We start from the raw sequence: 230686 nt of genomic DNA on the forward strand, positions 1-230686 counted from the left end.
TAGAGGTATTCAAACGATCATTCTCAACCACCGAACCATCAGACAATCTATTGACTATTCTTGGGACCACAATAATTCCAAAAATTAGAACAATTAACGAAACCCAAACGTATGTATATTTTTTATTCATTATTTAGATCTATCTGCGTTATTCTTTTTTAAGGCCAAACGATACTCTGCTAAAATGATCTTAATATCATCAACCATTTTGTTGTTTAGATCAGCTACCGAATTAGAATTAAAACCATATTTGGTACCATCATCTTCATCATCTGACCTACCTCTTAAAGTTAAATCCTTATCAATTATAAAAACATAAGGAGTACTATTTTCTGAATCTAGCTTAATATCTGTTTTTAAACTAGTAAACAGTGAATTAATTTGCTCTGTATCTGCATACACAAACTTCCACTTTTCGTTATCTGCCAAGGTCGCCAATTCCTTTTTCAGTTCATTTACTTTTGATTCATCTTCAGGAGATACCAACATTACAAACTGAAAGTCGTTAAACTCATAAAAGCGTTTATATATCTTTTGATTTAAATTAAAGGCATTACCTTTTCTACCTTCAACATTGGAACCCAAAAAACCTAATACGGTTATTTTATTCTTTAATTGGGTTTCAGGTGCAAAGTTCAGCTCCTGAACATTTTTAGTAAGTTGAGATAATTTACCAAAATTGGTTACACCAGACGCAAAGAACATATACGCCACAATAGGCAGCACAAACAAGACAACAAGAACAAAGGTCTTTTTCATATATTAGTAAAGCAATCTATTGAAACACACAACAGATCTTCATAAAACAATTGTTAAATACAAAGTATACAAAAATAAAAAAGACGGTTATATAACCGTCTTTTAATATTGTTAATTATACCCTAGAAGTTCCAACTTATAAAACCATCTTTATAAACATTATAAATGTAATCAGCTTCAACCAGAAGGATAAACGTCAAATAAATGACCAAGAATATTGGTGTCCAAACTATGGCTCTTCTTAGAGAAGATTTTTCATCACGTAAGTGCATAAAATCCCAAGCTATATAATACGCTTTTACCAAAGTTAAGATGATAAACACCCAATTAATCAATTTCATTCCCAATATATAGGTATCGGTTAATGATGCTGGCTTAATGATACCTAAAACTACCTCTACTGCAGTTATTAAGGTCAAAAATGCCAATACTCCCCAGATTTTCTGTGTGTTAGATTTGAACTTTACAAGCCCTCTAAAAATCTCTAATTTATGTCCGTCTGCCATGTTACTTTAATCTAAAATTCTATTTACAGTAATGCTGTTTATTGTTAAAAGGATTATACCAAGTAGAAGAAGGTAAATACAAATACCCAAACCAAATCTACAAAGTGCCAGTATAAACCAACCTTTTCTACCATTTCATAATGTCCTCTTCTTTCATAAGTACCAAGAATAACATTAAACCAAATAATAATATTGATCACTACCCCTGAGAAAACATGAAAACCGTGGAAACCTGTGATAAAGAAAAAGAAATCTGCAAACAATCTGCTTCCATATTCATTATGAATTAGGTTAGCACCTTCTACAACTTGTGTAGCATCTGCCAATTTAGCCAAAGAAGCCTTTCTATCCAATACGGTCTTCTTACCTTCTTCATTGATCAATTCAGTTCTGATCAAAATATTAGGATTAGCCTTAAAACCTTCTACAACTTCATTTAAAGAAACACTTGTAAGTCCTGGTTCTTGATAAAACCAAACACCATTCTTTCTTTCGTGCTCAGTTCTTTCACTTGGAATAGAAGTTGCAAAATCTGACAATGCAACTCTCTTTTCGGTATCACCAGCATCAACAAACTGCAAAATTCTACCACCTTTTGTTTCTAAAGCGCCGTAATCACCTTTGATAAAAGTTCCCCACTCCCATGCTTGAGAACCAACGAAGATTATACCACCGATAACCGTAGCGAACATGTACCAGATAACGGCATTCTTTTTCATTTTATGCCCTGCATCTACAGCCAATACCATAGTTACAGATGACATAATTAAAACAAACGTCATAAAAGCCACATAAATCATGGGATAATTACCATGAAAGAAAGGAACGTGTGTAAACACCTCGTCCGCAATGGGCCATGTTTCAATAAACTTAAATCTTGAAAAGCCATAAGCTGCTAAAAATCCAGAGAAAGTCAAAGCATCCGAAACAATGAAAAACCACATCATCATTTTACCATAGCTTGCTCCTAAGGGTTGATTACCTCCACCCCATACGCTTGTTTCCGTTCCCGTAGTCACCGTAGAATTCATATAATTATTTATCGTTTTAATAAAACTTTAGCAAATTTACATCTTTTTGAACTATTTAAAAACGCAATTTGCACCAAAACTAATTTTGATTCACATTTTATTTTACAAAGAACATAAATAACACCAAATAGATCCATAATAAATCTAAAAAATGCCAAAATGTAGCCCCTAAGGTAACACCTAAATAGTTTTCCGGACTATATTTTCCTTTGTTTTGATTGTATATCACCACTAATAATGATATCATACCCGCCACTACATGCACTACATGCACCATTGCAATTAAAAATACGAAGGAAACCTTAATACCACTTGTTGGACCTGTAAAATAATATCCTTTGGCTACCATTTCCGAAAATCCAGAAAACTGAAGCAACACAAACAATATCCCTAAACCTAACGTTATCCAAAGCCATTTAGTACCACTGGCTTTTTCTCCATCTTTAATAGCCTTTTTTGCCAACATATATGAAACACTACTGATGATAATAACGATCGTACTATACAAAAAAGCATTTGGCAATTGAATTTCACTAACCCAATCTTCTCTAGAGCGACTAACTATGTATGCACTCGTCCACCCTGCAAAACTCATTAGAAGGCTAATAATACCAAACCAAAGCATCATTTTTTTCGCCCTAGCTTTTTTCTCTGCCTCCGTACCCTGTGTTAAATCCATATTTAAGCTAAAAATTTATCTATTACGTACACTATTTGCATTAATGTAATATAACTAACACTTGCCAACATTAATTTTCTTGCGGAAACGTTATCCCTATGTCTATATAACTGAAAAGCAAAGCCTAGCATAACCGCACCCATCAAGAAAATAATAACAGCTGCCACTATAGACAACTGCAATCTACCCGTTATACCAAATACCGGTATTATAGATACCGCCATCATCCAAATAGTGTACATTATTATTTGAAGTACGGTAGCTGCATCTTTCTTACCTGTGGGAAGCATCTTAAAACCTCCGCTTCTATAATCATCGTCCAACATCCAACCTAAGGCCCAAAAATGTGGAAACTGCCAAAAAAACTGAATCATAAATAGAGTTCCCGGTTCTATTCCAAAATCATTTGTAGCAGCTACCCAACCCAACATAAAAGGTATTGCTCCTGGTATTGCACCTACAAATACCGCTAACGGGGTTATTGTTTTTAAAGGTGTATATACGCTAGTGTAAAGGAATATGGATATAGCACCAAACATGGCAGTTTTTGGATTCAGAAGGTATAGAGACAATACACCCAATAAAGTAAGTACTATAGCCACTGCCATGGCAATATTAACAGACATACGCCCAGCGGGAATTGGTCTATTCTTAGTACGCTTCATTAAGGCATCCAAATCTTTTTCAATGACCTGGTTGTAGGCATTACTGGCACCTACCATACAATAACCACCAAAAGCCAAAAGAAGCACTTGCCCCCATTGTATTTCGTAAGCACCCAAGAAATAACCTGCTAAGGAAGAAAAAACGACACTAATAGCTAATCTAGCTTTGGTAATCTCCTTAAAATCGGCAAAAATCAATGCAAATGCACTATTCTTTACCGAACCAACGGCCGTCTTCATACTTTTTAAAATAGGTCTGCAAAGATAACGCCCCAGTCATATTTCTGCAACCTAAAACCTTTATTTCTAGATTTATTGAAAATGTCACCATTTGCATTTAAATAAAATTCCAATTAAATCTGATCAACGTTAATGTTTACGTTGATATTCACTAAAAAGTTGAAACAAAAAAAATCCTGAGCTTAACTCAGGATCTTTTTACAAATAAATTCTAATATATTGTTACTGTAACTTAAAGTTAATTGGAATACTAAAAGGAACACGTACCGCTCTACCTCTTTGTTTACCTGGTGTCATTTTAGGCAACTTGTTGATAATTCTAGCAGCTTCAGCTTCAAGGTTTTTATCTGGACCACGCATTCTTACGTTACCGATACTACCATCTTTCTGAATTACGAACATTACACTAACTCTACCTTGAACACCCATTTCTTGAGCAATTTCTGGGTAACGGAAGTTTTTACCAATGTGCTTTTGAATCATTTTATTGAAACAAGCTCTTTTATCACTTTCGTTTTCACAGCCTGGGAATACAGGTACATCTTCAATTACTGCAAAAGGTACATCTACATCCTCTTCAATTTCATCTACAACAACGTCTTCAACCTCAACGATTTCCTCTTCTTGACTGGTTTCTGTAGACTCAATTACAGTTTCTTCAACTTCTTCTTCATCTTCTACAACCTCAATAATTTCTGGTGCAGCCGGTGGCGGTGGAGGTGGTGGAGTTTTGATCTGTTCTGTCATTGGAACTTCTTCATCTAAAAGATCATCCACATTCATAGAAATATCATAATCGTTTACCTCATCATAAGTTTTCCACTCAAATGCTACATAAGTAAATAACATTACTGCAAATAAACCGATAACGAAATAAAGACTGCTGTTCTTTGTTAAATCCGCCTTTGGATTCTTTTTAGGTTCCATATATATTCAATTTAGTGATTGCTAATTTAACTAATTAATCCATAAAAATGCAACTAAAATTTTCATTTTAACGACGGGGTCCTAAAAAATAGAAATCTTATGACAAACATTCCTACAAAAGCCCCTATTGAATTTGCAAGTGCATCTAAAGGATCACCGTGACGATCAGTCGTCAATACATGTTGTAATACCTCAATAATTATGCCGTATGTTACAGCAAATAAAACTATGTACCACAACAACTTAGAACGCTTAGCCTGCTGGACTGTTTTGCTCCTCATTGCCAAATAACCTAAGACCACCATAACGGAGTAAAAGGTAAAATGCACGGCCTTATCCATATGCGGTATGTTGAACCTAGAAGAACCAACACCCGATAAAGAAAATAAGCTGAAAAATGTTACGAACATCATCCAGCTTATGAAAAGTACTTTGAAAATAGTGTTTTTAACCACCAATTATCTCTTTATATGCAGCATCACTCAACAAATCATCTAGTTCGCTTGCATCGCTAAATTTAATCTTCACCATCCAACCTTCTCCATAGGGATCAGAATTCACCTTTTCAGGTTCATCTTCTAAACCTTCGTTGAACTCAACAATTTCACCTGATAATGGGGAAAATAAATCAGATACCGTTTTAACCGCTTCAACAGTACCAAAGATAGCCTCACGATCCAAGGTTTCATCTAAAGTGTCTACTTCTACATAAACAATATCACCTAATTCACCTTGTGCGAAATCTGTAATACCTACCGTAGCAATGTCACCGTCTATTTTAACCCACTCGTGATCTTTTGTATATTTTAATTCAGCTGGTATGTTCATTATAATCTATTATTATTTTTTACTTCGGCAAATGTAAAGTTTTCAACTTAGGTTATCAAAATATTTACCTATGTAATGATTTGTTTAAAAGCCTACATAATTATTGGGGCATACTTTTACGAAACAACCGTATTAATTACCAAAATTATAACGAAGTGTAAAACCTGTATTAATCGTAGTTTGTGGAAAGGCAGTAGATACAGCAAATTTGGAGAATGAATGATCGTAAAAAAACAGGGCGTTCAAGCTTTTACTCAATGCATAATCTGCCGTAAACTTCAATGACATTAAATTTTGACCCGAAGTAATTTGATTGTTATTGATATCCAAATTTCTAATGATGGTAATATTATCTCTTAAAGTAACATCGGCCTTTAAGTTTAAATCACCTTTTAACCTTGTTTTATTACCACCAATATTGGTAACGAATTTTACATCTTTAAAGCGATAGCCCAAACCAACCGTATATTCTTTACCATTGATCTCTGTCATTAAATTATTATCAAAACTTAATGATAAGGCTCTATCTGTTCTAACTTCCGCTAAGACACTTACCGAGTTGATCATTTCAAAATCTACACGGATCAACGGATTAAATTGATCTGTTAAAACTACGTTGTTCAAAATCAAGTCTGGTAAAATGTCAAGATTTTCAGCATTAACAGCATCTTGACCATCTTTAACCAATTGCACCTTTTCTAAATTCGTTTGATACGAGTTTATACTATATGATGCACGATATCCATGACTCAAAGAAAAACGTTTGAATTTCTTTTTAAACCATTTACTCTTCATTAGTCCGGTATACTTAATGTTCCAATTAGGAATAGGAATATCCCTAAAGGTATCTAAGTTTACACGCTCAGCATCTTGCCCTGTATATGCCGCAAAGAACGCTGGTAACAATACCTCTTGTTGCGTTTTACCGTATAATTGAGGAAAACCATCTTCATCTAGATCACCCACAGGTTGAGATCGATCAGCGATCAACCTATTGGCTATTGTAATTCTATTATCCTTAAACTGCTGAAAAGTACTTGAATCAAACTCATCGCTCTTACCAAAGGCCGTACCTATCATCATAGTAGAAATACTGAAACTACCATAATTATTACCTAACTGAAGGTTGTATTCTTGATCAACAACATTAAAGTTTTCTTGGTAACTATCCGAATATTGACGGTCCGCTACTAAATCTATCGTAATATCTTTAGTAGGTTGTGCGGTAGCGGTAATATTCAATTGCTTATTTGTTCTTTGGATGAATTGCTCATTGAAATCTTCAAAACCAGTTAACCAACCATTTCTAGCAGCTTCAAAACGGACATCTGACTGACTACCGAACAAGAATCCAATGGTAGGTTTGGTAGTACCAACAAACCCAACAGATTGTGTATAACCCGGAAGCACCGTTCCATTGTTCTCACTATAGTTCAGGTTCAATCTTTTAACCATAGTTACAATATCTACTACGGTATTGAACAAATCACTGGTCTTACCTTTTATTTTTTCTTGATCTTCTGCCAATGCACCGGATTTGTCTCTTCTAATAGGTCCTCTTGCACCTGCCCTTGGCGCTTCGCGCTTTTTAAGTCCAAGCATATCATAGAACTTCTGCATGGTCAATGATGACGTTATAGTATGCGTATTGGCGTTCTGTACCGTATTAATGTATTCCCCCGCTACTTCAAACAACGCATCTCCACCTCTTTGCCAATCAAAATTACTGGTATATGAATATTGTGTACTAATGAAATCCAATGCAGGTATTTTAGAAAAAGGCACATCATAATTCAACTGCATTTGCTGAGAATGCCTGTTAGGTTCACCAACATCAAAGAAGCCGTCCCACATTCCCAACTCATTATTAATTCTATCCGTTGACTCTAAAGGTTCATCTTCGTTCAAATAATTTCTAACTATATTATTGTTAGAGCCGGTCAAATTTAAACGTAACGATTTGGTCAAATTATAATTGACCGCATATTGCCAATTGAACAAATAGTTACGCTGCTGCAATTCTGGCAACTCAAGTCTATCTTCACCATCAGTATATACATCCCTAAAACGCTGTGCATTAAATTGCCTATTGATATTAGAAGTAACCCCTATATTAGATGGCAACAGGTTTAAATTAAGATCTTTTAACCATTTCCAATATTTGCCTGTAAAAAGGGAATCTTTTTTAGCAAAAGGCGCTACCTCTACAGGGTCAAAACTATGATTATATACAAAACCGGTATTTACACTTTGTTCCCTTAACTCTGCAATTTCAAAATCTCTATGATCAGTTTCATTATAACTATAGTTAAAGGTAAAGTTTTCAATATCATAAAAATTGGCATCGGCCTCTTCACCTCTATCCTTTCTAACCCCAATTAAGTTGATACTGGTACGCTTAGTATAATCTTCAGCTTGTTCCAAAACTTCATCTTTACCCTCTTGGGTATCTTCTGCCGCAATTCTATCCTCTAATTTTAAATCATCATAGACAGGGTCGAATTCCGGTGTAATCAATTGTTCAGAAACACCATAATTAAAAGGTAACTGTATGCCCCATTTCTTAGGCAGCAATTGACCAACGTTAACATTGGTAACCACATCATACGAAACCGCATCTTCACGGGCACGTTCATTTGGCATTTGATCTATAGAGCCAAAACCAGAAGTACTCTTACTACCGGTTGCACTAAAATTGGCAAAATCTGCAATATTACCATCTACAGCGGCAATAGCTGCCCACCCTCCATTATTGTCCAAACCTGCTAAACGAAGTTCATTGAACCACACCTCACCTCTTGCCGGTAATATATCTTGGTTTTTTACACCCACCATCATAGTACGTATACTACCCAAAGACGGATTACCTTTTATACCTATACGTAACCTGCCGGGCGTACGCACATCGAACTCACCAACAGGAATAACTTCCCCGTTTTCAATTTCAAAGAAACGAACATCATTAAGATCACCATCCGCGATCCATTGTGATTTCACCTTGGTCAAATCACTAAGTGCAATGTTCATTTCATTATTTTCCGGCCATATTTCTTCATCTGAAACAGCTGTAAAAGGAGTGAATTCCAAAGGCAATTCTATTTGGTAATAGTTTTGGGTAAAATCTGTACCCATTCTTAAAAAACCAACCAATGGTGTAGATGTATCTGCATAATCACTATCTACAATCTTCTCGGCATGAATAAACATTTTCAATTTCTCATATTGACGAATGTCAACATTCAAGTTTTTAAATACTCCGCGTGAATCTTCAGACTCTAGGTTAGATACCGTCAAGGAGAGAGATTGCTCATTTTGTCTAATAATAGTATTGTTATTATTTAACTGCTCCCTTATAACCCCCGGAGGCAGAACGTATGGTATTGGAGTTCTACTACTATTCTCTTCAATATTTACCGTGTTTACATCTAAAGTAGTACCGTCATCAGAAGGGTCACTATCCACATCTGGATCTTGCAGCGTATTTGTATATGTACGCCAATCTCCCCTAACCAAATCCAAAGTAGCAAAACGTAGAATAGTAGGACTATTGAAACCTGTCATATACATACGCATAAAACTAATAGACCTAAAATCCGTAATACCACCCACCGCATCGGTAAAGTCACTTAACGGAATCTTATATTGGATCCAACGGTAATTAACCTCGTCTCCATTAGGTATTCTAAAATCCCCACTAGCGGTACCTTCTATAATATCGGTTACATACTCGTCATTAATTGTAGTATTCGGCTTTATGGCAATTCTATACTCATAATAACTGTTCACCGTATTCATGGTTAAATCCCTATCAACATCTTCTACGTCAGGTAGGGTTGTAGAACCTCTATCTGTATTTGTTACCGAAACAGGTGAGTTACCTTGTGGATTATTGAAGTCTTGATATCTTTCTAATATACTACCTTCCCTATTTAAATAATATACATAGTTATCCAATGCGGGGTCATCACCAGCATTGTTGGTATATATATCTACTTCACGTGCATCATCCAAACCATCAAAACCAATATCCTGTAATACCCTGTTATTTTCATCGGCGTCAAAAGCATACACTAAAGATTGTGTTGCCGGCACCTCACCCCATGAAGTAGGGGAAACAAAATCATTACTGTCAACACCAGGCAAACCGTTTTCATACTGCTTTTTACCATCACGCAAAATATCCTCAGATATATTACCCAAGTTTAGTACCAATTCACCTGCCCCATTTGCAATACCATCTACATAAGGATCCATCACCCAAAACTGAACAAACTCTACATTACTCTGTTCAAAATCCGTACTGCTCAAAGAACGCATCATCCCTCCCCATTTTTCTGTAGGAGCTTCGTTTTCAAAATCTGGATTATTGTTATACGGTCCCTTTACCGATGGATAATATACCATATCCAAAGTGGACTGCACCTGGGTCTGCCCCTGTGCCACATCGGTCTCTGGAAAAACTTCATCTATATACACCCTACGTGTAGCATTAGTAGAGATATCATCATCACTAACAGTTGATGGTCTTTGCGTAGTATAGAAAATTGGATCAATAGTATACCAAGACAGTTTTGCCCTATTATAACCATTTAATAAATTATTTGGATCATCTGGAGAACTACCAAAAGATTGATCATCATTACCAAACTCCAAAGGCATACTTGCTAAAGACCAACCAAGCGAAGCTCTAATATCTATTAAGGCCTGCGCACCTTCAAAATCATCTAAATAAGTAGTGGTCTCGCCTTCAAAATCTGCGTTTTTAGGTGAACTTGGTATCAAAGCAGCCATTTCTGCCCTTACGGAAATGTTAGAAGGCACATCTGTATCTATATTAGGCAGCTTATTTACCATACGGGTTAAAAAAGGAACCTCAGTAGAAAAGTTAGTGTTCAACCCAAAAATGGTATTGTTCACAGATTCCACTCCGTATGTAGATTTCTGGGTTAAGGGTCTTTCGTTTAAGTTTAACAATGTACCCCCTAAAACAAATTTTTCATTGAATTGATGCTCTACATTAACACCTGTAAAACGACGTGTTTGTTGTCCAAATACCGCGTTGTTTTCTACTGAAATATTAATAGGTACATTGGAAGCCTCTAAACTTGGATCTAAAATTTGAACCGTACCCGATTGATAGTTTACCGTATAATCTATACCTTCTTGTAATGTTCTACCATTGGCGGTTACCGTTACGGATCCCTGCGGAACATTAAATGCTCCAATAGAAATACCATTACTACCTTCTGATTTATACGTCCCTTTTAATAAAAATTTATTTTTTTCAGGGTCTTGCAGTGCGGCCGTTTTGGTCAAGGCATACATATCTCTAAATACATACTGCTCTTGGTTGGCATTATAACCAGAGGTTACATCGTACTGACCACTATTACCATTTTCCAATTGCTCATATAAGAACTCCCCAAAAGGTTCAACTTTGGTAAATATTATTCTACCGTTCTGTATATCGATAGTCTGACCACTGATAAAATCAAAAAAACCATCTCCACCGGGCTGGATATCATTGTAGACATTTAATCTATCTAAATTGAATACATTTAACAGAATACGTTCTTCTAAACCTTCTGGCCAACCAGAACCAGGACCTTCTTCAATAGGCGTAATATAGTTTCTTGCGGTAGGATCAGAATATAAGATATTCATCTTAAAATCTTCTTGGCTTAAACTGTAGGCTCCTGTCGCGTAAATATTCTTCATCATAAGATCCCAAATTGGATCAGTGATATTGGTAATATTACTTTTAAGAAGCTTAAGAATCAAAGTATTGTTTTCAATTACCGTACTTACATCTTGTGTAACCGTAGTAGCTTCTATACCTCCATTTGCAAATTCACCTACTTGGTATACTTGACCTTGAAAAGTATACTGGTAAGCAACACCTAAAACCTCATCATTACTTAGGCGTTGGTTTAAAGAAATGTACCCCAGTTGAGAGTTGAAATCAAAATCCCTGCCTTGTTCCAACTTTCGGGCATTTTCTAGATATGCATAATCAAACCCTTGATTAGGACTGTAACCGCCTGCAAAACTACCGGCATTAAAACCACTTTCTACCGTTGCAATTTCTCTTATATTATCGTTCAGTGCGCCATTACCGGTCAAAATTAAAGCAGGATTATAATCATTGGCGTTGTTTCTAGGTCTTACATCTGCCGGACCGTTGAAAAATCCACTTGCACTACCGTTGTTTTGACCAACTCTGGTCTTGGTAATATCTGCCTCACCTAAATCCTGTATGGCCACCACGTTACGTACATTCAAGGTTTGTTGGGTTCTATTCGTAATCCAAACCTCTATACGGGTAATCTGCACTTGACTCTGTATATAAGGGTAAGAAGAAAGTGCATTATCATAGTTATCCCTAAAATATTGCGCTAAGAAAAAGTGTCTGTTTTCATCATAGTCCAACGCAGATAAAGAAAACTCATTTACTGTACCACCACCTTGGGCAACTACCGTATTATTTTGCGAACGTTGTTCTGAAAAAACAGCCGTTACAGAGGTTTTACCGAACTGCAATTTGGTCTTTACACCAAATAAACTTTGCGCTCCTGAAATCAGTGAGCTATTAAGTGGCATATTAACGTTACCTACTTCTATGGATTGAATGATATCATCTTCCGTTGGGGTATAATCCAATTTTACGATATTCTGAAAATCAAAAGTTGCCTCCGTATCATAGTTGGCCGTCACTTGTAAACGCTCTCCAATTTTCCCTAGCATACTAAGACTAATACGCTGATCAAAATCGAACGAAAGGTTAGTTCTATTTCTAGGTGATAAAGATGGATTATCATTCTTTTGCCATATAACCCCCAAATCCATTGCAACGGATCCTTGTGGAATTATCTCAATAGTATTACCGCCAAAAATGGTAGAAAAGAAATCATTATTTACATAAAAATTAGGAAGAAGATTTTTTCGGGCTTCCTCACTACCTTCTTTTTTACCGGCATAAGCGTCTGATTTTTCTTTGAAGTAAGACTTAATACCTTCTTCTTCGATCAGCTTAAAATACTGTTCCGGTGTAAGAATAATCGGATAACCAATATTAAATTCGCCAACACTTTCATTGTAGATATAGCGATCTAAATTAGGGTCGTAAATATATCTAGATACGATACTATCTGGATTCTCAATTAGGATTCTACCCAAATCAAAACCAGTTTTCACAGAATCAATCTCCTGCTCTCCAGTCTCTTGAGCCACAACCGAAGTTATAGAACCCAAAAACATAAAGAATACAAAGATGTGCTTAAAAGAAATTTTAAGAAATTTAGTTACCCCGTTTTTCAAACTTATTACAAATTTTTGAGCGCGAGTTTAATTATATTCTCGACACTTAGCGAAGCATCTTGACCTAGCACTTTATCGACAACCCTCTCTGATTGTTTACGTGCGAAGCCTAGAACTTCTAAAGCAGATAACGCTTCATCTTTATTTGTATTGTTTGTACTTAACGAAAGTTCGTCTATATCGTAAACTTTTAAGACCTTATCCCTAAGGTCTAAAATTACACGCTGGGCAGTTTTGGCACCAATACCTTTTACAGCTTGTATTGAAGCAACATCACCATTGGCAATAGCATCCCTTACTTGAGAAGGTGACATTGAAGAAAGCATAGTTCTTGCTATACTTGAGCCAATACCAGAAACAGATAACAACAATCTAAAAATCTCACGCTCTGATTTTTCAACAAAACCGAAGAGTGTGTGAGAATCTTCTTTCACTTGTAGGTGCGTAAATACAGAAATGTTTTCCTGTTCCGGCAACTTTGAAAAAGTATTCAAAGAAATATTTACAAAATAGCCAACCCCACCACATTCAATAATAACATGAGTTGGGTTTTTCTCTACTAATTTTCCTTTTAAGTGGTGTATCATGTTCCTTTAAATTAAAAAGGGAAAAAAGTATGCCTACCTATTTCCCCATTTATGTTATTCTATTATCAAACTTTTATTTAGATCCTTTTGCTTTTTTTCTTTTTTCTCGTTCTTGAGCATCTATTACGGCCACAGCTGCCATGTTTACAATTTCATCTACACTAGCACCTAGTTGCATAATATGAACTGCCTTTCTTAAACCTACCATTATAGGACCAATTGAATCCGCTCCATTTAACTCTTTCAACAATTTGTAAGTAATGTTCGATGATTCCAAATTAGGAAAGATCAAAGTGTTCACCTTTCTACCGGCAAGCTTAGAAAACGGGAATTTACTTTCATGTAATTCTTTGTTCAAGGCGAAATCTGTTTGAATTTCCCCATCGACTACCAAATTTGGTGCAGTTTCATGAAGAATACGTACAGCTTCTCTCACCTTTGTTGCGTTAGGATGTGTTGAAGAACCAAAATTGGCATAGCTTAACATTGCCAATACAGGATCAAAACCAAACGTTGACGCTACATTAGCCGTCATTTTTGCAATATCTGCCAATTCTTCGGCATTTGGTTCTATATTAATAGAGGTATCCGCCAAAAATAACGGCCCTCTTTCGGTAATCATAATATTTACCGTAGCTACTTTCTTTACACCGGAAGCTCTACCGATAACCTCTAGAATAGGTTTTACTACCGTAGGATAAGCTCTAGAATACCCAGAGACCATACCATCAGCATCACCCTCAAGTACCATCATTGCACCAAAATAGTTACGCTCGCGCATTTTTATCTTTGCACTGTAAAATGTAACCCCGCTTCTTTTTCTACTTTCCCAATACTTGGTAGCATAACGTACATGACGTTCATCAAACTCATCGGACATTGGATCGATTATAGCTATATCGGCATCAAATTCCAACTCCTTTTTAAGTTCCAGAATAATGTCTTTTCTTCCTAAAAGAATAGGTTCGGCAATGCCCTCCTCATGAACAATTTGTGCCGCTTTCAACACATCTAAATGATCCGCTTCGGCAAAAACTATTTTCTTCGCATTACTACGTGCCCTACCATGTAACAGCCTAACCACTTTATTATCATTACCGGATCTAAGCATTAATTCCTCTTTATACTTATCCCAATCTGAAATAGGCGCTTTTGCCACACCACTATCCATTGCCGCCTTTGCCACAGCAGGTGGTACCTCATGTATAAGTCGCTGATCAAAAGGTTTTGGTATTATATATTCCCTACCAAATGTTAATCTAGTTTCACCGTATGCAATATTTACCTGTTCCGGCACTGGTTGCTTTGTTAATTCGGCCAAAGCTTTTACCGCAGCCATTTTCATAGCTTCATTAATGGCTGTAGCCCTTACATCTAAAGCTCCACGGAATATAAATGGAAAACCAAGAACATTATTCACTTGGTTAGGATGATCAGATCTTCCCGTTGCCATGATGATATCTTTACGGGTATCTATAGCCAAATCATATGCTATCTCCGGATCAGGATTCGCCATGGCAAAAACAATAGGATTTGGCGCCATAGACTTCAACATTTCAGGAGATACAATATTAGCTATGGAAAGTCCGATAAAAACATCGGCATCTACCATTGCCTCATCCAGGGTATCTATTTTTCTATCTGTTGCAAATTCTTTCTTCGCTGCCGACAGATTCTCAGCATCTTTTCTAATAACGCCCTTACTATCTAGCATTACAATATTCTCTGCCTTTGCTCCAAAAGCCTTATAAAGCTTTGTACAAGATACTGCCGCTGCGCCGGCACCGCTAATAACTATACGTACCTCTTCTATTTTCTTCTCAGCAATTTCAAGAGCATTCAACAACGCTGCCGCAGAAATAATAGCAGTACCGTGTTGATCATCGTGCATTACAGGAATGTCAAGCTCCTCTTTTAACCTACGTTCTATCTCAAAAGCTTCGGGAGCTTTAATATCTTCAAGATTAATACCGCCAAAAGTTGGGGCAATCATCTTTACCGTTTCAATAAATTTATCAACATCTTCAGTATCCACCTCAATATCGATACCATCTATATCTGCAAAAATCTTGAACAAAAGACCTTTACCTTCCATAACCGGTTTTGAAGCCTCAGGACCAATATTACCTAATCCCAATACCGCAGTACCATTAGAAATAATAGCTACCAAATTCCCCTTAGAAGTATATTTATAGGCATTATCCTTATTCTTTGCTATTTCTAAACAAGGCTCTGCCACACCTGGCGAGTAAGCCAAAGCAAGATCTCTTTGGGTACTATATGGTTTTGTAGGAACTATTTTAATCTTACCTGGTTGAGGTTTAGCATGGTACACCAATGCTTCCCTTCTTTGCTTCTCCTTGCTCATACGTTCTAATTTAAAAGATCAAATTTAAAGGTATTCTTCAAAAAAGAGTGAATAGTAACGGTATTTATGCAAACAAATTAAATAGTTTTCCTTAGGAAAGAAAAAAGCGGACAATTTTCTACAAATCTATAACCGCAGCCTTACTTCTAACATTAAGTCTTAGTGCCAAAATACCCGAAATTGCAAAGAAAGCTCCTGCGAACAACATTGCATTAATTGCATTATTTCCAAGTACATATTTATAGATTGGACCAAATGTCAAAGTTTCTATACCCATGGGTATTACGATCATCATATTCAAAATCCCCATATATACCCCCCTTCTGTCTTGCGGCACCACTTTAGACACCATTGTATACGGTATTCCCATCATTGCCGCCCAGCCAATACCAAATAGGACCATTGGCACCAAAACCAATATGGGATCCGTAATAAAAGGTATGGTGAATAATGATAAGGCCGTACCAAACAAGCTCAACGCATATACTTTTTTACCCCCAAATTTTAAGGTCAAAGGCACTAGCGCCAAAGCTACAACCATGGTAACGACATTATAGGTTAAACTCATTTGTGCAGATTGAGATGCTGCCTCTCCTGTTGAGTATCCCATGGTCAACTTAAATAATGGGGTAGTATATTGCCAATAAATAAACAATGCATACCATTGAAATAAATAAACCGCTCCAACCCTCCACATAAATTTGGGCATTCTCTTAATAGCTTCTGCAATTTCTTTGAAAGGAAACATTATCCGACCCATTAAGGGTTTGGCCCTTGCCGCATTTATCTCCTCCAATTCTAAAGAAGACGGAGGAATTTCGGGAGTTTTTAATACCGAATAAAGAATTGTAGTAATTGATAGAATTGCACCAATATAGAACGAGTAATATAACCACGTAGGTATAGTACCCGCCACTTCTACAGACTCGCCACCAAACAAATACTGAAACAGTACTATTGACCCGTTTGCCAAAAGAATACCAGCCCCAACGAAAAGGCTTTGCATTTGGTAGCCTAAACTTAACTGCTTTTCAGGCAGCTTGTCACCCACAAAAGCACGATAAGGCTCCATTGCCATATTGTTACCCACATCTAAAATCCATAAAAGTCCTACCGCAAACCATAATACCGGACTTGTAGGAAATGCAAAAAGGCACAAACTACCCAAAATTGCCCCAATCAAAAAATAGGGTTTTCTTCTACCCCAACGTGCAGACCAAGTTTTATCTGACATGGCTCCAATAATTGGTTGTACGATCAAACCCGTTACAGGCCCAGCGATATTTAAAATTGGCAACATATCTTCTGGTGCGCCTAGATAAAGAAATATAGGGTTTATTGCTGTTTGCTGTAATCCGAAGCTATATTGAATTCCTAAGAACCCAACATTCATATTGAATATTTGCCAAAAACTAAGACTTGGTTTAGTTATTTTCATTAGGGCTAACGTTTATAATCTACTGGTTCACTTTAACATATTCACATAAAAATCATGCAATAACTCAGAAAAACATAATTTAAAGTAGCAACCAATATAATATAAATAAACCTGTTGCGCATGATTATCTATTGGAAATGCCTACGAAAACGATTGAGGAAATGAAATTATTTTAGAAATTCAATATTTCTAGTAAGTCCGCCGTACTTTGTTCGTTTAACAGCAGATTTTTTGAAGACCTTTTGAAAGACATCCACTGTTATCTCTTGCCAATCCTTTTTGGTCATGCTTAACAACTCTGGATGAGGATTGAACAAAGGCTCATTGTGTGGTTTAGAAAACCGGTTCCAAGGACAAACATCTTGACAAACATCACAACCAAACATCCAATCATCAAAAGACCCCTTCATTTCATTAGGCAACTCATTTTTTAGTTCAATCGTAAAATAAGAAATGCACTTACTGCCGTCTACCACGTATGGTTCAACTATAGCTTGTGTAGGGCAAGCATCTAAACACGCAGTACAGGTACCACAATGATCGGTAACAGCATGGTCATATTCTAAATCAATATCTACGATCAATTCGGCAATAAAGTAAAAGGAACCAACCTGCTGCGTCAAAAGATTACTATTCTTACCAACCCAGCCCAAACCACTTTTTGCTGCCCAGGCCTTATCGAGCACTGGAGCAGAATCTACAAAAGCACGGCCATGGACCTCGCCTATTTCTTCCGTTATGAATTCTTGTAATTGCCTAAGTTTGCCTTTTATGATGTGATGATAATCTTGACCATAGGCATATTTTGAAATTTTGTAAGAATCTTCTCGTTGGGTTTTTTCAGGAAAATAATTTAAAAGCAAGGATATGACAGACTTAGACCCTTCCACCAATTTTCGAGGATCTAATCTTTTATCGAAATGATTTGCCATATAGCTCATTTCGCCATGCATATTGTTGTTGAGCCATTTTTCCAATCTTGGCGCTTCTTCCTCTAAGAAATCCGCTTTAGATATACCACATGATAAAAAACCGAGGCGTTTGGCTTCGGTTTTAATACTATTGGTCCATTTAGATTTGATATCTATACTCAAAATAATCCTGGTTGAATTCCACCTTTGATTCTTCCTAAATGTTTATAAGCCATTTCTGTAACTTCACGACCTCTAGGTGTTCTCATAATAAACCCTTGCTGAATTAAAAAGGGTTCATATACTTCTTCAATAGTTTCGGCACTTTCAGACACAGCGGTCGCCAAAGTTGTTATCCCAACAGGACCACCTTTAAACTTATCTATAATGGTCGTAAGAATTTTGTTGTCCATTTCATCTAACCCATGGGCATCTACGTTCAAAGCTTTTAAACTGAATTTAGAAATTTCCATATCAATAGCACCATTGCCTTTAATTTCCGCAAAATCTCGTACCCTACGCAAAAGGGCATTACATATTCTAGGAGTACCCCTACTTCTACCGGCAATTTCTATAGCAGCATCTTGAGAAATAGGAACCCGTAAAATTTCCGCACTTCGTTCTAATATAGTGGACAACAGTTCTGTAGAATAATACTGTAACCTACTTTGAATGCCAAACCTAGCTCGCATAGGCGCTGTTAGCAAACCTGAGCGCGTTGTAGCACCAATTAAGGTAAACGGATTCAAATTTATTTGAACAGACCTGGCATTTGGGCCTGTTTCTATCATGATATCTATTTTGTAATCTTCCATTGCGGAATACAAGTATTCTTCTACTATGGGGCTCAGTCTATGTATTTCATCAATGAACAATACATCTCTTTCCTCTAAATTGGTCAACAACCCTGCTAGATCTCCAGGCTTGTCCAATACAGGACCAGAGGTAATCTTGATCCCAACACCAAGTTCATTTGCCAAAATATTGGCCAAAGTCGTTTTACCTAATCCCGGAGGACCGTGAAACAAGGTGTGATCCAATGCTTCACCTCTTCTATTGGCAGCTTCAACAAACACCTTAAGATTTTCAAGCACTTGTTCTTGACCAGTAAAATCATCAAAATTTACAGGTCTCAATGCTCTTTCAATATCAAGCTCCTCATTAGAGAAACCTTCCGCAGATGGGTCTAAATACTCGTTCATACACTAACAAAGATAGACAAACACGCGGTAACTTTGAGCCAAATCATTTTCCTAAATAGGATTTTAACCAAACTAAAAATAACTTAAAAGCAGCCCCATCAAAATGAAGACATATTATCTGTTATATTTAAAATAGAACATAGGTATTGTCTATTCAGATGAATTCAATATCAAGTAAAAATTGTAATTTCATTGTATGACAACAGAAATTTATACCGCATCGGTTTTACAGTACATACCTGTATTTTATATTATTTGGTCAGATGATCTTTTATCTGCATCGGAAATTAACGTGGCAGAAAATGCCATTTCAGAAGATAGTTCACTAACACTTGCCGACAAGAAACTATTAAAATCTTGGTTAGATGTTAATAATCCTCCCAAGGATAGTGTTCTTAAATCTTGGAAACAATTAATAGCCAATAGCGGTGTTAAATTGGTGGAGCACAACACTTATCCTTTAACCGCATTCAGCGAGAAAGTGGCTACACACTATCAAGGGGAAATACCATTTAATGAATGCATAAAAAATATTGAGGTCAATTTGGGTATACAACCCAATCACTACAACCATCTTTTTGATGTTCAAATTGACCTAGATTCAAAATCGGCACAATTTTCAGCAAAGCATATAGACTCCATTTTAAAAGGTGAACATGCCCAAACGATAGACCAATTTAGGTCTACATTAAATGACCCTATTTTTTCTTGGCAGATACGACGAAACAAAGAAGATTTTAGACAGCACGTTCTAGAACAAGTGAAATTTCTAGCACAAAAAGGTTATGGCGCTATGGCATATTCTGAAGACTATGGCGGAACCGATAATATGGAAGGTTACGCTCATATTTTTGAAAATATGATTTGGGCAGACGGAAGTTTAGCCATAAAATTTGGTGTTCAATTCGGTCTATTTGGGGGTAGCATACAAAAACTGGGCACAAAAAAACACCACAACACGTATCTAGCAAATACCGGCAAAGCATCATTGTTAGGATGTTTTGCAATGACGGAAACCGGTCATGGATCCAATGTACGCGGTATTAAAACAACAGCAACTTACAACAAGGAAAAAGATACCATTGTAATACACACACCGGGTAAAAATGACAATAAAGAGTATATAGGCAATGCCCTACACTCACAAATGGCATCTGTTTTTGCCCAATTGATCGTTAACGGAAAAAATGAAGGAGTACACGCCATATTGGTACCATTACGAAATAAAGCCCATGAGCTTTTACCAGGCATTACCGTAGAAGACAATGGTTATAAATTAGGGCTAAATGGTGTAGATAACGGCAAAATATGGTTTGATCAAGTAGAAGTGCCAAAAGAAAATTTGCTAAATAAGTATGGTACTATTCTAGCGAGCGGTGAATATTACTCAGAGATAAAAAATCCGAATAAACGGTTCTTTACCATGCTGGGAACGTTGGTTGGCGGTAGAATTTGCGTTGCAAGAGCCGGACTTGGCGGAGCTAAATTTGCTTTGACCGTCGCCATAAAACATGCGTTAAAAAGAAGACAGTTCAATGATAGTGTAAAAATACAGGAAGACCTTTTAATGGATTATCCCTCGCATCAATTACGTTTAACCCCATTAGTTGCCAGTGCCTACGTTTACCATTTTACCTTAGATAAAATGATGTCGTTATATTGTGACGAGTCTCAACCGGACAAAAGAAAAATTGAGACGCAAGTTGCTGGTTTGAAATCTATTATAACCTGGTATGCCAATGACACTATACAAGAATGCCGAGAGGCTTGCGGTGGCAAAGGCTACCTTATAGAAAATCGTATTGCAGACTTGAAAGGCGATGTGGATATTTTCACCACTTTTGAAGGCGACAACAATGTGCTATTACAGCTGGCCGCAAAAGGGGTTTTATCAGATTTTAAAGCCGAATTCAACAGCGCAGGATTTTCTACCGTTTTGAAACTTTTAAGCTCACAATTAAGTGATAAACTATCGACCATAAATCCAATGTACTCCAATAAAACCGACAAGGATCATTTATACAATCCTAAATTTCATGTACATGCACTTGAATATAGAACAAGAAGATTAACCTATACGCTTGCTATGCGCATTAGAGGATATATTAAAAAAGGAATACCCTCTTATCAAGCGTTCTTAAAGGTGCAGACACATTTAATGACACTTGGTAAGGCTTACAGCGCAGAATTGGCCTATAAATCATTCTTAGAGCACACCAACACCATTACGGATCCTGACTATAAAACACTATTTGAAAAAATCGGGACATTGCATGCTTTATATGAAATTAGAAAAGATGCATCATGGTATCTAGAACAAGGCTACCTGGGAGGAACAAAATCCAAAGCCATACGCCAAAGAGTAGAACGACTATGTACCGAACTTAGACCTCATTTAAACACCTTAATAGACGGTTTTGGCATACCAGACCACCTTATGACCGCACCTATTGCCAATTAGTTCTTCTCCTTTTCCAATCTAGAAGTATCTAAAAAATCTAAAATGGTAATCTCTGCATCACCGTATAACTTAGTTCTAGTAGCACCTTTAGAACTAAGTTGTATGGTATTTAAGGCACGCACTTCAACATCAGGTGAATCTTCGGCAATTACCAACACATCATTTGATTGTAAGTTAGAAGCTTTAAGGGCACTATTTCCATATAATTTCGCCATTAAAAAATCTGAAGTTCCCTCAACTTTAGCAGAGGCATTTTTATACATATAAATATTATTGCTTTCACCGGTGGTATATAACTTAACATCTATTCTATCCTTTAAAACGATATTTAAAGAATCACTTGCCAAATTAAAATCGCCAGAACTAATTTCCTCCATACTGACATCAATAATATCAGCAGTGGCGTTTAATTCCAATCTTGAAGTGCCAAAAGTCTGCACCCTGAGTTTATCCGTAGAGATAACATCCTTCATACTAATTTTACCGTTCAACATTTTAATACTGTTCAACTCTTGAAAAAAGATGGTAATCTCCAGTTTTCTCTTAGAGGTAATATTATAGAATGAGGAGATTTTCAACACCCCGTTATCGACCTTAAACTTTAGTACATCTACCAGATTGTCATCAAGCTCTAGGGCATAACCTTCATGTGATGCCTTTTGAATAACAATATCCAAATCATCTGCCAACTCTATTCCATAAAACGGTTCTAGGTCTTCTCTTACCTCAATAACATTCTTATTACCTTTAATTTTAGGCTTACGTTGTGAATAGCTTGTAACCCCAACTATTAATGCTACAAACAGAATGGCGAACTTTTTCATATAACTGTATTTTTAAATGAAGGTATTTAAATTTATGCAATAATAGAACAACTTAATAATATCCCAATAGTAATATAAAAAAAAGCCCAACTAAGTATAGTTGGGCTTTTATATAGAATAAGATTTTTTCTAGTGATTCAATTCCTCTTCATTTTCTTGCAAAGGAATATGTTGTGGTACATAATCCTGACCAGCGATGATATACTCACCGTTCTCATAGACCTTACTATAATCATAAGCCCATCTATGTACCTCAGGTATTGGTCCATCCCAGTTACCATGAACATGCTTTTGATCTGTTGTCCATTCCAATGTGTTGGATTTCCATGGATTTTTAGGACCTACTTTACCATAGAATATGCTATAGATAAAGTTAGCAACGAATACCAATTGAGCTGCAGCTGCAATAATAGCAAAAACAGTCATCAATACTTGAATATTAGTTAACTCATCGAACATAGGAAAAGCAGTGTTTTCATAGTACCTTCTTGGAACACCAGCCATACCGACAAAATGCATTGGGAAGAAAACACCATAAGCACAAACAGCAGTTACCCAAAAATGAACATAACCAAGATTCTTATTCATTAATTTTCCTTCAAACATTTTAGGGAACCAGTGATAAACTCCGGCAAAAAGACCATAAAGTGCAGATATACCCATTACCAAGTGGAAGTGAGCTACAACGAAATACGTATCATGAACGTTAATATCCAAAGTACTATCTCCTAATACTATACCCGTTAAACCACCCGTAATAAAGGTAGATACCAAACCAATTGAAAACAACATAGCCGGATTTAACTGAAGGTTACCCTTCCATAAAGTAGTAATATAGTTAAACGCTTTTACCGCTGATGGTATAGCAATTAATAAGGTTGTAAACGTAAATACAGATCCAAGGAACGGATTCATACCAGATATGAACATGTGGTGACCCCAAACAATGGTAGACAAGAAAGCAATTGCCATAATTGAAGCAATCATAGCTCTATAACCAAAAATTGGTTTACGAGCATTAGTTGACATTACTTCTGAGGTTATCCCCAATGCCGGCAATAATACAATGTACACCTCTGGGTGACCCAAGAACCAAAATAAGTGCTCAAATAAAACTGGAGAACCTCCTTGGTAGTGTAACACCTCACCTTGAATAAATATATCTGACAAGAAGAACGAAGTACCAAAACTTCTATCCATGATCAAAAGTAATGCTGCTGACAATAGAACAGGGAAGGAAATCACACCAATAATGGCTGTGATAAAGAATGCCCAGATAGTCAAAGGTAATCTTGTCATTGACATACCTTTTGTTCTAAGATTAATTACGGTTACAATATAGTTCAATGAACCAATAAGGGAAGACGCAATAAATATTGCCATAGACACCAACCACAATGTCATACCCATACCAGAACCTGGTTGCGCCATTGGCAGTGCACTTAATGGAGGATAAATTGTCCAACCAGCTGCGGCAGGTCCTGCTTCTACAAACAATGAAATAATCATTATAATACTAGATACAAAGAACATCCAAAAAGAAACCATGTTAAGGAATCCTGATGCCATATCTCGTGCACCAATTTGTAATGGAATTAAAAGATTACTGAATGTACCACTTAAACCTTGCGTAAGTACAAAGAACACCATGATTGTACCGTGCATTGTAACCAATGCAAGGTAAACATCAGCATCCATAACTCCGCCTGGAGCCCATTTACCCAATAATGCCTCAAATACCGGAAAAGATTCTCCTGGCCAAGCCAATTGCATTCTAAACAATAAAGACATTGCAATACCAATGAAACCCATTACCAATACACCCATGATAAAATATTGCTTAGCAATCATTTTATGGTCTTGGCTAAAGATGTACTTTGTTACAAAAGTTTCTTTATGATGATGTCCATGATCGTCGTGTCCGTGATCATCTACATGTGCATGTGCTGTTGCTGACATAATCGTAATCTTATTTTTTATTAATTTTCTTTAAATAGCTAAAATGACTTAAGAATAAAAGATTATTCTCCTACTGATACTGCGCTTAATGAATGAACTTCAGGACTAGATTCATCTTTCATTACCGTTTCGGCAAATGTTGATTGGCTCTTCATCCATTCATTATATTCCTCTTCGGTCTCTACGATAATCTTCATTTGCATATTGTAATGAGATTTACCACAAATTTTGTTACATAACAAAATGTAATCAAATTGCCATGGATCTATAGGTTCACCTGTAGCAGCTGCTTTCTCCGCGCGTATTTTATTTGTTCTTTTCACCTTATCCATGACATCTGGATTGGTTCTCATTTCCTCAGTAGTATAAATTGGTGTAAAAGAAAACTCCGTGATCATACCAGGAACACAGTTCATTTGTGCTCTAAAATGAGGCATATAAGCAGAATGCAGTACATCTTGTGAACGCATTTTAAAATTCACTTTTCTACCAACTGGCAAGTGAAGCTCTTTAACGATAACATCATCATGTGCATATGTATCAGCTTCATCCAAACCTAATACGTTAGCCTTGTCAATATCGATCATTCTAACATTTGCTCCACCTAAAACATTATCATCACCGCCATACCTAGCAGTCCAATTAAACTGTTGTGCATATAACTCAACGATTAGTGGATCATCCTCATCATTTACATCCATTATAGTGGTCCAAGTATATAAACCCCACAAAATAAGACCTGCCAAAACAATTACAGGAATTATTGTCCAGATAAATTCTAAACGATCATTATCAGCATAAAACAAAGCTTTTTGACCTTCCTTACCCGCATATTTATATCCAAAATAATGAAGTAACGCCTGAGTTATTGTTTGTACAATAAAAATGATAATAAAGGAAACCAACATTAAGTTGTCATACTCTTCACCATGTGCAGAACCTGCTTCAGGCAATAAAAATTTACCATATTTCCAGAAACTGAAAATGGTAATTCCGTATATGAAGACCAAGAACCCAAATAACATATATCCGTTATTCTTGTTATCGGTATCAGTAGCTATCTCGTACTTAGTAGTTTTAAGCTGTGATAATTCAAAGATTTTAGTCAATTGCCAAATGGCAATTGCTACAAGAACAAGAACAGCTAAAGTCAATAATGTCGTCATCGTATATATAAATGTTATACTTTACTTATTAATCTATTAATAGTGAAAGTGTCTACTTTCTTCAATAAACGGATTTCTCTTTGGTTGTAAAGGGGCTGTAGAAAGCGCTCTGAACACCCAGAATATAAATAATCCAGCGAAAAACAATACAGAACCTATTTCAGGAATACCAATGTACCAGTTCTTACCAACTGTTGATGGCATGATAGCATTAAAAATATCCATATAATGTCCTGCCAAAATTACTATACCTGTTAATATTACAAACCAGTTAATTCTTTTGTAATCACTATTCATTAGCAAAAGTACTGGGAACAAAAAGTTCATAGCAACCATACCAAAGAAAGGTAGTTTATAATCAGCTATTCTAGTTACATAATAAGTAACCTCTTCCGGTATATTAGAGTACCATATCAACATGAACTGTGAAAACCACAGGTAGGTCCAAAAAATACTAATACCGAACATAAACTTAGCCAAATCATGAATGTGACTATCATTAACATCTGGCAAAAGACCTTTTGATTTAAGATAAATGGTAACCATAGCAATCACTGTAATCCCAGATACAAACATACTTGCAAATATGTACCATCCGAACAATGTACTAAACCAGTGTGGCTCTACACTCATAATCCAATCCCAAGACATAATTGACTCAGAAATAAGATAGAATACCAAAAAAGCTGCAGATATTCTAAAATTCAATTTAAAATTAGCATTATCGTCAGACTCATCCTGAGCTAAGGATAATCTTCTAGAGTATTCTCTATATCCGATCCAACCTGCTAAGAAAATTGCAGCTCTTATTAAAAAGAATGTTGGATTCAAATATCCAGATTTGCCCTGCAATAAATGATCATGAGCAACTACATCTGCATCCATCCAAATAAATAAATGGTTCATATGTAATACAGAAAGCAACAATATAACGAACACAATAATTCCTCCTGGAACTAGGTATGCCGTAATTGCCTCCATTACCCTAAACAATAATGGCGACCAACCTGCCTGCGCTGCTCTTTGTATAGCATAGAAAGCCAAAACACCTAGAGCAATCATCATAAAGAAGAAGGCTGCAACATACAAAGCTGACCAAGGTCTATTTTTTAATTGATCTAACAAATGCTGATCATGAGAAGCATCGTGCTCCTCACCATGAGTATCTGCAACAGCATGATCATTTTCCTCTACTGCATGTTCTGCTTCAGCTCCATGTGCATCACCATGACCTTCATCATGACTTGCTACCATTTCTTTCGCTTCTGCTATAGTTCCAGGAGCCATAACAAATCCGCCAATAATCCCTAATGCACCTACTATCATTAGAACTATGGAAGCTATTTTAAGTCTATTTGAAAACGTATACATAGTATTGCTTACCTATTATTTGGTTAAATCTTGTTTCAATTTCATCACATATTCCGATACTTGCCACATCTCTTCAGTATTCATTTGAGAAGCATAAGACCCCATTGAATTCAATCCATAATGGATTGTATAATATGTAGATCCAACCGTCAAGTTTCTTACCGGGTCCGCATAACTAGGAACACCTAATATTTTTTCTCTTTTTACAAGTGTACCTTGCCCATCACCTTTATCACCATGACAAATAGCACAATAAATAGTGTAAAGTTGACCACCTTTCGCTAAGTTCTTTTCTACACTCATAGAATCTAATGGACTTGACTGAAGCCTAGCCAATTCTTTGCCCTCAGGGGAGTTTTCAATTTCATATGGCAACCACCCTCTATTAATTGTATTCGCCGGCGGCAACATAGCTTCGGACTGGTTTGGTAAAAAATCCGCCTCGCTATAAGCCTCATAACCTACAGACTCATACATGTTAGGCATATACTGATAATTAGGAACACTATCATCTTGACAAGAAGTTGCCACAATAGCTAGACCGAATATTAATGCTAATTTCTTAAAACTGTTCATATTTAATGACTGTTTTTTTCTGATATACTAATTTCAACTGCACCAGTATTCATTAATAAATCTCTTAATTCTTGCTCGTTGTCATGGATTTCAATCTCCATTAAAAAATGATCATCCGTAGTTCTTACATCTGGATTTTCTGCCTCTTTAAAAGGCCACAATCTACTTCTTAGGTAAAAAGTTATTACCATTAAGTGAGCCGCAAAGAAAACCGTTAATTCAAACATAATAGGCACAAAAGCCGGCATGTTCTCCAAATAGCTAAAACTTGGTTTACCACCTATATCTTGAGGCCAATCTTCAATCATGATAAAGTTCATCATTAAAACCGCCACTGTTAAACCTACACAACCGTATAAAAAAGCAGTGATAGCTATTCTTGTTGGCGCTAAACCCATAGCCTTATCAAGACCGTGCACAGGAAAAGGACAATAAACCTCCTCTATATGAAGCTTTGCCGCTTTAACCTTTTTAACGGCAAGCATTAGCACATCATCATCGTCGTAAAAAGCATGTATAACCTTAGATGCCATATTTATCTTTTGTTATTTAATAAAATTGATGCTTGTCCTGCCCAGTCATCACGTTGTGCTCTACCTGGGAAAGAACCTGTAATTGAATCTAAAAGATCATACTCGCTTTCAGTCATTCTAGCGACTTGAGCAAATGTATAGATTCCTATTTCATTTAAAGTAGCCTCCATTTGCGGCCCTATACCTTTAACCTTCTTCAAATCATCCGCCTCTTGTGTAGCAGGATCAAAAGTACCCACAGCACTCAACAAATCAGAAACACCTACTTTATCTCCGACAGATGGTACAACTTCACCCATCAATACATCATCAGTTACCTTTTCCTTCACCTCCACTTTAGCCGTTGAAATTTGATATAGAGGTTTCCCAGCATCTCTTAACACTTTGTATTTTTCACCAGAAGATTTCAATATAGATTTCACTTCTGCCTGAGCAATTACTGGGAATGTTCTAGAATATAACAAGAACAATACAAAGAAGAAACCAATGGTACCTATAAATATTCCAATATCAACAAATGTTGGTGAGAACATTGTCCATGATGATGGAAGATAATCCCTATGTAATGATGTAACGATAATTACGAATCTTTCGAACCACATACCTATGTTTACCACAATAGAGATAAAGAAAGAGAACATGATACTTGTTCTTAATTTCTTGAACCACATGAACTGTGGAGAGAACACATTACAAGTCATCATTGACCAGTAAGCCCACCAGTAAGGTCCGGTTGCTCTATTCAAGAATGCATACTGCTCATATTCCACACCAGAATACCATGCCATGAACAACTCGGTAATGTAGGCACATCCCACAATTGAACCAGTTAACATGATTACAATATTCATTAGTTCAATATGCTGAACCGTAATATAGTTTTCTAGGTGACACACCTTTCTCATGATGATCAACAAAGTATTTACCATAGCGAAACCAGAGAAGATAGCCCCTGCAACGAAATATGGTGGAAAGATTGTTGTATGCCAACCCGGGATTACCGAAGTAGCAAAGTCAAAAGATACAATGGTATGTACAGATAGTACCAAAGGAGTTGCCAAACCAGCAAGTACTAAAGATACTTCTTCAAAACGTTGCCAATCTTTTGCACGACCGCTCCATCCAAAACTCAATAAGCTATAAATTTTCTTTTGAAAAGGCAATACCGCTCTATCACGAATCATTGCAAAATCCGGCAGTAAACCTGTCCACCAGAATACCAATGAAACAGAAAGATATGTTGATATCGCAAATACATCCCAAAGAAGCGGAGAGTTAAAGTTCACCCACAATGATCCAAATTGGTTTGGAATTGGAAGTACCCAGTAAGCTAACCATGGACGACCCATGTGTATAATTGGAAACAAACCAGCTTGAACAACCGAGAAGATTGTCATTGCCTCCGCAGAACGGTTAATGGCCATTCTCCATTTTTGACGGAACAATAATAATACTGCAGAAATCAGAGTTCCTGCATGACCGATACCTACCCACCAAACGAAGTTGGTAATATCCCAAGCCCAGTTTACAGATTTGTTAAGACCCCAAGTACCGATACCGGTAGAGACCGTATAAATAATACAACCTACTCCCCAAAGAAATGCCACTAAGGCAATGGAAAAAACTATCCACCAGTGCTTGTTAGCTCTACCTTCTACAGGAGCAGCTATATCCACAGTTACATCGTGGTAGCCTTTGTCTCCAGTTACTAGGGGTTTACGTATAGGTGCTTCGTAATGCGACGCCATAGACTTTTGTTATAATTACTTTCTACTATTGTTTATGCTTCGTTGGTGTTTCTAACCTTAACGTGATAGAAAACATTTGGTTGAGTTCCTACATGCTCCAATAAATGATACATACGGTCACTCGCTTTTAATTCTGATACTTTACTCTTCTCATCATTAACATCACCAAATACAATGGCTCCATTACTACATGCAGAAGAACAAGCCGTTTGGAATTCTCCATCTTGAATAACACGACCATCTCTTTTAGCATCAAGAATTGTTTTTTGTGTTTTTTGAATACACATAGAACATTTCTCAATAACACCTCTTGAACGAACGTTAACATCAGGGTTCAATACCATTTTACCCAAATCATTGTTCATATGGAAATCAAACTCGTCATTATTATTATATAAGAACCAGTTAAATCTACGTACTTTATATGGACAGTTGTTTGCACAATATCTTGTACCTACACATCTGTTATAAGCCATTTGATTTTGACCTTGCCTACCATGTGAAGTTGCCGCTACAGGACATACAGTTTCACAAGGAGCATGGTTACAGTGCTGACACATTACCGGTTGGAATGCTACCTGAGGATTAGCGGAAGGATCTTCCAACTCACCAAAACCACCTAATGAACCATTATCACCAGATAAACCATCAAAGCCATCTTTTTTAGCGTTGTCACCTTCAAAGGTTTCTTCTGAAGAATAATATCTATCAATACGCAACCAGTGCATATCCCTAGACTTTCTTACTTCAGCCTTACCAACAACAGGAACGTTGTTTTCAGCATGACAAGCAATAACACAAGACCCACAACCAGTACAAGCATTCAAATCGATAGACATGTTAAAATGATGCCCTATTGTACGGTCAAAACTATCCCACAAATCAACAGATGTAGCAGGAACCTCTTGGTGATCTAAAGACACCACTGGAACTTCATTCCATTCAGCGTGATCTTTTGTATTAAATATCTCTAAAGTAGTTTCTTTAATGATATCACCTCTACCCATAAGGGTTTTATGCAATTGAATACAAGCAAACTCATGATTACCTGCAACTTTTTCAACACTTACGGATTGAATGTTACTAAACCCTTCATAAAGCTTAAAAGCATTTACTCCGGTCTGCATTTCCTCTTTTAAACCTACAGTTTTACCATAACCAAAAGAAAGACCAACAGTACCTTTTGCCTGCCCGGGCTGAACAACCACAGGAACTTTATCAAGACTAACACCGTTAACGGTAAGCTTAACATAGTTACCATCCATTCCACCGTTAGCAACATTTACATTTTCTACACCTAACTCAGCAGCATCGGCTTTTGAAATAGTCACATAGTTATCCCAAGAAACCCTTGTGATCGGATCAGGGAATTCTTGCAACCAAGGGTTACTTGCCTGCTGACCATCACCCATACCTACTTTAGAATACAAAGTAAGCTCCATACCCTCACTAGTGGTATTCGCCAAACTACGCACCGCTGATGCCAAAGAAGAATTCGGTGCAATTTCAGCCTCATCTTCAACTACATTAACATCTTGCACAACGCCTTCAGCACCAACAACCATGGTATCAGCCGTAAAGACACCATCTTGCAATGCCTGGTTCCAACTTGCACCATTAAGCACACTGCTAGACCAGGTATCTTTTATATAATCATAATACGTTTGCTCACTTCCCAGTAATTCTAAAACAACCGACTGAAATTGCTTAGTATCAAATAATTCTTTAATTGTAGGTTGCATTAAACTATAATGCCCCTTCTTAACTTGAAGATCACCCCAAGATTCTAAATAATGATTTGCAGCACCAACATATTGCACGGCTTCAGTAGTTTCGTTCCAATTTGTTGAAAAAGCAACACTAAGATCCACTTTAGACAAACCTTCCTTGAAATCCGCAGCATTTGGAAGCGAATACATTGGATTCACACCATCCATTAACAAAGCACCTACTCTACCGGCCTTCATATCAGAAATTAAGGCATTTACACTTTTCACATTACCTTTTCTAATATACTTAGGAGCACTAGCGTCATATGCCTTACTAGACAACATTTCATTTATCGCCAATACAACGGACTGCGCATTTACATCATCCAAACCAGTTACCACAACTGCATTAGAACCTGCTTTCTTGATTTCAGTAGCAATAGAATCTACCAATGCATCATATTCGGATGTATTACCACCCACAGAAGTTCCATTTAACTTACCGTACAACTTAGCTAATACCACTTTCTGCGCACTAGGCTTCATAGCTACACGCTTATCTGCATTAGCACCAGTCAAAGACATGTTTGCCTCTACTTGAATATGCCTAGACATTTTACCGTTCTTTGGCACTCGCCCTCTTGAATAAGCAGCATCATAACCACCACCCTGCCAATCAGCAATAAAATCAGCACCAAAAGAAACAATCACTTCAGCTTTCTCAAAATCATAATCAGCTAAAGCTCTTTCACCATACTTATTTTCAAAAGCGGTCAAAGCTGCATCTTCAGAAATTGCATCATAAGTTACATGAACAACATTTTCATTAGCCGCAACTAAATCAGACATTAAACGGTCAGTTGATGGACTTGCATATGTCTGTGTAAGTACAGCAACCTTTTTTGAAGAACCTTTAAGAGCCCCCATTTTAGATTTTAACGTAGCCTTCAACACATCCCACTCAACAGGCTCTCCGTTTGCCATAGGCCCCTGCAATCTTGTACTGTCGTACAAAGAAAGAACAGAACCCTGAACCCTTGCGTTTGCGGTACCCCCTATTTTAGCCAAAGTGTTATTCTCCACTTTTATAGGACGACCTTCACGCGTTTTTATCAATATACTTGCAAAGTCAAAACCATTTGCAATTGTAGTTGCGTAATAGTTAGCAACTCCAGGAACAATATTTTCCGGCAAAACCACATAAGGAATCGATTTTACAACCGGACCTTCACATGCCGCCAAAGAAGCTGCTGCGGTACTAAACCCAACATACTTTAAAAAATCTCTACGATTGGTGTTTGTAGAAGACAATGTTTCCTTATCACCCAAGAAATCATCAACAGGAATCTGCTCCACAAATTCATTCTGCTTAAGCGCCTCAACAATGGATTCGTTAGGATTTAACTCCGCTTCGTTCTTCCAATACTTTTTGTTTGATGCCATACGTATTATCTGTAATTAGCTTCTTAAATTATTATTAATAGTGACACTTACCACATTCCAGACCACCTAATTGTGCTGCTGTCAAATTCTCAACACCGTACTTTTTAGAAAGTTCTGCGTGAATTTTCCCGTAGTACTCATTGCCCTCAACCTTTACATTGGTCTCTCTATGACAATCTATACACCACCCCATAGTTAATGGAGCATATTGGTACATAATTTCCATTTCCTCTACCGGACCATGACAAGTTTGACACTCTACACCAGCAACCGATACGTGCTGAGAGTGATTAAAGTAAGCGAAATCAGGTAAGTTATGAATACGAACCCACTCTACCGGCTGGCTTTCACCTGTATACTTTTGGTTTGTTTCATCCCAACCAACGGCTTTATACAACTTCTTAATCTCACCAGTATAAAACTCATTAGTATATCCATTAGCCAAATCATCTTGAGATGGACCCTCTGGATTACCTGTATACTCATATATAGATTTATGACAATTCATACAAACATTCAAAGAAGGAATACCTGATGTTTTTGAAACCCTTGCAGAAGAGTGACAATACTTACACTCTATCTTATTATCACCAGCATGAATTTTATGAGAATAGTGAATAGGCTGAATAGGCGCATAACCCTGATCAACACCAACCTGCATCATCCAACCATAAGCAAAATACGCACTACCCAAAAGCAAGATTATTGCCGTTACCAAAACCAAAAATTGATTTTGAGCAAAAGCCTTCCAAATTGGAGTTCTTTTAGCAGCCGCTTCTTTTTCAACCACAATGCCGTTCGCCTGAGCAATTCGTTGCAATGTTTTGTTTACCAACAACAACATTATAACCAACAAACCAAAAACAAGCACCAGCGCCCCAAGAATAATTTCATTGGAAACACCAGAAGCATCACCTGAACCAGCAGATGCAGTTTCTGCACCTCCGGCAGCAGCAGATGGAGCAGCCGGTGGTGGCGCAGCGGTATACGCCAAAATATTATCTATATCACTATTTGTCAATGTTGGAAAAGCGGTCATTGCAGCTTGGTTGTACTCAGCATATACTTTATTAGCATAAGCATCACCTGACTTAATTACACCTGGACTATTCTTAATCCAAGCATACAACCACTCCCTATCTAAACCTTCATCTTCAGCCAATCTGCTTTCCACATCTTGCAATGCAGGACCGGTCATCTTACGATTTAACGCATGACAAGCAGCACAATTCTGATTAAACAAAGCTTTACCTTTTTTAGCGTCTCCGCCACCTGCGGTTTCAGTAGTCGCAGATTCAGCAGCAGCTTCATCCTGCGCTATTGACGGACTTGCAAAAAACAAAAATACAATTAGGGATAATCCTAAAATTTTAGAAAACTGATTTCGGTTCGGAACCTTTTTCATATATCGAATATTTCTATCGGAATCTTGGCATGATTTTGGTCATAGATGAAACCAAATTAAAATCCACCAAATGCCTAAATCGGAGACAAAAATACGACATAGACTTTATTTGAAAAATGTTAATGTATCTATAATTTATAATTTAGAAATATTCTAAATAAACAATGATTTATTTGTTTGAACCTTAATAAATTACTTTTGCACAGAAGGAAAATAAAACTTTAAAAAGATTATGAAAACACTAAGTACCCTCGTAATTTTTGCATGTATAACTCAATTTACTTACGCACAAGGTGCAAAAGTAACCATACAGCAAGACCAAAAGATAGACCAACTTCTAGAGGTTTATAAAACATCTTTAAGCAACAATGAGTACTATAGGATACAAGTAGGTTTTGGCAATTACGCCAAAGCAAAAGAAATAAAAGCGAATGTTGAGGAGGACTTTCCTGAATTGGTGTCAAAAATAGATTTTGACTCACCAACCTATCGGGTTAGGGTTGGGAGGTTTACTTCTAAATTGGATGCAGAAAGAAAGTTCAACGAAGTAAGAGTCAAGTATCCTAATGCAATGTTATTAAAACCAAAAAAATCGACCAAATAGGTCGATTTTTTTTTGCCTTATCTTAAAAGAACAAAACTAATTCCTTAAACAAATTCTTATTTAGATTTTAGTTTCTTCTTCACCGCAACTTCCTGGAACGCTTCAACAATATCACCTTCAATAATATCATTATAGTTCTTTATCTGAAGTCCACAGTCATATCCTTTTGCTACTTCTCTAACATCATCCTTAAATCGTTTTAAAGAAGCCAACGTACCAGTATAGATTACCACACCATCACGTATTAATCTAATATTAGAGTTTCTAAAGATTTTACCACTTGTTACCATACAACCTGCAATAGTACCTACCTTAGAAATCTTAAAGGTTTCTCTAATCTCAGCTGTACCAGAAATTTCTTCTTTCATTTCAGGTGACAACATACCTTCCATTGCATCTTTAAGGTCATTGATAGCAGAGTAAATAATAGAGTACATACGGATATCTATCTCCTCTTTCTCGGCAATTGCTTTTGCATTACCCATTGGTCTTACGTTAAAACCAATAATAACCGCATCAGAAGCCGAAGCCAATAACACATCAGATTCAGTAATAGGACCTACGGCCTTATGTATAATATTTACCTGAATTTCATCTGTAGACAATTTCTGGAAAGAATCTGTAAGTGCTTCAACAGAACCATCAACATCACCTTTAAGTATAATATTAAGCTCTTTGAAATCACCTAGTGCAATTCTACGTCCAATTTCATCTAACGTTATGTGACGTTGTGTCCTAACAGATTGTTCACGTTGTAATTGAGATCTTCTAGAGGCAATTTGTTTTGCTTCACGCTCATCTTCCAATACGTAGAATTTATCACCTGCTTGAGATGCACCATCTAAACCTAAAATTGAAATTGGAGTAGACGGACCTGCCGCTTTAATATTGTTACCCCTTTCATCTTGCATTGCCTTGATCTTACCACTTGTGGTACCGGCCAATACATAATCTCCAATTTTAAGAGTACCCGACTGAACCAATACTGTAGACACATAACCCTTTCCTTTATCAAGGAATGCCTCAACAACCGTACCGGTAGCAAGCTTATCCGGGTTTGCTTTAAGCTCTAACAACTCGGCCTCCAACAATACCTTCTCCAATAATTCTTTTACCCCTAAACCTGTTTTGGCAGAAATATCATGAGATTGAATTTTACCACCCCAATCTTCTACCAATAAATTCATTTGAGCCAAACCTTCCTTAATCTTATCTGGATTAGAAGTTGGCTTATCTATTTTGTTTATAGCAAAAACAATAGGAACACCTGCTGCTTGCGCATGACTAATAGCCTCCTTGGTCTGTGGCATAATGTCATCATCTGCCGCAACCACAATAATTGCTATATCGGTAACTTGTGCACCTCTAGCACGCATAGCGGTAAACGCTTCGTGACCAGGAGTATCCAAGAATGCAATACGCTCACCGTTCTCTAAGGTTACCCCATATGCACCAATGTGCTGGGTAATACCACCACTTTCCCCGGCAATAACATTTTCCTTACGGATGTAATCCAATAAAGATGTTTTACCGTGATCAACGTGACCCATTACAGTAACGATAGGAGCCCTATGTTCCAAATCTTCCGGAGCATCTTCCTCTTCTACGATACTTTCTTCTATATCCGCAGTAACAAAATCTACTTCATACCCAAATTCTTCAGCTACGATCGACAATGTTTCAGCATCTAAACGCTGATTCATGGTTACCATTATACCAAGAGACATACAAGCCGAGATTATCTCGGTAGTAGAAACCCCCATCATGGTAGCCACCTCACTAGCGGTAACGAACTCGGTTACCTTAAGAATTTTGTTCTCTAATTCTTGTTTTTCAAGATCCTTCTCCGTTTGCTCACGGTGCTGATCTCTTTTACTTCTTCTATACTTAGCACCTTTACCCTTTTTAGACTTACCTTGAAGTTTCTCTAGGGTTTCACGTACTTGCTTTTGAACATCTTCTTCAGTAGGCTCAACTTTTGCCACAGGAGCAAACCTTCCTCTACCTTTATTTCTATCACCAGAGCCACTGTTTCTATTTTGACCAGGCCCAGAAGTATTTTTAGTTACAATTCTTCTTCTACGCTTTTTACGGTCAGTATTAGATTTGTCTGCAGCTTTTTTATCTTCTTTCTTCTTCTTAGGCTTCTCAAACTTACTAAGGTCAATTTTTTCACCTGCAATTTTAGGACCTGATAATTTTTGATATTGGGTCTCTATTGTTTTTGGTGTATCATCTTCTGGAGCAGATTCTGCTTCAGTAGTTTTAACCTCCTCTTTCTTAGGCGCTTCCTTTTTAGGCTGTTCGGCTTTAGGCGTCTCAACTTTAGGACTTTCTTTCTTATCCTCTGTTTTTTGAACAGGTTGAGAAACTATTTTGGGTCCTTGCAGAACCACTTTTCTTGTTTCTTTAACCTCTACCTTTGGTGCAGCTTTTTCTTCAACCTTAGGAGCAACTTTCTCCTCAGCTTTAGGAGTTTCCTTCACCGGCTCTTCCTCTACTTTTTTCTTAGGATTCAAGTCAATTTTACCAACCATTTTAGGTCCGGCCAATTCAACTTTACCAACCAAAGTTTTGTCTTCAGCTTCAGAATTTCTTCGCTCACGGGCCAAGCGACGATCCTCCTGTTCTTTTTCCAATTGAACTCGAATTGCCTCCTTTTCCTTACGTTTTTCCTCTCCAACTTCCTTAGATGCAACTTTTTTACTCTTATCCGTCTGGAACTCGTCAAGTAAAACCTGATAAACATCATCGGAAATTTTAGTGGTAGGCCTCGCTTCCACATCATGTCCTTTCCCATTAAGAAAGTCCACTGCCCTATCCAAGGAAATATTAAGTTCACGAAGAACTTTATTAAGCCTTATTTTTGCATTGTCTGCCATAAATACTGATTCCCGTTCTTTTATTTAAGTGCTAATATATAGCTAATCTTCTAATTCTTCTTTTAGGATACGTACAACTTCTAAAATTGTTTCCTCTTCTAAATCCGTACGTTTCACCAAATCGTCTACATCTTGCTCTAAGACGCTACGCGCTGTATCAAATCCAATCTTCTTGAATTCCTCTATAATCCATGCATCGATTTCATCAGAGAACTCTGTTAACTCAACATCTTCCTCTACACCTTCACGGAATACATCTATTTCATAACCAGTTAATTGACCGGCCAATCTAATATTATGCCCACCTCTACCAATTGCTTTAGAAACCTCTTCTGGCTTAAGATAAACTTGAGCCGTCATTTTCTCATCGTTCAACTTTACAGAAGATACTCTTGCAGGACTTAATGCCCTTGTTACCAACAATTGTGGATTTGCCGTCCAATTGATAACATCGATATTCTCATTACCCAATTCACGAACTATTCCATGAATTCTTGAACCTTTCATACCAACACAGGCACCTACTGGATCAATACGGTCATCATAAGAATCCACAGCAACTTTAGCTTTCTCTCCTGGTATTCTAACCGCTTTCTTAACCGTGATCAAACCATCAAAAACTTCTGGTATTTCTTGGAAAAACAATTGCTCCAAGAACTTAGGAGAACTTCTTGACATTATGATAGTAGGTTTGGCACCTTTTAATTCTACACTTTCAATAACACCTCTAACATTATCCCCTTTTCTAAAAAAGTCCGAAGGAATTTGTCTATCCTTTGGAAGTATAATCTCATTACCTTCATCATCAAGCAAAATTATTGCCTTATGACGAATATGATGAACCTCTGCAGTATAAATCTCACCTTCCAAATCTTTAAAGTGCTTGTAAATCGTCGTATTATCGTGCTCATGAATTTTAGAGATCAAATTTTGACGCAATGCCAAAATAGCTCTTCTACCCAAGTCAATTAACTTTACTTCTTCAGACACATCTTCACCAACTTCAAAATCAGGCTCTATTTTACGAGCAGCGGACAATGAAATTTCCTCATTCGGCTCTTCAACCTCACCATCATTAACAACGATACGGTTTCTCCAAATCTCCAAATCACCTTTATCTGGGTTAATAATGATATCAAAGTTATCATCTGAACCAAACTTCTTTTTCAGCGCATTTCTAAAAACATCTTCCAAAATGGCCATCAATGTTACCCTGTCTATGAACTTATCGTCCTTAAACTCTGAGAAAGATTCAATTAACGCAATATTTTCCATTGGTAATTACAATTAAAATTTTAATACAACTTTTGCTTTAATAATATCTGAAAAATTTACTTCTTCTTTTTTCTGAACGGTCACTTTGCCTTTACCTATTGGCTTAGGCTCCCTAGCTTTCCACTCCAACACAATAGATTCATCTTTAACGGCAGTTAAATTGCCTTCAAATTTATCATCGTTGGTACGAACCTCCAGTTTACGTCCAATATTTTTTAAATATTGACGAGGCATAACCAAAGGTGCAGCCGCTCCAGCAGAGGCAACCTCTAAAGAAAAATCATGTTCATCACGGTCTAAATTATGTTCAATAGCCCTACTTATCTTAATACAATCACTGACCGTAACCCCATGGTCACCGTCTATTACCACATGAATGCTATTATCTGCACCCATTGTAAAATCGATTAAAAACAGGGAGGGATCTTCTTGAAGACCTTGTTCCAATAATTCTTTTACTTTTTCCTTTAGCATAAATAATAAGTAATAAAAGAGGGGACTAATTGTCCCCTCATGAATACTTTTATATCCTTTCAGCATTGCAAATATACAACAAAATTAATTTCCTACAATACCACACCCACACCTAATTCATTCATTTTGAAAACAATTAATAAAATAATAAATCTTCATAAGATTACCGCATTTTAGAAATTATATTATTTTTAACAGAACACCAACCAAAACAACACCTGATGGAAATTCTATCTTCGTACAACCTAATAATAGGAGCATCCTTAATTGTAGTATTATCATTCTTTTTTAACGGAATTTCCAAGAAAACGAACATACCAGCGGTTTTAATGCTCATTGTATTAGGCATACTTATTAAAATAACGCTTGAATTTTTCATTCCTGAAATACCAGACTTTAAAGGCTCTTTAGAAATTTTAGGTACCGTGGGCCTCATTATGATAGTGCTTGAGGCAGCTTTAGAACTAGAACTGAAAAGAGAAAAGTTATGGCCCATAATTAAATCTATGGCTGTTGCATTAATTGGCTTAGTGGGTTCTGCATATGTAGCAGCATTGATTTTACACCAATTTATACCGAACATGACCATGCAATCCGCATGGCTTTACGCAACCCCTTTATCCATATTATCCAGCGCCATAATTATTCCGAGCGTAGGCGGATTAGCTGAAGAAAAAAAGGAATTTCACATCTATGAAAGCACATTTTCAGATATAATGGGCATAATGATGTTCTATTTTTTAACCGGCAAATTAAACCCCGCAGAAGATACAGGCGCCTCGGGCTTTGCCTTAAACCTAGTTCTTACCATAGTTATTGCCCTTGTAGCCAGTTACGCCATAATATTGGTATTCCAAAAAATTAAAAGTCAGGCTAAACTATTCCTACTCATAGCGGTACTTCTTTTACTATATGCCATCGGTAAAAAGATGCATTTGTCTTCTTTAATAATCATCCTTGTTTTTGGACTTATCGTTAAGAATGTAAATTTATTTTTTCCTGGTAAGACCAAAATTTTCTTGGAGTCTGAACGAATGCAACAAATATATCACGAGCTACATATAGTAACATTGGAAACTGCTTTTGTAGTACGGACTTTCTTCTTTGTTATATTTGGAATCACCATTGTGCTTTCATCACTGTTAAGTATCAATGTTGCAATTGTTAGCCTACTCATTATCGCATCTATCTACGCCATACGTTTTCTGGTTTTAATGATATTTGTAGGGAAGGATATGCTACCACAATTATTTATTGCTCCAAGAGGCCTTATAACAGTTCTTCTATTTTATGCCATACCTAGCGAAGCTCAAATTGAAGGGTTTGAATCTGGTATATTGCTGTTCGTGATTATTGCCACAAGTTTAGTAATGACCTGGGCAATGATAAAGGACAAACGAAAAATGGGCACTTTACTAGACGAAATAGATGAAGAAATTACTGAAAGAAATTTAACAGAAGATGCCATAAGGGCTTCTGAAGCCATCGCACCTACAGAAACTGAAGGAGAAAACCCCCAGACGGACATATTTGAAAATAACCGTTAAATCTTAAAACACAAGCTCCGTTTCTTATTGAGGTCCAAAAGAAGCATGTTGTTCTTGGTGTTCACCGTAAGCTTGTGGTTCGGTATTTTCCAAACTATCCACCTCTTTACGAAAACGAAGTATCATTAAAGTATCTAATTCTTGATCAATGCTATCTTTTAACACTCGCCAGTTACTAGAGTTCATTTTATTATTATACTCCATGATTTTATTGAACCGCTCTAAATTATAACGATTGGCCTTCCAGGCATGAGCGGTACTTTCTTCATGTTTCACATCTTGCAAATAGAATCCTATTCCAAATCCAAGCACAACAACGACCAATAATATCTTTAAAACTTTTGGAGAGAGTTTCATAAGGTTAAGTTCTTTAGGGTACTAAAGTATATAATAACAACACCGAAATGGTTTCTTTTCCGATGAATTTGTAACGTTATTAGATTAAATGTACAAAAATACTGACACACTGTTAACCATTTCTTCACATTAGGATACCTAAATTGTATCATTTGCCAAATTTTGCACAAATTTACCACTAGAGAAATGACAAAGGTCATAAAAACAAAAAATCCTAACATCAATTGACATTAGGACTTTATTTGTTCTCTTAGTTGGCCCACAAGGACTCGAACCTTGAATGACGGTACCAAAAACCGGAGTGTTACCATTACACCATGGGCCAATACCTTTTTAAGAGGCTGCAAATTTAAAACAAAGTTTGGTTTCACCAAATATTTTTTAAAGTAAAAATTGAAAAAATCTTTATTGCCTCATGTTAAAGGTTTATAAAAATAGTTTATTCCTTTCTATATTAATTAGTAAATTCGCCACTTAGGTTTAACCCAAGCTTCATGTTTTCAAACAACTACCAAAAGTGGAACACCATACTAGGATGGTCCGTATTTTTTATAGCCCTTATAACGTATTATATAACCGTTGAGCCCACTAATAGTTTTTGGGATGCAGGTGAATATATAGCTACCGCTGCCAAATTGCAAGTTGGTCACCCACCGGGGGCACCTCTATTACAAATGATCGGTGCTTTCTTTGCCATGTTCGCATTGGAACCCAATCAAGTAGCTATGATGGTAAATTTAGTATCTGGGGTATCTAGCGCATTTACCATTCTATTCATGTTCTGGACCATTACCAATATCACCAGAAAACTGATAGATAAAGACGGTCCTTTTACCAATAGTAAGGCCATTGCGGTATTTGGAAGTGCTTTAGTAGGATCCCTTGCATTTACCTATTCCGATAGTTTTTGGTTCAACGCGGTGGAAACAGAAGTATACGCCATGGCCAGTTTCATTATGGCACTTTTGTTATGGTTAGGTCTTAAATGGACAGATAATTTAGACGACCCTAGAGGGAATAGATGGATTATATTGATTTCCTTTGTTGTCGGCCTTACTTTCGGTATTCAATTTATGGGCTTTTTGGCCATACCTTCAATTGGTCTACTTTACTATTTTAAAACCTACAAAAAAACAACGGTAAAGAATTTTTTACTGGCTAACATTATCGTCATTGCCATTTTAATGTTGGTTTATAAATTCTCATTGACCTACGTATTAAAATTATTTGGATGGGGCGAAGTCTTTTTTATAAACAGTATAGGCTTACCTTTTAATTCTGGATCAATAATCATTGGCCTGTTATTTATTGCCGCTTTTTATTTTGGCTTAAACTATACGCGTAAAAACAATTACAAAACAGCAAACACCATTGTTTTATGCATGATGTTTTTGTTTTTAGGATTTTCTTCATGGCTAATGTTGCCCATAAGGGCAAATGCCAAGGTTGTAATTAACGAAAATAACCCTGAAGATGCGAGAGCTCTTTTAGCGTACTATAACAGGGAGCAATACCCAGGTGTGGATAGTCCCGTTTACGGCACCTATTATTCCGATATGTTTGCAGCACCAGGCGAAGATCAAGACGGCAAACCAAAATATGAAAAAGATTATACGCTAGGTAAATATATAATTGTAAATAAATACAAAGATGCCATTCAGGGTCCAAATCCAAAGCACCAAGGTTTATTACCTAGAATGTGGAGCTCTCAAAATGCAGAGAATTACATGCGCTATTTTGGAGCTTTGGATTTCAGGATTACCCAGCCCAACCAAGAATTAAGACAAGCGGCAGAGCAGGTTAAAATAGGTTTTGCAAATGGCGAAATCGGGGCGGATCAATACATCAGTTTCTTAAAACGTTTTGATGAATACATAGAAGTGCAACCACCAACATTGTGGGACAATATAGAATACATGATCGAGTTTCAGTTCAACTACATGTATTTACGCTATTTTATGTGGAATTTTGTTGGAAAACAGAATGATGTTCAGGGCCGTTACAATGAAAATGGTAATTGGCTGAGCGGAATCAATTTTATTGATAGCTGGCGTTTAGGTAGTCAAAACAATCTACCTAGCGACATACAAAACAATCCTGGCAGAAACACCTATTTCTTTTTACCATTGATTCTAGGAATTATTGGAATTATTTTTCAAGTATCTAAAGACAAAAGACAATTTTGGGTCCTGTTGATTTTCTTTCTTTTCACAGGGCTGGCAATTCAATTTTACACCAATCCAGGCATCTTTCAGCCACGTGAACGCGACTACTCCTTAGTAGGGTCGTTCTATGTTTTTGCCCTTTGGATAGGCATTGGAGTGTATGGTCTTTATGATGGTTTCAAAGATTGGATCACACCAAAAATATTGGCACCTGTTGTAGTCGTTGCTACCTTACTTGCCGTACCAACGGTTATGGCGGTACAAAACTGGGATGATCACGATAGGTCAAATAGATTTACGGCGAATTCATCAGCAAAAGCATATTTAGATTCTTGTCAAGAAGATGTTGGTGCTATATTGTTCACCATTGGAGATAATGATACCTTCCCTATTTGGTATGCCCAAGAAATAGAACATTATAGAACAGATGTACGCATAGTTTGTACCAGCCTTTTTGAAACAGATTGGTATGTAGATCAAATGAAAGCGGCGGCTTATGAGAGCGCACCTATACCCTCTCAAATAACCCATGAAAAATACAGATGGGGGTCTAGGGACGTATTGTACCACCAAGGCATTACCGAGAATAGATGGCCAATTAAAGATTTCATCAATTGGATCGACAGCGACAAACCTAGAACCAAACTAAAGTATTTATTTGAGCAGAATGGGGCAGATTTAAGTCAGTATTCTGAAGATACGCAAAACATTGTTTACTACCCTACAAACAAAATTAGGGTTCCCGTCAACAAACAGAATGTATTAAGTAGTGGTTTGGTAAAGGAAAAAGATGCCGATTTAATTGTAGATTATATTGATATAGACTTACCTGGCGCCATTACCAAGAAAAGCATGATGATGCTTGATATTTTGGCGAACAACGACTGGAAACGTCCTTTGTACTTTTCTGGAGGAAGTTTTGATGATGCCGAATATCTTTGGATGAAAGACTACTTACAATTAGATGGTTTAGCCTATAAATTAGTACCTATAAGAACAGAAAGACCTAATGCTTTTGAATTAGGTAGAATAGATACCGATCTAATGTATGACATTGTAACCGGTTGGGATTGGGGCAACTCTGGTGGTGATATTTACCATGATACGCAAACACGTATTCAGAGTGTTTCGTTCAGAGGCAATTTGGCGCGCTTAACCGAAGGGCTGATCAAGGAGAACAAAATGGACAAAGCCAAGGATATTATTGAAATATCTTTGACCAATATGCCTGTAGACAAGTTTGGCTATTACACTTTAGTAGAACCATTTATTGATGGTTATTACAAAGTTGGCGAAAGCAATAAAGCCCGTGAGCTTTTTGAAAAACTGAAGAAAAAGTATCAAGAAAGATTGGAATATTATGCCTCTACCAGCTTAGACGAACAATATAATAACATTGACGATATTATCGCCGATATGGAAGCTTACAGGCGCAATATTGATATTGTAATCACAAATGACAGTGAGGATACTGCAGAAAAAGAAACATTGATATTCAATGAGTATATAGACAAGTTTCAACACTTCTATAAGGACGAAGATGATATGGGTATGCCGCAAGATGTATTGGATTCCAATCCAGACATGATGGATACCATGCCAATATCCGATACCATATTACCAGATAATACCAAAACGGATATATTAGAAGATACAATAGATATTTCTACACAACAATAAGCTTTGGGCGAAAGCCCAAAGTGTTTTAGAAATGAAATGAAGATAGATAGATTACACGTATTCTTTGAGAATACCAATTAAAGTGTTAGCGTCTTGCTCACCGCTTTGGCGCCAAACCATTTCGCCTTTCTTGTAGATCATTAGCGTAGGCAAACCTTTAACCCGTAAGGCCTGTGAAAGTTCTTTGTTCTTGTCCACATCGATTTTTATAACCTTACCTCTATCACCTAAAGCCGCAGCTACATCTCTAAGCACAGGGTGCATTGCAGTTGACTGTTCGTTCCACTCTGCATAAAAATCCAGAAGAACGGGTACCTTTAAATCTATTAGTTCACCAAATTTGGACATATAAAATACTTTTCTATGTTAGCCAAATGTAGTAAAAATTGTTAAAATACTACTCTTGCCTATCTATTTGTAACCCTGTAAAAGGGTTAAAATCATGTTAATGCCTTTTTTCTCAAAGTTATCACCGTAATCTCTGGCCAAATTCCAACTCTACCAGGATATCCTAAAAAACCAAATCCTCTGTTCACATTCAGGAATTGCCCCATCTCTTTATAAATACCTGCCCAATATGGGTATCTCCATTTCACCGGACTCCATTTGATCCACCCCGGTATTTCAATCCCAAATTGCATACCGTGAGTATGGCCGCTTAACGTTAAATGATAGTGGTAAGCATCTTTAATAACCTCCATTTCCCAATGTGAAGGATCATGGCTCATTAATATTTTAAAATCATTTTCATTGATCTGTGAAGCTGCTTTTTTTAAATCTCCGGCTTTCTTGAATCCGCCTTTTCCCCAATTCTCCACACCTACTAAAGCAATCTTATCCTCTCCTTTTTTAAGATACCTATGTTCATTGAGCAAAAGGTCAAATCCCATTTGCTTCTGCAAAGCTTTAAGATCCTCTAAATTCTTACTCTTCAACTCTTCCGTTTCCCAAGGTATATAATCTCCATAATCATGATTTCCCAACACAGAGAACTTTCCGTCTTTAGCATCTAGCGTGCTAAACAAATCCGCCCAGGGTTCCATTTCAGAGGTCATATTGTTCACCATATCTCCAGTAAAAAGCAATACATCACTTTTTTGCTGATTGATCAAGTCTACAGCATATTCAATTTTTTTTCTATCATCAAAACTTCCACTATGTATGTCAGATATTTGGGTAATCTGGTACCCATCAAAACTATCTGGAAGATCATCAAATTCTAAATTATACTTCAATACCTTAAAATTGTATTTACCCTTGTACATACCGTACAAAAGAGCACCAAAGGGCACAGCTGCGATCCCCAAAGCCAACAAACTTAAAAATCGCCTACGTGCAGGCAAGCCAAATTGTTTTTCCGCCCCATATAATTTTTGATATAAACCCGAAATAAGCCGATAAATATCCTCTGAAAACAAAAATAGAATAGTAATAATATTGAAGGTTAGCATGGTCAACAAAAACCCAAAGGCATAACTTTTAGGTATACTTAAAACACGCCCCGTTTCTTCACCAGCAGTAAATTGATATATAAAATTCAACATCACAGCTAGTGAAACTGCTATATAAAGCCAAGACCACCAAGGCTGTTTTGAAATGGTTCTTAACGCCTGAAGTACATAAAAACTTAAAGCAATGTATGCCAAAACGAAAATAAGCCAACGAATCATGTTCTTTTTTTTTACAAAGATATCTGTATAACAGTGGTATGTGCGCTCATTTACATTTTATTTAACCTTGGACACCACAGTCTTAATATTCTCAAATTGAGTAACGGCAATATGGTCATCACTCAAAAAACCCTCAGAATTCATGGAAATCAATGGTTTTGATGGCAACATTTTTTTCATAGCGGTACCCGATAAATGTACTGCCTTAAAACCCTGCTCCCTAAAGATTTGAACGTTGCCAGCATTTACGCCCGAACCTGGCATTATTTCAATTGCCGTATTTTGAGCCTTTAGATCCACCAAAAAGTCTATTCCGCCTATAGCTGAACGCTGTTGACCCGATGACAAAATGGTATTCACTTGCATTCTTTCCAGTTCCAACAATGCTTCCTTCGGGTTCTTAACCCAATCAATGGCCCTGTGGAATGTAAAGTGCATACTACCGGCCGCCAATTTAAGTTTATGGGTACGATCAATATCCAAGGTGAAATTATTCAAAAGCACTCCAGACACAACACCATCAAAACCTAATTCTGCACAAAGTTCAATATCCGAAATCATTATATGCAACTCTTCATCAGAATAGGTAAAATCTCCACTTCTAGGCCTTATCAATACATGGACGGGAATAGAAACCTGTTCCCTAACCGCTTTTAACAATCCAAAAGAAGGTGTTAATCCACCTACCGCCAACTCTGTACATAACTCAATACGGTCTGCCCCAGCACGTTCTGCTACCATGGCAGATTCTAAAGAATTTGCACAAACTTCTACTATCATATTGCTATATTTAAGGTCATTAAAAGTAAAGAACCAAACCCATGAAAAGAAGAAAGTTTCTAAGAAATTCAAGTACAGTTGCCGCCGGTATCGTTTCTGCACCTATATTATCATCGTACAAAGAAATCCCTGCAGTAGGTACAACAGACAATACACCAGTGCTACCTATTGCTATTTGTACATGGAATTTTGGAAACGCCACCGCCAAAGCATGGGAAGTTCTTGAAAAAGGAGGCAACGCTCTTGATGCAGTTCACCAAGGAGTTATGGTCGAAGAAAACGATTTAAGCAATAGTACCGTAGGTAATGGCGGAAGACCGGATAGGGATGGTAATGTTACCCTAGACGCTTGTATTATGGACAAAGATGGAAACTGTGGGGCAGTATTGGCTATGCAGAACATTGCAAACCCAATTTCAGTGGCCAGAAAAGTAATGGAAGAAACGCCTCATGTAATGCTTGCCGGCAAAGGTGCTGAGCAATTTGCATACGAGCAAGGTTTTGAAAAGACAAATCTTTTAACTGAAAAATCCAAACAAGCATGGGAAGAATGGAAAAAAACATCGCAGTACAAACCAATAATAAATATTGAAAATCATGATACCATAGGCATGTTGGCCATTGATGCCGATGGAGACATTGCAGGTGCATGTACCACAAGCGGAATGGCATATAAAATGGCAGGCAGAGTTGGCGACTCCCCTATTATTGGCGCTGGACTTTTCGTAGATAACGAAGTTGGCGGAGCAACAGCAACAGGCGTTGGCGAAGAAGTGGTAAGAACCGTTGGTAGTTTTCTGATCGTAGAATTAATGCGCCAAGGAAAATCGCCACAAGAGGCATGCGAAGAAGGCGTAAAAAGAATTATTGCAAAAAATAAGGACAAGCAAGACTTTCAAATAGGCTTTATCGCCATCAATAAAAAAGGAGAAACTGGCGGATATTGTATTCACCCAGGGTTTACCTATAGAACATATACCAAAGAAGGTCATGTAAATAATCCTTCAGATAGTTATTTAAAAAGTTAATTGAACCGTACAACATTTTAGATATAAGCAATAGGCAATTCTCACCTATAGTTTCCCTATCAATTTGTACTTTTATCCTTTTTCATACAATACTTAAAAATGGCAGATCAAAAAAGACTCTTTTTGCTAGATGCATACGCACTTATATTTCGTGGTTACTATGCGCTTATAAAAAACCCAAGAATAAACTCTCAAGGCATGGACACCTCTGCCATTATGGGTTTCATGAATTCCTTATTCGATGTTATTCGCCGTGAAAAACCCGATCATTTAGCCGTTTGCTTCGATAAAGGCGGTAGTGTTGAAAGAACTGAGATGTTTGCCGAGTATAAGGCAAACAGAGATGAAACCCCAGACGCCATTAGGATAGCGGTACCCTATATACAAGATATACTAAAGGCTATGCACATACCTTGTGTGGTTTTGGAAGGCTGGGAAGCAGATGACATTATAGGCACATTATCCAAACAAGCCGAAAAGGAAGACTACAAAGTGTTTATGGTCACGCCAGATAAGGACTTCGGGCAATTGGTTTCCGAAAACATATTTATGTACCGCCCTGCCAGAATGGGTAACGGTATTGAAATTTGGGGAATTCCGGAAATTCAAAAACGTTTTGGTGTAGAAAGACCGGAGCAGGTAATAGATTACTTAGGTATGATGGGCGATGCCAGTGATAACATACCCGGATTACCAGGTGTGGGAGATAAAACTGCAAAAAAATTCATTGCCCAATTTGGATCTATGGAAAATCTATTGGCGAATACCGATCAGTTGAAAGGTAAGATGAAGGAAAAAGTAGAAGCAAACAAAGAATTGGGTTTACTTTCTAAAAAATTAGCCACCATATGCATTGATTGCGACGTTACTTTCAACGCTAAGGACTATGAACTTTCAGTACCGGATTTTGAGAAGGTACAAGAGATATTTGAACAATTGGAATTTAGAAGATTAAAGGATCAATTCATTAAAATATTCTCTGAAGAAACAGAAGAAACCGTTACACAGGTTACCAGCACAGCAACTGCTAAAAAAGAAAAACAAGATGCGGGGTCAGGGCAATTCTCCTTATTTGGGGGTTCTGCAGATGCCGGAGCAACCGTAAAAGACTTTTCTAGTAGAAAAACCATTGCAGATGTAGCACACTCATACCAAAGTGTAGCTCCTGGTATGGCCATGAAGCTTTTCTTAAAAAATTTAATGCAGCAAACTTCAGTTTGTTTTGATACCGAGACTACAGGTTTAGACCCATTGACCGCTGAATTGGTAGGAATTGCTTTTTCTTGGGAAGCAACCAAAGGTTTTTACATTCCTTTTACGGATAACAAAGAAGAAGCACAGGCACTTTTGGAAGAGTTACGCCCTTTCTTTGAAGCCGAAGAAATTGAAAAAATAGGTCAGAATTTAAAGTATGATATTAAGGTATTGGATAAATACAATATTGATGTCAAAGGACCTTTATTCGATACCATGTTGGCCCACTATCTAATTAATCCGGATATGCGTCATAATATGGATGTTCTGGCAGAGACCTATTTAAATTACACTCCAGTATCCATTACTGAACTTATTGGCAAAAAAGGCAAGAATCAATTGAGTATGCGCGATGTTCCGTTAGCAAAACAAACGGAATATGCAGTAGAAGATGCAGATATTACCTTTCAACTTGCACAACATTTTAGACCAGAACTAAAAGAGGCAAATACAGAAAAATTATTTCAAGATATTGAGATTCCCCTACTACGTGTACTAGCGGATATGGAGCTAGAAGGAATCAATTTAGACAAGGAATTCTTGAATTCACTCTCCGAAGACTTGAATAATGACATTTCTAACCTAGAGAAGAAAATTTATGAAGTTGCCGGTGAAGAATTTAATATAGGGTCTCCAAAGCAATTAGGTGAAATATTATTTGACAAATTAAAACTGGTAGACAAACCTAAAAAAACCAAAACAGGTCAATATTCTACCGCGGAAGATGTATTATCCTTTTTGGCTAAAGACCATGAAATTGTAAAAAATGTATTGGATTACAGAGGTCTTGCCAAATTAAAAAGCACCTATGTAGATGCATTGCCAGAACAGGTTGAGCCTTCTACAGGAAGAGTGCATACCGATTATATGCAAACCGTTGCAGCTACCGGAAGGTTAAGTAGCAACAACCCTAATTTACAAAACATTCCAATTAGAACAGAGCGTGGAAGACAAGTAAGAAAAGCTTTTGTGCCAAGAGATGAGAACTACACATTGTTAGCGGCAGATTATTCACAAATAGAATTACGTATAATTGCAGCCTTGAGTGAAGAGACTACCATGATAGAGGCTTTCAAACATGGAGAGGATATTCATGCTTCTACAGCATCTAAGGTATTTAATGTACCATTGGATGAAGTTACACGAGAACAACGTAGCAATGCCAAGACGGTAAACTTTGGTATCATCTATGGCGTATCTGCATTCGGATTAAGTAACCAAACGGACTTATCAAGGAAAGAAGCAAAAGAATTGATAGACACCTACTACAAGACTTATCCAAAGCTAAGAAACTACATGAGCGAGCAGGTAGATTTTGCACGTGAGAACGGCTATGTCTCTACGGTGTTGGGCAGAAGAAGATATCTTAAGGATATAAACGGCAGTAACGCAATAGTACGTGGCGCTGCGGAACGAAATGCCGTAAACGCACCTATTCAAGGTAGTGCGGCAGATATCATTAAAATTGCCATGATCAACATTCATAAAAAGTTAGAAGAAGGTAATTACAAATCTAAAATGTTACTGCAAGTACATGATGAATTGGTATTCGATATCTACAAACCAGAATTAGAAGAATTGCAAACACTGATTAAATCAGAAATGGAAAATGCATACAAAATAGCAGTTCCTTTAGATGTTGAAGTTGGCTTAGGTGATAATTGGTTGGTAGCCCATTAAAGCTAAGATTAGTTAAAGTTTATTTAAAGGAAGACGAAAATACATTTCTAGAACGTTAGCATATAGCGTACTTCTCTCATGAGGTACGCTATTTTTCATGAAAAGGATTTTAATCATTCTAGCTTTTATCATCTTTAGCGCTACCCAATTAGCGGCACAAGATGTTAAAGTTTTTCCTAATCCGGCAACCAACGTTATCAATGTACTTGGTCTAAAAAATGACAAGAATGCCGTTATAACCGTTAGCGATAGCTATGGCAACCAAGTAATCTTTCACCAATGGGACATTAAAAGAAACTCATTGAACATACCTGTTTTTAACCTAGAAAAAGGTTTGTACATGATTACCATACAATCTGAACATCAGAATATAAAAACAAAATTCTACAAGCAATAAAAAACCCTTGTCAATTGACAAGGGTCTTATTATTTTATACTTAGCAAACTTTTATCGTTTTACAAATATCAATTGTCCGTCTTCTGAAAAATTTGGAATATCCAAATCACTGGCATCAACCGTCATGATGTTTCCTTCTATAGAAACACCTATTGCCAACTCATCGCCATTTTCATCAATAGTTGTGACCGTTTCACCGTCAAAGGTATAGGTACTTTCATTAACATCCGAATCTGTAGGGCAAGGAATATCCAAACCTGTAGCGGTCGCATTTACTTCAATATAATTAGCAGAATTAGATGCGCTTGCTGTTAAATCCTCATTAAATTGTAATGTTATAATGAAACAGTTATCAGCTGTAAGAAAATCCAATATTTGCTTTCCAAATTTTGCATCATCACTTGCTGTCTCATTATCTATTTTTAGCTCAGTAGCATCCCATGTACCAATTATGGCCGTGCTTTGAACTTCAGTTTCGGTCTGTGTTTCATCCTTATCCGAACTACAGGAAATTAGTGTTAACACTATCCCTGCAATACATAAAATATGCTTATACATCTTTTTGTTTTATTGGTTGTACACCCCTAAAAACGAAAAAAACTTGGTATTATTTCAAAAATCGATAGATGGATACCTTCCAGAACCAATTCTTTATAGAATAAACCTGTAAGTTGCTTTGAGCAAAATTGTATTATCCTTTTTCCGCCCTAGTATTTGTCGATCTAAATTTCTACCCAATGTTTCACTGGGATCACCTGTACCCACAACACCTTGAGACCATACCAAAAAGATTTCCGAACCAGGTATATATTCCCATCTTAATACAAGGTTTGATCTAAATTGAACATACGAAAAGTTAGGATTCTCTATTTGATAATCTATGGCACCATCAATATCTTCATCTATCAAATAATTATTGGTGTCGGCTGATCCTGATATTTGATTTTCGGAAAATAACGTTACACGTTCGCTCAAGTTCTCAGCAATAGGATTATTTACATAATTAAAATCGGTATATGTACCTCTAGATATAAAAGGCTCACCATAATATTGAATGGATAAGTTTGGATTTATACTATAATTAAAGCGTATAGCAGTACTGAATGTTTTCTGATCAATATTACCGGTAATATACCTTGCATCACCATCAAAACTAGTTTCCGTCACATATTGCGTTTTATTAGGGTTTTCTTCAAACTCAGAAGAGATAGAAAGATTAAAAGCATCAAAAGGTTGGTAGTATAATCTAAACACATATCGCTTTAAAGAAAAGTTATTTTCTGCCGCCTGGCTATTTACATACCCTAAAGTAAAGCTCATTTTTTTTCTACTATCCGAGCCAAAGAAAAGATAAGCGAAGTTTTCATCAGACCAACGCCAACGAGGTCCGCCACGAAGAACGGTATTTGAAAAAATACGGGGTTTATGGGCAGCACCAACCTCTGTCCACCAATTATTTTTATAGTTTATAAAACCCTGGAATTCATATTGAATTCTATTATAATTTCCATCAAAGTCAAACGTAGAGTATTGACTTAACCCTAAGTTTGCACCTCTATAAAAATTAGTAGGCTTTATGAACAACCTACGAACGTTAGCCGTTTGCTTAATTTCATCTGCCTGCCTTAAGAATCCAATATCATTGAGTTCCAATTCTGGAGACCTCCAAATAACTCCGCCATCATATCGCCAATTCCCACCTCCTGCTTTTCCGAGTGCCAACTTACCACCGCTACCCGTTAAAGAGGTACGATCAGGGTCTACATCAACATGACTAGCATCTACCCTTTGAAATAAGTGCGTAATACTATTCTGTGTTCGTTCAATAGCTTGTTGACTGCCCGTAATATGACTGCCTACAATATTTCCTTCAACATAATAATTTCTGTTTTTCCAACTATGTTTAAAATCTACCCCACCTGTGTAGGCACTACTTCTTAAAAAATCGAGATTATCAGGAATATTTCTATTCGTTGCAGTAAATATTCCTCCAATAAAAGAATTACGTTCGTTAAAATCCTTTTGTACCCTACCCACAATATAATTTGTAAGCGGCTCTACCAGTTCTGATCTTTCATTTCCTGCAAGATTCTCTATATCCGCATACATGTTGCCCGTAATACTTTCCAATAAGCCCAAAGACCATCCATTTTTGGTTTTACCTGAAAATTTTGCGGCACCCAGTATGGTTGAATTTGTAGGTTGATCTACAAATTCCGTTTCAGTACTGTTTGCAAACCCTTGTGGACTTCTACCAATTCTTCTACTGTAAAAAATATTATCATTACCATCGGCAAATTCAAAATCGAAAATATTTTTGTTTTCAATAAAGAACGGCCTACGTTCTTCAAAGAAGATTTGAAATCCGTCCAATGCAATAGCTCCTGGATCAGCATCTACTTGTCCAAAATCTGGATTAACCGTTAAATCTAGAGTAAGATCATTGGTCAAACCTATTTTGGCGTCTAACCCCACATTTAAACCATAATCACTACCATCACGAAAAGGGTTGCCCGCTTGTGACGGATAAGCATCATACTGATTTACCAAAAATGGTTGAATTTCCAACTGTTTTTGAGGCTGAATATCAATAAGCCCTCTTAACACTCCAAACTCACTAACCCAACCAGGAGCATCTAATGACACAGGTTGCCAAAGTGACCGTTCTTCTTCCCTAAAAAAACGTCTGTTCAATTGAAGCCCCCAAATTTGCTCTTTTTGTTCTCCAAATTTTAATTGACTAAAAGGTATTTTCATTTCTGCCGACCATCCTTCATGATCAATCTTTGTAGCAGTATACCAAATAGGATTCCAGCTAGCATCCCAAAAATCGCCATTTTGAGAAATAAATTCATCCCCTTTTACACCGGCAGCAGAAACATTAAACGAAAAACCCGTTCTTTTATCGTTGTAGCTATCAATGTTAATTTCTATCCAATCACCCGAAAAATTATCACGCCTTGCCAGCCTCTTTTCTATCTTAGAAGGTACACTATCGTAACAACGAATACCCACATAAAGAAATTTTTCATCATATGTAATCTTAAACTTTGTTGATTGACTAGGTTTTTCCCCATTATTAGGGTCAAATACGGTAAAATCACTGGCCCAAGGAACGCTGTTCCAAGCCAAATCGGTCAGCAAACCATCAATAGCAATGGTCTCACCTAAATTTACTTTTTGTGTAGTATATACTCTTTGTACCTTTGTTGTAACTGTTTGGGAAAAAGAAGTAGCTGAAATTATTAAATATAAAATACTTGTAACTAAGCATTTACGCATCATAATATGTCCTTTGATTGATTGATCGGTTATTACAAGAGACAATGAATATTTTAAATTGTTACAGAATCGGTAATAAAATCAATAAGAATAACAGTACTACGATGGCTATAAACCGGTTAGAAATTACATTTAATTAAAAAATGTAAAAAAATAAGAAACAAGTATTTGCAATTCAAGTTAATAATTGTAGATTTGCAGCCCCTTTCACGGGATTGATTAAAATAATAGTTAAAAATAGCAGTAGTGGATACATTAAGTTATAAGACCGTTTCGGCCAACAGAACAACTGTAAACAAAGAGTGGTTATTGGTAGATGCCGAAGGAGAAACATTAGGACGCATGGCTTCAAAAGTCGCCTATTTGTTAAGAGGAAAGCACAAGCCTAGTTTCACCCCTCATGTTGATTGTGGTGATAATGTTGTTATTATCAACGCAGAGAAAATTGTTCTTACAGGAAACAAGTGGTCTGATAAATCATATATGAGATACACTGGCTACCCAGGTGGACAACGTACTACTAGCGTAAAACAATTGTTGGATAAAAATCCAGAAGGTATTCTTGAAAAAGCAATAAAAGGAATGTTACCTAAAAACAGATTAGGTGCAGAACTTTTTAGAAACCTTAAAGTTTACGCAGGTACGGAGCATGGACAAGAAGCTCAAAAGCCTACTGTTGTTAATTTAAAAGATATTAAATAAGATGGAAGTAATTCATAAAATTGGTCGTAGAAAGACCGCTGTAGCGAGAGTATATCTTTCTGATGGAAATGGTGACATTACCATTAACAATAAAGATTTAAGCGTATACTTCCCAACTGCAACACTTCAATACAAAGTAAAGCAACCTTTCAGCTTAACTGAAAGCTTAGATACTTACGACGTAAAAGTAAACGTTTACGGTGGTGGTATTACTGGACAAGCAGAAGCTATTCGTCTTGCTTTATCTAGAGCAATGTGTGAGATAGATGCTGAGAACAGATCAATCTTAAAACCAGAAGGTCTATTAACTAGAGACCCAAGAATGGTTGAACGTAAGAAATTCGGTCAGAAGAAAGCACGTAAAAAATTCCAATTCTCGAAACGTTAATTCGAGATTACAAGAGTACAGGGCACCCTTTTTGGGTGCCTATTTTTATATTTTATCACACTGGGAAACCAGATTATTAACAAGTTCATTGAAAGTCCGTTAAGGACAATTAAAAATCCTTTAATTCCAAAAAATTGAAGGTAAGATTAGTTTAGCATCTAAATGATGAAGGCTTCTTGATATTTAATTCGAGATACCACTTTGTCATTGCTAATTCAAAAGAACGTAAACTAAATTTAAAATGGCGAGAGTCGAAGTAAAACAATTATTAGAAGCAGGTGTACATTTTGGTCACCTAACAAGAAAATGGAATCCGAACATGGCTCCTTACATCTACATGGAGCGTAATGGGATTCACGTAATCAACCTTTACAAAACAGTTGCAAAATTAGATGAGACCAACGAGGCTCTTAAAAAAATTGCAGCGTCAGGTAGAAAAATACTTTTCGTAGCTACCAAAAAACAAGCTAAGGACATCGTTGCAGAAAAAGCAGCAAACGTAAACATGCCTTACATCACTGAAAGATGGCCAGGTGGTATGTTAACCAATTTTGTTACTATTCGTAAAGCCGTTAAGAAAATGGCTTCTATTGATAGAATGAAAAAAGATGGAACTTTCCTTACACTTTCTAAAAAAGAAAGATTGCAAGTTGACCGTTTACGTGCAAAATTAGAAAAGAACTTAGGTTCTATTTCTGAAATGACACGTTTACCAGGTGCATTGTTCATCGTTGATACAATGAGAGAGCACATTGCAGTTAAAGAAGCTCAAAAATTGAACATTCCAATTTTTGCAATGGTAGATACCAACTGTGATCCTAGAGATGTAGATTACCTTATACCTTCTAACGATGATGCTTCTAAGTCTATTGATATTATCATGACAGAAGTTACCAATGCAGTTGCCGAAGGTTTAGCTGAGCGTAAAGCTGAAAAAGGTGATTCTGAAGGTAAATCTGACAAAAAAGATAAAGGTGCCAAGAAAAAAGCAGTTGCAGACAAACCAGCGCCAACTCCAGAAAAAGTTGACACTAAACCTGCACCAGTTGTAGACAAAGTACCAAATGTTGAAGTTAACGTTGAAGCTACTAAAGAAGCTGTTGCGAACGATACAAAAGCAGAAGCTGATGACTTAACAAAAGTTGAAGGTATTGGCCCAAAAGCTGCTGAAGCCTTAGTTGCTGCCGGTATTGCTACTTACGAAGATCTTTCTAATGGAGATGCTGAAAAAATCAAGGAAATTTTGACAGAGGCAAGTTCTAGAATGGCTCATTTAGATCCAACTTCTTGGCCAAAGCAAGCTAAAATGGCTGCTGAAGGTAAGTGGGACGAGCTTAAAGAATGGCAAGACAACGTTAAAGGTGGTGTAGAATAAGTTACTACATTTGTTATAAAAATAAATCTAACGACCCCTTAAAACGGGTATATTAAAAGTAAAAAAAATGGCAAAGATTACAGCTGCAGAAGTTAATAGATTAAGAAAGACTACTGGTGCAGGAATGATGGATTGCAAAAAAGCCTTGGTTGAAGCTGAAGGTGATTTTGAAAGTGCAATCGAAATTCTTCGTAAAAAAGGTCAAAAAGTTGCAGCAAAAAGAGCTGACAGAGATTCTTCTGAAGGTGCAGCAATCGCTAAAGTAAATGATGACAACACTAGTGGTGTTATTATTTCTTTGAACTGTGAGACCGATTTCGTTGCTAAAAACGAAACTTTTGTAACATTGGCTACAGAATTAGCAGACTTGGCAATCAACTTTGATTCCAAAGAAGCTTTCTTGGCTGCTGATTATAAAGGTATGACCGTTCAAGAAAAACTTACTGAGCAAACAGGTGTTATCGGTGAGAAAATTGAGATAGGTGGTTTTGAAACGTTAAGTGCTCCTTTTGTAGGTTCTTATATTCACGCAGGAAACAAAATAGCTGTTTTAACAGGTCTTTCCGCTTCTGTACCAGGTGCTGAAGAAGTTGCTAAAGATGTGTCAATGCAAGCTGCCGCTATGAACCCTGTAGCATTAAACGAAGATGGTGTTGACCAATCCGTGATCGACAAAGAAATTGAAATTGCAAAAGATCAATTACGTCAAGAAGGAAAACCAGAAGCAATGCTAGACAATATCTCTAAAGGTAAAATAAAGCGTTTCTTTAAGGACAATACTTTAGTAAACCAAGATTTCATTAAAGATAGCAAACAAAGTGTTGCTCAATATGTAAAATCAGTTGATTCTAATTTAGAAGTAACAGGTTTTAAAAGAGTTGCATTAGGTTAATTACAATACAACTAACTCAATAAAAAACCGCCTTACTGCAAAGTAGGCGGTTTTTTTATTTAGCATCATTATTAAACCTTAGTCTTTTAACCAAGCCTTACGTAAGTCTATATTTTTCTGGTCTACATTTTCTAAAGGAACAATCTTCTTTACCTTTTTAACCGGTTGACCTACCTTACCTTCAACTGAAACCAATTCACCATCTCTTTCTACAGTCATACTTACTACCGTTTCTGGCGTCCAACTAAAACTTTCCCCAATAATTGGTCTAAGCGACTCAAGATTAATCTCCTGTCCGTTTATCACCTTAAAAATATCACCTCCCTGTAGTTTTAAATCATCAAAGAAAGAATTCAACTCTATATTCTCACGTATAAAAACAACACTATCATTTTGCACATCAACATCCATATAAGGCACTTGCCCATCAAAAAAGTAACCTGTAGGCTCTTCAACATCTTTTGTAGCTAAACCTACCTTTGAAAAATAAACATCATAATCTATAGGTGTATCTCCAATAACATGTTCCTTAAAAAAAGTATCCACCTCCGGATAGGTCATCTGAACAATCTCTCCGAATAAAACTTCATCTTCAAAAGGCACATCCGTACCATACTTTTTAGACAGCTCTTTCATCAACCAAAGCATACTCTTTTCGCCGCTGCTCTTTTCACTTAATATAATATCTAAACACATATTTATTAAAGCACCTTTCTCATATACGTTAGCGTAATTGGGCTCATAAGGTTGCTCTAAAATATTCTTGCTCATTTCAGTGAAAGACATGCTATCATCATAAAATTCAGAGTTGGTAATTTTACCCAACATGCGCTCATAAAAATCCTCTTCAGAAATTAAACCTTGCTGTACCTGAAATAAATTGGCAAAATACTCCGTAGTACCTTCGTACATCCATAAATGTTGTGACATTTTTGGGTCGTTAAAATCAAAATATTGTATTTCTTTAGAATGAACGGACAATGGTGTTACAATATGAAAGAATTCGTGCGAAACCACATCTACCATAGCTTGCTCCAAACGACCAATATCCATAGCTTCAGGTAAAACTACCACGGTAGAAGTATGATGCTCCAAAGCTCCAAAACCATGAGCATCGGGCTTATTTACATCAGACAAATACAAAAGAATATTATACTCTTTAGTACTATCTACATCACCAAGAAACTTCTTCTGAGCCTCCATCATTTTTAACATTCTATTCTTTAAATCAGAAGCCTTGTACACGTTATTTGGTGAAAACAAGCTCAATGTTACCGTTATACCATTAATTTCAAAACTTTCAGTATTAGGTTTAGCGTACATTATAGGGTTGTCAATAACTTCAAAATACCTATTGGCAAGAAACGCGTCCCAAAGTGGATCAGGCTTACGGTCAATTTGATCAGAAAGGGTTGTTGTTGCAATTAAGTCCGCCGGCTTTTTAATATGAATAGCATAAGGAACCTCTTTAAACCCATCAAAATAGCCTACAAAACCATGTAGGTTCAGCATAAAATTACTGTCTTTCTCAATATTTGTACCTGCCGGGGAAAATACTGCATCAACCACTTCATTTTCCGTATCATAGGTATCATTTACCCAGTAACGTACTTTATCAAGCTGTGTTCCATTAGAAATACTCCAAGAATTTTCATCAAGCTTAACAAATTGCAATGGTTTACCTTTATAATCCAAAGCTTCAAAATCCTGCAAATACTGCCCGTAGTTATCGCTACTATATGTTCCTGGCACCGTTTTAGGAATTCTAAAAATAACCGTTGAAGAAGCAAAAGCACCAGGATCTACAATCACCTGCACCCTATCTTCTACCACATTGACCAAATCTATTGAAGTAAGAACAGGGCTTTTCTCAATAGCTGCCAATTGCTTACCGGCTCCACAAGCATATAATAGAAGAGCACTTGAAATAATTAATAAGGATTTTTTCATAAAATATTCAATTGTTAATTTTTAAAATAATGATATATCAAAGATAGAGAATAAGTAACCATAGTATCTTGACACCTATCTTTTACCAGAATAAAATATTGAACACGCCCATCAAAAATTTTCATTATTTTTGATGGCAAATTAAAACTAGAATGCACTACAAACGAATTCTTCTAAAATTAAGCGGTGAAGCCTTAATGGGTGAAAAGCAATATGGAATAGATTCTAACCGCCTAAATGAATATGCGGAAGAGATAAAAGAGGTAGTTGAAAAAGGAATTGAAGTTGCCATTGTTATTGGTGGCGGTAACATTTTTAGAGGCCTTACAGGTGCAGCCACAGGTATGGATCGCGTACAAGGGGACCACATGGGTATGCTGGCTACCGTTATCAACGGGTTAGCTTTACAAAGCGCTTTAGAAATGAGTGGTGTACAGACCAGATTGCAAACTGCTATAAAAATTAATGAAGTAGCCGAGCCTTTTATTAGAAGACGTGCCATGAGGCATTTAGAAAAAGGTAGAGTCGTTATTTTTGGCGGCGGCACAGGTAACCCATATTTTACAACAGATTCTGCTGCTGTTCTTAGAGCTATTGAAATAGAAGCTGATGTTATCTTAAAAGGTACAAGAGTAGATGGTATATATACTGCCGACCCAGAAAAAGATAAAAGTGCCACAAAATTTGACACTATTTCTTTTCAAGATGTACTTACAAAAGGACTAAAAGTAATGGACACGACTGCCTTTACCCTAAGTCAAGAGAACGAACTACCAATCGTAGTTTTTGATATGAACAAAAAAGGAAACCTATTGAAAATTGTTGACGGGCAAACCATTGGTACCACGGTCAACCTATAATTTTTGGTACAATTAATGTTATTGCGATAGTAATACACTTATTATATGAACGAGGAAATACAATTTGTTTTAGACGCTACAAAAGAAGGTATGGAAGCTGCCATAGCGCATTTAGAACGTGAATTTTTAAAAATTAGAGCAGGTAAAGCCAGTCCTACCATGTTATCTTCTGTATTGGTAGATTATTATGGATCACAAACTCCACTAGCTCAAGTAGCCAATATCAACACGCCAGATGGTAGAACAATTTCTGTTCAACCATGGGAGAAAGGTATGCTTCAAGAAATTGAAAAAGCCATAATGAATGCCAATTTAGGCTTTAATCCTATGAATAATGGCGACATGATCATCATCAACGTACCGCCTTTAACAGAGGAGCGTAGAATACAGTTGACCAAGCAGGCTAAAGCTGAAGCAGAACATGCAAAAGTAGGAGTTAGAAGTGCAAGACAAGATGCAAACAAAGAAATAAAGGATTTGGATATTTCTGAAGACCTTCAAAAAAACGCAACCGCAGATGTACAGGATCTAACGGATGCATTCACTAAAAAGATTGATGATTTCTTGAGCAAAAAAGAGGCTGAAATCATGAAAGTTTAAAGTTTATCCAAAATATAGGATCACAAAGCTACCTGAATAGGGTAGCTTTTTTTATTTGTATAAAATTTAAACTTTTCAATCTAGGAACAATTGTAGCTAATAGTTACCTTTGCCACCTGCAAAAACAGTTATGGTAGCGAAACTTACGAAAGGATTTTGGCCTAAAACGGCAAACATAATTCTACGCAACAGAATCCTAATTTTACTATTGATTACCGGTTTTACCATTTTCATGGGCTGGCAATGGCAATACATGCGATTTTCTAGCTCACAAACCAACCTTTTACCAGATGATCACCCGGTTAACATACAATACCAGGATTTTTTAAGCAAATTTGGCGAAGAAGGTAATGCTGTTGTTTTTGCCATACTGGATAGCGCTTTGTTTGAACCTACTAATTTCAACCGTTGGAATAGACTCAGCAAACAACTTGCCGCTTTTCCAGAAGTTGAATTCGTTATATCAACCGACAACTTAAAAGAGTTGGTTAAAAATAACGACAAGCAAGAATTTGAAATGTTACCGTTAATCAACGGTGAATTAAAGACCAAAAAAGAAATAGACAGTATAACAGATCATCTTTTTAATGATCTACCTTTCTATGAAAATCTACTTTTTAACAAGGAGAGCAAGACAATACGTACCATTGTCAATTTAGATAAGGATATAGTTAACACCACTGTTAGAAAAGATTTTATTCTACAGGACATCAACACCTTGGTTCGTAATTTTGAAAAGGAAACCAATCTCGATGTTCATATTTCCGGTATGCCCTATGTGAGAACCATGAACTCACAAAATATCATAGATGAAATAGGAAAGTTTATTTTGGCAGCGCTAGGCGTTACCTCCTTAATTTTCTTCTTTTTCTTTAGAAGCGTTAGAGCCACTTTCATTTCAATGTGTGTAGTTATCATTGGGGTAATGTGGGCTTTTGGTTTTCTAGGACTTTTACAATATGAAATTACGGTACTTACCGCCCTTATACCGCCACTAATTATTGTAATAGGTATACCAAACTGTATATTCTTGATCAACAAGTATCAGCAAGAGGTTAAAAAACATGGTAACCAAGCACTTTCGTTGCAACGTGTAATCTCCAAAATAGGAAATGCTACGTTAATGACCAACATTACCACTGCTTCTGGTTTTGCCACTTTTATCATAACCGATAGTACTCTTTTAAAAGAGTTTGGTATTGTAGCTTCTATCAACATCATTGGAATTTTCATTTTATCGCTTTTGATTATTCCTATAGTGTACAGTTTTATGCCATTACCAAAAACAAAGCATTTAAAACACTTGAACAAAAAATGGATAGATGCATTTGTTAATTGGATGGAACGCATCGTAAGACATAGAAGAATTACGGTTTATATAGTTTCTATATCACTATTGGTCTTAAGCATAATTGGTATTTACCAAATAAGAATCTCTGGCAGTCCTATAGAAGACATGCCTAAAAATGCAGAATTCTTTCATGATATAAGATTCTTTGAGAAAGAGTTTAAAGGAATAATGCCTGTTGAAATCGTAGTGGATACCAAAACTCCAAAAGGTGTTTTAAAGCCCGCTACACTTAAGCGTATGAATCAACTTGGAGAAGTAATCGATGAAATACCAGAACTTTCGTCTCCCGTTTCAGTAGTAAATTTGGTAAAATATTCCAAACAGGCCTTTTACAACGGCATACCAAAATACTATCAATTACCTACAAGTCAAGAAAACACTTTTATAATGGACGTTGCCCGTAAATCATCTGACAACGGAAATCTATTGGAGTCATTTGTGGATAGTACGGGACAAACCGCTAGAATAACTACATTCATGCGCGATGTAAACACAAGCCGTATGGAAGAAATAGAGCAACGTTTACTTGAGAATATCACTAAAATTTTTCCGGTAGAGCGTTATAATGTTTATATGACCGGTAGCGCACTTTTATTCCTAAAAGGAACTAAATATTTGGTAAAAAACCTGATCATGTCGCTTGCTCTTGCCATTGCGTTGATTGCTTTATTTATGGCTTACTTATTCCGTTCTTTCAGAATGATCGTTATATCACTGATCCCTAATCTTTTACCTCTAGTAATTACGGCGGGTATTATGGGATTTGTAGGCGTACCTATTAAGCCGTCTACAATTTTGGTATTTAGTATTGCATTTGGTATTTCTGTAGATGATACCATTCACTTTCTAGCCAAATACAGGCAAGAACTTACAGCGAATAAATGGCGTATTGAAAAATCGGTTTACAATGCACTACGAGAAACAGGTGTTAGTATGTTTTACACATCAATTGTATTATTTTTCGGTTTTTCAGTATTTGTAATTTCCAATTTTGGGGGTACTGTAGCCTTGGGTTCATTAGTATCGGCTACCTTATTACTTGCAATGTTGGCTAATTTAATTTTACTACCCTCGTTATTGTTATCGCTGGAAAAGAGTATAGCTAACAAACAGACACTTAAAAAACCACAAATAGATATCTTGCCTCAAGAAGAAAACAACAATTGATCAATTTTCATTTTAAGGCAAAGTTTATATAACGGTATAGTCTCTTTATTTTTTAACAAAATCCTATCTTTGGAACTTTAATTTTCAATTCAACATCATGCGTTTAGTCACAATAAAAGAACTACTTTCAAGTAAAAACCTATTACAGGAAATAACCGTTAAGGGGTGGGTACGAACATTTAGAAGCAACAGATTTATTGCTTTGAACGATGGTTCAACTTTAGGTACAATTCAATGTGTAGTTGATTTTGAAAATTTTGATGAAGAATTATTGAAGAAAGTGAATACTGGTGCCGCCCTAAAAATATCAGGTACATTGGTAGAAAGCCAAGGTAGAGGGCAGTCTGTTGAAATCCAAGTTAACCAATTAGAAGTACTTGGTATAGCTGATCCAGACGAATACCCAATTCAGCCCAAAAAACATTCACTGGAATTTTTAAGGGAGAAAGCTCACTTAAGAATTAGAACCAATACCTTTTCTGCCATAATGCGCGTAAGGTCAACCTTATCTTTTGCCATTCATAATTACTTTAGGGAAAACGGATTTAATTATTTTCATGCACCTATAATTACAGGATCAGATGCGGAAGGTGCCGGGGAAATGTTTCGTGTAACTACCTTAGATGATAAAAACCCACCGCTTACAGAAGAAGGTGATGTAAACTATAAAGAAGATTTTTTCGGAAAAGAAACCAATTTGACCGTATCTGGGCAATTAGAGGCAGAAGCATATGCTATGGCCCTAGGTAAAGTTTACACTTTTGGTCCCACTTTTAGGGCAGAAAACTCAAACACCTCAAGACACTTAGCCGAATTTTGGATGATTGAACCAGAAATGGCGTTCTTTGATCTTGATGCAAATATGGATCTTGCCGAAGACTTCATCAAAAATGTAATTTCTTACACTTTAACCCATTGTCAAGAAGACCTTGAGTTTTTAGAGAAAAGATTGTTGGACGAAGAAAAGAGCAAACCACAAGCCCAACGTAGTGATATGGCCTTGATCGAGAAATTAAAGTTTGTTGTAGACAATAATTTTAAAAGGGTTAGCTATACCGAAGCAATTGAAATTCTTAAAAATTGTAAACCGAACAAAAAGAAGCAATTTACCTATCCAATTGAAGAATGGGGTACAGATTTACAGAGTGAGCACGAGCGTTACTTGGTAGAAAAACACTTTAAGTGTCCGGTAATTCTTTTTGATTACCCTGCCAAGATAAAAGCGTTTTATATGCGTTTAAATGAAGACGGCAAAACCGTTAGGGCAATGGATATATTATTCCCAGGTATTGGTGAAATCGTAGGAGGGTCTCAGCGTGAAGAACGTTTAGAGGTGCTTAAGGAAAAAATAAAAGATTTAGGTATTGACGAAAAAGAGCTTTGGTGGTATTTAGATTTAAGAAAATTTGGAACGGCCGAACATAGTGGATTTGGTCTTGGATTTGAAAGATTGGTACTTTTTGCTACAGGCATGGGCAACATTAGAGACGTAATACCGTTTCCTAGAACACCACAGAATGCCGAATTTTAAGCAGATTTGGTTACTTTTACAAGTACTAGAAGAAAGTAATGCTAAAACAACATCTACAATTTAAATTATCCCAAAAATTATCTCCTCAACAGATTCAGTTGATGAAGTTAATTCAGCTGCCTACACAGGCGTTTGAACAACGACTTAAACAAGAATTAGAGGAGAACCCGGCACTAGAGACCGGCAAGGAAGATTTGGATAACGTTGTTGATGATTATGATGATGTTTATGATGACAATGCCGATAGCGAAACCATCAACACTGAGGACATCAATATAGATGATTACTTAAGTGACGATGAAATCCCGGATTACAGAACCAAGGCTAATAATTACAGTTCTGATGATGAAGAAAAAAGTGTACCCTACGCAGCCGGAATATCCTTCAATCAGCATTTAATAAATCAATTGAATACTGTTTACCTTTCTGATGAAGAATGGAACATCGCAGAGTTTTTAGTAGGTAGTGTAGATGAAAGCGGTTATATAAGAAGACCTATTTCCGATATCATGGACGATTTGGCTTTTACCCAAAATGTTTATACTGACGAAGAAACCATTACCAGAATATTATCTATTGTACAAGAGTTAGACCCACCAGGTGTAGGTGCACGTACTTTAGAGGAGTGTTTAATAATACAGTTAGAGCGAAAAGATGTCACTCCAAGTATTGAACTTGCAACAGAGATCTTAAAAAAGTCTTTTGAACACTTCACAAAGAAACACTATCAAAAATTAATTCAAAAACACAATATTACCGAAAAGGAATTGAAAGATGCCATCGGTGAAATAGAAAAATTAAACCCTAAACCAGGTGGATCTTATTCCGGAAATAATAGAATAGTTGAACATGTAGTTCCGGATTTTGCAATAAGAATAACCGAGGGAGAACTAGAGCTAACCCTTAATGGTAGAAATGCTCCAGAATTACATGTGTCTAGAGAATACAGCAATATGCTAAAAGGCTATAAGGAAGCCAAGGACAAATCTAAATCTCAAAAGGACACGGTTATGTTCATAAAGCAGAAATTAGATGCCGCAAAATGGTTTATAGACGCTATAAGACAACGACAACAAACCCTATTCATCACTATGAACGCCATCATGCAGTATCAAAAAGAATACTTCCTGACTGGCGATGAGCGCAATTTAAGACCGATGATCCTTAAGGATATCGCAGATGAAATAGGAATGGATGTTTCTACGGTTTCTAGGGTTGCCAATAGTAAATATGTAGATACTCCTTACGGTACCAAACTAATTAAAGAGTACTTCTCAGAATCTATGAAAAACGAACAAGGAGAAGATGTTTCTACACGGGAAATCAAGAAAATTTTGGAAACGGTTATTCAAAATGAAACCAAAAAGAAACCGCTAACCGATGATAAATTAGCGGCTATTTTAAAAGAAAAAGGTTATCCCATAGCTAGAAGAACTGTTGCCAAGTATAGAGAGCAATTGAATATTCCTGTTGCACGCATGAGAAAAGAAATCTAATGAAGGTTTTTTCACAAGTTATCTCATACTTACTTCATCCCCTATTCATACCCATTGGTGGCACTGTAGCATATTTTCTCATTACACCCAAGTATACACCAATAGAAATAAAAAGTGCCAGTATACTGCCTATATTTATTCTTACTGTAATAATTCCAGTAGTAACTTATCTGATATTAAAAAATTTAGGTTTAGTAAACTCTATAGAGTTAAGTTCTATTAAAGAGCGCAAATATCCACTTTACATTCATGCTAGCATCTTACTTTTAATCTTATATAAAGTGATACCCAATAATTATGTAAGCGAGCTATATTTCTATTTCACCGGCTTATTAGGAGCAACGATAGCATGTATATTATTACTGTTTTTTAACTTTAAAACAAGCTTGCACACCGTTGGTATAAGCGGTCTCTTAATGTACCTTTTGAATTTGAGCATTCACTTTGAAATCAATTTAATATTGGCAATAAGCTTCTTTATATTACTAACAGGTGCAATTATAACAGCGCGTCTTTATTTAAAAGCCCATACAGGTATTGAAGTCATAATGGGTCTACTAATTGGCTTATTATCCCAGTTACTTACCGTACGCTTTTGGCTATAGAATATAGAAGATCAAACCAATACGTAAAGGTCTATACTGCAACACCTCTCCATTAACAGATGCATTGCCATTAAACAGTTCGGTAAGCGCATAATACGCATGTAAATTAAAGGTATTGTACCCAAAACTTAAGGTAAGTCCATACTGAAATTTGGTAAGATCGGTATTCTTAAAACCCTCACTTATATCACCAAGATCATACTTTGATCTAGCACCTAAAATATAAGCGGCCTTGATACCACCATAAATACGCCAGAATTTGTATTCATCTGCGGTGGAATTTCGCCATCTAAATTCCAATGGGAATTCCAAAAGGTGTGTTTCTAACTTACTTCTAGTTATATCATCATTGATACTATAACTAATATCATCGTTTAAAACATCTGCAACCAAGTTTGAATAATAACTGTTTAACGCCAAACCAGCTCCTATCCCTATAGCCTTAGTTCCAGCTTTATTTAAAGGAATATCTTTGATAATACCACCTTGCAGACCATATGATAAATTACGTTGATTAGACCCCTCCGGATGGTTTAAAATGAAATTATACGAAAGACCAACATAGAATTGATCCTCAAAATATCGGGGGTTATCCAATGTATCTAAAACCTCTTGGGCATTAGATTGTATTACCACCAAGAATAAAACAATACAGAAACGCATAAAGTAAAGTTAATGAAATAAAAAACGCTTCAAATAAATTTGAAGCGTTTTAAAATAAGTAATATTCTACTAACTAACTATTGTAGATTATTGAAAGCATCACCTTCATAGGTAGTATAATTTACCTTTAAAGCATTAACCTTTCTTAACTCTTGTTTAATATCGGATATTAATCCCATACTTGCGTTCTTATCGACTTTAAGTGCCGTGGTCAAAACGTTTTGAAGTTCTTGTGGCTTTTTAGCCCTTTCCATCAAAATGTAATCACCAACTTCAGATGGACTAGATAATTTATCGTTTAATTGAATCTTTGGCTCACTACCAAATAATTTCTCATATTCTTTAGTTGGCTTACCAACATAAATATAAATTACACGATCCTTCTTTTCAAGCTTCTTTACTTCACTAGCGTTAGGAAGTACATTTTCTACTTTCAAAGAACTATCCTTCATCACGGTTACCGTCATAAAGAAAAACAAAAGCATAAATACAATGTCAGGAAGGGAAGCTGTTGATACCGCAGGTACCTCTCCATCTTTTTTCTTTGCAAATTTTGACATAGTGTTACTTTTATTTTAATTAATTAATCACTTGAAGTTTCGGCCTCAGACAATTTCTGTGGAAACAAATCTTGAATCTTCTTTACCTTTTCCTTCAACTCTTCCTTTACATCGTCATCAGTTTCAGGGTTAAGATATTCAGCTTCCATATCAACGAAGTTCTTCTTATATAAACGCTGTGCCTCTCTATTTCTTAGATCGTTGTAAGCTCCTACAAGTTCGTTCTGCACAGTTATGTAAGTACTATACTTTGTTTCACGATCGTTCTTTAAAGAGATAATCGCTTTAGAAGGATTATCTGAAGATTCAGCATTTTTTCTTCCTTGACAATAAGAACATGTACCATCACCACCATTATCTAAAAAAGCCATGGCTTTTGATCTTAGGTCTTTAAGCTCGATCAACTCGTCATCAGCCAATAATTGACCGTTCTTGTTGATATTTACTTGAAAGATGTTCTTTTGTTTAATTACTACATCCGTATCGGGCGGTTCAATTGGTGGAAGCATACGATCCAATCCTGCATCCGTTTCAATAGTAGTTGTTACCAAGAAAAAGATAAGTAAAAGGAAAGCTATATCCGCCATGGAACCGGCACTTACTTCTGGTGCTCCTGCTCTTCTAGCCATAGTTTTCTATTTTTTATTTACTAAACATATTTTTAACAGCTGGTATAACCAAAGAAAGTACAGCGATAATAGTTAGAATAAAGAATACATTCAATCCCATTCCAATCTTTTTAATCGTACTCTCATCTTCCATTGCCAAGAATTCAGGATCAACATCCGTTCCACTTGCCAAGACATAAGAAACACCAACTACCAATAAAAAACCTCCTACTACAAACAATGTCTTTTTAAGACCCTGTGGGTTAGAAAATAAGTTTTTTAAAGTAAACACTAAACTAACCACAACAGCAATACCTAACAAAAGGTAAGTAATGATAAACATAGTGTTCATAGCTCCACTTTGAGCAGCTTCAGCTGCCGGCATATCTGCACTTGGTAACAAGTACCAAAGCACTGCACTTAATACACCTATAGCAATTAATGCTATTTTAATAATTTTTTGCATAATTTTTAGGTATTAAAAGTGAAACTTATTTTTTGTGATCTACCAACATATCGATCAATGTAATAGAAGAATCTTCCATATCATTAACGATGCTATCAATTTTAGCGATAATATAGTTGTAGAAAATTTGAAGTATAATAGCCGTAATAAGACCGAATACCGTTGTTAATAATGCAACCTGAATATCACCTGCAATAAGAGATGCACTTAAGTTACCAACAGCAGCAATCTTTTGGAAGGCCTGGATCATACCAATTACCGTACCCATGAAACCAAGCATTGGTGCAATTGCAATAAATAAAGACAACCAAGAAACGTTTTTCTCCAATTGACCCATTTGAACACCACCATAAGCAACAACAGCTTTTTCAGCAGACTCAATGCTCTCACCAGCTCTGTCCAAACCTTGGTAGTAAATAGAAGCAACAGGTCCTTTTGTATTTCTACAAACCTCTTTTGCAGCCTCAACACCACCTGACGCCAATGCATCTTCAACTTGTTGTTTCAACTTGGCAGAATTTGTACTTGCCATGTTCAAATAAATAATTCTTTCAATAGCAACTGCCAAACCAAGGATCAAACATAAAAGAACGATACCCATGAAACCGGCACCACCTGTAATAAACATTTCTTTTAAAACCTGAGTAAATCCTTTTTCCGCTTCAGGAGCTCCTTCTTGAACTAGCAACGCTACTGCTGCTACTTTTGCACTTACAATATTTGTACCTGCTACAAATGCCCCAGCGACTGCTAGGCTTGGGAATAATTTTTTCATTTTTTCAAACTTAAATTAGTTAGTTAATAGGGTTAAAGATAAAAAAAAAACAATATAAAAAAAGTAAAACTTACTTGCAGAGAGGAAGGGATTCGAACCCTCGATACCCTTTTGGGGTATACACACTTTCCAGGCGTGCGCCTTCGACCACTCGGCCACCTCTCTAAGTTACCTTTTTTAAGGGTGGGCAAATAACAAAAAAAATATTAGTTATCGAAATTAAACTACTGTTAAATTTACAGCATTTCTCCACGCAAAGAGGTTTCGAAAACGGTTTTAAACAGGTCATGGGAAACACCACTACCCAATAGATACATAGCCTTGGTTATAGCAGCTTCAGTCGTAATATCCTTACCATTAACTACTTGCATTTTCTTTAATCTTGAACTTGTTTCATAATGCCCCATCATAACCGCACCACCAGAACACTGGGTGACATTAATTATATGAATTCCTTTATTTATTGCATTATTTAATTTCTTTAAAAACCATTCTTCCATTGGAGCATTTCCCGACCCATAAGTTTCCAAAATCAGCGCTTTTAAATTTTTGGCGTTTAAAATTGCGTCGATAATATTTTCATTAATTCCCGGAAAAATTTTTAAAATAGCCACATTGTCATCCATATTTTTATGTGATTTTAACGGCAATTTTCGTTTTTGGGGCAGTAAATATTCTTTAAAAACCGATAAATGCACTCCCGATTCTATTAAATGAGGGTAGTTCAAAGAAGCAAATGCTTGAAAATGTTCCGCATTTATTTTAGTAGTTCTATTTCCTCTATACAATTTATACTCAAAATACAACCCTACTTCTTGTATTACAGGTTTTCCTTTTTCATACAAAGCTGCAATTTGAATAGCAGTAATAAGATTTTCTTTAGCATCTGTCCTTAAGTCACCAATGGGCAATTGAGATCCTGTTAAAATTACCGGCTTTGAAAGGTTTTCCAACAAAAAACTTAAAGCAGACGCCGTATAACTCATAGTATCACTACCATGTAACACTACAAAACCATCATATTCATGGTATTTATCAGCGATAATATCTGAAATAGCGATCCAATGACCAGGGTTCATATTGGATGAATCTATAGGATAATCAAACGAAAAGCTTGATATAGTACAATCTAACTGATTAAGTTCTGGTATATTTTTTAGCAATTGCGAGAAATCAAAAGCCTTTAACGCCCCAGATGAATAATCTTTCATCATTCCGATCGTACCACCTGTATAAATCAATAAAATGCTTCTTTTATCCATATTACAACTACCTATTATTCATTCAACTTTAAATACCGAACACTTCTCTAGAATTGTTAGTGGTTACTAACGCAATTTCTTCATTAGGAACCCCATAAACATCAGCCATTTTTTCCAGTACATTGATGATGTACGCACTTTCATTTCTTTTCCCTCTATATGGAGTTGGCGCCAGATAGGGTGAATCTGTTTCCAGAACAATATGCTTTAATTCTATCTCCTTTAAAAATGTATCTATTTTACCATTCTTAAATGTGACCACACCACCTATACCCAATTTCATATTATACGAAATAGCTTTTTTCGCCTGTTCAAGCGTACCGGTAAAACAATGAAAAATACCTCTTAGTCCATTACCCTTTTCCCCCTCCAATACTTCAAATACCTCATCAAAAGCATCACGACAATGTATGACAATAGGCAAATTCTTTCTTTTAGCCAGTTGTATCTGCTTTTTAAAAGCAATTTTCTGCTCTTTTATATACTTCTTTTCCCAATATAAATCGATACCAATTTCACCCACTGCATAATAGGTATGTTTTTCAAGCATTTCCTCTACATGTAAGAGCTCTTGCTCAAAATTCTCATTTACATGTGTAGGATGCAATCCCGACATCAAAAACATGCGTCCTGGAAAATCCTTTTCAAGTGCCAACATGCTTTCCGTATAGGAAGAATCTATAGCGGGAATAAAAAACCTTTCCACTCCCAAATCAATTGCTTTCTCAATCGCTTCTTTTCTATCTTCATCAAAAGCCTCACTATATAAATGCGTATGCGTATCTGTTATAATCATGCGGCAAAAATAGGCTTATCTTTGAAAAAAATGAATTATGAGTACCCTCAAAAAATTTTTGAAGGATAAAGATTACGTACGCATTCCCTTAGAGTTAACCGCAACCGATCATTTTGAAATCTATGCTGAAATAAATTCGGTGCCAGGCAGATTTATATTGGACACAGGCGCATCGAATACCTGTATTGGTATGGATAAAATTGAGCATTTTAAATTAATTTCTGAAGAGTCTGTTATAAAAGCTGCCGGTGCCGGTGCCACGAATATGGAAACCTTAGTCTCTAAGAGCAACACCATCAATTTAAATTCATGGGAATTTCATAATCTTGAAATTGTGCTTTTCGATTTAAAACATGTAAACGAAGCCCTTACCGCACATAATGCAGAGCCGGTAGACGGAATTATAGGTGCCGATATTCTTAAAAAATCCAAAGCAATTATCGACTACGGTAAAAAATGCATCTATTTAAAAAAGAAAAAGCGTTGAGGTAACTCAACGCTTTTAACTTTATTCTAGTTTTAGAAAATTACATTTCCAAAGCTTTCTTAACGTTATTGTCCATCAATATTTCTTCCGGATTTTCTATTGCTTCTTTGATTGCCACCAAGAACCCTACAGATTCTTTACCATCAATAATACGGTGATCATATGACAATGCAACATACATAATTGGTGCAATAGCAATAGCCCCGTCACGTGCAATTGGTCTTTCAACTATATTATGCATACCCAATATAGCACTTTGCGGTGGATTGATAATAGGGGTAGACAACATAGAACCAAATACACCACCATTAGTAATAGTAAATGTACCACCAGTCATCTCATCAACGGTAATTTCACCTTCACGAGCTCTAATAGCCAATCTTTTCACTTCTGCCTCTACCCCTCTGAAGGTTAAGTTTTCAGCGTTACGAATAACAGGTACCATTAAACCTTTAGGACCCGATACCGCAATACTGATATCACAGAAATCATAAGAAATCATTTCCTTACCATCAATCATAGAATTTACGGCAGGGTACATTTCCAAGGCTCTCACTACAGCCTTTGTAAAAAATGACATGAAACCTAAACCAACCCCATGTTTGCTTTTGAAATCTTCTTTATACTTATTTCTTAGCTCAAAAATTGCAGACATATCCACTTCATTGAAAGTGGTCAACATTGCTGTTTCATTTTTTGCAGAAACCAATCTTTCGGCAACTTTTCTACGCAACATTGATAGTTTAGACCTAGATTCTCCACGACTACCACCTGTAGGCGACCCCATTGAAGGCACTGCATTTACAGCATCTTCCTTGGTAATTCTGCCATCTCTACCTGAACCGGAAACTGCACTACTATCCACACCTTTTTCATCTAAGATTTTCTTAGCTGCAGGTGATGGTACACCAGAAGCATAAGTTTCTTTAGCTTGAGCTGGCTGCGGAGCTTTTTCTGTTTTAGGCTCCTCTTTTTTCTCTTCTTTTGGTGCGCTTGCGGTTTTGGCTGCACCATCTGGCTTGGCCGCACCCGTATCAATTAAGCAAACAATGGCACCTACTGCAACAGCATCACCTTCCTCTGCTTTTAAAGTAATTGTACCACTTGCTTCAGCAGGCAATTCTAAAGTAGCTTTATCTGAATCTACTTCTGCAATCGCTTGATCTTTTTCTACATAATCACCATCCTCTACCAACCATTCTGCAATTTCCACCTCTGTGATAGACTCTCCCGGCGATGGGACCTTCATTTCTAGAATCATTCTTTCTATAATTTGATATGTTATTTTATTTTTTTGGCTTGGACATATTATCCTTCGTTTTATCAAAAACGTAATCTATAACTTGTTGATGACGTGCTTTTGAACGCACAGAACTACCTGCTGCCGGAGCTGCATAAAAACGCCTTGAAGCAACCCTAAAAGTTCTAGCTTCGTCAAAATGCATTAATAAATGACTCCATGCACCCATATTTCTAGGTTCTTCTTGAGCCCAAACAATATCATCTGCATTCTTATATTTTGCAATGGCTTCCTTCATTTTCTTTTCCGGAATAGGGAACAATTGTTCTACCCTTACCAGTGCCACATCATCTCTACTATTCTCTTCTTTAACAGCTAAAAGATCATAATAGAACTTACCTGTACAGAATACCAATGATTTTACTTTTTTAGCATCTGTAGTCTCATCATCTATGACCTCTTGGAAACCACCACCTGTTAAATCCGCTATTTTAGACACTGCTTTTGGATGTCTCAACAAACTTTTAGGCGTAAAAATGATCAATGGCTTTCTAAAATTAGCCTTCATTTGTCTACGCAAAATATGGAACATTTGCGCTGGTGTAGTTACATCTGCTATGTACATATTATCTTTTGCACACAATTGCAAGTAACGTTCCATTCTAGCGGAAGAGTGTTCTGCACCTTGACCTTCATAACCATGTGGTAAGAGCATTACCAAACCATTTTGAAGTTTCCACTTATCTTCTGCGGCAGAAATATATTGGTCTATCATAATTTGGGCCCCATTACTGAAATCCCCAAACTGAGCTTCCCATATTGTCAATGTTTTAGGGCTAGCCATGGCATAACCATAATCAAAACCTACAACACCGTATTCCGATAAAAGTGAATTATAAATCTGAAATTTTGCTTGCTTATCAGAAAGCTGGTTCAACAAGATTATTTCTTCCTCGCTCTCTTCAACCTTCATTACGGCATGACGGTGAGAGAAAGTACCACGTTCTACATCCTGTCCGGACATACGCACAGCATAACCTTCCTCTAAAAGAGAACCATATGCCAATAATTCACCCATGGCCCAGTCCAAATTATCCGCTTCAAAATACATATTGTAGCGATCCTTGACTAGTTTTTCTACTTTACGTAAAAACTTTTTACCTTTTGGCAAAGCAGTTATCACCTTGGCAATTTTATCTAATTTGGTCTTGGTGAACTTGGTATTCACCGGGTCCATCATTTCCCATTCACGAACATTTTCAAAACCTTTCCATTCATCTGCCATGAACGGGGTTATTACAGTTTTATCTTCCTTACGTGAATCTTCAAGTTTTTCCTCTAATGAATCTTTATACTGTTTTTCCAATTCAGAAACATAGGTATCGTCAATAACACCTTCTTGAATTAGTCTTTCAGCATAAATATCCCTTGGGTTCTTATGCTTGGAAATAGCTTTGTATAGTTTTGGCTGGGTAAATCTTGGCTCATCACCTTCATTATGCCCATACTTTCTATACCCTAACAAATCTATAAATACATCGCTCTCAAATTGCATCCTATATTCCAATGCAAAAAGTGATGCGTGTACCACAGCCTCAGCATCATCAGCATTAACATGCAATACTGGACTCAAAGTAACTTTGGCTACATCTGTACAATAGGTAGATGTTCTAGCATCTAGATAGTTAGTGGTAAATCCAATTTGATTGTTTACTACAATATGTATAGTACCTCCGGTTTTGTAACCATCAAGACCGGCCATTTGCACAACTTCATATACCAAACCTTGACCTGCTATGGCGGCGTCACCATGTACTACAATAGGAAGCACTTTTGAAATATCATCTTGATAGTCCGCATCTTGCTTTGCCCTTGCAATACCTTCAACCACTGCACCTACAGTCTCTAAGTGAGAAGGGTTTGGTGCAATGCTCATGTTAATTTTATTTCCGTTATCAGATTTTCTATCTGAAGTCCAACCTAGGTGATACTTAACATCGCCATCAAAAATCTCTTGCTCATAATCCTTACCATCGAATTCACTAAAAATATCTTTAGCGGATTTTCCGAAAATATTGGTGAGAACATTTAATCTTCCACGGTGTGCCATACCCATAACAAACTGCTTTACGCCCATTTCTGCGGCACGCTCAACAATTACGTCTAAGGCAGGTATCAATGATTCATTCCCTTCTAAGGAGAATCTTTTCTGACCTACATATTTTGTATGCAAAAAAGTCTCGAAAGAAATGGCATGATTCAACTTTTTAAGAATATGCTTTTTTCTATCCGGCTCAAAATCAGGATGGTTGTCATTGACATTAATCCAGTCTTGAATCCATTTTACACGCTCTGGCTTTCGAATATACATATACTCAACACCAATAGCATCGCAATAGATACTTTGTAAATGTCTAACAATTTCTTTGAGGGCACTTGGACCTATACCAATTATATCACCTGCATTAAAAACGGTTTCAAGATCAGACGATGAAAGTCCGAAATTTTCTATTTCCAATGAAGGTTCATAATGTCTTCGCTCACGAACCGGGTTTGTTTTCGTAAATAAGTGACCTCTGCTTCTATAACCGTCAATAAGTCTGATTACCTGAAACTCTTTTTGCAAGGATTCTGGCATTTCACTCTTATTACCGTTTACTACAACAGTAGTTCTGTTCTCATCAATTTCAAGTTCATCTAATGAACTTTCCATCCCAAAGTCGAATCCTTGAAAAAAGGCTCTCCAACTTGGTTCTACACTATCCGGATTTACTAAATACTTATCGTATAACTCTGAAAAAAAAGAGGTATGAGCGGTATTCAAAAAGGAATATTTATCCATGAATTACTTTCTGTATCTTTAGAATAAATTTCTAACAAAAATACAACATTTACAATATCTAACGATAGAATGCCAAGTATTATTGAAAAAAATGAAACTTTAAAACAAAATCGCCCTATGAGCTTAAAAAAAATGATATTCATTGGTTTTATCACATTAAATATCACCTTTTCACTGGCCCAAACCACTAGGAACAATTCTGATTTCTGGAATAACGTAAGATTTGGTGGAAGTATTGGATTAGGATTTACAAATAACGGATTCAATGGGTCTATTTCCCCAAGTGCCATTTATCAATTTAATGAGCAATTTGCTTCTGGTGCCAGTTTAAGTTTCAACTATGCCAAATTTGATGAAGACAAATTTCTAGCATACGGCGGGAGTGTTCTTACTCTCTTTAACCCTATTCCCCAACTTCAAATGTCCGCAGAATTTGAACAGCTTAGGATCAACAGAACAATTGCGACCTCAACTATAGATATTGAAGATAACTACTGGCTACCTGCATTTTTCATAGGTGCGGGTTACAGCACCCGAAACGTTACTATGGGATTGCGATATGATTTACTGTACGACGACAACAAAAGCATATACGGAAATGCACTAATGCCATTTGTACGCGTGTACTTCTAAAAATTACTACCTTACCAATACCAAACCAACATGAATACATTGAAAAACAGGTATCTTTCATTAGATGTCTTTAGAGGCATGGATGTCGCTTTAATGATCATTGTGAATTCCCCCGGAAATGGCGATACCAGTTTTGGCATTTTAAAACATGCGGTCTGGAACGGATTTACGTTAACGGATCTAGTATTTCCTACTTTCTTATTCGTAGTAGGAAACGCTATGAGCTTTAGCATGAAAAAATACCAAAATGTGGCAAGTTCTGAATTCTTAAAAAAGGTTTTTAAACGTTTTGCCATTATTTTCCTATTAGGGTTTTTAATGTATTGGTTCCCATTTTTTGAAAATGGGAGTTTAAAACCAATTGCAGAAACCAGAATTTTTGGTGTACTGCAGCGTATTGCCCTCTGTTACCTATTTGCATCGATCTTATTACATTATTTCAAGACTAAATCTGTTTTGATCTTTAGCGCCATTGCTCTTATTGGTTATCATATTATCCTAATGGTATTCGGAGATTTATCATTAACCGGGAATGCCGTATTAAAACTTGACAAATACATTATTGGAGCAGACCATATGTACCACGGAAATGGCGGTGTTGCTTTTGACCCAGAAGGATTATTAAGCACATTGCCTGCCATTGTAAATGTTATAGCCGGATTCTTTACTGGTAAATTCATTCAAAAGAACGGTCAGAATTTTGAGACCATTGCCAAATTGATTATGGTTAGCGGACTTCTCATAATAGCAGGATTTGCATGGGACCTCACATTCCCTTTCAATAAAAAACTATGGTCCAGTTCTTTTGTTTTGCTAACCATTGGAATAGATATTTTTATAATCTCCATTCTTATTTACTTATTAGATATGTCCAAACCTGGAAAATGGACTTATTTCTTTGAAGTATTTGGCAGAAATACACTGTTTATCTACCTATTATCTGAACTTTTTATCATCAGTTTGGCAGAAATATCAATGAAGGGCACAACCGCCTACAACTGGATTGCAGATAACATCTTTATACATATAGCAGGTGACTACTTTGGCTCGTTATTCTTTGCTTTATGGATAATGTTCACTTGTTGGTTAGTAGGTTATATCATGGATAAAAAAGGCATTTATATAAAGGTGTAATCTTGATATCATCTTATTGATACCTGTTACGGTACCACACTTTTTTATATTCCCTCTTTAAAATCAAAAAAGTAATTTGATCAGCTACATCTACAGTATCCGTAATTTGAATATGCTCAAACTCCTTTTCAGGAATATCTATGATATACATAAGATTAAGGTATTCTGCGAAATGCTCCATCATTAAGTAATAGATCTTTTCACGAATAAGGGCAATGAAGCTAACGCCATCTATAGTTTTCGTGATTTTCAATGGATTATTGGCAAGAATGAAATCTTTCTCCACTTGTTTAACCAATTTTTCAAAAAGGGAGTCACCTAATGCTATTTGCACCAACTGCCTACTAGTATCAACATTGATTTTCATGCAAAGCTTATTTTCAAGAATTAGCCAAACCTTCTATACCATTATTGTTTATAAACGACCCCTTCTTTCATCACAAAAACTACATCTGTAAGGGTTTCCACATTATTTAAAGGGTTTTCATTTACAGCAACAATATCAGCAATATACCCTTCTTTAATTTGTCCTAAATCAGCCTCGCCTAAAAGCATAGCATTGGTTATTGTAGCTGAACGTAATGTCTCAATAACGGGCATACCCGCCTTGTTCATATAAACAAATTCCTTAGCATTATCACCATGGGGAGACACCCCTGAATCTGTACCAAAGGCTATACTTACCCCTTTCTTATAAGCTTTTGCAAAAGTTTCATTGAGTTTAGGTCCTATTTCCAAGGCTTTCTTAGCCACTACCGGCGGCAAATAGTTAGGTATTTTGGCTAACCTAGCAGCCTCTTGACCGGCAGAAATGGTAGGCACCATAAAAGTATTATGCTTGATCATAAGATCCATAGTTTCCTCAGACATTAATGTACCATGTTCAATAGTTTTAATTCCGCCTAAAATAGCTCTTTGCATACCTTCATCACCATGTGCATGTGCAGCGGTAAGCATACCATAATCTTTTGCAGTATCTGTAATCGCTTTTATTTCTTCAATAGTAAATTGTGGATTTTGACCACTTTTAGCTACACTTAAAACACCCCCAGTTGCGGTAATCTTAATAACATCTGCACCATCTTTATATCGTTGACGAACTGCTTTTCTGCCATCTTCCGGAGAATTGACCACCCCTTCTTTTGGTCCTGGATCACCCATTAATTCTTGACTTCTTCCGTTGGTAGGATCCGCATGTCCACCTGTAGAAGCAAGAGATTTTCCGGCGGTGAAAATTCTTGGACCAACTATTGTTCCTTTATTAATTGCTTTCTTGAGGGCAATGTTTACACCAGAACCACCTAAATCCCTAACTGTTGTAAAACCGGCCATTAAAGTCCGTTTAGCATACACCGTAGATTGAAATGCCACATCAGCTTCGTTCAAGGTAAATGCTTCTAAATATCTAGATGGGCTAGATTCGCTTTCTATATGCACATGCATATCTATAAAACCCGGTAATATGGTCTTGGATTTTAAATCTACCACCATATCCGTATCATTACCCGATACATAACCATTTTTAATCTCCTTGATCTTATTACTCGATACTATAATTGTCTTTTCAGATAAAATTTTACCAGATTCAACGTCAACAATTTTACCGCATTGTAAGTAAGTGTCCTGTGCATTAGCCAGACCTATAACAAACAGGAACAATACAAATAGAGAATTTTTCATAAGAGGTGGTATTTAAATTAAATAAGGGGAAATATAACCATATTTCCCCTTATTTATATTGATAGTATCGAAAAATCAATCCCTAATTTTCTGCTCCCAGATCCAAGCGTAATTCATTGCCTCTTCTAAAGTATATTCAGCTTTCCAACCTAACACTTCATTTGCCTTGGTAGTATCTGCATATGCTGTTGTAATATCTCCAGGTCTTCTATCTACAATTTTATAATTCAATTTTTTACCTGAAACCTTTTCAAAACTCTTAATAGCCTCTAAAACCGAGCTACCTTTACCCGTACCTACATTAAATACTTCGTAGTTAGATGCATTGTCACCATTAAGCAAGCGCTCTAAAGCTACCACATGTGCCTTGGCCAAGTCCACCACATAAATATAATCTCTAATACATGTGCCATCAGGAGTAGGGTAATCGTCTCCAAAAACAGATAACTCTTTTCTAAGTCCAATACCTGTTTGAGTAATGAAGGGCACCAAATTTTGTGGAACCCCTTTTGGCAATTCTCCAATATTCGCACTTGGATGCGCTCCCATAGGATTAAAATATCGTAAGGCAATAGCATTAAGACCAGGAGTAACTTTACAGGTATCTGCAATAATTTCCTCACCCATTTGTTTGGTATTGCCATATGGAGATTCTGCCACCTTGACCGGTGCATCTTCGGTAATTGGCATTTTATCTGCCTGTCCGTATACCGTACAAGAAGAACTAAAAATAAAACTTGCCTTATTCTTTTTACAAAGCTCCTTTAATATGTATACCAAAGTACCAATGTTGTTTTCATAATACAATAATGGTTTCTCAACACTCTCCCCCACCGCCTTAGACGCAGCAAAGTGTATAACTCCAGTAACATCTTGGTATTTTTGAAAAAAGTCCTCGACTTTTTGTTTTTCCTTAAGGTCCAGTTTTTCATAAAGTGGCTTTTTACCGGTAATGGCCTCAATACCCTCTAGCACACTTTCATCAGAGTTAGAACAATCATCAATAATGACCACTTCAAACCCTTTATTCTGTAATTCTACTACAGTATGTGAGCCAATAAAACCTAAACCTCCTGTTACTAATACTTTCATCTACTATATTATTTGAACGTTGCCAAATTAAAAAAACTTTGCACTACCCATTAACAAACCCGATAACCAACTGCGTAATATGGTTAATCTGTTCTTCATCCAATTCCGTATGCATTGGTAAAGAAATTACTTCTTTCACCAATTGATTGGTCACAGGAAAATCTGCCTCATTGTACCTATCATCCAAATATGCCTTTTGTTTATGCAACGGGATAGGATAATATACACCAAAAGGAACTTCATTCTTTGCTAAAAATTGTCCCAGCTCATCTCTTTTGCCATTTGTTATTCTCAACGTATATTGATGAAACACGTGACAATCGCACACATCGCAAATTCCCTCACAATTATTCACGGTCACAGGGGTTATGATATGCTCTTGACCCTCAAACGCTTTGGAATATGCTCTTGCCGCATTTCTTCTTGCTTCGCAATAGCCATCTAATTTTGGCAATTTTGCCCTTAGTACCGCAGCCTGTATAGAATCTAGTCTAGAATTTACCCCAACCACATCATGATGGTAACGCTCATACATACCATGGTTAACAATACCACGAAGTGTATGTGCCAATTCATCATCATTAGTAAAAATAGCGCCGCCATCACCATAGCAGCCCAAATTTTTAGAAGGAAAAAAAGAAGTGGCACCAACATGCCCAATACTTCCGGCCATCTGCTTAGTACCATCTTTAGCATAATATCTGGCACCTATTGCCTGTGCATTATCTTCGATAACAAATAAATCATGCTTTTTTGCCAAATCTAGAATTGCATCCATATTAGCACATTGCCCAAAAAGATGTACCGGCACTATAGCCTTTGTCTTAGGGGTAATCGCCTTTTCGATCGCTTCAATGTTAATATTAAAAGTATCTGGATATACATCTACCAAAACCGGCGTAAGTTGTAACAATGCAATTACCTCAACCGTAGCGGCAAAGGTAAAGTCGGCAGTAATCACCTCATCGCCAGGTTTTAGACCCAACCCCATCATTGCAATTTGCAAAGCGTCTGTACCATTTGCACAAGGAATGACATGCTTTACCTGTAAATACTCCTCCAGTTCCTTTTGAAATGCATGAACTTCTGGACCATTAATAAATGCTGATGTCTCTAATATCTGAGAAATTGAGTTATTTACCTGTTCTTTAATTTCTTGGTATTGACCACCTAGGTCTACCATTTGTATCTTTTTCATCTGTTGTAATTACATGAAGTGCAACAAAAATACGAAACGGGCAACACTAATTTTATGGAAAGAAACGTAATTTAGCCCAAAAGCATCAGTTTGTATATTCTTTATAACTTCATAGCGGTAATTGCTTCTGTAATTTTAAAAGGCTTGGCATTGGTAAACACTAAGCTTTCCCTTTTTGTAAATGGTAGAAAAAATTCGCTTTCCATAATTGAAAAGTCCATTTCTAAAGAAGATAAAGTAATTTGGATCCATGCCGCCTCTTTAGGTGAATTTGAGCAAGGGTTACCAGTATTGGAGCAATTAAAATTATCATATCCACATTACAAAACCCTACTTACTTTTTTCTCTCCTTCAGGGTACGAAGTAAAGAAAAACAGCAAAGTTGCCGATGTAATATGTTATCTACCGTTAGACACCAAAAACAATGTAAAATCATTTATAAAAATGGCACACCCAGATATTGCCATTTTCATCAAATATGAAATTTGGCCTAATTACTTAGCCGCCCTTAAAAATTTGAATACCCCCACTTTTTTAATTTCTGCCTTATTCAAAAAGAAACAATCCTATTTCAAGTGGTACGGTCATTTTATGCGTAAAGCTTTAAAAAGTTTCACTCATATTTTTGTTCAGAATTCCATGTCTTCAGACTTACTAAAATCTATTGGTTTAAAAAATGTGACCGTTGCAGGAGATACTCGTTTTGATAGGGTGCTTGAAATAACAAAGCGCAATAACGACCTGGAATTTATGAAGTTATTCAAAGATGAACAGTTCTGTTTTGTAGCAGGTAGCACTTGGCCAGAGGATGAAAGACTACTAATTGATTATATCAACCAAAGTAAATATGCCATTAAGTATGTGATCGCGCCGCACACTATGAAAGCTGATCATATAAAAAATATAGTTTCATCTATTGATAAATCTGTTATATGCTATTCTGATTTAAATGAAAAGGTCGTATTAAAAGACTACGATGTTATAATTATCGATACCATTGGGTTATTGACCAAAATATACAGTTATGCAGACATTGCATATGTTGGCGGTGGTTTCGCTACAGGATTACACAATACATTAGAGCCTGCAGTTTTTGAGATACCCGTAATTATTGGAGAAAAATACGAAGGTTTTGCAGAAGCGGAAGAACTAGTAACATTAGGTGGTATTATTTCTGTAAATAGCTTTTTAGAATTAAAAAAGCAAGTAGACGAATTCTTCAACGACAACGATAAACAGGAATTAACCGGACAAATCAATTCTAAATACATCAAAGAAAAGGCTGGGGCCACACCATGTATACTGAATGAATTAAATTCAGTTTTAGGGACAAAAAATTGAAGTATTCACACCAACGAAACTTATAAACTACCGAATATTTAGCTCAAAAATTAGACTACTATAGACTCAATTTGGGTGCATTCCCCTGATTATATGATACGTTAATCGATTTTACATCACTATATTACAGCACTTTACACTTCTAATACTTATATTGAGAACAGAACAATATAAGTATGATTATGGAACAAGAACTAACTTCTGGAGTAAAAATGCTCAACGGATTTCTCAAATTAATGATTACATGTTTAATTCTAATTCTTCTAGCAGTACCACTTGCAGGTATAGCAGATTGGTTAGGACTGATCAAATAATTACAAGTAACATTTACATCAAAGCTTTTAAAAGTTGACTTCAAAACATTACTGATAGTTCAACATCGATGAAACACCAATTTTACGGTTAAAATGCATCTGTCAAGAACTATCAACCACAAATAAGTAAGGTTTTACGTTGTTTTTGTAAGGTTTTACAACAATTACTAGGTAAAAGTTGCTCATTTCAACTAACTTTAGTAGAGTAACTTTAAAGTAGGTAATGTTATGAACAATTTATCATTTAAAACAGGGGTAGAAACTTATCTATCCGTACTTATTATAGCAATGAATGCTTTTTTGGCTGTTGTTGCGGTAGGTGCAATATTAACCCTTTTAGGGATTGTCTAATCTTTTAAATTAGAGCTTATTGCAAAAAATTACATTATAAAAGCCCCTTTGAAAGGGGCTTTTTTATATTTATCCGTCATTAGAGAAAAGCTTCTACCAACTACATTTACTTTATAATGCTTTTCATAAAATCCTCTTTATAGGCTCTACCAATAGGCACTCTCACATTCCTTTCCAATACTACATGATTTCCAATCACTTTTTTAATCTTGCTCATATTTACGATGTAAGATTTATGCACTCTTAAAAACTTAAGGTTATTTAGGTGCTCTTGCCAATATTTTAAGGTTTCTTGCGACAGGTATTTGTGTTTTATCAAATGAATCTCTGTATAGTCCGCATCGGATCTAATATGACTTATGTTCCTCACTTCAATCTTAACATGTTCATATCCAGATTTTACAAAAATCACATCAGGTAAAACATTATCATTTTGAACTGTACCATCCATTAAAAAATTTTCTTTGGTTGGCACTTTATGGACCGCTTGTACAAATCGCTTAAATGAAAACGGTTTTAAAAGGTAGTCTACCACCCCATACTCATAACTTTCCAAGGCATAATCTGAAAATGCCGTGGTCAATATTACGCTAGGTTTTTGCTTTAAAACATTCAAAAATTCAATTCCTGAAATCTTAGGTAAATGAATATCTAGAAAAATAAGGTCTACATGCTCCGTTTTGAGATACTCCATTGCCAGAATTGCATCGGCAAACGTAGCTTTTAACTGCAAGTTGCCTATGTCTGAAATATACTTCTTAAGCACTCTTTGCGCTGGCGGTTGATCTTCTATTATAATACACTGCATCATAAGCTTGCCTGTATCAATTGTAATTTTAAATGTACATAATAAATATGCTGTTCCTTTTGAATATGTAATTTATGAGCGTTGGGATACAGTAATTCGAGTCTTTTCTTCACATTTTGCAAACCTATACCATTTGAGATACTTTGGGTATTAGATAGTTTTAAGAATGAATTTCTACATTCAAAATTTAAAACTCCCTTCTCATCCAATGACACATTTACATCTATAAAAATACCATGAGACTGACTTGCCGTACTATGTTTAAAAGCGTTCTCTATAAAAACAGATAGAATTAAAGGGGCAATTAGATAGCCACTCTTAATATGTTCGGTTTTAAAGTTAACACTACCCCGTTCCTCTATCTGCATTTCATTTAGTTGCGTAAAGTTCTTTAAATGTTCCATTTCTTTGGGTAAGGCTACATACTTTTCCTTACAATCATACAGCATATATCTTAGCACTGCAGACAATTCAAGAATAATAGAAGGCGTTTTTGAGGATTCTTCTATGGCATAAGAGTAAAGGTTATTTAAATTGTTGAATAAAAAATGTGGATTGATCTGTGACTTTAAAAACAACAACTCACTTTCCTTTACGGAAGTACGCAACTCTTCTACCTCCAATTGTTTTTTAGAGGCATCCCAAGCAAATTTGAACCCTACTAAAATTAATATTACCGGCATTACATCTAACAGGCTATAGACCACTCCCGGAAAATACACTGCACGTGTATTGGGATAAAAAATTTGCTCTAGAACCAACTCTTCAAAAGATATAATAGCACTAATTAGAATAATCAGAAAAAGAAAAAACTGCAAATATCTTTTCCTATAGTAATATTTGGGCAACAATAGGTAATTGATTACAAAGGCACCTAAGGAGTAGTTTAAAAAAGCCAACACTTTAAAACCTTCAATTTCAGGTTCATTTCTATCGAACGTAAAAAAAAGAAAGACCACAATATGCAGTAGCACCTGAAAAATAATTTCTTTGGTTGTGCTATTATTAAATTTAGAATTCATGGTCATTATTTAAAAATACTACATAATTGGATTACGCTATTTATTAAGGCTGTCATCGACATTATTTTACTGGTAAACGCCACGTCAAAAAGAAATGTCGTTTGCACTACAACAAATGTCGTTTGCAGAATTTAAGAATAAAACAAAATTAGTTATGTGCACTTTTACAGTTCAACTTATCAACCTTTAACATGTACAAACCAATTTACTACTCATTTATAATATTAGTTTCAATGCTTTTTAGCCAAACAGCATTGGCACAAAATACAATTACGATCACTGGTAAAATTATAGAGACCAATAATGACGAAGCCATAGAATTTGCCACAGTTTTGGTAGGCGATCCAGTTAACCAAAAGCCAATTGTTGGCACAACTACCCTACAGGATGGCAGTTTTGTTCTTGAAACTACGGCTTCTGATTTTTATATTGAAGTCAGTTTTATAGGGTTTACCACCCAAAGATTTGATAACCCTACTATTACCAATAACAAAATTGAATTAGGCACTGTTTCCATTTCAGAAGATTCACAACAATTAGATGAAGTTGTTGTAGAAGGAGAAATTAGCCAAACCGTATTTAAACTGGACAAACGTGTTTTTAATGTTGGGGCAGACTTAAGCAGTACCGGCGCTAGTGCATTAGAGGTTTTAAACAACGTACCATCTGTTAACGTTAATATAGAAGGAGCCGTAAGCTTACGTGGAAGTCAAGGTGTACAAATGTTGATCAACGGTAAACCTTCCGTAATTGCTAATGAGCAAGGGAACGCATTGGGAACCTTAACCGCAGATATGATAGAACGCATTGAGGTAATTACGAACCCATCTGCAAAATATGATGCAGAAGGCACATCGGGCATTATAAACATCGTCTTAAAAAAAGAGGAAAAAAAAGGACTTAACGGTGCGGTTACCCTCAATACAGGTGTACCCAACAACCACAGTTTGGGCCTAAGCCTTAACAGACGAACAGAAAAATTCAATTTATTCAGTCAAGTTGGTTTTGGTCGTAGAACTTTTCCAAGTGATGAGGAAACTGAAAACAGAAATTTAGAAGATGGTACCTACATTAACAGTTTTGGAGAAAATGACAAAAACGAGACGTTTTTCAATCTCATCTTAGGAACCGATTATCATATAAACGATCTAAACGTCATTACCCTTTCAGGAAATTTTGCCTATGAATGGGAGAAAGAAAATGCAGATGCCATTTTTAGCACATTTGATGCAAGCAACTCGTTGACCGATGCTTTTAGAAGACAAGAATTAACCGAAGCAACCAACCCAAAATACTCGTATGAACTTCAATACAAAAAAGACTTTGAAGGTAATGAAGAACAATCTCTACTATTAAGCGCTACCGGAAATCTGTTTGCGAAAGATCAGACCAGTAATTTCACGAATACTACAACTTTTGGTAATGAAGATGACATGCTTCAAAAAAGTAGAACAGATTTTAGCCAAGCAGAATACACGTTTAAAGCAGATTATACACATCCTTGGTCAGAAAAATTTACATTGGAAACCGGTGCACAATATCAAATTAATGATGTAGAAAACGATTTTGCCATAAGTAATTTCGACGGTACAAACTTTATAGAAGACCCAAACCTGACCAATATTTTTGAGTGGACCCAAAAGGTATTGGGCATTTATGGCACTACAGCTTACGAAGGCGATAAATGGGGTCTTAAAGTAGGGCTTCGCTTTGAAGATACCGATGTTGCCACACTATTGAGAAACACCAACGTTGCCAATGACAATAAGTATAACAACTTATTTCCTAGTGGGCACACTTCTTATAAGATCAATGATGACCTTTCATTACAAGCAGGGTATTCTAAACGTATATTTAGACCACGACTATGGGATCTGAATCCGTTTTTCAATATTAGGAATAACTTTAGTATCAGTACCGGTAATGCTGATTTACAAGCTGAATTCACGGACAGTTTTGAGGTAACCAGTATCTATAAAATTGGTAAAATGTCTATGAACCTGGGCGTGTTTTACAGACATACTGAAGATGTTGTGGAACGGATCGTAGAATTTGAGGACAATGTAAGTATATCCAGACCAGAAAATGTGGGCACAAGCAACACTACTGGTATTGAATTCAATGCTAAATACATACCTGCAAACTGGGTGTCGTTTACAAATGATTTTAATTATAGCCACTTTGCCCGTGAAGGGGATTTTGAAGGAAGCTCATTTGATTTTACTGGAGATCAATGGTCTACGCGACTTACAGGTAAGTTTAAATTACCTGCAGATATTGACATTGAACTTATAGGTAATTACCGATCAAATTATAGAACCTTGCAACAAGAAGTATCTGAAAATTTATTTATGGATTTTGGGGCAAGAAAAAAGATTTTAAAAGGTAAAGCGATTGTAAACTTGAGCGTACGTGATGTATTTGCGTCGCGTATAAGTGAAAGTATAACCACACAACCTACCTACTACCTAAGAGATTATAGTAAGCGCGGAAGATTTATTACATTGGGTATTAGTTTTGGTTTCGGTAAAGGAGAGGCTATGGAGTTTTCTGGCCAAAAACATTTTTAAGTCAAAATATATAAAGCACTCGTTCAGCTATTTTTAAACAATCTAAATACACACTACTGAACTACAGCTATTTAAATTGCTTCTAAACGTATGTGAATGTAAATTTATTAGGAACTTAAAATAGAAGATTATGTCGATAAGATTTGGAAATAGTTGTGTTAATTGTGATAATTTGGTTGAAGGCAACACGTGTAAAGTGCATGGCGTAAAAGTAGGAAATAGTTATACGTGTGATAGTTTTGAAATGAAAGCTGCCTTAAAAGATGAGACTAATTGTGTAACCTGTGTAAAGTTTGAATCTAGCGATTGCGCTAACCCACAAAAAGCAGCTCCAGGTATGTCATGCAGTCACTGGGCACCACAGAATGCCACAGCATAGATAACAATACAAGCTTAAAACAAAAGGACCGGTTATTCCGGTCCTTTTTATTTCACTTTACTTCTACCCCTTTCCAAAAAGCGATATACCCTTTAATACCTTTTGCCAATTCTGATACTTCTGGATAATACCATGCGGCATCTTTGTTGACATCACCATCAACCTCTATATCATAGTAAGATGCTACTCCTTTCCAGGGGCAACTTGTATGTGTATCCGTAGTTTTAAAATATTCTTTTTTAATTGTTGAAGGTGGAAAGTAATGATTGCCTTCAACCTGTACCGTAGCATCACTTTCTGCAATTACCGTATTATTCCATATAGCCTTTACCATATTATTTTAGTTTATTTTATTTAAGTTTTGTTATTATCACCGATGTTGCGGACAAGGTTTTATGTACAGGACATTTATCTGCAATTTCCATTAACCTATTCTTTTGACTATCGTCTAAATCACCGAACAATTCTATACTTCGTTTAAAAGTATCGATCTTTTTAATAGTCGAAGTATTTTGAGAATCAGGAGCATGTTCTTTACCGTGATCAACATGTACTATAACCTTTTGTAAGTCCCACTTTTTTCTTGAAGCATACATTCTCAACGTCATGGCCGTACAAGCACCTAATCCTGAAGAAACATAATCATAAGGGGAAGGACCAAAGTCATTACCGCCAAAATCCTTTGGCTCATCAGCAATCAACAAATGATTACCGGCCACTATTTCAGAGGTGAAACCCTCATTACCAATACTTACTGCCACCTGGTGAGATGTTTTTAAAGGTGTACCTTTAGGAATATCCAAATACCGCTCTGCCCAACCTGCAATAACATTACCTACATAGGTAGAATCTACACTATCCATTAAAAGATGATCGGCCTTATCAATAGAAATAAAACTCTTTGGATGATGAGCATATTGGTACAATTCTTTTGCATTTTCAATCCCTACAACGGTATCTTGAGGAGAATGCAGCACCAAATACGGTTTTCTTAAATTCTTTAGGACCTCTTTCATGGGTTTAGATTCAATATCATCTATAAAATCCTTTTTAATGGTAAAATCGCGTCCTCCGATATTCACTTTTGCCTTACCTGTTGCATTTATTTCATCTACATTGGACTTAAATAAATGTTGTACATGAGCTGGTGAAGATGGCGCCCCAATGGTAGAAACTGCAGCAACGGAATCTAATTCAGACGCAGCAAATATTACGGCAGCACCACCTAAAGAATGACCAATTAATAAAGATGGAGCTTTATAATGCTGTTCTAAATATTTCGCAGCCTCAATAAGATCGGACACATTAGAGGAAAAGTTGGTCTCTTCAAATTCCCCTTCGCTCTCTCCAAGTCCGGTGAAATCAAATCTTAGCACGGCAATACCTTTACTCACCAATGCCCTTGATATATTACGAACCGCAGAAAAGTTCTTATTACAAGTAAAACAATGCGCAAAAATAGCATAGCTATGAGGTTCTTGGTTATCAGGTCTTTCTAGACGTGCCGCTAATTTTTTTCCTTGAGAATTAATAAAAGATACTTTTTCAAAACCCATAACTATTGTTTTAATTACAATTCAACCAATATTAAAGTATTAGAGGTGAATTCAACCAAAAACTTACAACACCTACTATACTTCTAAACCATATGATCTACACAAACCTACTCATAGTTATTATGAACCAACAGTTTATTTGGTACAGGTAATCATCCATAAACGTTGATTTAAAGCATTTTTCATACCCTTTACAGGCTCAATAATTTCTCTTACATCACTTATACCATAATCACTAAATTCCTTGTGAATAGAAGCGGTGTCATGAAAATATAATTCAATATGATGTTTGGATAAATAATGGTTTTTGGAAATCTTGGTTCCTTTACCAAATTGATGATCATTAGTAGACAACGTAACAAAAACCATAGAACCACCTATATTAAGCTGGTTATAACAATTTCTAATTAAGTTACTTCTTTGTACACTATTTAAAAGGTGCAATAACGAGTAGCAAAAAATACCATCATACAACTTTTGATCAAATGGCATATCGGTTACATTACCATTATAAATTTTGAATTTATCAGGCACCAAATTAGATGCAATAGCTATAGCTGTAGCCGAAATTTCTATTCCTGTAACATTCATTGCCATAGCAATAAAGGGCAAGGCATTTCTACCATAGCCACAGCCGGGTATTAAAATTTCATCGTAGCCTTTAACCTTAAAACTATTGGCTACCATAACCGCGGCATCGGCTGGTTCCTTTCCCCACATGACAGTGTTTCTCTTAAAACTAAGCTCCCAAAAATCATCCATGACAATCAGTTTTTAAGGCATACTTTATTACAGAAAAATGACTTTGTTCACCACTAACCTTAATTATGATCTCACACATATTTTATTGAACGTTAGCAATAGCCTGTAATAGCAATTATTTAAATTGCTCATTGGCCAAATCTGCATTGACCTTGGCACCGGTAAAGTTTCCGGTATTAACTGCGTTTGCAACTGACCTTAACATATTTGAATTATCTCCACAGGCATAAACACCTTTTATAGAGGTTTCTTGAAAAGGGGTAACATCAATATACCCGTCATCAGTAAAGGTACACCCTAGTTCTTGAGGTATTTGTGAATGCTGTTCAAATGGTAACGATGCGTATAGAGCTTCAAAAGAATGTTTTTCTCCATTGCTAAAACCTATACTTTTTAAATTACCCAAATCATGTTCAATTGAAGTAATATCAGCAACTATTAACTTAACTTGATTATTCTTTAATATTTGAATTTCATCTTCTTTTAAATCGGTCATATTTTTTATGATCAATGTTAGGTTACCAGTAAGATTCTTGATCAATGGAGCCAAATGTAAAGCTCTAGGTATACTGGCGTAAATAGCCGTTTTTTTACCTTTATTTTCAAAACCATGGCAATAAGGACAATGAATGATAGAGATACCCCAACAATCAGAAAAACCCGGTATATCTGGCATAATATCTTTTATGCCGCTACTAAATATCAATTTATGGGCATTGAAAACTGTACCAGATAACGTCGTAATATTAAAACCTGATTCAGTTTTTTTGGCATTAAGGGCAATATCTTCAATGAACTCAACGGTATCATAGTTAAGCACTTGATCTTTTGCCAGTTCATTAATACGGCTCGGCTCTACACCGTCTTGTGTAATAAAATTATGTGAGTGTGGTGTTTGCCTATTGCAGGGCTTACCACCATCAATAATTAATACGTTTCTCAATGACCTACCTAAGGACATTGCAGCTGATAAACCTGCATAACTACCTCCAATAATAATAACATCAAAAAATCTACTATCTACCATATAAGTGTATTTTAAATATTGATTTAAAACAAAACATTTTCATTAATGCGATTATGTCGCTTTAATACAATGCAAATGTAATGAAATTTTAGTATATTGCAACATAGTCGCATTAAAACCATGAAGAGAAGAAAAACACCATCTAAAACCGAAATTTTGCAAGTACTTAAATCTTCGGGGAACGCCTTGAGTCATGATATGATACAAGCCAATATTGAATCTGATATTGATAGAGCTACCATTTATAGAGTTCTAAACAGATTCTGTGAAGACGGTAAAGTACACAAAATTGTTGGCGACGATGGTAAACAATACTTTGCCCTATGTTCCAATTGTGGAGAAGAAAAGCAGCTACATTCTCACAGCCACATGCATTTTAGATGTTTAGAATGTGGAAAAGTGGAATGTTTAGAACGAGATATATCTGTACCATTGCCTGATGGTTATGTGGCAAAAGTCCACAATCTAATTATATCTGGGTTTTGCAATAATTGCTCACAAATATAATCTCTTGTTGTAGCAACCTGATAGAATTCAACTGATGAAGTATCAGAAAGAAAACATTCAAAGTATCAATAAAAAAAGCCTCTCAGTTTCCTGAAAGGCTTTCGTTGTACAGGCGGAGAGACTCGAACTCTCACACCTCGCGGCACTAGATCCTAAGTCTAGCGTGTCTACCAATTCCACCACGCCTGCATACTTTCCAAAATCACGATATGTGATTATCGGGGTGCAAATATAATGCAAAAAATCAATTCTCTAAATTTTAGCTATTTAAAAATTACGCTTTTTGTACTTTTATCAAAAGTCAGATAAAAAATTGCATGAAAAACGTAAAGAATTATATCTCCGAAAACAAGGACCGATTTCTAAATGAAATCATAGAACTACTTAAAATACCGTCTGTTAGCGCAGATCCTGCCTTCTCTCAAGATGTTTTAAACGCTGCGGAAATGGTAAAATCAAAACTAGAAGATGCAGGTTGCGATATTGTTGAAATTCATGAAACAGCCGGTTACCCTATAGTTTATGGTGAAAAAATCATAAACAAAGACCTACCAACGGTACTAGTATACGGCCATTATGATGTACAACCGGCCGAACCATTGGAATTATGGACTTCCCCACCTTATGAACCGGTAATCAAAAAAACCGATTTACACCCAGAAGGAGCCATTTTTGCACGTGGTGCTTGCGATGACAAAGGGCAAATGTACATGCATGTAAAGGCATTGGAATTAATGGTAAAAACCGATCAACTGCCGTGTAATGTAAAATTCATGATTGAAGGCGAAGAGGAAGTTGGGAGTAATAACTTAAGTATTTATGTTGCCGAGAATAAAGAAAAATTGGCAAACGATGTTATTTTAATATCGGACACGGGCATGATCGCCAATGATGTACCTTCTATAACCACTGGTTTACGCGGACTTAGTTATGTTGAAGTGGAAGTTACGGGTCCTAATCGTGATTTGCATTCTGGTTTGTATGGTGGTGCCGTAGCAAATCCGATCAACATTTTAACAAAAATGATCGCTAGTTTACATGACGAAAATAACCATATTACCATTCCAGGGTTTTATGACAAGGTAGAGGAACTTTCCGCCGAAGAACGTGCAGAAATGGCAAAAGCACCGTTCAGCATAGAAAAATATCAAAAAGCTTTGGATATTGATTCGGTGTATGGTGAAGCAGGTTATTCTACAAACGAACGTAACTCCATTAGACCTACCTTAGATGTCAATGGCATTTGGGGCGGTTATATTGGGGAAGGAGCCAAAACGGTTATAGCAAGTAAAGCATATGCTAAAATATCTATGAGATTGGTACCCAACCAAGATTGGAGAGAAATTACCGAGCTATTTAAAACTCATTTTGAATCTATTGCACCTAAAGGTGTTACCGTAGTAGTAAAACCTCATCATGGTGGTCAAGGTTATGTAACGCCAATAGATACTGATGCATACCAAGCAGCATCAAAAGCATACGAAACCACATTTGGAAAAAAACCGATACCACAACGTAGTGGTGGTAGTATTCCTATAGTCTCTCTATTTGAAAAAGAACTAAAGAGTAAAACTATTCTTATGGGCTTTGGTTTAGATAGTGATGCCATACACTCCCCTAACGAACATTTTGGGGTATGGAACTACTTAAAAGGCATTGAAACCATCCCTTATTTCTATCAATATTTTACTGAAATGACCAAAAAGTAGTTGACAGTTGACAGTAAATTAAAAAACGTCTTTGCTTACAAAGACGTTTTTTATTGTAGAAGTATGTTTTGTTGATGATAAATTGATACCGAGAACCAATAATGTACAACTATATTTTTTTCACGTATTTAGTGATGATTACGGTAAGGGTAGGTCCTACTTTGCCTTCAATATATTCAGCATTTTCCCTATCTAACGAAATTCGCCTTACTGCAGTACCTTGTTTGGCTACTTGACTAGAACCTTTAATCTTTAGGTCTTTCACCAATACAACACTATCACCATTTTGTAAGATTACACCATTGACATCACGGTGAATTATCTTCTCACTTTCTGCCAAACCTTCTCCCGTAGCCTTTGCCCAATCTAAAACCTCAGGTTCCAAATACATCATATCCAGCAAATCTTTGGGCCAACCTTCAGATTTTAATCTAGAAAGCATTCTCCATGCCACAACTTTTACAGAATCATACTCGCTCCACATACTGTCATTTAAACAACGCCAGTGATTAGCATCCATTTTTTCCGGGTCTTCAATTTGAGTACGACATGTTTCACACGCCAAAATACTAGAATCAACTCCACTTATAGAAACCGGTTCAACTTCAAAAACCTCTAAGTTATTGGTTGCGGTACATAATTCACATGTGGAACCACTACGTGCTTCTAAATCATCTTTTACGCTCATTCTAGGTTGCTTTTAGGCTGCAAATTTAATCTTTTAAAAAGGGAACAAATCACACCAAAGCCTATTTGAAAACACTTAAAACTTTTATTCGTCGTTCTACATAGAAACCAAAGAAGTAAAACTTTTGATTACCAAGGAAAAAAGCAACAGATTTCTAAGACTAAGCATTGCCTTGGCATTAATTGCCATACTCTTTAAAATAATGCATTGGCCCTATGCTGAAATATTATTGATTTCAGCCGTTGGTGGTATCGCTATTTTCTTCATTATAGGGTTTTATAAGAAACCAATCAAAAACTGGTTAGATTATGCCAAGTTATTTTTATTAATTTCCTTTTTACTTCATTACTTATTTAGAGTTCTGCATTTAAATTATGGATATATATTTTCCTATATTTTTAGAATGGCCTTGATATTTTTCATCATTGCCTATATAAAAGATGTATTTTTTTCAAATGATAATTCCTCCAAATTAGAGGAGCAGCCCACTACTTCAAAAAAGAAAATCATCAACATAGTATTATATTCAACTGCGGTAATTTGTATTATTATTGGTGCTCAATTTAAAATTCTACACTGGAAATTTGGATTCATAAACGGAAACCTTCTGCTAGCCGTAGGACTTATAGCTACTGCCCTTTCTATTATATTAGGTTTTAAAAAATCTTAGTACACCCAAAACGCATTTAACCTCTACACTTGTAGAATCAAATTATTTATTCTATGTTTGTAGAACAAATTCTAAACTTGTAGAAAATGCAGCTATCCAAATCGGAAGAAGAATTAATGAATATACTTTGGAAGCAAAAGAAAGCTTTCATGAAAGACTTATTGGATGCTTACCCAGAACCAAAACCCGCTACCACTACTGTAGCCACCTTATTAAAAAGGATGACCGATAAAAAGTTTATTGACTATAAAAGTTATGGCAGAAGCAGAGAATATTATCCGCTAGTTAAGAAAAAAGACTATTTCTCTAAACATGTAAACGGACTCATTAAAAATTTCTTCAACGATAGCGCCAGTCAGTTTGCGTCATTTTTTACGCAAGAAACCAATTTAAGCAAAGCTGAATTGGAGGAATTGAAGAAATTAATAGACGTTGAAATAGAAAAGAAGTAATTATGGAGATTTATCTTTTAAAATCTACGGCATGCATGGGCATTTTTTTAGTGTTCTATAAACTTTTGCTTGAAAGGGAAAGTATGCACCATTTTAAAAGATTCTTTCTATTAACTGCGCTTATTATTTCTCTAATAATTCCACAAATTGTTTTTACCGAATATATACAAGCAGAACCAACCCCTGCTATCACTCAAGTTTTGACCATAAATGAACAACCAGAAATAACACCAATAGTTCATGAAATGGAAGAATCGCCCATGAATTGGACCTTGATTCTTTATACTCTTTATGGTTTGGGAGTTGCAATTTTTGGATTTCGTTTTCTTTACAACATTGCCAAATTATGGATCCGTGTTAGGCGCAATACCCAAATTAAATTTAACTTCTTGGTAAAAGTCTTGTTAAAAGAAGAACTACCGCCACATACATTTCTTCGCTATATATTTCTGAACAAGCAAAAATTTGAATCTAAGAGTATACCAGCTGCTGTACTATTACATGAAGAAACCCATGCTAAGGAGTGGCATAGTTTAGATGTTCTTTTTATTGAATTGCTACAAGTTCTATTCTGGTTTAATCCGCTAATTTATGTTTTCAAAAAAAGTATCAAACTCAATCATGAATTTCTAGCCGATAGTGCCGTAATTAAAGGGCAAGAAAATCAATTATACTATCAAAACACGTTACTGTCGTACTTATCAAACGACAAATTTCACACGCATCAATCCGTTGGCATCGCAAATGCCATAAATTATTCATCAATCAAAAAACGAATCATCATCATGAAAAAACAAACATCAAAAAGAGGTATTTTAATTCGAAGTCTTTTTATTCTGCCCGTATTGACCATCATGCTTTATAGCTTCTCAAACAGAAAAGAAAAATTCATAAGCGATACCCATGCTTACCCCATAAATGGAGAATGGTTAAATGAAGAAAATGAATTAGAAATATTAAAAATTACCGCAGAAAATAAAAATTTGCTTTGGGGTAATTATCAAAATAACATTTTAAAATTTGAAAAAATAAATGGGCAATTTTATTACTCTGAGTTTGACAAAGAAAAACTCTTAGTCAAAACAAACCAGGAAGAAAAAACGATTCAATTTAATGGAAAAAAGTTTATCCGTAAAAAAAATAGTTTAAGAAATCAATTAAATGGCAAATGGTTAAGTGAACAAAACAATATACAATTAATTGTTTCAGAATACGATATTTATATGGTTTTTGATCTTATAGAAGGAAAGAAAAAAGCTGTACGTTATTACCCTAAGAAACGTTCCAATAGTTATTATTTTACTTATGGTTATGAAGATTGGTCGTTTAAAATTGAAAACAACAAATTAGTTGACTCAAGAGGTAATTACTATAACCGACTTAGAGAAAATGAACAGTCAACGATACCTAAGATAACCGTAAATATAAATAAAGGAGGGCAGTTGCTTGTACAAGATGAGTTAGTTGAATTAGAAGATTTGCAGAAACATTTATCTGAAATAAATTCTCATTTAACTATTAACCAGAGAAAACAAATTGTAAAAACAATAATAAAGGTTGTACCGGACAGCCCCAAAGAAGTAGTGATGAAAGTAGAGCAAGAATTACTTGCATACGGAGCAGCAACTATTGACATTCAAGAATACAACCCTAAAATCGATAAAAGAAAAAAAAGAGCAACATCTGTTCAAATGTCAAAATATGATGAGCTTGCAAAAAAATACAACCGTATGATAGCCGATGGTGGCAATATCCGCATCCTGAAATCTGATATAGATCAATTAAAACATATTTACGGATTAATGTCTAAAGAGCAAAAAGAGCATGCCGAACCATTTCCTGATTTTCCAGAACCACCACCAGCACCCAAAGCTCCTAATGTACCGAATTCTTCAGATTATGCAGATAATCAAATTAAAGAAATCATTGAAAATCAAGACCCCTATGACCATTTGAACTTAGACATCAATGGAATAAAAGGAACATCCTCAAAAACGACTATGGAACTTACTAGTACCACGGCACCCACTCCTCCTACTCCACCCTCTCCTCTTGACTACGCTATAGACATGGCAAAAAAAGGAGCAATATTTTATTTTGAAGGCGAAAAAATAACGTCTGATAAAGCGATCGACTTACTTAAAAAGAACAAAGAATTGAATATGGAATCTCGTAAGAAACTTGGAAAGACCGAAGTAAGAATCACTACCGCACCTGTAACAATACGATAGACACAACGTCAAACATATGTTAAAGCCCTCTTTTGGAGGGCTTTTTACGTACCAAAAACAAAATAGTTACGTTCACCCAGTATACATCATCATCAACTTGCCAGCCGTATGGATGGTCAAAAAACGAATTTTCATCATGATTCAAAATTTCTTCATTCTTTGTTCTGGCGCCGACTCAGAACTTTTAAAAACATGCTCTAAAGGCGAACAAAACAAATATGCAGGTATTGGTGCTACAGTTTTCTTTACTGCGGTAATGGCATTTATAGCAAGTAGCTATGCTCTGTATACCGTATTTGACAATATGTATACCGCCGTATTTTTCGGACTCATTTGGGGACTCCTAATTTTTAACTTGGACCGTTTTATAGTATCGACCATAAAAAAACGAGGCAATTTTGGGCAAGAGTTTTTACAGGCAGTACCACGAATAGTTCTTGCCGTTATCATTGCTATCGTAATTTCAAAACCTTTGGAAATGAAGATTTTTGAAAAAGAGATCAATCAGGTTTTATTAGAGCAAAAGAATGACCTTACCCTTGCCAATAAAGATCAACTTGCCTTGCAGTACACACCTAAGATAACGCAGTTAAATACCGACATCACCAACTTAAAATCTGAAATAGCAGAAAAAGAAAAAGAAACCAATACCCTTTATGATATTTATATCAATGAAGCAGAAGGCACGGCCGGTACAAAGCTATTGGGCAAAGGACCTGTATATGCGGAGAAGCGGGAAAAACATGATGCCGCACTTGCTGAACTACAGGCATTAAAGACCACTAATGCAGAAAAAATTACAGATTTAGAAGCCCAAATAACGGCATTGAATACTGAATATGCAGACGTGGTGAAAAACTCACAACCGATTATTGATGGTTTCGACGGATTAATGGCAAGAATTACGGCTCTAAATGAATTGCCATGGATGCCATCATTTTTTATATTTCTACTGTTCTTAGCTATTGAAACTTCGCCCATAATTGCGAAATTACTGGCTCCAAAAGGTGAGTACGACATTAAATTGGAAGAAGAAGAAAGTGTTTTAGCGACATGGGTTGCCCAAAAATTGGCGCAACGTAAATTAATAGTTGCTACAGATGGAGAAATCAACCAAACAATTTATGAAGATTTAAAGGGCGAAGAAGAGCTATACGGATACAAAAAGAAAAAAGCGGAAGAATTGTTACGCTTACAGGCAGATAGTTTCCATAATGTTCAAACCAAGGGATTAAAATAGAAAAAGACCAATATTTCTATTGGCCTTCTTCGGTTTGGGGGAACTACCTGAACAACTTCTTTACACGGTCATAGCCTCTAAGATCAATTCTGAATTTGTAACGTTATAGGTACATATTTCATAAATTTCCTCTTGGTTGGCAGTTTCAAAATAACCTAAGCATCTATTTGTGTTAATTACTGTTTTCATATTTTTTAGTATTGGTGATTTTTTGAGTTAGTCATTAATTACACTCCAAAGGTACCTCATCAATTCAGCTTAGATCTTTGATTTCTGACCGGGGCAATCTAAGTATAGGCCAATGGACGATAAGTGTAGACGAACCTGTTTTTCTTAAGCTATCCTTTGATAAATCAAAAACAGTAATCAACTCTCAACATGTTCTATACCGATAATCTTCTTAGTAAATAAGCTAATTTTATATATTGGTAATCTTAACTTTGCATTTTAATGGCATCATTGAAAGAAACCAAGAAAAAGAAGAGAAGGTTTTATAACCTTATGATCATCATAGTTCTACTAATTATAATTGCTACAGGTTTTATGGCACAGCTGGGATCGTAACAGGTTTGAGCTTAAAAATTGAATGACTGTATTCAATATTATATTGTTTTCCTTATGGCCAACGAAAATCTGAAATTCAAAAAATACCTAAAGCGCATTGGAAAAATTCTCCTTGGACTAATTTTGCTATTTTTTGTTTTAGTCCTGATAGTACGGACACCTTGGGCACAAAATGCCATTGTATCTAAGGTTACCAATTATATTTCTAGCAAAACACATACTAAAGTAGAAGTTGGCAAATTGTACATTACCTTTTCTGGTGATATACAAATAGAAGGTGTTTATCTGGAAGATGTTAAGGGAGATACCCTATTCTATTCAAAATCGTTACAAGCGGACATTCCAATATACCCTGCCATTTTTAAAAATGAAATTTCAATTGATGATGTTATATCTAAAGGTGTTGTTGCCAAAATAAATAGGGAGAACAACCCAGATGTTTTCAACTTTACGTTCTTAATAGATGCACTGACTACTACGACAGATACGACCGCTACTACTGGTGAACCCATGAATATAAATGTTGGCAGCTTAGATATCACTGATTGGAAATTGAATTATTCCGATGCCTATCTTGGAACAGATATCAACCTTATACTTGGCCAATTAGATATTGACGTATCGGAATTCGACTTGAATTCCATGAAATTCTCTTTGGATAATTTTAAGTTGAGCAATACCCAACTCCAGTACGTTCAATCTCATGAATTCCCAATAACCGAAGACACCACAAGTACAGCTCTACCACATATTGAGGTGGAAGATTTCAATGTAAATAACGTAAATATCACCTACAACAGTCAGCCAGGCGGTTTACATACCCAGTTAAAACTTGGTACCATTGAACTTACAGAAATACTGGCAGATGTATCCAAAAATAGATATGAGACAGATGACCTTGTTCTTCATGATTCAGAAATAGATGTAAAACTAAGGAGTGAAGAAACTAAAATAACTACCACCAATACAGCTGAATATGAATGGCCGGAATTCATCATTGCAGCTAACGATATAGACCTTGCCAAGAACACATTCAGTTATTCCATAAATGGCAAACAGCAAAGCACGGAAAGCTTCAACCCCAATGCATTTAAAATTGAGCAGTTACAACTACTTTCCAAAAATTTAGAATATCGCCCAGAGCAGTTCAATTTAGATGTTTCTAAATTCTCCTTCTCAGAACCTAGCGGTATACATTTAAATCAATTGGCCTTTAAAGCTGGCTTAAACAATACCAAGGCATCACTGTCAGATGTCGTTTTTCAAATAAACAATAGTTCTGCAAATGCAGATATTAATGTTCAGTTCAATTCGTTGAAAGATGCATTGGAAAATCCTGAAAAAAGCACCCTAACCGCAAACATTGCCGATCTAAATTTAGAGCTTGGCGACCTCTTAAAAATTCAACCGGAGCTTGCCCAAAATCAATATCTAGATTCCTTATCAAAACATCCGTTTACCGGTCATTTAAAAGCAAGAGGAAACCTAAGAAAAGTTGATGATCTCAGTACAGAAATACAATGGGGGCCAGACACACATCTTGTGGTAAAAGGCAGTATTGAAAATCTTACCCAAACAGATTCACTTTTTTATAATTTGAACAATATTAGCTTTAGAAGCAATAAAACCGCTATAGACAAATTAATATCCTCCAAGGAACTAGGAATTTCTGTACCTAAAACCATTGTAGCCGAAGGCAGCTTATCTGGTGGAACTAGCTGGGTAAAACCAAACATGGTCCTAAAAATTCCAGAAGGGAATGCTAGTATAAATGCCCTTGTTGACTTTGGGGAAATCATGAAATTTGATGGTACCGTTTCTATAGACAGTCTTCAACTAGGGCAACTGTTACAGAACGATCAGTTAGGTGAAATTTCATTGCAAATAAATGCTAATGGCTCTGGTAACGAAGCAAGCAATTTAGATGCCAACATAACCGGTAACATTTCGCAATTTCAATACGGCGGTTACAGTTATAAAGCGATTGATATTGACGGTATTCTAAATAATGGCAAGGGTAACATATCCGCAAATATCAACGACCCCAATTTGAATATGAATGCAGGTGCAACTTTGCTTCTTACATCCAATGACAATGATATTCAATTTACTTCAAACATCATTGGGGCAGATTTAAAAGAGCTTGGACTTACAAAGGAAAACATTAAAGTTGCCGCTAATATAAATGGTGATTATTCCGGCACGCCATCCAATTTTACGATTAACACCGTTATTGATGATGGTATTGCGGTGGCTGATAACGAGCAATACCAAGTGTCAACCATCATTCTAAAGGCACATGTTGAAGATACCATAACCGACGTTTCCGTACAAAGTAATTTCTTGAACGGGCAGTTGGCATCCAATGCATCGCCTAATCGTATTACCAACGCATTAAAAAAACAATTGGAACACTATTTCTCAACAGACGACACCGTCTATGAGGTCGAAGATACTATTGAAGCAAAACTGGCGATTGCCATAATACCAACACCGGTATTGTCTAAAGTGTTTTTTAACGGAGTAGAAGATTTAGATTCCTTGAATATAGATGCCAGTTTTAATTCTAAAAAGAGAAAAATTTCCGCTCAAGTGAAAGTACCGCACATATCGTATGCGGATAGTTCTGTAGATAGTTTAAATGCCTATGTAAAAGGAGATTCTGTAGACCTAAAATTCTCTGCAGGCCTTGCAGATTTAATTTACGAACCCATTCATCTTAAACAAACCTATTTAGAAGGTAGTTTAAAGAATAAAGAATTATTACTTGATTTCAATTCAAAAAATGACACGGTACAGGTCATGCACATAGCATCTGGTCTAGTATTCCAGAAAGACACTTTAAAACTCCATATTGATCCAGAAGATTTAATCCTTAATAAAAAGCAATGGGAAATTCCAGAAGATAATTCTATAGTGATCAGTGAATCATTTTCAGATTTTGAAAAAGTAATCTTTACTCGAAATTCTCAAAAGATGGAAATATCCAATACGTTTCCAAAGATGGATACGGAACATATTGGAATCCTGTTCGAGAATTTTCAGTTACAGACATTTCTCAGTTTTTTCAATCCTGATGAAGCCTTGGCAAAAGGTAAGGTAGAAGGCGATTTTGTAATCATCAATCCCTACACCGCGTCTGGGCTTGTTGCCAATTTAGATATCAAAGATTTTCAGGTACTTCAAAATCCGTTAGGCACCCTTACCCTAGATGCAACTTCCAAATCGTTATCAGAATATGACTTTGACCTTGCCCTAAAAGACGGTAGTGCAAAGCTTAATTTAACCGGAGATTATACCGCAAAACAAAATACCGCCTACCTGAATATGGAACTGGATATTCAAAAGCTGGAAGCCAGTATAATAGAAGGATTCTCTAACGAACAATTAACGAATGCCAAGGGTTATCTAGACGGAAGCTTATTGGTAAAGGGCACCCTGGCAGAACCAAAATACTCCGGCAGAATAAACTTTAATGAATTTAGCTTAGCATTGGCGGCCTATAAGTCTACGTTTACCATAGATGATCAATTCATAGATATTGATCAAGACGAAGTAAGCTTTAATTCCTTTGCCATAAAGGACATTAATCAAGGTACATTGACTATAGATGGTACGGTTTACACAGAGAGTTTTGTCAACCCAAGTTTTGACCTAACGGTGAAAACAGATCAATTTAGAGTGTTAGATTCCAAAAAAGGAGATGATGAATTGGTCTATGGAATTGCAAGTATAAAAGCAGATGTAAAAGTACTGGGAGATTTAGAACTACCCGTTATAGATGGCAGGTTACGCATTCGCGATATTACCGATCTAACTTATGTTGTACCTCAAGACCAATTGGACATTCAGGAGCGAGACGGTGTTGTTATTTTTGTAAACAGGGAAAACCCTGATGCCATACTTACCAGATCAGATGAAGAAACCACGAATTCCTTTTTTGCCGGTATGGATATCAATACGGTTCTAGAAATAGGGAACGAGGCTAAATTTACCATTGTACTTGATGAAAAAACCCAAGACAAGTTGCAGGCATCCGGTAACGCTACATTGAATTTGAACATAGATCCAAATCAAGACATAAGACTATCGGGCAGGCTAGAATTGAACTCGGGCTTTTACAGAACCAGTTTATACAACTTGGTAAGTCGCGAATTTCAATTACAAAAAGGTAGCAGTATTGTATGGAGCGGTGACCCATTCGATGCCAAAATGGACGTAACCGCTATTTATGAAATAGAAACATCTGCTTCTTCATTAATGTCTTCCATTAGTTACGGAACGGACAGCAGTGTTTCTGGCTCCTATGCACAGTCTACACCATTCTTGGTATATTTAAACATAGACGGGCAGCTTATGCAGCCAGAACTCTCCTTTGCCCTGGACATGCCAGAAAATGCGCAAGGTAACTTTGGTGGTGCCGTGTACAGTCGTATTCAACAATTGAACGAGCAAGAATCCGAATTGAACAAACAGGTATTCTCGCTCTTGGCACTGAACCGTTTTTATCCTACCACAGGAAGTGATGGTAGTAGTGGAGGCGCTGTGACTATTGCCAGAAACAACGTAAACAAAGTACTGTCTAACGAACTTACTTCCATTTCCAATAAATTACTGGGCAATACCGGTTTTGAGCTCGGTTTTGATTTGGATAGTTTTGAGGATTACGAAAGCGGAAGCGCCCAAAGTCGTACCCAATTGAATATCAATGCCAGCAAAAGACTATTTAACGATCGGTTGATCGTTACCGCAGGTAGCGCAGTAGATGTTGAAGGAAGTGCATATTCCAGCGAAAGTGAAACACCATTGATCGGTAACGTAACCTTGGAGTACCTATTAAGTGAAGAAGGCACGTACAGACTAAAGGGGTTTAGAAAACAAGAGTATCAAAATATTATTGACGGTCAACTTATAGTAACGGGTTTAGCTTTTATCTTTAATCGCGAGTTCAATAAATTCAGTCAATTGTTCAGTCCGCTGAAAAAAGAGAATAAACCGTCTAAAAAAGACGCGAACAAAAAAGAAGAATAACGGTACATTGAAAACGAACAACTGCACATATAGAACTTTAATTTGTTTGGCATTTTTGCTGATATATTCATGTGGCATTGAAAAATATATTCCTGAAGGAGAGCAACTGTACACCGGTGCCGAGCTTGAGTTACTTTCCGAAGGTGAGATACATGACAGTAAAGAGGTAAAGGCCGAATTATTAAATCTTATTGAACCTAACCCGAATACCACATTTTTAGGCATGAAGCCTGCCCTATTTTTTCATTACAAGGCGCAGCGAGAAAAACCAGGGTTTCTATATAAATTTCTGAATAAATCTTTTGGGGAAGAACCGGTATATTTTTCTGAAGTAAATACAGACCGTGTAGAAGAATTGATTTTAAACCGCTTGGACAATAATGGATTCTTCTATAGCAAATCATCTTCTGAAGTAGTCAACAACGATAAATTCGCTTCGGTCAATTATACGGCCAGTATGCCGCAGCCCTATGTTTTGGAAAACTATCATCTTGAATCTGACTCATTGCCTATTTATAAAGAAATAGAAAAAATGCTCCCGGAAACCTCTTTGGCAAAGGGAGATAGATTTGATTTAGATTTACTGAAGGCCGAAAGAGCAAGATTAAACAATGGATTAAAACAAAAAGGGTTTTACAACAGTCAAGAAGATCTACTCATTTTTGAGGCAGATACCAATCAATATAAAAACAGAAAATTTGACCTTTTTCTTAGACTAAAAAAAGATGTTCCAGCGCGGGCATCAATTCCGTACACTATTGATTCCATTACCGTTTACCCCAATTACACCATTGAAGGTGACACACTGCCCTTAACTGAAGAAAATGTAACCCAAATAGACAGTATTGATTTTGTACAGAATGAGCTATACTTTAAACCAAAGCTTTTGGAATCCTATCTATTATTCAATGAGGGCGACCTGTACAATGCCGATGTTTCCAAACAAACAAGCAATAGGTTATCTGCATTGGGCAGTTACAAATATGTAAACATACAATACACGGAACTGGATACTACGGCTACCGATGGTAATGGCGGTTCATTGGCAGCAAGCATTTATTTGGCACCATTGACCAAACGCTCTATTAGGGCAGAAATACAGGCCGTATCAAAATCTAACGGATTCACCGGTCCCGGTATTCTTCTGAGCCATACCAATAGAAATGTGTTCAACGGTGGTGAGACCTTTAGTGTTTCTGCCAATTTTAGTTATGAATCCCAATTATCAAGCGGCAGTAATTCCAGTTTAAGCAGTATAGCAGGTGGTATAAGTGCCGATCTAGTAATACCCAGGTCTATACCGTTTTCACCCAGTAGATTTCAGTATGCCGTACCAAAAACAAAAATATCTTTAGGTTACGATTTTTTACAGCGTAGCCAATTGTTTACCTTAAGTTCTGTAAATGCATCTTTTGGCTATACCTGGCAAGAAAACCAATACGTATACCACACCCTAGACCCTATCAGTATAAATTACTCAAGGCTATCAAATGTAACCGATGAGTTTCAGGCAATTTTAGACGACAATGAATATTTGAGTCAAAGTTTTGAGCAGCGTTTTATAGCAGGATTGCTCTATAGTTTCACCTATGACGAAGTATCCAAGCTTAGCAAAGAGGCTCCTATTTACTTTTCAACCAACTTAGATATTGCCGGTAATATGCTAAATCTTATTAGCGGTGGTTCAGAAACTATTTTTGGCTCTACATACGCCCAATATGCAAAAGCCGATGCAGATTTAAGACTGTACCTACGTTGGAAAAAGGAGCGCACCTTGGTATCCCGTATTTATGCAGGTTGGGGCGTTCCATACGGCAATAGTTCAACATTACCCTTTGTTAAACAGTTTTATTCCGGCGGTCCATATAGCGTTAGAGCGTTTAACATCCGTTCTTTAGGACCCGGTAATTTTAATGCGGAAACAGAAAATGCCACTACCGATTATTTTGACCAATCCGGTAACCTTAAGCTAGAAGCTAATGTAGAATATCGTTTTCCACTTTTTTCCTATTTAAAAGGCGCTTTTTTTGTTGATGCAGGTAATGTGTGGCTGACCGGTGACTACTCTGAACTAGAAGAAAACCAACTGAACAGCAGTTTTTCCGAAACACTTTTTACAGATGGTAAATTTGAAAAAGACTGGCTTACCGAGGTTGCTGCGGGAGTAGGGTTTGGTTTACGATTAGATGTTCAAAATTTTGTTATCCGTCTTGATCTTGCGTCTCCATTAAGAATTCCGTACGAAGCTAAAAACGAACGATGGAACGTACCTTTCTTTGGAAATGCCGATAATAACATGACCTTAAACTTTGCTATTGGCTATCCTTTTTAACACCTAATTTCCCCACATACGCTTCCAAAGGGCAGTCATCAGTCGTTTTGCATCCCGTTTAAATTTAGGTCTTTCTTCCACAATGAGATCTTCCCCATTGGGCACCAGTTTATAACTGAAGGCAAATTGGGTTTCGTTTTCATCTAAACTTATGAGTCCAAATCTTAAATCATTGAAATAAAGGTCCCCTTCTCTTTCGGTAATCGTATACCAGCCTTCTGTTATTTTAATAAGTCGTACTATCTTATCATTATCCGCCCATTTACCCAACAGTTCATGATTCTTTGGAAATGCAGAAAATGAAACATCCTTAGTATCAAAAAAAGAATAATCTCCCATCAAATACGCATCTTCAATATCTATATTCGCCATCCATAATACCGTATTCAATGGCGCCGGGCGTGTATTCATATCACTGTAAACAATACCTTGTTCCATCAAGGCATTCTCAAATCTTTGAAAAGCGATTCCTTTTAAAACAAGGGTAAATAGCAAATATGCTGTACTAATAACAAGCCCTAAATGAACATATTTTTGACGTTTAACGGAAGTTCTTTTTTTGAATATTGCCATAATCAAAAAAATGATAAAAGGAACAGTGTATAACGGGTCTATTACAAAAATGCTTTGAAATGCCAACCGCGTTTTAAAGGGCCAGAACAGTTGTGTTCCCCAAGTGGTAAAAGCATCTAATAATGGGTGAGTGAACAATCCCCAGAACATTAACCATGACCATTCTCTCCAGGTAGCAGATTCTTTCCTGTTTATCTTCCAGACCAACCACCCGAACACAGGAGCAAAAAGCACAGAAAAGAATATGGAGTGACTAAAACCCCTATGCCATTCCGTTGCTGTAACCGTATCAAGGAAATAACGCGTAATAACATCCAAATCTGGTATGGTACCGGCAATAGCTCCATACAACATTGCCTTATTACCCACTTTTTTACCAAGCACGGCTTCACCAACGGCTGCCCCTAGTACTATTTGTGTTAATGAATCCATTTAGTATATCATTCAATTATGAGATTTCTCTCAGCAGAAATTAATTGACCTTTCGCCCCCATACCCTCAATAAAAAAAGTGACATTAGATTGAAACGTATTTAAAATTTTAAAGGTCGCAATACCGTTTTCATTAGTAATTAACTCAGGAACCCAGTGTATAGTTCCAAAATTTTCAAATTCATTGGAAAAGTATGACGTGTATTTAGGAGCATAAAACTTCTTTACTTTTTCAAACCCTTCTTTAAACTCATACTTAAAAATAGTATTATCTGAACTACCTTGATCCGTATACCCCCTTGGTAACCTGCGCGTATATATTCTTATAACACCTCCAGAACCCCTTACACCTTCACCAGCTCCTGTTTTATCAATTAAAAAACTTTCCACTTCGTTAGTTGGCATTCTATATAAAAGGTCAAAAGTATTTAACCGTACATTATTCAAATAAATAGCAGGTACAGGCATTGCCCTTTTAGATTCAAACGACTGTACGGTACGTATTCTAATAATGACACGATCTGTACTACCAAAACTTAGCTCTTCTCTTACATAGTAACCTCTAGACCTAATTATATCACTTACTAACGGAAAATTTTCTTCTATATCTTCTGTTACTTCGGTCATTTTGCCTTTTAGGTATTTAGGGATAAAAACATTGTTTTCTACCGTTGTTTTCATCCTTTCTTCAACCACGGTAACCTCATTTAAATTAATTGTATTATCGGCAGAAATTAAACCGGACATCTTAATATTTTCGTTAAAATCTTCAGGTTTAGGAATAACTTTCTCATTCCAAATTTGATTTAATTTTTCAGGCAGTTCAGCCGTCACCATATTTATCCCAACAGTTGGCTTTCTTAATGTTTTGTTATTTATTAAAGTGAATTCCAACATGTCTCCTTTCTCAGGAAAATATTTTGGAATAAGAAATTTATTATCTAAAATATCCAAATACCTACTTCTATTATCAGGATAACTAACCAACAGTTTATCATTAGAAGAAACTTCTTGTCCATAAAGAGTACCTTCCAAATCAATTCCATTTTCAAATTCATAAAATTGATTTGGAGGTCCTCTAAAAATATCATTCCAATCGTACCGAGACCAACCTTGTGTCATTAACAAAAGGTCTAGCTCATTCTGTTTTTTTGTAGTTATATCTTCAAAGTAATATTTAGGATTTTCTATAAAACCTTTTATATAGGGTTTTAAATAAAAGGTGCTATAAATAGAGTTTTTTTGATTGTGAGAAATCGTGTTACCCGGTAAAACAGAGACACTTAAGTTTTGCTGTACTACATCAGTATCAAGCAATTTTACTTGTATTTTCAATGAATCGGTTTCTAAAGCCAATTTGCTTACTTCTAATTTAGCATCAAAAAGATCTGCATAATTAAAAATTAATCGTTCAGCTATGGGCTTACCGTCAGAATTAAACAAGGTCAAGATATTCATTCCCTTATTAAGCACTTCCTTGTTTAAAACCTTAGATACAAACAGGCTATTTTTAGGAAAAGCTAGCGGTATTCTATTTGCGTGGCCATCTTTATGCACCAACAAATAAAACTGTTGGTTATTAGTAATCTCCTTAGTGGTTTCATTTGTAGTCAAGGTAATTATAAACCTATCGTCATCAATATGCTTAACCCCAAAAGCAACACCCTTTTTCATAGGTTTTTGCAGTGTCACTGTCTGTACGTTGCCATTGCTAAATTCTAATTTAGCGATATAGTTTTTACCAACTTTTGGAATAAAATTAAATTTGCCCAAACCAAAAATTGAGGTGTAAAATCTTGCCACTTGAGCATTGTCATCATCAAAAACGGAACCTTCTATAATTCTTACACCATAACCATTGCCATCCGTAACCTTAACCCCCATAGTACTTGGAGTGCCTTCAATTAAATTACCTCCTTCCGGCAAAAATTGGATATCATAATCACTAACAGCAGATTCTTTTTTTAAAGGCTTCTCATTTAAGATGGTAATCTTTTGTATATGAGAATCATCTTCCTTAAAATTCTTCATCCAATTGGTACTGGAACGTAAATAATACTCACCACTTACCAGCATAGAATCTACTACTATATTCCCTTTAAAATAACCATCTTTAGCTTTAAAATGATAATTTTTGAAATTCTCTCCTTTGGCATTAAACAAACCTACATGAACCGTTGTAGTTTGATGAAATGGTTTTTGAAGATGTCTGTTATATACATATCCTTTTAACCATACTTCTTCATTAACTATATACGTTGTTTTATTAGTGTGAAGAAATACAGACTCTCGTGGTAATTCAAAATAATTTAAGAATTTATCCTTGACCAATTTATGACCTACATCATTTTGGGCTACAACATTACTTGATACAAATAGTACGATTAATAGCAAAAATCTATGCATAAATGTCGGTGGAAAATTTTAAAACCGTTAAATCTATGAATAAAAAAGTGCTATTCTATAATCCGCATCTCTTTTAATAAGAAAGAAGCATTCATATTCTCATAAATATCTACTTAAGAAGTATAGTGATTTTTGAAACATGGTGTTAATCGTCCACTTTGCAAACAATAGATTTTGCTATGTTATCAAATTTAAAATCATTCAACCACAAGAGTCTGTTCAGCAGAAATTAATTGACCTTCTGACCCCATACCCTCAATAAAAAAAGAGACATTAGATTGAAACGTATTTAAGATTTTAAAAGTAGCGAAACCATTTTCATTGGTCTGTAATTCAGGAACCCAATGTATGGTGCCAAAATTTTCAAATTCGTTAGAAAGGTATGATGTGTATTTAGGGGTATAGAACTTCTTAACAGGCTCAAACCCTTCTTTAAGTTCGTACTTAAAAACATTTTCATCCCTACTATACTGATTATTGTAATCTCTTGGTAATCTTCTAGTATAAATTCGAATTACACCACCCGCTCCTCTTGCTCCTTCAAATGACCCAGTCTTATCAATCATAAAACTTTCTATTTCGGTTGTGGGCATTTTATATAAAATATCAAAATTTGGTAAACGGGCATTATCTAGGTATATAATTGGAACAGGATAAATATTACCTCCAAGAAAGGAAGATGGAATAATTGACCTAATAATAACACGGCTTGTACTACCAAACTGAAGCCCCTCCAGCACATTATAACCCCTAGACCTAATAATATCAGTAACATACGGTAAGCTAAATTCTAGATTTTCAGTTACTTCTGTCATTTTTCTCGACAAGTACCTAGGAATTAAAGTGTTTTTTTCAACAGTAGTTTTAAGCTTTTCTTCAATTACAGTCACCTCATTTAGGTTTATCGTGTTATCGGCATAAGTTATGCTAGGTACAATTACATCTTCAGAATCATTATCGTTGATAAAATCTGTCTTTTCTTTCCATGTGGTTTCAATTTCATTGGGTATACCCCCCAACCTTATATTTAAATCAATATTAACTTTCGCTAATTTTCTATTCTCCCTGATCAAAGTAAATTCTAAAGTCTCACCTTTAACCGGAAAGTTCCTTTGAATTAAAAATCTATTGTCCAAAATATCCAAATACCTACTACGGTTATCTGGGAAACTAACTAAAAGTTTATCATTTGAAGTAACACCTTTATTATAAATAGATCCTTCCAAATCAATTCCATTTTCAAATTCAAAAAACCGGTTTGGTGCACCTTTAAAAATATTGGTCCAATCATATCTAGACCAACCCTGGGTCATCAATAAAAGATCAAGATCTTTCTCTTTCTTAGGGGTAACATCCTTAAAATAATATTTAGGGTTTTCAATGAATCCTTTTACATAAGGCTTTAAATAAAAGGTACTATAGATAGAGTTTTTTTGATTGTAAGAAATTGTATTACCGGGTAAAACAGAGACACTTAAATTTTGTAGTGCTTTAGCAGTATCAAGTAGCTTAACTTGAATATTCAATGAATCTGATGCTGTAGACATTTTGCTGATCTCTAATTCGGCATCTAAAAGATCAGCATGGTTAAAGATTAACCGTTCAGCAATAGGCTTACCATCTGGATTAAATAGGGTCAATATATTCATCCCTTTATTAAGCACTTCTTTATTTAAAACCTTTGACACGTATAGTTTATTCTTTGGGAAAATTATTGGAATTCTATTTGCGTGGCCGTCTTTATGTACCAACAAATAAAACTGTTTTTCATTAATAATCTCTTTTGTTGCAACGTTTGTAGTAAGACTTATAACGAACTGATCATTATTAACACTCTTTACGGTAAAAGAGATACCAACCTTAGAAGGCTTTTGTATTTTGGTCGTTTTTGTACTACCATCGTCAAATTTTATTTTAGCCACATATTCAATACCCACCTTTGGATTAAAATTAAATTTCCCTAAACCAAAAATTGATGTATAAAATCTAGCAACTTGCGTATCATTAGTATCGAATACCGACCCTTCTACTATTTTTACACCATAGCCATTAGCATCAGTCACCTTTACACCTATAACACCGGGTGCATCTTCAATTAAATTACCGCCCTCAGGCAGAAATTGAATATCATATTCCCTAACTGATTTAGCCTTTTCAATTAGCTTCTCATTTAATATGGTAATCTTCTGAACAAATGAATCATCTTCTATAAAATTCTTCATCCAATTGGTACTTGAACGAAGATAATATTCGCCACTCGCAAGCATTGAATCTACAGCGATATTACCTTTAAAATAACCATTGCTTGCTTTAAAATGATAGTCATCAAGTTTCTTGCCGTCAACATTATACAACCCTACGTGAACCGTTGTAGTTTCACTGAACGGTTTACCATTATGCCTATCATACACATAACCTTTTAACCATACTTCTTCATTGACTATGTACGTTGTTTTATTAGTATGTAGAAATACAGACTCTCGTGGTAATTCAAAATACTTTAAGAATTTATCCTTGACCAATTTGTTACCAATTTCATTTTGGGCCAAAAGAATATTTGAAATCAGAATAAGAAATAAAAGCGTTATTCTATGCATAAAAAAGACGGAAAAATATTACACCGTTAAATCTATGAATAAAATATTCTTACTCAATAATCCCCATCTTTTTTAACAGAAAAGAAGCGTTCATATTTTGGCATATACCATCTTTGAACGTATAATCAAAATGCAATTCGTTATCTATGATTTCAGCATCAAAATAATGGTTTTTAACCGCATTATATTCATTGGCGACTTCACATAGACTAAGGTCGTGAGTGGCTATAATCCCGGTAGATTTACTTTTCACCAAGCGTTCCACAAACTTTCGTGATCCTAATGCCTTATCAGTACTATTGGTTCCTTTTAAGATTTCATCCAGTACAATGAAGTAACGATCAACTTGTATTTCATCTACTATATAACGTAAGCGTTTTAACTCAGAAAAGAAGTAAGACTCATCATCTGTCAATGAATCTGTAGTACGCATACTCGTTATTAATTTTATAGGGGAATAACTGACCTCTTGGGCACATACGGGCAAACCAACATTCGCCATCATAATCTGCAAGGATACCGTTCTTAAAAACGTACTCTTACCTGCCATGTTAGCTCCTGTGATAATAAAGAACTGTCCGCCCTCTATAGTAATATCATTCAAGATACTTTTCTTGGGATCCAATAAGGGGTGACCTGCGTTTTTAGAATTCAACACCACCTCATCATCAGTAATTGTAGGATACGTAAAATTTGGATGGTTAAAAGCAAAGTTCCCTAAACTGTTATAAGCATCAAAAAATGCGATAGTATTGAACCAGGTTTCCACGCTTTTACCGTGTTCTTCGATCCATTTTTCAACTGCCAGACAATCGGTTAACGAACGAAGAAAAAATCCGTTAGCAAATATTAAATACAATAGATTATTATTACGGTCTAGATTGCTCAATAACGAAGCAAATTTCTTTAACACCTTAGAATTTTGCTCCCCATTACTTAAAATATTCGCCTTCTGCCTCTTTAATAAATTTGATGTGAATTCAGTCTCTTCAATCATAGCCAATAGCTGATTGTACTGATCAAAGGTAGACTTCATTTTTGTGGCACTTTGACCTAAATTGGTTACTTTTTTAGTAAACAAACCAACAATGACCATCCCTAAAACCAGCCATGTTATCAACACTGATTCTGGTAGGTAATCCAAAAAGTACGCTATGAATATAACTACTGAAATAATAGAAAATACGGAAGGAATAAATTTCATCGCCTTTGGCACAAAGGGCTTATAGTTCTTTAACCAAGTAGCGATAGTATGTGTAGAAGTTTCTGTTTTCGTCAATGCTGCCATGGCTGAAAACTCTTGCCTCCAATCTACTTTCTCCGCTATCTTGGCAATAGCTTCTTGTTTTTCCTTTATCTCATTTATGGAATTTTCCTTATAGATATCTGCCAACAACAAGCTACCCTCGGCAAGTTTTGTTCTGTTGGAAACTTGATAAAAAGAACCTTCGCCAAAAAGATCAATATCTTGACTGAAATAATGAATATCGTCAGCAAATTCCTTTCCGTTGGGAAGGTTAGAATAATCCCTATTCAACACCTGTAACTCTACCGCATTAATTTCCTTTAATGCCTCTAATTTTGATTTTTGATGTTTAAGATTAGTGTATTTGCTCACCAAATACAAGAACAACGGTATACCCACACATAATACACCAATGACATATTTAGCATCTACAGATGCGAAATATATGGCAACAATGGTCCCAAGAAATATAAGCAAACGAAGTATACTGAACGTATATAACTGTTTGGTCAGTGCCTCGATCTGTTTTTCAAAACCGTTTACTTTAGTGGTATAAAACTCTTCTAAATTATTCATTCAAATAAACCCTTTAAAAAGGTAAAGATAACCTTAGAAAATGGTTTCTATAAATGGAAAGTAGTTTAATAATACTCATTTCTTGCTATAGATTATCTGTAACGGCGCCCTCATAAGTAGTGTAATTTATTTTCAGAAGATTCACCATACGTAGTTGACTTTTCAAATCTTCTATAATACCCATTTTAACTCCTACATCAGCTTTTATAGAAACTGTTGCCACACTTCTTAAATGCTGTGGCATTGACGATAAAGCTTGTAGCGCATAATCACCAACTTCATCTACGGTAATAAATTTATTATCCATTTGAATTTTTGGTTCATCACCTAAATTGGTCTTGGCTTCTGAAGTAGGTTTACCTACATAAATTTCAATCACCCGATCTTTCTTATCCAATTTTTCCGTTTCGGTTGCCGTTGGCAGCGTATTCTCAACCAATAAATTTTGATTCTTCATAACGGTAACCGTCATAAAGAAAAAGAGCAGGATAAAAACAATATCTGGCAATGATGCTGTTGATACTGGAGGTAAGCTTTTACTAGATCTGTATTTGTTAAATTTTATCATGGTCTTAGTTATTTACGGTTTCTGGTTCTAAAATTTTCTGCGGATAGAGCGCTCTAATAACTTCAAGTCGTTCTTTTAAAATCTTCTTTTGATCTTCACTAATTTCATCATTGTAATAATCAGAATAAATGGTTTCATAAGTGGTATTGAACAAACGAAGACTTTCTCTATTACGAAGAAAATTATAAGCCCCTATTACTTCATTTTGCACCGACACATAGACAGGATAGCTACTATTACGTTGCGTTTTAATGGAAATGATAGCCTTATCCGGATTCTCTGATGAATTTGCAAGCCTATTACCTTTACAATGCGCACAGAACGCTTCATTTCCATTTGAGATTCCGCCATTATCAATAAAGGCAATTACTTTGTCTCTAAGATTTTTAGAATCTACAATATCATCTTCCGCCATTATTTTATCGGCATTATTTATACTGATTTCAAAAAGGTTTTTTTCTTTTATATCAACGATATTATCAGACACATCTGGAGGCAGAGATCGATTGAGCCCAGTATCATTTTCTATAGATGTGGTAACCAAGAAAAAAATCAATAATAGAAAAGCGATGTCAGCCATTGACCCGGCATTAACTTCTTGTGGTGATCTGTGGTTTTTCATAAATAGTGGTTTTAAACACTATTAAGTACAGCAAATCAATAAGTATTAAAAAGTAAGAATGAGCGAATGGTGGTTTTGGGTGAGGGAATGGCCTATTTATGTTATTAAAAAGTTTTAAATAAATGCCTTTCCAACATCCGCTAAAAAAAGTATTATTCTACCATGAATTTAGCATAGTTATTTCGAATGTATTTAATTCTGAAATCTTCTATTCCCTCTAAGTCATAAAAATCATCATCAAGCGAATCAAAATCAGGGTTTCTTTTCTTTTGAAATTCATCATTTTGATTTTTAAATACTTCTATAGCTTTTTTGGTAACAACAAGATAATCTTCCGCCTTTATACGGCTAAGTCCATTTACCGCGTTAAACCCATAATCAAGTCCATTATTATGGAAAAACTGATCAAATCCGCCATTATGCACTTCAGATTCCAGAACCCAAGTAGCTAATAATTCTGCCATTGCAGAATCTGCGCTATCTAAAGTCTCTCCAAAAGTCCCTAAATACAATTCAGTTACTTTACCGTAAACCAAAGTAATTAATTCATCGTCCTTCGAGCTTTGTAAATCCTTGAGTGTATATTTAACTTTCTCTATCATTTTTTAAATGTAATATCAAACAATTACAACCCCTCCAACTCCGCCTTCACCTTCCTAGTCAATTTAGAAACCACTAAATCATAAGAATGGTCTATTAGTTCTTTTGTAAGATCTTTAGATATTTTGTCTAGATAAACGGTATTCCAATGCTTTTTGCTCATGTGCCAGCCTTCTATAATACCATCATGTTCTTCACGAAGTTCTATAGCCCTATCAGGATCACATTTTAGGTTAATACGCAAAGGCACATGATCCAAACCACATAAGGCGAACATCTTGCCCATTACTTTGAATACCAGGGTGACCTCATCAAAAGGAAAGGATTCTGTAACACCCTTTTTCGCTATGCAGTACTCCCGGTATTCTTCAACATTCATTTTATGATTTTTTGGCTTTTACCTTTTCTAAAAACGCTGAGGCATTTTGCCAATAATATCTGATTTTCAAAAAAGTCTTATCTCCAATATCATTAGACTCAACAGTTTCCATAGCAACGCCACCTATTTTTTCATAATAGGAAATCGCAGCGGCGTTGGTATCTAAAACCCATAGGTAAAAACCATTTTCACTATTCCGCGTTAGGATTTCTTCCGCTAAAGCGGCCATTAATTTTGTACCTACACCTTTTCCTTGAGTATGTAAGCTTACATGTAAATTATCCAGTAAGGTACCGTATTGGGCATCATGATTGAAATAGGCACACATAAAACCCAAAAACTTGTCATCTTCCTCCGCAATAACAACAAATTGATTATCTGACGGATTTTCAAAGCGCTTTTTCCATTCAATCAATCTATTATCGAATGCTAGGTGATCTAAAAAATGATTACTAAAGGAGTCTCTATAATTTTGCTGCCAGCTTACGGAATGTAACGTTGCAATGTGCTCAACATCAACTTTAGTAGCCTTTCTAAAAACCATAATATCGTTCTTAGATTCCTGTGGAATCGTAAACGATTACCTTAGACCATAGCTTTTCCGACTCTTCTATAAACAGTTTATGAGGAGCCTCATCTTGATAGGCTTGTTGAGATTCCGCAGAATCAAAACTTACGATCAATGAATAGGTAAAAGAACCATCTACTACATCTCTACTAGCCTTTGGAGGAGTGCCAATAAATTTTGTCTTCGCATAACCAGAGTTATCTAAAAATTTACGCAAAGAAGTTTCAAAAGCGGTTCTGTCTGCTTGATTATCAGGATTTTTCAACCAAAAAAATACAGTATGGGAAAAATTAGCATCAAATTCTCTCATTTTATCATCATTTTGACCAAAAGTTACAGTGGTCATTAGTGTTATTACAAGGATACAAATTACGTTTTTCATTTTAAAATTCATTTTTAATTACTGTTTTTCTTCTAATAGTTCTATTTGTTTTTGTGGAATTTTTAGGGCCGTATAATCAAGTGTCCACCCAATAGTTTCCACAATTTTTTCCATGATCAAAACGGTTTGCAAGGCTTCTTTTCTGGCCGTATCCATCAATCCGCTTTCCGGTATTTTCTCTCTAATGTGACTCTTGGCTTCTGCGTTCAACTTTGTAAGATCATCAGGAGCAAAGAAGTTGAAAAATCCGCTTTTAATATCATAAAATTCCAATTCTGGTTCAATACTCAATACTTCTGGTTGAGGAAAATTATCAAGAATAATTGTTTTTTTACCCTCATCTGCATGCATTAGTATTTTACTTAGATCATAACCAATATGGGCCTTCGCTTTTATAACAACAAGTGCTTTCTTTTTACTGCTTACTAAACTCATGAAATCCTTTACATTTTCATATTTGTAGATTTCGGCAAATTCGCCTTCTACAGAAATCAATTTGCAAACGCTTTTCATTTTTTCTAACAACACGGTAGATTGGTGTGTTGTTATCTCTTTACTTTTCTTGCCCTTAAAAAAATTAAAGAGCCAATACATACCAATGGCCCCTAGAACCAGACCTAGAATCGTATCAAAAATATTATCCATTTTTATTTCCTATTTCGCCTAAATGCGTAAACTTAAACCCTTTATCGTATTTAAGTCCGTAACCAAAGATACGGTCCATAGCCGTATGTATAAAAAGAATTGTACCTATTAATTGAACAATGGGTAGCATAAAGTAAATACCCACAAAATACAAAAGCACGGCAAAACCCCTGTGATGAAATAGGTTATAGGACATTGCCCCAATTTTAGCACCCAATAAATACCCTAACATAGAAACATCTGGAGTAAGTATCAAAACCGGCAACCACCACCATTGATAACCTAATAGACCAAACATAAAAATACCAAGAACCATTAAGGCGAGTTCCTCTAATTTCAGTAGATTTTTCATAATAATTCAATTTTATAAAGCACAGGTCTGCTTGGGCTGGCATCATTTTCAAAAGGTGCCACCTGTAGATTTAAAAAGTACGAACCGTCAATAATCGATTCGGGAACATAAATAAATTCTGTAATCGTTGCGTTTAATCTTACTTCCCCATTAAAATTCCAAAAGGCTTTATGTGCCAAAAGAGCACCGTTATCCTTTTCCTTATCTACAGATGGTAAATCTATCAGTAAATGTTCAATACCAAGTTCTCTTAAAAACACCATGGCATCTTCTAAAATGTATGGCGGATTGCTATTGGAGTACTGCTGGGTTAATTTCATAGCTGTATTTGGTAAGGTTCTTATCACCAATGCGCTAAGAGCTGTTCCACCTAAGGCTTTTTGTAACTGTTCTTTAGTAATGACCAAATCTTGGTTTTCTTTCGAAGGTGAAATAGTAATGACCTCAGCCAGAAAGAAAAACTGTTGTAAATATTTGTTTACAGATTGATGCTCTCTTGATATATGCCCTACACATTCGGTATGTGTACCATGCGAATGCGGATTAAACCAAATATCATAAAAGTTAGTACTGGCACCTGCAGGAATACTACCAACAAAATCCTTATCCCGATGCGGTTCTATTATGGGAGCATCAATATACCATGCGTTGACATTATCCTTTTTATTGGTTATGGCAATAGAAATATCCAATGGTTTAGTCAGGTCTATTTGATATTGGTTAGCATTGTGGGTAATGGTAGTTTTCATTTTAATTATGCTCAAATTACAAGGTTGTTTTGAGATAAGAAATTTACGACTTTTTGTGCGGTTATGATTAAAGCATATAGATCAGATAAGTATTCGCGTTCCGGACCCGTTCTCGATACAATTTTTCATTTCCGTTTTACTCCAATAAAAAATCACTCGAACTGACAGTACATTTTACTTTTACCTTTACAAACGGATTATTCAACCACTAATGTCACTTCGAGTGAATTTACGAGGCACGAGTAAATTTGCATCGAGAAGCTCTCGTGTTCCGAACCTGTTCTCGATACAATTTTTTATTTCCGTTTCACTTCAATAAAAAACCACTCGAACTGACAGTTCATTTTATTTCAACCATTACAAACAGTTTATTTCAAGCACCAATGTCTCTTCGAGTGAATTTACGAGGTACGAGGAAATTTGCCTGCCCGCCGTTGAGGAGGGTATCGAGAAGCTCTCGTGTTCCGAACCTGTTCTCGATACAATTTTTGATTTCCGTTTTACTCCAATAAAAAATCACTCGAACTGACAGTACGTTTTATTTCAACCATTATAATCAGGTTATTTGAAGCACCGATGTCACTTCGAGTGAATTTCGAGGCACGAGGAAATTTGTATCGAGAACTTTTTTGTTACTATCTAAATCGTATATTGAAAATGTGATTACTTACTATGTTTATATATTAGAATGTGCTGACAACAGCTTTTATACCGGAATAACATCTAACCTAATTCAAAGATTAGAATGTCATCAATCTGGAAAATATAAGAATAGTTACACAAGCAAAAGACGACCTGTAATACTCGCTTTTTATTGTGAATTTACTGATCCTAACTTGGCTATAGAGACCGAAAAACGAATAAAAAAATGGTCTCAAGCGAAGAAGAATGCCTTGATAGCTGGGGAATATGAAAAATTACCGAATCTTGCGAAAAAGAAATTTCGGTAAAACGAGAAACTTTCATGTTCCAAACCTGTTCTCGATACAATTTTTCATTTCCGTTTCACTCCAATAAAAAATCACTCGAACTGACAGTTCATTGCACTTCAACCTTTTCAATCGAATTATTTCAAGCACCAATGTCACTACGAGTAAATTTCGAGGCACGAGGAAATTTGCTTGCCCGCCGTTGAGGAGGGTATCGAGAAGCCCGCGTGTTCCAAAACTCTTCCTCGATACGTTTTCTTGTAGAAATCACTCGAACTGACAGCATATTTTGTACTATTTCAAATTCACCATAAACAGATCTGCCGCAATACCATCGGCTAAAAACATGCCTTTTTTAGTGGTTTTCAAAATATCACCATCCACAAACAGCAAGTGTTCTGCTATAAATTTATCAGCTTGCAATAAAACGTACTCTTTGTATTTAAGTCCGAATTCGGTTGAAATTCTAGATAAGGAAACTCCCCATATAGTACGCAAGCCTGTCATCACATACTCGTTATACTTATCGGTCGAAGAAAGTACCTCAACCTCCATAGGCAATATGTTCTGTGCTATGGATTTTATGTATTTGGGGTTGTTATTGATATTCCACCCACGTTGCACACCGTCAAAAGAATGTGCGGAAGGACCAACACCTATATACTTTTTCTGTTGCCAGTAGGCAGAATTGTTTTGGGAGTAATAACCGGGTTTCCCAAAGTTGGAAATTTCGTAGCAATCAAATCCTGCTGACAATAAGGTTTCATTCAATACGTTGAAATGCTCTTGAGTTTCTTCGTCGGTAGCGGGTGTAATCAACCCGTCTTCAACAAATTTCGCCAATGCCGTTTTTGGCTCAACTGTTAAGGCATAACTTGAAATATGAGGAATACCGAAACTTAGTGCTTTATCAATATTTTGTTTCCACCGATCTAAGGTCATATTAGGCATTCCGTAAATAAGGTCAATTGAAATATTATCGAAATGTGCGCTTGCCAATTGCAAACACTTTTCAGCTTCCAGAGCGTTATGCGCACGGTTCATCAACTTTAAATCCTCCTCAAAAAAAGATTGAATGCCAATACTCAATCTATTAATTGGGCTAGCTGCTAATTGTAGTATTTTCTCTTCGGATAAATCATCAGGATTCGCTTCTAAGGTAATTTCCGGGTTATCCACAACATCATAATATTCCCGAACCGCAGCAATCAGTTGTTCAATCTCTTCCGTCTCTAAGACCGAAGGTGTACCACCACCAAAATAAATAGTAGCTACCTGTTCACCTAAAAATTCGGCTTTGCGCAATTCCAGCTCTTTACACAATGCCTTCACCATTGCTTCTTTCTTCCCCATTGTAGTAGAAAAATGAAAATCGCAATAATGGCAAGCCTGCTTGCAAAATGGGATGTGGATGTAGATTCCGCTCATTTGTTCAATTAACAATTAGCAATAAGCAATTATCAGTTTGCAATAAAAAATTACATATTAGCTGTTTTCTAATAATCATCTAATTCTCACTTATTTTTAATTCTTGTAGATTTAAGTATAGCGAACATAATTTTAGAAAGCTCATCAGCTTTTTCAATTAACCCATTCGCAATTGACAATTCAATATATTCTGAATCCTTTAAAAGGCTTAACCAATATTTAGTCTCTAGGCTTTCTTTATAAGCTATTGAAATCTTAGAAGAAAAATCTGGTTTTGAAATTGCTCCGTTAGCTTCTGCAATATTAGCTCCAATAGATGTCCCTGCTCTTAAAAGTTGTTTAGATAAAACATATTCCCTCTTTTTCTTAGTAAGTTCTTGATATAGTTTGACAATTTTTAAAGCAAAATCATAAGACTTACTCAAAAGAGGATTTTCATTATTCATTGCCAATTAATTATTGTTAACTGCTTATTGCTAATTGTTAATTGAAGATTACTTCTTAACACGTTTCTCATTCTGCTTCACGAATGCATCCCAGCCAGAGTAGCTTTTACCGACAACATCAATTCTGCTTTCATTATAAAAATGACAAACGGCAGCAGCTAGTCCGTCCGTGCTATCTAGGTTTTTAGGGAGTGTTTTAAGTCCTAATACACTTTGCAGCATTCTTGCCACTTGTTCTTTACTTGCGTTACCATTACCGGTAATGGCCATTTTTATTTTTTTGGGAAGATATTCCGTAATAGGAATTTGACGTGAGAGTCCGGCTGCCATGGCAACACCTTGTGCTCTACCAAGCTTTAACATTGACTGTACGTTCTTACCAAAGAAAGGAGCTTCGATCGCAATTTCGTCTGGGTGATAGGTATCTATAAGTTCTATGGTTCGTTCAAAAATCAGCTTCAATTTGGTATATGGGTCGTTATACTTTTGTAGAAGCAATTCGTTCATTTGAACAAACTCCATTTTTTTACCCACCACTTTAATGAGACCAAAACCCATAATGGTAGTACCAGGGTCAATACCCAAAATTATTTTTTCGTTCGCCAAAATGCTTAGTTTGTTTTTAATTGAATGGGTATACGGTATTTGGTATTTACCGGAATTCCCCTTTTTATAGCGGGTGCAAGTTTAGGAAGATTCTTTAAGCTTTGGGTAACCACACCGTCAAATTCTGGCATTTGATCTAGTACCAATACATTCTTTTCTATGTTGGACACTCTTATCCTTCCCAAAGTATCTATTACAAAGATGACATCAACGGTTTCACTTTCCTTATCCGTTAAGGTAAATTCAAAATCATTTAATGTTTCTTGAAAATGGGAAATCAAGGTTTCTTCAAAGCAAATTTTCTGTTGGTCTTTGGTTACTGCCTCATCACAGCTATAGAAAAAAGGATAAGAATCTACACTGTTCCAATCTATATGGCGTAATTCTTCATTAATAAGTTCTTGCGTTCTTTTTTGTTTAGAATCAAAGAACGAACAAGAACTTATAAGAATTAACACAAGAAAATAGATAACTCGTTTCATTACACCTGTTCTACGGGTGAAATTACGATTTTTTTGAGGAGTTTAATCTTTCGTAAAATGGATTTCTGACTTTAATTCAGAAATACGCTTTCTGACCATTTCATAGTAATATGGATGTTCGTTTGGATATCGCTTTAAGAAAATTTGATAATAGGCTAGTTTCTTTTGTAAGTCGGCACCAAATTGATCGTAGGTAGTGACTAAATTGTAATAAATTCGAACGTTAGCCCTATCTTCATGGTGAGCCTTTTCATAAAGTTCAAAAGCAGATTTAATATCTTTTTGCTCGCGTGCTATTTCTGCCAATCGATTGTAACCATTAGCAAAAATCGGTTTTTGAACTTCCATTGCTTTGTTAATATAAATTTTAGCGCTGTCTAATTTGCTTTCTTTCTGATAAACACTCGCAAGGTCAAAATACGTCTGTGAATTGGTATCGTCTCTTTTTATCAAAATATGATAAGCTTTTTTTGCTTTACTAAATTCCCAATTTCTGTTATACGAAAAAGCTAATTTCTCGTACACATAATCTTTGTCCTCCCCTAATTCTAAAACCTTTTCAAACCATGGAATAGCCTTTTCATATTGATAATCGTTAAAGAGAACCAACGCATGTAAATTAATGAGCGAGACATCATTCTCATAATAACGCAATCCTTGTAAAATATACTTTAAAGCATTGTCTCGCTCTTGCTTTATTGTGTAATGTTTTGCAAGTTGAAAAAGACTTCTTAGATGTGTACTATCTAATTTAATTGCTTTTTTGTATTGCTTTATACTTACATCCGTTACCTCTAAATGACGGTTGACTTCCCCCAAATAAAATTGAAATTCCGGATTAGTTGTATTGAGATTGGACAAATTTGTAAACACTGATTTTGCCTCTTCAAACCTATTTACTTTCAGCAATAATTTCCCAAGTTCAAATTGTGCGAGTTGATTTTCAACATCTTCCTCAACTACATATTGATACTGTGTAATAGCTTTCTCATAATTTCCAACGGCATTGTAACTTCTTGCAATCTGTAGCGCAGCAGAAAGTCCGCCAACTTTAGAATACTCGTTAATTGCCTTAGAATAATTACCTATTGAATATAAACTATCGGCAAGAGTTAAGACCGAAGATTGGGCTTCGACTTTAGCAATTAGCATCAATAGAATTACTATAAAAAGTCGATTCATTTAATTAGATTTTTATTGCAACTTAAAATTTACAGGAATTGAAAAAGGTACATTAACTGCTTTCCCTGATTGCTTTCCCGGAGTCATTTGTGGCAACCTTTTTATGATACGTTCTACCTCATCTTCTAATAATTTATCAGGACCGCGCATTTTTATGTTCTCTATAGTTCCCTCTGAAGAAATCATAAACATAGAACTTACCCTACCCTCAATATTAGCATCTATAGCTGCTTTGGGATAGTTAAAATGCTTACTGATGTGTTTTTGAATTTTCTCATTAAAGCAAGCGCGCTTATCGTCTACATCTTCACAGCCAGGGAAAATTGGAACTTCATCAACTACACTGAAAGGTACATCATTATCATAAATGTATTTTTTATCATCAACATTAGCACTATCACTATCCTCTTGTAGTTTAAATTGAACCGGAATCGAAAAAGGTACATTCACAGGTTTACCCGATTGCTTTCCTGGAGTCATCTGTGGTAATCTTTTTATAATACGCTCCACCTCATCTTCCAATAACTTATCTGGACCTCGCATTTTAATATTCTCTATAGTTCCTTCTGAAGAAATGGTGAACAATGTACTTACTCGCCCCTCAATATTAGCATCTATAGCAGCTTGCGGATAGTTAAAATGCTTACTAATGTGTTTTTGAATTTTCTCATTAAAGCAAGCTCGTTTGTCATCTGCATTTTCACAACCGGGAAAAACAGGAACTTCCTCTACTATTGCAAAAGCAACATTGACATTATCCATATCTTCAAATTCTTCTTCGCTTACAATCTCCACACTTCGAGACTCAATACTTCCCCTTAAATCTTTAATTTCGGTCTTTATTAAAAAAACATTTGAGTCATCAGAAAGAATGATATTCGTTAAATAATCAGGTTCATTTTCTAAACTAACTAACAATTCATTGAATTTTTGCAATTCATTTGAACTAAGCTTCGATGTATTACTTACTTTATATTCAAGAAAATCTGATGGATAAGCCCCTAAACCGTTATCATAAAAAGCAATATCCTTTCCAAATGCTTTAACCGATGATTTTAAGTCATTATCTAATAATTTATATGCTTTTCTTTGACTTACAAAATTATTATACCGTTCTGTAGATGGTAACATAAAAGCAATATTAAGAGCTTCCTCTTCCGGATGATCTTTTGCCCATCCTTCCTGAACGTTTTTTAACATTGTACTTTGCAATACCCCATATTGAAAAAATTCATATTTAGATATGGTTGTTTCTGGGTCATTGTATTTTTCTAATAACCCAGAGGTGGTTATATAATTTATATCCAAATTATTCTTTTCTATCTCCGCCTTTACCTCTGCCATTAACAGTTCATCACTTTTAGTTAAACCTTGACCATCCGTTGTGGTCTTATCCATTTCGCAACTAGTATATAGAAGCATTCCAAACACCATTGGTACTAGTAGCAAATACTTCAACTGCCATACTTTCTTTGATTTTGATTTTTGTAACATGACGATTCGTTTTTTGATTAATGATTTAGTAAAAAATTGATTGATGAATGATATATGTTCGGTTTGAAAAACCTGAGCCAATAACTGCTCATAATGTTCTGATTGGTGCTCTTTTGATACTTGAGCATCGGCAATAAATTCATGCAATTCTGAAATACGATTTTGATATACGTACACCAGCGGATTAAACCAGCCTACAACTCGCATAAACTCAAAGAACAATAAATCATACGTGTGCCCTTGTTTTATATGTACCAATTCATGGGCAATTATGGTATCATGTTTCATTTTCAACACCTTGTCTCCAATAAAAATCGATGTAAAGAATGAAAAAGCTATGCTACTATTTGTGATTATAATTTGAGTAAATAATGGAAAAACAACCCTCTCTCCGCTCCTTCTTAAAAGGTATAATTGTCTAATTTTTAATCCAAATAACACCATTGCTACAAGCATTCCACCATAAAGAATACCTTCTTGCCAAGTAATATTCCAGCCCGATGATTCTTGAACCTGCGCTACAACAGCTTCATTTTGCAATTTCCATAAATACTCAGGATATGGAGCAAATGTTTGTGGAACCTGTTGCTTAAAAGCTTCTATTTTTACCCAAGGCAGAATCAAAGACAATGCAAACGTTCCTAACAGATATAACCTGTTCCACTGAAAAAAGGTTTCCTTCTTCAAGTAAAAATCATAAACAACCAAGAAAAGAAGTTGAAAGGCGATGCACTCCAAAATATACTGTATCATGGTTTTTCCTTTTTAATTTCATTCAATACCGATTCCAATTCAGACAGGCTCATATCATTCTTCTTCATAAAAAATGACACCATACTTTTAAAAGAACCTTGAAAATAGCCGTCTACCAATTTGTTGATGGACTGATTGCTATAGTCCGATTTCTTAACCAAAGGAAAATACAAATAGCCTTTACCCAGTTGTTCGTGATCAACAAAACCCTTACTCTCCAGTATTCTTACAATGGTAGAAACGGTATTGTAAGCGGGTTTTGGTTCCGGTAATTTTTCAATGATCGATGCTACGTTACATTTCTGCAAGTCCCACAATACGATCATTACTTCCTCTTCTGCTTTCGTCAATTGTTTCATTCAACTAATCTTTTAGTTCTATAACCAAATATAACTAAATATTTAGTTTAAACTAATTTTATAGTTGAAAAATTTTATTATGATTACCACACATGTAACAAATGCACCCTATATTAGTCTTATAGGCAACACTAATTATATGCAATGGATATTTTTTTATTAGTTCTTGGGTTTGTTTTAATGCTCGTAGGCATTCTGGGCAGTTTTTTACCTGTACTACCAGGACCTCCAATTAGTTGGGTAGGTCTACTTTTACTCTACTCTACTAGCGCTATAGCCATGAACTGGACCTTCTTGGGCATTACCTTGGCGATTGCATTGATTGTTTTTGGGTTAGATTATGTAATACCAGCCATGGGCACCAAAAAATTTGGGGGTACTAAAGCCGGAGTTATTGGTACGACCATAGGTTTATTGGTTGCCTTATTTTTCCCAGTTCTAGGACCTTTTGGAATAATTATCTGGCCCTTTGTAGGTGCCTTGGTAGGAGAGCTATTAAATAAGGCGGATAAAAAAACCGCTACGAAAGCGGCTCTTGGTTCTTTTCTAGGTTTTTTAACGGGGACATTTTTGAAATTCATGGTCGCCATAGTTTATTTGGGACTCTTCATTTCAAAAGCATGGGAGCATAGTAATGCGTTGTTTCCTTTCTTCAACTAAAGAAAGGAATTACTCGGTAATCCACTCGGTTTTTGCTTTAATAGACCCCCGTTTACCCTCACTTAACTCTCCATCAAAATTGCCCATGTAGAAGAAACCTAAGCATTTTTCACCATCGGCTAAACTTAAAAACTCGCCCATGTGTTTTATAAGCCCTGGTGAGGACCAATAGGACCCAATGCCCATTTCCGTGCACTGCAACCACATATTCTGCACAGCCATAGCAACTGCTGCTATTTCTTCCCATTCAGGTAAAGATTCTTTAGGATCTCTTTGCATGCAAATAGCAATAATAGCAGCTGCCTTTTTTGGGTTCTCCTGTAACTTTTTAATCTTGGATGTCTTTGGCTTTGGGTCTAACTCCTCATACTTTTTTGCCAAAAACGCCCCAAGTCTGTCCTTGGCATCACCCTGAATGACTTTAAATCGCCAAGGCTCTGTACATTTATGGTTTGGCGCCCAGTTTGCAGCTTCCAAAACCTTCTCTATATCCGCTTTCTTAATGGGCGTACCATTATATTGTACCGGAAATACCGATCGTCTCTTCTTTATTATATCTAATATCATAATGTTCGTTATTTGTTTGTTCGCCAAGCGCAGCACGCTCTATTTTCTCTATTCTATTTTCTAATCTCTTTTATTAATCAAAGTAAAATTAAGATTTGAAAACCTCATTCTATGTTAGATTAGTATTAAAACTTATCCTTCCAATAGCAACTCCATACAATTCTTAAGAACAGGATTGGTATGTTCCTTTTTCCAAATGACGGACAAATTAGCTCTTTGGGGTATCTCCTTCAACTCAATAAACTTTACCCGCATTTGAAAGCCATTTTGTAAAGATGTGGGCACAATAGCTATGCCCATATGATTCTCTACCAATTTAAATATGGTATGCGCGTGAACCGATTTATGAGAAATTTTTGGAGCAAATCCCGCATCTTTACATATACTGATAATAGTATCATAATACAGCGGACTATAAGCCTGACTAAATAATATAAAATCTTCATTCGCAAATCGATTCATACCATCAAACTCCCTGGTCAACATAGGATATCTTTCTGGCAATACCAGAGAAAAAGTATCGGTAAATACCGTTTTCATTTCCAAAGTGTTGGGCACCCTACTCACACGGACAAAACCCATATCTAACTTATCCTTTAAAACCGCATCTACCTGGGCAAAATTAGAAAGCTCTTCTAAAGATGTTTTTACTTTAGGATATTTATCTTTTATCCGTAAAAGCATTTTTGGAATTACCTGTTGCATAGCAGATCCCAAAAAACCTATCCGTAACTCGCCACTATCACCATCTCCTACCAATTTCAACTGACGCTCTACTTTTTCCATGTGACTGAATATGTATTCAACCTCTTTTTTTAAATAGTGCCCCGCAGGTGTTAAACCCACTTTTTTCTTGTTTCTTTCAAACAATTGGGTCTCAAGAATTTCTTCCATTTGCTTTATTTGCCTGCTGAGACCGGGTTGGGAAATAAATAATTTTTCCGCGGCCTTTCTAAAGTGTAATTCTTGGGCTACCGCTAAGAAATACGTTAGGTGCCGCAATTCTATTTGATTACTCATAGTTATGAATTGATGATAAAATTGATATTACCAAGTATTAAAAATAGATATTAATTTTAATAAAATTCTTGAAAAGCAAAAGCTATGGGTAAACAGACCTTTAAATTAGGAGAAGATTGGCTTACGGCGGGCAAAGCCATGCAGATCGTAAACAATGAATACGCGGTAACACTTTCCAGAACTACAGAACAAAAAATAGCCGATAGCTGGAAAATAGTTCAAAACATTGTAGATAAAGGTCTTCCAGTTTACGGTATAAATACTGGCTTTGGCCCGCTCTGTACGACCAAAATATCAAAGTCCGAAACCAATATTCTACAGACCAACATACTTCAAAGTCATAGCGTTGGTGTTGGTGAACCCGTAGACAATGACATCGCTAAACTAATGCTGATCCTTAAAGCCCAGTCACTGGCCAAGGGATATTCGGGCATAGCCATTGAAACCTTAAACCGTATAATCTGGCACATTGAAAACAATGCCACACCTGTGGTCCCCTCCCAAGGATCTGTTGGTGCTTCTGGGGATCTAGCTCCGTTATCCCATTTATTTTTACCATTAATTGGTTTAGGTAAAGTGCAATACCAAGGTGAAATAATTTCAACAGCATCACTTTTCAAAAAAACAGGGTTAGCCCCTATTGCCTTAGGACCAAAAGAAGGGTTGGCACTTATAAACGGTACTCAATTTATAGCGGCACATGCCGTAAAAGTGGTAGTACAATTACATGCTATTTTAGCTCAGGCAGATGTTATTGGCGCTATGATGATAGAAGGTCTACAAGGGTCAGTAAAACCATTTTACAATGAACTACATGCGCTACGCCCATTTAAAGGAAATGTTCATGTTGCAAAAAGAGTTAAAAAATTACTGAAGGGTTCAGAAATTATGGAAGCCCATGTAGATTGCGAAAAAGTACAAGACCCCTACTCTATTCGCTGTATACCACAAGTTCACGGTGCCTCAAGAACAGCATGGTTACATCTAAAAGAATTATTGGAAGTAGAATTAAATTCGGTTACGGACAACCCTGTTATCATCAATGAAGAATTGACCATAAGCGGTGGTAATTTTCATGGTCAGCCTCTAGCAATGGCATTGGATTATGCATGTTTGGCCGCATCGGAAATCGGTAATATTTCAGACCGTCGAATTTATCTTTCACTGGAAGGAAATAGTCCCGGTGTACCCAAATTGCTCATGAACGATACAGGTATCAATTCCGGATATATGATCTTACAATACACCACTGCGGCTTTGGCAAGTGAAAACAAAGGACTATGTTTTCCGTCGAGCGCGGATAGTATTCCTACTTCACTTGGTCAAGAAGACCATGTTAGTATGGGCTCCATTGGCGGTAGAAAAGCATTGCAGGTAATTGGCAATGTTGAAAAAATATTGGCTATTGAGTTGTTGACAGCCGCCCAAGCTTTTGAATTTAGAAAACCATTGAAATCGGGTATTTATTTAGAAGAGGTTCATAATGCCGTTCGTGAGCGTGTTGCCTTTGCCAGTAAAGACCGTGTATTTGCAGATGATATTGAAAAGGGTATTGCAATGATCAAGGATCGGACAATACTAAACGTTATAGACCGCGTACAAGCAGAACATAACATATCTTTAAAAACAAAACACTCAGAAGAGTTCGAAAATTACTAGTTGCATGACACAGAGAACACTCATAGGTCCGTTTAAACAGATTATTCCCATGACGGGGCTAAAACTAAAAGGCGCCATTTTAGACAATGAACTAAACGTCATTGATGATGGCGGTATGGTAATAGAAAATGAACAGATTTTGGCAATAGGCAATTTTGAAGATTTAAAATTGAAATTCCCAGAAATAGCTATTCACCAACTAAAAGGAAATCATGTTTGCTTACCCGGTTTTATAGATGCTCATACCCACATCTGCTTTGGCGGATCACGCGCTAAAGATTATGCCATGCGAAATGCCGGAAAATCATACTTAGAAATTGCTCATGCAGGTGGTGGTATTTGGGATACCGTTACCCAAACCAGAAAAGCGAGTATAAAAGAATTGACCAAAAACACCATAAAAAGAGCCAATAGACATCTTAAAAATGGCACAACAACTATAGAGGTCAAAAGTGGCTACGGAATAACAGTAGATGAGGAACTGAAAATGCTCCGCGCTATTAAAGAAGCCGATAAAGTGGCATTGCCTGAATTGATAACTACATGTCTTGCCGCACATATGTTACCCAAAGATTTTGAGGGAACCGAAACAGCGTACTTAAAAATGATCAGCGAAGAGTTATTCCCAGTTCTCAAAAAAGAAAATCTAACAAATAGAATTGACGCTTTTATAGAACAGAGCGCTTTTTCTTCGGAAGATATAAAAGCATATTTCTTGAAAGCGAACGACCTGAATTTTGACATCACCGTACATGCAGACCAGTTTTCAACAAGTGGAAGCAAGGTAGCGGTAGATTATAATGCTATTAGCGCGGATCATCTTGAAGCTAGTACGGACAACGAAATTGATCTTTTGGCAAACAGTGATGTCATAGCCGTAGCCTTACCAGGTGCTTCAATAGGACTTGGGTGCAATTTTACGCCCGCAAGAAAATTATTAGATGCCGGTGCAGCACTCGCCATAGCCAGTGACCACAACCCAGGTTCTGCCCCCATGGGCGATTTATTGACTCAAGCCAGTATATTGGGAACTTTTGAAAAATTGACCAATGCCGAAGTCTTGGCAGGAATCACTTTTAGAGCCGCAGCCGCTTTAAAATTAGAAGACCGCGGTAAATTGGAAGTGGGACATTTAGCTGACCTGGCCGTTTTTCACTCAGATAATTATCAAGATATTCTTTATAACCAAGGAAATTTAAAGCCCTGTATGATATGGAAAAATGGGGTGTTGGTTTTTGATAGGCATAAGTAGTTGTTGGTTGTTGGTTGTTGGTTGTTGGTTGTTGGTTGTTGGTTGTTGGAAAATAAACTTCTATATCCAAAATCAAATTAATTTATTTAAAAATTAAAAATGGATTTTAAAGAACAGATTCAAATAGGAATACCTACAGAATTACCTCCAAGAAAGGAGCGTTCTTCAACGGTAAGCCATGCTCCTAACCGAAAGCAAATACTCTCAAAAGAAGAGAAAAAATTGGCGATCAGAAATGCGCTACGCTATTTTCCGGCAGACTGGCATGCCGTTCTCGCACCTGAATTTGCAGAAGAATTGCAAAAATATGGTAGAATATACATGTATCGTTTTCAGCCAGATTATGATATGCATGCAAGAGCTATTTCAGCATATCCGGCACGGATTAGTCATGCTGCAGCGATCATGTTAATGATCCAGAATAATTTAGATCCAGCGGTAGCCCAGCATCCACAAGAACTCATTACCTATGGTGGCAATGGTGCCGTTTTTCAGAATTGGGCACAATACCTGTTGACCATGCAGTACTTATCTGAAATGACCAATGAGCAAACCTTGCATATCTATTCTGGTCATCCTATGGGTTTGTTTCCTTCATCAGCAGATGCCCCAAGAGTTGTCGTTACCAACGGAATGATGATTCCCAATTACTCTAAACAAGACGATTGGGAAAAATACAATGCGCTTGGTGTAACCCAATATGGTCAAATGACCGCGGGTTCATATATGTACATTGGTCCGCAAGGCATAGTGCACGGCACCGCAATTACCGTAATGAATGCATTTAGAAAAGTACTGAAGGTGGATGAAAATACCAACGGAAAAATATTCTTAACTGCAGGTTTAGGCGGAATGAGCGGCGCACAACCAAAAGCCGGCAACATTGCCGGATGCATCACCATTTGTGCAGAAGTGAATGCACTTGCAGCAAAGAAAAGACACGAACAAGGCTGGGTAGACGAATTAATAGACAACCTTGATGATTTAGTAGAAAGAACCAAAGAAGCCAAGAATAAACAAGAAATAGTATCATTGGCTTTTATTGGCAATGTTGTAGACGTATGGGAACGTTTTTTTGCAGAAGAATTATTCATTCACCTAGGATCTGACCAAACCTCTTTACATAACCCATGGGCAGGAGGGTACTACCCAGTTGGGTTAACTTTTGAGGCGTCTAACGAAATGATGAATAAGCAACCTGAGGTATTTAAAACGAAAGTGCAAGATTCGCTACGTAGACATGCCAATGCTATAAACCTACACACCAAAAAAGGCACTTACTTTTTTGATTATGGAAATGCCTTTTTACTCGAAGCCTCAAGAGCAGGTGCAGAAGTAATGGCAGAGAACAATATAGATTTTAAGTATCCGTCATACGTACAGGATATATTAGGACCCATGTGTTTTGATTATGGTTTTGGACCGTTCAGATGGGTTTGCTCCTCTGGTACATTGGAAGACTTAAGAAAAACAGATACCATTGCCTTACAAGTGCTAAAAGAGATTAAAAAAGACGCTCCATCAGAAATACAACAACAATTAGAAGATAATATTAAATGGATTTCTGAAGCAGAGCAAAACCGGTTAGTGGTAGGTTCCAAAGCTCGAATTTTATATGCCGATGCCGAAGGAAGGGCAAAAATAGCCTTGGCTTTTAACGAAGCAATTGAAAATGGAGAATTAAGTGCTCCGGTAATTTTAGGACGCGACCATCATGATGTAAGCGGCACCGATTCTCCATACCGAGAAACTAGTAATATTTACGACGGCAGTAAATTCACAGCAGATATGGCCATACACAATGTCATTGGCGATAGCTTTAGAGGTGCAACCTGGGTATCTATACACAACGGTGGTGGCGTAGGCTGGGGCGAAGTCACCAACGGCGGATTCGGTATGGTACTAGATGGCTCTACAGATGCAGAGCGCAAATTGAAAAACATGTTGTTTTATGATGTCAACAATGGTATTGCAAGACGAAGCTGGGCAAGAAACAAAGAAGCAATGTTTGCATTACAACGAGAAATGGAAAGAACGAAATTATTTAAAGTAACATTCCCTACCTTAGTAAAAGACCAACTTATTGATAAATTATTCTAACAATATATGTCACATTATACTATAGCAAATAAAGAAAATTGGTTTGGTCGAGTATCTGGTGAAGAACTCTATTTACATGAGAAAATTAGATTCTCAAGTATAAAAGATCCTATCATTACACCAGAGCACAAAACCATTGCCATACTAGGTTATAGTAGTGATGAAGGTGTTAAACGTAATTTAGGAAGAATTGGTGCTGCATTTGGACCCAACGCTATTCGGAAACAGTTGGGTAAAATGACCAATCATTTAAAAGAAAACTCACAATTATTAGATTTTGGAAATTTAGAATGTGAAGAGGATGACCTTGAGGCTTTACAAGAAGATTTATCCAATACGATCACCTCTTTACTTGATAAAGGTGCTAAACCAATAGTACTTGGTGGCAGCCATGATCTTGCCTATGGCCATTACAACGGACTAGAAAAATATCTAAAGCCAGATAAGAAATTAGGTATTATCAATTTTGATGCACATTTTGATTTGAGAGCCAACACTGACGGTAACAATTCTGGCACTCCATTCTATCAAATTGCGATAGAGCAAGAGGCTAAGAACGAATCTATAAAATATATGGCCTTAGGTATTCGAAAAGATGCAAATACCAGAGTCCTTTTTGATTTTGCAGAATCGCGCAATGTCAACTATCTACTTCAAGAGCATTTTAACATTAATTATTTAGAACATGTTCAACTAAGGCTTATTCAGTTCATGGAGGATGTAGATTATATCTATACTACCATTGATCTTGATGGATTCTCTTCTGCCTATGCACCAGGTGTAAGCGCGGCATCACCTATGGGCTTTTCTCCAGACATTGTGCTAGAAAGCTTAAAGTTGATTATTGAATCTGGCAAACTATTGGGATTGGATGTTGTAGAGCTAAACCCCAATTACGATATAGACGACCAAACTGCAAAACTTGCTGCGTCTTTAGTACACTATGTTATTCATAAAATTTAGGATAAAAACAAAAAAAGCCTCCCTTAATGGAAAGCCTTTCATTGGGTTCTATCGGTTAAATCCGATAAACACAATTGCCTCAAATATTCTTTGAGACACAACACAACGCCGTAAAGGTAATAAAGCTTTTTAAATAAAAATAACGGTCTGTACAATTCTTGTAAAAACTAAGATCTATACACCTATTATTGATCTTCATCACCCTTAAAAAGCTTATAAATATATTGCTTCTCTTTCAAGGTAAATTGTTTGTTCTCAAACCAGTCATGCACCTTGATCTTTTCATTTTCTATCTGGGCATTTCTAATGGCTTTTAAAGACACAATGTGCCAATGAGTACCCTTGTTACGAGAAACGGAATACCCAACATCTTCCATAATATAAGACTGTTTAGGTCTATTTATTAATCGGACTCCGTTTTTTAGAACGGCTAATGTTTCTGTTAATCGTACAACTTCAGAAAAAGAATATCTGGCAAAATCGTTGAAACCATTCTGTTCTACATTATATAATTTATCTCCAATTTTAAGGGTATCCATAACTTAAAAAAGGTGCAAATTTAAAATACCTGTTAGGGTAATGGAATAATTAACGAGTATAGTTATCCACAAAATAAATGAATAAAAAACATAACCAAGTAAATGTTACGCCATACCCTTCATGGTCAACAGGGTAGTTGCCCAAACGATAACCGAAGATAAAAAGATGCCTATGGTATTCGCTAAAAAAGCTTTCTTTCTTTCAATTTTAAATAAGTAACTAGCAATGCTGCCTGCATAAACACCTGTACCCGGTACTGGTAGCATTACAAAGAATATAAGTCCGTAAAACCCATACTTTTTAATTTTATCACCAGATCCCGTTTTTGCCCGTCTTGCCACAAACAACGCATTCTTTTTATAGAAATGCCATCTTAATAAATATCGATTAACGGTATTTAAAAAAAACATCATGATAGGAAATACCAGAACATTCGCTAAAAAACAAACTGCCAATACCACGTAAATATTTACTCCATGAAGTAGACCATAGGGTATACCAACTTTAGCCTCTCCTAAAGGGGAGATACTCCAAAGTGCTGCTATAAGTATATCTTTCAACAAAACGTTCTTTTTAAGCGAATGCAAAATTACGTTGTTCTTGAAAAATTGTTTGCCATTTATATCATAAATGTTATCAATTACCAATTTATATAGATAAACTACTTAAGTTGAAAAATTGTTAGCGCTTAAAATCATGTATTCTCAAATTATCCAATCATGATAACCTAGCAACATCATTTATTTGGTATTTTTAATAGCTAACAACAACTAATATCAACACAAAACAACATGGATCAAAAGAATTCCAGAAGATCATTTTTAAGACAAGCATCTTTAACCACTGCTGCACTTGGCACCGCCCCCTATTTATTATCCGCATCAACAAATAAAGTACAACTACTACATAGAGAATATTCGTTTGATCAGTATGGTAGTAACGACCATATAAATATTGCACTAATTGGCACAGGAATTCAAGGCATATATGATACACAAGCCGCCTTAATGGTAGATGGTGTAAAAATTGTAGCTGCTTGTGACCTATATACGGGCAGACTTGATCGCGCCAAAGAATTATGGGGCAATGATATTTTTGTAACAAGAGATTATCGAGAAATATTAAGTAGAAAAGATATTGATGTCGTGTTGATTGCCACACCAGACCATTGGCACCAAACCATTACAGTAGCAGCATTGAAAGCTGGAAAACATGTGTATTGTGAAAAACCAATGGTTCAAAATTTCAACCAAGGCCAAGAAATTATAAAGGCGCAAAAAGATTCAGGTAAAATCTGTCAAATAGGTAGCCAAGGCATGGCTTCCCTTGGTAATGAAAAGGCAAAAGAACTATATGAAGATGGTGCCATTGGTGATATTGTAATGCTAGATATGTACAATGATAGATATTCAGCCGAAGGTGCTTGGCAATATCCCATACCAACGGATGCCAATAACAACACCGTAGATTTTGACACTTTTTTAGGAAACGCACCAAAGGTACCTTTTGACAATAACCGCTTTTTTAGATGGAGAAATTATCAAGATTATGGGACCGGAGTAGCCGGTGATTTATTTGTTCATGCCTTCTCTACCTTAAATTATGTAATTAGCTCAGATGGTCCTAACAGAGCCATGGCTACAGGCGGGCTACGCTATTGGAAAGACGGCAGAGATGTTCCAGATGTTTCCATTACATTATATGACTACCCAAAAACAGAAACACATTCGCCTTTTAATGCGGCATTTCGCATCAATTTTATTGCTGGCAGTGGAGGCGGTGGCGGTTTTAAATTAATTGGCACTGAAGGAGAAATGGAAATTGGTCAAAATTCGGTAACCGTTAACCGTTCTAACCTAGGCTTAGAACCCAGTGGTTATTCAATGATTTCATTTACTGAAGGCATGCAAGCGGAAATAAGAAAGGAATATGCCGCTAAAAAATTAAATACTAGAGCAAGTAAATTGGCTACGGGATCAACAACTTGGCAAGCACCACGTGATTATAAAGGAGCGCATTATGACCATTTTTATAATTTTTTTACCAGCATAAGAGAAAATGGAAAAGTAATACAAGACCCAAAATTTGGACTTAGGGCAGCAGGAGCAGCTTTGTTGGCAAATGAAAGTTATACTAGAAAACAACCGGTAAATTGGGATCCTACTAAAATGAAATTGATCTAGTTAATTTTCTTCTGTTTCAACAAATTGGATATGGCGTTCCAAGTTTTCTTCAATTGAAATAAAAGATTCTATACCACGTATTCCAGAAATACTCAGAATTTCGTCTTGATATACCTGCTTATAATGAAAGCTATCCCTTGCATGCATTTTTATAAAGACGTCATACTTTCCGGTTACGTGGTGTATTTTGACCACCTCTTCAATTTCGTTCAATCTTTCCATTACCTTTTTAAATAAACTGATCTCACTTAAAAAGATTCCCAAAAATATGGTCATCTTCCACCCCATTTTTGCATAATCAAGACTTAAGGTTGCCCCGGTAATAAGACCCATTTCTCTCATTTTACGCATTCGCATGTGCACCGTACCTGGAGAAACAATTAATTTTTTGGCAACATCTGTATACGGGGTCTGGGCATTTTCTGCCAAAATATTTAAAATACTGAAATCTACATGATCAAGTTTATTCCTCATTTTTCATAATCATTTGAAATATTCATTGAATTATTACAAGATTTTAATCCATTTTAACAAATTTAATTTATAATTAGTTAAATTTTAGTAATTATATGACAATAAAAAGGCTTAAAAATGAGGTTTTCTTTATAATTCTCTAATCAAATTGACAAATGCATAAAAAGAGGGTTTTAGAATAATTATGCCGTATCCGTAAATTTTCAACAGTGAACAAATCACTTCTTACATTATCGGTATAATTTTAAATAAAATCTAACTATTATTCAATAAAACAAGCGATACAACCTTTATTTACAAGCCGTTGTAAGCATAGGCTATTTCCATAATCCTTGAACATTCAATAATATTGTTTAGCACTAAACATGAACATTTACCATAGTAGCGAACATGTTTATATCGATAAATAAAATCGATGTTTGGTTACTTTATTTATAAGGAACAAACAACCCATTACCAACATTTCAAACTTGAACAAAGATGAAAACAACAGTAAACAGAAGAGATTGGCTTAAAAAAGGAGTTCTTTCAGCTGCTGGAGTTATGGCAGCACCTTATTTGACCTACGGGGCTTTTCCGTCACAACCTATTGCGTTAGATGCTAACGGGAATATTCCCTACACTCCTTTTTTTAAGGAGTATTTACCACAAGCACCAATGCAACCTTTAGCCTTGGCGGCTAAGCTAAATGCAAATGAAAACCCTTATGGACCATCACCAATGGCTGTTTCTGCCATGCAGGAGTACGCACCAAAAGGAAATCGTTATGCATGGAAAGAACTATATCAGTTAATGGATAAGATTGCAATTGAAGAAGGTGTTAAGCAAGAGAATATAATGATGGGACCTGGCTCATCTGATCTTTTGGAAAAAACCGCCATGGTATTCTTTCAAAATGGAGGAAATATCGTTTCTGCGGACCCGGCGTATATGTCACTTATTAAAGTTGCAGAAGCAACGGGTGCCACTTGGAAACCAGTTCCACTTAAAAAAGATTGGTCACATGATTTGGCTGCAATGGAAGCAGCTGTAGATGATGACACCAAGTTGGTATATATCTGCAATCCTAATAACCCAACTGGTAGTATGACAGACCATGATGAACTTATTGATTTTTGCTCTCGTGTTTCTGAAAAGACCCCCATTTTCGTTGATGAAGCCTATTTAGGATTCTTGGATGACGCCACCAAAAAAAGTATGGTATCATTGATCAATGAAGGTAAAGACGTAATCATAGCCCGTACATTTTCAAAAATACAAGGTATGGCAGGTTTGCGTGTTGGTTATATTGTAGCACAACCAGAAACGCTAGGAATTATTCAAAAAATTACACGTGGCGGCATGGGAATCTCCTTACCATCTGTTTACGCTGCTATGGCAAGTATGGATGATGTTGCCTTTAAAGATAAATCCAGAAAACTAAATAAAGAATGTAGAGACTATGTATATGAAAATCTTGACAGATTGGGGTTTGAATATGTGCCTTCTTCTACCAGCTTTATTATTTTCCCCATACAAATGGACGGTAAACCCTTCTTAGAGAAGATGACCGCCGAAGGTGTTGGTGTAAGAGCTTTTGAAATCTATGGTAAAAATTGGTGCCGAGTAAGTATGGGCACTATGGATGAAATGAAGTTGTTTACAACTGCACTTGAAAAAGTGCTCGTTTAAGTTTGAATTAGTCCGGGAGTTGGGCATATAAAGCATTGCCTTGACACAAAGCCAAAGTTCAACTCCTTTGGGCTATTTCTAATTTGCTTTACAACATCAAATCCCAATGAAATTTTCAACAGCATGAATTTTGCACTACAAAAAACCCTAGAATTAATACTGATTATAGGACTTGGACTACTACTTCAAAAGAAAGTGGCAAAGCAAGATTTAAAAGGGATAAAAGTTCTGATTTTAAGCGTTGCACTACCTGCAACTATTTTTGTTGCACTATTAAAAATAGAACTTAAGGGAACCTTATTGGTGTTTCCCCTAGTTGCATTAATTTTTAATCTTATAATGTTGGCAGCAACAAAATACTTCTTAGCTGCATCATTACACAATGAAGAACAGAGCAAAAAGCGAACATTGATGATGTTGTTACCCTCAACAGCACCTGGTCTATCATGCTTTCCATTCATTGTAGCTTACCTAGGTGACGACACCTTAGCCTTAGCAGCACTTGCAGATATTGGAAACAAGATATTTGTGCTTATCTTACTATACATGCTAGCCATGCACTGGTATCGTAAGAACTCCGTAATCAAGAAACAGGAATCTTCTAAAAGTAAGCTTAAAGGACTATTTATTTCATTGATCAATGAACCTATTAACTTGGTTATCGTCATAGGTTTGATCATGCTAGGTTTAGGACTTGATCTTTCATCACTACCAACCTTTTTTCAAAATACCGCATTGAGCATTAAAGATTTAATGACTCCGTTAGTACTCTTGTTCATAGGTATGGCGGTAAGAATTAATAAAGGAGAGTTTAAATTGATACTTTCTATGCTCTTACGCAGAATGGGCCTGGCATTTTTAATAAGCGGTGTTTTTGCCTATACAATACCTGCATTAACGCCTGCTATGATTCTACTTTTAGTAGTCTTTCCGCAAAGTGCCTGTAGCTTTTGGCCTTTTGCCCACATGAGTGCCATACAATCTATGGAAGAAAAAGACGAACAGCCAAAACCTACATTCGATGTTAATTTTGGGTTGAACATTTTGGCTTGTTCCCTACCCTTTTCAACACTATTAATAATTGGCATATTCTCATTTAGCGAATACTTCATTAACCCGCTTACACTTCTTGGTCTAGGCGCAATAATTTTAGGGATCACATTTGCCCCCGATATTTTTAAATCTACCAGTTTTATGCTCGACAGAGAGCGTAAGAAGATGCCAAAATCAGTTAAACCAAAATCTAAGCTGACCATCGCAAAAAACGATTTTAAACATAAGACCGAGAAAACAATGAATGAAGCTAAGGCCAGCTAAACTTTAGTATGTTTCTTTCATCCATTCATAAGGCTTTCTTTTGATCCAAAGTCCCCTAGTAAAATCAGGAAAATCCTGGGGTTCGCCATTATTGGCAATAGAAGCCTCTGATAATGGTGTAACAGCACTCCAAGCAGCTGCATCGTAAGCGTCTAAAGGTGGCGCTATGTTTTGTTTTGCAGATTCAACAAATGAGTTGAGCACAAAGAAATCCATACCGCCATGACCTGCATTTAAGGCATACGCTCCATACTTTTTCCAAAGTGGATGATCATATTGTTCTAACCAAGGTTTTGCATCATCCCATTGATGTGGTTCAGACTTTCCTTCCACATAAATACGACTTCCGTCAACCTCCCAGAGTCCGTTTGCACCTTGCACGCGAAAACCTAATGAATAAGGCCTAGGCAAATTACAGTCGTGTGTAATGATTATTGTTTCGCCATTTGCGGTATTAATGGTTGAGGTAATGACATCACCCTGCTTAAATTTAATTTTTGCATTTGGGTGTTCTGTCCCCCCCTGGCCAACAATATAATTGTGCAAGCCAATACCTTTTGTTGCATGTGAAGTCATAGATACAAATCTATTGCCCCTATTGACATCTGCCATTATAGCAACCGGCCCTAAACCATGTGTTGGGTATACATCGGCATTTCTCTTTACAGAATGCTCCGTACGCCATTTAGATTCAGAAATACCCTTTTCACCAAATTCAACACCTTTACCATAAGCTGTTTTGCCATCATTGAACTTTACATGACGTAAATCATGCTGATATCCGCATCTATAATGTACCATTTCGCCAAATACATTTTGCTTTACCATATTCAGAACGGCCAATACATCTCGCCTATAATTTACGTTCTCAAGGATCATCATATGGGTACCGGTACGCTCATGCGTATTCACAAGATCCCAACATTCTTCTAAGGTATTGGACGCAGAAACTTCAACACCTGCATACTTTCCCGCTTCCATGGCATCTACCGTCATTCGGGTATGCCATAACCAAGGTGTAGCTATGATTACGGCATCAACCTCTTGCAGAGCTAATAGGTTTTTATAATCATGTTCATTAGCCCCAAATACATTAGGACTCTTACCTTTTGCATCTGCAATATGTTTTTTGGCAATTGCTATCCTATTTTCGTCTATATCACAAATTGCGGTAACATTAACGTCTTTTCTAAGTAATAAGTTTTGCAAATGATTAGTTCCCCTTAAACCTACACCTATTAAACCTACATTTAGTTTATCCGTTACACTAAATTTTTTATGTGCAAAACCAGGTACTGTAACAATACCCATACTTGCTATTGATGTGTTTCTAATAAATTTTCTTCTCGTTGTCATTGTTGGTGGTAATTAAGAACACTGAATTTAAAAAAAGATACTGACTCATATTAACTAATCATCAATTTTAAAAGGGATACATCTAAAATTAGCCACAATTTCTATTAGCATTTCATATTTTTGACATTTAAACACAAAAATCATGACATTACTTTTAATGGCTGCCGGTAGTGGTAGTAGATATGGAAAACTAAAACAATTTGATGATTTAGGTCCTAATGGTGAATTCTTAATGGAGTTTGCTATATATGATGCTATTCAGAATAACTTTGAACAAATAGTAGTTATTACCAAAAAAGAAAATGTTTCTTTTTTGGAAGAACATCTTTCAAAAAGAATTCCTAGCAATATTCAATTGAACGTTCTTGCTCAAGAACTTACAGATTTACCTAACGGAGTTACTTTTACAGGTGAACGTAAAAAACCTTGGGGTACCGCTCATGCAGTTTGGACGGCAAGAAATGTGATCAACGGGCCGTTTGTAGTGATTAATGCAGATGATTTTTATGGTCAGTCTGCCTATAAAAAAGCTGCGGATTTCATGAAATCGGATGATAGTGCCTATGCACTTTTAGGCTATACCCTTAAAGACACTTTATCTGAGCATGGTTCTGTATCTAGAGGTGTTTGCGAAGTAAATGGCGATAATCTTGTATCTGTACAAGAGCGATTAAAACTGGTACAACAGGGAGATAAGATTATTGATGAGGATACCAATTTAGAATTTACAGGTGATGAACAGGCCAGTATGAACTTTTGGGTTTGTAGACCATCTATCTTTGATAAAATTGAATCTGAATTTAGAATTTTCTTAAAAGATGATGACCGTATCGCTAACAGCGAACTATACATTCCTTTAATGATACAAGAAATGTTACAGGCCAACGAAATTGAGGTTAAATGTATACCTTCTGGTGGAGATTGGTTTGGTGTAACATATGCCAGTGATAAGGAAAAAGCAATGAACAGTTTAAAGGAAAAATCCGATTCAGGAAAGTACCCTGCACCTATTTGGAAATAACCCTTTTCAACATATACCAGAACCCATTAGATTTTAATTTAGTGGGTTTTTTTATGCTCTAAATCGACTTTAACTAAAAAGAGTCCGATCTTATCAGACCGGACTCTTTTACGAGAACACTATATGAAAATGAAAAAATTTTATTCGTTTTTAATTACATTGTAAATATATAGGTAAGGTTAATTATTAGAAACAAATTGATGTCAACCCCCTATATTTTGTTGTCAGATGGGCTATTTTTGTTGTGAACTGAATCTATAGCTATGAAAATTAGAATAAAAGGCGATTCTGTACGGTTTAGATTAACCCAATCTGAAGTGAAAACATTATCGGAAAGTGGAGAAATTTACGACAGTACAAATTTTGGAACTACAAAATTTAACTATGGTGTAGTATTAAAGAGCGATATTGAGCAATTACATATCAATTTTGAAAACAGTAGTATTATGCTTTCTATGCCAGAGGCTAATGGCAGATCTTGGTTTTCCAATGATATCATAACTTTTGACCATACCTTGAAAACTACCGCTGGCAACAACCTGTACTTGCTATTGGAAAAAGATTTCACCTGTTTGGACAATACTATAGAAGACCAATCTGACAATTACCCCAATCCTAAGTTGAGTTAAAATATCCTATTTTAATCATTTGGACTACAGTTTTAATAGAAATGATTATAAACGTTACTATTACATTTCTTAAGTTTATTGCATGAATGCAAAAAACGAACGTAACGTCTCTTTTAGAGGGTCTGAAGAATTTCTGGATATTGAAGTAAAAGAACCTGTAACACATGCTGCAGGTTATTTAGGCGTACGTGAAGCCCTAAAGCATACATTCAAAGAAATGGGCGTATTACGATCAATGCGCACCTTGCTGAGCATGAACCAAAAAGACGGTTTTGATTGCCCAAGTTGTGCTTGGCCCGATCCCGAACACCCATCACCAGTAGCTGAGTACTGCGAAAATGGAGCCAAGGCCTTAGGTGATGAAGCTACTACCCAACATATTGGTGCAGATTTTTTCAAAAATAATTCGGTAGAAGAACTTTCTCAACTTACCGATTATGAACTCAACAAATTTGGGCGCTTAATTGAACCTATGGTATTAAGACCCGGCAACGTTCATTATGAGCCAATTTCTTGGCAGGCCGCATTTGATCTGATCGCAGCTGAATTAAAAAAGTTGGACAATCCGGACGAGGCTATCTTTTACACTTCTGGTAGATCAAGTAATGAAGCTGCCTTTTTATACGGTATGTTTGCGCGTGCATTAGGCACCAACAACCTTCCGGATTGTTCTAACATGTGTCATGAGAGCAGCGGTGTTGCCTTGGGAGAAACATTGGGCATAGGCAAGGGATCAACCACTTTAGAGGATTTATACGAAGCAGAGGTCATATTGATAGCTGGGCAGAACCCAGGTACCAATCACCCTAGAATGTTATCCGCATTAGAAAAATGCAAGCAGAACGGTGGGAAGGTCATTAGTATAAATCCGTTAGAAGAATCAGGATTAGTGAATTTTAAAAATCCGCAACATCTAGGCGGATGGATCGGCGGTGGTGAGGACATGGCAGATATTCATTTGGCGGTCAACATTAACCAAGATATACCCCTGGTAAAATTAATTTTAAAGAAATTAGTTGCATTAGAAGAAAAAGGAAATACAGTTTTTGACCATGCATTCATTGAAAAATATACAGATGGTTATGAGTCTTTGATCTCTGATTTAAAAAACTACAATGCAGAAGACCTATTAGCCCAAACTGGCGTATCCGAAGAAAAAATAAATGACACGGTTGCACTATTGGCGAATAAATCTAAAATTATAGTGTGCTGGGCCATGGGTCTTACCCAACATAAGAATGGCGTAGAAAATATTAGAGAGTTCATAAATCTTCTATTGTTGAAAGGTGCTATTGGAAAACCAAATGCAGGTACATGTCCGGTTCGTGGCCACAGTAATGTTCAAGGAGATCGCAGCGTTGGTATTCAGCATTTTGTAGATAGTGCCATGAACGCACGTATTAAAGAACATTTAGGGTTTACCCCACCTGAGCATGAAGGTGTAGATGTTGTAGGCTCCTTAAAAGCGATGTATGAAGGTAATGCCAAAGTATTTATGTGCTTGGGCGGTAACTTTTTAATGGCGGCATCTGATACAGAATATACCGCAAAGGGAATTCAAAATTGCGATTTAACGGTACAGATCAGTACCAAATTAAACCGTACACATTTAATCACCGGAAAAACCGCTTTGATCTTACCGACTATTGGAAGGTCTGAAAAAGATTTGAAAAATGGCAAGCCACGTCATTTTACGGTTGAAAATAGTATGGGAAGGGTAAAACAATCAAGAGGGATTTTAAAACCAGCTTCAGAGGCCATCATGAGCGAACCAGAGATTATTGCCAATTTAGGGCATACCTTGTTCGGCGAAGAACACCCTATGAACTGGAAATCTTTAGGTGAAGATTATGAATTGATCAGAAAGCGAATTGACCAAGTTGCAAAGGGGTTCAATGATACCGAAGAACGTTCAAAAGGCGCAGGCTATTACTTACCTAATAATGTACGTGAATTGGATTTTAGCATGTTGCCTAACGGTAAAGCACAATTTACAATTAACAAACTACCTGAACACACCTTGGCAAAAGATGAATACATGTTGATGACCATACGTTCTCACGATCAGTTCAACACCACTATTTACGGATTAGATGACCGTTACAGAGGTGTTTACAATGCAAGAAGAGTGGTTTTTATGAATATAGACGATATGAAGGCCATTGGTGTAAACAAACTGGACATTGTTGATATTACCAGTACTTATGACGGTATTGTAAGAACAGCCCATAATTTTAAGATCGTTCCATATAATATTCCTTCTGGAAATCTGGCTTCCTATTTTCCGGAGACCAATGTTTTAGTACCCTACAATCATTTTGCTGATAAAAGCAAAACACCAATAAGCAAGTCTGTAAAGGTTAGACTAGTAAAGAAATAGTTAATAAATACATTTCTGAAATTCAATTACTTAACAATCTCGTAACCGAATAATAAGTTAACAGTAACCTTTCTATAATCATAAATTTTGAAACTTTACGGTCATAAGTTTCAGCATATGAAATCTACTGATTTGGCCGCCTTATGTATTGCCATTCTTGCATTTAATGTCAAGTTTGAGGTGGTTCTATCTCTTTCTAATTTTCTAAAATTCCCAAGAAAGGAATCCCTCATTCACTTATGAAAAAAAGACCGGTTGATATTGTGGTCATTTCCGATGTTCATTTAGGAACATATGGCTGCCACGCCAAAGAGCTTTTAAAATATTTAAAGTCCATTAAGCCAAAAGAGGTAATCCTCAATGGCGATATTGTAGATATTTGGCAATTTAGCAAACGCTATTGGCCCAAGTCTCATATGAAAGTCATTAAACTTTTATTGGAGTGGGTAGCCAAAGGAATTCCGGTACATTATATAACCGGTAACCACGATGAACTTTTGCGGAAATTTTCGGGCAACAGTATGGGCTCATTAAATATTGTCAATAAAATGGTGATTCCGCTTGAAGATAAAAAAGCTTGGATTTTTCATGGTGACGTGTTCGATGTTACCATGCAGCATTCAAAATGGGTAGCCAAACTTGGTGCAAAAGGATATGACTTTTTAATTCTATTAAATAGAGCCATTAATTTTATAAGCAAAAAAATGGGCAAGGGTCCAATTTCAATGTCCAAGAAAATTAAGAACGGTGTAAAGTCTGCCGTTAAGTTCATAAACGACTTTGAACAGATTGCCGCAGATATTGCCATAGAAAATGGTTATGACTATGTTATTTGCGGTCACATTCACCAACCGGAAATTCGCAATATAAAAACAGATAAAGGAGAAGTCGTCTATTTAAATTCTGGAGATTGGATAGAAAATTTAACCGCACTTGAGTATCATAATGGTCACTGGAAACTATACTCTTATCTTGAAGATCAATTAACCATTGACCATAAAGAGGATAGTAAGGAAGAAACCTATGTATTGGAAAAAGCTGAACTGTTTCAAAGCTTGCTTGAAGAGTTTAGAATAAGTGGAATGACGCAACAGAGTAAATGAGAATACTATACGCAATTCAAGGTACCGGCAACGGACACTTGAGCAGGGCTAGAGATGTAATACCTGCAATATTAAAACATAATGTTTCATTAGATCTTTTAGTGAGCGGCATTCAAGCAGATATAAAACTACCCTACCCCATTAAGTATCAGCTAAAAGGATTAAGCTTTATTTTCGGCAAAAAAGGAGGTGTAGATGTTTGGAAAACCTATTACAAGGCAAACTCTATGCGTTTGCAGAAAGAGATAAAAAGTATACCGGTTGAAGATTACGACCTCATCATTAATGATTTTGAACCGGTTACGGCGTGGGCGTGCAAGTTAAAAAATATACCTTGCTATAGTTTTAGCCACCAAGCGGCAGTACTCTCCAAATTAGCTCCGAAGCCTAAAAAAACGGACAGAATGGGCAAATGGATTCTTAATAATTATGCACCCACCAGCCATCAATTCGGACTTCATTTCAAACCTTATGAACCTAATATCTATACACCTATAATCAGAAACGATATACGATCGGCATCAATTTCCAAAGGCGAGCATTATACCGTATATCTACCATCTTACAGTGATGAGAAATTGTTGAAGTTTTTAAGTAAGATGAAAAGGGTAAAATGGGAAGTATTTTCAAAGCACAATACCTATGAATATTTTAAAAAGAACATTCATATAAAGCCAATAACCAATGAGGCATTTGTAAAAAGTATGGCAAGTAGTAGAGGTATACTATGCGGTGCAGGTTTTGAAACACCCGCAGAAAGCCTATACATGCAAAAAAAGCTAATGGTAGTGCCTATGAAAGGGCAATATGAGCAGCAATGTAATGCAGCTGCCTTGGCAGATATGGGTGTACCGGTAATAAAATCGCTTAAAACAAAACACTTACCCAAGTTGCAACATTGGTTAGATACCGAAACCATTGTGGCGGTAGACTACCCAGATATTACCGACCAAATTGTGAGCCAACTATTAGAGAAATCTCTAAAAACACATTAAAAAGCCACTACTCTATTGAGAGAACAAGAAGAATTCTTTTTAAATGCCCATGAATTTGGCAAAAATTTCACTTGGGGAGTTTCCACCGCAGCATACCAAATTGAGGGCGCGTACGACACCCATGGAAAGGGACCCTCTATTTGGGATACATTTACCACCAAACCAAATACGGTTTTAAATGGTAACAATGCCAATGTATCTTGCGATTACTATCATAAATACAAGGAAGATATCCTATTGATGAAGTCCATGAATATTGACAACTATCGTTTCTCTATTTCTTGGTCAAGAATTTTACCTAATGGTATTGGCTCTGTAAACGAACCAGGTATTCAATTTTATAATAATGTCATTGACTTTTGTCTAGAACAAGGTATTACCCCATGGGTAACCCTATATCATTGGGATCTTCCACAGGTGTTAGAGGATAAAGGCGGATGGACGAATAGAAACATTATACAATGGTTTTCAGAATTTACCAGCCTTTGCGCAACTTCTTTTGGAGATAGGGTTAAACACTGGATGGTTTTGAACGAACCCATGGTATTTACGGGTGCCGGTTACTTTCTAGGCGTACATGCACCTGGAAAAAAAAGATTGAAATATTTTCTTCCCGCCGTGCACCATGCTGTTTTGTGCCAAGCGGAAGGTGGCAGATTACTTCGTAAACTAGTACCCAATGCCCAAATAGGCACCACGTTTTCATGTTCGCAAATTTCACCCTACAGACAAAATAACAGAGACAAGAAAACAGCTGTTCTGGTAGATGCCTTATTGAATCGGTTATTTATTGAGCCAGCATTGGGTTTAGGTTATCCAACCAAAGAAGCTCCAGTTTTAAAAAAACTACAACCTTACATTCAACCTACTGACATGGAAGATTGCCTGTTTGATTTCGATTTTATCGGAATTCAAAATTACACTCGAGAAAAAGTAAGATATAGTCTTTTGGTACCGTACATAAGAGCTAAAATTGTAAAGGCAAGTAAGAGAAATGTACCTACAACTTTGATGGATTGGGAGGTATATCCGCCTAGTATTTACAATATGATCAAGAAATACAGTTCATACCCGCAAATTAAAAAAATCATCATCACCGAGAACGGAGCTGCTTTTAAAGATTCCATTGACGGAGAAATTATAAATGATATCGCTAGGGTAAATTATTTGCAGCGTTATTTAAACCAAGTGCTTAAAGCCAAAAAAGAAGGGTTGAATATCCACGGATATTTCGTGTGGACCTTTACGGATAATTTTGAATGGGCGGAAGGGTATTACCCTAGGTTTGGCTTGGTACATATTAATTTTAAAACCTTAAAAAGGACTATTAAAGCCTCTGGTAAATGGTTTGCCGATTTTTTATCGCGAAAAAATTAGCATTAAAAAAGCCGATGTCTCCATCGGCCATAGCTTATATCTAAAAAAACATGCACACATCTTACACGCGCAAATCAAAGATAGATGGTGTTCAACAGTTAAATGTTATGCCCATTAAAGCAAACCGTTAAATTATTGAAAAGCAGGCATTCCAGTAATATCCGCGCCTGTAATCAGCAGATGAATATCGTGAGTACCCTCATAGGTAATTACGCTTTCCAAATTCATCATATGCCTCATTATACTATATTCACCGGTAATACCCATACCACCTAGAACTTGTCTCGCCTCTCGTGCTATTTTAATGGCCATTTCTACATTATTCCTCTTGGCCATAGATATTTGGGCAGAGGTTGCCTTCCCTTGATTCTTTAATTGACCTAATCTAAAGGCCAATAACTGGGCTTTGGTGATCTCCGTAATCATTTCTGCCAATTTCTTCTGCTGTAATTGAGTTGCCGCAATAGGTTTACCAAATTGAATACGTTCTTTGGCATATCTTAATGCAGTATCATAACAATCCATAGCAGCACCTATAGCACCCCAAGAAATACCAAATCTGGCAGAATCCAAACATCCTAATGGCGCCCCTAAACCAGATTTATTAGGTAACAGATTTTCTTTAGGGACCTTTACATTATCAAATATCAATTCACCGGTAGCCGAAGCTCTTAATGACCATTTGTTATGGGTTTCCGGTGTTGTAAATCCTTCCATTCCACGCTCCACGATCAAACCATGAATACGTCCTTCCTCGTTCTTTGCCCATACTACCGCAATATCACAAAATGGAGCATTGGAAATCCAAAGTTTGGCTCCGTTCAAAAGATAATGATCGCCCATATCCTTATACTTGGTTTCCATACCACTAGGATTAGAACCATGGTTTGGTTCTGTCAACCCAAAAGAGCCCATCCATTCGCCAGTAGCCAACTTAGGTAGGTATTTTTTACGTTGGTCTTCGGTTCCATACGTATAAATAGGATACATTACCAAAGAGGACTGTACCGATGCCGTAGAACGAACACCACTATCTCCCCTTTCAATTTCTTGCATAATAAGTCCGTAACTAATTTGATCTAATCCCGCACCGCCGTACTCCTCAGGAATATAAGGTCCGAATGCACCAATTTCAGCCAAGCCATTTATTATCTGCTTAGGAAATTCAGCTTTTTGGGCATACTCTTCAATAATTGGGGATACGTCTCTTTTTACCCATTGACGTGCGGCATCACGTACCAACAAATGCTCTTCAGATAATAAATCATCTAAGTGATAGTAGTCTGGGGCTTCAAATAAATCTGGTCTCATAACTATGCTTTTATCAAAGATAAATAAAGAAATATAACAATATGAAACACTATAGTTATATTTTTAAATAAAACTCCTTAGTTAAGGCTATATAATCATCAGTATAAGCGTGCCTTTCAGTTTCAATGACCAATTCTGACGATTCTAATGGTGTTTTATTTTTTGAGAATGCCAATAATACCCGTTTCACCTCTGCAGTAGAATTACCCTTTACATAAGTGCATTTGATAAGATAAAGACCTTTTTCCTCTGCCATGGCGACAAACTCATCTTTCTCTTTATAGGGTATTACCGTTGTAAACAATCCATTTTCCGCCAACAAAACAGCAGCCGAAGTAATGAGCTCATTAAAAGGTAAAAAACCGTTCTGGCGTGCTTGATCCCGTTGAAAGTTGCCAGAACTGACATTTTCCGAATAAAAAGGAGGGTTACACGTAATCAACTCATACTGGTCTTCGATTTCATCAACAAATTCATCTAAGCCGGCGTGGTAACAGTACAACCGATCTCCCCATGGGGAGCTTTCAAAATTCTCAACACATTGTTCATAAGCATCAGCATCTATCTCAATGGCATCTACCACATCCGCATTGCTTCTCTGGGCCAGCATTAAAGCGATGATTCCTGTACCGGCGCCAATATCTAAAATAGATTCCAATGATGTGTCCACTGGCGTCCATGCACCTAACAACACACCATCTGTACCAATTTTCATGGCACAACGATCTTGTTCAATACTAAATTGTTTAAATTTAAATAGTTGGCTCAAGGCAATTTAATTCTATGGTGAATAAGAAATTTTAATCTGTAAAGTTGTTAAGTATTCTGCTTTTGGCATCGGCTAAATAGCTTCTACCTATGGTGTACCTAATACCGCCAATTTCAACGCTATTGCCCTCAACCACACTTACCTTATCAACAGCAATAGTATAGGAACGATGTATTCTTATGAAATTATCACCTGGCAACTCATCTGTAAAACTGCTTAAGGTTCTGTGAATTATATATTTTGCCGTTGGTGTTATGATCCTAATGTAATCTTTTAGGCTCTCTATCACCATAATCTCGTCCAAATAAATCTTTTGTAACTTCTTTTTGTCAACTTTAACAAAAATGGAAGGCTTCTCTTCTTTTTCAGCACTACCGTTACTACCTATTTTCTTAAGACCTATAATACGATCTATGGATTTAAAAAATCGAGGTAATGAAATGGGTTTCACCAAATAGTCAATGGCTTCTAGTTCAAAGCTTCTTAGCGCATGTTCTTCATGAGCAGTGGTCATGATTACGAACGGTTTTTTGTGCAAGGTGCTTAAAAACTCCAATCCGTCCAAATAAGGCATATTGATATCCAAGAACATGATATCTACCTCATTGTCCCTCAAAAAGGTGGATGCATCCAAGGCATTGGAAAAAGTACCCTCTAGCTGTAATTCTTTTACCCTAAGTATATAGTTCTTAATCACATTTACTGCCAACGGCTCATCATCTACTACTATTACTTTTAAAATCATATTACCTTAAGCTTTAAAAACACATTGAACATTTTATCCTCTTCAAAAATCTTTAAATCGTACTCACTCTTAGCGTAGCCCAGCTCTAACCTCTTTTTCACATTAGAAAGACCAATACCTCCTCGTTTTACCGGGTATACATATTCTTTCTTTACTACTGGTATGGAATTGGATACTTTAAAATCCATAAAACTATCGTCAACATTTACATCGATCTTAATCTTCATATCACCAATGTTCTTACTTGCCCCATGCTTAAAGCAATTTTCAATAAGTGGTATCAATAACATTGGTGGTATTTTACAATTGTCAAGGTTACCCGAGATATTCATATCAATTTTCAAAGAATCATCGAACCTAATACGTTCCAAATCTATGTAATTTCTTATACAATTAATTTCACTGGTTAGATCCTGTCGTTGCTTTTTGGTTGCGTACAATAAGTAACGCATTAGCTCTGAAAGTTTTAAAACCACCTCTGGAGCTTGGTCAGACTTCTCCAAGGTCAATGAATATATATTGTTCAAGGTATTGAAGAAAAAGTGAGGCGATACCTGCGACCTCAAAAATCTAAGTTCGGTCTTTAGCTGTCGTTTTTCAAGATCATGTAGCTTGCTACTTTCCCTTAACCAATCTATGGTCAATTTAATTGCTGTAAAAAACGATATCACATAAACCTCACCAATCATAGTCTGCACGGCATACCCAATGGTCAATGAGTTGATAACATCCTGTGCTTCGGGCATAACATCCGTACTTACCAAGTAATACGTTAGGTTGTACTTCACCAAGAGCATCATGAACAATGACAGAAGTATATATACCGTATACTCAAAGTATCTTTTGGTATATATAAATTTTGGCATTAGGTAATAGGCATTTAAATACGCCAAAAACATATGAATGGGAAAACCTATAAGATTGGTACGTAAAGAAAGTAAAAAGTCGTTATGTATAAAGGTCCACCTAAACGTATTAAAGATAAAATAGACAGACCAAAATAAAATATGGTGCCAAGGTTTAATTTCACTTGTACCAAAAAACTTGGGCCTTCTCAAAAACTTCATTAATCTAATGTCCATAGGCTACTAAAACCAATTTATTTTCTCCGTTTTTTTGACGTTGAGCAACAATCTACGGTTGTTAAGCTAAAAACATTCAGTTTACGAAGAATTTTAAAAATATTCAATTATAATCTCAGAATAGCCTCCTTAGCTTAATTATTTCTAAATGTAGTTAAAAACGGCCTAAGCAAAAGTGTAATTTGTAAAATTGAAAAGCAACTTCATCGCTTAGTTTGTGCATTCAAAAACTTTAGAAAAGCTTAGCATAATACAGAAGTAGCAGATTATTCACTACTTACAATTTTCTATTCTTAGGATTATAAGATCATCAACAAGTACAGGACAGACTATTAAGCTATGGATATAATCAATAAAAAATCTTTAAAAACTAAAAAAGCCATAGCATTATTATTGTTTCTACTATACCTTGGAGCAATTTCCCTAATGGCCCAAGAAACACCACGCTCATATATTGCAGAAAATACACTTGAAAACATATCCATAGATGGCAAAATGAATGAGAGTGCATGGCAGACAACCACTTGGTCTAGCGATTTTATTGATATTGAAGGCATAAAGAAACCCACGTATAACACAAAATTTAAAATGCTATGGGACCAACAATACATTTATTTTTTTGCAAAAATTGAAGAACCACATATTTGGGCCACATTAAAGCAAAAGGATACCATAATATTTTACAATAACGATTTTGAAATATTCCTGGACCCAGATGGCGATACGCACAACTATTACGAATTTGAAATAAATGCCCTAAATACCATATGGGACCTCTACTTATCAAAACCATACAGAAATAATGGGCACGTTACCGATGCTTGGGATTTTAAAGGCATTAAAACCGCCATACATTGCAACGGCACATTGAACAACTCAACGGACATAGACCAAGGTTGGACTGTTGAAGTAGCCATACCATGGTCTTTTACTACAGCCCCAGGTGGAACAACTAAAGTACCGGAAAATGAATATTGGAGAATAAATTTTTCTAGAGTAAACTGGGATTTTGATCTTGATAATGGTACGTATTCTAGAAAGAAAGATAGCAAAGGTATTTTTTTACCAGAATACAATTGGGTATGGTCACCACAGGGAGTCATTAATATGCACGAGCCAGAACATTGGGGATATGTCTATTTCAATAAAGGTAGCAAAACCCCTAAATTTAATATACCTGATGATGAACATATAAAATGGTATTTATACAAACTATATAGAAATGTCAAGACCAAAAACGACCAAGAATGGTTGTCCATACATGGGGAACTGCAAAAAAAGCCGATTTTAATACAGGGCAAACCGGTAGTTGCTGTTTTAGAAAAGAACAACTTTGGCTTTAACATATGGGCAAAAAGCCCATTCACGAACAACAGACTAATTATACATACTGACGGAAAATTTACAACTGACTATGACCAAACCAACTAAGTTTTTACAGGCATTACTTCTTGTACTTATTACTCTTTTCATCTCATGCGGAACAAATGAACAAAAAGAAGAGAAAATAGCCACTACAGATACTTCATCTAACACTGAGACATTTAAATTATGGACATGGATTACTGCTGACAAAGCACGGACAGATGAATCTTTTGATGAAGAGTTTAAAAAGTACGGAGACAATGGTATTAATGCAATACTTATAAATACCTACGGAGATCCAGAATTACTGGCTAGGTTGGTACCAATAGCCAAAAAATACAATTTAGAAGTCCATGCTTGGATGTTCACTATGAACCGCCCTGGCGATAAAGTTGCAGAACAGCATCCAGAATGGTATGCTGTAAGCAGAGATGGCAAGTCTTGCTTTGATGAACCACCCTATGTAGGATATTACAAATGGCTTTGCCCCACAAGAAAAGAATCTCGCGAACACATACTAAGTTTAATTGAAGGATTGTCAAAAGTAGAGGGTGTTGCAAGTTTCCATTTAGATTATATTAGATACTCGGACATTTTTTTACCTATAGGTCTTCTTCCTAAATACAATTTAAAACAAGAAACGGAATTGCCAAGATACGACTTTTGCTATTGCGATGTCTGTACTTCGGAATTTGAAAAAGAACATCATAAAAACCCAAATGATTTTAGCAACCCAGCGATAGATATGGAGTGGAAAAACTTCCGTTTAAATAAAGTAAAAGCTATTGTAGACGAGGCATATAAAATTACACATGCAAATGGCAAAATACTTACCGCAGCGGTATTTCCTTATCCAGAAATGGCAGATCACATGGTTCGTCAACGTTGGGATAAATGGAATATAGATGCAGTTCTACCAATGATCTATAATGTTTTTTATAATGAAGAAATAGATTGGATCGGGTATGCAACCCAGCAAGGTGTTAATGATTTAAAAGGGAAAAACACTGAGTTACATACTGGCATATATGTGCCGGGCATGACACCAGAACAATTGCAGGAAGCTATACATCAATCTATTAGCAACGGTGCAAAAGGAGTATCTTTCTTTGATGGACCTGCCATAACTGAAGAACAATGGCAAGTAATTAGAGCATCACAAAACCCTCAATAATTGTTTCGTACTTAAAAATTTCCTTTTTATTAACACGCTGTTAAGCTTTTCATAATTGTTATTTGTCGAAATTTTTAATAATTAATTGGAATATAGCTCACCTTATGACAGTATTTTATACAAACTAACTTAACTCAAACATTTATGAATAAAAAAATCTCAAGTTTTTTGACCGTTGCTGTGCTGCTGTTTTTTCAAGCAGTAATAGGTCAAGACAAGACCGTATCTGGTGTAGTCACAGATGACACCGGTTCACCTTTGCCAGGTGTTAACGTCGTTGAAAAAGGCACAACAAATGGAACTTCTACTGATTTTGATGGTAATTACTCCATCAACGTTGATGCAAATGCTACATTGGTTTTCTCTTCTTTAGGGTACAAAACCAAAGAAGTAGGAGTAAATGGTAGATCTACAGTAAACACTTCAATAGCGGAAGATGCCAGTGAATTGGACGAAGTAGTTGTTACAGCACTTGGTATACGTAAAGAAACCAAGGCGTTAGGATACTCCTTAACTGAAGTAGATGCCGAGGAAATTGCAACCATTAAAACTCCAAATGCAATTAATTCTTTACAGGGTAAAATTGCAGGTGTAAACATCTCTCAAAATGCTACTGGTGCCGCCGGTTCTAGTAGAGTAGTCATTAGAGGTGCAAGTTCATTATCCGGTAACAACCAACCACTTTATGTAGTGGATGGTATTCCTATCGGAAATGGTAATAACGGTTCTGCCAGTTTATGGGGTGGATCAGATGGTGGGGACGGTATCTCTAGTTTAAATCCAGATGATATTGAATCTATCTCCGTATTAAAAGGTGGTGCGGCTTCTGCGCTGTACGGTTCTCGTGCTGCGGGTGGTGTTATCATCGTTACCACAAAATCCGGTAAGGGCCAGGAAGGTTTTGGCATAGAAGTAGGTAGCTCCGTAACCTTTGACAAGGTAGACACTTCATTACAAGATTTTCAAACAGAATATGGACAAGGAGTTAGAGGTGTAAGACCATCTTCACAAAGCGCCGCATTAGAAGCAGGTAGTTCTTCATGGGGAGAAGCTTATGATGGTGTAAATTCTCCTCAGTTCGATGGTGTTTCAAGACCTTACTCCTATTTAGGTAACAATGTTGACAAATTTTATAGAACAGGGTCTACTTTCATTAACACGGTTGCTATAACCAGTGCTAAAGAAAATTTGACCTATAGACTTTCTGCATCTAATTTGGATAATGCGGATGTATTACCAAATGCAGGATTGAACAGAAAATCTTTTTCTTTCAACTCCAGTGCTATTTTAGGAGATAAGATAACTAGTAGCGTAAATGCCAAATATATTATAGAAAAGGTACAAAACAGACCTAGACTTTCAGATTCCCCTGGTAATGCCAACTTTTCAGTGGCTTTACTTCCAGGCAATATAGATGTAACTACATTACAGCCATCTACCAATCCTGATGGTTCTGAAAGACAATTCTCAAACAATACATTTTCTACCAACCCGTATTTTGCCGCTTATAATTTCAATAATGAAGATGTCAGAAATAGAATAATTGCATCAACATCCCTTCGTTATGATATATTGGATTGGCTATCGCTAACCGGTAGAATTGGTATTGATAATGACATTATCAGAAGAACTTCCGTTGAACCTTTCGGTACGGCTTATAAACCATTGGGAGGCATTAACGAGGAAGAAAGAAGATACAATCAAGTGGATGCCGATTTAATTTTAGCGGCAGAAAAAGATATTACAGATAAGTTTGCCATTTCCGCATTAGTAGGTGCAAACAACAACCACGTTAAATCTGAAAATTTATTTTTAGGTGGTAACGACTTTATTGTTCCAGGCTTAGAAGACATAGGCAACACAGTTAGCCAATCTCGTAGCAGAGAATATTCGGAAAGAAAAATTGGTTCTGTGTACGGTTCGTTGGAATTATCTTATGATCGTTGGGCATATGTAACGTTTACCGGTAGAAATGACTGGTTCTCTACGTTATCATTCCCGGGTAAGACTACACCAAATGATGATTTCTACCCTTCGGTTAATGGTAGTTTAATATTATCAGATGCTTTTAATATGCCTTCTTTCGTTAGCTTCTTAAAATTAAGAGGTGGTTATTCAGAAGTTGCAGGTGGTGCTCAAGATCCTTATACATTGGCTTTGAACTATGAAATTTTCGGAATCCCGATCAGCGGTCAGCCATTAGGTAGAGTTTCCGGTAGCATTGTTCCTAATGCCAATTTAGTTGCTTTTAGCAAAAGTGAAACAGAAATTGGTTTAGATATGAGATTTTTTAATAACCGACTATCTTTTGATGTTGCTTACTATAGCAATGAAACTACAAATGATATTGTAGATGTATCAACATCTATATATTCTGGTTATACCGGGGCTAGCGCAAATCTAGGTAAGGTAACCAACGAGGGTGTTGAATTTTTAATCAGTGGTACACCGATCAGAACTAATGACTTCTCTTGGAATATGACCGTAAATGGTGCTTATAATGAAGGACTGGTAGTTGCTACAGATGATGTTAATTCTGACGTTAACTTAGATGAACCAAGAACACAGAACGTAAGAATTACACATATAGTTGGTGAAACTTATGGTTCTATAGTTGGTGTTTCTTATGAGCGTGATGAAAACGGTACCATAGTTTATGAAGTAGGAGATGATGGTGTACCTAGAGCTGTTGAAGGTGAGCGTAAAATCTTAGGTGAAGGCGTACCTCCATTGACATTAGGTTTTTCAAATTCATTTACTTACAAGAACTTTAACCTGAACTTCTTGATAGACGGAAAATTTGGCGGACAGATCTTTTCTGGTACCAACACTATACTTTATAGTAATGGACTTCACAAAAACACTTTAGAAGGTAGAGAAAATGGGTTGACCGTATCTGGTGTTGACCAAACCGGGGCTGCATTTACAACAACGGTTGCACCAGAAAATCTAGCTGACTATTATGGTGAAATTGCAGATATCGCAGAAGAATTCGTTGAAGACTCTGATTATATAAAATTCAGACAATTAAGCCTAGGTTATTCATTACCAAAGAAAGCCTTAGACAATGTATTTTTAACCAATGTTAATGTATCATTAATCGCTTCTAACTTATTCTACATAAAAAGAAGTGTAGATAATATTGACCCGGAAAGTGCATACTCTGTTGGAAACTCACAGGGTCTGGAATATTTTGGAGTTCCTTCTTCTAGAAGTTACGGTCTAACTATCAATGTAAAGTTTTAAAAGAGAACTATGAAAAAATCAATATATATACTAATGTTTGCACTACTTTCTGTAGGTGCATGTGATGATGGTTTTGAAGATTTAAATGTAAATCCAACAAAACCTACCCAAGTTGCTGCGGGTAATAAGCTAACTGCGGTGATGAAATTTATATCTAGTGAAAGATATGACAACTGGAGAGCGGCCATGATCTATCAATCTACCATGATGCAACATGTAGCTACAACTGCCGGTTACTGGAGTGGTGATAAATATACGTGGAACAAAGGTTATGCTTCATCCTTATTGGATCGCTATTATGAGAATGCCATTAAATCAATTGAGGATTTGACCTTTCAATTAGAAGAGGAAGAAGCTCCTGAAGAAATGAAGGCAATTGTAAAAATACTACGTGTCTTTGCTTATTCCAGACTTACCGATCTATATGGTGATGTACCTTATAGCGAGGCAGGAAAAGCAGTTATAGAAGGTATTTTTCTTCCTAAATATGATGCGCAAAGCGAAATTTACCCTGATTTGTTAAATGAACTGGAAGAGGCTTCAGCTGCATTAGGCTCTGGTATTTCTGAATTTGGTTCTGCAGATGTCATCTATAATGGTGATCAAGCAAAATGGAAAAAGTTAGCTAATTCCTTGATGTTGCGTTTAGGTCTTAGACTAATTAAAGTAGACCCTACCGCTTCACAAGCATGGGTTACAAAAGCAATTGACGGAGGTGTAATGACATCTAATGATGACATCTTTTACCTGCAACATGGTGCGGACAATAAAAATGGTATTGGCGAAGTGTTTACGGCTGATAGCAATCCAAGAATGAGCGATACGTTCATAAATTTATTAAAAGATGCAAATGACCCAAGATTAACGGTATTGGCATCATTACCTGCACAGAAAATAATTTTCAAAGAAGACCCTGATAACCCTGGTCTGTTCATAGAAGATTATAGAGAAGATAGAACAGTGGAGGAAAGACTAGATCCAGACGCACAAAGAGGTCTGTCCAATGGTAAGGATCTTCCTATGCTAAAAGAGCAAGATGTTGACCTTGATAATCTTTTCAGCAACTTAAACGACTATTCTGAGCCTAATCGTCTTTTAATTACCTCAGAAACTGCCCCTATGATTTTCCAAACTTATGCAGAAGTAGAGTTTATGCTTGCAGAAGCAAATGTAAGATGGGGTCTTGCAGGTGATGCAGAAACACATTATAACAATGGAGTTACCGCTGCTATGAAACAATTATCACTTTATGGTGATGCCGGTATTATTGCAGATGCCGACATTGCAGATTATCTTGCTGCCAATCCTTATGATTCGGCTAATGCACTAGAGCAGATCAATACACAATATTGGGCTGCCACTTTCTTAAATGAATATGAATCTTTCTCTAACTGGAGAAGAACAGGTTTCCCGGCACTTACACCGGTAAACTACCCTGGTAATGTTACCAACGGTACTATACCAAGAAGATTAACGTATTCTGAAAGTGAACAAAGTAACAACCCTGATAATTATGCCGCTGTAATAGCCGCTCAAGGTCCAGATGTTCTTACCACTAGAGTGTGGTGGGATGTTGAATAATAACAATTAAGTTTGGTTTTTGAGTGAAACCTCTCATAATAGTTTTGAGTTAATTTTTTATTGAGTTTGAAAAGGAGGGGAAACTCTCCTTTTTTTGTATAAAATAGTATCTTGTAATCATGAAAATTAGGCATTTATTATACTTCTGCTCCTTACTCGTTTTATGTTGTGAAAATGCTCCTGAAGAGACCAAGGCAACACCAAAATTATTTACACTTCTCAGTTCCAATGATACAGGAATTGACTTTAATAATATTATTAAAGATGATAAGGATAAAAACATATTTGCCTATGCCAATTTTTATGGCGGGGCAGGTGTTGGTGTGGGCGACTTTAATAATGATGGACTGCAGGACATCTTTTTTGCAGGGAATATGGTACCTGATAAATTATATCTGAACAAAGGAAATTTGGTTTTTGAAGATGTTACCATAAAAGCTGGCATCAAAAATTTTGATGGTTGGTCTACCGGAGTCACCATTGCTGACATCAATAATGACGGACACCTAGATATTTATGTTAGCAGAGAACTGTATGATGAAAACCCGGAGTGGCGCAGAAATTTGGTATACATTAACAATGGAGATGGCACTTTTACAGAAAAAGCTGAAGAGTTGTCCATTGCAAATACCGAAAGAACAAGACACGCAACATTCTTAGATTTTGATAAAGACGGACTATTAGATCTTTTTCTATTGACCCAACCACCAAATCCGGGAAGTCTTTCTCAATATCACAGTGCGGACAATTTACTCATACCGGAATATGCACTTAAACTTTACCAAAACAATGGTTCTACGTTCAAAGACGTATCAAAAACTGCAGGTATAGACCGCACCGGTTTTCCTAATGCCGTATCGGCGAGTGACATTAATAATGACGGATGGCCAGACCTCTATGTGGCCAATGATTTTTATGCACCAGATTTTCTATTTCTAAATAATCAAGACGGCACGTTCACAAGCATTGAAAAAAACGCTTTAAAACAAACGTCTTACTATAGTATGGGTGTAGATGTAGCCGATATCAATAATGACCAAAATTTAGATGTATTTGTACTGGATATGGTGTCTGAAGATAATTTCAGATTAAAATCCAACATGAGCGGCATGAACATTGGTGCTTTTTGGAAAGTAGTAGAAGACGGTGGCGGATATCAATACATGTATAATACACTACAGCTAAACAACGGTAATGAAACCTTCAGTAACATTGCGCAATTTACCGGTATGTCCGCAACAGATTGGAGCTGGTCTAATCTTATAGCCGATTTTGACAATGATGGTCTAAAAGACACGTATGTCACCAACGGATTATTGCGTGATATTAGAAATACAGATGCGGATAAAAATGTAGCCCATTATATAAATACCACTAGAGCACAATGGCTACAGAACAATCCCAATGCCCAAAACGTTAAAAGCATATGGGATATCGTAGACCTTGAAAAAGCGGTAAGCATGGTCCCATCCCAACCTTTAAAAAACTACGCCTATCAAAATTTGGGCGATTTGGAATTTAAAAATACTTCCAACGAATGGGGTTTGGACAATGAATCTTTCTCCAACGGATCAGCATATGCCGATTTAGATAACGATGGTGATCTAGATTTGGTGGTCAATAATATCAACAGTGAGGCATTTATTTACAGAAACAATTCGGAAGCAAAACCAAACAGTAACTATCTAAGAATACAATTGGTCGATAAAAACAACAGACCAACATTTGGAACTAGGGTAAACATATACACTCAAAATGGTGTACAAACCTTAGAGACTACAAACGTACGTGGTATTTATTCTACCAGTGAACCTACGCTACATTTTGGATTAAAGAATTTGACACAAGTAGACAGTCTAACGGTTGTTTGGCCCAATGGAAAAAGTACTGTAAAAAGAGACATCTCGGCAAATCAACTGTTAGAAATTTCATCTGACGAATCTGAAATTTTAGACGTTAAAAATGAAGGAACGGATAAGACTCTTTTTGCAGATATGACCAATGTTTTTCCTGCAAAATTTAAACATCAAGAGAATCAATTCGATGATTTTGAGAAACAAATACTGTTGCCACATAAGCTTTCTCAATTTGGACCATCACTGACCGCGGGAGATATCAATGATGACGGATTGGATGATTTCTATATTGGCGGTGCAGCCAACCAAGCACCTACCCTATTTATTCAACAAAAAGATGGAAATTTTGAAGAAAGTCAGGTTGCATTTTGGCAAAAAGAAGCCGGTTATGAAGATGTAGATGCCTTATTTGTTGACATCAATAATGACGGATTAAAAGATTTGTACGTAGTAAGTGGTGGTAATGAGTATCCAAAAAACGATTTTCACTATACCGATAGAATCTACCTAAACCAAGGTAATGCGACCTTTAAAAAAGGAGCCATTTTAAATGCTAAAAGAATTAGTGGCTCTGTAGTAAAATCCGCCGATTATGATGGTGATGGTGATATGGACCTTTTTGTTGGTGGCAGACATACTCCGCAACAATACCCAAACCCATCTTCTAGCATGTTATTGGTAAACGACAATGGGCAATTGGTGAACCAAACAGAATTATTATCCCCACAATTGCTGCAAATAGGAATGATTACCGATGCCATTTGGAGCGACTATGATAATGATCAAGATTTGGATTTAGTGATTGTAGGCGAATGGATGCCTATTACCATTTTTGAAAACAATAATGGCAATCTAGCAAAGGTTGAGAATGAAAATTTTACATCAAGCTACGGCTGGTGGTTCAGCATAGAGCAAGGCGATTTTGACAATGATGGAGATTTAGATTATATAGCAGGGAATTTAGGTCTTAACTACAAGTACAAAACCAGCTCTGACAAACCTTTTGATGTATATTATAATGACTTTGATGCCAATGGTAATGCAGATATTGTTCTAGGATATTACAACAAGGAAAAACATTATCCATTAAGAGGGTTTTCATGTTCATCGGAACAAATTCCTGCCCTAAAGAAAAAAATAGTAAAGTATGATGCCTTTGCCTCTATGGAGCTAAAGGATGTATATGGTGAAGAAAAACTGAAAAACTCCCTGCATTACAGCGCAGACACTTTTGCATCGGTATACATTGAAAATCTAGGCAATGGTCAATTTAAAATAACGGACTTGCCCAATGTAGCTCAACTATCTAACCTCAATGATATGCTTGTAAGGGATTTTAACGGCGATGGCGCATTAGATGTTCTTGCCGTAGGTAACTTATACGTTTCAGAGATAGAAACCCCTAGAAACGACGCTGGAACAGGACTACTGTTATTAGGAGATGGTAAAGGGAGCTTTTCTGCTAAAAGAGGGTCAGAGATAGGGTTCTTTGCAGATAGGGACGCCAAAAAACTGGTTACCCTAAGCAATGTTCAAAATGACTATTTCTTGGTGGGCAATAATGATGATGTCCTACAGATTTTTGAATTACAGAAAAATTAATTAATCAATACGTCCGGGAGACCGGGTTTCACTACCCTTTATGTCCAAAAGGGAATCGCCCAATTTGGCTCGCATATCATCCGCCAATTTTTGTATGGTCTTTACCACTTCTGGATGAGCTGCTGCTACATCGGTAGTTTCGCTTTCATCCTGTTCTAAATCATAGAGTTCAATTTGCTCTAGATCGATCATTTTATACAACCCGGGCAATCCGTCTTTACCAGGGGTTTGTCCGTTCATCGTTCTGTACTTGTGAGGAAAATAAAGCTTCCATTTCCCATACCGCACCCCAAATAGCTCATTTACGCGATAATAAAAGAAATAGGCTTCTTGCGGACTCTCATCTGTTTTGCCTGTAAATAAAGGCCATGCGCTTTTACCGTCTATCTTTTTCTCTGGCAAAGGAGTATTGATAACCTCTGCTATTGAAGGTACAATATCTATTGCCATAACAGGTACCTCAATAGTAGTTCCCGCTTTTATTTCTTTCGGATATTTAATGATGAACGGTTCACGTTGACCACCTTCCCACCCAGTGCCCTTACCCTCTCTAAAAGGCAAAGCACTTCCGGAGTGATTTCCGTATGCCAACCATGGTCCATTATCAGAAGTAAAAATAATAATGGTATTTTGGGCTAATCCATTCTTATCAACAGCCTTTATAATTTCACCTACGGACCAATCCAATTCCATAATAACGTCGCCGTACAATCCTCTTTTAGACTTTCCCTTAAACTTATCGGACACAAATAAAGGTACGTGGGGCTGAGGATGCGGTACATACAAAAAGAATGGGTTTTCTTTATTACGATTAATGAAGTCAACACTACGCTCTGTAATCTCTGTAGTCAAACCCGTTTGATCCGTTAATGTATCCAACACCTTTTCATTCTCATAAAGAGGCAAGGGACCAAAATTAAAAATAGGACCTTGCTGCGGATGTAACGGCCACATATCATTGGAATAAGGTATACCATAATATTCATCAAACCCTTGATTATTGGGCATAAATTCTTTTGCATCTCCCAAATGCCATTTTCCGAAAATAGCCGTGGCATACCCTTCTGCTTTCAATAATTCGGCGAGGGTAGTTTCATCAGGATTTAAACCTACTTTACTATTGGGCATAAAAGCGTTATGAATACCGATTCTATTAGGATATGTTCCCGTTAATATACCTGCCCTTGAGGCGGAACACACAGCTTGAGCAGCGTAAAAATGGGTAAGCATTGCACCATCTTTAGCCATTTGGTCCAAATTGGGAGTATCTATGTCGTCAGCACCAAAAACGCCCACATCATTGTAACCTTGGTCATCCGTAAAAATTAAAATAACATTTGGTCTATCATTTGCAGCAACTCCGGTTTTCTGAGCCAAAAGACGCTGCCCCATAACCAATAGGAATATTATAAAGTAAACTGATCTTAAACTCATAACTATTATTTTAACTCTTTTAATGGACATTTTTCAATACAGTTTCCACTTTTTAATTCAGCACTACTTCATCAATAAAAATCCAGCTTTTACCACCAGGATCAGTGTGCCAATCAGGGTTTTTCAAGGGACTCTTAATGGATAGTTTTACATACTTTGCTTGGGTGGTAGGTATGTCTAAATCGAAAAAAGTGAGTTTCACCTCGGCATTGGGTTTCTCTTCTCCTATATCTTTTCTCCCTACTTCCTTAAAGTTAGTACCATCATTGGAAACCGATACCACAAAAGATGTGGGGTAAAAAATCCAACTCGCAGGTGCGGACAATGCACCAATAGATACTTTTGAAATGGCGTTCTGCTCTTTCAACTCTACCACGGCATTCAAGTGCTTTCCTTCAAAACCCAACCAGTTACCATCTACAAAATTGGTAGACCCACGCTTTTGATCCATTAAAGTTTTACCTTTTTTCCCTTGATACTTATCATTGGGCACCGTTAATAAATCTACATCGGCATAGGCTATATTGTTCTTAATAAACGTTCGCTCAGTAATGTTGCTTGGCTCCCATTCTTTTTTTGCCGCAATCGCTTTCACATTTGCCGTTGTTTCCAATGTGATCTCACCATCATACTTCAAGGAAGATTCCGTGGGCTCAGAGCCATCAAGCGTGTAGTAAATCTCAGTACTATCAAATAGGCTTTCAATAGCTATGGTTAAACTATCACTAAAAAAACTACGGTCACTTATAATGGTGGGCGGGTCTAAAACGGTTGCCTTAAATACGTCTGCCCCAATTTGCTGAATGGTCACTCCCGGTAAATTCTGCTGTAATTGTGCTAGTCCGTCTTCCGTAAAATCAGTTTTCCATAAATAAATATTACGAAGCTTTTTGTTTTCCTTTAAATCAAGAACGATCTTATCGGTAACGGTGGTACCATATAAATTTAATGACTCTAACAGTTCAAAATCACTAAGATATTTCCCAATAGCATCGGTTACTTTAGTGTGCTGTAACTTTAATTTCAACAGATTTTTAAACGGTTTCAATTCTGAGGCAAGATCATCGTTAAAATTGCTGAACCCTAAATCTAGTTCCACAATGTTGGATGCATATTCTTCAAGCACTTCCAACGTATCGTCAGTAATAGAATCCATACTTGCCATATTCACCGAGAGCAAGTGATTCTCACCAGATAAGGTTTGAACCGATATACCGGCGCGCCTAACATTTTGCAACCATTCTTGCGGCACTTCCAATGCTTCTTTCGTTAATACGGCAATTGCAGAAGTGTCTTGTTCCAATGAAGTTAATATTCCTGCTATATTTCTTTCCCTAGTCAGTTCATTTACTTTACACTCAAAGCAATTGTTATTTTCCATCCACCATTCAAGCAAAGCCTTTTCATTATCGGTCAATTGCACCTTACCTTTTGGTGGCATATGTTCATCATGATCTAAAGGCAGATGCACCCTTTCCAAGAACAAAGATTTTTCTTGACCTGAAATAGTATCTAAAAGACTACCCGTATCACCACCTTTAATAATATCATTAGGTGAACCCATAAGCAAACCGCCTTTAGCCTTGCTTTCATTATGGCAGCTTACACATTTAGCGTCAAAAATAGGTTGTATGACTTGGGCGTAAACCTGAGCCTCTTCAATATTTGTAATGACAATAGCTTCTTTTTCATCTACAAATAAATAATCTTCTCCATGGGTCATATTACCGCCAAAGTGACCGGTAAGGCTAATTAATGCCAATACCAATAAAAACGTTGGAATATAGGTTTTTCTAATCCACCCAATTTTACTTCGTTTTACCAAATAGAGAAGTACTGTTGTCACGGTAAACGCAACAGCCATCCACCTATGTAGAAAAAGGGAATCTTCATCATAACCACTTTCCTCTCCGAGCAACCACCCGGTACCCAGTGAAAATATTGCCGTAATACCCGCTACCAAAAGTGTAAATTCTACTACCTCAGCAAAAGATTCTTTTGACTTTAATCTACCATAAACCTCTAAAATAAAGGCAAGCATGATGATACCTATGGGCAGGTGAACAAAAAGCGGGTGCAGGTGTCCTATTTGTATTCCTAATTGAATCATGCTATTGTATAATTATTTCATCTATAAAAACCCAAGGCGTTGTTCCTTTTCCTTGGTGCCATGCTGGAATTTCGCTTAGTGGATGTATTACCACATTCAACGTATTGTACATTCCTGTACTTACCGGTACATGTAAAAATGTAGGACTGTTAGGTGTTTCTTGTTCACTCTTTGCAAACGTCCTTTCTCCTATTAATTCGCCCTCATTAAAAACTTCAATTTTACCAGGAGCGAATATCCAGTTGGATTGATTGGTCAATACACTGACCACTATTTTATTGACCGTGCTATTCTTTTCTAGCTGAAGTGATGCCGTTATCTTCTCCGTTTGAAAACCCATCCACTGTTTATCCCCTGCAAATTGTGCACTTCCTTTTTTCAAATCCGATAATCCCATAGCACCCTTACCTGAATATTTCTCACTAGGTTCCGGTTTAATTGCTACCTGCTTAATAGCACTGTTCTTGGCAATCTTTACCACTTCTAATTCAACTTCATCACTTTCTCTATAATCCGGATGAAACATTTTAGCCTTGATTACGGCACTTTCCTGTATTTTCAATGGTTCAGAAAACACCTTTGCGTTTTGATTTACCGAGCTGCCATCCAAGGTATACTTTATAATCGAATTTGGCATATCTACGCTGAAATTGAGCGTAGTACACGAATCGAAAAATATGGACGACACTTGAACACGAGGGTTGGATAATTGAAATAAGGCTGTTGGTGCATGTTCCGTATTTTGAGAAATACAGGCTTGGCACAATAGTAGAACTATAGCTATTGAATAGAAAATTCTTTTGATCATATTCTATTCAGTTTTATAGGATACGTCTTCCCTGAATTCCACTGGGCAACATATAAATTATCTTCATCATCTACACATACATCATGCGGATGCGTAAATATTTTGATGGATTGATACATAGGCTCTAAACCATTTTTCCCATAAACAGGAGCACATCCGCCAGGTGCGGATGTAAGTTTATTATGCTTATCCAATATGGAGATAAATCCGGTACCATCAGACCCATCACCAGACCAGATAGTTGCCAAATAAATGGTATCACCCTTAATTACCGGTCTACAAATATATGCTCCGGGCAAATCTATACTTGCTATAAATTCCCCATCCATGGTAAACCGTTTCAACTTATTTTGCTGTCTTGCTGTTATTAAAAGTTCGGGAGACTTCCCGCCTCTGGTATCTATACAAATACCGTGGGCATTATTAAAAAGGTGATCTGCATCGCCTTTACCGCCAAAAGTTTGTAACAACTCCCCTTTCGCATTGTACCGCATAATGTATTGAGCGCCATAACCATCGGCAATATATACATCGCCATTTTCAGCAATAGCCGTTTCTGTGGGTATGTATTGCTCCATGGCAGTATATTTTCCCGATTCCTTCGGATACGAAAAAACTTGTACCACCTTTCCGTCTATGGTTGTCTTAATCACCTCATGCCTATTGTTATCCGCTATGTACAGAAAGTCTTCACCATTTTCAACATTCAATGTTAAACCGTGTGCACCGGGATAATCCGTTCCCCAAGTTTCTAACAATTTACCAGAACGGTCATAAACAATAACATTGTTCTTGGTATGGTTGGTTAACAATAAAATCCTGCCCTTGGAATCTTGTACCATTTCATGGCAATCGTTCACCGGATGGTAATTAGAATTCAATGCACCCCAGTTCAAATCTATTTTATACCGGTGACTGCCATGACCAATAACGGCATCTTTATATTCCAATATACTTGCGCCAAAAGAAGAGCAAGTTAAAAGTCCCGCTGAGGCTGCGGCGGTATTCTTTATAAATGTTCTTCTCTGCATTACGATAAAATATCTTTAACCACATGACCTTCAACATCGGTAAGTCTAAATCGTCTACCTTGATATTTATAGGTGAATTTCTCATGATCAATACCCAACTGATGCAACATAGTAGCCTGAAAATCGTGAACATGCACCGGGTTCTTGGTAATGTTATACCCAAAATCATCGGTTTCACCATACACAATACCCGGTTTAATACCGCCACCTGCCATCCACATGGTAAAACATCTTGGGTGGTGATCTCTCCCATAATTGGTATCTGTGAGCAAACCTTGGGAGTAATTGGTTCTACCGAATTCTCCTCCCCAAACCACCAAAGTATCTTCTAGCATACCACGTTGTTTAAGATCTGCCACCAAAGCTGCCGATGCTTGATCCACATCTTTAGCCTGTTTTTCTATTGCCCCAGGAAGGTTATCATGCTGATCCCAGCCCATGTGGTACAATTGTATAAAACGAACATCTTTCTCTGCCAATCGTCTTGCTAAAAGACAATTAGCTGCAAAAGTCCCGGGAATTTTAGCATCCGAACCATACATTTTATAAATATAATCTGGCTCACCATCCGTATTCATAACATCTGGCACAGAAGTTTGCATTCTATATGCCATTTCATACTGGGCAATTCTACTTTGAATTTCAGGATCGTTAGATTCTTGGTAATGTTGATCATTGAGTTCTGCCAATTTATCAAGCATAGATCTTTTAACATCTGCCGTAGTTCCTTTGGGGTCATTCAAATATAAAACAGGATCTTTTGCCGCTCTGAATTGTACTCCTTGATGAAGGGAGTGTAAAAACCCGTTACCCCAAAGTCTCGTATACAACGGTTGCCCGTTAGGTCTACCCGAACCTCTGGACAGAAGCACCGTAAAAGCGGGTAAATTTTCATTCTCGCTACCCAGCCCGTAACTTAACCACGAGCCAATACTTGGTCTACCCGGTTGCTGTGATCCCGTTTGAAAAAATGTTACCGCAGGATCATGGTTAATAGCTTCCGTGTACATTGATTTAACAATACAGATATCATCTACAATTTTGGCGGTATAAGGCAAAAGGTCACTAATATAGGTACCATTTTTACCATACTGCTGAAATCCGAAATTAGAGCCCACCAAAGGAAATCTATCTTGACCGGAAGTCATACCCGTTAATCGTTGTCCGTTACGAATAGATTCCGGCAGATCTTCACCTCTACGTTTGTTTAAAAGCGGTTTATAATCAAACAGCTCCAATTGCGAAGGACCACCACTTTGAAATAAATAAATAACTCTTTTAATTTTCGATGGATGATGTAGCGAATCCAATACGCCCTTTACTCCAGTAGGTCCGCTATCTGCCGTATATAATCCGTTTTCACCTTTTCTAAATAAGTTTGTACCCAATAAAGAAGCCAATCCAATTCCACCAACTCCCAATGCAGCCTTTCCTAAAAAAGACCGCCTGTTTAGAATTAGCGACCGCTCTTCAACTATTTTCTTTTCGCTCATAATCAGCCTCTATTTATAGTTTCGTCTAAATTCAAAATTGTGTGTGCCGTTAAGGTCATTGCCACTAACTTTTCTTTGTTCAAACCCGTAGGTACTTCACTTCTGCCAATACTTAAATATTCGCTTGTAGAAATTTCGCCGTTCTCAACTTTCGACAACATTTCAGTATAGTAATCGGTCAAAGACTGTATCTCCGTCTCATTGGGCATACGCGAGGTCGCTTTGTAAAACAGGGTTTTTATCTGCTCGCTCTCCGCATTTGGGTTTGCCTCCATCTCACCTACGGCGGCAACCCTTGCGGCTTCAACTATTTGTGGATCATTTAATAACACCAAAGCTTGTAACGGCGTATTGGTCTCTTGCCTTTTAACCGAACAATAATCTCTTGAGCTACTGTCAAAAGTCATCATACTTGGTGGTGGAACGGTACGTTTCCAAAACGTATAAATACTTTTTCTATACACATCTTCACCTTCACTTAAGGTATAGGAAGCCGTACTACCACCACCGCCACCCGTGGTTTCTTCCCAGATACCTTCTGGCTGATAGGGCTTAACACTAGGACCGCCCACTTCCCTATTCAGCAATCCGCTAAACGCCAAGGCTTGATCACGAATAGCCTCGGAAGAAAGTCGTAAACGAGAGGCGCGCGCCAAATATTTATTTTCAGGATCTTGCTCCAACTTCTCGGGACTAGCCTTTGTATCTTGTTGGTATGCATCGGACATTGCAATGTATTTCAACATTTTTCTGGTATCCCAACCTTCAGTTTTGTATTTGATTGCTAGATAATCCAACAATTCCGGGTGTGTAGGCAACGAACCTTGATTACCAAAGTCGAAAGAAGATGCTACAATACCACTACCGAACATTCGCTGCCATAATCTGTTCACCGCAACCCTTGCCGTAAGTGGGTGCTCATCATCAAACAACCATTTTGCCAATCCTAATCTGTTCTTCGGATAGTTATCAAAAGGTAAAATGGATTCCGGAGTATCAGGAAATACCTCATCGCCATATTGATCATAAATACCTCTTTTTAATATAAATGAAGACCTAGGCTGATCCATTTCTTTCATCACCATCACCGGCACCTCTTTCATCTCACTTTTCTCTAGGTTGATGAATCCTAGAATATCGCTCACTTCTTTCTGCGTCACTTTAATGTAAGGTTCGGGCAAATCCGCAGCATTATCCAACAAGCCTTTTTCTGGTATTGTATTGAAGAAGCTATAAAACTGAAAGTGATCTTTTTGACTAATGGGATCGTACTTATGGTCATGGCACCTTGCACATTCTAAGGTAAGCCCCAAAAACGCCGTACCCAGCGTGGTATTTCTATCCTCTACATATTCAACCCGGTATTCTTCAGGAATCACCCCACCTTCGGCAGTTATCTTGTGATTCCTGTTAAAACCGGTAGCTAATATTTGTTCCAGGTTGGCATTTGGCATTAGATCACCCGCTAATTGATAGGTAACGAACTGGTCATATGGCATATTCTCCTTAAAAGCGTGAATAACCCAATCTCGCCAAGGCCACATGGTACGTTCAAAATCATCTTGATAGCCATGTGTATCTGCGTATCTGGCAATATCCATCCATTCTGCAGCCATATTCTCGGCATAATCCACTGATAACAGCAAAGAATCTATAACCTCTTCATATTTTTCCTGTGAAGGATTTGCAGCAAATTTTTCTATTTGCTCTAAAGTGGGTGGCAATCCGGTTAAGTCAAAAGTAATTCTGCGCAATAGTTTTTCACTACTTGCCCGAGAACTAGGGCTCATCCCTTTTTCGGTCAATTTATTTAAGATAAAAGCATCTATTTCATTGCTGCCCCAAACTTTAGCACCATCATTTTCCGGTACTTCTTGCGGAGTAGGTGGTATAAATGCCCAATGTGTTTTATACTCGGCACCTTGTGCTATCCATTTTTCTAGAATAGCTTTTTCAAAATCCTCTAAAACCAGGTTAGATTCCGGTGGCGGCATGATCAAATTAGGATCATCACTGAAAATACGTTCTACCAAACTACTTTGAGCTGCATTACCGGGCACAATAGCCGCATGGTCTTTAAGTTCTCCTAAATCCCTGTATGCTTCTTCGGCGGAGTGAAGGGATAGATCACCTTCAACGGCATTCTTATCCGGACCGTGACATATAAAACATCGGTCCGATAGAATAGGCTTTACATGAAAAGTGAAATCGATTTTTTCGGGTATGGCCGTTTCTTTATTGCCATCTTCCAGTGCAATTGTCTTATCAGCTTCAGAAGCACAACTGCATAATACACAGCTTGCAAAAACAAAAGCAGCAATGCTGAACAATTGGCTCATTACATTCTTGGTCATTGATGGTGGTTTTAAATCTGTAATGAACTTACAAACTTTACCATTTAGTAACCGTTAAAATTCGACCAATAACAGAGCAAACAAGCTAAATAATATCAAAATTCGTAAAAATGAAATCATAAAATATGATTATCTCAAAAAACACTTGAAATACTTACAAAAACAGCAATAAGCAGTAGTGTTTGATTTTAAGATAGATACAGATCTACTAGACCTTCTGGTGTAGTTACAAGAATACGCTTATTCTCACGATCTACCTTAGTGATGATATCATCACTTATGGGTATTAATAATTGTGCGCCATCTTTTTCTACCTCAAAGAGTGCTTGTGCAGTTGTATCGTTAACACTTTGTATAATACCAATATCACCGTGAACGGAATCAATCATAGCGAAACCGATAATCTCATGATAATAGAATTTGTTGCCGGTAAGTTTTGGCAACATGGTAAGGGGCAAATAAAGTCCAGATTTCATGATGCGATCTGCATCTGATTCTGATTTCACCTCTTCAAAATCTATACGAAGTAAGTTAGATTTATGAAGTCGGCATCTTTTAATAAAAAATGGAACCAGATTGTTTCCTAAAGAAACAAATACTGATTCCATATTTTCGTATATCTCAGGATCATCGGTATCTAGTTTAACCAATACCTCACCTTTGAAGCTATATTTTGAAACGATATTACCTAGGTAGAAACAATCTTCCTTTCGCATCGTTTCTTAAAAATTATGCTTTATCGTCTTCAGCAGGAGCTTCAGTAGCCTGTTCTGGCTCACCAGCAGCTTCAACAGCTTCAACTTCTGCTTCAGCGTCTTCACCTTCTGGAGTCTCTGGCAAAGCAGCAGCGGCAGCTTCAGCAGCACGCTTATCGTTTACTTCTTTCTCAGCCTTTAATGCAGCAGCTTTAGCTTCTGCTTTCGCTTTATCCAATCCACCAACTTTATCGGCAATTGCAGCTTCTTTTTCAGTAACCCAAGCATTGAATTTTTCTTCAGCTTGCTCTTCGGTCAATGCTCCTTTACGAACACCACCTAATAAATGATGCTTTAAAAGCACACCTCTATAAGAAAGAATAGCTTTAGCAGTATCCGTTGGTTGTGCACCGTTTTGTAACCACTTTACAGAACTATCAACATCAAGTTCAATAGTTGCAGGGTTTGTATTAGGATTGTAGATACCTAATTTTTCCAAAAATTTACCATCTCTTTTAGCTCTTGCATCTGCAGCAACTACCCAATAGAATGGCTTCCCTTTTTTACCGTGTCTTTGTAATCTAATTTTTACTGGCATATCACATTAATTTGTAGGGTGCCCGACCCCTGATTATTAATTCTAGTTTTTTAACTCGTTCGCCATCAACAAGCAAAGCTCATCTGAAAGCGGGTGCAAATATAATTCAAAATGCTGAATTGGCAACAATGTTTTAAAGTTATTTGAATCAACAAACCCAAAATTCTTTTCAAGCTCTAAAAACACTCAAATTCAATTATTTAAATCAGGAATAGCCCAAATAAAAATAGCTAAAAAATCACCCGTTGATAACTCTTAGCAACTACGTTTTCACCAACACCTCCTTTTTCGTAATTTTATAGGCACTTTTTAGGTCAAAATTCTGACCTCTTTTGAACACTCAGAAAACACGATATGTACCTTATTTTTGATACCGAAACCACCGGTCTTCCAAAAAATTGGAATGCCCCTATTACTGACACGGACAACTGGCCCCGTTGTATACAGATCGCTTGGCAGTTGCATGATGAAATGGGTAATTGTATTGAACATCAAGATTATTTGGTGCGCCCAGACGGATTCAACATACCCTATGATGCTGAACAGATCCACGGTATTTCTACAGAACTTGCGGAGCAACAAGGTGTATCTCTTGCAGAGGTTTTAGAGAAATTCAACATTGCTATGTCCAAAACAAAATTCATTGTTGGGCAAAATGTTGGATTCGATGTGAATATCATGGGGGCGGAATTTCACCGTTTAGGTGTTGAAAATCCGTTACAAGAACTTCCTGTTTTAGATACTTGTACAGAACACACTGCACAACTATGTCAAATACCCGGTGGTCGTGGCGGTAAGTTCAAATTACCCACATTGACAGAACTACATGAGTTTTTGTTTGGCGAACCATTTGGTGAAGCACACAATGCAACTGCCGATGTTGAAGCTACCACACGTTGTTTTCTAGAACTTATACGAAAGCAACAATATACCAAAGAACAATTAGACGTTCAACCCGATTATTTCAAGAATTTCTCCGAAGCTAATCCGCAAGAGATTCAACTCATTGGTCTTAAGCATATCAACCTTAAAAAAGCATCGAAAAAAATTGCCGATGCCCTATGGGAAAAAGATACGGGCGGAGTTTCACAAGAAGAAATACAGGAAAACCTTGCGACATTAGAAAATGCAAGTTTTGCGCATTTACATAACCACACGCAATTCTCTATTCTACAGTCCACCATTAGTGTTCCGGATCTAGTAGCCGCCGCCGCCAAGGCAAAAATGCCGGCAGTAGCTATGACGGACCATGCGAATATGATGGGCGCCTTTCATTTCGTCAACGGCGTACTCAATCACAATAAAGGAGTAGTATCCAGGAACGAAGCCAATCAAAAGCGCTATGAGGCTACCCAAAACGGAACGCTGGAAGAAGGTCAAGAACCTTTAGAGGAATTGCCCGAACCAGAACAGGAGATCACACCCATAATTGGTTGTGAATTTCAAGTATGTGAAGACCATACCAACAAATCTCAAAAAGACAATGGATACCAAATAGTCATGCTTGCCAAAAGCAAAAAAGGATATCTAAATTTGGCAAAAATGTCTTCAATAGCCTTTGTAGACGGTAAATACTACGTACCACGTATTGATAAGAAAATTGTTGAGCAGTACAAGGAAGACGTCATGGTACTTACCGGTAACTTATATGGTGAAGTTTCAAGTAAAGTACTGAACGTAGGTGAAAATCAGGCTGAAGAGGCATTGCTTTGGTGGAAAGAAACCTTTGGCGATGATCTCTACATAGAAATTATGCGCCATGGTCAAGAAGATGAAGACCGTGTGAACCAAGTTTTAATACAGTTCGCAAAAAAGCACAATGTTAAGCTCGTTGCTACCAATAACACGTATTATGCAGAGAAAGAAAATGCCCATGCGCATGATATTCTTTTATGTGTAAAAGATGGGGAAAAACAATCAACTCCCATAGGTCGTGGTCGTGGTTACCGCTATGGCTTGCCCAACCAAGAATACTACTTTAAATCATCTGATGAGATGAAGGAGCTTTTTAAGGATATTCCTGAAGCCATCATCAATATTCAAGAAATTATAGACAAGGTAGAAACCTTTACTCTAGCACGTGACGTACTGTTACCTGCTTTTGATATTCCAGAAGAGTTTCAATTCGAAGAAGATAAATTAGATGGAGGCAAACGTGGTGAGAACAAATTTCTAAGACACATCACCTATGAAGGTGCTAAAAAGAGATATGGGGAGATTACGCCCGAAATTGATGAACGTTTAGACTTTGAACTCAAGGTAATTGAAAAGACCGGCTACCCAGGGTATTTCTTGATCGTGGAAGATTTCATAAGGGCGGCAAGGCAAATGGATGTATCCGTTGGTCCGGGTCGTGGATCGGCTGCGGGATCTGCAGTTGCCTATTGCTTATGGATTACGAATTTAGACCCTATTAAGTACGATTTACTTTTTGAGCGTTTCCTAAATCCGGATCGTGTAAGTATGCCCGATATCGATATTGACTTTGACGACGAAGGGCGAAGTCGGGTTATGGACTATGTAATTGACAAGTATGGATCTAACCAGGTGGCACAGATTATTACCTATGGTACCATGGCCGCGAAATCATCTATTCGAGATACGGCAAGAGCGCTTGATCTACCTCTAGGTGATGCGGACCGTATGGCGAAATTGATCCCGAACATGTCCAAGCTGAAAAAAATTATCGGCGTTGATGAAAAGGTACTCCGAAGCAAATTCAACAGTGAAGAACTCGAGAAAATAAACGAGCTTTTGAACATTTCCGAAGGCGACGGATTAGAATCTGAAACCTTAAACCAAGCATACGTATTGGAAGGCTCTGTACGTAACACCGGTATTCATGCCTGTGGGGTTATCATTACACCAGATGATATAACCAAGTTCGTACCCGTGGCACTTGCCAAAGATTCGGAAATGTACTGTACCCAATTTGACAACTCGGTAGTGGAAAGCGCAGGGTTGTTGAAAATGGATTTCTTGGGACTAAAAACGTTGACCTTAATTAAGGATACCGTTAAAATTGTAAAAGCCAAACATGGTGTTGAGCTAGACCCGGAGAATTTTCCGCTGGATGACGAAAAAACCTATGAACTTTTCCAACGAGGTGAAACGGTAGGTGTATTCCAATATGAATCTCCCGGAATGCAGAAACACATGAGATCCCTAAAACCAACGGTTTTTGCCGATCTTATTGCTATGAACGCCTTGTACCGTCCTGGCCCAATGGAATACATACCAAGTTTCATTGCACGTAAACACGGTACCGAAGAAATTGTATATGACCTTGACGCTTGTGAAGAATACCTAGCGGAAACTTATGGTATTACAGTTTACCAAGAGCAAGTGATGCTCCTATCGCAAAAATTGGCAGACTTTACAAAAGGTGAAGCCGATGTATTGCGTAAGGCAATGGGTAAAAAACAGAAGCACGTACTAGATAAAATGAAGCCAAAGTTCATTGAACAAGCTTCAGCAAAAGGGCATGCCGTAGATAAATTGGAAAAAATTTGGAAAGACTGGGAAGCGTTTGCAGCCTATGCCTTTAACAAATCGCACTCCACTTGCTATGCCTGGATCGCCTACCAAACTGCATATTGTAAAGCCCACTACCCTGCCGAATATATGGCGGCGGTACTGAGCAACAACATGAACGATATTAAACAGGTTACATTTTTCATGGAAGAATGTAAGCGTATGGGCTTAGATGTACTTGGACCAGACGTAAACGAATCTTACTACAAATTTGCCGTAAACGATGCCGGTGCGGTTCGTTTTGGTATGGGAGCAGTAAAAGGCGTTGGTCGTGGTGCCGTTGAAACCATAGTTGAAAACAGAAAAGATGTAGGTCCTTATAAATCAGTATTCGATTTTGCCAAGCGAATAGACCTACGTGCAGCCAATAAAAAGGCATTTGAGAACCTTGCCGTTGCAGGTGGCTTCGATTCTTTTGGCACTACACATAGGGCACAATATTTTCATGATGAAGGTGACGGCATTACATTCCTTGAAAAAGTCATTAAGTACGGTGCCAAGTATCAAGAAAACGAAAACTCTTCACAGGTAAGCCTTTTTGGTGACGCCAGTGAAGTACAAATACCAGAACCCGTTGTACCACCTTGTGAAGAATGGGGAACCATGGAAAAACTCCGTCGAGAAAAGGAAGTAGTAGGTATCTATATATCCGGACACCCTTTGGACGATTTTAAAACGGAAATCAAAGCTTTTTGTAACGCAAATGTCGGCTGTGTAAATGATTTACCAACATATGTAAACAGAGAACTTACGTTTGCAGGAGTCATTACAGATGTACAGCATAGGGTTTCTAAAAACGGTAAAGGCTGGGCTGCGTTTACCATGGAAGATTATACGGACTCTTTTGAATTTAGAATATTTGGTGAGGAATACCTGAAATTCAGACATTTCTTAATGATCAATTCCTTCGCTTATGTAAAACTCTATGTACGAGATGGATGGACAAATAAGGATACGGGAAAGAAAGGAGATCCAAGAATGCAATTCAATAGCTTTATGTTATTACAAGAGGTCATGGAAACCTATGCCAGAAAACTGACCATTAAACTTAATATTGCCGAGTTAAAAGAAGAAAAAGTCAGGACCTTAAAAGACACCTTTGACAACCATAAAGGAGACCATGCCATTAATTTTATTGTCTACGAAATGGAAGAAAAAATTAAGGTGAATTTGAACAGTAGACGACAAAAAGTGCAGATTTCGAGCGAATTATTACAACTTTTAGAGCAACAAGACGTTCATTTTAAGCTCAACTAAATAATGTATTTATGGAGTATTAGGCTAAGAATATGCGTTTTACAAACATCCTTACCGCAAATTATAACTTTTATTTAGCAGTAAAATGTAAGAAAATAGCCCTAAAAATTGATAAATTAGCTTGATACACGTATAGGCAAAACGAATTGTTGGCACGTAAGGAAACAGAAGAATAATTGACTAAATTTGCATAATCAATAAAAGTAAATAAAATGGCATTAGAAATAACAGATGCTACTTTTGACGAGGTAGTTTTAAAAAGCGATAAACCTGTAGTAGTAGATTTTTGGGCAGCATGGTGCGGTCCTTGTCGTATGGTAGGTCCTATCATAGACGAAGTTAGTACTGAATATGACGGCAAAGCTGTTGTTGGTAAGGTTGATGTAGATGCAAATCAAGAGTTTGCTGCAAAATATGGTGTACGTAATATACCAACAGTTTTAGTTTTTAAAGACGGCGAGATAGTAAGTAGACAAGTAGGTGTTTCACCTAAGAAAGTGTACACAGACGCTATTGACGCAGCTTTGTAAGCAACTGTGTCACGTTATAATAAAATAAGTTAGGAGAGCCGGCAAATGCCGGCTCTTGTTATTTGCTGTAATTTTAATTCTTTCCATTTATATAGTTCAGCCGTCTTCACTATCTTTAGTAATGTGAATCTACAATCAGAATTAAACAAATCGTCGTTATTCTCCAACTTAGAGCTACTTGCCAATCAAGTTGTAGAAGGCTTTATAAGTGGAATACACCGCAGTCCGTTCCATGGGTTTTCTGCGGAATTTGCGGAACATAAAATCTATAACAATGGCGAAAGCACCAAGCATATAGATTGGAAACTATTTGCCAAAACAGACAAGCTGTACACCAAGAGATATGAGGAAGAGACCAATTTAAGGTGCCACATGATCTTGGATAACTCTACTTCTATGTATTATCCGGAGGTAGACAATTTAAGTATAGACAACTTAAATAAAATTGGTTTTAGCGTCTTGAGTATAGCAGCGTTGATGAACGTACTTAAAAGACAACGAGATGCTGTTGGCCTTAGCATATACTCCGATACTTATAACTATTACGCCCCAGAAAAAGGCAGCGAACGTCATTTTCAGATGCTTTTAGCCCAGTTAAGTGGTGTGGGCATGGCAAAGAATCCACCAAAGGAGACCAAAACGTACACCTATTTACATCAGATTGCAGAAAATATTAAGCGTAGAAGTCTCATTTTTTTGTTTACCGATATGTTTCAGACTGAAAAAAACGATGCAGAATTGTTTGAAGCGCTACGTCATTTAAAATATAATAAGCATGATGTGGTACTTTTTCACCCAATGGACAAACAGCGAGAAATCTTCTTCAATTTTGAAAACACCCCCAAGAGATTTGTCGATGTAGAAACCGGAGAACATTTAGACCTTTATGCAGACAACATAAAAGAAGCTTATAATGAACGGGTTACAAATTACCTAAATGATATAAAAATGAAATGTGCCCAATATAAAATTAAATATGTGGACATAGATATACACCGAGATTTCTCTACAGTGCTCAATACTTTTCTTGTGGAGAGAAATAAGTTTCTCTAGTTTGGAAAAAAATAAAGAAAAATGTTTGTGCAATTGAAAATGCGGTGTATATTTGCACTCGCTAAACGCCACGGTCTGGTAGTTCAGTTGGTTAGAATACCTGCCTGTCACGCAGGGGGTCGCGGGTTCGAGTCCCGTCCAGACCGCAAAAGCTCTCAAGAAATTGAGAGCTTTTTTTGTTTAAAGCCTTTTCCTAAGTTGTATGATTCACCACTACGTATATATTATTTATTCCCCTTCACATGATGTCTACTACAAAGGGTATTCTACGGACTACTTGCGGAGATTAGAACAACACAACGCCGGCAAAACATCTTATACCAAAAACAAAGGACCGTGGAAATTGGTCTATGCAGAAGAATTGGGCTCTAAAAAAGAAGCGCTCATAAAAGAGAAAATGCTGAAAAGACAACATAGACAATATCTACTTTGGCTTTTCAAACAAAAAACCAACCTTATAGGATAGTTTGGAATACCTGTCCCGGCTCGGCCGGGAGGGTCGCGGGTTCGAGTAACCGCTTGTCTCGGACCAGCCGAGATCCAGACCGCAAAAGCTCTCAAGAAATTGAGAGCTTTTTTTGTTTAAAGCCTTTTCCTAAGTTGTATGATTCGCCACTACGTATATATTATTTATTCCCCTTCACATGATGTCTACTACAAAGGGTATTCTACGGACTACTTGTGGAGATTAGAACAACACAACGCCGGCAAAACTACTTATACCAAAAATAAAGGACCGTGGAAATTGGTCTATGTAGAAGAATTGGGTTCTAAAAAAGAAGCGCTCATAAAAGAGAAAATGCTGAAAAGACAACATAGACAATATCTACTTTGGCTTTTCAAACAAAAAACCAACCTTATAGGATAGTTTGGAATACCTGTCCCGGCTCGGCCGAGAGGGTCACGGGTTCGAGTAACCGCTTGTCTCGGACTAGCCGAGATCCAGACCGCAAAAAGCTCTCAAGAAATTGAGAGCTTTTTTTATACATTAATAAATCAAGATTATAATAGAATTGTCTTAGATAAGTAAGCGAAAAAATTAAATCAACTTACGCTTAGTTCTTAGCATTCGCTCGTTCATTAATTGAGCATATAGTATCTGATTTTCTTCAATTAACCTTTCTCGCTCAGAAACCTCGGATACCCTTTCATCACTTACAAATGCACCATAAGATTCCTCATCTTTTTGACTTTCAATAGTTAAATCGTTCAACAATAGATTTAACTCGTTAGTTACTTCAGTTTCAGATAATGCTACGGTATTTTCTTTAGAGACCACAGATTTGAATAGGCTTAAAAACGTCATAGGTATTGATTTGGGGTTTCGTATAAAACGATGCTTATGTCAAAATAGTATAATTGAAAGTAATCTTTTTCCTACTTATTTTAATAACAACAAATAGTACCTTCTAACTATAAAAAACTATAATTAGCTCATTTACGCCAAACCATACACGTATGAATGCAAAATTCTTATTTTAGGGTATCCAAAATACTACAAAAGCAAAAAAATAGTTACCATATTAGAGAATCCATTATCTATATTTATGTTGAAAAACTGGTATGTACTTTATGTAAAACCTAAGAATGAAAAAAAGGTAGCAGAAAGATTATTGAGCCATCAAATTGAAGTCTACTGCCCAATGATAAAGGAAGTAAAGCAATGGAGCGACCGTAAAAAGACCATTGAAGTCCCTTTATTCAAATCTTACGTTTTTGTACAAATTGCAGAATCGGACAGACAGAAGGTGTTTAACGTTCCTGGTGTTGTACGGTACTTGTACTGGTTAGGCAAACCAGCCATAGTGCGCAATACTGAAATGGAAGCTTTAAAAAACTGGTTATCTAATGATACGGTAGAAAACTACAGTTTATGTAAACTAGAATCTGGTGATAAGGTTGCCATTAAATATGGGGCGTTAAAGGATCAAAAAGCCGAAGTTATAGAAGTAGGTAAAAAACGTGTAAGATTGGTTCTAGAAGGTATGGGTGTTGTACTTAATATGAAAATTAGGGATTTGGCATAATTTTTCTTCACTACCTTCTGCTTTAGCTCCATACCTATGTATCTAGCTTGTTCCAATTACCAAAGACATATTTGTGCTTAGCCATGTCATATTTTCATACTTCCTACCCTTTGTTCTAAACTAAATACATCATAACATAGTAGAATTATTCTATTCTTATCATTTTAAAAAATCACACTTATAAATTCATAATAATAATTGTGAAATTATACCAAAGTACTTGTAAATAGAGATCTAAAATTTCTATTTCACAATTAACCATTTGGTTATCGATATTTTTTGGAATGTTACTTTATGCTACTTAAGTTTGTTCCTACATTTTACTCCCCCGTAAAAGTTTAATGAAGTATTAGGTATACTTCGTTTTTAAAATACAAACCTACGGTTGGTTCTAGAAAATGGGGCTGACAATGCGGAGCGCTATACCCTATTTTAAAAATCAGGCATTTTCTTAGTAACGAATCTTACATCACTTTTGCACGCTGTAGTTAATAGAATTCATTCCAATTTTTTCATTAAAGGCTACAATAGCCACAAGCTTAACGTCCTTAATCAATCTTTATCTCCAGCAAATTGAAAAAGTCATTTTTTGTTATACCACTTTCGTTCATAGCACATATATTAATTATAAATATTACTTCATATGTACTTACCCCCTACACCTATCTAAATGCATTTAGTATTCTATTTTATAATCTGGCTTGGTTTATTGCCACCTATAGTCTAGATTTTTATCCTACAGCAAGAAGGGAGGGTTTTAATGTTAATTTTAAAAATTTTTTTAAGCTAATTATAGTTTTTGGCCTTGCTTATTTTACCTCTTTTACATTTTTGACTCCGCATCCTTACTCTTGGCAACATCTGCTCATGGTATATGTGGTTATATGTTTATTGCTTTTGCTGTTTAGATTGTTCTTTTACTGGGCAAGAAATCTTGTCAGAACAAAAGAATATGTTCATACCAGAGCGGTTGTTATCGGTAGGGATAAAAACCTTAAAAAAATTCGTCACATTTTTGATATCCCAAAATATGGGTATCGGTATATGGGTTATTTTGACAATTCTAAATCAAACAGTCCTACCTATTTAGGCAACATTGAAAGTAGTTATGAATATATCTTTAAGAACAATGTTGAAGAAGTGTATTGCATGGCATCACGTTTGTCAAAAGACGAGATAAAGCACTTAATGAATATTGCCGACAACAGTTTAAAGAAGCTTAAGATCATTCCAGATAACAAGGAGCTTTTTTCAAGAGCTATGTCCATCGAATTGTATGACTCTGTACCCGTGTTAAACTTAAGGGCCTCACCATTAGACTTAGAATATTCCAATTTAATAAAACGCATATTTGACATCATCTTTTCTTTAATGGTCATAATTTTTGTTCTCTCTTGGCTAACACCTTTGGTGTATATATTAATGAAGTTAGATTCCAAAGGACCTTTATTTTTTAAACAAAAGCGTCATGGGGTCAATAAAAATACATTTTGGTGCTACAAATTTAGATCCATGACCAAAAGTGATGATAGTGACACCAAAATGGCTACAAAAAATGATATGCGTGTAACCAAACTTGGCAAAATACTACGTAAAACCAGTATAGATGAATTACCACAGTTCTTCAATGTATTAAAGGGTGATATGAGTATTGTAGGACCAAGACCGCATATGGAAGTACATACTAAACAGTATGAAACATCTGTTGAGAAATACTTGGTACGTCACTTCTTAAAACCAGGGATAACAGGCTTGGCTCAGGTAAAAGGATATAGAGGGGAAATCATACGTAAATCGGACATTGTAAACCGAGTTCGCTATGATATTTTCTACATGGAAAAATGGTCCATTCTTCTTGATATTCAAATAATTGTACTAACATTTACTAATATTTTTACTAATGAAGAAAAAGCGTATTAAAATAATTTCCACCATTTAACTAGTACTTATAAGCATTAACAAATTGCTCTTTAACGAATAATATTATTTTTGAATTTACATAAAAAAATTACGAGCCATATCCTTACTTTTAGCATATAATCTTGAACACTATGAACAATAAAGTATTTTTAAATAGATTTTTAATTCTCCTTTTACTTCCCTTAACATTTTCCTGCTCTAAAAGAAATTTAGGGTACTTCAGTAATTATGGTGATGAAAAACTACTTACGGAAGATATTACTCTTATAACAACCCAGCCAATTATTCAACCGGGGGATCTTTTACAGATTACGGTAAGTGATAATAATCCTATCGCTGCTGCACCTTTTAATAAAATCAATTTTAAAGAAGAGAACAATGAAAACGCATCTTCAAACGTACAAGATGGATATTTAGTGGACCAAAACGGGATTATTGATTTCCCAGTGATAGGAAGAATAAAAATTGGCGGTCAAACTAAAGCAAACGCAAAAATAAGTATAACCAACCTTTTAACTAATTATCTAGGAAATCCTATTGTTTCTATTCGTTATTTAAATTATAAAGTTACAGTTGTTGGTGAAGTTAAAAATCCAAGTACTTTTTTGGTACCATCAGAACGAATCAATTTAATAGAAGCACTAAGTATGGCTGGTGATCTAACGATTTACGGTAAGCGCGAAAATGTAATGGTAATTAACGAGTCTAATGGTGTACGTACGGTTTCTCATTTAGATTTAAATGATAAAGCTATATTAGACTCCCCTAATTTTTATTTAAAACCTAATGATATCGTTTATGTTGAACCCGTCAAAGCAAGAAAAGATCAATCTAGCTTAACCCGGTCGAATATAAGTCTAGTATTAGGAGTCATATCTGCTGCATCATTAATCTTATTGAATATAAATAGGTAGATTAATAAGTAGGTATTAGCTTTTGTATATAGTTATATCTACCATAAATCTTGTAATTAGCTGAAATATTTAATCCCATTATTTCATAAGCCTTTATTTTAATACATATGAATGAATCAAAAAATGAGCTATTTGGCTCGAATGATAATAATGTTGCCGATATTTTAAAAAAATATTTAAAATATTGGCCCTTATTTGCAATTTGTATTGCAATATGTATAACAAGTGTTTTCCTATACATTCGTTATAAAGCAGATACCGAATATGCCATCTTAAGCACTATATTCATAAAAGAAACCACAACTGGCCAAAGCGTAAATGAAAACCAAGGATTTAATAACCTAGGGCTAATTAAAACATCACACAGCATTGATGATGAAATGGGTATATTAAGGTCTTCGGGTATAATGGAAAAAGTCATTTCTAAATTAAATCTGAATGTTGCCTATTTTCTGGAAGGAAAAATACGTGATATAGAGATTTATGGAGCTGATGTACCTGTTAATATTCTGGTAGATGAAACATCAGACAACCTAGCTTTTGATCTTCCTATTTATATTAAAACTCTTACAGAAGACACTTATGAACTAAAAACTGAGTTTCAAGAGAAAACCATAAAATCTGTACATAATTTTGGAGATTTAGTATCAGAATCTTTTGGTACAGTGACTATAACCAAAAAAGAAAATACCACCTTTATAGAAGATGGCAAACCTGTATATTTTTTGATAAAAAATAAAGACCGATTAGTCATTGATTTTTTAGGAAGATTAGGTATTGCTCCATCAAACAAAGGAGGCAATTTGCTAAATATTAACTTTCTAAGTTCTTCCAGACAAAAAGGAGAAGACATTGTTGCTGGCTTAATCGAAACCTATGTAGAAGAAACAATTAAATATGAAAATGAGATTGCTGAAAATACCATTCAGATGATTGATGACCGCTTAACAAAACTCTCAAGTGAAATAGACGGTGTTGAAAGCAATGTCGAAAATTTCAAATCTAGAAATGTAATTACAGATGTTGCTAGTAATGCGAATAGTTATATAGGCCAGGCCAACGATTATAAAAATAGAATCTCAGAATATCAATCGCAGATCAATGTTTTAGTTTATGTTGAAGAATCATTAAATACTAATAGTGGAGATGCATCAATTAGCAGTTCTGTTGCCATGAATGATGGGGTATTAAGCAATATGGTCAATAATTACAATGAAGCATTGATAGAGAAGAAGCGATTATCACAAACAACTCCTTCCAGTAACCCAGTCATTGTAGATTTAGACTCCACTCTTAACAATTTACGTACTTCCATATTACAAAACGTACGAAGCACTAAAAACGGACTAGTAATTGCTCAACGCAATTTACAATCTAACGCAAATAAGTATCAAGCTCAAATAGCAAGGGTTCCTTCTATGGAACGCAAATTATCAGATATTAGTAGGGAGCAAAGTACCAAAGAAGGTCTTTTTCTATATCTTTTGCAAAAACGTGAAGAAGAAATACTATCCATGGCAGCTCCAGTCTCTTCTACCCGTATTGTAAGTTTACCTAAAGCTAGTTTATATCCAATAAGTCCAAATAAAATTTCCTTATACCTAGGTGGTATCCTACTAGGGTTGTTCTTGCCTTTCTGTATTGTCTTCACTAAGGAAATGTTAGATAATAAAGTGAGCTCCTTAGATCAATTAACAAAATTATCTTTAGCACCAGTTCTTGGTGAGATTTCTAAAAACAAATCAAAAAACAACCTAGTTGCAACGGAAAGAGAACGTACCGCTACCGCAGAACTATTTCGTTTACTTCGTTTCAATTTAGAATATTTAAAAAAGAATGACAAGAATCAAACCTTAATGGTCACCTCATCCGTTAAAGGGGAAGGTAAAAGTTTCGTATCTGCCAATTTAGCCATTTCTTTAGCTGCCGCAGGCGAAAAAGTTATCCTACTTTCCTTTGATTTACGAGAACCAAGCTTAATGCCATTATTTGGACTAACAGAGAAACCAGGTATAACCGATTTTATCGTAAAAAAAGGAATGACTATAGATGAAATCATACAAACCCCTACCGATATTGATAATTTAAGTCTAATTGGATCTGGAATTCCAATGATTGAAGTGGGTAAATTAATCTTAAATGAACGAATAGAAGTTTTGTTCAAAGAACTTAAAACCAAATACGATCGAATAGTTATAGATACCGCTCCTATCGGAAAAGTTTCCGACGGTTTTGCCTTAAATTCTTATATCGATAGTACAATTTATGTAGTAAGGCAGAGTTATACAAAAAACGAATATTTAAAATCATTGAACAATATATATCAAAATAACAAACTCCGTAATACTATGGTATTACTAAATGACACCACTGCCGGTCAAACTTATGGATATGGAAATAAATCAAGTTAATAGTAAGCAAACTAACTGATAAAAAATCCAAACGAAATAAATCAAAATATTGAATTTTTTTAAAAAAATAAGTGAGATAATTTCTAAATACATTCCATCTCCACTAAGAAAAGCTATCAGTCAAGTATTGGGAGCTCAATTTTTATTGCAACTTATGGGTCTGGGTATAAGTGTTCTCATGGTTAGGGTTCTACCAAAGTCAGAATATGGTATTTATACTGTACTTATGGCCGTTTTAGGGATGCTAAGTGTCATATCCGGTTCTGGTATAATGATTGGTTTCAAAAAAATAGGTGGTCAGGTTTGGAATCAAAATAAAGCTTTAGCTGATCTAATTAAAACTACTTTTTCAATTCGGAAATATTTAATTCTATTTGCCTTTTTGGTTGTTGGAACTTATGCATTTTTAGTTTTCAATAGACAGAATGTTCCATTTTACGACAGTTTATTTTTTATTGTCACATTACTTTTTATGGTGATACCAAATGCCAGTATCGGAATTTATTCAGAAGGCTTAAGGCTACAGAAAATATATGCTCCGGTACAATTACAATCACTCATTAGCCAAGGTATAAGAATAATAGGCATTTTTGTTTTATTTTTTTTTTGGAAAGAATATTTAACTATCAAAAGTATCTTGATCATTACCGTAATTGGTCTGTGGGTATCCTTGATTTACCTAAAGAAAAAACAAAATGCTAGTTTATTAATTAGTAATTCGCTTATAGAAACACCTAATGTAAATATTGAATATAGAAATACATTAATAAAATTTATAAAATTAAATTGGCACAATTCAATATTCTTTGCCTTCAAAGACCAAATCTCTATTTTCATAATCGGTATTTATGGCTCAAAGGCAAGTTTAGCAGACTTAGGGGCTATTACAAGATATTCAATGGTTTTTTTGGTAATTGTTGCACTTATTACCAATATTTTAGGACCAACATTTGGTAGGTGCAATAAAAAACAAAGGTTAAAACAGATAACCTTATTCACCTTAATTAGTTATTTATTCTTCTTCGTTTTTGTAATAATTATGGTTGTTCTTTTTTCAGACCAATTACTATGGCTTTTAGGATCAAAATATGAAGGGTTAAATAAAGAATTACTTTTGGTATTTATTTCTAGTTTATTATTACTCGGTGTACAAATTGTTAGCGCACTAAACAGCTCAAAAGGATGGATTAAATATTCTCCACTATTAGAAATACCACTTGGCATTATTGGTATTATTACAAGCATCATCGTATTTGATTTGAGTACTGTTACAGGTGCTCTATATCTGTCGATTGTTTCTATGACAATAATGCTTTTAATGCATATTGCAAATTTTATATTTGGCTATAAACATTTCAAAGAAATAACAAGTTTTTCATAAACGAAGTTAATATGAATATTTCTGTAGTTGTACCAACCTATAAACGTACTAAAGATTTTATTAGAGCTTTAATGTCATTACAGAATCAAGTAAGACCAGTTGATGAATTGATTGTTGTCATTGGGCCTGGTGATACCGATACTATTATAGCTGTAGACAATTTCGAATTTAATATCAATAAAGTTAAAATTTTAAAAGCCAAAAAACCAAGTTTAATACACTCATTAAATTTAGCCCTTAGAAATGTAGAAGGAGATATTATTTGTTTACTAGATGATGATGTTTGGTTACCTCTAGACTGGTCCAAAAAAATTGAAAAAGCTTATAAAGAGAATAAACAAATGGGAGCTTATGGCGGAAGAGACCATTTACAATCTGAAAACAAAGCTTTAGCTAGCCCATCACCTGCAATTACAGTAGGAACTTTTCTTGCGAATGGAACTGCATCAGGAAATCATCATTGTGGTTCAGTAAAATCCCCTGCAGTTGTTGATGTTTTAAAAGGTGTTAATCTGTCATTCAGAAAATCAGCCTTTAGCAAACTAGAAATAGATACTCAGTTAGAAAGTAAAGGTGCAGAAATATGCTCTGAAATTGATATCTGTCAAAGTATTCAAAAGAATAACTTTACCGTAGTTTACGATAATGATAATTATCTTTTGCATTTTGCATCCCCACGACCTAGTTATGATAATCGTGAAATATTTTTTCAATCCATTGAGAAAAATAGAATATTTAACAAATCATATGTTTATGGAAAATATAGACCATTATCTGAAATATTCTTATTTACCATAAGACAAACAATCATTGGCAATAAATTACAACCAGGAATTGTTTGGTCTTTAATTCTGTTAACTAGAACTAAAAAAATGAAAGCACTAGTATTTCCTTTTAGTCTTTACAAATACATGGTTAAAGGATTGGTAAAAGGCAGAAGAAATTATTATACACAGAATACCCAAAAAAAAATAACTTAACTGAAAGTTATTGTCTTACATCCAAAAAGTAAACAAGCCAATAATGCTATTTTTAATTGAGCTTTATAAAGCGAAACAGTTATGGGATTTTTACACTTTTGTAGCTGTATTTACAAATGATCATTTAGCCAAGCTAACTAAATTCCGACCATAAGCAGTATTAAGCAAAAGACATTTATAATGTTACTTGCAAAATTAGAACTTTACTCATACTTAAAAGAGTTCATAAAATTTTTGTTGCCAAAAACAAGTATGAAAACAATTAACCAAAGTTGAACAATCATAGTTCCCATTCTATTTCCTTTACCATTATTTTGATAAAATAGCTGCAAATAAAATACTTAAATAACAAAAAGTATGACAAATGCTATATATACCTAATGAAGATGATGCATACTCATTAAATTTTAGATACTTAGTAGGTGCAGCGGTAACAAAGTCAATACTCCATATTAAAATTTGGGAAAGTATATCCACTTAAAATTGGTAATCACATAAAACAACTAAACCATACTGTTAATTACAGAAGACTACTAAATAATTTGAATATGGAAAATAAAGTTATCCAAAAATCATTCTTCGTTTTTAAATTTAGACTCATAAGTAGTGCTACCTCGTCTTTAAGAAAAATTTATTATAGAACTAAAGGGATGACCATTAAAAAAGGGACAAATCTTCCGAAAATTTTTATAACATGGCCACACCAAGTGTATATTGGTGCAAATTGTAAACTTGAGCATCACATTTATTTTAGATTTGACGGTATTTGGAAACCTGGTAAAGCTATCCAAATTGAAGACAATACTTTCATAGGTTCAGGCACGGAATTTAATATAACTAAAGGAATTAAAATTGGAAAAAATTGTTTGATAGCCTCAGGTTCTAGATTCATTGATCATGATCACGGTTACGACACTAGATCAGTCCTTATGAATATTTCAAGAACTGGAAAAGAAGCTACTATAAAAATTGGTGAAGATGTATGGCTAGGTTGTAACGTTGTAGTTTTAAAAGGGGTTCAAATTGGTAATGGGGCCATAGTTGCAGCCGGTGCAGTTGTTAATAAATCCATACCAAAATATGAAATTTGGGGCGGAGTTCCAGCAAGAAAAATTGGAGTAAGACCTTTATAATTAATACAATTAAATACATCTGTAACCCAAGGCTACTTTTCAAATAAAGTTGAGTTAACTTTTTTAAGTAAACTAAAAGAGATTTAAAAAAGTAAAAAATTGACCAATATCATTTTTATAGTTTTTAAATAAAAACTAAACTAACAAGCAAAATACCTTTATTATTAAAGCATAAATGAAAATAATTGTCTCACACCCTACAAGTAACCAAGTCAACAGAGCTATGTTAAAAGGTCTTTATAAAGCTAATCAACTACAAAGCTTTTACACCTCTGTAGCAACTTTCCCAAACGATTCTTTAGATAGGTTAAGTGGACTAAAACCTTTTTCAGAATTAAAAAAAAGGCAGTTTGCAAGTGAACTTCAAAATATGACGCATACTTATCCATATAAAGAACTAATGCGTATGGTGTTGCCAAAAATTGGAATGAACAGCTTTACTGCTGAAGAAAAATCTAAATTTTCTATATATAGTGCGTATCAATATTTTGACAAAATGGTAGCTAAACAACTATTGATAGAACAAAATAAAGGTGCCACTGCACTTTATGCCTATGAAGATGGTGCATACCATTCATTTTTGAGAGCAAAAGAATTGGGTGTAAAATGTATGTATGATCAACCTATAGGCTATTGGCGAGTTGCACATCGTATACTACAAAAAGAACGTGAATTATGGCCGGAATGGGAAGCCACTATACCTGGCCTAAATGACTCAGAAGAAAAGTTATTAAATAAGGATAACGAATTACAATTAGCGGATTGCGTATTTGCCGCTAGTACTTTTACCGCTAACTCATTAAAAGAGTATCCTGGAGAATTAAAACAAATTAAAGTAATACCTTTTGGCTTTCCCGAAATTAAAACCAACAAACAATTCAAAAACATTTCACCTAATAGTAAGATTCGCCTTTTATTTGTAGGTGGACTATCTCAACGAAAAGGAATTGCAAATTTATTTACAGCAGTAAACAAATTTAAAAATCAAATAGAATTAACAATCGTAGGTAGAAAGCTTAACGAAAATTGCGAAGTATTAAATAAAGAGCTTAAAAAACATAATTATATTTCCAGTCTACCTTTCCAAAAAGTTTTGGAATTAATGGGGCAAAATGATGTTTTTGTATTCCCATCACTTTTTGAAGGTTTTGGTATGGTAATAACTGAGGCCATGTCACAAGGTTTACCGGTTATAACTACCATAAACACGGCTGGTGGAGATTTAATAGAACATGGTAAAAACGGATGGCTAGTACAACCTGGCGACACCGACGGCTTAATTGATATGCTACAAGAATTAATTCAGAACCCCGAACAAATTACAGTTGTTGCAAAAGAAGCTATAAAAACGGCAGAGGCAAGACCATGGTTTAAGTATTCAAAAGAAGTAGCAAATACTTTGACCAAATTAAAGTAAATTATTTTGATCCGATTATCTCAAAAAATAGACACTGAAAACTATACCTTAGTTTGGTTGAAAAGAGGCATATGGCTGTACTTCTTTTTACTGATTTTTGAAGGCGCGCTACGAAAATGGGTACTACCAGGGCTCTCAGATTTGTTATTAATTATAAGAGACCCACTAGCTATTGTAATGCTATTTTTTGCATGGAAAGCAAATATTTCAAAAGTAAATGGGTATATCATTACTATGAGTGCTATTACAATATTAAGTGTAATTGCTACCTTTTTTACTGGTCATCAAAATATTGTTGTAACTGTTTATGGAGCTAGAATATTACTAATTCAGTTTCCGTTTATTTTTGTCATAGGGTCTGTTTTTTCTAAGGAAGATGTTATTAAAGTTGGCAAACTTTTACTTTGGATATCTATTCCTATGACAATTTTAATAGTACTCCAATTTTATAGTCCTCAATCTGCATGGGTAAATAGAGGGGTTGGTGGTGATTTGGAAGGTGCTGGATTTTCTGGTGCTTTGGGTTATTATAGACCTCCGGGAACTTTTTCTTTTACTAATGGTACTAGTTTATTTTATCATTTTTTAGCATGCTTTGTTTTTATCTTCTGGCTAATGCCTAAAACAATCAACAAATTATTATTGGTCTTAGCCACCATATGTGTATTAATTGCCATACCCATATCTATAAGTAGAACTTTATTGTTTTCTGTAGTTATCTCGCTGATATTTTATTTTTTTGCTTCATATTTTAGACCAAATTTTTTAAGAAAGTTATTGATTTTTATTACTAGTATTTTGGTTATTGGTTTTATTGTATCTAACCTAGAATTTATGGGTGATGCCACCGAAGCCTTTACATCAAGATTTACCAATGCTAGTGAAAGCGAAGGAGGTTTAGAGGGTACTTTAATTGACAGATACTTGGGTTTATTGATTGGAGCTGTAACAGATACCCAAGGTATTCCTTTTTTTGGGCACGGTATGGGCATGGGTACTAATGCAGGCAGTCAACTTTTAACAGGTGGTCGTACATTTTTAATCGCTGAAGATGAATGGGCACGTACCATTGGCGAAATGGGTATTTTTCTTGGAGTAGCAGTTATTTTTACAAGATTAATACTAACATTTAATTTAAGCTTGCAAAGTTTTAAAGCCGTAAAAAATTTAAATTTTATTCCATTTTTATTATCTAGCTTTATTATTCTCATAGTTCCTCAAGGGCAATGGTCACAACCCACAAGTTTAGGTTTCGCCATTTTTGTTACTGGCATTTTAATAGCTTCATTTAACACCAAAATCAATTGAACAGTTTTAATTATCCCAAACTATATAATTACAATTTTCAATTCATCATATTTTATGCAAGAAAGCAATAGAAATTATACTCTAGATCTAATTAGAGGAGTTAGTGCCCTTATAGTTTTGATGAGTCATTTAAGAGCAGCCATGTTTTTAGATTTTAATCAACTAGATTTAAATGTGGGTACCGGTATTATTGCAAAAGTATTCTATTTTATAACAGGTTTAGGTCACCAAGCGGTAATGGTATTTTTTGTTTTAAGCGGATATTTTGTTGGTGGATCTATATTAAAGCTTAGAAAAAAGTTTACTTTCAAAAAATACCTTATTGCACGATTATCGAGACTTTGGACTCCCTTGATCCCTATTTTATTTTTTACCCTTTTTATCGATTATTTTTTAAATATTTTATTTCCCGAAATTATTTCTGGCAATTATTATGATATATTAAATTCAGGACCAACTACAGATTATTCAAACTCAATAATCACCTTCATTTCCAATATATTGTTTTTGCAAACAACTATGACTCCTGTATATGGTTCTAACGGTCCTTTATGGAGTCTTGCATATGAATTCTGGTATTATATAATTTTTCCTTTAATAGCAATTGTTGTTGGGGTTATACCTTCAAGTGTATGGAATAAAATAATTTCCATAATTTTCATAATACTTATCTCTGTTACTGTATCAACAAATATGCTTCAAGGTTTTTTGATTTGGATGTTAGGTGTTGGCGTATATTATATCACAACTAAGAACAATATCAAGACAAACACTCTATTTATAACGATTTTTATTCTATTTTTTGTAGTTTCCTTAATACATAGTAAATTTCATTTCTTTAATTCGAAGAATGATTTTTTAGAGGACTTATTTGTGGGGCTTGCATTTAGTGGATTATTAATATCTATAATTAATTATCAATTACCTAAAATATCATTTTTAAACCTTAGAAAATTATCTTTTGGTCTATCTGAAATCTCTTATACGCTATACATATTACACTTTCCATTAGTATTACTAATTTATGGTATATTCTATATAAAAGACCAAGAGGTTTTTAGCGTATCTAGCCTTTTACAATTCTTTGCATGGTCATTGTTTTTAATTATTGTTAGTGCTTTATTTTGGTATTTATTTGAAAGGAACACTAATAGTGTCCGTCAATTTATGATTAAAATTTTTAAATAATAATTAGGAGGAATCTATTTCAGAAAACCACATAATGTATTTACTAACAATCCGACGCCTATGAATGAAGTTGGTGGTAATTCAGCTATCTATATAGAACCTTTCTTTAAGACCAACGAAATTAAGACTAAGGCAACTAAAGCAGCAAAAGTTGTTAATACCATTTTAACTTTTAAAGGACAATAAATTTCTAAGTCTTAGAACAACCAAAGTAGAACAGGTTAAAATTTCTATGATGAAAGTTTTTTAAAAGAAATAGAATCATTCTACAAGTCTATAGTTACTTCTTAATGCAATTAATAGGACTACAGTTTAATCCAATACTTATTTCAATTGCAGATATCATATTCATATTACACAATCTTTTAAAGCGTACATCATGAAAACAAGTAATACAAAACGCATTTTGTTCGTCGGTTATAATTTTTCTCCAGAACTTACAGGTATTGGTAAATATTCAGGAGAAATGATGCATTGGTTAGCAGAAAAAGGACATGAGTGCACCGTTCTAACCTCCTACCCTTATTACCCATATTGGAAGATACAGAAACCTTATAGAATTAACCGTTTTTGGTATAAAAAAGAGGTGACCGAATTTGAATCAGGTGGAAAACTACGGGTTATACGTTGTCCTATGTACGTGCCAAATAAACCAAGTGGATTAAAAAGAATGCTTCTAGACTGTACCTTTTCACTATCAGCATTTTTAGTGAGTGTTCCACTTTTTTTCTATAAAAAATATAGCAGAGTTATTACCGTTGCACCTTCTTTTCAAATTGGTTTACTAGGTGTCTTTTATAAAAGAATTAGACATGCGATGCATATACACCACATACAGGATATGCAAATTGAGGCTGCACAAGATTTAGGCATGATCAAATCTCCAAAGCTACTAAAAGCTTTATATGGTATTGAAAAATACATTTATAAACATACTGATATTATTAGCAGCATATCTGACGGCATGATTGAAAAAATAGAACATAAAGCATTAAAACCTGTTTCATTTTTCCCTAATTGGACAGAAACCAAGAACTTTTACCCCATTGAAAACAATGAACATTTAAAAAAGCAATTTGGATTTAAACCTTCAGATTATGTTGTTTTATATTCCGGGGGTATTGGTGAGAAACAAGGCTTAGATGCCATATTGTACTCAGCCAGGCATCTGAACTCACACAAATCGTTACAGTTTGTTATTTGTGGCACAGGTCCTTATAAGCAAGTGCTTAAAAAGAAAACAAATGAAATGAATTTGAACAATGTTCATTTTATGCCGTTGCAACCAAAAGAAAACTTTAATCAATTTTTAAATATGGCCGATTTACATTTGGTCATACAAAAAGAAAAAGCCAGTGATCTTGTCATGCCGTCTAAACTTACCACCATTTTAGCGGTAGGTGGATTATCTTTAATAACAGCGAATCCTGACTCTAGTTTACATCGTGTAGTAAGTAAACACAGTATGGGTATTTTAGTTTCTCCTGAAAATCAAGAAGCTTTAAATAAAGGTATCCTAAAAGGTCTAAATGAAATGGACAACAAAAATATAAAGAAGGCTGCACGTAAATATGCCGAAAAATATTTAGCCATTGATACTGTAATGCAAGATTTCAATAAAAAAATTACCGCTGATCAAAAAAGACAAGTATTTCAATTTGTCGATTAAAATTTCATCAATAACCTATTAAATGATTTCCTCTAATTACCAAAGGTGTAGTACTGAAATTAAAATTTATAACGTTTATAAACAAATTAGGTAGGTCGTTATTACAGATAGTAAGTATAGAATTGTAACAATGGAACGGTTAAGTATCGAAATTGTACTTCCAGTAGCCTAACAAAGTCTTGGCTATAAACATCTAGTTTTACGCGGCTTTTACATAAAATGATAATTTAATATTACAAAACAACAACTACTTAAAGTTTCAACTATTTTTTGAATGAAAATCAATTATTTCTTTAGACATCCAAAAGTCGGTCATTCTATACATCGCGTATTCAGAACTTTAATTCAAGAGTTAAAAAAAACAGTTGAAATAGATACCTTTAACGTACCCAACATTGGGTCAATGCCATTTGATGTCCTAAAAAATAATTTTTACATCTATAAAAAACGAGACACAAAGGCTATTCATCATGTTACAGGTCATATACACGATGTACTTTTATCCCTGACCAGTGTTAAAACGGTTTTAACCATCCATGACCTAGTATTCTTAGACAATGTTAATAATCCTATCAAACGTCTCTACAAATGGTTGTTTTGGTTCTATCTACCTATTAAAATAGCAGATAGGGTAGTTTGCATATCTAACCAAACCAAAAACAACATTTTAAACAAAATAAGCACAGACAAATTATCGGTTATTTACAATGCAGTAGACCCCATATTTAAATATACACCACATGATTTTAATGAAGAAAAACCAGTGATACTTCATATTGGAACAGGGTGGAATAAAAATCTAGAGCTTACAGTTGAAGCATTAGAAGATATTGATTGTCATTTAAGAATCATTGGAAATATAAGTGATAAACAATTACAACTTCTAATGAAATATAAAATTGATTTTTCAAATGAATCTAATATGACCGATGAACAAATTAAACAGGAATATGTTAATTGTGATATTGTAAATTTCCCTTCTAAATATGAAGGCTTTGGTATGCCCGTAATAGAAGGGCAACAGACCGGAAGAGTTGTTGTCACCACTAAAATAGAACCTATTATTGAAGTTGCCAATGACGCTGTAGCTTTCGTATTTCCTGATGACGTTAATTCATTGAGAAATACATATTTGAAAATAAAAACTAATTCTGCTTATAGAAACAATATTATTGAAAAAGGACTAGCTAATGCAAAGCGGTTTTCCGTTGAAACTATTGCGTTACAGTATATTAACTTATATCAAGATTTATATAAAGAATGAAAATACTACGTATAATACCTAGCATGGACCCAACGCAGGGAGGTCCTTGCCAAGGCATCCGAAATTCCATACCCGAACTACAAAAACTAGGTGTTACCAATGAGGTGGTGTGTTTAGATGAATCATCTTCATCATATTTAAGTAATGACCCATTTACTATTCATACTTTAGGAAAAGCCAAAACTCCTTGGAAATTTAATAAGAACTTACTACCATGGTTAATACAGAATTTTAAAAATTATGATACTATTATTGTACATGGTCTTTGGTCCTATCATAGCCATGTAGCTATAAAAGCTTTTTTAAGGCTAAAGAAGAAAGAAAAGGGCACGCAAAAAATATATGTAATGCCGCATGGCATGTTAGACCCCTATTTTCAAAAAGCAGAATCGCGAAAGTTAAAAGCCCTACGTAATGACATTTATTGGAAATGGATAGAAAACAAAGTCATTAACCAGGCTGACGGTATTTTATTTACTTGTGAAGAAGAATTACTATTGGCCCGTACAACATTCCCTAACTATAAGCCAAAAAAAGAAATTAATGTTGGTTATGGTATACAGCCGCCACCAGCATATAACAAAGATATGCGCAAAGCATTCTGTAAAAAAGTACACCAATGGAACGGAAAACCACACTTAGTTTTCTTAAGTAGAATACATCCAAAAAAAGGAGTAGACCTACTTATAAAAGCTTACCTCAAAATTGAGAAAGAAATGGACAATATACCTCAATTAGTAATTGCAGGTCCAGGACTAGAAGAACCCTACGGTAAGGAAATGCAAGACCTAGCAAACAAATCTAAAAATATCTTATTTCCGGGAATGTTAAGTGGCAGTGAAAAATGGGGCGCTTTTTATGAAAGTGAAGTGTTTATATTACCAAGTCATCAAGAAAATTTTGGCATTGCCGTTGTAGAAGCATTAGCCTGCTCTAAACCAGTATTGATAAGCGAAAAAGTAAATATCTGGCGGGAGATTTCACAGGAAAACGCAGGTATCGTCAAAAAAGACACCGAAAAAGATACTTTTCTTCTTTTAAAAGAATGGCTATCAAAAACAACTATAGAACAGGAACAAATGGCGAAAAATGCTTTTAATGTCTATACAAAACACTTTACTATTGCCAATGCCGGCAAGCAGTTATTAAACAATATCGAATAAACAATTTTCATGAACACCACTAAATCTAAAGTATTATTGAACGATTTTAATCCTAACATTGGATTAAAAAGAGGTGCAAGTAAATTAAAGGAGATTATTTGGTACTTGATCAAGATTATATTTTTCTTAAGCGCTTTGCCTTATCCAAGTGTACTAAAAATATGGTTATTGAAAATCTTCGGTGCAAAAGTTGGCACAGGTATTGTAATTAAACCGAGAGTTAACATACACTTTCCTTGGAAGTTAGAAATTGGCAGTCATGTATGGATAGGTGAAGAAGCCTTTATTTTAAACTTTGAGCAAATAAAAATAGGTAATAACGTATGTATTTCTCAAAGGAGTTTCTTATGTGGCGGTAATCATGATTACCGAATTCCCTCCATGCCTTACCGAAACGGCCCTATAATACTACAAGATGGCTGTTGGGTTGGCGCTAATTGTTTTATTGGTCCAAATGTTATAGTGGGCTACGACTCTGTAATTACGGTGGGGTCAATAATAGTTGACAATATAGAACCAAATAAAGTAATTACTCAAAGACCTAAAAACAAAACTACCTTGCGATGGAGATAATGTAAACCAATTAATGCGTTACCAAAAATTGAGGATAGGGGGTTGAAATATCATCTAAAATAATTGAGGGAGTACGATTAGAATAATTTATAAGTAAAGACTGTGTTCCTTCATCACCTGATATAATTGAATTTATTAACATACCATTATCCATTCTACCTAATCTTCCCAACACATTTGAATTTCTCACAAAAGCTTTTACACTTGCATCTGATGTAAATAAATCAATATCATCTAAAAAACTACTGCCTTCAATCATAATTTCTCTAATATCAAAAATAGTTTTAGCATTATTTTGATTGAATCTACAAGAGTACAAGCTAATTGGACTACCACCAATAATATAATTACCTGTATGATTGGTAAAATCGCAATTCGCAAAAAAAGATCCATTATGATATTTCATATCAGCAGCAATTTCATTCTTATCAAATTTAGAATTTACCCAAGCGTTTAGATTATCTGCTCTGCCAGCAATCATGCTAATTGCAGTATCACATTCTACATACTGATTTTTATAAAATACTATCTTATCAACATACATCATTGTATAATTCTCACCCGAGACATAATTAGGATCAACTTCTTGAAAAAATCCAATTCCACAATTAACAAAGTTTAAATGATCCAAAAAATTATTATCAAAACCATAAAATTTATCCAAATGAATCCCGATTTCTTGATCACGAAAAACTAAAAACTTAAATACACATGAGGTGACTTGCATAAAATTATCTCCTATATGATGGATTCTTAAACCAGTACTACCTCCTTGCAAGGTTAAATTAGAAAGTACGAAATTGACAGCAGTAGAATTACCTTTACCTGTTACTAAAGGAAAATCATCCGAAAGACCTACTATTGCAGTTTTACCGGTACCTTGACCTATAATACCTTCTTCATCCTCAATTATTAAAGTTTTTCCTATATAGTAAATACCCTCTTCTAGTTCAGCTATACCATTACTATCAATTAAATTTTGAATATAATCACTCTGATCAGTCTTGGAGACCCTCTGATTAGACCAATCAGGACCTAAAATATCTGGAATAGTTTCGTATGAGGGATTATCCCATGCGTCATTTTCAGTTCCAAGTAAAAATTTTGTTAAACTACTCTTTTCTGTATCCGATAAATTATTATTTAACTCTGTTTGATTATATTGAATAACGTTATTACCAGAGTAACCGTTAAAATTAAAGCCAGTAGACTCATTCTCCATAATATAACCCTCAGATTTATCATGTAAAGACACTATATTAGTATTATTTCTTACGATACTAAAACCGCCTCCATTGGAGGTAGTTATTTTACCAAAAACATCTAAGTTATTAGCCTGAATATCGAACACTGGACTTTTATATTCAATATTATTACCTCCTGTAAGTCCAACCAATTTTACATCACCCATATTACGCAAAAAGGTCATTGCCTTATCACTCTCATTATTCCAATTCCAACTTTCAGAATCAAGACCTAGATAAGTCTGAGAAGACAAATTCTCAAGTTCTATTGCATGACCCCCGGGTGTTAATAAATTAGACCATACTGTTACATTTCCATAACTTGGTGTAACATCATTACCTTTCATCACAACTTGAGGCCATTCCCCATGGACCCAATGTTTAATAAATTTGTTATTACGGAAATACCCAGAACCCCTGCTATCCCAATTTAATCGACACCTATCTAAATTAATAAAGGTGTTATCTTCTAAAGCACAATTAGTACACTCAAGTGGTGTAAAACGAATATTCTTAAACGTGGAATTAGAAATTTTAGCGCCAGAGTTAAATAATATATAAGAGTCTACATTCTGTATTCTAACGTTACTACTACCCGATTGTATAGTAATGTTGGGGACTTTAGTTATTGTTGGGTGCCCAAACAATCGTTGTCCTGAAGTCATTATTATGGGATTACCAGAGTAATCACCATTTTCTAAGCGAACAGAACCATGAGTAATTAATGCTTCTTGTAAATGATCAGCTTCAGAAACTGGCAACAGGTATGAGTTGAAGTATAAAATCTCTTCTTCAAAATTTTGAACCCCTGTAAATTCTTCTGTTTCATCAATGTCTGTTTCTTTCTTTGAATCTAAGGCATAATGGTAATTTTGCCCAAAAACAGCACCAGTTATTAAAAATGTAAGTAAACACAATAGCTTCATTGCCCGGATATTATATAAGAGTTAACACCCATTTTTCTAAGTAACCCAAAACGAACATTTCCTGTTTCACTTTCAAAGGTTGCACTACCACCCATCACATAATTGATCTGCACAGCACTATCGCCAGCAATGGTTAAATTTGCACCATTATGCGCTTCTAAATTAATGGTATCACCAATTTCCATAGCATCAAAATTAGACGTTAAAACCAAGGTAGCGCTAGCTTTGCATTCAATTATATTGCCAATATCATCCACATTTATTGCTCTACCGTTCTGTAATGAAATTACTTTCGATCTTAAAGTATAGTCGCCGTCTGAAGATACAAGACTGCTGGCAGTATTGGAATGTAAGGCATAGGGCACACTTAAAAGTTCAGTTAAACCAGTAAGCGTATAATTTGAACCACCTTCTAAATCCATTTTAGTTTCAAGAAAAAATGATCCATTATACCAGTCTATTTCTGAAAAATCACCAAAAGTGACATCTCCTGAACCAATCTGTAAACTTACCAGACCATTTTCATTGGTAATTTGATTATGAACTTCTTCATAAACCCGCTCTCCATTTGTAGATCCTTGAATAACGCCAATTTTTAATCCTACTTGAGACACAGCTAAAATTGAACCATCAATGTTACGAACAACAGCTTGATAACTCATCTTTTCAGGACCCTGTGCAAAAACCCCAGCACACAAAAAAATAAAATAGAGCGCTATGACTATTTTTACTTTCATTTTTTAATAATTTTTAAAGACTTTAATACTTCATCATTCTGATATATTACTATGACATATAAACCAGAGGTCACAATTTCAAATGAAATTTCATTCAGAGCGTTTTCCAATACCTCATTTTGAATTAATTTGCCTCCGAAATCAAAGATGCTATACGAGATATTTTCAATATTCAAATCTCCTAAACTTAAAAACAACTTATTAGTTACAGGATTTGGATAAGCCACAATTTCTATTTTAGAACTATTATCACTGCCACTACTTTCCCCTTGCTGAACGCCCATTAATATTTGACCTTCTTTCACAAATACTTGACTTGTAAAAATTTGACCTATAGAAAAAGAAAAATTACCTTCTTGACCAACACTATATCCTCCACCAGAGTTTATGGAATGTTTAGTTTGCTCCATACTGGACCCAACGGATATATCATTATCTTGACCTAAGACCGGTATGACGGACATTAACAATAAAACAAAAAATAGAAATCTCATTAAAAATCACAAAAGTCTAAACGGTCTAAGTGTATGAAAATAAACTGAATAGTATTTAAAAAAAATAAACACAACAACTATTCTATGAACAAAAATAAGTCATACTTTGTTAAAGTAATACGGTATAAATCCCATTTAAGACTTTAGAATTCAGGTTTTTACATTCTTTTTAAAATAAACTTAAAATCCTAAGGAAAATTTAATAAAACCCCACTTTTGTGATTGAATAGGTAGTTTTTAAAACTGTTAAATTTTTATTTAATGAAAAGGAAGTAAAATGTTCACAAATAATTAATAAACAGCATACCAAACAGTTAAGTAATTACTGGATAGCCTTATTTTATATACCTTTACGTTGCTATTTTACAGTAGCAGACATTTCTTCTCTTGCAGAAAACTTGGCTCTTACCAAATATACTGCATAGACCACACCATAATAGAGATACCGTTTAGACATACGCTTGGGTTCCTTTACTAAACGCCCCAACCACTCTAAGCCTAAATCTCTCCATACTTTACTTGGTCTTTCTACAGTACCTGCATAAAAATCAAAAACAGCACCAATACAGCATATAATTTTAGCATTAAGAAGGTTTTTATGTGCATGGCTCCATTTCTCTTGTTTTGGAGCGGTCATACCAACAAAAAGCACATCAGGATCAAAACTGTTAACCGCCTCGATCATACTTAAATTCTCTTCTTCAGTAAATTGAGGTTTAAAAGGTGGCGCATAACTAGCAAATCTAATATTTGGATATTCGCCTTTTAAACGAGACTCTATTTTAGCCAAGGTATCACTGCTTGCCCCTAAGTAAAAACAAGATCCATGGTTTTCATTTAATAGTTTTAATTGATACTCATGAAAATCTGCTCCTGCTATTTTTTTTATGGAAGCACCATTCAACCATTTTGCAGCTAATGTTATGCCAACACCATCGGGCAGAATAACATCACTACCCAATAACGCTTTTTTAAATTCCGCATCTTCTTCAGCTATACAATAAGAATATTGATTGATCGTATTTACCAATAATTTAGATTTTAAGGGTAAATTATCAAGTGTAGACTTGTATATAGGATAACCAAGGCATAACACATTTGAGTCAACTTCAGTAAGCATCATAAATTTCTAAAAAAGCCCTAATTATAATTTTGTTCATCCTACATGTACACAATATTCGCATCAATCTTCAACAACAATTATAACTATATCGGGGGTTAATGGTTGTTCAGACAAAGATATTTATTTGGCATGCAACCACAGATTACTTCTGTTAACGTGTAGTAAAATATAGTTATAGCGCAGCTTAAAACATATGGCCTTACACTATCAAAAAGATCAATTACCAAACTTGTAGTATTATTCAAACAACTACTGTAAGTCGGTGATGCGCAGAAATTTTTAACTTTTATTAAACGCGCTGAGGACTGCATTTTACATTTTAAAATTTATCTTAGCATTCTTAATCATTTAAGAATTAACACATAAGGGATTCCAAATTTTTATTCTGCTTATATTCCCCCAAATCATATTCTGAATAACAATTTTAAAAGACCTAATTTCTCTTATAGAAATTTTAATGGCTTTCAATTATAAAGACATTAATGAATACTTAAGAATTATGATAAGACCTACTTCATTAAAAAACACATTTTTCTTTTTTGCTACCATACTATTTTATGCATGTCTATTTGAATCTTGTGCCTCTGAAAAAGACCATGTAGAAGATGGGAATACCACGCATGAACAATCAGAAGAACCCAAAATCATCACTTTTAGTTTTTTAACTACAGATAATAATGGCTTAACCACCGATATTGCTGCAACCCTTGATGAAGAAATAAAAACTATCTACGTTGAGCTTGATCCATTAGTGGTAAACATAGGCCAACTAATACCTACCATTACCTTATCATCTGGATCTAAGGTTAGCCCTATATCAAAATCTGAACAAGATTTTAGCCATGAAGTTACCTATACGGTTACTGCAGAAAACGGTACAACAACCGTTTATAAAGTTGTACCGAGTATTATAGGGAATATTTGTACTTCTAATCTAGTTGATTCCGGTCCTATTGTAGTAAGTACGAACAATCAACGCATAGAAAACCTTTATATTAGAACAACTGACCAACATGGTATTGAGATCAACAACCATACAGGTGTGGTAATCTCTAATTGTATTATTGAATACACCGGGGCTTATATGGGAATAAAGTTCACCAGTGCCGATAACCTGACCATAAAAAACTGTTATATAAAATATACCAATGCGCCATCTAGCGGTTCATTAGCGGATTCTGAAAGAAACTGTATTGAAGGTTTAGGTTCGCAAAATATTGTAATTGCCAATGTAAAATTAGAGGACGGGTCAACGGGCATACGTTTGAACCAATGTGATGATTCGGTTTTAAGATATATTGAAGGCCATAATATGAGAGGTCCTTTCCCTAGGGGACAATTAGTACAATACGATAAATGCGCCGGTGGACTTTTAGAGAATTTCTCCGTGATTAATGATCGTGATGTGGCTTGGACAGAAGACAATATAAGTATCTACAAAAGTGGTGGGCAACAGATCAAAAAAGGATTGATCGTTGGCAATAACAGCCCTACTGGTGTTGGTGTGTTATTTGAAGATCAAAATACCGAAGGTGCACGAGGTGGTTACGGCGGACTTGTAGAAGATGTAGATTTTTTGGAAATGGGTAATGGTGTGGTCTCCTCTGTGGAAGGCTCTAAAAATGTGAGTTTTACAAGAATACGAGCCAAACAGATCATTTGTGGCGATTTAGGACAAAACAGGGGAAAATCTACCTCTAACTCATTAATATTCGGTGCTTTTGGCACTACGGCCAATACCGGTGGAAATAGTATAAATGATTGTATCGTGTACAATTCCTGTAACCCCACCAATATTGTTTGGCCAGAACACAATTTTGATGTTATTGACTATAGAACAGATATTGATTTTGAACCTAGAAATCCTATTGTGCTTAATTTCAACTGTGATTAAGGTGGTAATGGCAATTAGACATGTTCAAGGAAAACACCACAACATTACCCTTCAGTAGCATACCCGGGAATTCTTAGAAAGCCCAATATTTTTCTGCGTACTATAGTGTCTTTAAAGAAATATTTAAAATACCTTCTATCTGCCTTTATATCCCTAATAATAAACTTAGGATGCGCTAACGGAAAATCTATTTCCTGTGCTTCATTATATTGTCTAGCATCATTGGCACTAACGGTATGTGTAGCATCTTCACCAAACCCAACATTTTTGATCATATTTTGGTTTGGTATTATTGACAAGCCAGAGTTGACCAGTTTTGTATAGTCCCACTGATAGTCCCACCAAGAGACTTCTTTAGCATTGATCGTTTTTTCTATTTTACTAAGTCGATATTTCTTTTCGATGATATTTGAAAAGTAGTTGTCAAAATAGCCTTTCCTTTTTAGTTCTGGAAAGCTTGAACATTCGTAATCATAGTTTTTCCAGGCTCTTCGCCAACTTGCCCAACCCCACTCATGACTAAAATAAGAGAAGTAATACGAATAATCTGAATCTGAGACATATCCGTTCTGAAAGTTAGACCCCCCAATATGCATAATCTGATTATTGTCTCTATATCTTTCCAATAATTCTGAACAAAACTTGAAAAAACTCAAAGACGGCAAACAATCATCTTCTAGAATAATGCCTTCTTCCTCATTTTCAAAAAACCAATCTATAGCAGTTTTGGGCCCTAATCCACAACCTACATTTTCTTCCCTGAACAACGTTTTAACTTCACAATCCCAATCTACTAAATCTACAATAGCCCTAGTTTCTTTGCATTTTTGATCATCCTTACCATTTTTACGTGGACCATCTGCCGCAACATAGAGTTTTGCTGGCTGGGCTTTCCGTATCATTTCAAAAACCCTTTTCGCCTGTTCCGGCCTATTAAAAATGATAAATAGTACCGGTGCTTGTGCTGTTGCTGTTTTCATTTTAAATAGTCTTCATTTTTAAACAATTGCCAAATGATGGGAAATAAGGTTTTACCCCACAACAGTAAGAATGCCTGTGGTAGGTGAAACGGAAAATGCACCTTAATGAACTTTAAATATTCTTTATACGATAAGCCTATAGGGCTATATAAATATGCTATTCTTTGTTTTAAATTACTTTTTTGACTTAACCAATTTACCCCATGATCATTTTTACAATAACCACAATAAGCACTGGCAACATAGGTAAAAATACCGTTGTCCAAAGCTTTTAAGGTGTAATCAAAATCTGCAATACCGTGCGTATAGGTTTCTGTTAAAGAACCGATAACCTCGTAGACTTCATGAGGTACCAGCATGATATTGGCATTGCCCATTTCGCACTTCTGCGGATATTTATCATTAGGCAATACCATTTTGCTCTTAAACGATAGTTTATTCAAAATTTTATGTCCGCCGTAGGAAACCTTCTTAGTATCTGGATCTAAGGTAGGACCCACGATGATACTTTTAGGTTCGTTTACTTCTTCTAAGTCACTTAACAGTCTGGTCAGTGTATCCTTAAAAACAATAGTATCATCATTTAACAGTAAATAATAATCTGAATGCCTGTCATTATCCCGAGCCGCTTTCCAAGCCGTACGCATGCCACCTGCCCAAAATAAACTACCTGATCCCTGTATGATATGAAGGTTTTTGAAATTACCCTGAAGGTATTCCGTAGTACCATCTGTACTACCATCATCTACCAGGTAAATTTTTAAATAATAACTATCATCATCTAAATCACAGTTTAAAAGCGCCTCTAAACAGCTATACGTTTTCATCTTACGATTATGGCACGTAAGTAAAACCGTTATTAATTTCTTTTCTTTAGTTGACATCATCTCTAAACTTTTTCAACTGTTAAGCTGGTAACTTTCTGTTTTTTCTCATTTCTACATACACTTGGTACGGTGCAACAATTAACCCATTGACATTGGTTACCACAATTGCCATACAGATACCAAAAATTCCATAACCCATTTCTACCGATAGGAAATAAGCTATTGGTACAAAAAATAGGATTACAAAAATGGAAATATAGAATTGTAAATTGACCTTACCCATGCCGTTCAACACACTTATAAATATTTCTGAAAAGCAATTAGACAACACTATTAGAACAACACCCAATGAGGTTATGAACGGTATGGTTATAATATCACCGATCCATAAGTTATAGATAGTAGGCGCCAATAATAATCCAATGATACATCCTACGGCAATAACGCTCCAAATGAGCAATAGCTTTTTTATCAATTTTTTAATCCACGTATAATCATTGTTTACCTGGGCATTGGTAACAGAACTCCACACCGGACTCAATATGATACCAAATATTAAAGAAGCAACGCTAAACAGCTTAAAAGCAATATTGAACTCGGTTACCTTTTCTGGTCTAAAGTATTTACTGATCAAAAAATTACTGGTTTGAAACTGCACCATATATGCAATGTTCAAAAAGAAAAATTTGATCCCTAGAGAAAAGATAGACCCTAAGGTATCTACCGTAGGTTTTTCTATTTTCTGTATTAAATCCGGTCTTTGTACTACAAAGAAATATGCGGTAAAGAGAAATATAGAAAGTACATTACTACCCATGACCACAAAACCTAAATTAAATAAGGAAGGCTCAGAAAATTCCCTTAAATACAGAATACCAATTAAGCCAAGCACATTGCCCAATAAGATAGTCCTGGCAATCATTGCAGGCTTTTGCAGGGCAAATTGGATAGGGTTATATATTTGAAAAATAAACTGTAAGCTAAAAAAGGATATTAAAAGAAAAACCAACTGTTGCAGTTCTGAACGGTATGACGCATCTACTCCTAAAAATTCATCCCATTTTAACTGATCTGTAAATATGACATTTAAGATAAATATGACAGTAGAGATCAATATTAATACGGCTGCAGTGGTATGAACCAGTTTTCGCTGCTCTTTGATATCATCCAGAGCTACGGCTTCTGAAAATTTATTGCGTAGACCGTTACCAAAACCAATATCCAACAAGGTAAACCATGTTAACACAGAACTAAGCGTTAACCAAATACCGTATCGTTCAGCGTTGACAAAATTTATAACCAAAGGAACAAACAAAAAGTTTATAGCCGTACCCAAGCCTCTTAAAATCAACGAAGAAAAAACATTCTTAATCAACAGATTAGTCCTAGAATTTCCTTGAAAATAAGACTGTATGATTACCTTAATGGAGTTAAACCTTTTGATCATTATATTGTGTTAGGTCTTTTTAATGGTAGGTACTTTGACCTATAATCAAATGACAAAGCTGTAAAATCTTGTTTTTTAAATGTGGGCAAAAATATAAATATGACACAAATAGGTAGCATTAGTATGGGTTCACCAAAGCTTAATATCAGTAAAATTAATATGGAATAACATACGTATTCGGTTTTTCTTAAATACCCCCGGCATAACTTACCATATCTATAGAGTAAAACCATAAGCCCAACCAAACCGAACTTAGTTATAAAGTCCATAATACCGTTAGAGATATTAACATTAAACTCATTAATATAGTACTCATCATATTGATTACTGACCCCTAAAAAAAGTTTCCAGTTAAACTGTTCGTAAAGAAAAATTACACTTGCAAAACGGTTTAAGGGTATTTGCCTTTCTACATCTTCATAATACACCGATAATTGCTCCAACTCTTTTAAATCACGTATATCTTGCTCATAAATCTCAACCACCTTCTCCCCTAAAAAAGGTACGTTGGGAATGGCCAATGCAAATATGACCGCAAAAATTATGATGGTAATCTTACTGCCCCTGCTCAATACACGATACCGAAGAAAATACAATATAAACGCACCTAAATATGCCGTGGTAGATACCGTTGTTAAAATGGCCAAGGTGATTATCAATGCCTCTTTGTTCAGTTTAAAATCATTGATTAAAAAATTGAACATTAATGCCAAAGTCAAAAACGAACCAAAAGCGCCAGGCTCCCAACAAAATCCGGAATTTCTATAGTAATGGATATCATCAAAAGTGAAAAATACAAAATTGGTATATCTAAAAGAGCCGTCATCTACCGTTAAACTTTCGAACGTAGTACCTATTGCCTTTACAATTGCGCCATTTTGAAACAATTGAATACTATAAAACACCAGGGAGACTATGGCTAAATGCGAAATTACCTTTACCAAATAATACAAAGCCTTTTCTCGTAGTATCACACAAAACAAATAGGCCGTAAATGCAAATTTGAAAAAATAGAATACATCGCTTGCAAAATAATCCGCAGGTAGTTTATTCAGTTTGAATCGAACGGCGATATATAGAAAGTACACTGCCAGGAAAGTCAAGAAATACTGAATATCGCGCTTTTTAACCTTCTTCAATCGAAACGCAACGATAATCATAAAAACCTCAAGCCCAAACCAAGCTGAATTATAATCAACTAAAAAATTGGCTTTAGAAGAAAACAACAAGAAAAGTAAAACTACAAGGTAGTATATATTCATTTTGGCCCTTACTTTATTCTAATTTTGGTAGGTCGTTTATTAATTGTTCGTAACATCGTTAAAAACAACCATAGGATTTTTAAACTTCTTATTGCGCTTAGCTTCTTCCAAGATTGCCAGATCATCTAAATGGGTATAATTCTCACGAACCATAAAAACACAACAATCCGAAAATTTAGAAAGGGCAAGCGTATCTGCCAATGTGCCAATTGGGGCGGAGTCTATGACAATATAATCGAAGTCATTTCTTAACTGCTCCATAAATTGAACCATTTGCACTGAATTAAAAGATTCTAGTCCGTCTACTTTTTCGGAACCCAACCCTATGGCAAACAAATTGTCATTGTTATTTACCGGTACCAGCAAATCGTTGATAGTAATAGTACGGGTTCCTGGCGATAGGTAATTTGAAATACCAATTTCTGAATTAGCAGCTCCCAATGCCCCCATTAATTCTGGATTGTGCTTATCTAATTCTAAAATCACGACTTTAGAGTTTGAAGAAGCCAGTGCCACCCCAATATTTGAGGAAAAGAAAGTTTTTCCCTCCCCCTCTTGGGCAGAAGTAACCAAAATAGTTTGCATCTTCTTTTTAGGTAGATGAAAACTCATATTCATACGCATCATTCTAAAATCTTGAGCCAATCTACTACTCTCCTCTCCCTTTTCAATAAGATTTTTACCTGATGCATTATGTGTTATTTCACCTATTAAAGGCACACTAATTCTTTTCTGAACATCTTTCTTATCGGCAACTTTAGTATTTAATCCATCCTTTAAATGAACAATACCTACAGGAACGGCAAGACCCAATAACAGGGATACCAACATGAATAGTTTTTTACTAGGAGATTTAGACTCAAAATCAGTAATAGCCTTATCGATTACGGTAAAGTTATCTTGCCTAACACCAACCATTAAAGCCGCCTCTTCCCTCTTTTGTAATAAGTACAAAAACAAGTTTTCCTTAATACCCTGCTCTCTACTAATTTCCAATAATTGCCTTTGCATTGATGGTATTCTTTGCTTTTTGGCTGCAAATTGATTGGACCTACTTCTAATACTACCTATAGTACTTCTTAAACTTTGCCTAGATGTAGAAAGGCTACCAAGAATATTTCCTTTCAGCTGCTGTAACTGATCCCTAATATCGATCATACGCGGGTTGTTCTCAGGAACCGTTCTTTGCAGACTTTTGCGCTCTATCTGTAATCTATTATAATTATCTATTAAATACACCAGATTAGGGCTTGATACACTTAAAGAATTTAAAGTAGATTCATTATCCCCATTTCTTAAATTACGGTCTATAGCACTTAAAACTTTTAGTTCTATTTCAGCTTCGGTCAGTTTTCTACTATAATCTATTTCTTGCTCCGAAAATGAATTTGCATCGAACTCTACATTAGCCAGTTCATTTTCTGTTTTGAACTGGGCAACATTTTTTTCTACCTCACTAAGCTCTACAGATAATGCATTTAAACGCTCATCAATAAACTTTACGTTATTTAAAGCCATGGCATTTTTCTCTTGATATGCCTTTATACCATATATCTCAACCAATGTATTTATGATATCCTCGCCTTTCTGAGGATTTTGCTCTTTTAAAACAATGTTGATAACAGAAGCATCTTTATTGATTACATACACACTCAATGCTTTTTTCACATAATCGTGTGCCATCTCATCTATATCCCTAAATTCCAATAAAAATTCAGTACCCTTTACGTTGGACTTTTCATTGGGCACAATCTTAAAAGTTCCATACGGTTTTTCAATTTTGTAACCATAATTATATCTATTATAACCATAACTTGAGCTAATAGAATTTGCTGCATCTAAGTCCCCTTCAAAATCTTCCGATATACTAAAACTATCTTTTCCTTCTAACTTAATTTTAATAGAAGTATCATAAGCCGATGGATATAAGGTGTCTACGACAATTTTAAACGGCAACTCTGAACCATATAGTTCCGTTTCAGAAAAAGTCTCTGGAGTACTAACTTTACACTGCAAGGACAAACTATCTAAAACAGAACGCATTAAATGCACAGAAGTTAACACCTCAATTTCATTGTTAACCCGCTCTGAATTACTAAACGGATTGTTGCTGACCATGTTATTACCAGAGGCATCTATATTAGAGGTTTCATTTTTCAATAAGATCTTACTAGAAACCTCATATGAAGAGTTTATAAACTGCAGGGCAAGAGCCGCCAAGCCAATAAAAATCAGAAGAAACAATAGAAATAGTTTCCATGATTTCAGGTATTTGCCCAACAATGCCTTTACATCAAAATTTTCTTCATTATCAGAAGAAGATAGCCTTGAGTCAAAATATTCCTTTTCAGTCATTGTATTCAATTTATCGGGATAAATAAGCCTGACTATGAACAGTCCTTAGCTTAAGAATTTTTTAATTGTATGGATTGATTAAAAGCTGGCAATAGAAATTACCGCCAATGACAACGAACCTAATATTACCGAGAACCATTGCGTAGCATTAGAAGTATTTCTAACCTTTCTATCATTTGGTTGTACGTAAACAATATCATTTGGTCGTAGATAATAGTTTGGTGAAGTAAATAATTCATCTGAAGTAAGATCTATTCTTCTAGTACTTTTAATACCGTCTTCCTCACTTATTAATAATACATTATTTCTTTGGGCATATATTGTCATGTCACCCGCCATACCCAAAGCTTCTAGAAGTGTAACTTTTTCATTTGGTATGGTAAAAACCGCAGGTTGATTTACTTCTCCTAAAACAGAAACTTTAAAGTTCATAAAGCGTATATCAACTATTGGCTCCATCAACAATCTTTTAGATATCAACTCTTCTCTTATATATTCTCTCAGTTCTTTCTTTGTAAGACCGGCTACCGCTATTTTGCCCAAAACCGGGAATCTTATAAATCCATCTTGATCGATCAAATAACCAGGAGTTTGTATACCGCCTACGTTATTGGCAATATTGAACATCTCGGTTACCTCAGCATTTAAACTGGTAATATTGATACTCAACAAATCATTCTTTTGCAAAATGGGCTCTAAGGGCTCATAATATGATGCAAATGTATTATTACCTACTTCATTGAAATAAGATGATTTTTTAGCGCTACCACACGATGTCAATTGCAATGCCACAACAAGCAACATTGAAATTTTCAGCAAATAAGATTTAGTGTTGTGAAAGTTAATTGGGGAAATACTAGTTTTCATAAATTAATTGTTTGCAGCTTATAGTTACTGTAAATGGTGAACATCAAAATTAATTGAAAGAGAAAATTGAACGACATTAATTCCGACATCCTAGTTTATATAATCGTCGTAATTAAGATAACAGGCCATTTTACCCATTGTTAGCGGAAAAATTTAAAAAAAATTAGGCACTTCATCGTATTTACATGGTCTTACAACAATTCACCGAATAGTTTTGAAGAAATTGGAACCCATAAAATCCGCTATTTTTTCTGGGCTTACATGAGTAATCTCCGTACTGGAAAATTCATTTAAATGCTGTGTAGCAATATGGCATTTATATTCTGCAGTAAGATCAATTTCTTCTAAGTAAAATATTTCTTCACCTATTGTAGATGATCCGTCAATAATTTCAATAGAATCCAAAGCTACATTCAAACCGGTTCCATAAGCTTTTAAAACTGCTTCCTTCTGTGTCCAAAATTCAAAAAACTTTTCTTGCACATGTAAAGAACCAACCATATTGTCATATTCCGATTTTGAGAATTGTAATCTAAAATCATTTATATCTACATTACTTATTTTCTCTACATCTACACCTATACCTCCATGAGACGTAAATGCACAAACTATAAAATCATTTGAATGGGAGATGTTAAACTGAACCTCAGAATTATCTAAAAAAGGTCGTTTATCTTTAGAATATTCAATGGCAATATCATCGACATTAATGTTATAGAATTTTTGTAAACCATATGCCAACAACAGTCTGCCTAAAATAGTAGACTTAGCATCTTGCCATCTTTTATATTTCGAATATTTAAGCACAAATTCTTCAGGAAATTTCTCTTGTGCCTGCGCAAAGAAAATTTCATTGTCAATAGGTGTTAAGCTAGTACATAAAAGATGTGTCATCTAAACAGGTAAACAATATTCCCAAACCATTCTATATCTCTAAATATCAATTTTTAAATAGCCATTTTCTTTTGTGGCATCTGCTACGTACCATGCTGGCTGCCCATTCTCATCTCTACCTAAACGAGCACCTGGCACAGGTGGTGTGTTCAATCTCTCAAAAGAATTTTGCATTGTAACGGCATGCCCATTGGTTTCCTTTTTTAATATCCCAACAGTTACCAATTCATCAATGGAATCTAAAAGTGTTTTCTTCAAAAAGTCCACATCCTCATTGGTATATGCCGTTGTTAAAAAGCAAGGGAAGCCATCCCAAATATGTATCCCTTTCTCTCGCATAATTACAAACAGTAATTCCGAATACGGAATTTCTTTCTTAAACTTTATCCTCCATAAAGACCCAAAATAATTGATCTCTAATGGCAGCCCTTTTTTAGCAAAATTTTCATTTAAACTAACCACCATTTGTTCAGTCATGGCAGAAACATTTGCCTGCAAACTTGGTCCTTGTTCTTTCATATGGAGCAAAGCCGCCTTTGCAGAGGCTAATGCCAAAGGATGGCGAACAAAAGTACCGGCAAAATAAGTAACCCCAACTTCTGGGTAAGAATCATCTCCATACTGCCAAAAGCCGCCATCAAGTGCATCCATATACTCTTTTTTACCCAATATAGCACCGATGGATACACCACCACCTATGACCTTACCATAGGTTGCAATATCCGCCTTAACATCAAAAAGGGCCTGGGCACCACCCGGATGCATTCTAAAACCGGTAATAACCTCATCAAAAATAAATGGTATTTCTTCGGCTGCAGTTATTTCCCTTACTTGCTTTATAAATTCTATGGGTTGAAATTCCGGTCTACGGCTCTGTACCGGTTCTACAAGAACGGCCGCCACTTCATGTGCTCTATCTTTAATAATCTGCAAGCTTTCCTCAGTACCGTAATCAAGGATCAACATATTTTGAACCGCTTCTGGTAGTATCCCTGCTGCAGCCGGAAAAGTTTTCTTTTTCTGGGTTCCCCTTACGATACCCTCATCATTAATTCCGTGGTAAGACCCCGTAAAAGCAATAATAAGCGAACGCCCGGTTACGGTACGTGCAATCCTCATGGCACCCAATACAGCTTCTGACCCTGTATTACATAAAGCAGCCCTGTCATGACCTGTAAACTCTAAAAGTAAATCACACACTTCACCAGCCAACGGATGTTGCGGCCCAACTTCATATCCTAGATCCACTTGTTTGTGCATTGCCTCTTTAATAAAATCTGGCTGGTACCCAAAGAAACACGAACCAAACCCGTTCAAAGCATCTATATACCGGTTGCCGTCTAGGTCCCAAAGTCTATTTCCCTGAGATTTACCGATCACTATGGGATATACCAAATCTTTGGTCAATGGTTTGAAACCCGACACCACTCTTGGATCTGCCATTTTTGCCCTGTGATTCTGGGCATAATTTTTACTGCCAATGGTTTTCTTGTTATATCTAGCAGTCAATTCATTTAAGTATTGAGACTGAGCTTGATCTAAACCGGTTGTTTGCTTTTCTATTCTTGGTGAAGCTCCAAACGGTTTTTTATGTTCTTGTTTTTCCTGTTCCGTACGTATATCCATACTACTTGCACCATTGACCTTTTCTGGTTGTTGAGGAGCACTTGGCGCAACACTTGGTTGTACAGTAGCTACCGATCCACCTTGTAAAAGCTGTAATTGCTTGCTAAGCAGTTGAAGTTGCTCCCCAATTAGACCAATAGCCGTTTGGTTACCAGCAGCGGTAGCATATTGGGCTGCGTTATTTTCTTGAACCTGATGTACTGCAACTGTAGGCTGTTGAACCACTTGTGGTTGTGGCTTTAGAACTTCTTCAGGTAAATTAGCATCTAAATAGCTTGCTAAAAGTTCTGGTGTATTAATATCCTCATTAAGCTGTCTAAATGTAATTGGAATTTTAAATTCTCTCTTACAAGTAATAGCCATTTGAGTAAGGATAAGGGAATCTAACCCTAGTTCTAAAAAGCTTAGATTTTTGTCATTGGCTTCAATTTCAATACCATAATTGTTTGAAACTAACTCCGAAATTTTATTTAAAATGGTCACGTTTCTCATTGGTGTAACGCTTTTTGGTTTTTCTGTTAAGGTCTGTATTGTTGGATTGGTATGAACACTAGTCCTTTCAATTTTTGATTGAGTGACAATAGGGTCTATCCAACATGGTTTTCGGTCAAACACATAGGTAGGCAATCTTAATCTATGTCTGCCCTGTTTGTCATAAAAACTAGTCCAATCTATGGTTATACCCGTTAACCATAATTGTCCTAAGGCATTAAGTACGCCGTGGTAATTATTTTCATTGGTTTTAGGCACCGGTAATGAAGCTATAGACTTAATTTTTCTTGCCTGTTTGTTCTGACGACTTAGCGTAGTAAGAGTATTACCCGGACCTACTTCTAACAATACCACATCTTCTAATTTCACTAAGGTATCCATAGCATTAGAAAATTTTACGGTATCGCGTAAATGATTGGTCCAATATATGGGATCCAGGGCCTCCTCATTGGTCAGCCAAGTACCTGTTACCGTAGATACTATGGGTATCTTTGGAATATTTAAATCGATATTTTCGACAATAGCGCCGAACTCCTCTAAAATAGGGTTCATCATTGCGGAATGAAAAGCATGGCTTGTAGCTATTAATCTATAAGGCAAATTTTCTTCCTTAAGTACCTCTGCAAATTTTTCAATTTCATTATCCTCACCAGAAACTACACAAAGTTTATGGGAATTAACAGCGGCTACAGATAAGGTTTTTGGCAATATTTTATGGAGCGATTCTTCATCTATACGAACGGTGAGCATACTACCTTTAGGAAGTGTACTTACCAAAATACCCCTCAAGGAAACCAGTTTTAATGCATCTTCCAAGCTAAAAATGCCAGCCAGATGAGCCCCAACAAACTCCCCTAAACTATGACCGCAAATTACGGTAGGTTGAATTCCCCAACTAATCCATAATTGAGATAGTGCATATTCTATGGTAAACAACGCCGGCTGTGTAAACCGTGTATCGCGAAGCTTATTTTCCGCTTCCTCGTTTAAAGATTCCGGGAAAATTATTTTTCTGATATCCAACTTTAGGGTGTCCAGCAACAAGTTGGCACATTTATCCACAGCATCTTTAAATACACCTTCGCTACTATACAACTCCTTGCCCATGTTCAAAAACTGGGAACCTTGCCCTGGAAATAAGAACGCCACTTCATTAGCAACTGCCCTAACTACTGACGATTGTGCTGTTTTATTATCTTTATCAAACAGTACATCTGAAGCCTCTTTAGTGTTCGATGCCAATATAAACCTTCTAGTACCAAAACTAGCTTTAGTAGTACTCAGCGTATAAGCCACATCTGCTAAATTCTCCTCTTTATCAGCATCAAAATGAGCTTTCAAGGCACTTTCATAACCCTCTAAACTTGTATTCGTTTTTGCGGAAATAGGTAAAAGCTGTACCGGTCTTTGTTGCACAGGCTCTTTTACCTTCATCTCATATTCTTCTAATACCACGTGTACATTGGTACCTCCAACGCCAAAAGAACTTACCCCGGCTCTTCTCGGACCTTCTACGTCCCATGAAGCCAAAGTATTGTTTACATAAAACGGACTATTATCAAAATCTATTACCGGGTTAGGTTTTTCATACCCTAAAGAAGGTGGTAATTGTTTATGGTTAAAGGCCAATATCGTTTTAATCAAACCAGTTACACCTGCCGCAGCGGTAAGGTGGCCCATATTACTTTTTACCGAACCTAGTCCACAATAGTTTTTCTTGGATTGCTCGCCAAAGGCAAGGTTGAGTCCGTCCATCTCAATAGGATCTCCTAAAGGCGTGGCCGTACCATGAGCCTCTACATAGCTAATGGTTGCAGGTGAAATACCGGCATCATTAATAGCGCTCCTAATAGCGTTGGCCTGCCCTTCTGCGCTAGGAGCCGTAAAGCTACCCTTGCCACCGCCATCATTGTTAATACCTACACCCTTAATCACTCCATATATAAAATCCCCATCCTTTTTAGCTTCCTCCAAATCCTTTAAAACAACCACTCCTGCACCATCGCTGAACACGGTTCCTTTTGCTTGAGAATCAAAAGGTCTACAATGACCGTCTGTACTGAGCATTGATCCTTCTTGATACAAATGACCACTATTAATTGGTGCCGTTATACTAGAGCCCCCAGCGAGAGCAACCTCACAATGTCCATTTCTAATAGCTTCGACCGCTTCGGCTATAGCCAGCAAAGATGTGGAGCATGCGGATTGTACACTTACCGCCGGACCTTTTAAATCTAAATGATAAGCCGTTCTTGATGATATATAGTCCTTTTCATTTACCGTATCCAGTTGTAGCTGACCAACGGACTCTATCAATTCATGGTTCGGTAAAATGTTCTTTTGATAATACGTATTGGTACCCGTACCGGCATAGACCCCAACCCTACCGTTATAATGTTCCGGAAGATGACCAGACTCTTCAAGTGCTTCCCATGCAAGCTCTAAAAACAAACGTTGCTGAGGATCCATGGCCGCCGCATGTTTAGGCGTTAAGCCAAAGAAACGCGCATCGAACATTTTAACAGAAGGCACTACACCTCTTGCAGCTACGTACAAGCTATCATTTCTTAAGGTTTCAGGAATACTTTGGTCCAATTCTTCTTTGGTGAAAAATGAAATAGTTTCCTTTCCATTTTTTAAGACCTCCCAAAATTCATCAATATTCTTGGCTCCGGGAAATCTGCCCGTCATACCAATAACGGCAACATCGTTAGATGAAGCATTATTTTTCTCTTTTCGCTTATTGGATAATATAGCTGGTTCTTTGTCGCCTTCTATAAATTTTACAAGTGCTGCAATGGTCGTATGTTGATAGAGCTTGGTTACCGGAATTCTCTTGTTCAGGGTTTTCATAATGGCATTTACGACTTTTTGTGCCATGAGCGAGGTACCGCCCATTTCAAAAAAGTTATCATCAACACCAATACCGGAAAGTTTTAATTCCTTTTCCCAAATAGCAGCTATACTCTTCTCTACCTTGGTACGTGGTTTTTTAAAGATCACATCTGAATTTGACCTTAGATACCCGGGAGCCGGTAGCTTTTCCTTATCAATTTTCCCATTAGAGTTTGTAGAAAACTCATCTACCCACATTAAAAAAGTGGGGACCATAAATTCTGGTAACTTGTTGACAAGCGCTAGTCTAATACCGGTCATTTCAGGTTTCTCACCAACAGCCTGCATATATGCTACCAATCTGGTTTCACCTTCCTCATTTGTATTTGGCAACACCACAGTACGTTCAATACCGTCTAAAGCATTAATGGTAGATTCTATTTCCCCTAATTCTATACGGTGTCCACGAATTTTAACTTGATGGTCAATTCTGCCAATATATTCTAGAGTACCATTTGAAAGTCTTCTTACCAAATCTCCCGAGCGATACATTTTTTGCCCAGGTTCAAAAGGATTCGCAATAAACTTTTCACTGGTCAATTCCGATCTATTTAAATAACCTCTTGCCAATCCAAGACCTGAAATGCACAGTTCACCTATAACCCCTACAGGTTGTAACTGGTTTTTGGTATTCACTACATGTGAAGTTAACGATGACACACAATTACCAATATTGGAAACATTGGTTCTTACATCCTCATCATCAATGATTTTAAATGTTGTAAATATGGTAGTTTCGGTAATACCGTAGCCGTTTACAAATTGAATACCCGGAAATTTACGGTACCATTTTTCTAAATATTTTGGAAACAATGCCTCACCACCAAAAATGACGTATCGCAATTTCAGATCGATATCACCTGAAGGTAAGCTACCCATGATATTTAAAAATGATGATGGTGTTTGGTTCAGAATGGTCACCTTTTCTTTTATGAGCAAGGACATAAATTCAAAAGGATCCTTGATCACTTCACTGGAAGGAATTATCAATTTACCCCCAAACAACAACGCTCCGTAAATCTCCCAAACAGAAAAATCAAAACAGTACGAATGGAACATGGTCCAAACATCGTTCTCATTGAAATCATAGAAAGGATCATCATTAACAAATAAACTAACGATATTTCTATGTTCTAACATGACACCTTTAGGATTACCTGTAGTTCCTGAAGTGTAAATGATATAAATCAAGTCGTTAGGCAATAGCACTATACCTGTTAATGGGGCAGTTGTAAAACTAGCTTTAGTTGCCTTGAACTCTTCAATTGCTGCGGCATCTACCGTTATATTGCAATTGCTATCGTTTTTAATATATTCTTTGCGTTTTTCTGGGTAGTTTGGGTCAACAGGCACGTATGCGGCACCAGTTTTCATAATCCCCATCATACCAATAATTAGCCATTCACTCCTATCTAGAATCAAGCAAGCCAGGTCCCTTGGTTTAACCCTTTTTTTTTGAATTAAATAATTTGCAAATTGATTGGACAGCTCATCTAACTCCCTGTACGTTATTGTATGCTCCTCAAAGGCTACAGCTATACGATCTGGAGTTTTTAGAGCCTGCTCCTTAAGCAAATCAACCACGGTTTTATCCGTTGGATAGTCTACGGTAGGTGTATTGAATTCAGTTAACAATATTTCACGCTCCTTATCTAAAAGAAAATCTATACTTCCTATTTCAGAAGTTGAATTTTCCATTAATGGAGAAATGATGCTCATATAATGCATCATAAACTGTTCAATAAAACTATTTTCAAATACCGCATCATTATATACGACATCTAACCTAATAGTATCAGCATTAATCTCAAGATTAATTTCCAAATTAGATTTGACATATACTTCACCTATCCTTTTAATCTCATTGAACGTATCAATATCATTAGAGACAGAAGTATCATCAGTCTTTCTAGCGTTAATGGAAAGCACGACATCTTGTAGTGCATTGTGACCATTGGTATCGATTAAATTAAAATCTACCAATAACTTTTCAGAAGGATAAAAATTTTCTTGATTTAGCGATAACCTTTCAGTAGTGTCTTTATTTACCCTATTAAAGTTATATTCAGCCTCAATGATATTTCTAAATAAAGATAGATTTTGATCTAACAATAGTCCAAAAGCAATATCATTCTGATTTGTATACCTATGAAAGAGTACAGCTAATGCAGAAATTGCAAAAGTCGTTATTTCATTAGGGGAAGAAGTATTTGATTTCAAATTACCAGACAACTGTTCAGAAAAATAAGTACGCAACAAAACCCCTTTTGAAGCGGTATCGTTTACTTTTAAATTTCTATTGGGCAAGTCAAGCAATTTTATGTCGTCTGACAATAAATTTTCCCAATAGATTTTAGCGCTACTGGAAACAGCCCCTTTATTTTTGGCATTCATATTTTACTTAATGCTATAATTATCTACTAAGTTCGAGTACTTATCAAATTGCAAATGCCCAAAACATACTGCATGGATTATTGAATAGGTTAAAAGAAAATTGTTTTGTGCTAAAAGCTTCAACAAGCATACCTATTTTTATAAAATATTTGAATGTATCATTGAACATTATAATAGTAGTAAAATTAGTGAATCTATTGTATAAATAAGATTTCAGCTAACAGCAATCAATGAACCATTTCAATCAAAATTAGATTACAAGCAATTGATTATCAATCAATTAAAAAATTATACGTCATCTACAACTGAAACATAAATTATTTCATTCCTATAATTTCATCGAATAAAAAAAGACGTTCTTCGATATACAATTTCACCCAAATATGACTAGGTAGATGAACTGTGTTATATTTAAGATAATCGGCGATTTCAAATAGATATATTGTTTATTTTCACAAGTAAATTATAACAAGGTTAAAATGAAAGGAAAGCTTATACATCTCATAGGTGACTTACTCATATTGTTGATGCCAAAAAAAGCTAAGAAACTTGCAAAAACCGGCATGACAATTACCGATAGAAATAAAATTACCCTAATTGAGCTTTTTATGCGTAAGTCGCTATTAAAAAAAGTAGAGGATAAATCAGACTACAACACACTATCAGAATTTCATAAGGCATATTGGAAAAACAAAGGAGATGACTTCTTTACGGCCACCGATGACTCCTTTGAAAAAAACTTCTTACCCGAATGTTCTTTTATGTTTGACCTTTTAAAGAACAAATTATCTATAGAAGAGGAAGGTTTTAATACCCTAGTGGAGATTGGAACCGGCAACGGAAAAGTTTTAAATTATTTAAGCGAACAATTTCCACAAATAGACAGGTTCGTAGGTATTGACCTAAGTGAAAATCAAATAATTAGAAACCAAAAAACATACAGCAGGAACCAAAAACTTGAGTTTGTTGCCTGCGATGCTTTTGATTGGGTAAACACGTATGCCAATAAGAATATGATTTTTGTAACTTCTAGAGGTGTACTTGAATACTTTACCGAAAGTAAGCTCCTAGACTTTTTACAACAGATAAATAGATTAGGAAACACCATTTTTATAGCTATTGAGCCTAATGGAGTTAACCATGACCTTAATGCTAATACCGGTTCAGAGCCATATGGGTATGAGCGTTCATTTTCCCACAATTACAAGGTGCTTTTTAAGAAAGCTGGTTTTACATTATGGCATAGCTCAATAAAAGACAGCACCCTTGATCACTATTTTAGTTATATGGGTGCTGATAATTATAGTAAAAAAGCTGTAATGGTAGCCTTAAGATAGTCTGGTATGGCTATCATTTTTACACCTAGTTATTTTTATCTAGAACGTTTTGGAGCGTCTTTGACAAAATTTTATCATTAGGTGGTGAAAACATTGTTAAATGCTCTCCGGGTACATAATGAACTTCTATACCATTTTTGGCATATGATTTCCAACCCAAATTTTTAGGATCATGGGTATAATCAATTACATCTTGTATTCTGAACAGATCTGCCTTAATGGGCAAAGGTTTTAAATGGTATTTATCCACGACCTTATTGTGTTCAATAATTCTGCTTTCATATTCCCAATCGTAATCCATTTTAGACAAGGTATTCTTATCCTTTTTCAACCTTAGATAAAACTTCTTTAAGTTCGCCTTTGTTACACCTACTCTATAATTAAAGCCCTCTCTGCTTAACAACAATTGTTTTAGTACATGCAAAGCCTTATTTGCTATATAATTACCAAATGCCAATTTTTTACCCAAATATGTATTACGCCCATAATGTGCATACGCATAGGTATCTAATAATGCCAAGGTAGATATCTGTTCTCCTCTGTCCATCAACTGCTTTGCCATTTCATAAGCAATAATACCCCCAGAGGAATAACCCGCTAATTTATACGGTCCTTTAGGTTGTGTTGCCAATAACGCATCATTATAATGAGATGCTATTTCTTCTACAGAAGTCAACATAGCTTCTTTACCGTCAAGACCTTTTGCCTGAAAACCATAAATGGGTTGCTCTGGATCCATATGGTCCTTTAGGGTTTTAAACGAAAGAATATTTAAACCTGCTCCATGAACAATGAACAAAGGGGTCTTAGAACCTTTTGGCTGTATTGGAACCATAGAATCCCAGGTTACGGTATTTTCTTCTATTTTTAATAAACTAGCCAGTCCTCTAACCGTAGAATACTCAAACAATGAAGAAAGAGGTAAGCGTTGACCGGATTTTTGCTCCAAACTGGTCATTACCTTGGCAGCTATTAATGAATGCCCGCCGAGCTCAAAGAAATCATCATTTGGATGTACTTGGTTTAAAAACAAGCATTCTTTCCATACTTCACAAACCAATTCTTCTGCTTTTGTTAATGTCCGAGTAGGTTCATTTATATTGGCTTCGCCATTTAAAACAGTATCGGGCAGGCTCTTTCTATCTAATTTGCCGTTTATGGTCACCGGCAATTCCTTTAATCTTATATATTCAAAAGGCAACATAAAAGAAGGCAATTCCTCGGCAAGTTGATTTTTCCATTCCAACACACTTGCATCCCAATCCTCATTACTTCCATTAAAAACAATATATGCTTTTAAAGCATGATTTCTAACATCTGTTGCAGCAGCTGAAACTCCCTTTAATTTCAGTAGAGCGTGTTCTATCTCGCCAAGCTCAATTCTATGACCACGAACTTTTACTTGACCATCTTTCCTACCCAAACACTCTATTTGACCGTTAGGCAAAAGTTTACCTAAATCGCCCGATAAGTACATTTTAGATTGCCCGTCACCAACAAACGTATTATTCACAAAACGCTCATTAGTTAGTTCTCTTTGACCTAAATACCCGTTTGTTACTCCCTCACCGCCAATAACGATCTCACCTACCATACCTTTTGATACAGGATTTCGCTGATCATCCAGGAGGTAAATTTGAGTATTGGCAATAGGCTTACCTATTGAAATAGGATTATCGTTTGCCGTAATTTTAGTAAGTATACAGCATACCGTGGTTTCGGTAGGGCCATAAATATTCCACACTTCATTACATTTTTCCAATAATTGTAATGAAAGTGCTTTAGGCACAGGTTCTCCACCGATCAATGCTTTTATAGGTAATGGTTTTTCCCAACCGGAATCCAGTAAAATCTGCCAAATGGTTGGCGTTCCCCACATTATGGTAATATTATCGGCAATTGCTTTTTGCAATAAAAGATGTCCGTCTTTTCTAGTCTTTTCATCTACCAATACTACACTGGCTCCGTGGATTAATGGCAAAAATATCTCCATGACCATAGCATCAAACGAAATGGTCGTAGTTGCGAATATTCTATCATGTTCTGAAATACCAGGCTCAGAACCCATTGAATATAACAAGTTAATCACATTTTTATGCGTTACCTGTACACCTTTAGGTTTGCCCGTAGATCCCGAAGTATAAATGATAAAGGCACCCGAATCTGCAGATACATCTATTTTCTGAAAATCCTCATTCCCGTTGGCTACCATATCCTCCATGAAAATTGTTTGACAACTGTGATCCAGCGCCTTCTTAGATGTAGTGCAAATGAAAAAAGTGGCATGAGCATCTGCTATCATCAGTTTTGTACGAACATCTGGATAACCGGTATCTATAGGAATATATCTAGCTCCACATTGTAATATGGAAAATAGCGTAATAATTAAATCTGGAGATCTTTCTAAGGAAATTGCAACCGTAACCCCTGGCTTAATGCCTTTTTGCCACAAATAACCGGCTGTAGCATTGATCCTACTTTGCATTTCTGCATAGGTAATTTTCTCTTTATTAAACTCCAGTGCAGTTGCATTTGGGGTAATTTCAGCTTGTTTATGGAATAACTCGTGTAAGTTGGTATTTGGTAAAGCCATTGAAGCACCTTCAATACCGATCTGCTTTGGTTCTTTATCAATTATTTC

General features: G+C 36.0%; 182 protein-coding genes and 4 tRNA genes (2 of these 186 running past the window's edge). 76 read left to right on the plus strand and 110 right to left on the minus strand.

The window, feature by feature from the left end:
- The 15 genes from I600_RS08070 to ruvB all read right to left on the minus strand — a co-directional run.
- Nucleotides 1–130 carry the beginning of an SCO family protein gene (locus tag I600_RS08070; protein ID WP_058103929.1) on the minus strand. It extends 602 nt beyond the left edge of the window, so the window shows 130 of its 732 coding nt (coding positions 1–130); the start codon lies at nt 128–130; its stop codon lies beyond the left edge, outside the window.
- Nucleotides 130–759 (minus strand): hypothetical protein, encoded by a 630-nt coding sequence (locus tag I600_RS08075; RefSeq protein ID WP_058103930.1) that lies wholly within the window; start codon nt 757–759, stop codon nt 130–132. The genes I600_RS08070 and I600_RS08075 overlap by 1 nt, the downstream gene beginning before the upstream one ends.
- Before the next feature lie 122 nt (nt 760–881).
- Entirely contained in the window at nt 882–1265 is a 384-nt protein-coding gene (locus tag I600_RS08080) for a cytochrome C oxidase subunit IV family protein (protein WP_058103931.1), read from the minus strand.
- Between the two features lie 53 nt (nt 1266–1318).
- Nucleotides 1319–2296, minus strand: coding sequence for a cytochrome c oxidase subunit 3 (locus tag I600_RS08085; RefSeq protein WP_058103932.1), 978 nt, complete (start codon nt 2294–2296; stop codon nt 1319–1321).
- A 97-nt stretch (nt 2297–2393) separates the two neighbouring features.
- Nucleotides 2394–2975 (minus strand): cytochrome c oxidase subunit 3, encoded by a 582-nt coding sequence (locus I600_RS08090; RefSeq protein ID WP_058103933.1) that lies wholly within the window; start codon nt 2973–2975, stop codon nt 2394–2396.
- A 2-nt stretch (nt 2976–2977) separates the two neighbouring features.
- The gene (cyoE, locus tag I600_RS08095) at nt 2978–3880 is read right to left on the minus strand and encodes a heme o synthase (RefSeq protein ID WP_058103934.1); all 903 of its coding nucleotides are present in this window, start codon (nt 3878–3880) and stop codon (nt 2978–2980) included.
- 222 nt (nt 3881–4102) lie between these two features.
- Nucleotides 4103–4807: an energy transducer TonB gene (locus tag I600_RS08100; RefSeq protein WP_058103935.1), complete on the minus strand. Its 705-nt coding sequence runs from the start codon at nt 4805–4807 to the stop codon at nt 4103–4105.
- A 62-nt stretch (nt 4808–4869) separates the two neighbouring features.
- On the minus strand, nt 4870–5220 hold the full coding sequence (locus I600_RS08105; protein WP_058103936.1) for a VanZ family protein: 351 nt from the start codon (nt 5218–5220) through the stop codon (nt 4870–4872).
- 34 nt (nt 5221–5254) lie between these two features.
- Complete coding sequence (gene gcvH, locus I600_RS08110) at nt 5255–5635, minus strand: glycine cleavage system protein GcvH (RefSeq protein ID WP_058103937.1); 381 nt, start codon at nt 5633–5635, stop codon at nt 5255–5257.
- Between the two features lie 132 nt (nt 5636–5767).
- The gene (sov, locus tag I600_RS08115) at nt 5768–12952 is read right to left on the minus strand and encodes a T9SS outer membrane translocon Sov/SprA (protein ID WP_058103938.1); all 7185 of its coding nucleotides are present in this window, start codon (nt 12950–12952) and stop codon (nt 5768–5770) included.
- 5 nt (nt 12953–12957) lie between these two features.
- A complete protein-coding gene (ruvA, locus tag I600_RS08120; protein WP_058103939.1) occupies nt 12958–13539 on the minus strand; it encodes a Holliday junction branch migration protein RuvA in 582 nt (193 codons plus the stop codon).
- Between the two features lie 73 nt (nt 13540–13612).
- Complete coding sequence (locus I600_RS08125; RefSeq protein WP_058103940.1) at nt 13613–15907, minus strand: NADP-dependent malic enzyme; 2295 nt, start codon at nt 15905–15907, stop codon at nt 13613–13615.
- A 118-nt stretch (nt 15908–16025) separates the two neighbouring features.
- A complete protein-coding gene (locus tag I600_RS08130; RefSeq protein ID WP_058103941.1) occupies nt 16026–17345 on the minus strand; it encodes an MFS transporter in 1320 nt (439 codons plus the stop codon).
- 167 nt (nt 17346–17512) lie between these two features.
- Entirely contained in the window at nt 17513–18433 is a 921-nt protein-coding gene (queG, locus tag I600_RS08135; RefSeq protein WP_058104324.1) for a tRNA epoxyqueuosine(34) reductase QueG, read from the minus strand.
- A gap of 2 nt (nt 18434–18435) precedes the next feature.
- On the minus strand, nt 18436–19458 hold the full coding sequence (ruvB, locus tag I600_RS08140; RefSeq protein ID WP_058103942.1) for a Holliday junction branch migration DNA helicase RuvB: 1023 nt from the start codon (nt 19456–19458) through the stop codon (nt 18436–18438).
- Between the two features lie 196 nt (nt 19459–19654).
- Between ruvB and I600_RS08145 the strand changes: the two genes are divergently transcribed.
- On the plus strand, nt 19655–21919 hold the full coding sequence (locus I600_RS08145; protein WP_058103943.1) for an acyl-CoA dehydrogenase family protein: 2265 nt from the start codon (nt 19655–19657) through the stop codon (nt 21917–21919).
- Here I600_RS08145 and I600_RS08150 read toward each other — a convergent pair.
- The 9 genes from I600_RS08150 to I600_RS08190 all read right to left on the minus strand — a co-directional run bounded on the left by I600_RS08150 (nt 21916) and on the right by I600_RS08190 (nt 34653).
- Complete coding sequence (locus I600_RS08150; protein WP_058103944.1) at nt 21916–22743, minus strand: GIN domain-containing protein; 828 nt, start codon at nt 22741–22743, stop codon at nt 21916–21918. The genes I600_RS08145 and I600_RS08150 overlap by 4 nt on opposite strands.
- Before the next feature lie 129 nt (nt 22744–22872).
- Nucleotides 22873–24702, minus strand: coding sequence for a cytochrome c oxidase subunit I (locus I600_RS08155; RefSeq protein ID WP_058103945.1), 1830 nt, complete (start codon nt 24700–24702; stop codon nt 22873–22875).
- A gap of 62 nt (nt 24703–24764) precedes the next feature.
- Nucleotides 24765–25868: a cytochrome c oxidase subunit II gene (locus tag I600_RS08160; protein ID WP_058103946.1), complete on the minus strand. Its 1104-nt coding sequence runs from the start codon at nt 25866–25868 to the stop codon at nt 24765–24767.
- Nucleotides 25869–25904: 36 nt separating this feature from the next.
- Nucleotides 25905–27239, minus strand: a complete 1335-nt coding sequence (locus I600_RS08165; protein ID WP_058103947.1) for a hypothetical protein — start codon at nt 27237–27239, stop codon at nt 25905–25907.
- A 15-nt stretch (nt 27240–27254) separates the two neighbouring features.
- The gene (locus I600_RS08170; protein WP_058103948.1) at nt 27255–27815 is read right to left on the minus strand and encodes a c-type cytochrome; all 561 of its coding nucleotides are present in this window, start codon (nt 27813–27815) and stop codon (nt 27255–27257) included.
- A 2-nt stretch (nt 27816–27817) separates the two neighbouring features.
- On the minus strand, nt 27818–28348 hold the full coding sequence (locus I600_RS08175) for a DUF3341 domain-containing protein (RefSeq protein ID WP_058103949.1): 531 nt from the start codon (nt 28346–28348) through the stop codon (nt 27818–27820).
- Between the two features lie 2 nt (nt 28349–28350).
- A complete protein-coding gene (nrfD, locus tag I600_RS08180; protein WP_082642913.1) occupies nt 28351–30096 on the minus strand; it encodes an NrfD/PsrC family molybdoenzyme membrane anchor subunit in 1746 nt (581 codons plus the stop codon).
- 32 nt (nt 30097–30128) lie between these two features.
- Nucleotides 30129–33248, minus strand: coding sequence for a TAT-variant-translocated molybdopterin oxidoreductase (locus tag I600_RS08185; RefSeq protein ID WP_058103950.1), 3120 nt, complete (start codon nt 33246–33248; stop codon nt 30129–30131).
- Nucleotides 33249–33282: 34 nt separating this feature from the next.
- Nucleotides 33283–34653, minus strand: coding sequence for a c-type cytochrome (locus I600_RS08190; protein WP_058103951.1), 1371 nt, complete (start codon nt 34651–34653; stop codon nt 33283–33285).
- 232 nt (nt 34654–34885) lie between these two features.
- On the opposite strand from I600_RS08190, the gene I600_RS08195 reads away from it, so the two are divergent.
- A complete protein-coding gene (locus I600_RS08195; protein ID WP_058103952.1) occupies nt 34886–35257 on the plus strand; it encodes an SPOR domain-containing protein in 372 nt (123 codons plus the stop codon).
- 56 nt (nt 35258–35313) lie between these two features.
- Here the strand turns inward: I600_RS08195 and infB are convergent, their stop codons facing one another.
- From infB to rimP, 3 genes are read right to left on the minus strand one after another with little or no spacing between them, the layout of a single operon-like run.
- Nucleotides 35314–38139 (minus strand): translation initiation factor IF-2, encoded by a 2826-nt coding sequence (gene infB / locus I600_RS08200; protein WP_058103953.1) that lies wholly within the window; start codon nt 38137–38139, stop codon nt 35314–35316.
- Nucleotides 38140–38181: 42 nt separating this feature from the next.
- Nucleotides 38182–39414 carry a transcription termination factor NusA gene (nusA, locus tag I600_RS08205; protein ID WP_058103954.1) on the minus strand — a complete coding sequence of 411 codons (1233 nt, stop codon included), beginning with the start codon at nt 39412–39414 and terminating at the stop codon, nt 38182–38184.
- A gap of 12 nt (nt 39415–39426) precedes the next feature.
- The gene (gene rimP / locus I600_RS08210; protein ID WP_058103955.1) at nt 39427–39888 is read right to left on the minus strand and encodes a ribosome assembly cofactor RimP; all 462 of its coding nucleotides are present in this window, start codon (nt 39886–39888) and stop codon (nt 39427–39429) included.
- A 221-nt stretch (nt 39889–40109) separates the two neighbouring features.
- On the opposite strand from rimP, the gene I600_RS08215 reads away from it, so the two are divergent.
- Entirely contained in the window at nt 40110–41435 is a 1326-nt protein-coding gene (locus I600_RS08215) for a cation:proton antiporter domain-containing protein (RefSeq protein WP_058103956.1), read from the plus strand.
- A gap of 24 nt (nt 41436–41459) precedes the next feature.
- On the opposite strand, the gene I600_RS08220 is transcribed toward I600_RS08215, so the two are convergent.
- Both I600_RS08220 and I600_RS08225 read right to left on the minus strand, forming a co-directional pair.
- Nucleotides 41460–41792 (minus strand): hypothetical protein, encoded by a 333-nt coding sequence (locus I600_RS08220; RefSeq protein WP_058103957.1) that lies wholly within the window; start codon nt 41790–41792, stop codon nt 41460–41462.
- A 254-nt stretch (nt 41793–42046) separates the two neighbouring features.
- Nucleotides 42047–42117, minus strand: a tRNA-Gln gene (locus tag I600_RS08225).
- 169 nt (nt 42118–42286) lie between these two features.
- Here I600_RS08225 and I600_RS08230 point away from each other — a divergent pair.
- Nucleotides 42287–45637: a glycosyltransferase family 117 protein gene (locus I600_RS08230; protein ID WP_058103958.1), complete on the plus strand. Its 3351-nt coding sequence runs from the start codon at nt 42287–42289 to the stop codon at nt 45635–45637.
- A gap of 51 nt (nt 45638–45688) precedes the next feature.
- On the opposite strand, the gene I600_RS08235 is transcribed toward I600_RS08230, so the two are convergent.
- The 3 genes from I600_RS08235 to I600_RS08245 all read right to left on the minus strand — a co-directional run bounded on the left by I600_RS08235 (nt 45689) and on the right by I600_RS08245 (nt 48087).
- Entirely contained in the window at nt 45689–45985 is a 297-nt protein-coding gene (locus I600_RS08235; protein WP_058103959.1) for a thioredoxin family protein, read from the minus strand.
- A gap of 92 nt (nt 45986–46077) precedes the next feature.
- Nucleotides 46078–47307, minus strand: coding sequence for a metallophosphoesterase (locus tag I600_RS08240; RefSeq protein ID WP_058103960.1), 1230 nt, complete (start codon nt 47305–47307; stop codon nt 46078–46080).
- Nucleotides 47308–47364: 57 nt separating this feature from the next.
- On the minus strand, nt 47365–48087 hold the full coding sequence (locus I600_RS08245) for a copper homeostasis protein CutC (RefSeq protein ID WP_058103961.1): 723 nt from the start codon (nt 48085–48087) through the stop codon (nt 47365–47367).
- A gap of 41 nt (nt 48088–48128) precedes the next feature.
- On the opposite strand from I600_RS08245, the gene I600_RS08250 reads away from it, so the two are divergent.
- The 3 genes from I600_RS08250 (at nt 48129) to I600_RS08260 (ending at nt 52446) form a co-directional block, all read left to right on the plus strand.
- Nucleotides 48129–49115 carry an isoaspartyl peptidase/L-asparaginase family protein gene (locus I600_RS08250; protein WP_058103962.1) on the plus strand — a complete coding sequence of 329 codons (987 nt, stop codon included), beginning with the start codon at nt 48129–48131 and terminating at the stop codon, nt 49113–49115.
- A 99-nt stretch (nt 49116–49214) separates the two neighbouring features.
- Nucleotides 49215–52049, plus strand: a complete 2835-nt coding sequence (polA, locus tag I600_RS08255) for a DNA polymerase I (RefSeq protein ID WP_058103963.1) — start codon at nt 49215–49217, stop codon at nt 52047–52049.
- A 97-nt stretch (nt 52050–52146) separates the two neighbouring features.
- Nucleotides 52147–52446 (plus strand): T9SS type A sorting domain-containing protein, encoded by a 300-nt coding sequence (locus I600_RS08260; RefSeq protein ID WP_058103964.1) that lies wholly within the window; start codon nt 52147–52149, stop codon nt 52444–52446.
- Between the two features lie 51 nt (nt 52447–52497).
- On the opposite strand, the gene I600_RS08265 is transcribed toward I600_RS08260, so the two are convergent.
- Together I600_RS08265 and I600_RS08270 are read right to left on the minus strand one after the other, a co-directional pair.
- On the minus strand, nt 52498–53004 hold the full coding sequence (locus I600_RS08265) for a hypothetical protein (protein ID WP_058103965.1): 507 nt from the start codon (nt 53002–53004) through the stop codon (nt 52498–52500).
- Nucleotides 53005–53097: 93 nt separating this feature from the next.
- Nucleotides 53098–55731, minus strand: a complete 2634-nt coding sequence (locus tag I600_RS08270) for a DUF5916 domain-containing protein (protein WP_317038725.1) — start codon at nt 55729–55731, stop codon at nt 53098–53100.
- Between the two features lie 243 nt (nt 55732–55974).
- Between I600_RS08270 and rplM the strand changes: the two genes are divergently transcribed.
- The 4 genes from rplM to tsf all read left to right on the plus strand — a co-directional run bounded on the left by rplM (nt 55975) and on the right by tsf (nt 59085).
- Nucleotides 55975–56430, plus strand: coding sequence for a 50S ribosomal protein L13 (gene rplM / locus I600_RS08275; protein ID WP_036151839.1), 456 nt, complete (start codon nt 55975–55977; stop codon nt 56428–56430).
- 1 nt (nt 56431) lies between these two features.
- On the plus strand, nt 56432–56818 hold the full coding sequence (gene rpsI / locus I600_RS08280) for a 30S ribosomal protein S9 (RefSeq protein ID WP_058103966.1): 387 nt from the start codon (nt 56432–56434) through the stop codon (nt 56816–56818).
- A 241-nt stretch (nt 56819–57059) separates the two neighbouring features.
- Nucleotides 57060–58193 carry a 30S ribosomal protein S2 gene (gene rpsB, locus I600_RS08285; protein WP_058103967.1) on the plus strand — a complete coding sequence of 378 codons (1134 nt, stop codon included), beginning with the start codon at nt 57060–57062 and terminating at the stop codon, nt 58191–58193.
- Between the two features lie 67 nt (nt 58194–58260).
- Complete coding sequence (gene tsf, locus I600_RS08290; RefSeq protein ID WP_058103968.1) at nt 58261–59085, plus strand: translation elongation factor Ts; 825 nt, start codon at nt 58261–58263, stop codon at nt 59083–59085.
- Nucleotides 59086–59163: 78 nt separating this feature from the next.
- Here the strand turns inward: tsf and I600_RS08295 are convergent, their stop codons facing one another.
- Entirely contained in the window at nt 59164–61035 is a 1872-nt protein-coding gene (locus I600_RS08295) for a M61 family metallopeptidase (RefSeq protein ID WP_058103969.1), read from the minus strand.
- Nucleotides 61036–61187: 152 nt separating this feature from the next.
- On the opposite strand from I600_RS08295, the gene pyrH reads away from it, so the two are divergent.
- From pyrH to I600_RS08325, 6 genes are all read left to right on the plus strand, one after another.
- Nucleotides 61188–61895 (plus strand): UMP kinase, encoded by a 708-nt coding sequence (pyrH, locus tag I600_RS08300; protein WP_058103970.1) that lies wholly within the window; start codon nt 61188–61190, stop codon nt 61893–61895.
- 45 nt (nt 61896–61940) lie between these two features.
- The gene (frr, locus tag I600_RS08305) at nt 61941–62495 is read left to right on the plus strand and encodes a ribosome recycling factor (RefSeq protein ID WP_058103971.1); all 555 of its coding nucleotides are present in this window, start codon (nt 61941–61943) and stop codon (nt 62493–62495) included.
- Nucleotides 62496–62625: 130 nt separating this feature from the next.
- Nucleotides 62626–65013: an efflux RND transporter permease subunit gene (locus I600_RS08310; protein ID WP_058103972.1), complete on the plus strand. Its 2388-nt coding sequence runs from the start codon at nt 62626–62628 to the stop codon at nt 65011–65013.
- A gap of 97 nt (nt 65014–65110) precedes the next feature.
- The gene (asnS, locus tag I600_RS08315) at nt 65111–66544 is read left to right on the plus strand and encodes an asparagine--tRNA ligase (protein ID WP_058103973.1); all 1434 of its coding nucleotides are present in this window, start codon (nt 65111–65113) and stop codon (nt 66542–66544) included.
- 38 nt (nt 66545–66582) lie between these two features.
- Nucleotides 66583–68040 (plus strand): RNA polymerase factor sigma-54, encoded by a 1458-nt coding sequence (gene rpoN, locus I600_RS08320; RefSeq protein ID WP_058103974.1) that lies wholly within the window; start codon nt 66583–66585, stop codon nt 68038–68040.
- Nucleotides 68040–68645, plus strand: a complete 606-nt coding sequence (locus I600_RS08325; RefSeq protein WP_058103975.1) for a hypothetical protein — start codon at nt 68040–68042, stop codon at nt 68643–68645. The genes rpoN and I600_RS08325 overlap by 1 nt, the downstream gene beginning before the upstream one ends.
- Here the strand turns inward: I600_RS08325 and I600_RS08330 are convergent.
- From I600_RS08330 to I600_RS08365, 8 genes are all read right to left on the minus strand, one after another.
- Nucleotides 68640–69308 carry a porin family protein gene (locus I600_RS08330; protein ID WP_058103976.1) on the minus strand — a complete coding sequence of 223 codons (669 nt, stop codon included), beginning with the start codon at nt 69306–69308 and terminating at the stop codon, nt 68640–68642. The two genes, I600_RS08325 and I600_RS08330, sit on opposite strands and share 6 nt — an antisense overlap.
- Nucleotides 69309–69385: 77 nt before the next feature.
- The gene (locus I600_RS08335; protein WP_058103977.1) at nt 69386–69868 is read right to left on the minus strand and encodes an ExbD/TolR family protein; all 483 of its coding nucleotides are present in this window, start codon (nt 69866–69868) and stop codon (nt 69386–69388) included.
- Between the two features lie 23 nt (nt 69869–69891).
- The gene (locus tag I600_RS08340) at nt 69892–70497 is read right to left on the minus strand and encodes an ExbD/TolR family protein (protein ID WP_058103978.1); all 606 of its coding nucleotides are present in this window, start codon (nt 70495–70497) and stop codon (nt 69892–69894) included.
- Between the two features lie 13 nt (nt 70498–70510).
- Nucleotides 70511–70942: a hypothetical protein gene (locus tag I600_RS08345; protein WP_058103979.1), complete on the minus strand. Its 432-nt coding sequence runs from the start codon at nt 70940–70942 to the stop codon at nt 70511–70513.
- A gap of 25 nt (nt 70943–70967) precedes the next feature.
- A complete protein-coding gene (locus I600_RS08350) occupies nt 70968–71717 on the minus strand; it encodes a MotA/TolQ/ExbB proton channel family protein (RefSeq protein ID WP_058103980.1) in 750 nt (249 codons plus the stop codon).
- A gap of 77 nt (nt 71718–71794) precedes the next feature.
- A tRNA-Ser gene (locus I600_RS08355) sits at nt 71795–71882 on the minus strand.
- Between the two features lie 71 nt (nt 71883–71953).
- The gene (locus tag I600_RS08360; RefSeq protein ID WP_058103981.1) at nt 71954–72979 is read right to left on the minus strand and encodes an asparaginase; all 1026 of its coding nucleotides are present in this window, start codon (nt 72977–72979) and stop codon (nt 71954–71956) included.
- Nucleotides 72980–73007: 28 nt separating this feature from the next.
- Nucleotides 73008–73775 (minus strand): TatD family hydrolase, encoded by a 768-nt coding sequence (locus I600_RS08365; protein ID WP_058103982.1) that lies wholly within the window; start codon nt 73773–73775, stop codon nt 73008–73010.
- A 37-nt stretch (nt 73776–73812) separates the two neighbouring features.
- Here I600_RS08365 and I600_RS08370 point away from each other — a divergent pair, with 37 nt between their 5' ends.
- A complete protein-coding gene (locus I600_RS08370) occupies nt 73813–74262 on the plus strand; it encodes a retropepsin-like aspartic protease (protein ID WP_058103983.1) in 450 nt (149 codons plus the stop codon).
- Nucleotides 74263–74302: 40 nt separating this feature from the next.
- On the opposite strand, the gene odhB is transcribed toward I600_RS08370, so the two are convergent.
- Together odhB and I600_RS08380 are read right to left on the minus strand one after the other, a co-directional pair.
- Nucleotides 74303–75523, minus strand: a complete 1221-nt coding sequence (gene odhB, locus I600_RS08375; RefSeq protein WP_058103984.1) for a 2-oxoglutarate dehydrogenase complex dihydrolipoyllysine-residue succinyltransferase — start codon at nt 75521–75523, stop codon at nt 74303–74305.
- Between the two features lie 25 nt (nt 75524–75548).
- Complete coding sequence (locus I600_RS08380; protein WP_058103985.1) at nt 75549–78344, minus strand: 2-oxoglutarate dehydrogenase E1 component; 2796 nt, start codon at nt 78342–78344, stop codon at nt 75549–75551.
- Nucleotides 78345–78461: 117 nt separating this feature from the next.
- Between I600_RS08380 and I600_RS08385 the strand changes: the two genes are divergently transcribed.
- Both I600_RS08385 and I600_RS08390 read left to right on the plus strand, forming a co-directional pair.
- On the plus strand, nt 78462–78977 hold the full coding sequence (locus I600_RS08385) for a hypothetical protein (RefSeq protein WP_058104326.1): 516 nt from the start codon (nt 78462–78464) through the stop codon (nt 78975–78977).
- 30 nt (nt 78978–79007) lie between these two features.
- Nucleotides 79008–80111 carry an acyltransferase family protein gene (locus I600_RS08390; protein WP_058103986.1) on the plus strand — a complete coding sequence of 368 codons (1104 nt, stop codon included), beginning with the start codon at nt 79008–79010 and terminating at the stop codon, nt 80109–80111.
- 13 nt (nt 80112–80124) lie between these two features.
- Here the strand turns inward: I600_RS08390 and I600_RS08395 are convergent, their stop codons facing one another.
- The 4 genes from I600_RS08395 to I600_RS08410 form a co-directional block, all read right to left on the minus strand.
- A complete protein-coding gene (locus I600_RS08395) occupies nt 80125–80478 on the minus strand; it encodes a hypothetical protein (protein ID WP_058103987.1) in 354 nt (117 codons plus the stop codon).
- Nucleotides 80479–80519: 41 nt separating this feature from the next.
- Nucleotides 80520–81791, minus strand: a complete 1272-nt coding sequence (locus I600_RS08400) for a metal-dependent hydrolase family protein (RefSeq protein WP_058103988.1) — start codon at nt 81789–81791, stop codon at nt 80520–80522.
- A gap of 75 nt (nt 81792–81866) precedes the next feature.
- On the minus strand, nt 81867–82883 hold the full coding sequence (gene galE / locus I600_RS08405) for a UDP-glucose 4-epimerase GalE (protein WP_058103989.1): 1017 nt from the start codon (nt 82881–82883) through the stop codon (nt 81867–81869).
- 43 nt (nt 82884–82926) lie between these two features.
- Nucleotides 82927–84081: a DegT/DnrJ/EryC1/StrS family aminotransferase gene (locus I600_RS08410; RefSeq protein ID WP_058103990.1), complete on the minus strand. Its 1155-nt coding sequence runs from the start codon at nt 84079–84081 to the stop codon at nt 82927–82929.
- 90 nt (nt 84082–84171) lie between these two features.
- Between I600_RS08410 and I600_RS08415 the strand changes: the two genes are divergently transcribed.
- The 3 genes from I600_RS08415 to I600_RS19545 all read left to right on the plus strand — a co-directional run bounded on the left by I600_RS08415 (nt 84172) and on the right by I600_RS19545 (nt 86087).
- Nucleotides 84172–85422, plus strand: a complete 1251-nt coding sequence (locus tag I600_RS08415) for a 3-deoxy-D-manno-octulosonic acid transferase (protein ID WP_058103991.1) — start codon at nt 84172–84174, stop codon at nt 85420–85422.
- A gap of 182 nt (nt 85423–85604) precedes the next feature.
- Complete coding sequence (locus I600_RS19540) at nt 85605–85736, plus strand: hypothetical protein (protein ID WP_257786203.1); 132 nt, start codon at nt 85605–85607, stop codon at nt 85734–85736.
- Between the two features lie 228 nt (nt 85737–85964).
- Nucleotides 85965–86087 carry a hypothetical protein gene (locus I600_RS19545; protein WP_257786202.1) on the plus strand — a complete coding sequence of 41 codons (123 nt, stop codon included), beginning with the start codon at nt 85965–85967 and terminating at the stop codon, nt 86085–86087.
- A 106-nt stretch (nt 86088–86193) separates the two neighbouring features.
- On the opposite strand, the gene I600_RS08420 is transcribed toward I600_RS19545, so the two are convergent.
- Together I600_RS08420 and I600_RS08425 are read right to left on the minus strand one after the other, a co-directional pair.
- Nucleotides 86194–86898, minus strand: a complete 705-nt coding sequence (locus I600_RS08420) for a LytR/AlgR family response regulator transcription factor (RefSeq protein WP_058103992.1) — start codon at nt 86896–86898, stop codon at nt 86194–86196.
- On the minus strand, nt 86895–87917 hold the full coding sequence (locus tag I600_RS08425) for a sensor histidine kinase (protein WP_157490854.1): 1023 nt from the start codon (nt 87915–87917) through the stop codon (nt 86895–86897). The genes I600_RS08420 and I600_RS08425 overlap by 4 nt, the downstream gene beginning before the upstream one ends.
- Before the next feature lie 233 nt (nt 87918–88150).
- Between I600_RS08425 and I600_RS08430 the strand changes: the two genes are divergently transcribed.
- Entirely contained in the window at nt 88151–90487 is a 2337-nt protein-coding gene (locus tag I600_RS08430; RefSeq protein ID WP_245188860.1) for an outer membrane beta-barrel family protein, read from the plus strand.
- Nucleotides 90488–90617: 130 nt separating this feature from the next.
- Nucleotides 90618–90866, plus strand: a complete 249-nt coding sequence (locus I600_RS08435; protein WP_058103995.1) for a hypothetical protein — start codon at nt 90618–90620, stop codon at nt 90864–90866.
- Nucleotides 90867–90918: 52 nt separating this feature from the next.
- Here I600_RS08435 and I600_RS08440 read toward each other — a convergent pair whose 3' ends face one another.
- The 4 genes from I600_RS08440 to I600_RS08455 all read right to left on the minus strand — a co-directional run bounded on the left by I600_RS08440 (nt 90919) and on the right by I600_RS08455 (nt 94211).
- A complete protein-coding gene (locus tag I600_RS08440; protein ID WP_058103996.1) occupies nt 90919–91200 on the minus strand; it encodes a DUF427 domain-containing protein in 282 nt (93 codons plus the stop codon).
- Between the two features lie 16 nt (nt 91201–91216).
- A complete protein-coding gene (locus I600_RS08445; RefSeq protein ID WP_058103997.1) occupies nt 91217–92422 on the minus strand; it encodes a bifunctional alpha/beta hydrolase/OsmC family protein in 1206 nt (401 codons plus the stop codon).
- A 135-nt stretch (nt 92423–92557) separates the two neighbouring features.
- Nucleotides 92558–93184, minus strand: a complete 627-nt coding sequence (locus I600_RS08450) for a class I SAM-dependent methyltransferase (protein ID WP_058103998.1) — start codon at nt 93182–93184, stop codon at nt 92558–92560.
- Between the two features lie 115 nt (nt 93185–93299).
- Nucleotides 93300–94211: an NAD(P)/FAD-dependent oxidoreductase gene (locus I600_RS08455; RefSeq protein ID WP_058103999.1), complete on the minus strand. Its 912-nt coding sequence runs from the start codon at nt 94209–94211 to the stop codon at nt 93300–93302.
- Nucleotides 94212–94331: 120 nt separating this feature from the next.
- Here I600_RS08455 and I600_RS08460 point away from each other — a divergent pair, with 120 nt between their 5' ends.
- A complete protein-coding gene (locus I600_RS08460) occupies nt 94332–94718 on the plus strand; it encodes a Fur family transcriptional regulator (protein ID WP_058104000.1) in 387 nt (128 codons plus the stop codon).
- Nucleotides 94719–94825: 107 nt separating this feature from the next.
- Here the strand turns inward: I600_RS08460 and I600_RS08465 are convergent.
- A tRNA-Leu gene (locus I600_RS08465) sits at nt 94826–94907 on the minus strand.
- A gap of 128 nt (nt 94908–95035) precedes the next feature.
- Between I600_RS08465 and I600_RS08470 the strand changes: the two genes are divergently transcribed.
- Complete coding sequence (locus I600_RS08470; protein WP_058104001.1) at nt 95036–96427, plus strand: dipeptidase; 1392 nt, start codon at nt 95036–95038, stop codon at nt 96425–96427.
- Between the two features lie 109 nt (nt 96428–96536).
- Here I600_RS08470 and I600_RS08475 read toward each other — a convergent pair whose 3' ends face one another.
- Nucleotides 96537–97115 (minus strand): PhnA domain-containing protein, encoded by a 579-nt coding sequence (locus I600_RS08475; RefSeq protein WP_058104002.1) that lies wholly within the window; start codon nt 97113–97115, stop codon nt 96537–96539.
- Between the two features lie 124 nt (nt 97116–97239).
- On the opposite strand from I600_RS08475, the gene I600_RS19580 reads away from it, so the two are divergent.
- The 4 genes from I600_RS19580 (at nt 97240) to I600_RS08495 (ending at nt 101708) form a co-directional block, all read left to right on the plus strand.
- Nucleotides 97240–97785 carry a GldL-related protein gene (locus I600_RS19580; RefSeq protein WP_317038726.1) on the plus strand — a complete coding sequence of 182 codons (546 nt, stop codon included), beginning with the start codon at nt 97240–97242 and terminating at the stop codon, nt 97783–97785.
- Nucleotides 97786–97871: 86 nt separating this feature from the next.
- Nucleotides 97872–98237 carry a BlaI/MecI/CopY family transcriptional regulator gene (locus I600_RS08485; protein ID WP_058104004.1) on the plus strand — a complete coding sequence of 122 codons (366 nt, stop codon included), beginning with the start codon at nt 97872–97874 and terminating at the stop codon, nt 98235–98237.
- Between the two features lie 2 nt (nt 98238–98239).
- Nucleotides 98240–100468: a M56 family metallopeptidase gene (locus I600_RS08490; RefSeq protein WP_058104005.1), complete on the plus strand. Its 2229-nt coding sequence runs from the start codon at nt 98240–98242 to the stop codon at nt 100466–100468.
- Between the two features lie 136 nt (nt 100469–100604).
- A complete protein-coding gene (locus I600_RS08495; RefSeq protein ID WP_058104006.1) occupies nt 100605–101708 on the plus strand; it encodes a DUF4407 domain-containing protein in 1104 nt (367 codons plus the stop codon).
- 60 nt (nt 101709–101768) lie between these two features.
- Here the strand turns inward: I600_RS08495 and I600_RS19550 are convergent, their stop codons facing one another.
- Nucleotides 101769–101897: a hypothetical protein gene (locus I600_RS19550; protein ID WP_257786201.1), complete on the minus strand. Its 129-nt coding sequence runs from the start codon at nt 101895–101897 to the stop codon at nt 101769–101771.
- Between the two features lie 429 nt (nt 101898–102326).
- Between I600_RS19550 and I600_RS08500 the strand changes: the two genes are divergently transcribed.
- Both I600_RS08500 and tamL read left to right on the plus strand, forming a co-directional pair.
- Nucleotides 102327–107303, plus strand: a complete 4977-nt coding sequence (locus I600_RS08500) for a translocation/assembly module TamB domain-containing protein (RefSeq protein ID WP_058104007.1) — start codon at nt 102327–102329, stop codon at nt 107301–107303.
- 46 nt (nt 107304–107349) lie between these two features.
- On the plus strand, nt 107350–109635 hold the full coding sequence (gene tamL / locus I600_RS08505; RefSeq protein ID WP_082642914.1) for a translocation and assembly module lipoprotein TamL: 2286 nt from the start codon (nt 107350–107352) through the stop codon (nt 109633–109635).
- A 3-nt stretch (nt 109636–109638) separates the two neighbouring features.
- Here the strand turns inward: tamL and I600_RS08510 are convergent, their stop codons facing one another.
- The 13 genes from I600_RS08510 to I600_RS08570 all read right to left on the minus strand — a co-directional run bounded on the left by I600_RS08510 (nt 109639) and on the right by I600_RS08570 (nt 122329).
- Nucleotides 109639–110640 carry a metal-dependent hydrolase gene (locus tag I600_RS08510; protein WP_058104009.1) on the minus strand — a complete coding sequence of 334 codons (1002 nt, stop codon included), beginning with the start codon at nt 110638–110640 and terminating at the stop codon, nt 109639–109641.
- An 8-nt stretch (nt 110641–110648) separates the two neighbouring features.
- Nucleotides 110649–113045: a hypothetical protein gene (locus I600_RS08515; protein ID WP_058104010.1), complete on the minus strand. Its 2397-nt coding sequence runs from the start codon at nt 113043–113045 to the stop codon at nt 110649–110651.
- 197 nt (nt 113046–113242) lie between these two features.
- Nucleotides 113243–115642, minus strand: coding sequence for a hypothetical protein (locus I600_RS08520; RefSeq protein ID WP_058104011.1), 2400 nt, complete (start codon nt 115640–115642; stop codon nt 113243–113245).
- A 49-nt stretch (nt 115643–115691) separates the two neighbouring features.
- The gene (locus I600_RS08525; protein WP_058104012.1) at nt 115692–117464 is read right to left on the minus strand and encodes a MutS-related protein; all 1773 of its coding nucleotides are present in this window, start codon (nt 117462–117464) and stop codon (nt 115692–115694) included.
- Nucleotides 117465–117549: 85 nt separating this feature from the next.
- Nucleotides 117550–118032, minus strand: coding sequence for an ExbD/TolR family protein (locus tag I600_RS08530; protein ID WP_058104013.1), 483 nt, complete (start codon nt 118030–118032; stop codon nt 117550–117552).
- Between the two features lie 4 nt (nt 118033–118036).
- Nucleotides 118037–118654, minus strand: coding sequence for an ExbD/TolR family protein (locus tag I600_RS08535; RefSeq protein WP_058104014.1), 618 nt, complete (start codon nt 118652–118654; stop codon nt 118037–118039).
- Between the two features lie 152 nt (nt 118655–118806).
- A complete protein-coding gene (locus tag I600_RS08540) occupies nt 118807–119256 on the minus strand; it encodes a DMP19 family protein (protein WP_058104015.1) in 450 nt (149 codons plus the stop codon).
- A 23-nt stretch (nt 119257–119279) separates the two neighbouring features.
- Nucleotides 119280–119633: an MmcQ/YjbR family DNA-binding protein gene (locus I600_RS08545; protein WP_058104016.1), complete on the minus strand. Its 354-nt coding sequence runs from the start codon at nt 119631–119633 to the stop codon at nt 119280–119282.
- A gap of 1 nt (nt 119634) precedes the next feature.
- On the minus strand, nt 119635–120177 hold the full coding sequence (locus I600_RS08550) for a GNAT family N-acetyltransferase (protein WP_058104017.1): 543 nt from the start codon (nt 120175–120177) through the stop codon (nt 119635–119637).
- 10 nt (nt 120178–120187) lie between these two features.
- Complete coding sequence (locus tag I600_RS08555; protein WP_394364956.1) at nt 120188–120547, minus strand: Dabb family protein; 360 nt, start codon at nt 120545–120547, stop codon at nt 120188–120190.
- 54 nt (nt 120548–120601) lie between these two features.
- The gene (locus I600_RS08560) at nt 120602–121228 is read right to left on the minus strand and encodes a DUF4230 domain-containing protein (protein WP_058104019.1); all 627 of its coding nucleotides are present in this window, start codon (nt 121226–121228) and stop codon (nt 120602–120604) included.
- Nucleotides 121221–121580 (minus strand): DUF4260 domain-containing protein, encoded by a 360-nt coding sequence (locus tag I600_RS08565; RefSeq protein WP_058104020.1) that lies wholly within the window; start codon nt 121578–121580, stop codon nt 121221–121223. Before I600_RS08565 ends, I600_RS08560 begins: the two co-directional genes overlap by 8 nt.
- A complete protein-coding gene (locus tag I600_RS08570) occupies nt 121577–122329 on the minus strand; it encodes a cyclase family protein (protein WP_058104021.1) in 753 nt (250 codons plus the stop codon). The genes I600_RS08565 and I600_RS08570 overlap by 4 nt, the downstream gene beginning before the upstream one ends.
- Before the next feature lie 659 nt (nt 122330–122988).
- On the opposite strand from I600_RS08570, the gene I600_RS08575 reads away from it, so the two are divergent.
- Nucleotides 122989–123279, plus strand: coding sequence for a GIY-YIG nuclease family protein (locus I600_RS08575; protein ID WP_058104327.1), 291 nt, complete (start codon nt 122989–122991; stop codon nt 123277–123279).
- A 273-nt stretch (nt 123280–123552) separates the two neighbouring features.
- Here I600_RS08575 and hemW read toward each other — a convergent pair whose 3' ends face one another.
- From hemW to I600_RS08610, 7 genes are all read right to left on the minus strand, one after another.
- The gene (gene hemW, locus I600_RS08580; RefSeq protein WP_058104022.1) at nt 123553–124686 is read right to left on the minus strand and encodes a radical SAM family heme chaperone HemW; all 1134 of its coding nucleotides are present in this window, start codon (nt 124684–124686) and stop codon (nt 123553–123555) included.
- A gap of 86 nt (nt 124687–124772) precedes the next feature.
- Nucleotides 124773–125132: a four helix bundle protein gene (locus I600_RS08585; protein ID WP_058104023.1), complete on the minus strand. Its 360-nt coding sequence runs from the start codon at nt 125130–125132 to the stop codon at nt 124773–124775.
- Between the two features lie 48 nt (nt 125133–125180).
- Nucleotides 125181–125738: a crossover junction endodeoxyribonuclease RuvC gene (gene ruvC / locus I600_RS08590; RefSeq protein WP_058104024.1), complete on the minus strand. Its 558-nt coding sequence runs from the start codon at nt 125736–125738 to the stop codon at nt 125181–125183.
- 5 nt (nt 125739–125743) lie between these two features.
- A complete protein-coding gene (locus I600_RS08595; RefSeq protein ID WP_058104025.1) occupies nt 125744–126220 on the minus strand; it encodes an energy transducer TonB in 477 nt (158 codons plus the stop codon).
- Nucleotides 126221–126262: 42 nt separating this feature from the next.
- Complete coding sequence (locus I600_RS08600; protein WP_082642915.1) at nt 126263–127402, minus strand: tetratricopeptide repeat protein; 1140 nt, start codon at nt 127400–127402, stop codon at nt 126263–126265.
- A gap of 12 nt (nt 127403–127414) precedes the next feature.
- A complete protein-coding gene (locus tag I600_RS19465) occupies nt 127415–129649 on the minus strand; it encodes a M56 family metallopeptidase (protein WP_058104027.1) in 2235 nt (744 codons plus the stop codon).
- On the minus strand, nt 129646–130008 hold the full coding sequence (locus tag I600_RS08610; RefSeq protein WP_058104028.1) for a BlaI/MecI/CopY family transcriptional regulator: 363 nt from the start codon (nt 130006–130008) through the stop codon (nt 129646–129648). Before I600_RS08610 ends, I600_RS19465 begins: the two co-directional genes overlap by 4 nt.
- A gap of 144 nt (nt 130009–130152) precedes the next feature.
- Here I600_RS08610 and I600_RS08615 point away from each other — a divergent pair, with 144 nt between their 5' ends.
- Nucleotides 130153–130668 (plus strand): DUF456 domain-containing protein, encoded by a 516-nt coding sequence (locus tag I600_RS08615; RefSeq protein ID WP_058104029.1) that lies wholly within the window; start codon nt 130153–130155, stop codon nt 130666–130668.
- A 9-nt stretch (nt 130669–130677) separates the two neighbouring features.
- Here the strand turns inward: I600_RS08615 and I600_RS08620 are convergent, their stop codons facing one another.
- The gene (locus tag I600_RS08620) at nt 130678–131235 is read right to left on the minus strand and encodes a nitroreductase family protein (protein WP_058104030.1); all 558 of its coding nucleotides are present in this window, start codon (nt 131233–131235) and stop codon (nt 130678–130680) included.
- Nucleotides 131236–131367: 132 nt separating this feature from the next.
- Nucleotides 131368–132255, minus strand: a complete 888-nt coding sequence (locus I600_RS08625; protein ID WP_058104031.1) for a LysR family transcriptional regulator — start codon at nt 132253–132255, stop codon at nt 131368–131370.
- Nucleotides 132256–132339: 84 nt separating this feature from the next.
- On the opposite strand from I600_RS08625, the gene hutH reads away from it, so the two are divergent.
- From hutH to hutG, 4 genes are all read left to right on the plus strand, one after another.
- A complete protein-coding gene (gene hutH / locus I600_RS08630) occupies nt 132340–133914 on the plus strand; it encodes a histidine ammonia-lyase (RefSeq protein WP_058104032.1) in 1575 nt (524 codons plus the stop codon).
- A gap of 4 nt (nt 133915–133918) precedes the next feature.
- Nucleotides 133919–135166: an imidazolonepropionase gene (hutI, locus tag I600_RS08635; protein ID WP_058104033.1), complete on the plus strand. Its 1248-nt coding sequence runs from the start codon at nt 133919–133921 to the stop codon at nt 135164–135166.
- A gap of 99 nt (nt 135167–135265) precedes the next feature.
- Nucleotides 135266–137266 (plus strand): urocanate hydratase, encoded by a 2001-nt coding sequence (locus I600_RS08640; protein ID WP_058104034.1) that lies wholly within the window; start codon nt 135266–135268, stop codon nt 137264–137266.
- 6 nt (nt 137267–137272) lie between these two features.
- Nucleotides 137273–138229 carry a formimidoylglutamase gene (hutG, locus tag I600_RS08645; RefSeq protein WP_058104035.1) on the plus strand — a complete coding sequence of 319 codons (957 nt, stop codon included), beginning with the start codon at nt 137273–137275 and terminating at the stop codon, nt 138227–138229.
- A 185-nt stretch (nt 138230–138414) separates the two neighbouring features.
- On the opposite strand, the gene I600_RS08650 is transcribed toward hutG, so the two are convergent.
- Both I600_RS08650 and I600_RS08655 read right to left on the minus strand, forming a co-directional pair.
- Nucleotides 138415–138768 (minus strand): hypothetical protein, encoded by a 354-nt coding sequence (locus I600_RS08650; RefSeq protein ID WP_058104036.1) that lies wholly within the window; start codon nt 138766–138768, stop codon nt 138415–138417.
- Nucleotides 138769–138873: 105 nt separating this feature from the next.
- Nucleotides 138874–139332: a COG2426 family protein gene (locus I600_RS08655; RefSeq protein WP_058104328.1), complete on the minus strand. Its 459-nt coding sequence runs from the start codon at nt 139330–139332 to the stop codon at nt 138874–138876.
- A 228-nt stretch (nt 139333–139560) separates the two neighbouring features.
- Here I600_RS08655 and I600_RS08660 point away from each other — a divergent pair, with 228 nt between their 5' ends.
- Nucleotides 139561–140952: a Gfo/Idh/MocA family protein gene (locus I600_RS08660; RefSeq protein WP_058104037.1), complete on the plus strand. Its 1392-nt coding sequence runs from the start codon at nt 139561–139563 to the stop codon at nt 140950–140952.
- On the opposite strand, the gene I600_RS08665 is transcribed toward I600_RS08660, so the two are convergent.
- Nucleotides 140953–141426, minus strand: coding sequence for an Lrp/AsnC family transcriptional regulator (locus I600_RS08665; protein ID WP_058104038.1), 474 nt, complete (start codon nt 141424–141426; stop codon nt 140953–140955).
- A gap of 480 nt (nt 141427–141906) precedes the next feature.
- Here I600_RS08665 and I600_RS08670 point away from each other — a divergent pair, with 480 nt between their 5' ends.
- Together I600_RS08670 and I600_RS08675 are read left to right on the plus strand one after the other, a co-directional pair.
- A complete protein-coding gene (locus I600_RS08670; RefSeq protein ID WP_058104039.1) occupies nt 141907–143097 on the plus strand; it encodes a pyridoxal phosphate-dependent aminotransferase in 1191 nt (396 codons plus the stop codon).
- 123 nt (nt 143098–143220) lie between these two features.
- Nucleotides 143221–144414: an AEC family transporter gene (locus I600_RS08675; RefSeq protein ID WP_209439179.1), complete on the plus strand. Its 1194-nt coding sequence runs from the start codon at nt 143221–143223 to the stop codon at nt 144412–144414.
- A gap of 3 nt (nt 144415–144417) precedes the next feature.
- Here the strand turns inward: I600_RS08675 and I600_RS08680 are convergent, their stop codons facing one another.
- A complete protein-coding gene (locus tag I600_RS08680) occupies nt 144418–145770 on the minus strand; it encodes a Gfo/Idh/MocA family protein (protein ID WP_058104040.1) in 1353 nt (450 codons plus the stop codon).
- Nucleotides 145771–145912: 142 nt separating this feature from the next.
- On the opposite strand from I600_RS08680, the gene I600_RS08685 reads away from it, so the two are divergent.
- The 6 genes from I600_RS08685 to I600_RS08710 all read left to right on the plus strand — a co-directional run bounded on the left by I600_RS08685 (nt 145913) and on the right by I600_RS08710 (nt 153275).
- Nucleotides 145913–146791 (plus strand): nucleotidyltransferase family protein, encoded by an 879-nt coding sequence (locus tag I600_RS08685; RefSeq protein WP_058104041.1) that lies wholly within the window; start codon nt 145913–145915, stop codon nt 146789–146791.
- A 263-nt stretch (nt 146792–147054) separates the two neighbouring features.
- Nucleotides 147055–147420 carry a DUF7009 family protein gene (locus tag I600_RS08690; RefSeq protein ID WP_058104042.1) on the plus strand — a complete coding sequence of 122 codons (366 nt, stop codon included), beginning with the start codon at nt 147055–147057 and terminating at the stop codon, nt 147418–147420.
- 82 nt (nt 147421–147502) lie between these two features.
- Nucleotides 147503–149800, plus strand: a complete 2298-nt coding sequence (locus tag I600_RS08695) for an FdhF/YdeP family oxidoreductase (RefSeq protein WP_058104043.1) — start codon at nt 147503–147505, stop codon at nt 149798–149800.
- A gap of 239 nt (nt 149801–150039) precedes the next feature.
- A complete protein-coding gene (locus tag I600_RS08700; RefSeq protein WP_058104044.1) occupies nt 150040–150903 on the plus strand; it encodes a UDP-2,3-diacylglucosamine diphosphatase in 864 nt (287 codons plus the stop codon).
- Nucleotides 150900–151898 carry a glycosyltransferase family protein gene (locus I600_RS08705; RefSeq protein ID WP_058104045.1) on the plus strand — a complete coding sequence of 333 codons (999 nt, stop codon included), beginning with the start codon at nt 150900–150902 and terminating at the stop codon, nt 151896–151898. Before I600_RS08700 ends, I600_RS08705 begins: the two co-directional genes overlap by 4 nt.
- Before the next feature lie 15 nt (nt 151899–151913).
- A complete protein-coding gene (locus tag I600_RS08710; RefSeq protein ID WP_058104046.1) occupies nt 151914–153275 on the plus strand; it encodes a GH1 family beta-glucosidase in 1362 nt (453 codons plus the stop codon).
- Nucleotides 153276–153407: 132 nt separating this feature from the next.
- Here the strand turns inward: I600_RS08710 and I600_RS08715 are convergent, their stop codons facing one another.
- Genes I600_RS08715 through I600_RS08730 form a run of 4 tightly spaced genes read right to left on the minus strand, consistent with a single transcriptional unit; the run spans nt 153408 to nt 157182 of the window.
- Nucleotides 153408–154586 (minus strand): acyl-CoA dehydrogenase family protein, encoded by a 1179-nt coding sequence (locus tag I600_RS08715; RefSeq protein WP_058104047.1) that lies wholly within the window; start codon nt 154584–154586, stop codon nt 153408–153410.
- Between the two features lie 55 nt (nt 154587–154641).
- Nucleotides 154642–155355, minus strand: coding sequence for a tRNA1(Val) (adenine(37)-N6)-methyltransferase (locus tag I600_RS08720; protein ID WP_245188861.1), 714 nt, complete (start codon nt 155353–155355; stop codon nt 154642–154644).
- Nucleotides 155356–155386: 31 nt separating this feature from the next.
- Complete coding sequence (locus I600_RS08725) at nt 155387–156100, minus strand: LytR/AlgR family response regulator transcription factor (RefSeq protein WP_058104049.1); 714 nt, start codon at nt 156098–156100, stop codon at nt 155387–155389.
- On the minus strand, nt 156097–157182 hold the full coding sequence (locus I600_RS08730) for a sensor histidine kinase (protein WP_058104050.1): 1086 nt from the start codon (nt 157180–157182) through the stop codon (nt 156097–156099). The genes I600_RS08725 and I600_RS08730 overlap by 4 nt, the downstream gene beginning before the upstream one ends.
- Before the next feature lie 339 nt (nt 157183–157521).
- Here I600_RS08730 and I600_RS08735 point away from each other — a divergent pair, with 339 nt between their 5' ends.
- The 5 genes from I600_RS08735 to I600_RS08755 all read left to right on the plus strand — a co-directional run bounded on the left by I600_RS08735 (nt 157522) and on the right by I600_RS08755 (nt 168006).
- Nucleotides 157522–158613, plus strand: a complete 1092-nt coding sequence (locus tag I600_RS08735; RefSeq protein ID WP_058104051.1) for a carbohydrate-binding family 9-like protein — start codon at nt 157522–157524, stop codon at nt 158611–158613.
- The gene (locus I600_RS08740) at nt 158597–159721 is read left to right on the plus strand and encodes a family 10 glycosylhydrolase (protein WP_058104052.1); all 1125 of its coding nucleotides are present in this window, start codon (nt 158597–158599) and stop codon (nt 159719–159721) included. The genes I600_RS08735 and I600_RS08740 overlap by 17 nt, the downstream gene beginning before the upstream one ends.
- Before the next feature lie 144 nt (nt 159722–159865).
- A complete protein-coding gene (locus tag I600_RS08745) occupies nt 159866–162967 on the plus strand; it encodes a SusC/RagA family TonB-linked outer membrane protein (protein ID WP_058104053.1) in 3102 nt (1033 codons plus the stop codon).
- A gap of 9 nt (nt 162968–162976) precedes the next feature.
- Nucleotides 162977–164548, plus strand: a complete 1572-nt coding sequence (locus I600_RS08750; protein WP_058104054.1) for a SusD/RagB family nutrient-binding outer membrane lipoprotein — start codon at nt 162977–162979, stop codon at nt 164546–164548.
- Between the two features lie 119 nt (nt 164549–164667).
- On the plus strand, nt 164668–168006 hold the full coding sequence (locus tag I600_RS08755) for a VCBS repeat-containing protein (protein ID WP_058104055.1): 3339 nt from the start codon (nt 164668–164670) through the stop codon (nt 168004–168006).
- Here the strand turns inward: I600_RS08755 and I600_RS08760 are convergent, their stop codons facing one another.
- The 8 genes from I600_RS08760 to I600_RS08795 all read right to left on the minus strand — a co-directional run bounded on the left by I600_RS08760 (nt 168007) and on the right by I600_RS08795 (nt 178529).
- Nucleotides 168007–169440, minus strand: a complete 1434-nt coding sequence (locus I600_RS08760; RefSeq protein ID WP_058104056.1) for a sulfatase family protein — start codon at nt 169438–169440, stop codon at nt 168007–168009.
- 52 nt (nt 169441–169492) lie between these two features.
- A complete protein-coding gene (locus I600_RS08765) occupies nt 169493–171550 on the minus strand; it encodes an FN3 associated domain-containing protein (protein ID WP_058104057.1) in 2058 nt (685 codons plus the stop codon).
- Nucleotide 171551: 1 nt separating this feature from the next.
- Complete coding sequence (locus I600_RS08770) at nt 171552–172358, minus strand: chitobiase/beta-hexosaminidase C-terminal domain-containing protein (RefSeq protein ID WP_082642917.1); 807 nt, start codon at nt 172356–172358, stop codon at nt 171552–171554.
- Nucleotides 172355–173389, minus strand: coding sequence for an NHL repeat-containing protein (locus I600_RS08775; RefSeq protein WP_058104059.1), 1035 nt, complete (start codon nt 173387–173389; stop codon nt 172355–172357). The genes I600_RS08770 and I600_RS08775 overlap by 4 nt, the downstream gene beginning before the upstream one ends.
- Nucleotides 173389–174882 carry a DUF1501 domain-containing protein gene (locus I600_RS08780; protein ID WP_058104060.1) on the minus strand — a complete coding sequence of 498 codons (1494 nt, stop codon included), beginning with the start codon at nt 174880–174882 and terminating at the stop codon, nt 173389–173391. Before I600_RS08780 ends, I600_RS08775 begins: the two co-directional genes overlap by 1 nt.
- Nucleotides 174883–174884: 2 nt before the next feature.
- On the minus strand, nt 174885–177236 hold the full coding sequence (locus I600_RS08785; RefSeq protein WP_157490855.1) for a PSD1 and planctomycete cytochrome C domain-containing protein: 2352 nt from the start codon (nt 177234–177236) through the stop codon (nt 174885–174887).
- Between the two features lie 188 nt (nt 177237–177424).
- Nucleotides 177425–177952 (minus strand): ribosome maturation factor RimM, encoded by a 528-nt coding sequence (gene rimM, locus I600_RS08790; protein ID WP_058104061.1) that lies wholly within the window; start codon nt 177950–177952, stop codon nt 177425–177427.
- Between the two features lie 13 nt (nt 177953–177965).
- On the minus strand, nt 177966–178529 hold the full coding sequence (locus I600_RS08795) for a 30S ribosomal protein S16 (RefSeq protein WP_058104062.1): 564 nt from the start codon (nt 178527–178529) through the stop codon (nt 177966–177968).
- A gap of 354 nt (nt 178530–178883) precedes the next feature.
- Between I600_RS08795 and dnaE the strand changes: the two genes are divergently transcribed.
- The 6 genes from dnaE (at nt 178884) to I600_RS08825 (ending at nt 185771) form a co-directional block, all read left to right on the plus strand.
- Nucleotides 178884–183320, plus strand: a complete 4437-nt coding sequence (dnaE, locus tag I600_RS08800) for a DNA polymerase III subunit alpha (RefSeq protein ID WP_058104063.1) — start codon at nt 178884–178886, stop codon at nt 183318–183320.
- A gap of 212 nt (nt 183321–183532) precedes the next feature.
- Nucleotides 183533–183850 carry a thioredoxin gene (gene trxA, locus I600_RS08805; RefSeq protein WP_027065108.1) on the plus strand — a complete coding sequence of 106 codons (318 nt, stop codon included), beginning with the start codon at nt 183533–183535 and terminating at the stop codon, nt 183848–183850.
- Between the two features lie 123 nt (nt 183851–183973).
- Nucleotides 183974–184903 carry a DUF58 domain-containing protein gene (locus I600_RS08810; protein ID WP_058104064.1) on the plus strand — a complete coding sequence of 310 codons (930 nt, stop codon included), beginning with the start codon at nt 183974–183976 and terminating at the stop codon, nt 184901–184903.
- A 72-nt stretch (nt 184904–184975) separates the two neighbouring features.
- A tRNA-Asp gene (locus tag I600_RS08815) sits at nt 184976–185049 on the plus strand.
- A 56-nt stretch (nt 185050–185105) separates the two neighbouring features.
- Nucleotides 185106–185369: a GIY-YIG nuclease family protein gene (locus I600_RS08820; RefSeq protein ID WP_058104065.1), complete on the plus strand. Its 264-nt coding sequence runs from the start codon at nt 185106–185108 to the stop codon at nt 185367–185369.
- 138 nt (nt 185370–185507) lie between these two features.
- Complete coding sequence (locus I600_RS08825) at nt 185508–185771, plus strand: GIY-YIG nuclease family protein (protein ID WP_058104066.1); 264 nt, start codon at nt 185508–185510, stop codon at nt 185769–185771.
- Between the two features lie 171 nt (nt 185772–185942).
- Here I600_RS08825 and I600_RS08830 read toward each other — a convergent pair whose 3' ends face one another.
- On the minus strand, nt 185943–186209 hold the full coding sequence (locus I600_RS08830; RefSeq protein ID WP_058104067.1) for a hypothetical protein: 267 nt from the start codon (nt 186207–186209) through the stop codon (nt 185943–185945).
- Nucleotides 186210–186450: 241 nt separating this feature from the next.
- Between I600_RS08830 and I600_RS08835 the strand changes: the two genes are divergently transcribed.
- From I600_RS08835 to I600_RS08900, 15 genes are all read left to right on the plus strand, one after another.
- Nucleotides 186451–186930 (plus strand): UpxY family transcription antiterminator, encoded by a 480-nt coding sequence (locus tag I600_RS08835; RefSeq protein WP_058104068.1) that lies wholly within the window; start codon nt 186451–186453, stop codon nt 186928–186930.
- A gap of 573 nt (nt 186931–187503) precedes the next feature.
- Nucleotides 187504–188850, plus strand: coding sequence for an undecaprenyl-phosphate glucose phosphotransferase (locus tag I600_RS08840; protein WP_058104069.1), 1347 nt, complete (start codon nt 187504–187506; stop codon nt 188848–188850).
- Between the two features lie 131 nt (nt 188851–188981).
- A complete protein-coding gene (locus tag I600_RS08845) occupies nt 188982–189764 on the plus strand; it encodes a polysaccharide biosynthesis/export family protein (RefSeq protein WP_058104070.1) in 783 nt (260 codons plus the stop codon).
- A 107-nt stretch (nt 189765–189871) separates the two neighbouring features.
- Complete coding sequence (locus tag I600_RS08850) at nt 189872–192175, plus strand: GumC family protein (RefSeq protein WP_058104071.1); 2304 nt, start codon at nt 189872–189874, stop codon at nt 192173–192175.
- Between the two features lie 49 nt (nt 192176–192224).
- Nucleotides 192225–193556, plus strand: coding sequence for a lipopolysaccharide biosynthesis protein (locus I600_RS08855; protein ID WP_157490856.1), 1332 nt, complete (start codon nt 192225–192227; stop codon nt 193554–193556).
- Between the two features lie 11 nt (nt 193557–193567).
- Complete coding sequence (locus tag I600_RS08860; RefSeq protein WP_058104073.1) at nt 193568–194536, plus strand: glycosyltransferase family 2 protein; 969 nt, start codon at nt 193568–193570, stop codon at nt 194534–194536.
- Nucleotides 194537–195084: 548 nt separating this feature from the next.
- Nucleotides 195085–195669, plus strand: coding sequence for an acyltransferase (locus I600_RS08865; protein ID WP_058104074.1), 585 nt, complete (start codon nt 195085–195087; stop codon nt 195667–195669).
- Between the two features lie 175 nt (nt 195670–195844).
- Complete coding sequence (locus I600_RS08870; protein ID WP_058104075.1) at nt 195845–197086, plus strand: glycosyltransferase family 4 protein; 1242 nt, start codon at nt 195845–195847, stop codon at nt 197084–197086.
- A 6-nt stretch (nt 197087–197092) separates the two neighbouring features.
- On the plus strand, nt 197093–198394 hold the full coding sequence (locus I600_RS08875; RefSeq protein ID WP_245188862.1) for a hypothetical protein: 1302 nt from the start codon (nt 197093–197095) through the stop codon (nt 198392–198394).
- A 54-nt stretch (nt 198395–198448) separates the two neighbouring features.
- Entirely contained in the window at nt 198449–199582 is a 1134-nt protein-coding gene (locus tag I600_RS08880; protein WP_058104076.1) for an acyltransferase family protein, read from the plus strand.
- A 60-nt stretch (nt 199583–199642) separates the two neighbouring features.
- On the plus strand, nt 199643–199768 hold the full coding sequence (locus I600_RS19555; protein WP_262493596.1) for a hypothetical protein: 126 nt from the start codon (nt 199643–199645) through the stop codon (nt 199766–199768).
- Between the two features lie 193 nt (nt 199769–199961).
- Entirely contained in the window at nt 199962–201251 is a 1290-nt protein-coding gene (locus I600_RS08885) for a WcaI family glycosyltransferase (protein ID WP_058104077.1), read from the plus strand.
- A 274-nt stretch (nt 201252–201525) separates the two neighbouring features.
- Nucleotides 201526–202515, plus strand: coding sequence for a glycosyltransferase family 4 protein (locus tag I600_RS08890; protein WP_058104078.1), 990 nt, complete (start codon nt 201526–201528; stop codon nt 202513–202515).
- A 23-nt stretch (nt 202516–202538) separates the two neighbouring features.
- The gene (locus I600_RS08895; RefSeq protein WP_245188863.1) at nt 202539–203678 is read left to right on the plus strand and encodes a glycosyltransferase; all 1140 of its coding nucleotides are present in this window, start codon (nt 202539–202541) and stop codon (nt 203676–203678) included.
- 9 nt (nt 203679–203687) lie between these two features.
- On the plus strand, nt 203688–204251 hold the full coding sequence (locus I600_RS08900) for a WcaF family extracellular polysaccharide biosynthesis acetyltransferase (protein ID WP_058104080.1): 564 nt from the start codon (nt 203688–203690) through the stop codon (nt 204249–204251).
- Between the two features lie 10 nt (nt 204252–204261).
- Here I600_RS08900 and I600_RS08905 read toward each other — a convergent pair whose 3' ends face one another.
- The 4 genes from I600_RS08905 to I600_RS08920 form a co-directional block, all read right to left on the minus strand.
- Nucleotides 204262–206421 carry a hypothetical protein gene (locus I600_RS08905; protein WP_058104081.1) on the minus strand — a complete coding sequence of 720 codons (2160 nt, stop codon included), beginning with the start codon at nt 206419–206421 and terminating at the stop codon, nt 204262–204264.
- Nucleotides 206418–207158, minus strand: a complete 741-nt coding sequence (locus I600_RS08910; RefSeq protein WP_058104082.1) for a hypothetical protein — start codon at nt 207156–207158, stop codon at nt 206418–206420. The genes I600_RS08905 and I600_RS08910 overlap by 4 nt, the downstream gene beginning before the upstream one ends.
- Nucleotides 207155–207652 (minus strand): T9SS type A sorting domain-containing protein, encoded by a 498-nt coding sequence (locus I600_RS08915; protein WP_058104083.1) that lies wholly within the window; start codon nt 207650–207652, stop codon nt 207155–207157. Before I600_RS08915 ends, I600_RS08910 begins: the two co-directional genes overlap by 4 nt.
- A gap of 358 nt (nt 207653–208010) precedes the next feature.
- Nucleotides 208011–208775, minus strand: a complete 765-nt coding sequence (locus I600_RS08920) for a WecB/TagA/CpsF family glycosyltransferase (protein WP_157490857.1) — start codon at nt 208773–208775, stop codon at nt 208011–208013.
- 499 nt (nt 208776–209274) lie between these two features.
- On the opposite strand from I600_RS08920, the gene I600_RS08925 reads away from it, so the two are divergent.
- Complete coding sequence (locus I600_RS08925) at nt 209275–210669, plus strand: right-handed parallel beta-helix repeat-containing protein (RefSeq protein ID WP_209439180.1); 1395 nt, start codon at nt 209275–209277, stop codon at nt 210667–210669.
- Between the two features lie 44 nt (nt 210670–210713).
- On the opposite strand, the gene I600_RS08930 is transcribed toward I600_RS08925, so the two are convergent.
- The 8 genes from I600_RS08930 to I600_RS08965 all read right to left on the minus strand — a co-directional run bounded on the left by I600_RS08930 (nt 210714) and on the right by I600_RS08965 (nt 226708).
- Nucleotides 210714–211649 (minus strand): hypothetical protein, encoded by a 936-nt coding sequence (locus tag I600_RS08930; RefSeq protein ID WP_058104086.1) that lies wholly within the window; start codon nt 211647–211649, stop codon nt 210714–210716.
- Nucleotides 211646–212536 carry a glycosyltransferase family 2 protein gene (locus I600_RS08935; protein ID WP_082642918.1) on the minus strand — a complete coding sequence of 297 codons (891 nt, stop codon included), beginning with the start codon at nt 212534–212536 and terminating at the stop codon, nt 211646–211648. The genes I600_RS08930 and I600_RS08935 overlap by 4 nt, the downstream gene beginning before the upstream one ends.
- Nucleotides 212537–212555: 19 nt before the next feature.
- Nucleotides 212556–213923 (minus strand): lipopolysaccharide biosynthesis protein, encoded by a 1368-nt coding sequence (locus I600_RS08940; protein WP_058104088.1) that lies wholly within the window; start codon nt 213921–213923, stop codon nt 212556–212558.
- Nucleotides 213923–215185 carry a hypothetical protein gene (locus tag I600_RS08945; RefSeq protein WP_058104089.1) on the minus strand — a complete coding sequence of 421 codons (1263 nt, stop codon included), beginning with the start codon at nt 215183–215185 and terminating at the stop codon, nt 213923–213925. The genes I600_RS08940 and I600_RS08945 overlap by 1 nt, the downstream gene beginning before the upstream one ends.
- A gap of 39 nt (nt 215186–215224) precedes the next feature.
- Nucleotides 215225–217540, minus strand: a complete 2316-nt coding sequence (locus I600_RS08950) for a GumC family protein (RefSeq protein WP_058104090.1) — start codon at nt 217538–217540, stop codon at nt 215225–215227.
- A 78-nt stretch (nt 217541–217618) separates the two neighbouring features.
- A complete protein-coding gene (locus I600_RS08955; protein WP_082642919.1) occupies nt 217619–218407 on the minus strand; it encodes a polysaccharide biosynthesis/export family protein in 789 nt (262 codons plus the stop codon).
- Nucleotides 218408–218608: 201 nt separating this feature from the next.
- Nucleotides 218609–219301 carry a 4'-phosphopantetheinyl transferase family protein gene (locus I600_RS08960; protein ID WP_058104091.1) on the minus strand — a complete coding sequence of 231 codons (693 nt, stop codon included), beginning with the start codon at nt 219299–219301 and terminating at the stop codon, nt 218609–218611.
- Nucleotides 219302–219340: 39 nt separating this feature from the next.
- Nucleotides 219341–226708 carry a polyketide synthase gene (locus I600_RS08965; protein ID WP_209439181.1) on the minus strand — a complete coding sequence of 2456 codons (7368 nt, stop codon included), beginning with the start codon at nt 226706–226708 and terminating at the stop codon, nt 219341–219343.
- A 479-nt stretch (nt 226709–227187) separates the two neighbouring features.
- On the opposite strand from I600_RS08965, the gene I600_RS08970 reads away from it, so the two are divergent.
- On the plus strand, nt 227188–228045 hold the full coding sequence (locus I600_RS08970) for a class I SAM-dependent methyltransferase (RefSeq protein WP_058104092.1): 858 nt from the start codon (nt 227188–227190) through the stop codon (nt 228043–228045).
- A gap of 25 nt (nt 228046–228070) precedes the next feature.
- On the opposite strand, the gene I600_RS08975 is transcribed toward I600_RS08970, so the two are convergent.
- Nucleotides 228071–230686: the 3' portion of a non-ribosomal peptide synthetase gene (locus I600_RS08975; protein WP_058104093.1), read on the minus strand. 1344 nt of this gene lie beyond the right edge of the window; the window shows 2616 of its 3960 coding nt (coding positions 1345–3960); the start codon falls outside the window, past its right edge; its stop codon occupies nt 228071–228073.

It is taken from the genome of Maribacter dokdonensis DSW-8 (genome assembly GCF_001447995.1).
GTDB lineage: Bacteria > Bacteroidota > Bacteroidia > Flavobacteriales > Flavobacteriaceae > Maribacter > Maribacter dokdonensis.

Bases quoted from the DNA above. Each gene is read 5' to 3' on its own strand.
- I600_RS08380 (WP_058103985.1), bottom strand. From the start codon at position 78,344: ATGGATAAATATTCCTTTTTGAATACCGCTCATACCTCTTTTTTTTCA.
- I600_RS08795 (WP_058104062.1), bottom strand. From the start codon at position 178,529: ATGCCAGTAAAAATTAGATTACAAAGACACGGTAAAAAAGGGAAGCCA.
- I600_RS08330 (WP_058103976.1), bottom strand. From the start codon at position 69,308: ATGCGTTTCTGTATTGTTTTATTCTTGGTGGTAATACAATCTAATGCC.
- I600_RS08445 (WP_058103997.1), bottom strand. From the start codon at position 92,422: ATGGGTTTTGAAAAAGTATCTTTTATTAATTCTCAAGGAAAAAAATTA.
- I600_RS08745 (WP_058104053.1), top strand. From the start codon at position 159,866: ATGAATAAAAAAATCTCAAGTTTTTTGACCGTTGCTGTGCTGCTGTTT.
- I600_RS08850 (WP_058104071.1), top strand. From the start codon at position 189,872: ATGAATGAATCAAAAAATGAGCTATTTGGCTCGAATGATAATAATGTT.
- I600_RS08775 (WP_058104059.1), bottom strand. From the start codon at position 173,389: ATGCAGAGAAGAACATTTATAAAGAATACCGCCGCAGCCTCAGCGGGA.
- odhB (WP_058103984.1), bottom strand. From the start codon at position 75,523: ATGATTCTAGAAATGAAGGTCCCATCGCCGGGAGAGTCTATCACAGAG.
- I600_RS08420 (WP_058103992.1), bottom strand. From the start codon at position 86,898: ATGATGCAGTGTATTATAATAGAAGATCAACCGCCAGCGCAAAGAGTG.
- asnS (WP_058103973.1), top strand. From the start codon at position 65,111: ATGCGTTTAGTCACAATAAAAGAACTACTTTCAAGTAAAAACCTATTA.
- I600_RS08525 (WP_058104012.1), bottom strand. From the start codon at position 117,464: ATGAATAATTTAGAAGAGTTTTATACCACTAAAGTAAACGGTTTTGAA.
- I600_RS08550 (WP_058104017.1), bottom strand. From the start codon at position 120,177: ATGGTTTTTAGAAAGGCTACTAAAGTTGATGTTGAGCACATTGCAACG.
- I600_RS08690 (WP_058104042.1), top strand. From the start codon at position 147,055: ATGAAAATTAGAATAAAAGGCGATTCTGTACGGTTTAGATTAACCCAA.
- I600_RS08485 (WP_058104004.1), top strand. From the start codon at position 97,872: ATGCAGCTATCCAAATCGGAAGAAGAATTAATGAATATACTTTGGAAG.
- I600_RS08530 (WP_058104013.1), bottom strand. From the start codon at position 118,032: ATGATAAAATTTAACAAATACAGATCTAGTAAAAGCTTACCTCCAGTA.
- I600_RS08395 (WP_058103987.1), bottom strand. From the start codon at position 80,478: ATGAAAATCAATGTTGATACTAGTAGGCAGTTGGTGCAAATAGCATTA.
- I600_RS08825 (WP_058104066.1), top strand. From the start codon at position 185,508: ATGATTCGCCACTACGTATATATTATTTATTCCCCTTCACATGATGTC.
- I600_RS08130 (WP_058103941.1), bottom strand. From the start codon at position 17,345: ATGAAAATAACTAAACCAAGTCTTAGTTTTTGGCAAATATTCAATATG.
- I600_RS08600 (WP_082642915.1), bottom strand. From the start codon at position 127,402: ATGAATCGACTTTTTATAGTAATTCTATTGATGCTAATTGCTAAAGTC.
- I600_RS08535 (WP_058104014.1), bottom strand. From the start codon at position 118,654: ATGAAAAACCACAGATCACCACAAGAAGTTAATGCCGGGTCAATGGCT.
- I600_RS08900 (WP_058104080.1), top strand. From the start codon at position 203,688: ATGAACACCACTAAATCTAAAGTATTATTGAACGATTTTAATCCTAAC.
- I600_RS08920 (WP_157490857.1), bottom strand. From the start codon at position 208,775: ATGATGCTTACTGAAGTTGACTCAAATGTGTTATGCCTTGGTTATCCT.
- I600_RS08785 (WP_157490855.1), bottom strand. From the start codon at position 177,236: ATGACCAAGAATGTAATGAGCCAATTGTTCAGCATTGCTGCTTTTGTT.
- rpsB (WP_058103967.1), top strand. From the start codon at position 57,060: ATGGCGAGAGTCGAAGTAAAACAATTATTAGAAGCAGGTGTACATTTT.
- I600_RS08340 (WP_058103978.1), bottom strand. From the start codon at position 70,497: ATGGCTAGAAGAGCAGGAGCACCAGAAGTAAGTGCCGGTTCCATGGCG.
- I600_RS08960 (WP_058104091.1), bottom strand. From the start codon at position 219,301: ATGACACATCTTTTATGTACTAGCTTAACACCTATTGACAATGAAATT.
- I600_RS08155 (WP_058103945.1), bottom strand. From the start codon at position 24,702: ATGTCAGCAACAGCACATGCACATGTAGATGATCACGGACACGACGAT.
- I600_RS08215 (WP_058103956.1), top strand. From the start codon at position 40,110: ATGGAAATTCTATCTTCGTACAACCTAATAATAGGAGCATCCTTAATT.
- I600_RS08195 (WP_058103952.1), top strand. From the start codon at position 34,886: ATGAAAACACTAAGTACCCTCGTAATTTTTGCATGTATAACTCAATTT.
- I600_RS08860 (WP_058104073.1), top strand. From the start codon at position 193,568: ATGAATATTTCTGTAGTTGTACCAACCTATAAACGTACTAAAGATTTT.
- I600_RS08080 (WP_058103931.1), bottom strand. From the start codon at position 1,265: ATGGCAGACGGACATAAATTAGAGATTTTTAGAGGGCTTGTAAAGTTC.
- I600_RS08500 (WP_058104007.1), top strand. From the start codon at position 102,327: ATGGCCAACGAAAATCTGAAATTCAAAAAATACCTAAAGCGCATTGGA.
- I600_RS08430 (WP_245188860.1), top strand. From the start codon at position 88,151: ATGCTTTTTAGCCAAACAGCATTGGCACAAAATACAATTACGATCACT.
- ruvA (WP_058103939.1), bottom strand. From the start codon at position 13,539: ATGATACACCACTTAAAAGGAAAATTAGTAGAGAAAAACCCAACTCAT.
- I600_RS08865 (WP_058104074.1), top strand. From the start codon at position 195,085: ATGGAAAATAAAGTTATCCAAAAATCATTCTTCGTTTTTAAATTTAGA.
- I600_RS08515 (WP_058104010.1), bottom strand. From the start codon at position 113,045: ATGCATAGATTTTTGCTATTAATCGTACTATTTGTATCAAGTAATGTT.
- I600_RS08425 (WP_157490854.1), bottom strand. From the start codon at position 87,917: ATGAATTCTAAATTTAATAATAGCACAACCAAAGAAATTATTTTTCAG.
- I600_RS08765 (WP_058104057.1), bottom strand. From the start codon at position 171,550: ATGATTCAATTAGGAATACAAATAGGACACCTGCACCCGCTTTTTGTT.
- I600_RS08125 (WP_058103940.1), bottom strand. From the start codon at position 15,907: ATGAGCAAGGAGAAGCAAAGAAGGGAAGCATTGGTGTACCATGCTAAA.
- I600_RS08455 (WP_058103999.1), bottom strand. From the start codon at position 94,211: ATGGTAGATAGTAGATTTTTTGATGTTATTATTATTGGAGGTAGTTAT.
- I600_RS19550 (WP_257786201.1), bottom strand. From the start codon at position 101,897: ATGAAAACAGTAATTAACACAAATAGATGCTTAGGTTATTTTGAAACT.
- I600_RS08890 (WP_058104078.1), top strand. From the start codon at position 201,526: ATGAAAATCAATTATTTCTTTAGACATCCAAAAGTCGGTCATTCTATA.
- I600_RS08950 (WP_058104090.1), bottom strand. From the start codon at position 217,540: ATGACTGAAAAGGAATATTTTGACTCAAGGCTATCTTCTTCTGATAAT.
- I600_RS08740 (WP_058104052.1), top strand. From the start codon at position 158,597: ATGACCAAACCAACTAAGTTTTTACAGGCATTACTTCTTGTACTTATT.
- I600_RS08325 (WP_058103975.1), top strand. From the start codon at position 68,040: ATGAAGGTTTTTTCACAAGTTATCTCATACTTACTTCATCCCCTATTC.
- I600_RS08150 (WP_058103944.1), bottom strand. From the start codon at position 22,743: ATGAAAAAGTTCGCCATTCTGTTTGTAGCATTAATAGTTGGGGTTACA.
- I600_RS08435 (WP_058103995.1), top strand. From the start codon at position 90,618: ATGTCGATAAGATTTGGAAATAGTTGTGTTAATTGTGATAATTTGGTT.
- I600_RS08670 (WP_058104039.1), top strand. From the start codon at position 141,907: ATGAAAACAACAGTAAACAGAAGAGATTGGCTTAAAAAAGGAGTTCTT.
- I600_RS19540 (WP_257786203.1), top strand. From the start codon at position 85,605: ATGGAACAAGAACTAACTTCTGGAGTAAAAATGCTCAACGGATTTCTC.
- I600_RS08660 (WP_058104037.1), top strand. From the start codon at position 139,561: ATGGATCAAAAGAATTCCAGAAGATCATTTTTAAGACAAGCATCTTTA.
- I600_RS08835 (WP_058104068.1), top strand. From the start codon at position 186,451: ATGTTGAAAAACTGGTATGTACTTTATGTAAAACCTAAGAATGAAAAA.
- I600_RS08965 (WP_209439181.1), bottom strand. From the start codon at position 226,708: ATGAATGCCAAAAATAAAGGGGCTGTTTCCAGTAGCGCTAAAATCTAT.
- cyoE (WP_058103934.1), bottom strand. From the start codon at position 3,880: ATGAAGACGGCCGTTGGTTCGGTAAAGAATAGTGCATTTGCATTGATT.
- I600_RS08520 (WP_058104011.1), bottom strand. From the start codon at position 115,642: ATGCATAGAATAACGCTTTTATTTCTTATTCTGATTTCAAATATTCTT.
- I600_RS08610 (WP_058104028.1), bottom strand. From the start codon at position 130,008: ATGAAACAATTGACGAAAGCAGAAGAGGAAGTAATGATCGTATTGTGG.
- I600_RS08250 (WP_058103962.1), top strand. From the start codon at position 48,129: ATGAAAAGAAGAAAGTTTCTAAGAAATTCAAGTACAGTTGCCGCCGGT.
- I600_RS08915 (WP_058104083.1), bottom strand. From the start codon at position 207,652: ATGAGATTTCTATTTTTTGTTTTATTGTTAATGTCCGTCATACCGGTC.
- I600_RS08665 (WP_058104038.1), bottom strand. From the start codon at position 141,426: ATGAGGAATAAACTTGATCATGTAGATTTCAGTATTTTAAATATTTTG.
- dnaE (WP_058104063.1), top strand. From the start codon at position 178,884: ATGTACCTTATTTTTGATACCGAAACCACCGGTCTTCCAAAAAATTGG.
- I600_RS08970 (WP_058104092.1), top strand. From the start codon at position 227,188: ATGAAAGGAAAGCTTATACATCTCATAGGTGACTTACTCATATTGTTG.
- I600_RS08185 (WP_058103950.1), bottom strand. From the start codon at position 33,248: ATGGCATCAAACAAAAAGTATTGGAAGAACGAAGCGGAGTTAAATCCT.
- I600_RS08845 (WP_058104070.1), top strand. From the start codon at position 188,982: ATGAACAATAAAGTATTTTTAAATAGATTTTTAATTCTCCTTTTACTT.
- nusA (WP_058103954.1), bottom strand. From the start codon at position 39,414: ATGGAAAATATTGCGTTAATTGAATCTTTCTCAGAGTTTAAGGACGAT.
- pyrH (WP_058103970.1), top strand. From the start codon at position 61,188: ATGCACTACAAACGAATTCTTCTAAAATTAAGCGGTGAAGCCTTAATG.
- I600_RS08090 (WP_058103933.1), bottom strand. From the start codon at position 2,975: ATGGATTTAACACAGGGTACGGAGGCAGAGAAAAAAGCTAGGGCGAAA.
- I600_RS08100 (WP_058103935.1), bottom strand. From the start codon at position 4,807: ATGGAACCTAAAAAGAATCCAAAGGCGGATTTAACAAAGAACAGCAGT.
- I600_RS08570 (WP_058104021.1), bottom strand. From the start codon at position 122,329: ATGAAAACTACCATTACCCACAATGCTAACCAATATCAAATAGACCTG.
- I600_RS08935 (WP_082642918.1), bottom strand. From the start codon at position 212,536: ATGATGTCAACTAAAGAAAAGAAATTAATAACGGTTTTACTTACGTGC.
- I600_RS08830 (WP_058104067.1), bottom strand. From the start codon at position 186,209: ATGACGTTTTTAAGCCTATTCAAATCTGTGGTCTCTAAAGAAAATACC.
- I600_RS08680 (WP_058104040.1), bottom strand. From the start codon at position 145,770: ATGACAACGAGAAGAAAATTTATTAGAAACACATCAATAGCAAGTATG.
- I600_RS08780 (WP_058104060.1), bottom strand. From the start codon at position 174,882: ATGAGCGAAAAGAAAATAGTTGAAGAGCGGTCGCTAATTCTAAACAGG.
- I600_RS08930 (WP_058104086.1), bottom strand. From the start codon at position 211,649: ATGAAAACAGCAACAGCACAAGCACCGGTACTATTTATCATTTTTAAT.
- I600_RS08240 (WP_058103960.1), bottom strand. From the start codon at position 47,307: ATGATTCGTTGGCTTATTTTCGTTTTGGCATACATTGCTTTAAGTTTT.
- I600_RS08270 (WP_317038725.1), bottom strand. From the start codon at position 55,731: ATGATGCGTAAATGCTTAGTTACAAGTATTTTATATTTAATAATTTCA.
- I600_RS08955 (WP_082642919.1), bottom strand. From the start codon at position 218,407: ATGAAAACTAGTATTTCCCCAATTAACTTTCACAACACTAAATCTTAT.
- rpsI (WP_058103966.1), top strand. From the start codon at position 56,432: ATGGAAGTAATTCATAAAATTGGTCGTAGAAAGACCGCTGTAGCGAGA.
- I600_RS08220 (WP_058103957.1), bottom strand. From the start codon at position 41,792: ATGAAACTCTCTCCAAAAGTTTTAAAGATATTATTGGTCGTTGTTGTG.
- polA (WP_058103963.1), top strand. From the start codon at position 49,215: ATGGCAGATCAAAAAAGACTCTTTTTGCTAGATGCATACGCACTTATA.
- tsf (WP_058103968.1), top strand. From the start codon at position 58,261: ATGGCAAAGATTACAGCTGCAGAAGTTAATAGATTAAGAAAGACTACT.
- gcvH (WP_058103937.1), bottom strand. From the start codon at position 5,635: ATGAACATACCAGCTGAATTAAAATATACAAAAGATCACGAGTGGGTT.
- I600_RS08475 (WP_058104002.1), bottom strand. From the start codon at position 97,115: ATGAGCGTAAAAGATGATTTAGAAGCACGTAGTGGTTCCACATGTGAA.
- I600_RS08510 (WP_058104009.1), bottom strand. From the start codon at position 110,640: ATGGATTCATTAACACAAATAGTACTAGGGGCAGCCGTTGGTGAAGCC.
- I600_RS08460 (WP_058104000.1), top strand. From the start codon at position 94,332: ATGAAGAGAAGAAAAACACCATCTAAAACCGAAATTTTGCAAGTACTT.
- I600_RS08585 (WP_058104023.1), bottom strand. From the start codon at position 125,132: ATGAATAATGAAAATCCTCTTTTGAGTAAGTCTTATGATTTTGCTTTA.
- I600_RS08625 (WP_058104031.1), bottom strand. From the start codon at position 132,255: ATGAGTAATCAAATAGAATTGCGGCACCTAACGTATTTCTTAGCGGTA.
- I600_RS08310 (WP_058103972.1), top strand. From the start codon at position 62,626: ATGGTAGCGAAACTTACGAAAGGATTTTGGCCTAAAACGGCAAACATA.
- infB (WP_058103953.1), bottom strand. From the start codon at position 38,139: ATGGCAGACAATGCAAAAATAAGGCTTAATAAAGTTCTTCGTGAACTT.
- I600_RS08820 (WP_058104065.1), top strand. From the start codon at position 185,106: ATGATTCACCACTACGTATATATTATTTATTCCCCTTCACATGATGTC.
- I600_RS08385 (WP_058104326.1), top strand. From the start codon at position 78,462: ATGAGCTTAAAAAAAATGATATTCATTGGTTTTATCACATTAAATATC.
- I600_RS08230 (WP_058103958.1), top strand. From the start codon at position 42,287: ATGTTTTCAAACAACTACCAAAAGTGGAACACCATACTAGGATGGTCC.
- I600_RS08705 (WP_058104045.1), top strand. From the start codon at position 150,900: ATGAGAATACTATACGCAATTCAAGGTACCGGCAACGGACACTTGAGC.
- I600_RS08650 (WP_058104036.1), bottom strand. From the start codon at position 138,768: ATGGATACCCTTAAAATTGGAGATAAATTATATAATGTAGAACAGAAT.
- I600_RS08165 (WP_058103947.1), bottom strand. From the start codon at position 27,239: ATGTATACGTTTTCAAATAGACTTAAAATAGCTTCCATAGTTCTAATG.
- hutH (WP_058104032.1), top strand. From the start codon at position 132,340: ATGGGTAAACAGACCTTTAAATTAGGAGAAGATTGGCTTACGGCGGGC.
- I600_RS08615 (WP_058104029.1), top strand. From the start codon at position 130,153: ATGGATATTTTTTTATTAGTTCTTGGGTTTGTTTTAATGCTCGTAGGC.
- I600_RS19545 (WP_257786202.1), top strand. From the start codon at position 85,965: ATGAACAATTTATCATTTAAAACAGGGGTAGAAACTTATCTATCCGTA.
- hemW (WP_058104022.1), bottom strand. From the start codon at position 124,686: ATGAGCGGAATCTACATCCACATCCCATTTTGCAAGCAGGCTTGCCAT.
- I600_RS08235 (WP_058103959.1), bottom strand. From the start codon at position 45,985: ATGTCCAAATTTGGTGAACTAATAGATTTAAAGGTACCCGTTCTTCTG.
- hutG (WP_058104035.1), top strand. From the start codon at position 137,273: ATGTCACATTATACTATAGCAAATAAAGAAAATTGGTTTGGTCGAGTA.
- I600_RS08725 (WP_058104049.1), bottom strand. From the start codon at position 156,100: ATGATTTTAAAAGTAATAGTAGTAGATGATGAGCCGTTGGCAGTAAAT.
- I600_RS08555 (WP_394364956.1), bottom strand. From the start codon at position 120,547: ATGACCACTGTAACTTTTGGTCAAAATGATGATAAAATGAGAGAATTT.
- I600_RS19465 (WP_058104027.1), bottom strand. From the start codon at position 129,649: ATGATACAGTATATTTTGGAGTGCATCGCCTTTCAACTTCTTTTCTTG.
- I600_RS08350 (WP_058103980.1), bottom strand. From the start codon at position 71,717: ATGAAAAAATTATTCCCAAGCCTAGCAGTCGCTGGGGCATTTGTAGCA.
- I600_RS08940 (WP_058104088.1), bottom strand. From the start codon at position 213,923: ATGATCAAAAGGTTTAACTCCATTAAGGTAATCATACAGTCTTATTTT.
- I600_RS08335 (WP_058103977.1), bottom strand. From the start codon at position 69,868: ATGTCAAAATTTGCAAAGAAAAAAGATGGAGAGGTACCTGCGGTATCA.
- rimP (WP_058103955.1), bottom strand. From the start codon at position 39,888: ATGCTAAAGGAAAAAGTAAAAGAATTATTGGAACAAGGTCTTCAAGAA.
- ruvB (WP_058103942.1), bottom strand. From the start codon at position 19,458: ATGAACGAGTATTTAGACCCATCTGCGGAAGGTTTCTCTAATGAGGAG.
- rimM (WP_058104061.1), bottom strand. From the start codon at position 177,952: ATGCGAAAGGAAGATTGTTTCTACCTAGGTAATATCGTTTCAAAATAT.
- I600_RS08190 (WP_058103951.1), bottom strand. From the start codon at position 34,653: ATGAAAAAGGTTCCGAACCGAAATCAGTTTTCTAAAATTTTAGGATTA.
- I600_RS08750 (WP_058104054.1), top strand. From the start codon at position 162,977: ATGAAAAAATCAATATATATACTAATGTTTGCACTACTTTCTGTAGGT.
- I600_RS08880 (WP_058104076.1), top strand. From the start codon at position 198,449: ATGCAAGAAAGCAATAGAAATTATACTCTAGATCTAATTAGAGGAGTT.
- I600_RS08160 (WP_058103946.1), bottom strand. From the start codon at position 25,868: ATGACGACATTATTGACTTTAGCTGTTCTTGTTCTTGTAGCAATTGCC.
- I600_RS08370 (WP_058103983.1), top strand. From the start codon at position 73,813: ATGAGTACCCTCAAAAAATTTTTGAAGGATAAAGATTACGTACGCATT.
- I600_RS08075 (WP_058103930.1), bottom strand. From the start codon at position 759: ATGAAAAAGACCTTTGTTCTTGTTGTCTTGTTTGTGCTGCCTATTGTG.
- I600_RS08700 (WP_058104044.1), top strand. From the start codon at position 150,040: ATGAAAAAAAGACCGGTTGATATTGTGGTCATTTCCGATGTTCATTTA.
- I600_RS08145 (WP_058103943.1), top strand. From the start codon at position 19,655: ATGACAACAGAAATTTATACCGCATCGGTTTTACAGTACATACCTGTA.
- galE (WP_058103989.1), bottom strand. From the start codon at position 82,883: ATGAAAGTATTAGTAACAGGAGGTTTAGGTTTTATTGGCTCACATACT.
- hutI (WP_058104033.1), top strand. From the start codon at position 133,919: ATGACACAGAGAACACTCATAGGTCCGTTTAAACAGATTATTCCCATG.
- I600_RS08365 (WP_058103982.1), bottom strand. From the start codon at position 73,775: ATGATTATAACAGATACGCATACGCATTTATATAGTGAGGCTTTTGAT.
- I600_RS08400 (WP_058103988.1), bottom strand. From the start codon at position 81,791: ATGAAAAATTCTCTATTTGTATTGTTCCTGTTTGTTATAGGTCTGGCT.
- I600_RS08760 (WP_058104056.1), bottom strand. From the start codon at position 169,440: ATGAGTTTAAGATCAGTTTACTTTATAATATTCCTATTGGTTATGGGG.
- I600_RS08715 (WP_058104047.1), bottom strand. From the start codon at position 154,586: ATGAGACCAGATTTATTTGAAGCCCCAGACTACTATCACTTAGATGAT.
- I600_RS08695 (WP_058104043.1), top strand. From the start codon at position 147,503: ATGAATGCAAAAAACGAACGTAACGTCTCTTTTAGAGGGTCTGAAGAA.
- I600_RS08245 (WP_058103961.1), bottom strand. From the start codon at position 48,087: ATGATAGTAGAAGTTTGTGCAAATTCTTTAGAATCTGCCATGGTAGCA.
- I600_RS08945 (WP_058104089.1), bottom strand. From the start codon at position 215,185: ATGAATATATACTACCTTGTAGTTTTACTTTTCTTGTTGTTTTCTTCT.
- I600_RS08730 (WP_058104050.1), bottom strand. From the start codon at position 157,182: ATGGACATTAGATTAATGAAGTTTTTGAGAAGGCCCAAGTTTTTTGGT.
- I600_RS08440 (WP_058103996.1), bottom strand. From the start codon at position 91,200: ATGGTAAAGGCTATATGGAATAATACGGTAATTGCAGAAAGTGATGCT.
- I600_RS08490 (WP_058104005.1), top strand. From the start codon at position 98,240: ATGGAGATTTATCTTTTAAAATCTACGGCATGCATGGGCATTTTTTTA.
- I600_RS08770 (WP_082642917.1), bottom strand. From the start codon at position 172,358: ATGATCAAAAGAATTTTCTATTCAATAGCTATAGTTCTACTATTGTGC.
- I600_RS08085 (WP_058103932.1), bottom strand. From the start codon at position 2,296: ATGAATTCTACGGTGACTACGGGAACGGAAACAAGCGTATGGGGTGGA.
- trxA (WP_027065108.1), top strand. From the start codon at position 183,533: ATGGCATTAGAAATAACAGATGCTACTTTTGACGAGGTAGTTTTAAAA.
- I600_RS08360 (WP_058103981.1), bottom strand. From the start codon at position 72,979: ATGGATAAAAGAAGCATTTTATTGATTTATACAGGTGGTACGATCGGA.
- I600_RS08895 (WP_245188863.1), top strand. From the start codon at position 202,539: ATGGACCCAACGCAGGGAGGTCCTTGCCAAGGCATCCGAAATTCCATA.
- I600_RS08685 (WP_058104041.1), top strand. From the start codon at position 145,913: ATGACATTACTTTTAATGGCTGCCGGTAGTGGTAGTAGATATGGAAAA.
- I600_RS19555 (WP_262493596.1), top strand. From the start codon at position 199,643: ATGAATGAAGTTGGTGGTAATTCAGCTATCTATATAGAACCTTTCTTT.
- nrfD (WP_082642913.1), bottom strand. From the start codon at position 30,096: ATGGCGTCGCATTACGAAGCACCTATACGTAAACCCCTAGTAACTGGA.
- I600_RS08105 (WP_058103936.1), bottom strand. From the start codon at position 5,220: ATGATGTTCGTAACATTTTTCAGCTTATTTTCTTTATCGGGTGTTGGT.
- I600_RS08560 (WP_058104019.1), bottom strand. From the start codon at position 121,228: ATGGATAATATTTTTGATACGATTCTAGGTCTGGTTCTAGGGGCCATT.
- I600_RS08175 (WP_058103949.1), bottom strand. From the start codon at position 28,348: ATGGCATCTAAGGTTATACATGCTTTTTACGACGATGATGATGTGCTA.
- I600_RS08755 (WP_058104055.1), top strand. From the start codon at position 164,668: ATGAAAATTAGGCATTTATTATACTTCTGCTCCTTACTCGTTTTATGT.
- I600_RS08675 (WP_209439179.1), top strand. From the start codon at position 143,221: ATGAATTTTGCACTACAAAAAACCCTAGAATTAATACTGATTATAGGA.
- I600_RS08595 (WP_058104025.1), bottom strand. From the start codon at position 126,220: ATGAAACGAGTTATCTATTTTCTTGTGTTAATTCTTATAAGTTCTTGT.
- rpoN (WP_058103974.1), top strand. From the start codon at position 66,583: ATGCTAAAACAACATCTACAATTTAAATTATCCCAAAAATTATCTCCT.
- I600_RS08565 (WP_058104020.1), bottom strand. From the start codon at position 121,580: ATGAAAAATCTACTGAAATTAGAGGAACTCGCCTTAATGGTTCTTGGT.
- I600_RS08345 (WP_058103979.1), bottom strand. From the start codon at position 70,942: ATGCAAAAAATTATTAAAATAGCATTAATTGCTATAGGTGTATTAAGT.
- I600_RS08390 (WP_058103986.1), top strand. From the start codon at position 79,008: ATGAATACATTGAAAAACAGGTATCTTTCATTAGATGTCTTTAGAGGC.
- I600_RS08545 (WP_058104016.1), bottom strand. From the start codon at position 119,633: ATGAATGTTGAAGAATACCGGGAGTACTGCATAGCGAAAAAGGGTGTT.
- I600_RS08540 (WP_058104015.1), bottom strand. From the start codon at position 119,256: ATGATAGAGAAAGTTAAATATACACTCAAGGATTTACAAAGCTCGAAG.
- I600_RS08450 (WP_058103998.1), bottom strand. From the start codon at position 93,184: ATGGATGATTTTTGGGAGCTTAGTTTTAAGAGAAACACTGTCATGTGG.
- I600_RS08905 (WP_058104081.1), bottom strand. From the start codon at position 206,421: ATGAAGCTATTGTGTTTACTTACATTTTTAATAACTGGTGCTGTTTTT.
- I600_RS08925 (WP_209439180.1), top strand. From the start codon at position 209,275: ATGATAAGACCTACTTCATTAAAAAACACATTTTTCTTTTTTGCTACC.
- I600_RS08170 (WP_058103948.1), bottom strand. From the start codon at position 27,815: ATGAACAGTTTTAAGAAATTAGCATTAATATTCGGTCTAGCTATTGTG.
- I600_RS08910 (WP_058104082.1), bottom strand. From the start codon at position 207,158: ATGAAAGTAAAAATAGTCATAGCGCTCTATTTTATTTTTTTGTGTGCT.
- I600_RS08410 (WP_058103990.1), bottom strand. From the start codon at position 84,081: ATGAAAAAGATACAAATGGTAGACCTAGGTGGTCAATACCAAGAAATT.
- I600_RS08295 (WP_058103969.1), bottom strand. From the start codon at position 61,035: ATGAAAAAATCCTTATTAATTATTTCAAGTGCTCTTCTATTATATGCT.
- I600_RS08640 (WP_058104034.1), top strand. From the start codon at position 135,266: ATGGATTTTAAAGAACAGATTCAAATAGGAATACCTACAGAATTACCT.
- I600_RS08265 (WP_058103965.1), bottom strand. From the start codon at position 53,004: ATGTATAAGCATATTTTATGTATTGCAGGGATAGTGTTAACACTAATT.
- frr (WP_058103971.1), top strand. From the start codon at position 61,941: ATGAACGAGGAAATACAATTTGTTTTAGACGCTACAAAAGAAGGTATG.
- I600_RS08870 (WP_058104075.1), top strand. From the start codon at position 195,845: ATGAAAATAATTGTCTCACACCCTACAAGTAACCAAGTCAACAGAGCT.
- I600_RS08885 (WP_058104077.1), top strand. From the start codon at position 199,962: ATGAAAACAAGTAATACAAAACGCATTTTGTTCGTCGGTTATAATTTT.
- I600_RS08620 (WP_058104030.1), bottom strand. From the start codon at position 131,235: ATGATATTAGATATAATAAAGAAGAGACGATCGGTATTTCCGGTACAA.
- I600_RS08470 (WP_058104001.1), top strand. From the start codon at position 95,036: ATGAAAAACGTAAAGAATTATATCTCCGAAAACAAGGACCGATTTCTA.
- I600_RS08260 (WP_058103964.1), top strand. From the start codon at position 52,147: ATGAAAAGGATTTTAATCATTCTAGCTTTTATCATCTTTAGCGCTACC.
- I600_RS08495 (WP_058104006.1), top strand. From the start codon at position 100,605: ATGATTCAAAATTTCTTCATTCTTTGTTCTGGCGCCGACTCAGAACTT.
- I600_RS08735 (WP_058104051.1), top strand. From the start codon at position 157,522: ATGGATATAATCAATAAAAAATCTTTAAAAACTAAAAAAGCCATAGCA.